Origin of the sequence: Paragemmobacter straminiformis (genome assembly GCF_014243445.1) — a bacterium.
Lineage (GTDB): Bacteria > Pseudomonadota > Alphaproteobacteria > Rhodobacterales > Rhodobacteraceae > Paragemmobacter > Paragemmobacter straminiformis.
On record NZ_JACLQD010000003.1, the window covers coordinates 222,780 to 447,463 of the forward strand.

A 224,684-nucleotide genomic window follows, 5' to 3' on the forward strand; every position below is an offset into this window, starting at 1 on the left:
GCCGCAAGCGACAGGACCGCCGATTCGAACGCCGCATAGTCAAGCGTGACGCCCTGCGGGATGATCAGGGCAGGCGCGTCGGGCGCGCGGCGGGCTGCGTCTTGCAGAAGTGTAAGGACGGTGGACAAGCGGTTTTCCTGTGCTGGATCAGCCGCGCTCGGCCGCGAGGGCGGCGGCGAGACGGGATTCGAGGGCGGTGATGTCGAGACCGGCAAACCCGCGCAGCGCCGCGCGTTCGATGCGTTCCCGCAACCCGATCGCGCTGCTGCGACGGTTGAGGGCGGGACGACGCGAATCCTGCAAGGGGCGGCCGACAAAGGCTTGCAGCCGCCGCAGTTCGGCATCGTCGGTCAGAAGGGTTTCGTAGTTGAGCAGGATGCGCCGCGCGGGGGCGGTCGAGTCATAGGCGGCGAGCATGCCGTGATTGTAGAGATACCATGCCCGCAGCGCCCGCGCGCCACGGCTGACCGAAAGGTGTTTGCGCGCGGTGTAGTGCCGCCGCACGCTTGCCGCGCTGCGATAGACGCAGATCACGCGCAGGTCGGGCAGGGCTTCGGCCCAGAAGGCGTGGGTCAGGCAAGAGCGGGGGTCCTTGAACCCCCAGTCACCGCCGGGGGCCGCGATTTCGGACGCAAGGGCCCGTGCCTCGGCGATGCGGTCGGCATGGTCGGGGCCTGCGGCATAGGGGGTGATGACGCGCAGGCTGTTCGCCTCGCCGCAGCCCAGCAGGCGCTTGTTCAGGCCGTTCGTCGAGAGCCGTTCGAAATGGTTGCCCTGATCGTAGCTGCGGGAATCGACGCCCTCGATCATGCCGATACCCGATGCGTCGAGCATCTGGCTAAGCAGGGTCGTGCCTGACTTGTGCATGCCGAGGATGGTGTAGACCGTGGTCATCGGGCGTTTTTCCTTTAGCCGGGAAGGCGAAGTCGTTAATTCCTGCGAATCGGCGCCGGTCGCGGTTTGCGAAGGGGCCGGAGCATTCAGAAAGAGGTTCGGTCGTGGCAGTCTTTTCGTGTCGTGGGCATTCGGTGCTGTTCGTCCATATTCCGAAATGCGCCGGGACAAGCGTTACGGCCATGCTCGAGGGGTTGGGCGAAAAGCGGTTCGATGATCGCATCCGCATCGGCCGGCACGCGCTGCGCCCGCGCCATTTGCCGCGCGAGGCGCTGGAGCGGATCTTCCTGCCGGGGATGTTCGATTACAGTTTCATGATGGTCCGCAACCCTGTCGAGCGTGTGCTGAGCGAATATCGCTACCAGTGCCGCAAGGCCTTTCCGCGTTGGCAGGCCATTCTGGGATTTGACCGTTGGCTTGCGCTGTCTTTGGCCCGCGCGGCGCAAGACCCGTGGTACCGCGAGAACCATTTCCGCCCGCAGACCGATTTCCGCGTGTTCGACTGCGATGTGTTCCGCATCGAGGAGGGGCTTGCCCCGCTGGTCGGCAAGCTGGCCGCAATCACGGGAATGGACATGCCCGCCGTGACCGAACACAGGAACCGGACCGAAGCGCAGGACATCAGGATGACGCGCAGATCGCTCGAGTCGATCCTGCGCACCTATCGCGCCGACTTCGAGGCGTTCGGATATCCTTCGGAGGTTCAAGACTATCACTCGCTGTTGCGCTAGGTCAGAGGTGCCAGTGTTCCGCCGCGAACGGCGCCTGTTTCAGGTGGCCGTGGTGGCGGTGCAAGACGTCCTTGGGCTTGGTCTGGCCTGAAAACGAGACGATCGCCTCGCCCTTTCCCGGAAGGCGGGCCTTGCCCAGAAAGGCGGTGGTCAGGCCCAGTTGCCCGGCGCGGCGGCCGAGGAAATAGCTGAAGGATCGGGCCGCGCAATCGACGCGGAAGATGATGATCTTGTTGTCGGGGAAATGGTCCATCTCGCGCCCTTTGAAATGGTGTTCAAGCCAGCGCTGTTCGCTGAAGGGGTTGTCGTTCTTGCCCGGCAGCCTGTTCGACCAGCCTTGGACATCGGCCACGAAGTCGTTCCAGATATGCGCCATCGAGCCGACCCGCAGCCGGTAGACCGCGCCATGCCCGCGCGAACGGGTGCGGCTTGCCCTGTGGCGGGCGATGACGAAATCGAGTTCGGGCCGGTCGGCAAGGAAATCGAGGCTGCCGACGATCACGATGTCGATGTCGAGGCTGACGACGTAATCTTTCGGGCCAAGCCCGAGGAAGCCTTCGGAGAAGGTATAGATCTTGGGGCCGTTTCCGATGCGCCCCAATTCCGAGAGGGGGGCGGTTTCAATATCGGCGGCAAGGCCGGTCGTGTCATCGGTCAGGCAAAAGAACCGATGCGGAATCGACAGGTTGCGGCGCACGCTGGCGCGCAGGATGTTCACTTCCTCAGACGAATACCGGTCGCCCCATTTGTAGCAGATGATATTGAGATGCTTGATGGGCGCATGTGACATGGGCGTTTGCGGCTTTCCTTGTTTCGCCGGTATCAACCGACCGATCTTTCGAGACATTCAATCAATCTTTAGGTCCGTCCGAGCGACGTTTTCCCGCGGATGGCGGCCTGTTGCGGCCTAAATCCCGACTCCGGAACATGGACTTCGGCGCGTCGTTCAGTTAACCATCACTAACAGAATGTTCAAACGGACTCTGGCGATCGCGCGTTTCGGAAAGCCGGTGCAACGGCGGTCCGGACGGCTTTCGTCATAGTTGTCCCTGCGTAAAGGCGTTGCCTGATTTGGCCGACAAAGCACCAGTCAATGTCGTTTGCATAAAATGGGGCCAGAAATACGGGCAACATTATGTGAACAACCTGTATCGCGGCGTGTCGCGTTTCATGGACCGTGATTTCCGGTTCATCTGCTTTACCGACAATGCGCGCGGTCTCGACAGCGGGATAGAAATCCAGCCGATTCCGGTCGAACCTTTCGAGCATGCCTATGACTACGGCCGCACGCGCGAGGGGCGCAAAGGCGCGTGGCGCAAGATCTCGCTGTTCAAACCGGGTCTTGCCGGAATGCAGGGCCAGATGATCGGGTTCGACATCGATGTGGTCGTGACCGGACCGCTTGGCCCGATCCTCGACTTTGCGCCCGGGCGCGTGGCCTTTCGGCGCGAGTGGCGTTACGCGCGCTTCGGACGTCAGGGGGGGCACGGATCGGTCTTTACCTTCGACCCGTCGCTGCACCCCTATCTTTACGAGGATTTCGCCCGCGATCCGATCCGGATGATCGATATGCACAAGGGCAGCGAGCAATATTACTCGTCGATCACGGCGCTGCGGCACGGGCAGCTCAGCTATCTGCCGAACGAGCTGGTTTGCAGCTACAAGCGCGACCTTCTGCCGGTTTTCCCGCTGAACCTGCTGCGCCAGCCGCAGCCGCCCAAAGGGTGCAGCGTGCTGTGCTTTCACGGCAAGCCGAGCATCGAAGAGGCGCTTGCCGGTGTCAGCCGGCCGCTGCGCTATCGGGCCAAGGGCTTTGAATGGTTGAAAGAATATTGGACGGCCTGAACCGCCGCCCCTTTGGTGCGGCCAGAGAAGAACGGAACATGCTGTGACGGATGCTGCAATCAACGTGCCCGCGACACGGACGCCCTATTACAAGGAACTCGCCCGGGCGATCCAGGCGCATGGCGGCCATTTCAATTCGCATCTGCATCTGGACCGCGCCGGAACCTATCACGAGACGTTGCGGATCCTGACCGGAAGCACGCTTCAGGACGCGACCACGCTGACCCTTGCGGGAAAGCATGCGCTGATTCCGCTGATTCACCAAAGCGCGCTTTACGACCCGCCGGTGTTGGCCGAGCGCGTCGCCTTTTATCTGGACGAGATGATCGCCGCCGGAACGCGGCGGGCCGACAGTGTGGTCGATACCACGGCGGATCGGGTGGAATTGTCGGCGCTGCACGTCTTTGCCGAATTGCAGGACCGGTATCGCGGGCGGCTCGACCTGCGCTTCGGGGCCTATACGCCGCTGGGCCTGCGCGATGACGAGCCGCGCCGCTGGGCGCTGCTGGAAGAAGGGGCGCGCTTTGCCGATTTTCTGGGGCTGTTGCCGGAACGCGATGACCGCGAGATGTATCCCGACCATATCGGGTTCCGCGAAAGCTGCCTGCGGGGCATTTCGCTGGCGCGGTCTTTGGGCAAGCACATCCACATCCATGTCGATCAGGCGAACCACGCCGCCGAGGGTGCGACCGAAATCCTTCTGGATGTGCTGGACGAAATCGGCGGGCCGGTGCCGCAGCCCGAGCCGGACGTCTGGCTTATTCACGTCATCTCGCCCTCGACCTATGACGAGGGGCGCTTCGAGACGCTGGTGCAGCGCATGGCCGGACATAATGTCGGTGTGATCACCTGCCCGTCGGGTGCGATCAGCATGCGGCAATATCGGGGCCTGACCTCGCCCACGTTCAACTCGATCGCGCGGGTTCTCGAGTTTCTGGCCGCCGGAATTCAGGTGCGGATCGGGTCGGACAACATCTGCGATGTCACCTCGCCGCTGGGCACGCCCGACATGATGGACGAGGTTTTCGTTCTGGCGAATGCGCTGCGCTTCTATGACATCGAAATCCTTGCGAAACTGGCCGCGGGCAAGGCGCTTGACGCTGCCGAGCGCGCGCGGATCGCGGCGCATCTTGAAAATGACCGCGAGATCGCGGGCAGGATCGAAGCCGGTGTGCGCGCCAAGCTTGACGCCCGGCCGCGCGGCTAGGCGTCATTCATAGGCGAAGGGCGCGGGGTCGATCTGCCCCGAGGGGATGCCGATCACCGGCGGCGCTGTGGCCGGTTTGGTTCCCGACAGGCAGGCGAGGATATCGCCAAGAAGGGCCGGGGTCGTCACCGGCCTGCCGCCATGATCCAGCGCCGCGCAGGTGCCGGGGTATTTGACAGCCGCCAGAACGCCGAAGGTGTCGGTCAGGGCAAAGGCCGAAGCCTCGGGCGTTTGCGGCGCTTCCGACAGGCCCACGCCCATGTCGCCAAAGACGAAAACGATGGCATCGGGGCTTTGCGCCTCGATCTCGGTCAGAAGCCGGTCCATCAGCCGCGCGGCGGTTTCGGTCGAGGCGGCATAGCGTTCGGCGAAATCGGCGGTGGCGGCCGGATCGGGCGCGTCGAGCTTTGGCCCCCGATAGTGGTAGGGCGGGCGGAAATGGCCCAGAAGGACGGTCGGTTCCGGGTTCGCAAGCGCCGTGCCGATGGCGGCAGCATAGGTTTCGGCAAGATCGGCCTCGGTCGGGCCGAAGCTTGCGTAAAGGCGGCTGTCGCGCAGGGTGCAGGCCCCGATGAACAGCGTGTTCCGCACCGCATCGGGCAGGAAGGTATCGGCGCAAACCGAGGCATCGCGGGCGATGGTCAGCCGGTCGATAAAGGGTCCGGCGAAGCGGCCGAACTTGCGGTCCTCGGTGACGGCGTCGATCCTGTAGCCATTGGCGGCAAAGGCATCGAACACGGCACTGGGTTGCGCGCCGGTGAAGGCATGGCCCGAATCGTCGCTTTCGTCATCGGGCAGGATGCGGGCGTTGCCGAGGGTGAGCAGCGCTTCGTAAGAGCGGCGGGTCGGAGATGCGCCGGAAAAGCTGTTGGGAATGCGGGTCAGCCCGTGCCGTTCCAGCACATCCTGCAAGCCCGTCGCGGTCAGGCCAAGGTGGTCTTGCGCGATCCGGTCGGGAATGGCCGACAGGAAGCCGAGCAGAAAGACATCGGGGCGTTTGGCAAAGCGCGGGGCATTGGCGGAAGGCGCGGGCAGGTCGCGCGCGGCTTGCCCCTGCCACGCGGCGCGGCGGTCAAGCGCCTCGGGCGTCAGATAGGCGACGGACCCGACAAGCGCCGTGGCGGCAAGCGCGGTTGCCAGCGGAACGATCAGGCTTTGGCTGCCGTCGGCCCTGCCCCTGCCGACCCATGCCCCCAGAAGGCACAGGGCGAAACCGCCAGCCGCAAGGGTCAGCCCGCTTGGCCCCGACGCGGGGGCCAGAAGGCAGGCGGTGTAGCCTTGCGCTCCGGCTGCCAGTGCTGCCGCCAGAAGCCAGCCGATCCGGCGCGGGGCAAAGGACAGAAGCGCGGTCGAGACCAGCAGCGCCAGAACCAGCGTCAGCAGGATGACCACGGCATCGGGCGTGGCGACGATGGGCCAAAGATAGCCAAGGCTCGCCGCGACTGCCGTGACCAGCGACGTTGCGGCAAAGACGACCGGACCGGAGACGGCGGCATCGGGGGCGGGTGTTCGGGTCAGGAGGTAAGCTCCGCTGCGACGGGTTTCGGGGACAGACCGCGTTTGTAGGACAAGAGATCGAAGTCGCTGGCGAAAAGGTCGGTCACCAGCGCCTCGGCGGCGGGGGTGTAGAATTCGGCCAGTTTGGCGCTTGCCCTTGTGCGTGTCTGGCTGTTCACCTGACCCATCCGCTGGGCAAGATCGCGCCCGACGGGAATTTCGCGGCGGGTCAGCAGATCGATGAAGCAATCGGGAAATTCTTCGAAGCGCAGCACGCTGTCATAGGCCGAGAGCGGCGCGAAGATCAGCTTGTGCTGCGCGTCCCAATGCGGGTCTTTCGTCAAGGCGCCGTCGGCCAGCCATTTGAGAAAGTCGGAAAACCCGCCCCGGTCGAGAGGGAAGGCGCGGAAATCGCTTTGGTAGCTGTCCTTGGCGAATTTGTTCAGAAAGGCCGACAGCACGCGCGAATAGGGGTCGCGGGTGATGACGAAGAAATGCATGTCGCGCGCGCGGCGCAGTTCGGGCCAGCTTGCGCTTTCCAGATGGCGCAGGCTGCGCTTGGCAGACTGGTCTTCCAGCCGCCGCCCTGTTCCCAGTTCGGTCAGGATCGAGACGGTGGTCGAGTTGGCATTCTTTTTCACGCGGTTGTAGCCAAGGCCGATCTGCGGAAAGAGGCTGACATGACGGGCCGCCGCAGGGTTGACCGTGGCCGGATCGAAACGGTCGCCCAGCAGAACCGGCAGCATGCGCCGCGTCGCCGCGCGTTTGGTCCGTTCCAGCGCGTCGGACAGGATACTCATGGTTTCACCATCATGACAAAAGGGGAAAGCTCGGGTTCGGTGGTGGAAAGCCGGTGCGTTCCGGCCAGCTTTTGCAGCAGGATCACATCGGCCTGAACGTGTTTCGGCAGCGCATCGGCGCGATTGGCCTTGTTGCGGGTGATCTCGCCGCCCATCAGGAATTCGTTGCGTCCGGCAAGGCCGATGCCCGACAGCACATAATGCGCATCGGGGCCGTTTTCCGCGATGGCGACCAGCAGCGCCAGAAGTCCGGTCGAGGGGCGGTATTTCGCCCGCGCGTCCTTGTGCCCTTGGCCCAAAAGCCAGCCGAGGCGCAGTTTCTGGATCTCGACCCAGTCGCGCGCCACGACGGGCAGCGGCTGGCGAAAGAAACTGGCGTCGGTCACCGGATAGCCGCAGCCGCCGATGCGGCGGGTCAGGGCGCGGCGTTCGGCGACGCTGTAAAGCGTGGTGCCCTTGGCAAAGCCGCCTTCGAGCAGGCCGCGCGCCCGGTTGACCAGATCGCGCCCGCCCGGATCGGCGAAAAGGACCAGTCGGTCAAAGCCGCAGTGGCGGACCGTTTCCAGCTTGCGGCGGTAAAGCGCGTCGTTCGGCCCGCCCTCGATCAGCCCTTTGGCCATGACAAGGGCGCTGGCGACGACTGTCTTTTCGGCAAAGCCTGCGGCCTCGGACTCGCGGTCCATGATCGCGGCGTTGGCGGCATAGATCGCATCGCCGGCGGGAAGCGCCGATCCGGGTTTCGCGCCGAAGATGACGACTGTTTTCAGGGCATCGGTCCTTGCGTGCTGGGCGGGGCGGGGCGCGGAACAGGCGGCACGGGCGACAAGGAACACGGGGCGCAAGGTGGCGCGGCGCGGTAACATCGGGCCGCGCCGGATGCGCCGCATTTGGGTAGCACCGCAGGCCGCCTTGATCCAGCCCGCGGGTGGTTGGTGGCGAAAAATCGGTGCGGCCTGTCGTGAAGCGAATCGGGCGGGGGCGGGAATGGCGGGCCGTCCGCGACCGTTGCGTTAGCAGGGCCTTGGGCGTACGGGCCGTTCGGGCGGGCCGGGGTGACGCTGCGGAAGGCGGGCGCATCGGCCTTTGGATCAAGGGTTTACGCCCCCGCGCGCGGCGCTTTGCCTGTGATGCGCCAATGCATCGCACTGTGGCGATGATGCACCATGACACCCGCGTTTTCGCCGCATCTGCAACCTTGGGGTTCACCTGATACGGAAACGCAGACTATTTTCCGCCCCATCGGAGTGTTTGTAACCCGTAAGGAGAGTTCCTATGAAAAAGATCCTGCTCGCGACGACCGTGTTCGTTGCAGCTTCCGCCGCCGCCCACGCTGAAGTGACCCTGTCGGGAACCGCGCGTATGGGCATCATCGCCCAGAACGTCGACACCGATCCGCTGTTCAACGGCGAGACGATTGAATCGCAAACCGGTCTGACCTCGCGCGCTCGCGTCGCCTTCAGTGCTTCGGGCACCAGCGACTCGGGCCTCGAGTTCGGCGCCGGCTTCCGCGCTGACAATGCCGCTGCCGCCAATTCGGGCACCGCTGGTTCGGTGTTTGTCTCGGGCGCCTTTGGCAAACTGGCTATGGGCGACGTCGACTCGGCCGCCAACACGCTGGTTGGCAACGTGTCGGGCGTGGGCCTGACCGGTCTGGGCGATTCGAACGAACTTGGCTATGTTGGCGGTCCGGCCGGTGCCTTGTACACCTACTCGTCGGGCGCTCTGAGCCTGGCTCTGTCGGTTAAGGGCCTTGGCGCTACGCCGGTCAACAACAAGGACACCGCTCTTGCGACCCTGACCGATGCAGACGCCAAAAATACCAAGGCTGACGCGCAGTCGATCGCCGTTGGTTACAAGACCGATGCCTACAGCGTTGCTCTGGGCTACGAAAAAGCCACCATCGACACCGACATCACGGCTGCTGGCACCACCGAAGACACCGTTGACCAGCTTTCGCTGGGCGTTTCGGGCACCTTCGCTGGCGCGACCGTCAAAGCTGTCGTTGCCGACAACGGCACCAACGTGCTGAAAGCGGTTTCGGTTGACTACACCGTGTCGGGCATCGTTGCGACCGCTTTCGCTGCTGACAAGGGCGACAACAACTCCTACGGCCTCGGCGGTTCGTACGACCTCGGCGGTGGCGCTTCCTTCGTTGCTGGTATCCAGCAAACCGAAGGTTCGGACACCCAGTACGACGCTGGTCTGTCGTTCTCGTTCTGATCCGTCAGAACCTGATGGGGAAAGGGCGGGCCTTGTGCCCGCCCTTTTTCTTTGCTTTCCGTGGCGTTGCGGGGCGCTAGATTGGCGCTGAACACGGGGGTTGGCATGGCTTTGCAGGACATTCAGGCGCGGATTGCGGCGGCAGAGGTTGCCTCGGGGCGGGCGGCGGGGTCGGTGCAGTTGATCGCCGTGTCCAAGGTGCAACCGCTTGAACGGGTCGTTGCCGTGCTGGAAAGCGGGCATCGGGTGTTCGGGGAAAACTATGTGCAGGAAGCGGCGGGCAAATGGCCCGACCTGCGCGCGCGCTTCGGCGCGGTTGCGGTGCATATGATCGGGCCGTTGCAGACCAACAAGGCCAAGCTGGCGGTGGACCTGTTCGACGCGATCCATACGGTGGACCGCCCCTCGCTTGCCGAAAAGCTGGCGCGTCTGGCGCAAGAGCGGGGGCGCTGTCCCAAGCTGTTCGTGCAGGTGAACACGGGCGAGGAACCGCAGAAAGCGGGTGTCCTTCCGGCCGATCTGGATGCGTTTCTGGCAAGCTGCCGTGGCATTGACCTGCCGCTAGAAGGGCTGATGTGCATCCCGCCCGAGGGCGAAGATTCGGCCCCGCATTTCGCCATGCTGTCGGATATGGCGGCGCAGAACGGGCTTGCGGGCCTGTCGATGGGGATGAGCGGCGATTTCGAGGCCGCGATTGCCGCAGGGGCCACGCATGTGCGCGTGGGCTCGGCCATCTTCGGCGCGCGGAACTACGCTAACTGATCCACGCGCGGGCAAAGGGCGGCAGGGCGATGGCGCCCGCATGCACCGCGACCGCGTTGTCAGACAACTCGTCATGCAGGTTCACGGCGCCGTTCTGGCGCAGCCAGCTTTCCGGCAGGTGGACCCAGTTTTCCGAGAAGTTGAACAGGCAGATCAGGTTTCCGGTCGGCGTTTCCCGCGCGAAAGCAAAGACTTGTGCCGCTTCGCAGGGCAGGATGCGCGTGGCGTTGCCGCCGTGCAGCGCGGGCGTGGCGCGGCGGCGGGACAGGATGTGCTGCGTGCCCTGAAACACGCGCGCGGCGGGCGTGTCGCCTTGGTGGCGCGTGCGGGCAAGCTGCCAGTCCATGCGCGGGCGGTGAATCCAGCGGCTGTCATGGGCGTGTTCGGGCACCGCAAGGTAGCTGTCGTCGTTCAGCAGGGCGAGTTCGTCACCCATGTAGATCAGCGGGATGCCACCAAAGGCCGCGATCAGCGCGTGACCCATCAGGATGCGCTGCACGGCGTGGTCGATGGCGGTGCCATCATTGCTGGTAAGCGCCCGTTGCAGCCCCGCGAGCGAGGCGAAACTGCCGGAAATGCGTTTGTCGCCCGTGGCTTCGTTATGCTGGAACAGTGCGCCTTGGGCAAAGGACCCGGGGAAGGAGCCTTCGTAAAAGTCGGACAGATAGGCGCGGTGCGCGGGGCCGGAAAGGTGCAGGGCGGCGGCATCCTCGTCTGTCACGGCCCAGCCGATATCGTCGTGGCAGCGGATATAGGTGGCATAGGTCGCGTTGGTCAGTTTCGTCGGGAAATGCGTGCCCAGAACATGGGTCATCAGGCGCGTGTCGCGGGTGGCCAGTGCCGACCAGAATTGCACCATAAGGCTGTTGTGATAGGCGAGGTTGCCTTCGCGTCCGTCATGCCTGCCGCGGCCAAGATAGGGGATCATCTCGGCCGGGGCGACGATGGCCTCGGCAAGGTGGATCGTGGCGGGGGCCGCGATGCGCGAGGCGGCGCGCAGGGCCTGAAGGATCATGTGAACCTCGGGTTCCGACTGGCAGCGGGTTCCCATGCGCTTCCACATGAAGGCCACCGCGTCGAGCCGCAGGATGCTGGCCCCGCGATTGGCAAGCGCCAGCATGATATCGGTGATTTCAAGAAAGACCCAAGGGTTGGCCCAGTTCAGGTCCCACTGGTGTTCGTTGAAGGTGGTCCAGACCCATTTGCCGAAATCGGGGTAATGGGTGAAGTTGCCGGGGGCATTGTCGGGGAACACCTCGACCAGCGTTTCTTCATAACGCTTTGGAAGATCGGGGGTGTCGAACATCAGGTAATAGTCCTGATATTTCGGATCGCCCTTTGCGGCCTTTTTCGCCCATGCGTGTTCCTTGGCCGTGTGGTTCAGCACAAGGTCGATGCAGAGCGAGATGCCGTTTTCGCGAAAGGTGCGGGCGGCGGCTTCAAAGTCGTCCATCGTGCCGTAGGCGGGGTTGATGGCGCGGTAATCCATCACCGAATAGCCGCCGTCACTGTCGCCGGGGCGGGGCTTCAGGCAGGGCATGAAGTGGACGTATGTGATGCCAAGTTCTTGAAGATAGGGCAGTTTTTCAACGGCTTCGGGGATCGTTCCGGCGAAGCGGTCGATGTAGAACACATAGCCCGCCATGTCGGGGCGCTGGAACCAGTCGGGTTCCAGATCGCGTTTCAGGTCAAGGAGTTTGAGGTCGGCAGGCCGCGCCTTCCACGATTTCGCAAGGGTCTTGAGCAACGCCTCGCGGAAGGCGGGGTAATCCTCGCGGGTGCCGTAAAGGGCGTCGAGCATGGGCCAAAGATCGGGGGCCGAACGGGCAAGGCGCAGCGCGAAAATGTCGTCATCCGTGGTGGACGGCGTTTTGGCCATGACTCGGACCCTCCCTTTTGCGCAAGGAGCATAAGGGTTCCAAAGCGTTTTGGAAAGGGTCAGCGGATGATGAGGCGGGTGGAATGGCGGATGCGGTTCGCGATCCACAGAAGATCGGGCAGGGCAAAGGCCACGCATCCCGCCGTGCCGTGGCGCGGGCGGCGCCATCCGTGCAGGAAGATGGCCGAGCCGAGACCGGGCACGGCTTGCGGCCAGTTCCAGTCGGTGAGCAGGATCAGGTCATACATCGGGTCGGCGCGTGTCAGGCGTTCGTGGCTGTAGCCATGCGGGGCGCGGACCATCAGGTTGTAGTCGGGGTCGCGCGGGTCGTCCGACCAAAGGTCGGCGGGGCCGAAGGGCAGCGCCCAGTCGGGCAGTTGCGATGGCGACAGACGGTCGGGGCGGTAAAGCATGCCGACGATGCGGTGGGTGCCGAGCGGGGTTTTGCCGTCTCCCTCGCGCTTGCGGTCGGTGGTGCCATGCTTGCCGATGGCGCAAGGAAAGCGCCGCCCCATGAAGCGCGCGCCCCAGCGGGTCACCACCAGATCGGCAGGCTTCACAGCAGGTGCCCCGATTTCGCGGCCTTGGTGGCAAGGTATCCGGCGTTCTGCGCGGTCTGGCCGACCTGAAGCGGCACGCGTTCGGTCACGGTCAGGCCACAGCTTTCCATCATCGCCAGTTTGCGGGGGTTGTTGGTCAGCAGGCGCACGGCGGAAAAGCCCATCTGCCGCAGGATACCCGCGCCGATGCGGAAATCGCGCTCGTCATCCTCAAAGCCGAGACGGTGGTTGGCCTCGACCGTGTCGAAGCCCTGGTCTTGCAGGGAATAGGCGCGCATCTTGTTGGCAAGGCCGATCCCGCGCCCCTCTTGGTTGAGGTAGAGCAGCACGCCCGCGCCTTCGCTGCCCATCTGCGCAAGGGCCGCCCGCAGTTGCGGGCCGCAGTCGCATTTCAGGCTGCCCAGAACGTCGCCCGTGAAGCAGGCCGAATGCAGGCGGGCAAGAACCGGGGCCGAACGGTCGGGTTTGCCGATCTCGATGGCGTAATGTTCGGCCCCGCCGTCCTCGGGGCGAAAGATGTGAAGCCGCCCCGCCTGCGCCGCCTGCATCGGAAGGCGGGCGTTGACCACGCCGTGCAGCGGCGACATGCGGGCCAGTTCGGGCGTGATCTCGTGCAGCGGCAGCAGGGTCAGCCCGTTGGCTTCGGCCAGCGCCAGCCCGTGGGGAATTTGCACAAGCAGCGCGGCAGGCAAAAGCTGCGCCGACTTGACCAGTTGCAATGCCGCGCGGTGCAGCGTGGCCGCGCCATCGCGCAGCGACCGGAGCGGCCCTTTCATCGGCACGCGCAGGTCATCGGCCGGGTCGGCAAGGGCGCGCAGCCAGCGGGTGTCGCCATCGGACGGGACGGCGATGCGGGCAATGTCGCCGTCATAGGCCGGGGTTTTCAGCGTTTCGGCGCGGCGGGCGGTCAGGGCCAACTCCAGCGGCCCAAGCGCGCGCAGGGCGGCCAGACGATCGGCCGACAGCTCCTCGACCGCGACGAAGGCCACGGCCTGCCCGTCACCCGTCAGCACCACCGGCACGCCCATGCGCAGGTCGCCACGGGCGCGGGCAAGGCGTTCGACGATGGTCGGATGTAGCGGCATTGCGGGTTCTCCTGCCGGCCTATCTAAGCCGCCCGCGCGGAAATTGAAACATAGCCCGCCCAAGCGACACGTCCGCGTGAGGGTTTTGTTGCATATCTTGCCCGAAAGCGGGGGCAGGCGCATCTGTGGGGCCAAGGACAGAACGGAGTTCACCTGATGGCCACTTTGCGGAAGATCCTTCTTGTCGATGATGACGACGACCTGCGCGAGGCGCTGAGCGAACAGCTGGTGATGACCGAGGATTTCGATGTCTTCGAGGCGCGCACCGGCGCCGAGGGGATGGAGAAGGCCAAGGCGGGGCTTTACGACCTGCTGATCCTCGACGTGGGCCTGCCCGATACCGACGGGCGCGAATTGTGCCGCCGGATGCGCAAGCAGGGCGTCAAATGCCCGGTGCTGATGCTGACAGGCCATGATTCGGATGCCGACACGATTCTGGGGCTGGACGCGGGGGCGAACGACTACGTCACCAAGCCGTTCAAGTTTCCGGTGTTGCTGGCGCGCATCAGGGCGCAGCTGCGCCAGCACGAACAATCCGAGGACGCGATCTTCCAGCTTGGTCCCTACACCTTCAAGCCGGCGCAGAAGATGCTGGTGGACGAAAAGGAAAAGAAAATCCGCCTGACCGAAAAGGAAACCAACATCCTGAAGTTCCTGTATCGGGCACAACAATCCGTAGTTGCGCGCGACGTGCTGTTGCACGAGGTCTGGGGATACAACGCAGGGGTTACCACGCATACGCTGGAAACCCACATCTACCGTCTGCGGCAAAAGATCGAACCTGATCCGTCGAACGCCCGTCTGCTTGTAACCGAGAGCGGCGGATACAGATTGGTCGCCTAGGGTCTTATTGTCGCCAGATTCGATACCTATATGGGTATCAGGACGTTGCAGACAGTTCCCCTTGCCGTGTCGGGGTCATGACACGGCACCCTCCCTGTTGGACTTGGCCGGGCCTAGCGCCCGGCCTTTTTTCTTTCGCGGGACCTGTTGCGAATACACGCCAAGGTAGACTTTCCGCTGGGTCGGCATCCGTTTTCCTTAAGGAATTTTATACGGTCCCGTGTTAAATAGGCTTACCTCCCTGTTGGACTCGGCCCGGGCCTTTGCGCCCGGGCTTTTTTTATTGTCCGGCCAAGGCGTGCGAGATCAGCTCGACCCGCTGTTGCAGCGTGTCGGGGTAAAGGTGGGCGTAGCGTTCGGTCATGCTGATGTGGTGGTGGCCCAGCAGCTTCTGCACCTCGTAGATCGTGGCGCCGTGGTTGATCAGGAAGCTGGCATAGGTGTGGCGCAGGTCGTGGATGCGCACCTCGCGCATGTTCAGACGGGTGCGGACACGATCCCAAGCAAGGTGGAAGCTTTGGTAGGGCTTTTTCAGGTGCGGGTTCATGAACAGGTAGTCATCCGCCGCGATACCGAAGCCGAGCGTGGCCGTGCGCAGGCGGATGTCGTCGAGCAGTCGCACGGCGGCATCGTTCAGGATGATGCGGCGGGCGCGGCCGTTCTTCGAGATCGGCACGGTCCAGACGCGGCGCACCAGATCGAATTCGCCCCACTTGGCAAGGCGGGCTTCCGAACTGCGCGCACCGGTCAGGATCAGCAGGTTGACGAACAGCCCGAGGTAGGGGTGGTTCTCGGTCTCGCAAGACCGGATCAGCCGCATCACTTCCTCGGATGACAGGAAGCGCTGCTTCGGGTCGCCCATCGGAATGCGGATCGAAATGCGCAATTCTTCCTTTGATTTGCGCAAGACGCCCCATGTGCGGGCCACGTTCAGCACCCGTTTAAGGTAATTGATATGCTTGTTGATGGTGCCGGGTTTGTAATTCTTGCCGATATGGATCGAAACCCAGTCGTCAAGAATCTGCGTGGTCAGCTGATTGATCTTGAAATGCCCGAGCGAGGCGCGGATGTGTTTGTTGAATACCAGCCTGTCCAATTCGGGACGGCGCTTCGTTATATTGGCATAGCCGATATAGCGATTGTCAAAAAACTCGGCCAGGGTCGGGTCGGCAAGGGGGGGTGGCTGGTCCTCGATGCGTGTGAGGTTTCTTTTGAAGACTTCCAGAATACCCATCGCTTCAGACCCATTCCCTGTGAACGCAACGTTCGCTGCCCTGATCGCACCGGTTTGTCACAGGCTTCAACCACCGACCTGTCGAAGGCCGCCGGATGGGATGGGCGAGTGAGTCGAATCGGTCACCGATTAAGGCGGGTTACGAATCTTATTATTCTGCAATTCGATTGTTTTATCAACATTAGACTGGGTTTATATATCTTTTGATTGCAATGGGCGCGAATCGTCAAAGCATTAAAACCCCGGATGCATCTGCATTCCGAAGGCACAGTCCGATATTTTAGTTAAAATATTCGCCCGCTTATTTAAGCCGCGAACGGGAAAGGAAACGCGGGCGGGAAAGACCCGCCCGCGTTGTCACATCAGAATGCGAAGGTCAGGCCTGCATCCATCTTGGTGTCGCTCCAGTCGCCATCGTCGTTGAGGGCGTCATGCGACAGGCGGCTCAGGCCGGCCTGGGCCTTGGCACCACCGCCGAGGTCGTAGGACGCGCCCACGCCATAGCGGGTCGATTCCATGCCCCAGTCGGTGCCGTAGTAGTCATAGGCGACTTTGGCATGTGCGCCGAAAGCCGTCACCGACAGGGCGTCCATCGTGTAGGTGGCCGAAACGGCAACCTGCGTGCCGGTGGTCTTGTAGCCATTCGGCTCGTCCGGCAGGCCGTTGTAGGCTTCGCCCGAACCCATCGCGACGCGGCCTTTCAGGACCAGCGCGCCGAAGGTGGCGTCCGCACCCAGCGTCACTTGCGACGTCAGGTCGTTGCGCTCGGCATAGGTGTCTTCCGGATCGGTCGCATAGGCGTCGGCGCGGTCCGAGAACGAGTAGACGGCCTTGTCGCCACGCTCGATGGCGGCGCTGAAGCGGTAGTTGCCCATCTTGTACGATGCGGCGACCGAAGCGGCCTGCTTGGCGTTGCCGGTGTAGTTGGTGTCGCCGTCGATCTGGCCCATCGAGGCGGCAATCGTCAGGTCGCCCATCGTATAGGTGTACAGGGCCGAGGTGTCAGCTTCGCCAAGGAAGATGATTTCGTTCAGGTCGCCGTTGCCGGTGAAGCCGACGCCGTCAACCTGCCCGACCGTGGTCAGAGCGGCCGAATCGTTGTCGCCCATCGAGATCGAGCCGAAAGCGCCCGAAAGCGAAACGGTGCCAGCGGTGCCGCTGTTCGCGTCGCCGGCGTTGTCAGCGCGGAACGAAGCGCCGAAGGACAGGCCGCCATCGGTTTCGCCCGAAGCTGCAAAGTTCACGCGAGCGCGGCTCGAGAACTGGGTCTTGTTGGCGTCGTTGGTCGTGTCATAGGCATTGGTTATGCCCATGCGTGCCGAACCCGAAATCGTCACTTCGGCAGCGGCGAAGCCAGCGGTGCCGACCAGAACAGTGGTCGCAAGAAGACTCTTGTTCTGCCCGGTTTCGGGCGTGGCTACTGTTGTCCTGCCGTCGGGAATCCGTGTTCAGGCCGCCATGTCGGCGCGTGCTTCGGGATATGCGCCCCGACCGGCTGACGGGCACTTGAGCGGGGGGGAAGTCGGCCTTAGGGTCTGGCGTCCCTGATGCCGGAGAATGAAGATGAGTTTTACCCTCGCGACCTGGAACATCAACTCGGTGCGGCTGCGCGAAGGGTTGGTGGCGCGGCTGATGGCCGACGAGGGGCCGGACGTGCTGTGCTTGCAGGAATGCAAAAGCCCGGTCGAGAAAATCCCCGTCGAGACCTTCCGCAGCCTTGGCTACACCCACATGGTCGCGCGCGGGCAAAAGGGGTATAACGGCGTCGCCATCCTGTCGAAACTGCCGCTGGAAGATGCGGGCGGGCGCGATTACGCCGCATTGGGTCATGCGCGGCATGTGGCGGCGCGGCTGCCCAACGGCGTGGTGATCCACAATTGCTATGTTCCGGCGGGGGGCGACATTCCCGACCGCGCGGAAAACGAGAAATTCGGCCAGAAGCTCGATTTCCTGACCGAGATGCGGGACGAATTCTTTGCCGAACGGCCCGCGCGGTCGATTCTGGTCGGGGACCTCAACATCGCCCCGCGCGAGGATGACGTCTGGTCGCACAAGGCGCTGCTCAAGATCGTGTCGCACACGCCGGTCGAGGTAGAGCATCTGGGCGCGGTGATGGATGCGGGCAAATGGGTGGACGTGACGCGGCAGGATATCCCGCAGGGGCTGCTTTACAGCTGGTGGTCCTATCGCGCGGCGGATTGGGACACGGCCGACAAGGGGCGGCGGCTGGACCACATCTGGGCCACGCCCGACATTTCCGGCGCGGCGCATGGCAGCCGGATCCTGCGGCCCTGCCGTGGCTGGGAAGGCCCGAGCGACCACGTGCCGGTTTTTGCCTCGTTCGACCTTTGAGAGGGCTTTCGCGGGCCGCGCAATCTGCTAACCGGTTGCCCGAAGATTTGGAGAGAGTGCGATGACGCATCTGTGGGTCAGGGCCGAGCAGCGCCCGAACGAGGAACGCGTGGGTCTGACGCCCGAAGGTGCTGCGGCGCTGGTCAGGGCGGGCATCCGCGTGACGGTCGAGCGGTCGTCGGTGCGGGCGATTCCGATCGATGGATATGTGGCGGCGGGCTGCGAGATCGTGGCCGAGAACCTGTGGCCCGAGGCACCAAGGGATGCGATCATCTTCGGGCTGAAGGAGTTGCCCGAGGATGGCACGCCGCTGGTCCACAAGCACATCATGTTCGGCCATGCCTACAAGGGGCAGCCTGCGGGGCGCGAGCTGCTCAAGCGGTTCAAGGCGGGCGGAGGGACGCTGTATGATCTGGAATATCTGGTCGATGAAAGCGGGCGTCGTGTCGCGGCCTTCGGCTATTGGGCAGGGTTCGCGGGGGCTGCGGTCGCGCTGAAATGCTGGGCGGCGCAGCAGCGCGGAACCATCGCGGGGCCGGTTGCGAAATACCCCGGAACGGGCGCGCTGATCGCCGATTTGCAGCGCGAACTGGGCGATGCGGCGCGGCCTGCGGCGATTGTCATCGGTGCCTTGGGGCGCGTGGGGACGGGGGCTTCGGACCTGTGTTCGCAGATGGGTGTTGCTGTCACGAAATGGGACATGGCCGAAACGGCAAGCGGCGGGCCCTTTCCGCAGGTGTTGCAGCACGAGATTTTCCTCAACTGCATCCTCGCCCGTCCGGGCTGCCCGGTTTTCGTTCCGGCAAGTGCCAAGACCGATGCGCGCAGGCTGACGGTGATCGGGGATATCGCCTGCGACCCGACCTCGGATTTCTCGCCCATCAAGGTCTATGACCGCGCGACCGATTGGGACGCGCCCGCGCTGCGCGTGGCAGAGAACCCGCCGCTCGACGTGACGGCCATCGACAACCTGCCGTCGCTTCTGCCGGTGGAAAGCAGCGAGGATTACGCGGCGCAACTGTTGCCGAGCCTGCTGACGCTGCGCGATCTGGGCGCGGGCGTCTGGGGGCGGGCAAAGGTGGAATACGACCGTCACATCGCCACGGTGTGACGGTTTCAGGCAAATTCCTTGGAAGGAATTTGCAAAAATCTTCATAGATTTTTGCGGGGCGACGCGCCCCGAGGGGAGACGAGGACATGACGATTCATTGGTGCGGCACGGGGCTGTCGAGTGTGCCGGGTCTGCGGCGGCTGATCGAGGGCGGGCACAAGGTTGTGGTCTGGAACCGCACCGTCGGGAAGGCGCGCGAAGCGGTGGGCGACCTGACGGATGACATCCGCGCCTACAGCCTCGACGCGCTGCGCGATGCCTTGCAGGCGGGGGATGTGGCAATCTCGATGCTGCCGGCCGACCAGCATGTCGGGATTGCGAAGGTCTGTCTTGAGAAGGGGGCGCATTTCGTCTCGTCCAGCTACATCGCGCCCGAGATGCGCGCGCTGGATGCCGAATTCCGCGCCAAGGGTCTGGCAAGCGTGAACGAGGTCGGGCTGGACCCCGGCATCGACCATCTGATGGCGCATGATCTGGTGGCGCGCTATCGGGCGTCAAAGGCGTTCCACCCCGACAACGTGCTGTCCTTCACCTCTTATTGCGGGGGGGTGCCCAAGGTGGCGAACCCGTTCCGCTACAAATTCTCGTGGTCGCCGCTGGGCGTGCTGAAGGCGCTGCGGTCGCCGTCGCGGTCGCTGAAGAACTTTGCCGAGTTCAAGGTGAACCGCCCCTGGGATGCGATCACCAGCTATGACGCGGCCTTGCCGACCCCCGAGAGCTTCGAGGTCTACCCGAACCGCGATTCCTATCCCTTCATGCAGGATTACCGCTTCGATCCGGCGTGGAAGGTGCGCGATTTCGTGCGCGGGACGATCCGTCTGAACGGCTGGGCCGAGGCATGGACGCCCGTGTTCCGCGAGATCGAGACGCTGGAAGGACCGGCGGGCGATGCGCGTCTGGCCGAGATGGCTGCCGAGTTCTGGGCCAACAATTCCTATGACGAGGGCGAGGCCGACCGCGTGGTCTTGTTCGTGTCGCTCAGGGCCGAGCGCGACGGGAAAACCGTCTGGCACGAGGAGTGGACGATGGACGCATGGGGCGATGCGCGCGGCACGGCGATGGCGCGTCTGGTGTCGGTGCCGGTGTCGCTGGCCGTGGAATCGGTCCTGTCGGGGGAATTGGGGGCCGGTGTCCACGCCGCCCCGCATGACCCTGCGCTGATCGGCAAATGGATGGGCCAGATCGCGGGGCTGGCGCAATATCTGGAGCGCGTCGACCATCTGGCGTGAAACGGGGGGCGCGCGCCGTCCCTTGGCGCGGGGCCAAGGCCCCCTCCCCCGAGGATTTGATGACAGAAAATCCATTGGACCGGCTTGTCGGGTGACAGGCCGGTCTTTCGTTGCGTAAGATCGGGAAGGGACTCGGGGGTGAACAATCCGGGCCGGGGCAGGTGGGGGCGCGCATGGCGGGCGGCTTGAGGCAAAGGCTTGGCAACCGGATCGCCCTTTGGCGGGCGGGGCGGGTGCGTGCCGCGACCGGCTTCACCTCGCAGCCCGAGCCGAGGTCTATCGGCACATTCGCGCGCGGGCGGCAGTTGATTGCCGGAAATTTCCTGTTCGCGGGGCATCTGGTCGAGGCGCGGGATACCTCGATCTGGGCGTTGCGCGCGCCGGATGCGGCCTTTGCCGCCGAGGTGCAGGGGTTCGGCTGGCTGGATGATCTGGCTGCCGTGGGGGATGCTGCGGCGCGAAAGCGGGCGCAGGCTTGGACATTCGAATGGATCGCGTCGCAGGGGCGCGGGCAGGGCGCGGGCTGGACGCCCGACCTGACGGGGCGGCGGCTGATCCGGTGGATCAACCACGCGGTGCTGTTGCTTCAGGGGCAGGACAGGGCGGCGCAGGCGGCCTATTTCAGGGCGCTGACGGTGCAGGTGGCCTATCTGTCGCGGCAATGGCGGCAGGCGGCGGCGGGCCTTGCGCGGTTCGAGGCGCTGACGGGGCTGATCGTGGCGGGGTTGGCGCTCGAGGGGGTGCAGGGGCAGGTGGCCCCCGCGCTGTCGGCGCTGGCCCGCGACTGCCTGCGCGAGGTGGACAGCGAAGGCGGCATCGCCACGCGCAACCCCGAGGAATTGCTCGAAGTGTTCACGCTGCTGAACTGGGCCGAGATGGCCCTGTCCGAGGCGGGGCGGGCGGTGCCTGCGGAATTGACGGGCGCGATCGAGCGGATCGCTCCGGTGCTGCGGGCGCTGCGCCATGCCGATGGCGGGCTGGCGCGGTTCCACGGCGGCGGGCGGGGCCTTGAGGGGCGGCTTGACATGGCGCTGGCCAATGCGGGGGTGCGGCGCGCGGTCGGGCATGAACCGGCGATGGGCTTCGCGCGGCTGGCGGCAGGGCGGACGACCGTGATCGTCGATGCCGCCCCGCCCGCGCCGGTGGGCCACGCCTCGACACTTGCCTTCGAGATGACCTCGGGTCGGCGGCCCGTGGTGGTGAATTGCGGATCGGGCAAGCCCTTTGGCGCGGAATGGGAACTGGCGGGGCGGGCCACGGCGTCGCATTCGGTGCTGTCGCTTGACGGGGTGTCGTCGTCGCGCATGGGGCGGGATGGCGGCGCGCTGGCCGAACGGGCGGGCGTTCCGGTCTGCCAGATGGTCAGTGACGGGGCGGGGCACCACCATTCGGGCGAGCATACCGGCTGGTCGGTGACGCATGGCCTGCGCCACGCAAGGGTGCTGAGCCTTGACGGGCAGGGGCGGCGGCTGACGGGGACGGATACGCTGGTTGCTGAAACCCCCGGCGAACAGAAACGCTTCCGGCAGATGATGGCGAACCGGCCCGAGGGTGTCGGCTTTGCCATCCGCTTCCACCTGCACCCCGATGTCGATGCGACCATCGACCTTGGCGGAACGGCGGTGTCCCTGGCGCTGAAGTCGGGCGAGATCTGGGTGTTCCGGCACGACGGGCGCACAAAATTGACGCTCGAGGCTTCGGTTCATCTGGAAAAAGGGCGTTTGCAGCCCCGACCTGCGCGTCAGATCGTCCTTTCGGGGGTGACGGACGGTTTCGAGATGCGGATCGGCTGGACCTTGGCCAAGGCACAGGATACTCCGCTGGCCATCCGCGATCTGGACCGCGAGGATTTGCCGGTTCCGGTCTGAGTTCCGTCGTTGCTGGAGGGCCTACCCCGATGACCAACCTTGTTCCCATTGGCCGTGCGTTGATTTCGGTTTCCGACAAGACGGGATTGCTTGATCTGGCAAGGGCGCTGGCGGCGCGTGGGGTCGAGCTGATCTCGACCGGCGGCACGTCGGGGATGCTGCGCACGGCGGGCCTGACGGTGCGCGATGTGTCCGAGGTGACGGGCTTTCCCGAGATGATGGACGGGCGGGTCAAGACGCTGCACCCGAATGTGCATGGCGCGCTTCTGGCGCTGCGGGATGATGACGAGCATCTGCTGGCGATGGCCGCGCACGGGATCGAGCCGATCGATCTGCTCATCGTGAACCTGTATCCCTTTGAGGAAACGGTGGCCAAGGGGGCGGACCACGCGACCTGCATCGAGAACATCGACATCGGCGGGCCTGCGATGATCCGCGCGGCGTCGAAGAACCACAAGTTCGTGACCGTGCTGACCGACCCTGCCGATTACCAGCCCTTGCTCGACCAGTTGGCCGCGCATGACGGGGCGACGACGATGGCTTTCCGCCAGAAGATGGCGCTGACGGCCTATTCCAAGACGGCGGCCTATGATGCGGCGGTGTCGAACTGGCTGGCGGGCGAGATCGGTGAAAAGACGCCGCGCTACAAATCCTTTGCCGGAAAGCTGGCGCAGGGGCTGCGCTATGGCGAGAACCCGCATCAGGCGGCGGCCTTCTATGTCGACGGATCGAAGCGCGACGGGGTTTCGACCGCGCGGCAATGGCAGGGCAAGGAATTGTCCTACAACAACATCAACGACACGGACGCGGCCTTTGAGCTGGTGGCCGAGTTTGCGGGCGATGCGCCGGCTTGCGCGATCATCAAGCATGCCAATCCCTGCGGCGTGGCCGTGGGCGCAACTTTGGCCGAGGCCTATGCCCGCGCCTATGACTGCGACCGCACCAGCGCCTTTGGCGGAATCGTGGCGCTGAACCAGCCGCTCGATGCCGAGACGGCCGAGAAGATCGTCGAGATCTTTACCGAGGTCGTCATCGCTCCGGGTGCCAGCGATGCCGCGCGGGCGATCTTTGCCGCCAAGAAGAACCTGCGCCTGCTGACCACGGCGGGCCTGCCCGATGCGCGGTCGCCCGGAACGGCGTTCAAACAGGTGGCGGGCGGCTTTCTGGTGCAGGACCGCGACGCCGGGGCGTTGAACCCGCGCGATCTGAAGGTGGTGACCAAACGCGCGCCGACCGATGCGGAAATGGCCGATCTGTTGTTTGCGTGGAAGGTGGCCAAGCACGTGAAGTCGAACGCCATCATCTATGTGAAGGGCGGGGCCACGGTGGGCGTGGGCGCGGGGCAGATGAGCCGGATCGACAGCACCCGCATCGCGGCGCGCAAATCGCAGGACATGGCCGAGGCGCTGGGGCTGTCGCAGCCGCTGACCATCGGGTCTGTCGTCGCGTCCGACGCGTTCTTTCCCTTTGCCGACGGGCTGGTTGCCGCGGCCGAGGCCGGGGCGACGGCGATCATCCAGCCCGGCGGGTCGATGCGCGACGAGGATGTGATCGCGGCGGCGGATGCGGCGGGGCTGGCGATGGTCTTTACCGGCATGCGCCATTTCCGGCACTGACAGGGAGGCGGGAATGCGGCTTGCGGCTTGGGTGACGGGGGCGGTTTTCGCGCTGGATCAGGTGACCAAGGTTCTGGTGGTTCAGGTCCTGGGCCTGATCGACCGCGGGGGAATCGATGTCCTGCCGCCCTTCCTCGTGTTCCGCATGGCGTGGAATCGGGGCATCAACTTCGGCCTTTTTGCCGGCGATGCCGAGGTGATGCGCTGGATTCTCATCGCCGTGGCGCTGGCCGTTTCTGTCTGGGTCTGGCTTTGGGTGCGGCGCGAGGGCGCGGGGCGCTGGCAACAGATATCGGCGGGGCTGCTGATCGGCGGGGCGCTGGGCAATGTCGTGGACCGCGTGATCTATGGCGCCGTGGCCGATTTTCTGAACATGTCCTGCTGCGGGATCGAGAATCCCTATGCCTTCAACGTGGCCGATGTGGCGATTTTTGCGGGTGCATTGGGTTTGGTGCTGTTTTCCGGACAGGATAAGACCGATAAGGCGAAGAAGCGGGCGGCATTGCGAAGCAAGCTGCGCAAGTGACGGGTCTTGCCAAGGGCGGAAAGACCCCGTGACGCGCGGGATGCGATGCGCTAAGACGGGGCGAACGGGTTTGACGGAGGCGGGAATGCAGGCAGCACGGGGGGTTCTCGTGATCGCGGTGGCGGTCATGCTGACGCTTGCGGGCTGCAGCAAGGGGGACAAGGTCCCCTCGCTGATGAACATCCGCTCGACGACGCAGGGGCCGGACGAATTTGCGGTGCTGCCGCCCAAGCCATTGTCCTTGCCCGAAGATCTGACCGCCTTGCCCGAGCCCACTCCGGGCGGGGCAAACCTGACCGATCCGACACCCGAAGCCGATGCGATCGCGGCTCTTGGCGGCAATCTGCGCGCGGCGGGCGGCATTCCGGCGGGCGACGGCGGTCTGGTGAACTATGCGGCGCGGTTCGGCGTGGCGGGCGACATCCGCGACACGCTGGCCACCGAGGACCTTGCCTGGCGGCAAAAGAACGATGGCCGCCTGCTTGAGCGGTTGCTCAAGGTCAACGTCTATTTCAAGGCCTACGAGGCCATGTGGCTTGACCAGCAGGCCGAGCTGTGGCGCTGGCGCCGCGCGGGCGTAAAGACGCCGTCGGCCCCGCCGCCGCAACCGGGCGAGGAATAGGCCTTTCACAACCGCGTAGGGGCGGCTTGATCCCGGCCGCATCGCAGCGCACCTTGGGCGCAAGGCAACCGCCACCGGCGGAGCGGGCAGGAGAATTGCGCGAATGGTCAGGGGTTTGGGCTTTGTGGTGGCGGCCTTGGTGCTGTTCACCCCGTTCAGGGCGGCATGGGCCGATGATGTCAGCACCTTCAAGCTGGCGAACGGGCTAGAGGTGGTGGTGATCGAGGATCATCGCGCGCCCGTCGTGGTGCATATGGTCTGGTACCGTGTCGGGTCCGCCGACGAACCTGCGGGCAAGTCGGGCATCGCGCATTTTCTGGAACATCTGATGTTCAAGGGCACCAAGACGCTGGGGCCGGGCGAATTCTCGGACACGGTCGAGGCGCAGGGCGGCGACGACAACGCCTTTACCAGCTGGGACTACACCGCGTTTTTCCAGCATGTTTCGGCCGACCGTCTGCCCCTGATGATGCAGATCGAAGCGGACCGCATGCAGAACCTGCAACTGACCGATGACGTGGTGAAGCCCGAGCGCGACGTGATCGTGGAAGAGCGCAACCAGCGCACCGATACCAGCCCCGGCGCCCTGCTGACCGAACAGATGCGCGCGGCGCAATACCTCAACAGCCCCTACCGCATCCCGATCATCGGCTGGAAGCACGAGATGTCGACGCTGACGCGCGACGATGCGCTGGCCTTCTACAAGGCGCATTACGCGCCGAACAACGCGATCCTTGTCGTTGCGGGCGATGTGACGCCCGATCAGGTGAAAACCCTTGCCGAGACCTATTACGGCCCGATCCCGCCCGCAGCGCATGTCGTGCCGCGCCAGCGCCCGCAAGATCCGCCGCAGCTTGCCGAGCGGCGTCTGGTCTATAAGGATCCGAGGGTTTCGGAACCCTATCTGACCCGCAGCTACCTTGCACCCGAGCGCGACGCGGGCGACCAGAAAACCGCAGCCGCCCTTGCGATTCTGGCGGAATTGCTGGGCGGGAACGGCCAGACCTCGGTTCTTGCGCAGGCGCTGCAATTCGGGGATGCGCCCAAGGCGACCTATGCGGCCGCGATCTATGACGGCAGCTCGCTGGACGACACGACCTTTACCCTTCTGGCGGTGCCGGTGCCGGAGGTGACGCTCGAGGCGCTGGAAGCCGAGATGGACAAGGTGATCGCCAAATTCATGGCCGAGGGGCCGGACCCCAAGGCCTTTGCGCGGATCAAGACGCAAATCAGGGCGGCTGATATCTACGCCCGCGACGACAGCCGTGGCCTTGCGCAGCGCTATGGCGAGGGTCTGGCCACGGGGCTGACGGTCGAGGATATCAAGGCCTGGCCCGCCGTGCTGGATTCGGTCACGACCGAGGATGTGATGGCGGCGGCGAAGCTGGTCTTCGACCGCAAGAATGCCGTCACCGGATACCTTATGCAGGATGAGGCCGCCCAATGAGCATGATGCGTTTCGCCGCCGGCTTGGCGCTGGCCGTCACCCTTGCCCTGCCCGCGCGCGCGGCTGTGGACATTCAAGAGGTCACCTCGCCCGGCGGGCTTACGGCCTGGCTGGTCGAGGACCACAACATTCCCTTCACCGCGCTTGAAGTGCGCTTTCGCGGCGGCAGTTCGGTCGAAGACCCGTTGAAGCGCGGGGCGGTGAACCTGATGACCGCGCTGATCGAGGAAGGCACGGGCGACATGGATTCGCTTGCCTTTGCCGAAGCGCGCGACGATCTGGCGGCCTCGTTCAGCTTCAGCTCCGATCAGGATTCGGTCGGGGTCTCGGCGCAGTTCCTGACCGAGAACCGCGACAAGGCGGTCGATCTGTTGCGGCAGGCGATCACCGCGCCGCGCTTCGACGCCGATGCGATCGAACGGGTGCGCGGGCAGGTGTTGTCGAACCTGCGGGCCAGCGAGAAAGACCCCGGCGACATGGCAGGCAAGGCCTTCAACGCGCAGGCTTTCGGCGACCACCCCTATGCGACCTCGGGCGACGGGACGGTGGAGAGTGTCACGGCGCTGACGCGGGATGATCTGGTGGCCGCGCATCAGGCCACGCTGGCGCGCGACCGCATCTATATTGCGGCGGCAGGCGATATTTCGGCCGAGGATCTGGGCAAGCTGGTCGATACGCTGTTCGGGGCCTTGCCCGCGACAGGTGCGCCGCTGCCCGCGCGCGCGCCCTTTGACCTGACGGGCGGGACGACGGTGATCGACTATCCCGGCCCGCAGTCGGTGGTGCTGTGGGGCGAGCAGGGGATCAAACGCGACGACCCCGATTTCTTTGCCGCAAGCATCCTGAACGAGATCATGGGCGGGTCGCGCTTTTCGGCGCGGCTGATGACCGAGGTGCGGGAAAAGCGCGGGCTGACCTATGGCATCGGCACATCGCTTGCCGCATATGACCAGGCGGAATTGCTGGCGGGGCAGTCGCAAATTCCCAACGCCAAGGTCAAGGACGCGGTCGATGTCATCAAGGCCGAATGGGCCAAGATGTCGGAACAGGGCATCACCGCCGAGGAACTGGCCGCCACCAAGACCTATCTGACAGGGGCCTATCCGCTGCGGTTCGACGGCAACGGGCCGCTGGCGACGATCATGGTCAACATGCAGCTTATCGGCCTGCCGAGCGATTACCCCAAGACGCGCAACGACAAGGTGAATGCCGTCACGCTTGAAGATGCCAACCGCGTGGCAAAGTCGCTGTTCCGGCCGGAAAACCTGCGCTTCGTGATCGTGGGCCAGCCCGAAGGTGTCACCTCGACCGATTGAACGGGCGAAGAATTTTCGTACGAAAATTCTTCGGGCCTGCGGTCGCGCCGAATCTGTGGCCCCGTGGCGTCGGGGATGCTAGATATGGGTGCATGAACGCGCCCGAACCCAAGATATCAGCGGCCCGCCCTGTCATCCGGCAGTTGGACGAGGCTGCGATCAACCGCATCGCGGCAGGCGAGGTGGTGGAGCGTCCGGCTTCGGCGGTCAAGGAACTGGTCGAGAACGCGCTGGATGCGGGGGCGACGCGGATTGCGGTCGATTACGCCGATGGCGGCAAGACGCTGATCCGCGTGACCGATGACGGATGCGGCATGTCGGCCGAGGATCTGCCGCTTGCCCTGTCGCGCCATGCCACGTCCAAGATCGACGGCTCCGACCTTTTGAACATCCATTCCTTCGGCTTTCGGGGCGAGGCGCTGCCCTCGCTCGGGTCGGTGGGGCGGTTGACGATCACCTCGCGCGTGGCGGGGGGCGATGCGGCAAGCGTGACGGTTGCGGGCGGGCGGATGGGGGCGGTGCGGCCTGCGGCGCTGACAAGGGGAACGGTCGTCGAATTGCGCGACCTTTTCTATGCGACCCCCGCACGGTTGAAATTCCTGCGCTCGGACCGCGCCGAGGCGACCGCGATTGCCGAGGTGGTGCGGCGCCTTGCGCTGGCCGAGCCTGCGGTGGCGTTCACCCTGCGCGATATGACGGGCGGGGGCGAAGGGCGGGTGATGTTCCGCGCCGATGCGGGGAACGGCGATTTCTTCGACGCCCTGCGCGACCGTGTCGGTGGCGTGTTGGGGGCGGATTTCATCGACAACGCGCTGCGGGTGGATGTCGAGCGCGAAGGGCTGCGGCTTTCGGGCTATGCCGCGCTGCCCACCTATTCGCGCGGCTCATCGGTGCAGCAGTTCGTTTTCGTCAACGGGCGGCCCGTGCTGGACCGGATGCTTCTGGGCGCGCTGCGGGTGGCCTATTTCGATTTCCTGAGCCGCGACCGCCATCCTGCGGCGGTGCTGAATGTCGAGTGCGACCCCGAACGGGTCGATGTGAACGTGCATCCGGCCAAGGCAGAGGTGCGGTTCCGCGAACCCGAGGCGGTGCGGTCCCTGCTGATTTCGGGCCTGCGCACGGCCTTGTCGGGGGCGGGGCATCGGGCAAGCTCGACCGTGGCCGATGCCACGCTTGCGGCCTTTTCCGCCCCGCAGGGCGCGGCGCGGGTCTATCAGATGGACCGCCCTTCGGGTGCGGCGCTGTCGCGCGGTTTCGCTTTTCAGGCACCGCTCCAGCCCGTGCAGGCGGGCTTTGCCGAAGCGCCTTCGGCCCGTGTGGAACCGGTGGCGGAAGCGGCCGACCTGACCGCCCGCCCCTTGGGTGCGGCACGGGCGCAGGTGCATGAAAACTACATCATCGCCCAGACCGAGCGGGGCATGGTGATCGTCGACCAGCACGCGGCGCATGAGCGGCTGGTTTATGAACGGCTCAAGCGGCAGATGGCGGAAACGGGTGTGACGGCGCAGGCCTTGCTGATCCCCGAGATCGTGGACCTGTCGCCCAATGATGCGGCGCGCCTGCTGGAACATGCCGACGAACTGCGGCGCTTCGGGCTGACGGTCGAACCCTTTGGCGGGTCGGCGGTGGCGGTGCGCGAGGTTCCGGCGATCCTTGGCACCGTTCCGGCGGCGGCGCTGTTGCGCGATGTGCTGGACGAATTGGCAGACCTTGGCACAAGCCAGCTGGTGCAGGCCAAGGTCGAGGCGGTTCTAAGCCGCATGGCCTGCCACGGGTCGATCCGGTCGGGGCGGCAGATGCGGGCCGACGAGATGAACGCGCTGCTGCGCGAGATGGAGGCCACGCCGCATTCGGGCCAGTGCAACCACGGGCGGCCGACCTATGTCGAACTTCAACTGGCCGATATCGAACGGCTGTTTGGCCGCAGATGATCACGATTGGCGGGATGTCTTACGCGTGGAGCGACCCTCTGGTGCTGGGCGTGCTGGCGGGGGTGGTTCTGCTGCTGCTTCTGGCGGCGATCCTGCGTGTGGTGCTGCGTTCGGCCCGCATGGCCGAACCCGTCCTGCGCGAGGTGACGTGGCTTGCCGACCGGGTGCAATCGCTGTCGGACGGGCAAGAGCGTCTGGCGGGCGGGTTGCACCATGTGTCGGAATCGCAGGCGGTCAGCCAGTCGGCGATGCTCAAGGTCATGGAGCAGCGTCTGGCCGAAGTGCAGCGCAACATGGTCGAGCAATTGCACGGCACCAGCACCCGCACGGCGCGGTCGCTGGGCGAATTGCACCAGCGGCTTGAAACCATCGACAAGGCACAGGCCAATATCGAGAAGCTGTCGGGCAATGTGCTGAGTTTGCAGGACATTCTGTCGAACAAGCAGACGCGCGGGGCCTTTGGGGAAATCCAGCTCAACGACATCGTGCTGAAGGCATTGCCTTCGGATGCGTTCACCATGCAGGCCACGCTGTCGAACGGGCGGCGGGCCGATTGTCTGGTGCATCTGCCCAAGCCCCCCGGCCCCATCGTGATCGACGCCAAGTTTCCGCTGGAAGCCTATGAGGCGCTGCGGCGGGCCGAGACGCCGCAGGCCAAGCTCGAGGCCGAGCGGATGTTCCGCGCGGCGGTGCGCGTGCATATCAAGGCGATTTCCGAGAAATACATCCTCGAAGGCGAGACGGCAGACGGGGCGCTGATGTTCCTGCCCTCGGAAGCGGTCTATGCCGAGTTGCACGCCAATTTCCCCGAAGTGGTGCGCGAAGGCTTTGCGGCCAAGGTCTGGATCGTGTCGCCCACCACCTGCATGGCCACGCTGAACACGATGCGCGCCGTGCTGAAAGACGCGCGGATGCGCGAGCAGGCGGGGGCGATCCGCAAGGAATTGGCGCTGCTTTATGGCGATGTCGAGCGCCTTGGCGCGCGGGTCGAGAACCTTGACCGGCATTTCGGGCAGGCGGCAAAAGACATCGAAGAGATCAAGATCTCGTCCGAAAAGGCGACCAAGCGCGCGCGGCGGCTGGACAACTTCGACTTCGAGGAACTGGGCAGCGACTCGGTTCCGCTGATCGCGCCGAGGGCCGCGGAATGAGGGTTCTGCGGGCCGGCGATTACAGGCAGATGCCTTGGGCCAACGGCAAGGGCGTGACGGTCGAACTGGCCAAGGCCGAAAAGGGTGGTGCCCTGCTGTGGCGGCTGTCGATGGCCACCGTGGCCGAGGATGGGCCGTTTTCGGTTTTTCCCGCGATCGAACGCAATCTGACCGTGCTTGACGGGCCGGGGTTCCGGCTTGTCGGCGCGGGTGTCGATCTGGACTGTCTGCCGCTGCGGCCCGTGGCCTTTGCGGGTGACGTTCCGGTGCGGGCCACAGGCACGGGCGGTCAGGTTTCGACCGATTTCAACGTGATGACCGCGCGGCATTTGCCCAAGCCGCAGGCCTGGCTGCCCCAGGGCGCGGTTGCGGCGGGTGGCCTGCTTGCCTTTTTCGCGCTCGGGGCCGCGCAGGTGGGCGGCGTGGCGCTGGCGCGGCACGATCTGGCCCTGACCGAGGGCGCGGCCGATGTTGCGGGGGCCGTGCTGGCGGTGCGCCTGTTCGTCTAGATCCGCAGGAAGGGCTGGGCGAGGCGCGGGATCAGCGCGTTGAAGCGCAGCGGCGCATCGGTGGCGGCAAGGCAGATGCAGGCGGGGCCCGCTTCGGCAACGGGGGTATGTTCCACGGCTTCGTCCGCGATTTCGATATCACCGGGGCCGAAACGGTCGGCATCGTCACGGAAGGCGCCTTGCAGCACCAGCGTCAGTTCCAGCCCGCGGTGGCCGTGGTCGGGCACGGCTTGCCCTGCCGGAATGTAAAGCAGGCGGGCCGAGGCATCGCGCCCTGTGCGCAGGATGGCCTGTTTGACGCCCGCGCCAAGGTTGCGCCATTTCACGGATTCGGGGCCGCCGCCGATGTAACCGGCCAAGGGCGCAGGGAAACAACCCGCGCGGCGCATCGGCGCGCGGTGGGTGGCCTGCGGCATCTGCTCGATCCGGTCGAGGCAGGCGGCAAGGCTGGCATCGGACATTTCCACGCTGTCGGCCTCTTGCAGCACCGCACCGCCGACGGCTTCAAAGGCGGCAAGGCGGGCGCGGCATTCGTCGCAGAGCGAAACGTGGGTTGCAGTGACCAGATTGAAGGCTTCGGGCAAATCGCCTGCGGCGTAGGCCATCAGAAGCTGGTCGGAAAGGTGGTGGCGAATGGTCATCTACGTCTTGCCTTCAACTCATCTGCTGGCGCAACCGGTCGAGCGCCAATCTTATGCGTGACTTGATCGTTCCAAGCGGAAGGCCCGTTTCGGTGGCGATTTCGCTGTGCGAAAGGTCACCGTAAAAGGCCCGTTCGATCAGGGCGCGCTGTTTGTCGGGTAGCTGGGCCAAGGCTTGGCCCAGCTTGTCGGTTTCCTGTTGCGCCTCGAACACCTCGGCCTGATCGGGTTCAGGTTCGGGGCCCCAAGGCAGGTCTTCGGGTTCGGGCCTGCGCGCCTTGCGCAGGGCGTCGATTCGTCTGTTGCGGGCAATGGTGAAGACCCAAGTCGCCACCGAAGCCCGCGTCGGGTCGAAGAGATGCGCCTTTTGCCAGAGCGTCGCCATGACGTCTTGCGCACATTCCTCGGCCAGACCCGCATCGGCGCCCGACTTCATCAGGAAAGCCTTTACCCTTGGGGCAAAGTGCCTGAACAGGGCGGCAAAAGCCGCCTTGTCCTGATGGTCGCGCACCCGAAGCACAAGGGCCGCCCAATCTGTCTCCACCTTATCCGCCTGCACGGCAGACCCATCCTTCCGGCAACTAACCGTTTGTTCCGTCGTAGCATATTGCCCGACAGACAAGGGCGCACCCGATTTTTCGGCCTGATGCAAGTCGAACATCATAAAGCTTTTACGCTGCATGCTGTCCTTTGGATCACACCGGGTGAAATGATACGCTGTAAACCAATGTCAAGTTTCCACTGTCCAAAAAAAATTACAGGTTGATCCAACCGGTTGCGGGCTGCGTAAAAGCCTTGTGACGCCCATTTTGGAGACCTGCCGTTCATGCCGTTTGAAACCCTTGGTTCCGTTCCCCGTCGTGTCGCTGTCATCGGGGGAGGGATTTCCGGCATGGCCGCCGCGCATCTGTTGGCCGATCAGGACGCCGTCGTCCTGTTCGAGGCCGAGGGGCGGCTTGGCGGGCATGCCCGCACCAAGATGGGCGGCAAGCGGGGTGACCAGCCGGTCGATACCGGGTTCATCGTGTTCAACAAGGTGAACTATCCCAACCTGCTTGGCATGTTCGACAAACTGGATGTGCCCTATGTCGAAAGCGACATGAGCTTTGGCGCCTCGGTCCGGGGTGGCCGCGTGGAATATGCGCTCTCGTCTCTCGACACGCTGTTCGCGCAGCGCAAGAACGCCGTCAGCCCGCGTTTTCTGGGGATGATCCGCGATATCCTGCGCTTCAACAAGAATGCGTTGCAGGTGGCCACGCCGGGCATGACCATCGGCGGCCTGCTGGGCGCGCTGGGCACGGGCGCATGGTTCCGCGATTACTACATCACGCCGTTTTCGGGGGCGATCTGGTCGACGCCGACGCGGGGCATTCTGGATTTTCCGGCCGAGGCGCTGGTGCGGTTCTTCCAGAACCACCACCTGCTCGACTTTGAAGGGCAGCACCAGTGGTACACCGTGAAGGGCGGCTCGGTCGAATATGTGCGGCGGCTGCAAGCCTCGCTTGCCTCGCGCGGGGTCGACCTGCGGCTGGGCGCGCCGGTGGCGGCGGTCAAGCGCGAGGCGGGTGTCGTGATGGTGCGCCCGCATGGCGGCGAGTGGGAAGTGTTCGACGACGTGATCTTCGCCACCCATTCCGATGTGACGCTGCGGATTCTGGCGGATGCCACCCATGACGAGGCAAAGGCGCTGGGCGCGGTGCGCTATCAGGCGAACGAGGCGATCCTGCACCGCGACCCGAATGTGATGCCGAAGAACCGCAAGTGCTGGTCTTCGTGGGTCTATGTCGAACCGGCCGAGGGCGCTTCGGGCAAGATCGACCTGACCTACTGGATGAACTCGCTTCAGCCGATTCCCAAGGATGACCCGATCTTTGTGACGCTGAACTCGAACGGCGGAATCCGGGACGAGCTGATCGACGATGTGGTCAGCTTTGACCACCCCGTCTACGACCTTGCCGCGCTGAACGCGCAGGGGGTGATCCGCGCCATGAACGGGCAGCGGAACACGTGGTTCGCCGGGGCGTGGATGCGGAACGGCTTTCACGAGGACGGGTTCGCCTCGGCCGTCGACGTGGTCGAGGCCATGCGCTCGGGGGCGCGGGAACGGCAGATGGCGGCATGACGGTCGATCTGATCCGCGGCGAGACGTTTCACGGGCGCAAGGGGGCTGTGGCGAACAGCTTCCGCTACAGCGTCGATTACGTGCTGCTCGACGCAGAGCGGGCCAAGGGTCCGGGCCTGTTCTCGCGCAACCGCGCGAACCTGTTCGCGGTGCATGACACCGATCACGGCGGCGCACCGGGCAAGGGGCGCGGCGTCGCATGGGTGCGCGAGGTGCTGGCCGCGCATGACATGGCCGCCGACCGCGTGCTGCTGATGGCGCAACCGCGGGTGATGGGGCATGTGTTCAACCCCGTGTCCTTCTGGCTGTGCTATCGGGATGCGGCGCTTGTGGCGGTGATTGCCGAGGTGACGAACACCTACGGCGACCGGCATTCCTATCTGTGCCACCGCGACGACAAGGGGCCGATCAGCCGCGAGGATACGCTGGCCGCGACCAAGATCTTTTACGTCTCGCCCTTCCAGCCCGTCGAAGGCAGCTATCGCTTCCGCTTCGATATCGGTGACGGGCGGGTCGGTGTCTGGATCGATTACACCACGGCGGGGGGTGGGTTGTTCACCAACCTGATCGGCCCGCGCGTGCCGCTGACGAATGGCGCGATTTTGCGGTCGGCGCTGCGCCGTCCCTTCGGGTCGCGGCGGGTGCTGGCGCTGATCCACTGGCAGGCGCTGAAGCTGGCGGTCAAGGGCGTGTCCTTCCGCCGCCGTCCCGCACCGCCGGAAACCGAGGTCAGCCAGTGACCGCAGCGGCAGCGCCCGCGACCCTGTGGCCGTGGAGCCTGTTCGCCGCGCTGATCGCGATGGCGGGGCTGCCGATCTATATCCACGCGCCGAAATTCTACGTGGATGCCTATGGCGTCAGTCTGGCAAGCCTTGGCGGCGTGCTTGCGCTTTTGCGGCTGTTCGACGTGGTGCAAGACCCCGTCCTTGGCTGGCTCGCCGAGGCGGGTCGGGCAAGGCGCGGGCTTTGGGTCGCGCTGGCCGCTGGGGTGATGGCGCTGGCGATGGTCGGGCTGTTCGCCGTTCGGCCGCCCGTTGCGCCGATGCTGTGGTTTGCGGTGACGCTGGCGCTTCTGTTCACCGCCTTCTCGTTCCTGACCATCGTGTTCTATGCCGAAGGCGTGGGCCGCGCCCTGCGTCTTGGCCCGCGCGGCCATGTGCGGCTGGCGGGCTGGCGCGAGGCGGGATCGCTGGTCGGCGTGTGCATCGCGGCGGTGGCGCCCGTGGCGCTGGGCGCGGTGATGGCGCGGCCTTTCGCGGGCTTTGCCGTCGGCTTTGCCCTGCTGGCGCTGGTCGCCGTGCTGGCGATGCGGCGCGAATGGAGCGATGGCGGGGCGGCCCCCGAAAACCCCTTTGCGCTGTTCCGGCCCGTGTTGGGCGATGCGCTGGCGCGGCGGCTGTTGCTGTTGGCGCTGGTCAATGCGGCGCCGGTCGCGGTGACCTCGACGCTGTTCCTGTTCTTTGTGGAAAGCCGTCTGGGCGCGGGCGGGGCGGCGGGCGGGTTTCTTTTGCTGTTCTTCCTTGCGGCGGCGCTGTCGACCCCGGTCTGGACGCGGGCGGCGCAGGTCTATGGCGAAAAGCGTGTGCTGCTTGCGGGGATGGGGCTGGCCATCGCGGCCTTTCTTTGGGCGGCGATGCTGGGCACGGGCGATCTGCTGGCCTTCGGGGTGATCTGCGTGGCCTCGGGCGCGGCGCTCGGGGCGGATATGGTGCTGCTTCCGGCGATTTTCGCGCGCCGTCTGGGAGAGTTGGGGGCGGGCGAAAGCGCGGCCTTCAGCCTTTGGGCCTTTGTGTCCAAGCTGTCGCTCGCCTTGGCGGCGGCGGTGCTTTTGCCCGCGCTTCAGGCGGCGGGCTTCGTTTCAGGGGCGGCGAATGACGAGGGCGCATTGCGGGCGCTGTCGGTCGCCTATGCGCTGGTGCCTTGCGCGTTGAAATGTCTGGCGATCGCCGTTCTGGCGCTGACGCAAGTATCGGAGGTTTGACGATGTCGATCTGGGCCGTTCTGTTCCTTGCCGTCGTGGCGCTGCTGGTCCTGCCGCGCTTCATCGGGTTTCGCGCGCAAAAGCCCGCCGATCTGGCCGGACAGGGCCCCCGCTTCGATCTGCGGGCGCATCTGTCCGGACCGATCCTGTGCGAAGGGGTGATCTATGGCCCGCTTGGCCGAGTGTCGTCGCGCTTCGTGGCCGAGATGCAGGGGGAATGGGATGGCAACCGTGGCGTGCTGCGCGAGCGGTTCCGCTATGATTCAGGCCGCGTGCAAGACCGCGAATGGCGGCTGACCGTCGGCAATGACGGGACGATCAGGGCCGAGGCCGATGATGTGGTGGGCGCCGGAACGGGCCGTGCCGAGGGTCCGGCGGTGCAGCTTTTGTATCGCATCAAGCTGGATGCCGAGGCCGGGGGCCATGTCCTCGACGTGGTGGACTGGATGTATCTGATGGAGAACGGAACGGTCATGAACCGCAGCCAGTTCCGCAAGTTCGGGATCAAGGTGGCCGAGCTTGTGGCGACCATGCGGCCGATGCCGCAAGCCTTGGTGAAGGCATGAGGGACTGGGCAGGCAAACGCTATTGGCTGGTCGGCGCAAGCGAGGGGCTTGGCCTTGCCCTTGCCGACAAGATGAGCCGCGCCGGCGTGGAGCTGGTGCTTTCGGCGCGGTCGCCCGACCGGCTTGGGGCGGCGGTTGCCACCCTTTCCGGCAAGGCGCGGGCGGTGGCGGTGGATGTGGGCGATGCCGCATCGGTCGCGGCGGCGGCGGCCGAGGTCGGGCCGGTGGACGGGGTGGTCTTTCTGGCCGGCGTCTATACGCCCATGACGGCAAAGGAATGGGATACGGCGGCGGTCGAGACGATGATCGACGTCAACCTGACAGGTGCCGCGCGGGTCGTGGGGGCGGTGCTGCCCGCGATGCTGGCGCGCGGGGCGGGGCATATCGTGCTGACGGGGTCGCTGTCGGGGTTTCGCGGCCTGCCGCGCGCCATCGGCTATGGCGCGTCGAAGGCGGGGCTGGTGTCGCTTGCCGAAAGCCTGCGCTGCGATCTGGCTGAGAGCGGGGTCGAGGTGCAGCTTGCCAACCCCGGATTCATCCGGACGCGCCTGACGGACAAGAACGCGTTCAACATGCCGCAGATCATGGAACCTGCGGCGGCGGCGCAGATGATGTTCGAGCATATGGGAAGCACGCGGTTCAGCCGGTCGTTCCCGGTGCCCTTCGCCTGGGTGTTCCGCCTGTCGAACCTGATGCCCGACTGGCTTTACTTCCGCATCTTCTCACGTCTCTAGCACGCCTGCCCGCCAGACGGAGCGCAGCCCCCAGTCGGGCGCAAGGTGGACCATATCGGCCCGCGACCCCGCGCGCAGGCTGCCAAGATCGGGCCGGTCGAGCAGCGCAGCAGGGATTGTCGTCGCCATCGCAAGGGCGCGGGCAACGGGGATGCCCACGTCTTGCACCAGCACTTGCACCGCGCGGGGCAGCGTCAGGTCTGCCCCGGCGAGCGTGCCGTCATCCAGCGTCAGCCGCCCGTCACGGCGCAGGATGCGCCGCCCGCCAAGGGTGAATTCCGTCAGGTCGGTTCCGGCCAGCGCCATGCAGTCCGAGACAAGGAACACGCGCGCGGGCTTTGCCGCAAGCGCCACGCGCAGGGTCAGCGGGTCGATATGGATGCCATCCGCGATCAGCCCGGCGTAAAGGTCGCTGCCCAGCACCGCGCCGACAAGGCCCGGCTCGCGGTTGCCAAGCTGGCTCATGGCGTTGAACAGGTGCGTGGCGCAACTGGCCCCCATGCCAAGCGCTGTCGCAGCGGTGCAATCGGTATGGCCAAGGCTGACGATCACGCCCGCATTCCGCAACGCGGCAACCTGTGCGGGGGTGGCGGATTCGGGGGCCAGCGTGACCATCAGCGCGGGCAGGTGCCTGGCCGCGTGCAGGAACAGGTCAAGATCCGCCGGCTGCATCGGACGGATCAGCGCCGCGTCATGCGCGCCCTTGCGGCGGGGGTCGAGGTGCGGCCCCTCGAGGTGCAGGCCAAGGAAACCCGCCGTTCCCGCCCGTGCCGCCGCGATCCCGGCCTCGACGACCTGCGCGGTGGCTTGGGGCGTGTCGGTGATCAGCGTGGGCAGGCAGCCTGTGGCCCCGAGCCGCGTCTGCGTGGCGCAGATGCGGGCGATGGCTTCGGCGGTCGTGGTGCCATCCACGGCCACCCCGCCCGCGCCGTTCACCTGCAGATCGAGGAAACCGGGGCCGAGGATGCCCGCGCCAAGGCTGACAACCTTGCCCGTGGCCGCGCCGATGCCGGTGACGATGCCGTTTTCCACGTTCAGCGCCGCACCCTCCTTGTGCAGCGTGGTGCCGTCGAAAATGGCGGGGCCGATGTAGCTGAGGGTCATATCGTCTCGGTCACTTTTCTCAGATGGGGGGGCGTGTCGGGGTCAAAGCCACGGCGGCGGGCCAGCGATTCGACGAAGGCGTAGAAGGTGACGGCAAGCACAAGCGGGGCGGTCAGGCCATGCACGCCCGCCACGGTGGGCAATGTGGTGGCCCCCTTGGCCGCGAGTCCGGTCAGGAAGACATCGGCCCCCTGCGCGGCAAGGCGTTCGGCGGTCTGGGCGACCCCGGCTTGCGCGGCATCGTCGACCGCAAGCGCCAGCACGGGGAAATGCGCCTGCACGATGGCCGAGGGACCGTGAAGCACTTCGGCCGCCGAATAGGCCTCGGCATGCAGGCCGCAGGTTTCCTTGAGCTTGAGAGCGGATTCGGCGGCGATGGCAAAGGCGGGGCCACGGCCCAGCACATAGGCCGAACTGGCACGCGACAGCCGCGCGGCAAGGGGCGACCAGTCCAGCGTCAGCGCCTGCGCAAAGGCTTCGGGAAGGGCGTTCACGGCGGCGCGCAGCGGGGCATCGTCTTGCCACTCCGCGACAAGGGCAAGCCCCGCTAGGACCGAGGTGACGAAGGTTTTCGTCGCGGCAACCGATTGCTCGACCCCCGCCAGCAGCGGCAGGCAATGCGCCGAGGCGGTGGCCATCGGGCTGTCGGCAAAGTTGGTGATGGCGATCGACAGCGCCCCGCCCGTGCCTGCGGCGCGCATCATTTCCACGATGTCGGGGCTGCGGCCCGATTGCGAGATGCCGATGCAGGCGGCATTGGTCAGCCGCAGCGGGCGGCCATAGACCGATGCGACCGAAGGGCCGACCGAAGCGACGGGAATGCCCGCCACCAGTTCGGCGGCGTATTTCAGATAGGTCGCCGCATGGTCCGACGATCCGCGCGCCACGGTGATGATCAGCGCGGGGTCGACCTTGCGCATGGCGGCGGCGGCCGCCTGAAGCGCAGGGCGCGACTGCGTCAGGAAGCGGGCGGCGGCTTCGGGAATTTCCGCGACCTCGCGTGCCATGTGGCTTTGGGTCATGGGGTCGTCCTTTCGGGATCGAGTTTCAGTTCCACCGCAAAATCATAGGCATCGCCGCGATAGAGCGAGCGGGTGAATTCCACCACGCGGCCATCGGGCAGATAGCCGATGCGTTCGATCTTCAGCCCCGCTGCACCCGTCGGCACGCCCAGAAGTTCGGCATCGCGCGGGGACAGGTTGGCCGCCGAGATGCGCTGCACGGCGCGGACGGGGCGGCATCCGTTGGCTTGAAGCACGGCATAAAGCGAGCCGGCAACCGCTTCGGGATCGGGCAGATAGGCCGCCGAAAGCGAGGCGCGTTCGATGGCAAGCGGCACGCCGTCAGACCGCCGCACCCGTTCGAGCCGCGCCACGCGGTCGCCCGCACCAAGGCCGAGCGCCATCACCTCTTCGGGGGCGGGGGAATGGATGGCGCGTGAAATCCACGTCGACTCGACCGATTTGCCGCGCCGCGCCATGTCTTCGGTGAACGAGGTGAGAAGGCTCAGCGCCTGTTCCAGCCGTTCCACCTTGGGCGCGACAAAGGTGCCGGACCCGCGCCGTTGCACCAGTTGCCCCGTGGCCACCAGCCCTTCGACGGCCTTCCTGACCGTCACGCGCGACAGGCCGGTAAGCGCTGCCATGTCGCGTTCGGGGGGCAGGCTGTCGCCGGGTTTCAGGCGCGCGCTGGCAATGGCCTCGGCGATGCGGCGTTGCAGTTGCAGGTACAGCGGGCCCGCGCCGGTTTCGTCGAAGCCCTGGGGGGAAAAGATCTGCTCCATCACGCCGCCTCTCGCGCAAGGAGCAGCGCGCCGTCAAGGGCGGTGCCAAGTGCGGCGCGCTGGGGCCATTGCGGCAGGCGGGCGGCAAAGGCGGGGCCGAGGCCGCCGAGGAAGGTGACGGCAAGCGGTTCGGGCGGTTGCAGGCGGGCGATGGATGCGGCGATGTCGGCGGTGGCCTGCGCCATGATCGCCTGCGCCGCAGGGTCGGCCGAACCGACAAGCCGCGGCGCGAGGGTGGCGAAATCGGCAGGGCGGGCGGCAAGGGAAAAGGCCACGATGGCATCGGCGCCGCCGTGTTCGGCCAGAACCGCGCGCAACAGCGGCGTCATCGGGGTGAAACCGTCAAGCGCCCGCAGGCAGCGCGACAGCAGGGCGCGGCCCAGCCATGCGCCGCTGCCTTCGTCGCCGAGGGCAAGCCCGTAGCCGCCGATCTGGCACAGCCTGCCATTCTGCTGGCTGGCGAAAACCGATCCGGTGCCAAGCGCCGCCACCACGCCATCCTGCGCGCCGAGCGCGCCTTTGACGGCGGTGACGGCATCGGTCACCACGGTCAGGCGCGCGAAGGGCAGGGCGTCTTGCAACCGGTGCGCCGCACCTGCCGCATTCGCCCCCGCCAGCCCGAGGGCTGCCGAGCGGATGCTGCCGCCCCCCGCGGCGGCCAGAGCGGCCTTGCTGGCGGTCAGGATGTTCGTCGTGGCGGTCGCAGGGTCCGAGGCGATGTTGGCCGGACCCGCCTCGCCACGCCCGAGGATACGGCCCGACGCATCGGCCACGGCCGCGCGGCAGCCCGTGCCACCCCCGTCGATGCCCAGAAAAAGCGTCATGGCGAATCCTCCGCATCTGAGAATACCAAAACAATACCAAATGGAAAGGTGCTTGACGAAACGGGCCGTAAACCGATGCAAACGGCGCATGGGATAATGACGCTTTACAATTGGTATTATTTTGGCATTGTCAACGGGAACGGAGGAATCACATGGCCGACAACGGTTTCGCACGGGCGACCGAAGCCAGACATCCGCATTCGGCGGGGCTGCATGACCAGCCCGCGCCCGTGGTGCTGGAGCGGCTGCTTTCGGCGCAGCAGGCGGCTTTGGCCGCTGTGCGCGGGGCCTTGGGGCCGATTGCCGAAGCCGCCGGGGCGGGTGCCGCCGCGCTGAGTCGGGGCGGCAAGATGGGCTATGCGGGGGCGGGATCGTCCGGCCTGATGGCGCTGGCCGATTGTCTGGAACTTGCCGGAACCTTCGGCATCATGCCGCCGCAGACGCCGATGCTGTTTGCGGGCGGCGCCGGGGCCTTGCTGCATATGACGGGCGGGGTCGAGGATGACCCCGCTTTGGCGGCGGCCGATTTCGCGGCGGCAGGGTTTTCGCGCGGCGATGTGGTGCTGTGCCTGTCGGCGTCAGGGACAACGCCCTATACGCTGGCCATCGCCGGTCTGGCGCGCAAGGCGGGGGTGACGGTCGCGGGCTTTGCCAATGTCGCGGGGTCGCCGCTGCTGGCGGCGTCTGACATCGCCGTCTGCATCGAGACCGGCCCCGAGGTGGTGAACGGCTCGACCCGCATGGGGGCCGCGACGGCGCAGAAGGTCGCTCTCAACATGCTGTCCGTTCTGGTCGGGTTGCGGCTTGGCCATGTGCATGACGGCTATATGGTCAATGTTGTCGCGGACAATGCCAAGCTGGTGGATCGCGCGGCGCGGATCGTCTCGGCCCTGTCGGGGCAGGGGATGGAGGCCGCAAGGGCGGCGCTTGGCGTGACGGGGGGCGCGGTGAAACCCGCCGTGCTGGTCGCGGCAGGAACGACAGCGGAGGCCGCAGAGGCCGCGCTGGGGCGCAGTGGCGGGCATATCGGCCCGGCACTGGCCGAAGTGAAGCAATAAACGGCAAAGACAACAACCAACCGGGAGAAGACCATGAAAACGACGTTCCGTTTCGCCCTTCTGGCCAGCACGCTGCTGGCAGGCGCGGCGCAGGCCGAGGATGTGACGCTGACCATCGAAAGCTGGCGCAACGACGACCTGACGATCTGGCAGGACAAGCTCATTCCGGCCTTCGAGGCCGCGAACCCCGGCATCAAGCTGGTCTTTGCGCCGACCGCGCCTGCGGAATACAACGCGGCGCTGAACAGCAAGTTGCAGGCCGGATCGGCGGGCGACCTGATCACCTGCCGCCCGTTCGACGCCTCGCTCGAGCTGTATAACCAGGGCAATCTGGCCGATCTGTCGGGGCTGGCGGCGATGGCGAATTTCTCGCCCGTGGCCAAGTCGGCGTGGCAGACGGATGACGGGGCTGCGACCTTCTGCATGCCGATGGCCTCGGTGATCCACGGGTTCATCTACAACAAGGACGCCTTCGACCAGCTTGGTCTGGCCGTGCCGACGACGGTGGACGAATTCTTCGCCGTGCTGGACAAGATCAAGGCAGACGGCACCTATATCCCGATGGCGATGGGCACCAACGACCAGTGGGAAGCCGCCACGATGGGTTACAACAACATCGGGCCGAACTACTGGAAGGGCGAAGAGGGGCGTCTGGCGCTGATCAAGGGCACCCAGAAGCTGACCGATCCGCAATGGGTCGCCCCCTACGAGCAGCTTGCCAAGTGGAAGGACTATCTGGGCGACGGGTTCGAGGCGCAGACCTATCCGGACAGCCAGAACTTGTTCACGCTGGGCCGCGCCGCGATCTATCCGGCCGGTTCGTGGGAAATCGCCGGGTTCAACGCGCAGGCGCAGTTCAAGATGGGCGCATTCGCGCCGCCGGTCGTGAATGCGGGCGACACCTGCTACATCTCTGACCACACCGACATCGCCATGGGCATGAACGCCAAGAGCGCGCATCCCGAAGAGGCCAAGAAGTTCCTCGAATGGGTCGGGTCGTCCGAGTTTGCGGACCTTTACGCCAACAGCCTGCCGGGGTTCTTCTCGCTCAACTCGACCCCGGTGACCATGACCGACCCGCTGGCGCAGGAATTCGTGTCCTGGCGCGGCAAGTGCCAGTCGACGATCCGCTCGACCTACCAGATCCTGTCGCGCGGCACGCCGAACCTCGAGAACGAGACGTGGAACGCCTCGGCCAATGTGATCAAGGGCACCGAGACCCCGGCCGATGCGGGCAAGCGCCTGCAGGCAGGGCTGGACAGCTGGTACAAGCCGGCAAACTGAGGCTTTTGCGGAAAGGCCGGGGGGGCTGTCTGCCCCCCCGGACCCCCCCGAGAGTATTTTCCCAAGGATGAAGGGGTAAGGCATGGCGAGGGGCAAGCCCGTGCGCTGGCATGTCGGGGTATTTCTGGCCCCTGCGCTGCTGGTCTATACCGCGATCATGATCATCCCGCTGTTCGGGACGCTGAACCTGTCGCTGTTCAACAAGGCGGGGGATCTGCGTGTCTTTGTCGGGTTGCAGAATTTCGTGACGCTTTTCGGGGATCCGCGCTGGTCGGGGGCGTTCTGGAACGCGCTGGGCAACAACTTCTGGTTCTTCGTCATCCATATGCTGGTGCAGAATCCGATCGGGATCTTGCTGGCGGCATTGCTGTCCTCGCCCCGTCTGCGGATGGCGGCCTTTTACCGGACGGCGATTTTCGTGCCGACGATCCTGTCCTTTGTGATCGTGGGCTTCGTGTGGAAGCTGATCCTGTCCCCCATCTGGGGGATTGCGCCCGGGATGCTTGACTGGGTCGGCTTGAAGGGGCTGTTCGCGCCCTGGCTGGGCAAGGCGGAATATGCGCTGACGGCGCTGGCGCTGGTGTCGGTCTGGCAGTTCGTGGGGATACCCATGATGCTGATATATGCCGCACTTCTGTCGATCCCCGACGATGTGATCGAGGCCGCCGAGATGGATGGCGTGACGGGGTGGAGCCAGTTCTGGAAGATCAAGCTGCCGCTGATCCTGCCGAGTATCGGGATCATTTCGATCCTGACCTTTGTCGGGAATTTCAACGCCTTTGACCTGATCTACGTGGCGCAGGGGGCGCTGGCGGGGCCGGATTTCGCAACCGACATCCTTGGCACGTTCCTTTACCGGACCTTCTTCGGCTTCCAGTTGCAGCTTGGCGATCCCTACATGGGTTCGGCCATTGCCACGGCGATGTTCGGGATCATCCTGATCGGGGTTTGCGTCTATCTGTTCGGTATCCAGACGCGGCTGCGCCGCTATCAGTTCTGAGGGGGCGGGATGGCACAGGCACGGGGCAACATCGGGCGGAGCATCGCGGCGCATGCGGTGCTGATCGCCTATACGCTGATCGCGCTGTTTCCGGTCTTTGTGATCGTGGTGAACAGTTTCAAAAGCCGCAGGGCCATTTTTGCCAATCCGCTGGCGCTGCCCTGGCCCGAGCATTTCGATCTGGTGGGCTATACGACGGTGCTGAAGCAGGGGGATTTCTTCCAGTATTTCCTCAACTCGATGACGGTGACGGTGGCGAGCCTGTTCTTCGTGCTGCTGTTCGGGGCGATGGCGGCCTTTGCGCTGTCGGAATACCGGTTTCGCGGCAACACGCTGATGGGGCTGTACCTTGCGCTGGGGATCATGATTCCGATCCGGCTGGGCACGGTTGCGATCTTGCAGCTTATGGTGGCGGCGGGGTTGGTGAACACGCTGACGGCGCTGATCCTTGTCTATACCGCGCAGGGGTTGCCGCTGGCGGTGTTCATCCTGTCCGAGTTCATGCGGAATGTTTCGGATGACCTGAAGAACGCCGGGCGCATCGACGGTCTGTCGGAATACCGCATCTTCTTCGTGCTGGTGCTGCCCCTGGTGCGGCCCGCGATGGCGACGGTGGCGGTGTTCACCATGATCCCGATCTGGAACGACCTGTGGTTCCCGCTGATCCTTGCGCCAAGCGAGGAGACCAAGACCATCACGCTGGGGTCGCAGGTGTTCATCGGGCAGTTCGTGACCAACTGGAACGCGGTGCTGGCGGCGCTGTCGCTGGCGATCGTTCCCGTGCTGGTGCTGTATCTGGTGTTTTCGCGGCAGTTGATCCGCGGGATTACGGCGGGGGCGGTGAAATGACCATTCGTGTGCTGGTGGCGGGTCTGGGGAATATGGGGCGGAGCCATGCGCTGGCCTATCACAACGATCCGGCGTTCCAGATCGTGGGGCTGGTGAACCGTTCGGCCGTGGATTTGCCAACGGAGCTGCGCGCCTATCCGTTGAGCGCGGATTACGCCGGGGCGCTGGCGCGGTTGAAGCCGGACCTCGTCTGTATCGCCACCTATTCCGACAGCCATGCCGACTATGCCGTCGCCGCGATGGAGGCGGGGGCGCATGTCTTTGTCGAGAAGCCGCTGGCGACGACGGTGGCCGATGCGCGGCGGGTGCAGGATTGTGCCATCCGCACGGGCAGGAAGGTCGTCGTCGGCTATATCTTGCGGCACCATCCGTCATGGATGCGGCTGATCGAGGAGGCGCGGGCGCTTGGCGGGCCCTATGTGTTCCGCCTGAACCTGAACCAGCAGTCGAGCGGGCCGACATGGGAGGTCCACAAGGCGCTGATGCAGACGACCCCGCCCATCGTCGATTGCGGGGTGCATTATGTCGATGTGATGTGCCAGATCACCGATGCCAAACCCGTCGAGGTGCGCGGCATGGGGCTGCGCCTGTCGCACGAGATCGCGCCCGACATGTACAATTACGGGCATTTTCAGGTGCTGTTCGAGGACGGCAGCCTTGGCTGGTACGAGGCGGGCTGGGGCCCGATGATGTCGGATACCGCGTTCTTCGTGAAGGATGTGGTGTCTCCCAACGGGGCGGTTTCGATCCGCATGCCGGAAAGCGCGCGGTCGGACGACATCGACACGCATACCAAGACGTCGATGTTGCGGGTGCATCGCGTGGGCAAGGGTGACGAGAACATCAGCATGGCCGACGAACCGGGCCATCAGGCGTTGTGCGACCGCGAGCAGGCCTATGTGGCGCGGGCTATTCTGGAGGACATCGATTTGACGCGGCATATGCAGGATGCGGTGCAGTCGCTGGCGATATGCCTGGCGGCGGATGAAAGCGTGCGCTCGGGTCAGGCGGTGAAGCTGTGAGCGGGTCGCTTGAACTGCGCGGGGTCGCCAAGGCCTTTGGCAAGACCGAGGTCATCAAGGGCGTGGACCTGTCGGTGGACGAGGGCGAGTTCTGCGTTTTCGTCGGCCCTTCGGGCTGCGGGAAATCGACGCTGCTGCGGATGATCGCGGGGCTTGAGGATGTCACCACGGGCGATGTGATGCTTGACGGTGTGCGCATCAACGATGTGGCGCCTGCCAAGCGGGAAATCGCGATGGTGTTCCAGACCTATGCGCTTTACCCGCATCTGACCGTGCGCGACAACATGGGGCTGGCGCTGAAACAGGCGGGGGAAAGCCGCGCCAGGATCGACCAGTCGATTGCCGTGGCCTCGAACATGCTGGCGCTGGGCGACTATCTCGAGCGGCGTCCCGCGGAACTGTCGGGCGGGCAGCGCCAGCGGGTGGCGATCGGGCGGGCGATCGTGCGGACGCCCAAGCTGTTCCTGTTCGACGAGCCGCTGTCCAACCTCGACGCCGCCCTGCGGGTCGCCACGCGGATCGAGATCGCGCGGCTGCATCGGGAACTGGGCGCGACGATGGTTTATGTCACCCACGACCAGATCGAGGCGATGACGCTGGCCGACAAGATCGTGGTCTTGCGCGGGGGACGTATCGAACAGGTCGGCGCGCCGATGGAGCTGTACAACAACCCCGCCAACACCTTTGTCGCGGGGTTCATCGGCAGCCCGCAGATGAACTTCCTAAGGGCCGGCGCGCTTGGCGCGCGGGGCGAGACGATGGGGATCAGGCCCGAGCATCTGGCGATTTCCGCCACGGCGGGCGAGATCGGGGGCCGCATCAGCCATGTCGAGAAGCTGGGCGGCGAGACGCTGGTCTATGTGCGGACCGAGGTTCACGGCTTGCTGACCGTGCGGCTGTTCGGAGAGCATGACTTTACCGTCGATGCCGTGGCGTTCCTGACGCCGGATCAGGCGCGTGCTTTCCATTTCGACACGGCGGGCCAACGCTTGCGCTAGGGGCAATCCGTGCGAAAGCTGCAACATATGGCATCCGGAAACGCATAATTTACCACTCTTGCGCGAATAAGCTGGAATTGACGCCGGAAGCGGGTTAATTGTGGCAGCAATAGGCCAAAGATATGGCCGAATAATAAGTGTCCGGGCTGCGTGAATGGTCCGGGTTTGAGGCGGAGTTAGGTAATGAGTGCAGCGATTGATTTCGCTGTCCGCAGTTCTGCGGGCGGTAAGACCAACGGCAGCGTTGGTGGCGACGATCAGGCCAATTTCATCCAGGTTGGCGCTGGCGACAGCATTTCCCTGAACGTCTCGCAAGAAAGCGTTCTTGGCTACCAAAGGGTCGAAAGCGACCTTGTGGTGGAACTGGCCGATGGCAGCACCGTGGTGCTCTTGGGCTATTTCAACCCGCCCGAGGGGGTTGAGAACCACCTCTACCTCAGCAGTGACGGCCAGATCACCGAGGTTCTGCTGACCGAGGGCACCGACGGCTACATGGTCGCGGGCTACGGGCCGGTGCAGCATTACGACAAATGGAGCCCGCTTGACGATCTGCGCTTTGACAGCGGCGATCCGGTGGTCGCCTCGGCCGGGGCGACGAACGAACCGGCAGGGATGGGGATCTTTACCCCCGCCCTGATGGGCATGGGCGGAGGCGGTCTTGGCGGTGCGGCGCTTGCCGGCGGTGCGGCCATTGCCGGCGGCGCAGCCCTTGCGGGTGGCGGCGGATCGGGCGGCAGCGGATCGGGCAGCGGCGGATCGGGTGGCGGCAGCGGCGGCGGGTCGGGCGGGGGTGGCGGTTCGGCCAATCCGCTCGATGTCGGCACGGTTTCGGGCGACGATCTGGTGAACAAGACCGAACAGCAGCAACCCGTCATCGTCGGCGGCACGGCGGCGGCGAATGCCGTAGTCACGATCACGATCCCCGGCGTGGTGCAGAACCAGACGGTTACCGCCGATGCGCAGGGGAACTGGTCCTATTCCATCGCGGGCGGCACGCTGGCCGACGGCAACTATACCGTGACCGCCAGCACCACCGGATCATCCGGCAAGGTGGTGACGGCGACGGGCAGCTTCGTCGTCGATACCGTCACGCAAGTCACCTTTGACAGCACGGCGGGCCATGCGGTTCTGGGCGACGGCTACGTGAACCTTGCCGAGTCGCGGCAGGCCTTTACCGTCACCGGCAAGGCCGAGGCGGGCAGCACCAAGGTCGAGCTGGAATGGAACGGGGCCAAATACGCGGCATCGGTCGATGCGGCGGGGAACTGGACCGCCAACCTTCCGGCAGGCGCTGCGGGTTCGGTCAGCGGGCCGACAGTGATTACCGTCACCTCGACCGACAAGGCGGGCAATACGGATCAAGATACGCTGAACCTGACCGTCGATCTTGAATCGCGGGTGGCGGTGACCTCGCAGCCCGGCGGCGCGGACAGCGTGCTTTCGGGGGCCGAACGGTCGGCGGGCCTTGCCCTGACCGGCACGGCGGACGCATGGGCCAAGGTCTATGTCAGCTACATGGGCGGCCAGCCGCGCATTGCCACGGCGGATGCGAATGGCATCTGGTCCTTGAACTATACCGCCAATGACCTTGCCAGCGGCGAGATCGCGAGCGGGGCGAACGGCGGCCGCTTCTCGGTCTATTCGGTCGATGTGGCAGGGAACCAGAGTCTCACCGTGACGCGGGATTTCGCGGTCGATACGCTGGTGCGCAATTTCAGCTTCGCCAACCCCGATCTGGTGGGAACGGTGAACAGTGGCGCGCTCGACGCGCAAAAGCTGAACGCGGCCGAGCGGGCCGAAGGGCTGGTGGTGAACGGCACGGTCGAGGCAGGCTCGACGGTGACGATTCAGGTCGGCGCCAATTCGACCACGGTTCCCGCCGCGGGCGGCAACTGGTCGTTCAAGATTCCGGCGAACTGGCTGCCCGAGGGGGCGAATACGCAAGCCATCGTCAGGGTGCGGGCGCAGGACCAGTATGGCAACCAGACGGACTGGCAGGAAAAGACGGTGCTGATCGACACCACGGTCACGAATTTCGCGAAAAGCGACGTGACCTTTGGCTTCGGCGCCGACAATGTGCTGAACGGTGCAGAAGCGGCGGCGGGCGTGCCTGTCAGCGGCAAGGCCGAGGCGGGCTCGACCGTGACGGTGACGATCGAAGGGCACAGCCATACGGTCATGGCCGATGCGAACGGGAACTGGTCGACCACCTTCACCCGCGCGGAACTGCCGAGCGGCGAGCGGACGGGTATTCCCGCACTGGTCGAGGCGGTGGACCCGAACGGCAACGTGGCGCAGCATCCCTTTACCTTCTCGGTCGATACGGTTGCGCCGAACTCGCCCGTATGGGTGCAGGATTCGGGCGGCGGCGGGGCGTTGAGCGGGATCTTCACCGCCTATTCGACCGACACTTTCAGCTATCATTCGGTGGCGGCACAGGGGCCTGCGACCGATATCGCCGTGACGAACGTCTTTCACACGCCTGTCGTCAACTCGGCCGGGCAGGCGGTGGACAGCGAGCTTGCGCTGTTCAGGGACCCGGTGCCGGACGGCAGCTATCTGGTGATCCGCGATGTGGATGCCTCGGGCAACGAATCCAGCACGCTTTACCTGCGGACCACGGTGGCGACGACGGTAGACCTGTCGCGCGAAGGGTTGGCGGGGTTCGATATCACCACCATCGACCTAAGCTCGACCAAAGGCAGCCTGACGATCAACGAAGCGCAGTTGAACGCGATCACGGGGCCGGATCACAAGCTGGTGGTGCGCGGCGGGGCCGATGACGACGTGACCCTTAGGGGCGCGACCGATACGAACACCATCCATACCGCCGCCGACGGGCAGCACTATGCCGTCTACACGCTGGGCGGGACCACGATCTACGTCGATGAGGATATCGTCCACCGGGGGGTGGTCTGAGCAGGATCGCCATGACCCCCGTTTTGCGCCTTTGGTCAGTCGGAGGGGCAGCGCCGCGGTTGCCCGCCGCTCTGGCCTTGGCGGTGCTGCTCTCGGGATGTCTGGGCGGGTTGCAGTCGCCCGGATTGCAGGGTTTCGGCAAGGCGCGCGCTCCGGCAGATCAAGTGGAGCACAAGGCCTTTGCCGCCGAGGGCAGCACCGCGTCGGACTTTCCGGTGATCGCCGATCTGCGGGCGCGACGGTCGGTCGTGCCGCAGGGGGGCAGCTATGCCGCCGTGGCAAGTGCCGTGGTCGCAGCGTCGAGCGGGGCTTCGGCGGCGGAATTGCAGATGGCGCGGCTGAACGCCGAAGCGGTTGACAAGAACTGGCTTCCCACCATCGGGCCTGTGGTCACGCTTGACAGTCTGGGCGTGATGGCGGCGCAGATCGTGGCCGAGATGGCGCTGCTCGACAACGGGCGGCGCAAGGCCGAACGCGCCGTGGCGGCGGCCGATGTCGACGTGGCGGCGGTGGTGCTTGCCGCCGATCTGAACGACCGCGTCCGTCAGGGGCTGACGCTTTACATCAAGGCCGAACAGGCGCGCGCGCAGGCCATGGTGGCGCAGCGCGGGGTCGAACGGCTTTCGGCCTTTCAGGATATGGTCAGCGAACGGGTTGCGGGCGGGCTTTCGGACCGTTCGGAAGAGCAGATCGCCGCGCAGAAGCGGGCCGAGATGCAGGCAACCTATGCCAATGACATGCAGATGGCGGCGCGGTCGCTGGACGAGCTGGCGATGCTGGCGGGGCGTCCCTTGGCGGGCCTGCGCGGAGTGGAACCCCTTGGTGCTGCCGATGCCGTGCCGCTGTCGGTGCTGAAAGCGCAGGGCGAGGGCGCGCGGGCCGTGGCCCTGTCGCGGGCCGAACGGGCGGGGGCCTTGCCCGGTCTGGCCGCGACGGCCTCTGTCGATGGGGCGGGGGCGGTGCGGTCGGGGCTGCGGCTGGGCGGCGCGAATTTCGGCTTTGGCACCGGGGCGCGGCTGCGCGCCTTGCAGGCGACACCCGAACTGGTCGCGCGTCAGCTCGACGAGGCGCGGCAAGCTGCCGCCCGCCGGATCGCCGCCATGCAGGGCGAAGCGGCCGAACTGCGCACCCGGCAGGCCCAAGGGGCCGAGGTGCTGCGGCAGACGATGGGGAACCTTGATCTTTTTGTCGAGCAGTACCGCGCGGGGCGGCGGTCGCTGGTGGAACTTGTCGGGCAATACGATGCGGCGTTGCGTCTCGAGCGCGACCAGACCGCGCTGGGATACGAAATCGCCCTGCGCGAGGTTGCCGTGGCGGCGGAACAGGGCGTGCTGGTGGACGGGGCGCCGATGTGACAACGCAGGTCATCTCGTTCGACATGCATCCGGTGCGGGTGGCGGGGGCGACGGTGCAGCCGCCCAAGCCCGCGCCCAAGGTCGAAGCGGGGCCGTTGCAGATGCGCGCGCGGCTTGCGGCCACGGCTGCGGCGCTTGTCGGGGCCGAGGTGGCCGGGGCCGATCTGGCCGAGGCGCTGGTCAAGGCCGGCGCGGGCGAGCGGCCCGCGCTTGCGGCGCTTGGTCAGGCCCTGCGCGAGGTGGCGGGGCTGACCGCCACGCTGGCCACCCGCCCCGACCTGCGGGCCGAGGATCTGCCCGCGCTGGTGGAAATGGCGGGCGGCCATGTGGTGCTGGCGCTGTCCCTCTCGGGCATCAGCGCCACCATCTTCGACGCCGAAGCGCCCGACCGTCGGGCCGAGATTCCCTTGGCCGATTTCCTGCCCGCCTATGCCGGAAAGCTGCTGACCGTCCGCGCAGGCTTTGCCCAGATCGAAGCCCGCCATGCCGAAACCGCGGCCGAGGCGCATTGGTTCTGGAGCGAGTTCCGCCGCCACAAGCGCGCCATGGCCGAGGTTTCGGCCGCCTCGCTGGTGTCGAACCTGCTGGCGGCGGGGATCGCGCTTTATTCGCTGCAAATCTACGACCGCGTGATCCCGCATCAAAGCGAGCCGACGCTTTGGGTGCTGTCGCTGGGGGCCTTTCTGGCGATTGCGATGGATTCGGCCCTGCGCATCGCCCGCTCGGCCCTGATGGATGCGACGGGCAAGCGCATCGAACTCGACGTGCAGGGGCGGCTGATGCAGCGGCTGCTGGGCATGAAGGCCGCACCCGGAGAGCGCAAACCTTCAGCCCTGTTCGCCGCGATGCGCGATTTCGGATCGGTGCGCGAATTCTTTACCGCAAGCACCATCGGCACGGTGGCCGACCTGCCCTTTCTGGTGATCTTTCTGGCGCTTGTGGCGATGATCGGCGGCAATATCGTCTGGGTTCTCGTCGCGGGCGGGGTGCTGATGGTGGTGCCCGGCCTTTTGCTGCAAAAGCGCATGGTGGCCCTGACACATGCGACACAGGGGGCCAGCACACGGTCGGCCCGGCTGCTTTACGAAGCGGTGTTCGAGCATGAAACCCTGACCACCCAGCGCGGCGAGGAAAAGGTCGCGCGGCTTTGGGCCGAGCTTGTGGCCCTGTCGGCGGCAAAGTCGTCGGACCAGCGGTTGCTGACCACATGGCTGACCACATGGGCGCAGGGGGTGCAGCAGGCGACCTACATCCTTGCCATCATGGTCGGCACTTACGAGGTCTTTGCCGGAACCTACACGGTCGGCACGATCATCGCCGTGTCGATGCTGACCAGCCGGACGCTGGCCCCGCTTGCGCAACTGTCCGGCACGCTGGCGCGGTGGTCCAACGTCAAGGCCGCCTTGCAGGGGCTGGAGTCGGTCGCCAAGGCCAAGCAGGCCGAGGAACCGGGGCGGCATTACCTGCGGCGCGAGCGGTTGAAGGGCGGCTACGAGCTGCGCGCGGTCGAGTTCCGCTATGACGCCAAGGCAAGCGCCACGGTGGACGTTCCGGCGCTGGCAATCCCGCCGGGGCAGCATGTGGCGGTGCTGGGGGCGAACGGGTCGGGCAAATCGACCCTGCTGAAGCTGCTGGCAGGGCTTTATGAACCGACGGGCGGGCGGGTGATGCTGGACGGGCTGGACCTTGGCCAGATCCACCCGCGCGATCTGCGGCGGCAGGTCGGCTATCTTGGTCAGGAAGTGCGCCTCTTTTCCGGCACGCTGCGGTCGAACCTGACGATGAACGCCCTTGAACGGGATGACGACCGCCTTCTTGACGCCCTCGATTTCGCGGGGCTGGGGCCCTTTGTGCGCAGTCATCCGCGCGGGCTTGACCTTGAGATCAGGGAAATGGGCGAAGGGGTCTCGGTCGGGCAGCGCCAAAGCCTTGGCTGGGCGCGGCTGTGGTTGCAGGACCCTACGGTCGCGATCCTTGACGAACCCACCGCAGCGCTGGACCAGACGCTCGAGGCGACACTGGTGTCGCGCCTTGGCGGGTGGCTCGCGGGGCGGACGGCGGTGATCGCCACGCATCGCATCCCCATTCTGCAACTGACCCAGCGCACGGTGATCTTGCAGGGCGGCAAGCTGGCGGTCGATGGCCCGCGCGATGCCGTGCTGGCGCATCTGGCAAAGGCGGCGCAATGACGACATTCGACATGCCGCTTGCGGGTTCGGCACGGCGGGCGGGGCTGACCGTCTGGCTGATCGCGGCGACGCTGGGGCTGTTCCTGCTGTGGGCGGGCTTTGCATGGGTGGACGAAATCGTCCGCGCCCCGGGGCAGGTGGTGCCGTCAAGCCGCCCGCAGATCATCCAGAACCTCGAAGGCGGGATTCTGGCCGAACTGACCGTGGCCGAGGGCGATGTGGTGCAGGCGGGCCAGACGCTGGCGCGGTTGCAGGGCACGCAATATCAGGCCACGGTCGATGACCTGACCGACCAGATCGCCGCGCTCGACATCCGCCGCCTGCGGCTTGAAGCGGAAAAGGCGGGCAAGGCCGATTTCGACGTGCCTGCCGAAGAGGCGGCGCGGGTGCCCGATATCGTGGCGTCGGAACGCGCGCTTCTGGCGGCGCGGCAGACGGATTTCGACACCAAGCGCAGCGGCGCCGAGGCCGTGCTGAAACAGGCCGCGCGCGAACTGGAAATGACGCAGAAGATGTTCGACCGCGACGTGGCCGCCGAGGTCGAGGTGACGCGGGCGAAGAAGGAAAAGAACGACGCCGAAGCACGGCTGAACGAGGTGGTCACGACGACCGACCTCGACCGCGCTTCGGAATATGCCAAGGTGCAGGCCGATCTTGCCTCGTTCCGGCAAAAGCTGAAACTGTCGCAGGACCAGTTGGCGCGGACGGTGCTGGTGGCCCCGATGCGCGGGGTGGTGAACCGCCTTGCAATCACCACCATCGGCGGGGTGGTCCGGCCGGGCGAGGAGATCCTCGAGATCATCCCTCTCGACGAGGAGCTGTTCATCGAGGCCAAGGTAAAACCCTCGGACATCGCCAGCGTCCGTCTGGGGCAAGAGGCGACGGTCAAGCTGTCGGCCTATGACTACACGATCTACGGCACGCTGAAGGGCGCCGTGACCTTCATCTCGGCCGATACGTTCAAGGACGACCGCTCGCGCGACCCGAACGGCGACCCGCATTACAAGGTGACGTTGCGGGTGGATATGTCGAAGCTCACCGAACGGCAGCACAGCCTTGAAATCCGCCCCGGCATGCAGGCCGAGGTCGAGTTGCTGACGGGCGGCAAGACGGTGCTGACCTATCTGACCAAGCCCCTGTGGCGGGGGTCCGAGGCGTTGACCGAGCGTTGAAAGAATCGATTTCTGACGCAGAAATCGCGACGGAATTTGGCGCAAATTCCGGGCGACCAACCGCAGGGTCCGATTTCTGCGCCAGAAATCGACGCGGAAATTGCGTCAATTTCCGCCTAGCGCCGGATGCTTGTCGTCGCGTAATTGCACGACAGATCGCGCGAGGACAGCGACCACGACCATGCGACAGGGTTGAAGACCATGCCCTTGCGGTCGACAGGGTCAAGCCCCGCGCGGCGCAGCAGGTCGTAAAGCTCGTCCGGGGTGATGAACTTGGCCCAGTCATGCGTGCCCTTGGGCAGCCAGCGCATGACCCATTCTGCCCCGATGATCGCCATCATGAAGCTTTTCGGATTGCGGTTGAGGGTCGAGCAGACCATCAGCCCGCCCTGTTTCAAAAGGTCGCGGCAGGCGGTCAGATAGGCCAGCGGGTCCGAGACATGTTCCACCACCTCCATGTTCAGCACCACGTCGAAGCGTTCGCCCGCTGCGGCAAGGTCCTCGGCGGTGGTGTGGCGGTAGTCGATGTCCAGCCCCGACTGTTCGGCATGAAGCCGCGCCACAGGGATGTTGCGCGGGGCGGCATCGGCCCCCACGACCGTTGCGCCAAGCCGCGCCATCGGTTCCGAAAGCAGCCCGCCGCCGCAGCCGATATCAAGGATTCGCAGGCCCGCAAAAGGCAGCGGCCCGGTCAGGTCGCGGTCGAATTCGGCGGCGATCTGGCTGGTGATATAGCCAAGGCGGCAGGGGTTGAGCATATGCAGCGGCTTGAACTTGCCGTTGGGGTCCCACCACTCGGCAGCCATCGCTTCGAACTTGGCGACCTCGGCGGGGTCGATGGTGGATTGGGTTTGCATGATGCGCCTTTCGTTTGCCTTGGTGGTCCGGCCTTGGCGCGTTATATAGGGCGATGATGGATCACAGATCAGGCCAAAAGCGCGCAGTCGAATTTTTATACCCGCCGATCGACCCGTTCGATCAGCGCGTGATCGACATGGGCGATGGACACCGCATCTATGTGGAGCAATGCGGCAACCCGCAAGGGGTGCCCGTGGTCGTTCTGCATGGTGGCCCCGGCGGCGGGTGCAGCCCCGCGATGCGGCGCTATTTCGACCCCGCGGTCTATCGTGTGGTCCTGTTCGACCAGCGCGGCTGTGGACGCTCGCGCCCGCATGCGAGCGTGTCGGAAAACACGACATGGCATCTGGTGCGCGACATCGAGGTGATCCGCCAGACGCTGGAAATCGACCGCTGGATCCTGTTCGGCGGAAGCTGGGGGGCCACGCTGGCGCTGATCTATGCCATCACCCACCCGACACGGACGGCCCATCTGGTGCTGCGCGGCGTATTCCTGATGACGCGCAAGGAACTCGACTGGTTCTACGGCGGCGGGGCGGGGGTGTTCTTTCCCGAGCTTTGGGCGCGCTTCGTCAACGCCATTCCGTCGGACGAACGCGGCGACCTGATCGCCGCCTATCACCGCCGCCTGTTTTCCGGCAACCTGATGGAGGAAACCCGCTTCGGCCGCATCTGGGCCAACTGGGAGAACGCGCTGGCCTCGGTCCACAATGACGGGATGACGGGCGAAAGCCCCGGCGAATACGCGCGGGCCTTCTCGCGGCTCGAGAACCATTACTTCCACAACGGCGGCTTTCTCGAGGAGGACGGCTGGATCCTGCGCGAGAAGAAGCGCATCTCCCACCTGCCCGCCGTGATCGTGCAGGGCCGCTACGACATGATCTGCCCACCCGCCGCCGCGTGGAAACTGGCCCAGGGCTGGGACAGCTGCGCCCTGCGCATCGTGCCGATGGCAGGCCACGCCCTGTCCGAACCCGGCATCAGCGAGGCTCTGGTGCGGGTGATGGACGGGATCAGGGATGGTGCGGCTTGACCGCTTGCGCGGGCGGCTGAGTCCGGTTGGCAACAGGCCGAAGGGTAAAGCCGGCGATGGATTCACAGCCATTGCCGCGCGGTCTATACCTGCACAGCGTTCGCGCATGGGTTGACTTGGCAGATGAAATCGTCTCTCTCACCTGCCTGTAGAATCGGTGGTGGCATGAAAATCTTCGATCTGATCGCGCTGTCTCTGCAAGGTCTTACCGCGGATGCCGTGGCCGCGCAGAACCGCCGCGCCCGTGACCGCGTGTTGGTCGCAGAACATTCGCACGGGAACCTGCGGCTTCAGTTCGGTGAGTTTTTTGTGAAGGCAGATGTTGATGCCAAGTACCGGCGCTACCGCAAAGAAGGCTTCTGGCAAGAAGCCTGACGCCTTTGCGACGCTGCGGCAGGAATATGATCTTGCCGACAGGACGGCCAAAAAGGTTCAGCGTTTCGTATCTTTGGCGGGTGTGCCCGCAATCAATGAACTGCGCTATGTGGCGCATCATCTGATCAATGCCGTGGCACCTGTCGACAGCAATGTGGATACGGCTAAGGAATTGCAGCGCGCGATCAACCATTGCAAGCGCGCGACCTACGAGGCGAGCGAGGCGGGCATCCTTTTCGCGTTCGACCGGATCGATCTGTTCAAACAGGATTACCGCAAGGTCATGATTTCGTCCGTTGTTCCGGACTGGAGCGACATTCTGGCGCTTTGCGCCGACGTTACCCAGCGGATCGCCGAAGCGCGCGAGGCGGGCGAGGACAAGACGCCGGACCATTCCGATTTCGAACGCTTGTTCGAGCGTCTGGTTGCCATTTGCAACCGGCTCGACACGGCGCGTGACGAGATGAACAAATTGGTCCAGCGTGAAAGCAAGGCAGCGCGCCGTTTCTTGCTGACCATCGTCATTGCCCTTTTGGGTGTGGTGGTGACCATCGGCGCAACCGTGGTGACGCTGGCGCTCCAATAGCCCTTGCAGACTCGCCCCCTCGGGCGTATATGCCCCTCAACAGCGGTGTGAGGGTCCAAACCTGACGCCAACGATCCACGCGAGCGGGCCGCTGTGCCCGCTTTTTTGTTTTCCGCCCCGCCTTATCCGAAAGCCGAGATGTCAGACCTTATCGCAAAAACCGCCATCGACCGTCGCCTTGCCGACATCGTCGGCCCCGTGATCGAGGGGCTGGGGTTCGAACTGGTGCGTATTCGCCTGATGGGTGGCAAGACACGCATCCTGCAGATCATGGCCGACCGTCCCGAAGGCGGGATCATCGTCGATGAATGCGGCGCGATCTCGACCGCGGTTTCCGCCGTCCTCGACGTGGAAGACCCGATCGAAGAGAATTACATCCTCGAAGTCTCGTCCCCCGGCATCGACCGGCCCCTGACGCGGCTGAAAGACTTTGACATGTGGGTCGACTACGAGGCCCGCATCGAAACCACCGAACTGATCGACGGCCGCCGCCGCTTCAAAGGCACCCTGCAAGGGACCGAGGGCGACGAGGTGCTGATCGAGATCGAGGAAGGCGGCGCGCCGCTGACCATCGGGCTGAAATTCGACTGGCTGTCGGATGCCAAGCTGATCCTGACCGACGAGCTGATCGCGGAAATGCTGCGCCAGCGCAAGGCGGCCGGGATCGTCGACGAAAGCGAGTTCGACGAGATCGAAGAAACCGAAGGCGACGAGGACGACGAAGACGCGTCCGACACGCCCGAGACCAGACACTAATCCGGGAGGCCCATGATGGCGATTACTTCTGCGAACCAGCTTGAACTTCTCCAGACCGCCGAAGCGGTCGCCCGCGAGAAGATGATCGACCCGGAGCTTGTGATCCAGGCGATGGAAGAAAGCCTCGCCCGTGCGGCCAAGTCGCGCTACGGGTCCGAGCTGGATATCCGCGTCAAGATCGACCGCAAGACGGGCCGCGCGACCTTTGCCCGCGTCCGCACCGTTGTCGAGGACGAGGCGCTCGAGAATCACCACGCGCAGCTGACCGTCAAGCAGGCCAAATCCTATCTGGCCGATCCGGCTGTCGGTGACGAGGTGATCGACGAGGTTCCGCCCGTCGATCTGGGCCGCATCGCCGCGCAATCGGCCAAGCAGGTGATCTTGCAAAAGGTCCGCGAAGCCGAACGTGACCGCCAGTTCGAGGAATTCCAGGACCGCAAGGGCAGCATCATCAACGGTGTCGTCAAGCGCGAGGAATACGGCAACATCATCGTCGATATCGGCCGTGGCGAAGGCATCCTGCGCCGCAACGAGAAGATCGGCCGCGAAAGCTATCGCCCGAACGACCGTATCCGCTGCTACATCAAGGACGTGCGCCGCGAACCGCGCGGGCCGCAGGTTTTCCTGTCGCGCACCGACCCGCAGTTCATGGCCGAGCTGTTCAAGATGGAAGTGCCGGAAATCTATGATGGCATCATCGAGATCAAGGCCGTCGCCCGCGACCCCGGTTCGCGCGCCAAGATCGCGGTCATTTCCTATGACAACTCGATCGACCCGGTCGGTGCCTGCGTCGGTATGCGCGGCAGCCGCGTTCAGGCCGTCGTGAACGAGCTTCAGGGCGAAAAGATCGACATCATTCCGTGGAACCAGGATCAGGCGACCTTCCTTGTGAACGCGCTGCAACCTGCCGAAGTCTCCAAGGTCGTGATCGACGAGGAAGCCGGCAAGATCGAAGTCGTCGTCCCTGACGAGCAGCTGTCGCTGGCCATTGGCCGCCGTGGCCAGAACGTGCGTCTTGCCAGCCAGCTTACGGGTCTGGATATCGACATCCTTACGGAAGCCGAGGAAAGCCAGCGCCGTCAGGCCGAATTCGCCGAGCGCACCAAGCTGTTCATGGACACGCTCGACATCGACGAGATGATGGCGCAGCTGCTGGTCGCCGAAGGGTTCACCAACCTCGAGGAAGTGGCTTACGTCGAAGTGGACGAGCTTTTGTCCATCGACGGCTTCGACGAAGGCACCGCGGGCGAGCTTCAGGCCCGTGCGCGCGACTACATCGAAGAGCAGGCCCGCAAGGCGCTTGAAAACGCCCGCGCGCTGGGCGTCGAGGACAGCCTGATCGAATTCGACGGCCTGACACCCCAGATGGTGGAAGCGCTGGCGAAAGACGGCATCAAGACGCTGGAAGATTTCGCGACCTGCGCCGACTGGGAACTGGCCGGTGGCTGGACGACCGAAGGCGGGCAGCGCAAGAAGGACGAAGGTCTGCTCGAGAAATTCGAGATGAGCCTCGAGGAAGCCCAAACCCTGATCATGACCGCGCGCGTCATGCTGGGCTGGGTCGATCCGTCCGAACTCGCCACGGCCTCGGACGAGGACGCGGAAGACGAGGAGGCCGAGGCCTGAGGCCTCGGGAGGGCGCCGCGGTGACTCGGGGTGGTCGGGACGACGACAAGGACGAAGCGGAGCGCAAGTGCATCGTTTCGGGTCTTGTGCAGCCCAAGGCGGGGTTGATCCGCTTTGCGGTCAGCCCCGACGCCGAGGTGGTGCCCGATGTTCTCGGGCGTCTGCCCGGGCGCGGTTTCTATGTGACGGCCGATCGCAAGGCGATTGAAAAGGCCGCGTCAAAGGGGCTTTTCGCCCGCGCGGCGCGGCAGCCGGTAAAGGTACCCGACGGGCTTGCCGATCTGATCGAGGCCCAGCTGGTGCGGCGCTGCGTCGACCTTGTGTCGATGTCGCGCAAGGCGGGTTTGGCTGTGACCGGCTATGAAAAGGTCAAGGACTGGCTGGTCAAGGAAAAGGCGCGAATCCTGATTCAGGCCAGTGACGGGTCGGAACGCGGGAACGCGAAGTTGCGCCCCCCTGCGGGTGCGGATTCGTTGATTCGTTGCCTGAGTGCAGGGGAATTGGGTTTGGCATTCGGGCGCGAACGTGCGATACACGCCGCGCTTGCGGCTGGTGGACTCACGACGCGTGTTGTAGAGGAAGCGGCAAGGCTTGCGGGCATCCGCGGGCTGATCGGCGGCGAGACCGCCGGAGAGGATACGAAGACGGCATGAGCGATACTGACGGCAAGAAACCCCTCGGCCTGGGTGGTGGTGCTCCGCGTTCGGGGCAGGTGAAGCAAAGCTTCAGCCACGGCAGGACGAAAAGCGTCGTGGTCGAGACCAAGCGCAAACGCGTTGTGGTTCCCGCGAAGCCAGGCGCGGCCGGTGCTGCGGCGCCGGGGGCGAACCCGCATCTCGGTGACCCTTCGAAGCGTCCGGCGGGCATTTCGGATGCCGAAATGGAACGCCGTCTGGCGGCCCTGAAGGCTGCCAAGGCACGCGAGGCCGAAGATGCGGCCAAGCGGGCCGAGGACGAGAAGCTGCGTGGCGAGGACCGCCAGCGCCGCCGCGAGGAAATCGAGGCGAAAGAGCGTGAAGAGCGCGAGCGTCTGGAAGCCCTTCGCCTGAAGGCCGAAGAGGAAGAAGCCGCCCGCCGGGCCGAGGCCGAGGCGCGCGTCGCCGCTGCCGCCGCCCGCAAGGCCGACGTTCTTGGCACCAGCCGCCGGCAGCCTGCGGCTCCGGCGCCGGTCGAGAAGCCGGTCGACAAGAACAATGCCGGTGCCGGACAGCCCGCGCCGGGTGGTGCCGATGCCGCCGTGCCGCGCACCAAGAACCTCGGCCCGTCGCTGGCGCCGCGCAAATCGGAACGCGAGCGTGACGAACGCGCGACCGACCGTGACCGCGCCAAGACCAAGGGTGACGAAGGCCGCCGCGCCGGCAAGCTGACCCTTTCTGACGCCACGGCGGACGAGGGTGGTCGCCAGCGGTCGCTTGCCGCGATGAAGCGCAAGCAGGAAAAGGCGCGTCAAAAGGCGCTGGGTCTGGGCCAGAAATCCGAAAAGCAGGTGCGCGACGTGCAGCTGCCCGAAACCATCGTGGTTTCGGAACTGGCGAACCGCATGGCCGAACGGGCTGCGGATGTGGTCAAATCGCTCATGAAGATGGGCATGATGGTCACGATGAACCAGGCCATCGACGCCGATACGGCCGAACTGGTGATCGAGGAATTCGGCCACAAGGCCGTGCGCGTGTCGGATGCCGACGTGGAACAGGCGATCGAGGCGGTCAGCGACCGCGACGAGGATCTGATCACCCGCCCGCCGATCGTGACGATCATGGGTCACGTCGACCACGGCAAGACCTCGCTTCTCGATGCGATCCGCAAGGCGAACGTGGTGTCCGGCGAAGCCGGCGGCATCACCCAGCACATCGGCGCCTATCAGGTCACGACCGAGAACGGTTCGGTGATTTCCTTCCTCGACACGCCGGGCCACGCTGCCTTTACCAGCATGCGGTCGCGCGGGGCGCAGGTGACGGATATCGTCGTGCTTGTGGTTGCCGCCGATGATGCGGTCATGCCGCAGACGGTGGAAGCCATCGCCCATGCCAAGGCCGCCAAGGTGCCGCTGATCGTGGCCATCAACAAGATGGACAAGCCCGGCGCCGATGCGACCAAGGTCCGCACCGACCTGTTGCAGCACGAGATCGTGGTGGAAGCCATGTCGGGCGATGTGCAGGACGTCGAGGTTTCGGCCAAGACGGGCAAGGGCCTTGATAACCTTCTGGAAGCCATCGCGCTTCAGGCGGAAATCCTCGAACTTCGCGCCAACCCCAAGCGGGCGGCGCAGGGTGCGGTGATCGAAGCCAAGCTTGACGTGGGCCGTGGCCCCGTGGCGACGGTGCTGGTGCAGAACGGCACGCTGCGCAAGGGCGACATCTTCGTCGTCGGCGAGCAGTGGGGCAAGGTGCGCGCGCTGATCAACGACAAGGGCGAAACCGTCGCCGAAGCCGGGCCTTCGGTTCCGGTCGAGGTGCTGGGCCTGAACGGCACGCCGCAAGCGGGCGACGTTCTGAACGTGGTGGAAACCGAAGCGCAGGCGCGTGAAATCGCCGATTACCGCGAAAAGGTCACCAAGGACAAACGCGCCGCCGCCGGTGCCGCGACCACGCTGGAACAGCTTATGGCGAAAGCCAAGGCCGACAAGTCGGTCGCCGAGCTGCCGATTCTGGTCAAGGCCGACGTGCAGGGTTCTGCCGAAGCCATCGTGCAGGCCCTCGAAAAGGTCGGCAACGACGAGGTGCGCGTGCGCATCCTGCATTCGGGTGTCGGTGCCATCACCGATACCGATGTGGGTCTGGCCGAAGCCAGCGGCGCGCCGATCATCGGCTTCAACGTGCGGGCCAATGCCTCGGCCCGCAACAGCGCCCACCAGAAGGGCGTCGAGATCCGCTATTACTCGATCATCTACGACCTTGTGGATGACATCAAGAAAGCGGCCTCGGGCCTGCTGAAGGCCGAAGTGCGGGAAACCTTCATCGGCTACGCGCAGATCAAGGAAGTGTTCAAGGTCACGGGCGTCGGCATGGTTGCCGGTTGCATCGTCACCGAAGGCGTGGCCCGCCGCTCGGCAGGCGTGCGCTTGCTGCGTGACAACGTGGTCATCCACGAAGGCACGCTCAAGACGCTCAAGCGTTACAAGGACGAAGTCAAAGAGGTCCAGTCCGGTCAGGAATGCGGTATGGCCTTCGAGCGTTACGAAGATATCCGTCAGGGCGACGTGATCGAAATCTTCGAACGCGAGGAAGTGCAGCGCACGCTGGCCTGATGGTTTTGACAGACAAGGAAAAAGGCCGCGCTGGAAAGCGCGGCCTTTTTCGTTGCGGCATGACCGACGGCTGCGACCGGAAGCGCGCGGTTACGCGGTGCGGTGCGGTGTGACCGGATGGCCGACAAAGGTCTTTTCGTCGACGCGGACCACAAGCTTGCCGTCAGCCAGTTGCTTGACGACGATGCCCTGAACCGAGACGCAAGACCCGAGTGTGATGGTACGAAGCATGCCTTATCCCCCCAGATCGGCTTATTGTGTCAAAAGCTAGAACAGCGCGCCCGGCTTTCCAACAGTTTTTTCGCCCGAAAGGAGAGTTATAGCCAATCCCGCAGAATGGGGATCAGCGGCAGGTCTGCGGGGGGCATGGGATAGTCGCGCAGCGCGTTGGGCCGCACCCATGCAAGGTTCTGCCCCTCGGCCCCGTGGGGGGTGCCCTGCCAGCGGCGGCAGGCAAACAGCGGCATCAGCAGGTGGAACGACTCGTAGGTATGCGAGGCAAAGGTAAGCGGCGCAAGGCAAGAGGCCTGCGTGTCGATGCCAAGCTCTTCCTTCAACTCGCGGATCAGCGCGGCTTCGGGGGTTTCGCCCGGCTCGACCTTGCCGCCCGGAAATTCCCACAGGCCCGCAAGCGACTTGCCCTCGGGGCGCTGGGCGAGCAGCACGCGGCCATCGGCGTCGATCAGGGCAACGGCTGAGACGAGGACGGTTTTCATGCGTTGGGTTTCTTTGCCAGCGCCGGGGGACTTCGCGTCCCCCGGACCCCCTGCGGGATATTTGAGCGAATGTGAAATCAGGAGCGGTAATCCGCATTGATCTCGATGTAGCGGTTGGTCAGGTCGCAGGTCCAGACCGAGCGTTTGGCACGGCCGAGGCCAAGGTCGACGGCGATGACCAATTCGTCCTGCAACATGTAGTTCGCGCCGTCCTCTTCGCGGTATTTCGGGCTGCGCCACCCCTTTTCGGCAACGAGGATGTCTCCGAAGCGGATGGTCAGGCGGTCGCGGTCGGCATTGGCCCCCGATTTGCCGATGGCGGCGACGATCCGGCCCCAGTTCGGGTCCTGTCCCGCGACGGCGGTTTTCACCAGCGGCGAGTTGGCGATGGAAAAGGCCACCTTGGCCGCGTCGGCATCGGATTCGGCGCCCGTCACGCGGACTTCGACGAATTTCGTCGCCCCCTCGCCATCGCGGATCACCTGATGGGCAAGGTTGCGCATCACGCCCTGCAAGGCGGTCTCGAAGGCCTTGGCGACCACGCCCTTGGGTTCGGCTGCGGGCGATTGTCCGGTCGCCGCCAGAAGCAGCGTGTCCGAGGTCGAGGTGTCGCTGTCGACGGTGATCGAATTGAAGGTCGCGTCCAGATTGCGCGACAGCATCTTTTGCAGCGTCGCCTGCGGAATTTTGGCATCGGTGAAGATATAGACCAGCATCGTCGCCATATCGGGCGCGATCATCCCCGAACCCTTGGCGATGCCTGCGATGTGGATCGGCCCGCCGTCCCCCTGAATGGTCGCGGCAGCGCCCTTGGGGAAGGTGTCGGTCGTCATCATCGCCGTTGCGGCCATGTCGATGGCATCCTCGCGCAGTTCCGCGATCAGGTCGGGGATCTTTGCGGTGATGCGGTCATAGGGCAGCGGCTCTCCGATCACGCCGGTCGACGAGGAAAAGACGCGGGTGGCGGGAATCCCCAGCGCCTCGGCCACGCCGCCGGTCACTGCGGCGACGGCCTCGTCCCCGATCTTACCGGTGAAGGCGTTGGAATTGCCCGAGTTCACGATGATGGCGGCGGCACTGTCGGTTCCGCCACGGGTGGCCAGCTTGGCCTGACAGTCGCGCACGCAGCCCGAACGGGTCGACGACCGGGTGAAGACGCCCGCGACCGCTGTTCCGGGGGCAAGGCGGACCAGCATCACATCCTTGCGGTTCTGGTAGCGCACGCCCGCCTCGACGGCGGCGAATTCCACGCCCGCGATCCGCGGCAGTTCGGGGAATCCGTCTTTGGGGGCCAAGGGCGAAACGGGTTTCGCGCCCTTGGCCGGTTTGCCAACAGAGGGGCTTTGGTCAAGCCTGGACCTGAGTTCCTTGACCTTCTTTTTCAGCGCTTTTGCTTCGGCTTTCCAATCGGTCTTGGCCATGGCCTGCGCCCCTGTGTGAATCGATTTACTTGTCGAAGAGTGTTGCGTCACGCAGCAGCGCGGGGTCAAGCCCTTCGCCGGGCTTCTCGACCTTGGCTTCGGCGGTCAGCTTGGCGATGTGGTCGCCGATGACCTTTTGCTGCAAGGCTTCGGTCAGTTCCTGACGCACGGCTTCCAGATCGGGTTTCGCGGCGACGCGGGTTTCGTTCAGCTTGATGATGTGCCAGCCGAAGTCGGATTTGACGGGGCCGGAAACCTCGCCCGGTTTCAGCGCGACGACGGCGTCTTCAAAGGGTTTGACCATCATGCCGGGGCCGAACCAGCCAAGATCGCCGCCGTTCACGGCCGAACCGGTGTCGGACGAGTTGGCCTTGGCGAGTTCGGCGAAATCGGCGCCGCCGTCGATCTTGGCTTTCAGTTCCTTGGCCTTGTCTTCCGAATCCACAAGGATGTGGGCCGCCGAATATTCGGTGGTGTCCGGAGCCTTGGCGTATTTCTCGTCATAGGCGGCCTTGATCGCCTCTTCGGTGACGCCGGCGGTGACGACGGATTGCAGCGCCTTGCCGGCCATGTAGCCGCGCGCATCGGTCTTGAGCCACAGCTCGTCGCGCTTGGTCTTGCCTTCGGTGACCGATTGTTCCAGCGCAAGCTGCTGCACGGCCTGTTCGATCAGGCCCTTGAACAGGGCGTCATCGGGGATCTGCTGGTATTGCGCGGGAAGTTTTTCGCGCATCACGATCAGCTCGCCCAGCGTGATCGCCTCGCCGTTGACGGTGGCGACCACCGTGTCGACCGTAGGCGCATCCTGCGCGAGGGCCGGAAGCGCCGTTGCGCATGCGAGCGCAAGGCCCATCCAAAAACCGGTATGTTTCGCCATCTCACCTTCTCCTGATCGTGCCGCGGGCTTGCGCGACGTTGACTAAGCCCGGCCTCTCCCTTATTTCGCGGGGGTCGCGTGCGGCGGGGCCTGCCGGGTCCACTTGGCTCTTCTATGGAAGGCGCTGGGGCCGGGCAAGGCCAGAGCGCCACACGATCTTGTCAGGTAACGACCAGGCGGAGAAAACATGCTGGGTCTCGGAACGCTCGCGCGGAAGGTGTTCGGTACGCCGAACGACCGCAAGGTCAAGTCGGTTCGTCCGATCGTGGCCAGGATCAATGCGCTGGAGCCGGAGTTCGCCGCCCTAAGCGACGATGGCATCAAGGCCAAGACAGAAGCCTTCAAGGCACGGGTTGCGGCGGGCGAAAGCCTTGACGACCTGCTGCCCGAGGCCTTTGCCAATTGCCGCGAGGCGGCGAAGCGGGCGCTGGGGCTGCGGGCTTTCGACGTGCAGCTTAAGGCAGGCATCTTCCTGCATCAGGGCAACATCGCCGAAATGAAGACGGGCGAGGGCAAGACGCTCATGGCGACCTTCCCCGTCTATCTGAACGCGCTTGCGGGCAAGGGCGTGCATGTCGTCACGGTGAACGACTATCTGGCCAAGCGTGACGCCGACTGGATGGGCAAGGTCTATGCCGCCTTGGGCATGACGACCGGCGTCGTCTATCCCTATCAGGGCGAGGCCGAAAAGCGCGCCGCCTACCGCTGCGACATCACCTATGCGACCAACAACGAGTTGGGCTTCGACTATCTGCGCGACAACATGAAATCGACGATCGAAGAGATGGCCCAGCGCGGGCATTTCTACGCCATCGTGGACGAGGTCGACTCGATCCTGATCGACGAGGCGCGGACCCCGCTCATCATCTCGGGGCCGTCGCAGGACCGCAGCGAGCTGTATCAGAAGGTCGACGACCTGATCCCGCAGCTCGGGCCCGAGCATTACACGCTGGACGAAAAGACCCGCAACGTCACCTATACCGAGGATGGCAACGAGCTGATCGAAAAGCTGCTGTCCGATGCGGGCCTGCTGCCCGAAGGCCAGTCGCTTTACGATCCCGAAAGCACGACGCTGATCCACCACATGACGCAGGCGCTCAAGGCGCACAAGCTGTTCCACCGCGACCAGCATTACATCGTGCGCGATGGCGAGGTGATGCTGATCGACGAATTCACCGGCCGCATGATGCGGGGCCGTCGGCTTTCCGAAGGGCTGCATCAGGCCATCGAAGCCAAGGAACGCGTGCAGATCCAGCCCGAAAACGTGACGCTGGCGCAGGTGACCTTCCAGAACTATTTCCGGCTTTACGACAAGCTGGCCGGCATGACCGGCACGGCCCAGACCGAAGCCGAGGAATTTGCCGAAATCTACAAGCTGGGCGTGGTCGAAGTGCCGACCAACCGTCCCGTCGCGCGGGTGGACGAAGACGACAAGGTCTATCGCACCGCACGCGAGAAATACGAAGGCGTGGTCGCCACCATCAAGGACGCCCATGCCAAGGGCCAGCCGCTTCTGGTCGGCACCACCTCGATCGAGAAATCCGAACATCTGTCGGTCATGCTGACGGCGGCGGGCATTCCGCACAACGTGCTGAACGCGCGCCACCACGAGCAGGAAGCCAAGATCGTGTCCGAGGCGGGCAAGCTGGGGGCCGTGACCATCGCCACCAACATGGCCGGACGCGGCACCGACATCCAGCTTGGCGGCAACGTCGAGCTGAAGGTTCTCGAAGCCATCGCCGCCGACCCGCATCTGCACCCCGACGAGGTGCGCAGCAAGATCGAAGCCGAACATGCCGACGAAAAGGCTGCGGTGATCGCGGCAGGCGGGCTTTACGTGCTGGCGACCGAACGGCACGAAAGCCGCCGGATCGACAACCAGCTGCGCGGCCGTTCGGGCCGTCAGGGCGACCCGGGCCGGTCGTCGTTCTTCCTGTCGCTGGAAGACGACCTGATGCGGATCTTCGGGTCCGAACGGCTTGACGCCGTGCTGTCCAAACTGGGCATGAAAGAGGGCGAGGCCATCGTCCACCCTTGGGTGAACAAGTCGCTCGAACGCGCGCAGGCCAAGGTGGAAGGCCGCAACTTCGATATCCGCAAACAGCTTCTGAAGTTCGACGACGTGATGAACGACCAGCGCAAGGCGATCTTTGCCCAGCGCCTCGACATCATGGAGGCCGACGACATCGACGAAATCGCCTCGGACATGCGCTTGCAGGTGATCGAGGATCTGGTCGATTTCTACATGCCGCCCAAGACCTATGCCGACCAGTGGGATCCCGAAGGGCTGCGCAAAGCCTGCATCGACAAGCTGAACCTTGACCTGCCCGTCGTCGAATGGGCCGCCGAGGAAGGCGTGGACCAGGACGCCCTGCGCGAGCGGATCGTCGAGCGGTCGGATGCGATGATGGCCGAAAAGCTGCAAGGCTTCGGCGCCGAGACGATGCGCAACATCGAAAAGCAGGTGCTGTTGCAGACCATCGACGCCAAATGGCGCGAGCATCTGTTGCGGCTTGAACATCTGCGGTCGGTCGTGGGCTTCCGTGGCTATGCCCAGCGCGACCCGCTGTCGGAATACAAGACCGAAGCCTTTGCGCTGTTCGAATCCCTGCTGAACGGTTTGCGGCAGGATGTGACGCAAAAGCTGTCGCTGGTGCGCCCGATGACACAGGCCGAGCAGGAAGCGATGATGCAGCAGATCGTCGCCCAGCAACGCGCCGCAGCGGCCCCCGCGGCCGAGCTTTCGGCCCCCGAGGCGGCGCCCGCTTCGGCCACCGCCGACGCATCCGACGTGGCGCTGGCCCCTGCAACCCGCCTTGCCGGCTTTGACGAGGCGGACCCCGCCACATGGGGCAATCCGTCGCGCAACGACCCCTGCCCCTGCGGGTCGGGCGAACGCTTCAAGCATTGCCACGGCCAGACCACCGTCTAGGCCCGCCGCAACCGCAAAGGAAAAACCCCCGCAGGTTCTGCGGGGGTTTTTTCATGCCCGCACGCCACGGTTGCGACGCAGCCGTGCCACGCCCTTGGCGCTTTCGGCGGGCAAGCTGCCGGCTGGACGAGTTCTGGTCAGGAGAGGTTCGATGAACCGCAAGCGCAGTGTGGCGATGGCTTTGGCGATGGTGGCGCTGGCCGCGGTCGGGGTGAACAGCTTCGGCGGCCGGTCCGACCCCGTGGTGCAGATCGTCGCGCAGCCCGCCTTGCGCATGGCAGCGGCGACACCGCTTGCGCCAAGCCCCGCCGTTCCGCAGCCCCGGGCCCAAGCGGCCGCCGAACCCGCCCCCGAAGCCGCAGCCGAACCCGCTGCCGATCCGGTCCTTGCCGAAGCCTATGACCCCTGCGCCATCAGCCTCGAGGCCTTTGCCGAAGAGGGCGCGATGATCGGCATCACGCTGCTTGCCCCCTGCCGCGCCGATGCGCGGGTGGTGCTGCAACATGGCGGCCTCGCGGTCGCGCAAAAGACGCTTGCGACCGGCTCGCTGTTCACGGCCCTTCCCGCGATGGAGGCCAAGGGCGAGATCGAAGCGCGTTTCGATGACGGCACCGTTCTGAAAGCCGCCGCCCCCGTGCCCGAACTTGCGGGCCTGCGCCGCATCGCTGTGCAATGGCAAAAGGCCGACCGCTTCGCGCTGAACGGTTTTGAACGCGGGGCCGATTACGGCGAGGCGGGCCACAAGACGGCGTTGAACGGCGGCGTTCTGGCCTTGGGCGACCCTTCGGCCACGCCCGCGATGCTGGCCGAGGTCTATACCTTTCCCGACCCCGAAGATGCCCGCGTCACCATCGAGGCCGAAGTGACGCCCGATGTCTGCGGCCGCGAGTTGATGGGCGAAACCATCCTGTCGCAGGCCGGTGCCGCGCAGGTGCAGGACCTGACGCTTGCCATGCCCGAATGCGATGCGCTGGGCGGTTTTGTGGTCTTGAACAATCCGCTGGCTGACATGACACTCGCCGCCGCCGACTAGCGCGAGGGGACATGGGATTTCGGGGGTTCGGTGTGGCGGTGCTTGTCACCTGCTGCGCCTTGGCAGGAATGGTCCGTGCGCAGGACGTCACGCTGACCGCGCGTGACGGCGGCCTTGCGCTGGACGGCGTCTTGCTGGGATGGGACGGCGAGTTCTACCGCATCGACACCTCGTACGGCCCGCTGACGGTGGATGGTCAGGGCGTCATCTGCGACGGCCCCGGCTGCCCCGACCTGACCGCGCCCAAGGCGCAGGTGCGTCTGGTGGGCGAGGCCGGGCCGGGGCAGGCGCTGACGGGTCCGCTGGTCGCCGCCTTTGCCGCCGCGCGCGGGCTTGATGCGGTGACCGACGGCGTCGTGACATGGCTGGTCGAACGCGCGGGCGGGCAGGTGCTGGCCGAATTCTCCTTCGAGCCGATGGCGCATGATGCGGCCTTGGCAGCCCTTGCCGCAGGGCGGGCGGAACTGGTGGTTTCGGTCGGCACCGCCCCCGATTTCGGCGCGCGCGTGCTGGCGATGGATGCGCTGGTGCCGGTGGCGGCCCCCGACAATCCGCTGGCCAAGATCGCTTCGGTCGATCTGGCGCGGGTGCTGTCGGGCGAGGTGTCGAACTGGGCCGAGGTGGGCGGGCCGGACATGCCGCTGGTGCTGCATGGTCTGGCACCGGGCAGCGGCGTGGCCGATGCGCTGGCGGCCCGCCTTGGCCGCGATGTCGCCGCGACCAAGGTGCATGGCGACCTTGCCGCCTTGGCCGATGCCGTGGCGCGCGACCCCTGGGCCATCGCCGTGACGACGCGGGGCGCTGCGGGCAAGGCCAAACCCCTTTTGCTCACCGACAAATGCGGTTTTCCGCTGCTGCCCTCGTCCCTTGCCGTCAAGGCCGAGGATTACCCGCTGGCATTGCCCCTGCACCTGCTGACCCCGCGCCGGCGCCTGCCGCTGATGGCGCGCGAGTTTCTCGAATTTCTTGCCCTGCCCGATGCGCAGGCGGCGATTTCGGCTGCCGGCTATGTCGACCGTGGCCCCGAACGTCAGGCTTTGACAGGCGACGGGCTGCGCCTGATGAACGCGATCGCCGGCGCGGGCGAGGAAACCTCGCTCGACGATCTCAAGCGGTTGGTCGGCGCGATGGACGGGGCCGAGCGCGTGTCGCTGACCTTCCGCTTCGAGGACGGCTCGAGCACGCTGGAAGCCGCCTCGCAAGAAAACCTGACCGATCTGGCGCGGATGCTGGATGCGGGCCTGTTCCGCAACGAAAGCCTTGTTCTGGCGGGGTTTTCCGACGGTTCCGGCGCTGCGGCGGCCAATCTTGCCCTGTCGCAGTCGCGGGCAAAGGCCGTGCGCGATGCGCTGGCGGCGGTGGTCGCCCCCGATACCGCGCTTCCCGAGGTGATGGCCTTTGGCGAGGCGATGCCGATGGCCTGCGACGAAACCACGGCGGGCCGGCGGCTGAACCGCAGGGTCGAGCTTTGGGTCCGTCCCGCGATGGCTAAAGGTGACCCAGCGCCCGAAAACTGACCTCGGCGCTTTTGCCGATGATCAGATGGTCACGCAGGGTAAGGCCAAGGGCGGCACAGGCCTGCACGATCTGGTCGGTCATGGCGATGTCCGATTGCGACGGCGTCGGGTCGCCCGAGGGGTGGTTATGCACAAGGATCAGCGCCGAGGCGTTCAGCTCCAACGCGCGCTTCACCACCTCGCGCGGGTAGACGGGCACGTGGTCGACGGTGCCCTTGGCCTGCTCCTCGTCGGCGATCAGCACGTTCTTGCGGTCAAGGAACAGGATGCGGAACTGTTCGGTTTCCCGATGCGCCATGACCGTGTGGCAATAGTCCAGCAGCGCCGCCCATGACGACAGGACGGGCCGCTGCATCACCCGCGACCGCGTCATGCGCTGGGCCGCCGCCTCGATCAGCTTGAGTTCGAGGATCACCGCATCACCCACGCCATGCACCCGCTGCAACTGCACCACAGGGGCCGCCACGATGCGGGCAAGGTCGCCAAAGGTTTGCAGCAACAGATGCGCCAGCGGCTTCACATCCTGCCGCGGAATGGCGCGGAACAGGATCAGTTCAAGCAATTCATACTCCGCCACGGCCTGCGCGCCCCCCTCCATGAACCGCGCGCGCAGGCGTTTGCGGTGGTCGGCGATATAGCTGGGCAGGCGGCCGTCGGCATGGGCGGGCAAGGGGGTTCCGGCCGCCTCGTCGGCGTCGGTGAACAGCGGCAGGGAATCGTTGAAACCGTGGGTCATGCCCCCAGCCTGCCCCGCGATGGTTGAGGAAAGGTTAACGCCCTTTCTCCGCCATGCCGCGCCCCGCGCTTCCGGTCCCGCGCCTCAGTTCCGGCGCATCCGTCCGAAGCTGGCCGACAGCACGAACAGCCCCGCCGCCACGGCGATGATCGACGGCCCCGCAGGCGTGTCTTGCCACAGCGAAAGCTGCAACCCGCCCAGCGCCGCGCCCGCGCCGATCAGCGTGGCAAGGATCGCCATGCTTTCGGGGTTGCGCGCCAGCCCCCGCGCGGCGGCGGCGGGAATGATCAGCATCGCCGCGATCAGCAGCGCCCCCACCACCTTGAGAGCGACGGCCACCACCAGCGCCAGCGCCAGCGTCAGCACCAGCCGCTCGCGGTCGGGGTTCAACCCCGAGGCATGGGCAAGGTCTGCGTTCAGCGTGGCTGTCAGCAGCGCCTGCCAGCGCCAGAGCAGCAGCGCCAGCACCAGCCCCGCCCCCGCCCAGATGAAGCCGACATCGCCCTTCGAGACGGCCAGAATGTCGCCGAACAGATAGGCCTGCAAATCCGTGCGCGCGCCCGGCACGAAGCTGACGGCGACAAGCCCGATGGCCAGCGCCGAATGGGCCAGCACCCCCAGCGTCGTATCCATCGCCCAGCCCCGCGCGGCAAGGGTCGAGACCGTGACCGCCATCGCCAGCGCCACGGCCAAGGTGCCCGCCCCCACGGGCAGATCGGTCGCAAGGGCCAGCGCCACGCCCAGAATGGCGGCATGGGCCGTGGCATCGCCAAAATAGGCCATCCGCCGCCAGACGACGAAAGACCCCAGCGCCCCCGTCGCAAGCGACAGGCCCAAGGCCGCAAGGCTGGCGCGGATCAGGAAATCGTCAAGCATGGTCATGCTCCGCCTGCTGCACATGGGGGTGCCCGTGGTCATGGCCGTGCCCGTGGCCGTGCCCGTGGTCATGGTCGTGGCTGTGGTCGTGGACATGCTGGTAAAGCGCCAGCGCCCCCTGGGTGCCAAGCCCGAACAGCGCGCGGTATTCCGGCGCGGTCGACACGACGCGCGGCGTTCCCTCGCAGCAGATATGGCCGTTCAGGCAGATCACCCGGTCAGACGCCGCCATCACCACGTGCAGATCATGGCTCACCATCAGCACGGCAACGCCGGTTTCGCGCCGCACCTCCTCGATCAGGCGGTAAAAGGCGGCCTCGCCGGGTTGGTCCAGCCCCTGCGTCGGTTCGTCGAGGATCAGAAGATCGGGCCGCGACAGCAAGGCGCGGGCCAGCAGCACGCGCTGGAACTGCCCGCCCGACAGATCGCCCATCTGCCGCGCGGCGACCTCGGGGACACCCACGCGGGCAAGGGCCGCGGCGGCATCGGCATCGGCCACGCGATGCGGCAAGGACAGGAAGCGCCGCGCCGTCATCGGCAGGCTGCGGTCGACGGAAAGCCGCTGCGGCACGTAACCCACGCGCAGGCCCGCTTGCCGGATCACCTCGCCCTCGGCAGGGCGCAGGATGCCCAGAAGCGCCCGCAGAAGCGTCGATTTCCCCGACCCGTTGGGGCCGAGGATGGTGACGATCTCGCCCGCTTCGACCCGCAGGGTCACGCGCGACAACACCTCGTGCCCGTCCAGACGGATTGACAGCCCCTTGGCTTCGATCAGGCTCATGCCTGCCCTCCCTGACAGCGCGGGCACAGGCCCACGGCTTCCACCGTGCTGCGGTCGATGGCAAAGCCAAGGCCCGCCGCCGCGCCATCCAAAGCCGCGCGCACGGGGGCGGCATCGGCCTCGGCCACGGCGTTGCACCTGTGGCAGATCAGAAAGACCGGGGCATGCGCCTCGCCGGGGTGCATGCAGGCGGCAAAGGCGTTCAGCCGCTGGATGCGATGCGCCAAGCCCTGTTCCACCAGAAAATCCAGCGCCCGATAGGCCACGGGCGGCTGGTTGCCGAACCCGTCCGAGGCGAGGCGTTCCAGCACCTCGTAAGCGCCCAGCGCGCGATGCTCTTCGAGAAGGATTTCCAGCACCCGCCGCCGCACGGGGGTTAGCCGCGCGCCTTGGGCATTCGCCAGCACCTCGGCGCGGCCCATCACATCGGCGGCGCAATGGCTGTGGTCATGGCGGGCAAAGGCCACTTCGGGCGCGGCGCATCCGGGGCAGGCTTCGGAATGGTCATGCATGGCGCGGCCCTCTTGACATGTTATGATATAACATACACAACCCTCCGCGACACCGCAACATGGCTGAACCCGTGCGTTATATCATATCATTCCTGCTGACCAGCCTTGCCGCCACGGCCCCCATCACGGCCCCCGCCACCGCCAGCGCCGAAGTGCCGCGCGTGGTCACCGATATTCCCCCTGTCCACGCGCTTGTGGCGCAGGTGATGGGCGATCTGGGCAGCCCCGCGCTGCTGCTGGCCAAGGGCGCGTCGGAACATGACTTCCAGCTTCGCCCCTCGCAGGCGCAGGCGCTGGCCGAGGCGCAGCTGGTGGTCTGGATCGGCCCCGAACTGACCCCTTGGCTCGACCGCGCCTTGCGGGGTTTGACGACCGGCACCAGCCTTGCGCTGCTCGATGCGCCCGAAACCGAAACCCGCGCCTTCAGCGCGGACGGCGCCCATATGGAGGCGGATCACGACGGCCACGACGACCACGGCCACGACGGCCATGACCATTCCGGCACCGATCCCCACGCATGGCTTGACCCCGACAATGCCCGCCACTGGCTGCCGCTTGTCGCGGCCGAACTGTCGCGGCTCGACCCCGCCAACGCCGCGACCTATGCGGCCAATGCCAAGGCCGCCGATGCCCGCATCGCGGCGCTCGACACGCGCCTTGCCGCGCAGCTTGCGCCCTATTCCGACCGCCCGATCGTCGCCTATCACGATGCCTACGGATATTTCTCGGCGCATTACGGGCTGAAGATCCTCGGCTCGATCGCGCTGGGCGATGCAACCGCGCCGGGGGCGGCGAAGCTGTCGGCCCTGACCGATGCGCTGGCAGCGGGTCAGGCGGCCTGCCTGTTCCCCGAGGCGCAGCACGACCCCGCCTTGGCCGAACAACTGGCCAGCGGCGCGGGCCTGCGCCTTGGCCCCGCGCTCGATCCCGTCGGATCGACCCTCGAACCCGGTCCCGCTGCCTATGCCGCGCTGCTGACCGCGCTTGCCGATGGCATGACCACCTGCCTTGGCGCGGGCAGCGGCCCGTAAAAAGCGGGTTCCGGAAACAAACTTTTTCCTATGCGAAAACGGATGAACCACTTATCATGGTTGCATTCGGTGTCCTGACCCGCAGGGCATCAGGTTTATTTGTAAGGGGTATCGCCGGTTTCCGGCCCTGATCCTGCCCTTGCCCCCAAGGGGCCAGCGGCATGGTCATGACGCATACCCCGTTTTACGGAGTATGTTCCATGACCACCCCCACCGACCTTGCAGATACGCTGATTGGCACCCCGAACGCCGACACCATCGACGGACTTGGCGGCAGCGACGGCATCGACGCAGGCGCGGGGAACGACTCGCTTCGGGGTGGCGACGGCAACGACACCATCTTTGCCGGCGGCGGGGCCGATACGGTGCAGGGCGGGCGCGGCAATGAGACGATCTATGGTGAATCCAACGGTCCGGCCATTGAAAACCCGGCCGATGGCGACAGCATCTCGGCCGATGATGGCATCGATCTGGTCTATGGCGGGGCAGGCAACGATACGATTCTGGGCGGGGCCGGCCTTGACGAGCTTTACGGCGGAAGCGGCAACGACAGCATCCTTGGCGAAACCGGCAATGACGACCTGAACGGCGACGCGGGCAACGACCTGATCAATGGCGGCGACGGGCACGACTCGGTCCACGCGGGGGCCGATGACGACAAGGTTTACGGCGGCACGGGCAACGACACCGTCTACGGCGACGAGGGGGCCGATCTGCTTGAAGGCGGCCTCGGCGACGATCTGCTATCGGGCGACGATGGCAACGACACCCTGCGCGGCAACGAGAATGCCGACGCCCTGCTTGGCGCTGCGGGCGACGATCTGCTCGACGGCGGCACCGGCAACGATTTCCTCTCGGGTGATCTCGACAACGACACGCTGAACGGCGGCGCGGGCGATGACACCCTGTCGGGGGGCAGCAACAACGACAGCCTGACCGGCGGCGACGGTGCCGACATTCATATGGGCGAGGCGGGCGACGACACGCTGAACGGCGGCCTTGGCCATGACCTTCTGTTCGGCGGGAGCGACAACGACTCGGCCAAGGGCGAAGCGGGCAACGACCTGCTCGACGGCGAAACGGGCAATGACCTGCTCGATGGCGGCGACGGCGACGATACGGCGCTTGGCGGCCTTGGCGCCGACACGCTGCTGGGCGGGGCGGGCAACGACCGGGTCGATGGCGGCGCGGCCAATGACAGCCTGGCAGGCGATGCAGGCAACGACATCATGCTGGGCGACGATGGCAATGACACGCTCGACGGCGGCGCGGGCGATGACGGGCTTTCGGGCGGAATTGGACATGACAGCCTCGCCAGCGGCGACGGCAACGATTACCTCGCGGGCGACGCGGGCGATGACAGCCTGTCCGGCGGCAACGGGGACGACACCTTCTACGGCCTGACCGAAAACGACGTGATCTTTGCCGGAGCGGGCAACGACATCGCCTTTGGCGGCGAGGGCAAGGACACCATCGACGGCGGCGCGGGCGACGACCAGCTCTTCGGCGGCAGCAATCCGACCGACATCGACACGGCCGATGGCACCGACTCGCTTTCAGGGGGGGCGGGCAATGACCTTGTCCTCGGATCGGGTGGCAATGACATCATCACGGGCGACGACACCTCGGCCGCCACGGGCAACGATACGCTTTATGGCGGCGACGGCGACGACGGCGTTTCCGGCAACGGCGGGGCCGACCTGATCTTTGGCGGCAACGGTAACGACACGCTTCTGGGCGGGGCGGGCAACGACACGATCACGTCAGGCCCCTTTATGGGCACCGACTCGCTTGGCGGGGGCGACGGGGCCGACAGCCTGATCGGAGACGGGGGCGACGCTTTCGACGGGGGCGCAGGCAACGATACGATCGCGTCGGGGGGCGGCAGCTCTGTTCTGGGCGGCGCGGGGGCCGACCTTTTGCTTGGCGGCAACTTTGACACGATGGACGGGGGCGATGGCAACGACACGCTCGTCGGCGACGCCTTCATGCTTTTGACAGGCGGGGCGGGGGCCGACCAGTTCGTCGTCCGTCCCGTGCCGACCACGATCACCGATTACAACAAGGCGCAGGGCGACAAGATCCGCGTCTATGTCACGCCGGGGTTCGAGTTCTCGGCGGGCATGATCAACCAGACCGGCACCTCGGCCATATTCAACGGTTTCCTGAACATCACGAACCTTCCGGCCGGCTATGTGCTGACCGAGGCCGATTTCGAATTCGCCATTCCGGACAGCAAGGATTTCGACGATCTGGCCCTGCCCAACGACAACAATACCTTTGCGGCCGGTTGGGGCAGCGACAGCCTTTATGGCGGGCGCGGCAACGACAGCCTCTCGGGCGAGGGCGACAATGACAACATCTTCGGCGGCGACGGCAACGACAGGCTGTTTGGCGGCGACGGTGGCGACAGCATCGAGGGCAACGCAGGCAACGACTCGGTCAGCGGCGGCGCGGGCAACGACACCATCTTCGGCGGCGAAAACGACGACACGCTCGACGGTGGCGATGCCGATGACGTGATCATCGGCGAATTGGGCAATGACCTGCTGCGCGGCGGTGCCGGACATGACAGCCTCTATGCCGCCTCTGGCAATGATACCGTGACCGGCGGCGCCGGAAACGACAATCTCACCGGCGATCACGGCAATGACGACCTGAACGGCGAGGAGGGCGACGACACCCTGACCGGCGGCTTCGGAGCCGACAGCCTGACCGGCGGTGCGGGCGACGACCTCATGAACAGCGATTTCGGCAACGACAGTCTGGCCGCCGGCGACGGCGACGATGAAATCAACGGCGGCTTCGGCGCGGACACGGTGCTTGGCGGTGCCGGCCGCGACACCATCACGGCGGGCGACGGTTCGGATTCGATCCTTGGCGAAGCGGGCGATGATTACATCGACGCGGATATCGGAAACGACACCGTTCTGGGCGGTGACGGAAACGACGTCATCAACGCGGGCGACTGGGCGAACGGCAGCTATCCGCAAATCGGCGATTTCATCGGACCCGACAACGACAGCGTCTCGGGCGGCAACGGCAACGACGAAATCTACGCGGCCTCGGGCGACGATACGGTGCTTGGCGATGCGGGCAACGACAGCATCCGGGGGGGATCGGGCCGCGACAGCATCGGCGGCGGCGCGGGGGATGACGATCTTGACGGCGAGGATGGGAACGACAACGTCAAAGGCGACCTTGGCAACGATAGGCTGAACGGCGATTTCGGGGCCGATACGCTCGATGGCGGCGCGGGCGATGACGAGGTCTATGGCGGGGCCGGCCGTGACCTGATCATCGGCGCGGGTGGCAATGACTCGCTCAAGGGCGACTGGTATGCCGACAACAACCACAACGCCAGCGAAGGCGGGGCCGACACCATCAACGCGGGTGACGGCAACGATACGATCCAGTCCGTCTACGGTGCCGACCGCGTCTATGGCGACGGGGGCGACGACTCGGCGCAGGGCGGCGACGGCGACGACCAGATCTTCGGCGGTTCGGGGGCCGACACATTGCGCGGCGACTTCGGCTCGGACACGCTTTTCGGCGATGCCGGAAACGACAGCCTGCGCGGCGAGGAAGGCGACGACGACCTTTACGGCGGCGACGGCGACGACGCGATGGATGACTGGGACGGCACCAACAGCTTCTACGGCGGCGGTGGCAATGACACCATCTTCGGCGCTTGGGGCAGCAACGGCGAATCCATCTCGGGCGGCGACGGCGGCGACATGATCTTCACCCGAAAGGGCGAGATCGACGCAGGCGGCGGCAATGACCATGTTGTGCTGTACGAGACGGGCTATGCCGACGGCGGCGCGGGCAACGACCTTATCTACGCGCTGGACGGCGGCTATGACGCCACGCTGATCGGCGGCGCGGGCGACGACCAGATCACGTCCTATGACGGAAGCGCCCTGCTGAACGGCGGCGACGGCAACGACACGCTGACAGGCAGCTTCAACAACACGACCTACTTTGTCGGCGGGGCGGGCAACGACGTCATCTACGTCAACGCCGCTGACACCCAGTCTGTCACGCTTGGCCTTGGTGCCGATACCGTGGCGGTCAATTCCTACGCCGTGAGCGATGTCGATATCGCCGACTTCAACCTGACGCAGGGTGACAAGCTGGTCTGGACCTATGACCAGCGCAGCTTGGCCGACATCGGCAACACCTTCAGCTTCGACGAAATGTACAACGGCACATGGATCGACGGCCGTGTGTTCCTGTCCGGCGTGCTTCGCGCCGACTGGTCGAAGCTGATGGCCAGCATGATCCTTGCCAATTCATTCTCGAACCAGTTCGGCCAGACCGATCCCGAAGGCAACAATCTGGTGACGGCGGCGAATGCCGTTTCGAACGGTTGGGGCGACACCGTCCTTTACGGTTTTGGCGGCAACGACACGCTGCGCGGCGGCATGGGATATGACGACCTCTACGGTGGCGAGGGCAACGACTCGCAAGAGGGCGGCGGCAACGACGACGTCGTCCGCGGCGGGGACGGCAATGACACGCTTCTCGGCGGCAACGGTGACGATGCGCTGAACGGCGGCGAAGGAAACGACGTCCTGACCGGGGGCCAAGGCTCGGATGCCATCTATGTCGATCTGCGCGACGCCGGACGCGATACGGTCACCGACTTCAACACCACGCAGGATTTTCTGAACCTGACCCTCGGGGCGGGCCAGAACATCGACGACCTTGCCCGCATCGAAGGCGGCGCACTCGTGATCGGCGACAGCTTCTCGTCGGTGACCTTTACGGGGATCACGTCGCTCAGGGCGCTCGAATTCGCCGATATCAAGATCGAGGGCAGCATCGCCTCGGATACGATCACCGGCAGCGACCACCGCGAGACGATCTATGGCAACGGCGGGCAGGATTCCATCTCGGGCGGGATGGGTTCGGATGTGATCTACGGCAACACGGGTGACGACACGATTACCGGCGGCGGCAACTGGGACACGGTCTATGGTGGCTCGGACAGCGATTACTTCATCATCATCGACGACAGCCGCTTTGACGGCGACCTGACGCTGATCCTCGACTACGACCCCGGTCAGGACCGGGTGCTGATCGAAACGACATGGTCGATAAGCGATTCCGACATCAGCTACGGGCAGGAAAAGGGGGTGGACGTCACCTACTTCCACCTTGGTTACCGCACCGTGGCGATCAACGGCACCTTCTACGCCAGCGCATTGCCTGCGGGTCTTGTCCTGACCGACGTTGTCATCTCGGGCGAGGATGTCGACGTGCTGCGCAGCGGCGCAACGGCCCTGTTCGGCAGCAATGAGGACAGCAAGATCATCGCCGAGGATGGATCCGACACGGTTTACGGCGGTGGCGGCGACGATGTGATCGCCGTCAACGGCGACGGCAATACCGTCTATGGCGGCACGGGTGACGATACGATCAGCGCCTCGGGCACGGGCAGCACGCTTTACGGCGGCGACGGCATCGACCTTTTCGCATGGTACAAGACCTACGGGCTGCAGGACTATGACGGTGTCGTCTCGATCGTCACCGAAGCCTATACCGCGGGCGTCAACCTGACCTTTGCCAACGGGGCCGTGACAACACCCTATGGCACCATCACGCTCGACGGGTTCGAAGGCCTTTCGGGCAACGAGGGTGACGACACGCTCACCGGTGACGGCACAAGCAATATCCTTGTCGGAATGGAGGGTGACGACAGCCTGTCCGGCGGCGGCGGCAACGACTCGATCGACGGCGGCGACGGCGATGACGTCATGTCCGGCGGTTCCGGCTCTGACCGGTTCGAGTTCTACGGAACGACCGGCAGCAAGACGATCACCGATTTCGTCGCTGGCGAAGACAGCATCTACGTCGAAAACTGGGATATGACGACCGTGTCGAACAACGCCGGAACGACCACGTTCGATATCAACGGCCTGTCGATCACGATAAACGGCACCTATGGCAGCAACGATATCGAAACCATTTTCGAAGCGCCCTTCCTGTAACGCTGCATTCCCGCCACTGTCCCCCTGCGGGGCGGTGGCGGCGACTCTGCCTTGTCGTCCAAAGACTTGACCGCACGGCCCTGTCGCGTCACCAATTGCGGCGGGATTGTGGGGAATGGTGGAATGAAAAGCCGACAGATCGGAATAGCGCCCTTCGGGGCGACGGCAGACGGGCGTGCGGTCAGCCGTATCACGCTGGGTCATGGTGACCTGACCGTTTCAGTTCTGACCTGGGGCGCCGTTCTGCAAGGTGTCTGGCTTGCCGGCGTGCCGCGCAACCTGACGCTCGGCTCTGACCGCCTTGCCGATTACGAAGGCGACATGCGCTACCACGGTTCGCTGATCGGCCCTGTCGTCAACCGGCTGACCCATGCCAAGGCCGATATCGCAGGCCAGCCCCACAGCTTCGAGGCGAATTTCAACAACCGCCATTGCCTGCACAGCGGCACGCAGGGCACGCATCTCAAGGTCTGGACCCTGGCCGAGGTGTCCGAGCGCAGTTGCACCCTGCGGCTCGATCTGCCCGATGGCGAAGGCGGCTTTCCCGGAAACCGCCGCGTCACCGCGCAATATACCGTGGACGACCGCGCCACCCTGCGGCTTGAGGTGACGGTCACGACCGACCGCACGACGCTCGTCAATTTTGCCAATCACAGCTACTGGAACCTTGACGGCACCGAAAACTATGCGGGCCACAGTTTGCAGGTCAAATCCGGCCGCTACCTGCCCACCACGCCCGATTTCACCCCCACGGGCGAAATCCGCGCCACGGCTGGAACCGGGATGGACTTCAACGAAACCCGCCGCATCGCCCCCGGCTCGCCCGAATTCGACACCTGCTATTGCCTGTCGGAAACCCGCCAACCCCTGCGCGAGGTGCTGACCCTGTCGGGACAATCCGGCGTGTCGATGCGGGTGGCCACGACGGAACCCGCGGTTCAGGTCTATGACGCCCGCGATGCCCGCCGCCCCGGTGGCGGCGCTTTCGAAGGCCTTGCCATCGAGGCGCAGAACTGGCCCGACGCCCCCAACCAGCCCGGTTTCCCCTCGATCGAACTCGAACGGGGCGAGGTCTATCGCCAAACCACGGAATGGCGCTTTTCCCTTGCCGATTTCGGCCGCATGGACGGAACCCGAACCTATGCCCGCCCGCAATAGGCGGTTTTGTTAAGGGTTCGTTAACCACGCCGCCTTAGGCTTGCCCCTTGGCCCAAGGGAAAATCACGGTAAGCTTTGAGCGGTTGGCATTTCATCTTGCACCCGACCCGCGGGGCGCTTTGCGCCCGCTTTCCGCATTCAGGGGGAAAGCGGCGTGGCGGCCACATCCGGCAATGACCTTCTGACACTCCCCTCCGGCAGCGCTGCTGGCGCGCTCGACGGGCTGGCAGGTGACGATACCTTGCTTGGCGCCCTTGGCGGCGATGCGCTGACCGGCGGGACGGGCAACGACTCGCTGCGCGGCGATGCGGGCGACGATACGCTTTACGGTGGTGCAGGGAATGACCGTCTCGACGCGGGCGCGGGTGCCGACAGTCTTTCCGGCGGCCTTGGCGCCGATGCGCTTGCCGCCTCGGGCTTTGGCGCGACTCTGGACGGGGGCGATGGCAACGACACGCTGACAGCCCTTGGCGGGGGCGCGCTGCTGGTCGGCGGGGCGGGCAGCGATGTTTTCGTGCTTGGCCGCAGCGGCCCCGCCACCTCGGCCGTGGTGGCGGGCTTCTCGGCAAGCGACCGCCTGCGCCTCTATCTGCCAGATCGGGCCGCGCTTGCCGTCACCGTGCTGGCAGACCGAACAGAGCTGCACATCGGCGACATCACGGTCACGCTTGCGGGATACACCGCCCCTCTGGCCGCGGCGCAGATCGAATACGCCTTGCCCGACAGCTACGCGGGCGGCGCAGGCAACGACATCTTCTCGGGCGGCTGGGGCGACGACACCGCCACGGGCGGCGCGGGCAACGACAGGCTGAACGGCGAGGGCGACGATGACAGCCTGTCAGGCGGCGCGGGCGACGATGCGCTTTCCGGCGGCAGCGGCAACGACGCGCTGGCCGGCGACGACGGCAACGACCAACTCACCGGCGGCGAGGGTGACGACACGCTTGCAGGGGGCCTCGGCGGCGATGCGCTGCGGGGCGAGGGTGGCAGTGACAGCCTGTCAGGCGACTGGGGCAACGATACGCTCGACGGGGGCGCGGGCGACGACAGCCTCGGCTCTGGCGTTGGCGCCGACATCTTGCGCGGCGGGGCAGGGCAAGACGCCCTGTTCGGCGGCGCGGGCAACGACAGCCTTGCCGGAGACGAGGGGCAAGACACGCTTGACGCAGGCACGGGGCAAGACACGGTCGCAGGCGGTGCGGGCGACGACACGCTCGACGGCGGCAGCGGCAACGATGTCTTGCGGGGCGAAGATGGCAACGACAGGCTCGTCTGCGGTCCCTATGCCTACCTGCCCCCCCTGTCGGGCTATGCGATCCTCGAACGTGACGATGATCTTGCCTATGGCGGCGCGGGGGATGACACGGTCGACGGCGGCACCGGACATGACCGCCTGAACGGCGACGCGGGCAACGACCAGCTTTCGGGCGATGAGGGCGACGACCTCGTCGCGGGCGGGCTTGGCAACGACCTGCTCTTGGGCGGCAACGGCCGCGACACGCTGCGCGGCGACGAGGGCAACGACCGCCTTTTCGGCGGCGACGGGGCCGACAGTCTCGAAGGTGCCGGCGGCTCCGATCTGCTTCAGGGCGGCTTCGGGCGGGATACGGCCTTTGGCGGCGCGGGGGACGACACGCTTCTGGGCGAGGATGGCACCAGCACCTTGGGCGCCGAAGACATGCTGGCAGGCGATGGCGGCAACGACCTTGTTCACGGCGAGGCAGGGGGCGACACGCTTTTCGGCGGATCGGGGCATGACAGTCTTTACGGCGCGGACGGGTCCGACAGCCTTGCAGGCGATGCGGGCAACGACCTGCTCGACGCGGGCAACGGGCAGGATACGCTGCTGGGCGGCAGCGGTGACGACCGGTTTTCCGGCGGCATGGGGGCAGATTCGCTTTCCGGCGACGATGGCGACGACTGGCTTTCCGACGGATATGACGACAACCGCCTTTCCGGCGGCGCGGGGCGCGACACGATCCTCGGCGCATCCTTTGCCGAAAGCCTGTTCAGTTCGGCGGCCGACACCATCTACGGCGGCGCGGGCGATGACCACGCCAACGGCGGCGAAGGCGACGACCTGATCTACGGCGATGCGGGACACGACGTTCTTGTCGGCGCGGCAGGCAACGACCTGCTTGACGGCGGGGCGGGCAACGATGCGCTTTACGGCGGTCTTGGCAATGACACGCTGACCGGCGGCGACGGCGATGACCGCCTGTCCGTGGCCTTCGGCAGTTGCGAAATCTACGGCGGCCTTGGCAACGATACCCTTGCCGCAAGCGAGGGCAGCGCGGCCCTGATCGGCGGCGCGGGGGCCGATCTGTTCCTGCTGGGGGCCGATACGGGGCAAAGCCGCACCCTCTGGGTCGAGGGCGGCACGGGCGCAGACACCTTCGTCATCGGAACCAAAGGCGCAGGCGATATCGTCCTTGCCGATTTCAACGCCGCACAGGGCGACCGGCTCGTGCTTTCCGCCGATGATCTTGCGGGCCTGTCGCCCCTTTCGCTTTTGCAGAACGCCGATCCCGCTTTTCCCGATGCCGTGTTCCTGATCGGCGACATGCGGCTTGTCCTTGCGGGCATTTCGGCCCCTGCGGCGCTGGCGCTGCTTGCTGCTGCCGGCGCAAAGGGGCTGTCCACCGCATGGGTGACAACACCCCTCGCCGGAACGGCGGCGTCCGAAACGCTTTCGACCCTTGTCGACAGCCTGCGCGGCTTTGGCTGGGGCAATGACGCGCTCGACGGTGCGGGCGGCAACGATACGCTGCGCGCGGGCCATGGCGACGATCTGCTCTCGGGCGGCACGGGCAACGACCTGCTCGACGCGGGGGCGGGCAACGACACGCTCGACGGCGGCGCGGGCAATGACAGCCTTCTGGGCGGTGGCGACGACGATCTGGTCGCGCTGGGCGCGGGCAACGATACGGCAAGCGGCGGCGCGGGCCGCGATCTTTTCGCCGTCGACCTGACGGCGGGCGGTTTCCACCGGATCACCGATTTTGCCGCCAGTGCCGACAGGATCGAACTGACCCTGCGCGCGGGGCTGAACTGGGACAGCCTGCTTGCCACCGCAGCGGTCAGGGCAGGCAACCTCGTGCTGGGGGACGGGCTTTCGTCGCTGACGCTTGTCGGCCTGACCACGCCAGTCGGCCTGACCACGCTTGCGCTGGGTCTGCGGATCGTGGCCACGGGGGGTGTCACCGCCACGGGTGGCGCGGGCAATGAAACGCTGGTCGGTCTGTCAGGGCAAAGCACGCTGATGGGCGGCGGCGGCGACGATGTGCTTCACGCCAGCGCCGAGGGCGGCAGCCTTTCAGGGGGCATGGGCGACGACACGCTTTTCGGCGGGGCAGGGGCCGACAGCTTCGTCTTTGCCGCCAATGGAAGCGAGGGCAACGATGCCGTGCATGGCTTCACCAGCGGGGTCGACCACATCATCCTGACCCAAGGCACAGACTTTGCCATCCTCGACGACGGTGGCAATGCCTACATCACGCTGGGCAGCACATCGGTCTATTTCTTCGACTCCGTGCCGCTGGTGTCGGACGTGATCTTCCTGCCCTAGCCTTCCACCCCGCCGCGCTGCGCGTTGCGGAACCATTCGACGATGCGCGCCCGCTCGGCCGGTTCGATATAGCTCAGGTTCGCGGGGGGCATGGCATGGGTAATGCCCGCCTGCATATAGATGCGCCGCGCCTCGTGCGCGATCTGGGCGGGCGTTTCCAGCACCACATTCTTCGGCGGCCATGCCAGTCCGTCCCACCCCGGTTCGGCGGCATGGCACATCGAACAGCGCCCCTGCACGATACCCACCACATCGTCGAACCCTTCGGCGCTGGCATAGACCAGCGCCGCGCCGTTCATCGCCGTGTCGTCCACATGCCGCATCGGCGCCGTCGACAGCCACGCGATGACAAGGAACAGAATGACCGTCAGCCCCCAGGTCCAATGCGGATTGCCCTTGCCCGCATGGCGCGAGTTGAACCAGTGCCGGATCGTCACCCCCATCAGGAACACCAGCGACGCGATCAGCCAGTTCCACTCGGTCGCAAAGACCAGCGGGTAATGGTTCGACAGCATCAGGAACAGCACCGGAAGCGTCAGATAGTTGTTATGCGTGCTGCGCTGCTTGGCGATGCGGCCATATTTCGGATCGGGCGTGCGACCCGCCTTGAGGTCCGCCACCACGATCTTCTGGTTCGGAATGATGACCATGAACACATTGGCCGACATGATCGTCGCCGTGAACGCCCCCAGATGGATCAGCGCGGCACGGCCCGAAAAGACATGCGTATACCCCCATGCCATCGCCACCAGCACCCCGAACAGCGCCACCATCACCGCCGTCTGGTTCGCGTTCACAAAGACACGGCAGATCGTGGTATAGGCCAGCCAGCCGAACACCAGCGAGGCGACCGAAATCGCAATCGCCTGCCACGCGGTCAATTCCATCACCGCAGGATCGATCAGGTAAAGCTCAGAGCCGAGGTAGTAGACCAGCACCAGCATGGCAAAACCCGAAAGCCATGTGGCGTAGCTTTCCCATTTGAACCAGATCAGGTGGTCGGGCAGGCGTTCGGGGGCCACAAGGTATTTCTGGATGTGGTAGAACCCGCCGCCGTGAACCTGCCATTCCTCGCCATAGGCGCCTGCCGGCAAATCGGGCGATTTCCGCAGCCCGAGGTCCAGCGCGATGAAATAGAAGCTGGACCCGATCCACGCGATGGCCGTGATCACATGCGTCCAGCGCGCCGCAAGCTCGACCCATTCCCACAGCACAGCCCAGTCATACATCGGCGCGACCCTTCATCCGTTTGCGAAAAGCTATACCCACCCCTATTCCTCTGTTAATCCTGCAAATAGCCCAACACTTTCAAAACGGGCCAGATAATAGGGGCGCGCGGGATTGTCCTACGTCAACAACATCAGAATGTTCGTCCGTGTCTACGAATTGGGCAGCATGAGTGCGGCCGCCCGCGACCAGCGCTGCTCTCCCGCCGTGGCATCGGCCCGCATATCCGAACTTGAAAAGCACCTTGGCGTGCGGCTGTTCAACCGCACCACCCGCTCGCTGCAACCCACCGAAAACGGCCGCATCTTCTATGACGGCGCGCGCAAGGTGCTGGAAAGCATAGACGAGGCCGAAGCCGCCGTGATGGATGTCACGCAAAACCCGCGCGGCACCATCTTTGTCGCGGCCCCCCTTGGCATCGGCCGCCGCTTCATCGCGCCCCATGTGCCGCGCTTCAAGGACCTTTACCCGCAAATCGACGTCCGCCTGCGCCTTTCAGACCGCAGCATCGACGTCACCGCCGAAGGGCTGGACGTCGCCTTCCACCTTGGCCTGCTCGAGGATTCCACCCTCAAGGTCCGGCTCGTGGCCGATTGCCCCCGCGTCCTCTGCGCCGCCCCCGACTACATCGCCCGCCGTGGCAACCCGGTCGATGGCGCGGCGCTGGTGGCCGACCGTCACGATTGTCTCAACCTGCGCTTCCCCGGCGCGAAAGAGTTCCAGTGGAACCTCCTTACCCCCGACGGCCCGCGCCGGTTCGAGATCACCGGCCCCTTCGAATCCGACGATGGCGATGTGCTGACAGGCTGGGCGCTCGACGGGCGCGGCATCGTGATGAAGCCGATCTTCGAGATTGCCGACCACCTGCGCACCGGCCGTCTGGTTCCCGTCTGCACGGCCACGCCGCCGATGGCCACCCAGCTTTCGGTCCTGTCGCAGCACCGCCGCCTCAAGGACCCCAAGGTCCGGCTTTTCACCGATTTCATGGCCGCCCATTGCCGCGATGAACTGCGCCGCGCGATGGCGGGGCTCAAGGACTAAGATATCACTGATGGCAACCGTTACTGGTCTGGCAAACCGGAGCTTGTCATGGCCAGTATCATCATCCGCAGCCTCGAAGACGACGTGAAGCTGCGTCTCAAACAGCGCGCCGCCGCCAATCTGCGCTCGATGGAGGAAGAGGCCCGCGACATCCTGCGCGAAGCCGTGGGCGCGACCGATCCCCGCGCCGATCTTGGCCAGCAGATCCACGCGCGGTTCAAGGCGCTGGGCGGCATCTCGCTGGCCCTGCCCAAGCGGGGCAACTGATGATCTTGCTCGATACACCGGTCCTTGCGGCCCTGCTTCGGGCCGACCCTTCGCCCGCGCTTCTCGATTGGTTCGCGGGCCAGCCCGCCGCCAGCCTCTACGTCTCGACCGTGACCGAGGCCGAACTCCTCACCGCCGCCACACGCCAGCCGCAGGCCAAGCGCCTTATCGCCGCCATCGACGAGATGATGGATACCGATTTTTCGGGCCGCATCCTGCCCTTTGACAGCGCCGCCGCCCGCGACCTTGCAGCGATCAACGCCCGAAACAGCCTGCCCGCCGCCACGGCGATGCTGGCCGCCATCGCCCGCGCGAACGGCGCCACTCTGGCAACCGATACGCCTGACGCCTATGCCGTCACGGGAATCGAAACGGTAAACCCCTACGACCCGCGATAGGTCGAATAGGCAAAGGGCGAAATCAAAAGCGGCACATGGTAATGCGCCTCGGGGTCCGGCACGCCGAAGCGGATCGGAATCTCGTCAAGAAACAGCACCTCGCCCGTCGCCTGTCCGGTGGCGCGCAGATAGTCGCCCGCGCAGAACACCAGCTCGTAGCTGCCCGCCTGAAGCGGCGTCAGCATCGGGGCATCGGTGCGCCCGTCGGCATTGGTCACGGTTTCGGCAATCTTGCGATGGCTGTTGCCGCTGACACGGTAAAGCATGATCTTCACCCCCGCAGCAGGCTTGCCCCGCGCGGTATCCAGCACATGAGTCGTCAACCGTCCGGCCATTCGCGCCTCCATTTGCCCAAAGCTTAACCCATCACAGGGGCGAAAGGCGACCGGACCGAAGCCGAAAAGGTCTTATCGGGATTTTTTGATAAACCCCGCCCGATTTGCGCCCTAAGGTGCCGTTAATCTGGCTTCAAAGGATAATCCCCGTGAACCGTTACCCCCGCGATTTCCGTGGCCACGGCCCCGATGCGCCCGACGCAAAATGGCCCGATGGCGCGAAAATCGCCGTCTCCCTTGTGCTGAACTACGAAGAAGGGGGCGAAAACAACATCCTGCACGGCGATGGCCAGTCCGAAGCCTTCCTGTCCGACATCGCGGGCGCCGCCCCGTGGCCAAACCAGCGCCACTGGAACATGGAATCGATCTACGATTACGGCGCGCGCGCGGGCTTCTGGCGGCTGCACCGCCTGTTCACCGAACGTGGCATCCCCGTCACCATCTACGGCGTCACCTCGGCCCTTGCCCGCAACCCCGAACAGGTCGCCGCGATGAAAGCCGCAGGCTGGGAAATCGCGTCCCACGGCCTCAAATGGGTCGACCACCGCGACATGCCAGCCGAGGAAGAGGCCCGCCAGATCGCCGAATCCTTCCGCCTGCATGCCGAGGTCACAGGCGAACCCCCGCGCGGCTGGTATACGGGCCGCTGTTCGATGAACACGGTGCGCCTCACGGCCGAAACCGCCCGCCTCGACTGGATTTCCGACACCTATGACGACGACCTGCCCTATTGGATTGAGGTGGGCAGCCGCGACCAGCTCGTGATTCCCTACACGCTGGAAGCCAACGACATGCGCTTTGCCACGGCGCCGGGCTACATCACGGGCGAGCAGTTCTTCACCTATCTCAAGGACAGCTTCGACACCCTCTATGCCGAAGGGCAGGCGGGCCGCGCCAAGATGTTCTCTATCGGCCTGCACAACCGCCTCATCGGCCGACCGGGCAAGGTGGCGGGCTTGCAAAAATTCCTCGACTACGCCCAAGGCCATGCGGGCGTCTGGTTCCCGCGCCGCATCGACATCGCGCAGCACTGGGCCAAGACCCACCCGCACCGCCGCATCGAACGCCCCAGCCAGATGACGAAACAGCGTTTCGTCGAACGCTTCGGCGGCATCGTCGAACACTCGCCCTGGGTCGCCGAGCGCGCCTTCGCCCTCGAACTCGGCCCCGCGCATGACAGCGCCACGGGCCTTGCCAATGCGCTGGCCCGCATCCTGCGCACGGCCACCCGCGACGAACGCCTCGGCGTGCTGCGCGCCCACCCCGACCTTGCGGGCAAACTCGCCGCCGCGCGCCGCCTCACGCCCGAATCCACCGCCGAACAGGCCAGCGCCGCGCTCGACGCCCTGACCGATGACGAACGCGCCACCTTCCAGCGCCTCAACACGGCTTACGTGGAAAAGCACGGCTTCCCCTTCATCATCGCCGTCCGCGACAACACCAAGGCCGGCATCCTTTCCGCCTTCCACACCCGCCTGACCAACGACACCGAAACCGAATTCGCCACCGCCTGCGCGCAGGTCGAACGCATCGCCGAACTTCGCCTCAAGGACATTCTGCCGTGACAAGCTATTACACCCCCCCCGGTGGCCTGCCGCCGCAAACGCAACTGATGACGGGCCGCGCCGTCTTTACCGACGCCTATGCCTTCATTCCGCGCGGCGTGTTCTCCGACATCGTCACCAGTTCCCTGCCGGGCTGGACCAGGACCAAGCTCTGGCTCATCGCGCGCCCCATGTCGGGTTTCTCGGAAACCTTCAGCCAATACGTGGTCGAGGTCGCCCCCGGCGGCGGCTCTGACGCGCCCGACCCGGACGAGGGCGTGCAGCACGTCCTTTTCGTCACGGGCGGCCTTGTCACCCTCACCATCGACGGGCAGGGTCACGAGCTTGACGAAGGCGGCTACGCCTATATCCCCGCCGGCGCGAAATGGACCCTGCTGGCCGAAGGCGCTACCCCCGCCCGCTTCCACTGGGTGCGCAAACTCTACGAACCCGCCCCCGGCATCGAACGCCCCGCGGCCTTCGTGACCAACGAAAAGACCCTGCAACCCGTCGCCATGCCCGATACGAACGGCGTCTGGGCCACCACCCGCTTCGTCGACCCTGCCGACCTGCGCTACGACATGCACGTGAACATCGTCACCTTCCAACCCGGCGGCACCATCCCGTTCGAGGAAACCCACGTCATGGAACACGGCCTCTACGTGCTGCAAGGCAAGGCCGTCTACAAACTCAACCAGGACTGGGTCGAGGTCGAGGCAGGCGATTTCATGTGGCTGCGCGCCTATTGCCCGCAGGCCTGCTACGCCGCAGGCCCCGGCCCCTTCCGCTACCTTCTCTACAAGGACGTGAACCGCCACGCCAAACTGCGCGGTCCCGGCGCCTTCGGCGCCTTCCGCTGACCGGAAACCCGCCCCCGCCCCCTTCATCCTTGCTGAAATACTCTCAGGGGGGTGCGGGGGGCAGAATGCCCCCCGCTTGCAACAGGCGACACGCAGATGAACAGGCTCCCCCTCGAACCCCTCACCGCCGAAGCCTTCGCCCCGTTCGGCGATGTCCTCGAATCCACGGGTGACTTCCGCCTCATCAACGCGGGCCTTTGCCAGCGCCACCACGACCGCGCCGCGCTCGACTTCGGCCCCGGCGGGCGCGCGGGCATTTCCGTCTTCAAGGCGCAAACCCGCGCGCTGCCCTATGACTTCGACCTGATCGAACGCCATCCCGAAGGCTCGCAAGCCTTCCTGCCCCTGTCGGAACATCCCTTTCTCGTCATCGTGGCACCCTCTCCCGCCGCCACGCCCCGCGCGTTCCTGACCAATGGCGCGCAGGGTATCAACCTGCATCGCGGCACGTGGCATGGCGTGCTGACCCCGCTGGATGGACCCGGCCTTTTCGCCGTGGTCGACCGCATCGGCCCCACCCCCAACCTCGAGGAATTCCGCTTCCCCGCGCCCTTCACCGTCCAGCCCTGACAGGCACCTGACACGCCCCTCACGGGCCATGACGCCGCAGCGCAGAATGGCGCTTGCCCAGGTCATCACAAAAGCGTAAAATGTCCGGCATGCCGCCGCTGCCACGGCCGGAGACGGAGTGTCCGAAGACCCGCGCACGGGTCTCATCCTTTCGACGAGACGCGCCCAATCCCGGGCCCTCGGTCACGTATCCTGAAAATATCCATGAACATCGTGAATGACCCCAAACTTGCGGCGTCAGGTGAACGGCAGTTGCCGCTCTTTGACGAAGACGAACTCGATATTGCGGCCTATCTTCGCGACGAAGGCGAAGAGCATCACGCCGACGCCCCCAAGGGCTTTGCCGCGCTGACCATCGGCGCTGTCGGGGTCGTCTATGGCGATATCGGCACCTCGCCGATCTACGCCCTGCGCGAAGCGCTGCGTCCCGTCGCCGCCGACGGCTTGCGGCAGGTCGAGGTTCTGGGCCTGCTGTCGCTGCTCGTCTGGACGCTGATCCTTGTCGTCACCGTCAAATACGTCTTTTTCCTGCTGCGTCAGGACAACCGCGGCGAAGGCGGTGTCCTTGCCCTCTACACGCTTGCCCGCCTAGCCATCGGCCGCCGCTCGATCCCGACGCTGGTGCTTGCCATCGCGGGGGCGGCGCTCTTTGCCGGAGATGCCAGCATCACCCCCGCCATTTCCGTGCTTTCCGCGGTCGAGGGTGCGGGTCTGGTCTTTCCGCATCTGGACCATTGGGTGGTTCCGGTGACGATGGGCATCCTGTTCGCCCTGTTCATGATCCAGCGTCAGGGCACCGCCCGCATCGCCTTTGCCTTCGGGCCGATCATGGTGGTCTGGTTCGGCACGCTTGGCATCATGGGCCTGTGGCACATCGTGCAAAACCCGATCGTGCTGGCCTGTATCAACCCGTGGTATGGCGTCGAATTCCTGCTCGAACATCGCACCATCGCCTTCATCGTGCTGGGCGCGCTCTCGCTTGCCGTCACGGGGGCCGAGGCGCTTTACGCCGACCTTGGCCATTTCGGGCGCAAGCCGATCATGGCGGCATGGCTCATTCTGGTGTTTCCGGCGCTGACGCTGAACTATCTGGGGCAGGGCGCGCTGGTGCTGGCCGATCCCTCCGCGCTGGAAGACCCTTTCTTCCGTCTGGTTCCGGCGGCCGTGCTGCCCTTCCTTGTCGCGCTGACCACGGCGGCGACGGTGATCGCGGCGCAGGCGGTCATCACGGGGGCCTTCTCGCTGACCCGCGCCGCCGTGCAGCTTGGCCTTCTGCCGCGCATCACGATCCGCCACACCTCGCATGACCAAAGCGGGCAGATCTATATCGGCGCAATCAACTGGATGCAGCTTTTCCTTGTGCTGTGGCTGGTCGTGGGCTTCGGCTCCTCGGGGGCGCTGGCCTCGGCCTATGGCATCGCTGTGACGGGGACGATGGTGGTTTCGACCGCGCTTTCGGTGATCTACATGACCCGTTCCGGCAGCCTGTCGCTCTGGGTTGCGCTGCTGATCGCCGCCCCCATCGCGGCGTTCGAATATGCCTTCCTCGCCTCGAACATGACCAAGATCACCGATGGCGGCTATGTGCCGCTCATCCTTGCCGGGCTTGTCGGGCTGTGCATGTGGTCATGGTGGCGCGGCACGCAGAACATGGTGGTCAAATCCCACAAGCAGCTGGTCGGCCTTGCCGGTTTCGTCAAGGCGATGAGCCATTCTTCCGTCCATGTCGTGCCGGGAACCGCCTTTTTCCTGACGCCTGACCCGACCGTCGTGCCCTCGGCGCTGCTGCACAACCTCAAGCACAACCGCGTGCTTCACGAACAGAACGTCATGCTCACGGTCGAAACCCTGCGCGTTCCGGTCGCAACACCGGAAGAACGCGCCAGCTACGAGCCTCTCGATGGCCGTTTCTCGCGCCTGACGCTGCGCTTCGGCTTCATGGAAACGCCCAACGTCTCGCGTGCGATGGGCAATGCCCGCAAGGTCGGGCTCAAGTTCGACGTCATGTCGTCAAGCTTCTTCCTTGGCCGGCGTCGTCCTGTCGTCAGCGGGTCTTTCGGTCTCAACCGGTTGCTCGACCGCATCTATGCCGCGCTGACCCGCTTCTCGGCCGATCCGTCGGACTTCTACCACCTTCCGCGCGACCGCGTGGTCGAGCTTGGCGAGCGGGTGGCGGTCTAACCCGCCATCCGTGCCGCGACATCGAGCATGCGGTTGGAAAAGCCCCATTCGTTGTCATACCAGCCAAAGACCCGCAGCATCCCGCCGCGTGTCACCCGCGTTTCGGGGCAGGCCATGACAATGCTTTCGGGCCGCGCCCGCAGGTCGGTCGACACCAATGGCCGGTCCGTCGCCCCGATCACCCCGCCCGCCGCGCGAAAGACCGCGTTGACCGCATCGGCGCTTGCCGCCCGCGCGGTCATCACCGCAAGGTCCACGCAAGACACGCTTGCCACCGGCACGCGCACCGCCGACCCTTCGATCCGCCCCGCAAGATCGGGCAGCACCGTGTCGAGCAGACGGCTGGCCGAAGTCGTCGTCGGCACCATCGACAGGGCCGCCGCCCGGCTGCGCGGGTAATCGGCGGCGGGCGCATCCACCGTAGGCTGGCTGCCCGTGTAGCAATGGATCGTCGTCATCGACCCCGTCACCACGCCCCAATGCGCGTCGATCAGCTTGGCCAGCGGCGCCAGCGCATTGGTCGTGCAACTCGCGTTCGAGACGATCCTCTGGTCGCGCAGAACCCCCTCGTTCGCGCCCAGCACCACCGTCACATCCGCCCCGCGCGACGGGCCTGACACCAGCACCCGCTTGGCCCCCGCCGTCAGCCCCCGGGCCGCAACCTCGCGCGCATCGGCACGGCCGGTGCATTCCATCACCACATCCACCCCCGCAAGGCCCAGGCCCGAGATATCCGGCGTCCGGTGCAGCGGAATGGCCCGCCCGTTCACCACCAACGACCCGTCCCCAAGCGTGACCGTCCCGCGCCAAGGCCCGAAAACGCTGTCATATTCAAACAGATAGGCGCACATCTCGGGTGCCGCGATATCATTGATACCGACGATCTCAAGCCCCGGCCATTTCGCAGGTTGCTCGGCCCAGGCCCGCAGCACCGACCGCCCGATCCGCCCGAATCCGTTCAGAAAAACCCGCATGTTCCGCCCCGCCCGTCGATTGGCCATAGACAGACCACGCGCAGCCCGCCGCTTCAATGCCCCGCAACATCATTTGATCAAAAGCGAAGTCTGACGCAGACTTCGCGCCGGTTTCTGGCGCAGAAACCGGACCCGACCGCCGTCGCCCCGATTTTTGCGCCAAAAATCGTCGCGGAATTTGCGTCAAATTCCGCTAGACCTCGACCACCGCGCCCAAACCGCGCTCTGCCGCCCGCTTCACCGCCATTCCCGCCACGGCAAGATCCTGCAACCCGACCCCCGTGCCGTCGAACAGCGTGATTTCGGCATCCGAAGCCCGCCCCCGATGCGCGCCTGTCACCACCTCGCCCAGCGGCGTGATCGCCGTCGCATCCAGCAGCCCCGCCCCCACGGCATGTTGCGCCTCGCCAATCGTCACCGATTGCGCCACCTCGTCGGTGAACACGGTCGCGGCGGCCACCAGCGCAGGCTCCACCTCTTGCTTGCCCTTGGTATCGGTCCCCATGCAGGCCAGATGCGCCCCCGCCTTCACATGCCGCGCCATCAGGCTGGCAGCGGGCGACGAGGTGATGGTGATGATCGCATCCGCCTCGACCATCCGCTCCAACGGAACCGCCTCGAAGGGCAGGCCCAGCTCTGCCGCCACAGCCCCCAGCTTGGGCAACATCTCGGGGTGCAGGTTCCAGGCGATCACCCGTTCCCAAGCCCGCACCTTGGCCGCGGCCCGCAGCTGGAACCCCGCCTGATGCCCCGCGCCGACGATGCCCAGCACCCGCGCATCCTTGCGCGCGAGCAGGTCGATCGACAGTGCCGAAGCCGCCGCCGTCCGAAGCGCGGTCAAGAGGTTGCCGCCCACCATCGCCGTGGGCCGCCCGCTTTCGGGGTCGAACAGGTAAACCACCGACTGGTGGTTGGTGATGCCACGGCCTGCATTGCCGGGGAAATACCCCCCCGCCTTGACGCCCAGCATCCCCCCCGCCGTGTCGAGACCGGATTTGAACCCGTATTGCCGCCCTTCTCCCAGCGCCTCGCGCACCACGGGAAAGTTGCGCGCCTCGTTCCGCGCCATCGCGGCAAAGCAGCCGCGCACGGCCTCTAGCGCGTCGGCCTCGCTGACAAGTCCGGCGACAAGCGCCTCGGGCACGACCAGCATGGTAAAAACTCCCTCAATTCCGCCGCGCAGAAGTGTGCATCAGCCGTGCATATGTGAATCGCCTTCAGAACGCCTTGCCGCGTGCCGAAACGGGCCAAAGAACCTCGACCTTTCCGTCCCTTACGCCAACATACCAGTCATGCACGTTGCAGGTCGGATCGCAGTGCCCCGGCACCAGCCGCAGCTTGTCATTCACCTTCAGAACGCCCTCTGGGTCGTCGATAACCCCATGTTCGTCCGAACATTTTATGTATTTCACATCCGTCCGCCCAAAGATCACCGGCAGGCCGCTGTCCACCGACTGCGCCTTCAGCCCGGCATCGCAGATCGCCCGATCCGGCTTGGCGTGGCTCATCACGCTCGTCAGGATGAACAGCGCATTCTCCCATTCTCCCTGATCGATCCGCTTGCCGTCCTTGTCCAGAATCCGCCCGTAATCGGCATCCATGAAGGCGTAAGAGCCGCACTGCAATTCATTGTAAACGCCGGAATTCCCCTCGAAGTAGTAAGACCCCGTTCCCCCGCCGCCGACGATGTCGCAGTCCAGTCCCACGGCCTTCAACCCCGCCACGGCATCGCGCACCTGTGCCACGGCAAGGTCGATCTTGGCCTTGCGGTCCTCGTATTTGTCCATGTGCTGCATCGCGCCCTGATAGGCCTGGATGCCTGCGAATTTCAGCCCCTTGGCCGCCGCGATGGCCTGCCCCAGCGCCACGACCGCCCCGGTCGTCGTCACCCCGCAGCGCCCCGCGCCGCAGTCGATTTCCACAAGGCATTCGATGGTCGTGCCATGCTTCACCGCCGCCGCCGACAGGTCGGCCACATTGGCCAGATCATCCACGCAAACGATGGTCCGCGCCCCCAGCTTGGGAATCCGCGCCAGACGGTCGATCTTGGCCAAGTCCCTGACCTGATTGGAAACCAGCACATCCTTGATCCCGCCACGGGCAAAGACCTCGGCCTCGCTCACCTTCTGGCAGCACACGCCGCACGACCCGCCAAGCCGTTCCTGCAACAGCGCCACATCGACCGACTTGTGCATCTTGCCATGCACGCGGTGGCGCACGCCCATCTCGCGGGCGAAGCGGCCCATCTTGGCGATATTCCGCTCCAGCGCATCAAGGTCGAGAACCAGACAAGGCGTCTGGATATCGGCCTCGGCCATGCCGGGCAGCGCGGGGATGTCGTAGCCGACTTCCATGCCCTCGAAATTCGGTTTGATGTTCATGGCCTTATCCCTTCATCCACGGCAGTTTGTCCAAATCGACATTGCCACCCGTCAAGATCACACCCACCCGCTTGCCCTTGAAGGCCTGCGGGTTCTTCAAGATCACGGCCAGCGGCACCGAACAGCTCGCCTCGATCACGATCTTCATCCGTTTCCACGTCAGCTTCATCGCCTCGACGATCTCGTCCTCGGTCGCGGTGAACACATCCGTCACATGGTTCTTCACGAAATGCCATGTCAGGTCCTTGAGCGGCACCTTAAGCCCGTCTGCCACCGTATCGGGCGCGTCGTCGGCGATGATATGCCCCGCCTTGAAACTGCGCGCCGCATCATCGGCGTTCAGCGGTTCGGCTGCGTAAATCTTCACCTGCGGCGCTATCGTCGATAGCGTCAGGCATGTGCCCGAAATCATCCCGCCCCCGCCGATGGGGGCCACGATGGCATCCAGCCCCTCGACCTGTTCCATCAACTCGCGCGAGCAGGTGCCTTGCCCCGCGATCACGCGCGGGTCGTTGTAGGGATGCACGAAATCCGCCCCCGTCCGCGCCTGCACCTCGGCAAAGACCGCCTCGCGGCTGCTGGTCGAGGGTTCGCATTCCACGATCACCCCGCCATAGCCGCGCACGGCATCCTTCTTGGCCTGTGGCGCCGTGCGCGGCATGACGACCGTGCAGGGAATCCCCCGCCGCCCCGCCGCGTAAGACAGCGACAGCGCATGGTTGCCGCTGGAATGGGTGGCGACACCCCGCGCCAACTGGTCATCGCGCAGGCCAAAGACCGCATTCGACGCCCCCCGCACCTTGAACGCGCCCGCCTTCTGGAAGTTCTCGCATTTGAAGAACAGCTCCGCCCCCGTCAGCGCGTTAAGGTAAGACGACGTCAACACAGGCGTCTTATGAATGTAGGGCCTGATACGCTCATGCGCTTCAAGAACATCGTCGAAAGTGGGAATACGCATTTCGCCCCGAATCCTTTGCAAATTGCGATGGTTTCTTAACGCCCCGTTAACGAAGCCGCCTATTCCGCCGCCAGTGCCAGCGCCCCTGCGGTGCCGCGAAAATGCTGCTGCGCCGCCGCGACACCCGACCCTAGGGCAACCTTCCACCCCAGATCGGCCATGCACATCTCGGCGGTCGCCAGCCCTGCAAGCACCATCACATCCGTCAGCATCCCCAGATGCCCGATGCGGAACACCTTGCCCGCAACCTCGCCCAAACCCACGCCAAAGGCCACGCCGTATTTGTCCGCCGCCAGCTTCACAAGGTCGGTTCCATTGCAGCCATCCGGCACTTTCACCGCCGTAACCGTTTCAGAATAAAGGGATTCATGCGCCGCATAGGGCCGCATTCCCCAAGCGGTGACCGCTGCCCGAACCCCGCCCGCAAGCCGCGCATGGCGGGCGTAAACATTCTCCAGCCCTTCATCCTCAAGCATCTCGACCGATTTTGCCAATCCGGCAATCAGCCCCACGGCGGGCGTATAGGGGTAGCCGCCGCCCGCATAGCTTTTCAGCATGTCCCTGAAATCAAAGAAGGTTCGCGGCAGGGTCGCCCCCTCCATCGCCGCCAGCGCCTTGTCCGACACGCCAAGGATCGCCAGACCCGCAGGCAGCATGAACCCCTTCTGGCTGCCCGCCACGGCGATATCCACGCCCCATGCCGCCATCTCGAACGGCATCGACCCGATCGAGGACACGCCGTCCACGAACAGCATCGCCCCATGCCCCGCCGCATCCATCGCCCGCCGGATCCCCGCGATATCCGACCGCACGCCTGTTGCCGTTTCGTTATGCGTGGCCAGAACCGCCCTGATCTTCCCCGCCGTATCGGCACGCAGCGCCGCCTCGATCCGGTCCAGCGGCGCACCCTCGCCCCACGGCGTTTCGATGATCTGCACGTTCAGCCCATGCCGCTGGCACAGGTCGATCCAGCGGTGCGAGAACATGCCGAAACGCGCGGCAAGAACCGTATCCCCCGCCGAAAGCGTGTTGCTCACCGCAGCCTCCCAGCCCCCCGTTCCGGTCGACGGCAGGATGATCACCTCGCCCCCCTCCATCTTCAGCACGCGCCGCACCCCTTCGACCGCAGGGCGGAACATGCGGGCGAAGGCGGGCGAGCGGTGGTCCAGCGTGGGCATGTCGCAGGCCTTGCGGATCGCTTCGGGAATGTTCGTCGGACCGGGGATAAAGACGGGATTCTGGAAGGACATGGCGCACCTTTCGGGTTCGGTTGTGCCAAGGCTACGCGCTGCAACCCCGCAGCACAATTTTTTCGAAAAAGATTTTCACTTGTTGAAAAGCGCGGTAATCCTGTTGAAAATCAACGCCTCGCGCTTTTTCAGCCAAGGGATGCCATGACCGACCAACCCCGCCTGCGCGGCAGACCCAAGGCGTTCAACGACAAGACCGAACAGAACACGGTCCAGGCGCTTGACCGCGCGCTGGGGCTTTTGACCACGCTTGCGGGCAGCACGGGGCTGACGCTTTCGGAACTGTCGCAGACCAGCGGTCAGGCGGTCGCCACGGTCTACCGCGCGCTGACCACGCTGCAATCCCACGGCATGGTGGAATGCGAAGAACCGGGGCAGGTCTGGCACATCGGCCCCGGTGCCTTTCGTGTCGGTTCGGCCTTTTTGCGCCGGACCAAGGTTGTCGAACGGGCGCGCGGCCCGATGGACCAACTCATGCGCGACAGCGGCGAAACCGCCAATCTCGGGGTCGAGGTGGGGGACGAGGTGCTGTTCCTGAGCCAAGTCGAAACCCATCAGGCCATCCGCGCCTTTTTCCCGCCGGGAACCAAGGCGCCCATGCATGTGTCGGGCATCGGCAAGGCGTTGCTCGCATGGTATCCCGAGGAAAAGCTTGACGGCATCCTTGCGCGGCAGGGGATGGAGCGGTTCACCAGCCTGACCCACACGCAACCCGCACCGCTCAAGCGCGATCTCGCCCGCACCCGCGACCGTGGCTATGCCATCGACGATCAGGAACGCGCCGAAGGGATGCGCTGCGTCGCCGCCCCCATCTTCAACGCCCACGGAGAACCCGTCGCGGGCCTGTCGGTTTCAGGCCCTGCCTTCCGCATGGCGCTGTCGGATGCCACCCGCATCGGCGAACTTGTCCGCGCCGCCGCCGACAAGGTGACCGAAGCCACAGGCGGGGTGCGCCCTTAAAGCCCTGCCTCGGCCGCGATTTCCTTTGACGATTTCCGCGCCCGTTCGGTGGCGGATTTCAACTGCCCGCAGGCAGCCATGATATCCTCGCCCCGCGGGGTGCGGATCGGGCTGGCGTAACCCGCCTTGTAGACGATGTCGGCAAATGCCTCGATCCGCTCCCAGTCCGACCGTTCGTAGGGCGCGCCGGGCCATTCGTTGAACGGGATCAGGTTGATCTTGGCCGGTATCCCCGAGATCAGCTTCACCAAGCGCCGCGCGTCGGCATCGGTATCGTTCACGCCCTTGAGCATCACATATTCAAAGGTGATCCGCTCGCTGTTCGACAGACGCGGATAGTCGCGCAAGGTGTTGAGCAGGGTTTCGATGTTCCAACGCTTGTTGATCGGCACAAGCTTGTCGCGCACCTCGTCGGTCGTGGCGTGGAACGACACGGCAAGCAGGCAGCCGATTTCCTCGGCCGCGCGGGCGATTTCGGGCACGACACCGCTGGTCGACAGCGTGATCCGGCGGCGCGACAGGGTCAGGCCCTCGTTGTCCATCACCACCTGCATGGCGTCGCGGACGTTGTCGAAATTGTAAAGCGGCTCGCCCATGCCCATCAGCACGACGTTCGAGACCAGCCGCGTTTCGTCCTTTGGCGCACCCGGAACCGGCCATTCCCCCAGATCGTCGCGGGCCAGCATGACCTGCCCGACAATCTCGCCCGCCGTCAGGTTGCGCACCAGTTTCTGCGTGCCGGTGTGGCAGAAGGAACAGGTCAGCGTGCAGCCGACCTGCGAAGAAATGCACAGCGTCCCGCGGTTTTCCTCGGGGATATAGACCGTCTCGACCTCATGCCCGCCCGCGATCCGCACCAGATATTTCCGCGTGCCGTCGGCCGAGACCTGACGGCTTACCACTTCAGGAATCTCGATGGTGAAATGCTCGGCCAGAAAGGCGCGGTAGTCTTTCGCAAGGTTGGTCATCACCGCGAAATCGCGCACGCCCCAGTGATAGACCCATTGCCAGATCTGCCCCAGCCGCATCTTGGCCTGCTTCTCGGGCGTTCCGGCGGCAATCAGTGCGGCGCGCAACTGTTCGCGCGTCAGGCCGACGATGTTGACCTTGCCCCCTTCGGGCAGCTTGCGCGGAAGGGTCAGCACGTCCTGCGTGATGGGCGCGGTGGCGGTCATGGGTCTCATCCTGAAAGGCCAGAAAGGGGTGATATAGGGGATTCGCTCCAAAAACGAAAGGCTCCCCAAGGGGGAGCCTGAAATCGCCGGAACGAATGCGCCGAGCCGTTACTTGCAGCGGGTCGCAGCCTCGGTCACTGCGGCGGTGAAACCGCGCAGCGAGAAGGTGTCCTTGGTCTGCGTGCCCTTGCCCGAGCGCGCAGTCAGAACCGCCTGAGAGCCGTTCTTCATGGCGTCGAGGATCGTTCCATCGGTGCCCGGCACGGCCCAGGCCCATTCGCCATCGGCCTTGAGTTCAAAGGTCTTGCCATCGACATCGACACCGACAGACGAGCCATCTGCAAAGGGATAGCCGCCCGTGAACGAGATTTCGGGGTCGTTGCCGGGGCGATAGGTCACGAACAGCAGGATATCGCCGCGCCGGACCGACACAGGCTGCCCGTCGCGGGTGTTGACCGATTCCTTCGGAACGGTCACGCCCCAGCATTCCTTGGGGCTTTCTTCGGTGAACACGTTCCAGTCCGAGGTGACGGCAACGCGGTTCCCCGATTCTTGCGCCACGGCGCCTGCAAGGGGAAGTGTTGCCGCAATCACCGCTGCGCCGAAAACGCGGCCAAGATGGAACGTCATGTCGAAAGCCTCCGCACTCTATGCCTCGATCCGGCCACCGCCGTCTTCGTGCCGGTTCAACCGACACATGACGCCCTTTTCAGTGGCAAGGAACCTGTCAACCCGATACTCCCTTGTAAACGGGAAAGTCGATTTCATAAAAGCCCTTTGGGCAAGAAATCGCGCAGGCGTGAGGGGGATTTGCGATGAGCAAGGTGAATGACGGCGCGGTGCCGATGGTCGAAGCATGGCGCGGGGGCATTCTGGAAAGCACCCACACCGGCCATGCGGTCATTTGTGACGAAACGGGGCAGATCGTGGAAAGCTGGGGCAATCCGCAAGCGGTGATCTTCCCGCGGTCGTCCTGCAAGATGATCCAGGCGCTTCCCCTGCTGGAAAGCGGCGCCGCAGATGCCGCCGGTCTGACGCCGCGCCAGCTTGCGCTGTCCTGTGCCAGCCACGAGGGGGCGGCGATCCACACCGAAGCGGTGGACCAGTGGCTTGCGGGGCTTGGCATGTCCGAGGCCGATCTGCGCTGCGGTTCGCATGATCCGCTTGACCGCGCGGCGCGCGAAGGGCTGACGCTGGCGCATGACAAGCCCTGCCAGTTGCACAACAACTGCTCGGGCAAGCACGCCGGGTTCCTGACGCTGAACCGGCATTTGCGGGCAGGGTCGGAATATGTCGAGGTCGATCACCCCGTGCAAAGGGCGGCCAAGGCGGCGTTCGAGGAAACCACGGGCGAAACCAGCCCCGGTTACGGCATCGATGGCTGCTCTGCGCCGAACTTCGCCACATCCGTCCACGGTCTGGCGCGGTCGATGGCGGCCTTTGCCGCCGCGCGCGACACGGGCGATGCGCGGCAAAAGGCGATGCACCGTCTGGCAAGCGCAATGGCGATGCACCCCGAGATGGTCGCAGGCGAAGGGCGCGCCTGCACCGAGCTGATGCGGGCGATGGGCGGCAAGGTGGCGATCAAGACGGGGGCCGAGGCGGTCTTTGTGGCGATCATTCCCGAACGCAAGATGGGCATCGCCCTCAAGATCACCGATGGCGGCACGCGCGGGTCCGAGGCGGCAATCGCGGGCCTTCTGGTCAGGCTGGGCGTGCTTAACGCGAACCACCCTGCAACGCTGAAGCGGTTGAACGTGGTGCAGAAGAACTGGCGCGGGTTCGAGACCGGCACGGTCACCCTTGCCCCCGGTTTCGCGCAATAGCCAAGGCAAAGCCCCCGCTGCGGCAAGCAACGGGGGCTTCTTTGTCCGACCGCCCGGACCGGGCTTGATTTGGGGGCAGTTTCCGGCCCGAGCGGTCGTCTGAAGCCCTTTTGCCCTGCAAAGGGGGCCGAAATCGGGAAAGTTCGGGGTTTGTGTCGGGCCTTATCGCGGCATTTCGCGAACCCGCCGGTGCAGCGCGCGCTTGATTTGCCAAGGCAAGGGGGTAAGCTGGCCATATGACGGTCCAGACACCGACACCTTTCCCCATCCCGGCCCTGCCCGAGCAGGTTCATTTCGACCGGCAGGAGCTTTCCGCGATCCTGACGCTTTACGGTCGCATGGTGGCGCTTGGCGAATGGCGTGATTACGGGATTTCGGCCCTGCGCGAGGCGGCCGTTTTCTCGATCTTCCGGCGCACGGCCGAGAACCCGCTTTACCGGATCGAAAAGCGCCCCAAGCTGAAGTCACGGCAGGGGATGTATGCGGTCGTGGGCATGGACGGGCAGATCCTGCGGCGCGGGCATGACCTGCCGGCCGTATTGCGCGTGCTGGAAAAAAAGATGATCCGCCCGATCGACTAGGCCGGCACTGTCAGGCCCGCCCTTCCGGTCAAAGCCGCTATGGCCGCCGCCGGGCCAGCACGGGCCGCCCCTCTTGCGCGATCACGCGGGCGATGCAGTCTGCGATACCCTCATAGGCGACCGACATGCTGTGCCCGTTGGCGTGGATCAGCCGGTCAGGACCGACGGCCATCGCCACATGGCCCTTCCAGAACAGAAGATCGCCGCGCTGCACGGGCGCGTCATCGGCCAGCGCGGTTCCGACGGATTGCTGCAAATCGCTGTCGCCGGGGCAGGCCTTGCCGCAGGCCGTCAGCGCCGCCTGGACGAGTCCGGAACAATCCAGCCCGAAGCGGCTGTTCCCGCCCCAGAGGTAAGGCGTGCCGATGAAAAGCTCGGCCACGGCGGCGGCATCGTCGAGGGGCTGGTCCAGCGGTCGCAGGTGCTTGGCCGGAATGAAGCCCTGCGGCGTGCGCGCGAATTTGCCGCCATCCTCGACCACCGTGACAAGGCTGCCAAGGGACAGGCTGGCCAGATCGCGCGCCTGCACCTTGGGCGCGTCGTAAAGATGGGTTGCCGGGGCGGTCACGCGGTGGGTCGGGGATGCAAGGGGGCCAAGCGCGGTCTCGGGCAGGTAGCCGCAATAGCCGTCTTTGGCGGCCTGCACAAAGGCCCAGCCCTTGTGGCGGTCGATCACCGTCACCGCCTCGCCCCACAGAACCTGCCGGTCGCGCGTGCCCTCGGGCTGGTTCAGCAGGTCGGTCACCGGGGCGATCAGGCTTGCCGCCTCGCCCGTGGTGAAGCGACCGGCTTCGACCTTGCCTTGCAGCAGCGTCAGCGCGGCGCGGGCGTTCGCGGGGGTCAGGCGGCGGTCCATCACAGCCCCAGCATCGCCGGAAGGGCCAGCAGAAGGGCGCGCGCGCCCTGACCCACGCCGCCTTTGGGCCGCGCGGGCGCGTCCGAGGGGGTGTGACCGTAGATGTCGAAATGCATGTAGCGGGGATTGTCGACGAAGCGGCGCAGGAACAGAGCGGCGGTGACCGACCCTGCAAAGCCGAAACCGGGCGCGTTGTCGAGATCGGCGATCCCCGGTTCGATGACGCTTTCATAGGCGTCGTGAAAGGGCATGCGCCAGACCGGATCGAAGCCCGCTTGCGCGCCACCTTCCAGCGCCGTGACCATGCGGGCGTCATCGCTGTAATAGGGCGCAAGGTCCGGCCCCACGGCGACCCGTGCCGCCCCCGTCAGCGTCGCCATCGAGATGACCAGATCGCTCGCCTCCTCGGTCGCGTAGGCAAGCGCATCGGCCAGCACAAGGCGTCCTTCGGCGTCGGTATCGTTCACCTCGACCGTCAGCCCCTTGCGCGAGGTGAGGATGTCCTTGGGTTTCAGCGCATTGCCGGAAATGACGTTCTCGACGGCAGGGATCAGCACGCGCAGGCGGAGCGGCAGGTTCAGCCGCATCACCATCAGCGCAAGGCCCATCACCGTGGCAGCCCCGCCCATGTCCTTTTTCATCAGCGACATGCCCGAGGACGGCTTGATGTTCAGCCCGCCCGTATCGAAGCAGACCCCTTTGCCGACCAGCGTGACCAACGGCCCCTTTTCGCCCCAGCGCATATCAAGCAGCCGCGGCGCGCGGGGCGAGGCCCGGCCCACGGCATGGATCATCGGGAAGTTTCTGGCCAACAGATCCTCGCCGCGGATCACCGTCACATCGGCGACGAAGCGGTCGGCCAGATCGCAAAGCGTGGCTTCCAGCTCGGCGGGGCCAAGGTCGGCTGCGGGGGTGTTGATCAGGTCGCGGGTCAGAAACTCGCCCTCGGCCATCGCGGTCAGCAGCGCCGCATCGCAGCCTTCGGGGCATTTCAGAAGGGCCGGTTGCGGCACCTTGGCGCCGGGGCGGTAGTAATCGAAACGGTACTGCGCCAATAGCCAGCCCAAGGCGATTTCGGTCTTTTCGGCGACACCGAGGCTGCCTTCCAGATGCCACGCGCCTGCGGGCAGGCTGGCCGCGACCTTGGCAATGCCAAAGCGCGTGCGGCGGCGTGTCCTGGCCGTGCCGAAGCCCACCACGGCCTCGCCCACGGTTCCGTCTTCGGCCGGGATCAGCCGCAGGTCGCCAAGCGCCCCTTCGAAGCCTGTCGCGGCAAGCCAGTTGCGCATCGCCTCGGGCAGGCTTTCGCGAAAGCTGTCGAGGGCGTCTGCCCCCACGACATGCAGGGGGCGTGACGGGGCGTTAGGCTCGGCAAAGGCAGGGGTCATGGCACAGGTCCGGCACAGGGGGTTATGGTCCCCAAGCCTACCTGACACACCGACCCCCGCAAGGCCCTTAAGCGCCTGCCGTGACCTGACAGGACAACTCGTCCAGCGAACCGCCGGCAACGCGCATCAGCCGCGCGCAGACGGCGGCAAAGGCGGTCGGGTCGCCATCGCAGCGGCGCAGATCGCCCGCGACGCCGGCCAGACTGATCAGCCCAAGGCCAAGCGCCTGTTTTTGCAAGCGCCGCGACTGCCATTGCAGATCGCGCATGTCATGCCTGCGGACTTGCGTGGCAAGGGTCGAGATGGAAAGCGCAAGTTCATCGACCGCCCGCGCGAGCACGCGTTCGGCGCTGACCGGACCAAGCCGGTCGTAAAGGTCGCGGATCGCCCGTGTATCCTCGCGCACCAGTTCGCGCGGGCACAGGGCAACGACAGCCGTTGTCATGGCACACCCCAAGATATCCCTACCCCCGTCCGACAGCATGTTTCGTGCCACTGAAGAAAAGGTTGCGCTGCTCCGCAATAAAGGCTCGAATTTTCCTGACCATCGGCCTAGGAAGGCCCACGGAACGAAGAAGCAAGGAGACGTTATGCTTCAGGCCCGCCCCCTTCCCGCCTATCTGATCCAGCGATTTCAAGGCTGGAAGGCCACGACCTATCAGGACAACAAGGCGTGGTACCGCCGCCTTGCGGAAAGCGGGCAGCATCCGCGGGCGATGGTGATTTCCTGCTGCGACAGCCGCGTGCATGTCACCTCGATCTTCGGCGCCGATGAAGGAGAGTTCTTCATCCACCGCAATGTGGCCAACCTTGTCCCGCCCTATAACCCCGATGGCGAATATCACGGCACCTCGGCGGCCGTGGAATATGCTGTCACCTCGCTGGGTGTGGCGCATATCGTGGTGCTGGGGCATTCCAACTGCGGCGGCGTGCGGGGCTGTCATGACATGTGTTCCGGCCATGCGCCGCAGCTCGAGGAAAAGTCGAGTTTCGTCGGCCGCTGGATGGACATTCTGCGCCCCGGATTCCACCGTGTCGCGCATTTGCCCGAAGACGAGCGGCCGCGCGCGCTGGAAAAAGAGGCTGTGCTGGTCAGTCTGGAAAATCTGATGACTTTCCCCTTTGTCAGCGCCGCCGTCGAAGAGGAACGGCTGACGCTGCATGGTCTGTGGACCGATACCGGGGCGGGGGGACTCGAGCAGTACGATCCGGCTCGAAACGGGTTCGTCTTGGTCGGCTGAACCGACAGCCCTGCCCGTTCGGGCGGGGCGCAAACCTCAGGCGGCGAGGGCTTGCGGGCGACGACCGGCGTGGCGCGCGGTGATTTCGGCGGCGCTGCGGTTGTGAACTTCGAATTCGTTGCGGAACAGGTCCTGCAGCTCGCTGCGGGTCAGGCTTTCGGCTTCGCAGCAGGCGTTGGCAGCGGTGCGGCGCGCGAAGATCGTGGTGGCGAAGTTCTTGAACATTTGCATTTCCCCCGAAATCAGTTCGTTGACCATTGATGCATCGAAAGGTGGCAGCATCTCAATCAGACCTAGGTTTTTTTGGGCGTTCATAGCGGTAAGCCCCATGCGGAGGTATGGGTCCGGCAACGACCTTGTGTCGTGCGGCCAAGCCCGATGTCTGCCGGATTTTGGCCGAACAATGGCCTTCCTGCGTCGGACCGTGGCCCAAGATGGGCTTTCCTTGGCCCGATTCCCTTACCGGGGCGGGGGCCGGGAATCAAAAAACCCCGCCGTTTCGGGCGGGGTTTTCCGGGGCCGCAGGGGGTTGGTCAGCCCTTTTTCAGGCAGCGGTTGCCCAGCACTTCGGCGATCTGCACCGCGTTCAGCGCAGCGCCCTTGCGCAGGTTGTCCGACACGCACCACAGCGACAGGCCGTTTTCGACCGTCGAGTCCTGACGGACGCGGCTGATATAGGTGGCATAGTCACCCACGCATTCGACCGGCGTGATGTAGCCACCCGGCTCGCGCTTGTCGACGAGCAGCACGCCCGGAGCCTCGCGCAGGATGTCTTGCGCTTCCTGCCAGTCGAGGAAATCCTCGAACTCGATGTTGATGGCTTCCGAATGGCCGACAAAGACCGGAACGCGCACGCAGGTCGCGGTGACCTTGATGTTCTTGTCGAGGATCTTCTTCGTCTCGGCGACCATCTTCCATTCTTCCTTGGTCGAACCGTCGTCGAGGAACACGTCGATCTGCGGAATCACGTTGAAGGCGATCTGCTTGGTGAATTTCTTGGGCGCGACTTCCTGACCGGGGACATACATGCCCTTGGTCTGGTCCCACAGCTCGTCGATGCCTTCCTTGCCCGCGCCGGAAACCGACTGGTAGGTGGCCACGACCACGCGCTTGATGCGGGCGCGGTCATGCAGCGGTTTCAGGGCAACCACCATCTGCGCGGTCGAGCAGTTGGGGTTCGCGATGATCATCTTGTTCTTGTACATCTCGATCGCGTCGGCGTTGACCTCGGGCACGATCAGCGGGATCGCGGGGTCGTAACGGTAGAGCGACGAGTTGTCGATCACGACGCAGCCAGCCGCGGCGGCCTTGGGCGCGTAGATCTTGGTGGCTTCCGAACCCACGGCAAAGAGCGCGATGTCCCAGCCGGTGAAATCGAAGGTGTCGAGGTCTTTGGTCTTGAGAGTCTTTTCCCCGAAGCTGACTTCGGTGCCGAGCGATTTGCGCGACGCAAGCGCCACGATCTCGTCCACCGGAAACTCGCGCTCGGCGAGGATGTTCAGCATTTCGCGGCCCACGTTGCCCGTGGCACCCGCGACGACGACCTTATAGCCCATCGGGGTTCTCCTAAAAACGTCCCCCATGCGGGGACGGGGCCTGTTAGCCGATGTGTTTCGTCGGGAAAAGCGGATTCCGACGCCGGGGCGAAATGCGTCAGTCGGTGCGGTCGCGCGACAGGGTGTAGAAGGCCAGCCCAAGGACCAGCGCAATGGCGAAAAAGCCGAAGATCGCCTGATAGGGAGCCGCCGCCGTTGCCCTGTCCGTTGCGGCGTGCAGCCGTCCGGTGACAACCTGCGCCAAGCCGACGGCGGCGATGCCGAAAAGGTTGAGCAGCGTCACCCCCCGCCCGATCAGATGCGGCGGAAAGAACGCCCGCCCGTGCGCGATGACCATGCCGAAGGACGAACCGAAGAAACCGACGGCGGCGAACAGCGCCAAGGCCGTGGTGGCGCCTGCATGCGGAAGCCACCACAGCGCCAAAAGACAAAGCGCCACGATCATGTTGCCGCCGAAGATCAGCCATTTGCGGGTGCCGAGCAGCCGCTCGAGCGGACCATAGGCAAAATTGCCCGCCACCATCGCCAGCCCCATCACCAGCGTCGCCTGCCCGATGCGGCCTGAATCGGCGTTGAAGACATCGGCGAAATAGGGGCCGACCCACAGCCCGCGCAGACCCGCCGCAGGGGCATAGCAGACCACCATCATCACCAGCACGGGCCAGAGCGCGGGCATTTTCAGCAGATCGAAAAGCGAGCCCTTGGCATCGTGGACCACCCGTTCCGGGTCGCGCACCAGAAGGGCGATGCCTGCCGCGACGGCCAGTGTCAGCGCCGCCATCGCCCAAAGCGTCCCGCGCCAGCCGAAGGCCGCGACCGCCGCTGACAGGGGCAGCGAAGCCGCGACGTTGCCGAGCGAGCCGAAGCCGATCATCGCACCCGCCAGCGTGCCGAAGACGGCGGCGGAATAGGTGCGCGCAAAGATGTAATAGGCGGCCATCAGAACCGGCGCGCAACCCGCCCCGATCAGCACCATCGCCAGCCCGAGTGCCACCGGCCCCTGCGCCATCGCAAAGATCGTCGCCCCGCCGCCACCTCCAAGCGCCAGCAGAACCGCGGTCGTCCGGCGCGGGCCGATGCTGTCGAGCGCCCGACCGACGGGGAGCTGCATCAGGGCAAAGGCAAGAAACCACAGCCCCGAAGCGGTGGCGAGGTCTTCGGCACTCGCCCCGAGTTCGGTTTTCAGGACAGGCGACAGCACCGCCAGAAACGCGCGGTAGAACTGCGACAGGACATAGGCGCAGACAAGACTTGCGATGCCGATCTTCATGGTCCGCTGTCGGGTGCGTCAGGCCGGAAGCGCGCTGATCGGCCGCTCGCGGATTGGCAGATGCACAAGCGCCGAGAAGGCGCCGACGCCCACGCCGATCCACCAGACCACGGAATAGCCTCCGGTCAGGTCATACATCATGCCCCCCAGCCAGACGCCAAGGAAACCGCCGATCTGGTGCGACAGGAACACGACTCCGTAAAGGGTGCCCATGTAGCGCAGCCCGTAGATATGCGCGACCAAGCCGCTGGTCAGCGGCACCGTGGCCAGCCAAAGCGCCCCCATGACGGCGGAAAAGACAAGAACCGAGGTCGGCGTGATCGGCAGCGAAATGAACAGCGCCGCCGCGATCGTCCGGCCCGTGTAGACGCCGGCCAGAAGGTATTTCTTGGTGTAGCGCTTGCCCAGCCAGCCCGCCGTGATGGTGCCGACGATGTTGAACAGCCCGATCACCGCAATCGACACCGCGCCAAGGGCCGAGGTGGTGGTGATCCCCATGCCGGCAATCATGCCATGCGGGTCGATGGGGCCGCAGAGTTCGGTCACGAAGGCGGGGAAGTGGGCGGTGATGAAGGCGAGCTGGTAGCCGCAGGAGAAGAAGCCGAGGAAGATGAAGGTATAGGTCGGGTCCTTGAACGCCCGCACCAGAACCGTGCCAAGCGATTCCTCGAGTTCGGCCCGCGTGGCGGGCTTGCCCGGCGTCAGGAAGGGCAGGGCCGCCATCGCGGCAAGGATCACCACGGCAAAGATCAGGAACACGGTTTGCCACGGGTGGCTTTGCAGCAGGAACTCTGCCGTGGGCGCGCCGAAAACCTGCCCCGCAGACCCCGCCGCCGTGGCGATGCCAAGCGCCATCGACCGGTTCTCGGCGCTTGCCGCCCGCCCCACGATGGCAAGGATGACACCGAAGCCGGTGCCCGCGATGCCGAAACCGACAAGGATCGCCAGCAACTGGTGCTCGCCCGGCGTCACCGCAAAGGACGAGGCGATCAGACCCGCGGCGTAAAGCACGGCGCCCAATATGATGGCGCGGCGGTCGCCGAAGCGTTCGGCCATCGCCCCGAACAGCGGCTGCCCGATGCCCCAGGCTAGGTTCTGGATGGCGATGGCGAGCGAGAAATCGGCCCGCGCCCAGCCGAATTCGGCGGCAATGGGGATCTGGAACACCCCGAAACTTGCCCTGACGGCAAAGGACAGCATCAGGATGATGCAACCGGCGATCAGGACAGGGGTGACAAGCGGGGCTTTGGCAGTTGCGGGCATGGTGCGGCCTTTCTTCAAGGGCTTGGTTCTGTACCCGTGCTCGGGTCCGGTCAAACGCTAAATTGTTGCCATATCAATCACAGGGCGCGATGGCGTGCGCGTCTTGGCATCGTGGGACTTGCCCCGTTTGTGGAACCGAAGTTAACGCAAACAGGCAAGGCAGCGACAGGGGCGGAGATGGCGCAGGATTGGTGGCGGGGCGCGGTGACCTATCAGGTTTACCCGAGGTCGTTCCAGGACTCGGACGGCGATGGCATCGGCGACCTGAAGGGCATCACGAGCCGTCTGCCCTATATCGCCGGTCTGGGGGTGGATTGCGTCTGGCTCAGCCCGATCTTCACCTCGCCCATGCTCGACATGGGGTATGACGTGTCGGACTACTGCAACGTCGATCCGGTGTTCGGCAGCCTTGGCGATTTCGACGCGCTGCTGGCCACGGCGCACGGGCTGGGGCTAAAGGTGATCGTCGATCAGGTGCAGTCGCATTCGTCCGACCAGCACCCGTTCTTTCAGGATAGCCGCAAGGATCGCACCAACCCCAAGGCCGACTGGTATGTCTGGGCCGATGCGCGGCCCGATGGCACGCCGCCGAACAACTGGTTGTCGGTCTTTGGCGGCACGGCGTGGCAATGGGATGCGCGGCGCAAGCAATACTATCTGCACAACTTCCTGACGCAGCAGCCCGACCTGAATTTCCACAACCCCGCCGTTCAGGACTGGGCGTTGGCAAATATGCGCTTCTGGCTGGACCGTGGTCTGGACGGGTTCCGCTTCGATACGGTCAACTATTTCTTCCACGACCGTGCATTGCGCGACAACCCGCCCGATCACCGCATAAAGGCCGAGGTCGATGGCAACCCCTACGGGATGCAGTATCACCTCTATGACAAGAACCAGCCGGAAAACCTGATCTGGATGGAGCGCATCCGCGCGCTTCTCGACGAATACGGCGCGGCCAGCGTGGGCGAGATGGGCGAAAGCCACCATGCCATCCGCATGATGGGCGAATACACCGCGCCGGGGCGGCTGCATCAGTGCTATTCCTTTGAATTGATGGGCTACGACTACACGCCGCAGATCTTTCGCGGCAAACTGTCCGAGTTCTTCGAAGGCGCGCCCGAGGGTTGGCCGATGTGGGCCTTTTCCAACCATGATGTGGTGCGCCATGTCAGCCGTTGGGCCAAGCATGCGCGCGACCTCGGGGCCTTGGCGAAACAGGCCGGATCGCTGCTGCTGTCTTTCGAGGGGTCTGTCTGCCTGTGGCAGGGCGAAGAGTTGGGCCAGACCGATACCGAACTTGCCTTCGAGGAATTGACCGATCCGCAGGGAATCAATTTCTGGCCCGAACCCGTGGGGCGCGACAACACCCGCACGCCGATGGTCTGGGACGGGTCGGAATTCGGCGGGTTCAGCACGGTGCGCCCGTGGCTTCCGGTCAAGCCGCCGCAATTGGCGCGCAACGTGGCATCGCAAGAGGGGGTGCCCGGATCGGTGCTGGAGCATTACCGCGCCATGCTGGCATTTCGCCGCGAAACGGCGGCGCTGCGGATGGGGCGGACGCGGTTTCTGGACTTGCCCGACCCCGTGCTGGGCTTTGTGCGCGGCAACGGATTCGGGTGCTTCTTCAACCTGTCGCCGGATGCGGTGACGGTTCAGGTCGCGGGCCTTGGCGCGCTGACCGGACCCTGCCTTGCGGCCGAGGTCGCGGGTGACAGCCTGCGGCTTGGCCCGAACGGCGTCGCCTTTGCCCAAGTGGGATAAGGCCCGAATTTTCTGCGAAAATTCCGCTGCCGGTTCTGACGGTGCGGGGAGAAGCCTAGAGCTTCTCCCAATGCACCCCTGCGGCCGGAATCATGAAATCGGCACGATCCACCGGCACCGCGTTGTAGTTGAACCAGAAGCGGTGGGTTGAACTGTCGCGACGCCGCAACCCTTCGGGCAAGGGATCGACGGTCAGGCCCTGCGCGGTGCAAAGATCGGTCAGGATACGGTCGAGCGCCGCGTCGTCGGGCCAGCCGGCCAGATAGCGCAGGCCACCCGAACCGACGATGGCGGGCCATCCGTCGGTGCAGCTTTCCAGCACGCTTCCCGTCGTATCCAGCTTTTCGCGCCAGTGCAGGAAATTTCCCCCACGGTCGAGCGGCACCGGAACATCCGGCGGCAGGCTTTCGACCCGCGCCACGGTCGCATCGAGCCCCGGCAGGTTCGGCGGCAGCGGGACGGGGGTGGCGAATTCCACGGTTTTGGAATTGCTGCGCGGGCCGATCAGCGCCGCGCCCTTGTAGCGCGCCAGTGCGGCGAGCAGGGGTTCGGACAGGGTGGCGATGCCGGGGGCCAGAACCACCTTGTACGCGTCGAGTTGCGCCGCATCGGGGGGCAGGATGTCGATGTTCAACCCCAACCGCCGCAATCCGCGATAGAAGGCGAAGGCGAGGCGGAAGTAGTCGAAATCGCGCCCCTGCGGCTGGGTTTGCCAAGCCCATGCCGAAGCATAGTCGAACACCAGTGCCACATCGGCGCGGGCGGTGTCGACCTCGGGCATGGCAAGCAGTTCCTCGACCACCTGCGCCGCTTCGGCATAGGCCTGGGCGGGAACGCTGTCGGGCCGCAACAGGCCAGCATGCATCTGCTCTTGTGCAAAGGGGGCCTGACGCCAGCGGAAATAGCAGACGGCCTCGGCCCCGTGGGCAAAGGCTTCCCATGCCCAAAGCCGCGCCATGCCGGGCAGCGGGTCGGCATTCCACGGCGCCCAGTTCACGGGGCCGGGTTGCTGCTCCATGATCCACCAGCGGCCCCGACCCACGGCGCGGTAAAGATCGTGGTGGAAGGCCTGAAAGTCGGGGTCGCCCTGCCGGACGAAGCGGCGCTTGTGTTCGGGCGTGACCTCGAGCCGGTCGGACAGGAAGCCCAAGGGGTAGGCATCCCACGACGCGATATCAAGGTCTGCACCCGTGGCGAAATGGTCGAATTCGGTGATGCGGCCCATGTAATTGTGGGCGATGGGCGCGGCCGAGTGCTTGCGGATGATCTCGGTCTGGAGGCGGTTGAAACTTGCGACCTCGTCCGAGGCGAAGCGGCGGAAGGCCATCGTATGGGCGGGGTTCGCCTCGGTCACGGTCAGGTTGGGCAGGCCGATTTCGTCGAAAGTTGCGTATTCCATCGACCAGAACACATTGCCCCAAGCGCGGTTCAGCGCCTCGGTCGACTGGTAGCGCTGGGCGAGCCAATCGCGAAAGGCGTGCAGGGCGGCATCGGAATAGGACAGCACGGTGTCGTGGCAGCCGTATTCGTTATCGGTCTGCCATGCGGCGACATACGGGTTGCGCCCGTAGCGTTCGGCCAGCGCCGTGACGATCCGGGCGCAGTCCTTGCGATAGCCGCGATGCGAGAAACAGTAATGCCGCCGCGAGCCGAAGCCGCGCGGGCGGCCCTGTGCATCGACCGCCAGCATGTCGGGGTGACGGTCGAGCATCCAGCGCGGCGGGGTGGCGGTGGGGGTGCCGAGAACGACCTGCAAGCCCGCCTTGCCAAGGGTTTCGATGGCGCGGTCAAGCCAGTTCCATTCGAACTTGCCCGGCACGGGTTCGATCCGGCTCCATGCGAATTCACCGATGCGGACCCATGTCAGCCCAAGGTCGGCCATGCGGGCGGCATCTTCGGCCCATTGTGCCTCGGGCCAATGTTCGGGGTAGTAGCAGACGCCAAGGGTGCGTTTCATAGGATGACCTGCGGTTCGGGAAGGCCAAGGGCCACGTTGGGTGCCATGAAGGTCTGGCCGGACAGCGGCGCGCGGGCAAGGGCGGCGGCATCCATCCATTGCTGTGCCGTGGTGACAAAAAGCGTGCGCCCGTCAGGCCCGCCGAAGGCCGGGCACGAGGTGTGGGGCGCGTCGAAGCCGACGGCTTGCAGGAATTGCCCCTGCGGCGAGTAGCAGGCCACCCGCGAAGCCCCCCATTGCGCGTTCCAGATGTTGCCTGCCGCATCGACCGTCGCGCCATCAGGGAAAAGCCCTTCGGACGCCAGATCGACCAGAAGTTCGGGCGCTTCGGCGGGCCAGCCCTGCGGGTCGAGGGCCACGCGGTTGATGCGCTGTGTCATCGTATCGGTGAAATAGGCGGTGCGGCCATCGGGAGAGAAGCAGATCGCGTTCGGAATGGTCAGCCCGTCGAAGAGTTTGCGCAATTCGCCCCGGTAGTAGCGATAGATCGCGCCCATGCCGGTATCGTCGCCGCCGCGTTTTCCCATCGTGCCGATCCAGAACCCGCCCTGACGGTCGGCGCGGCCATCGTTCGAACGGGTCGCGGGGTTGTCCGCTTCCAGTTCGGCCACGGTCTCGATCTCTTCCGACCCGATCTCGAACAGGAACAGGTCGCGTTCGCCGGCGATCAGAAGATGGTCGCGCGTGACCCATCCGGCTGCCGAGACCATTTCGACGAAGCTGAAGGTCTGCGGGCCGTCGCGGTCGGTGGTGTGGAGTTTCTTGCCAAGGATGTCGAACCAGAAAAGCTGCCGCCGTTCGGGGTGCCAGAACGCGCCCTCGCCCAATTCACAGGGGCGTTTGTCGTAGATCATGCCTTGGCTCCGATGGCCGCATCATAGGCGGCGACGATGGTTTCGGCCCTGTCGCCAACTTCGTTTGGCGACAGCCCCGGGGTGTAAAGGGCGGTGCCGATGCCGAAACCGTCGGCCCCTGCCTTGATCCACTGCCCGAAGTTCGTCGCCCCTGCACCGCCCACCGCATAGACCTGCGTGCCCTTGGGCAGGACGGCGCGGATGGCTTTCACCCCGTCCGGCCCGATCAGCGAGGCGGGGAAGATCTTCAGCCCGTCCGCACCCGCCTTGAGCGCGGCGAAGCATTCCGTGGGGGTCATCACACCGGGCCACGAGGCGAGACCCATGCCCTTGGTCGCGGCGATCACCTGCGGGTCCATGTTGGGGGAAACGATCAGCGTTCCGCCCGCTTCGGCCACGGCGCGGGCATCTTCGACCGTCAAGACCGTGCCTGCGCCGATCTGGGCCACGCCTGAAAACGCCCGCGCCATCGCCTCGATGGAAAGCAGCGGGTCGGGGCTGTTCAGCGGCACCTCGATGCGGGTGATGCCTGCCGCGATCAGCCGTTCGGCGACGTGCAGCGCATCGGGTGGGGTGATGCCGCGCAGGATGGCGATGATGTTGCGATGGGTCATGCGTTTACCTTGGCGCGGGCGGCAGAGAGGCCCGCCAATGTGGCATCGGTTGCAGGGATCAGGCGGGGCGAGGCGCCTTGGGCGGCAAGGGCGCGGGCGTAGGATTGCGCCAGCGTCTCGGAGCCGACGATGGCGACGTTCTGGCCCAGCCAAAAGGGTTTTGCGGCGGCAAGTTCGATGCCGATAAGCAGGCCCGACAGCCGCGCGCGGGCGGCGGCGGGGGCTAGACCCGCGATCAGGCCTTCGGCGCGGAGGGCGAAGAGCTTCGCGCCGATGCGGTCCGGCCGCGAGAGGGTGTCGGAAAGGGCTTCGTCAAAGGCGGCGTCGTCCCAGCCGCCACCGGCCATGCCGTGGCGCAGGACCGATTGCGTGGAGAGCAGGGCGAACAACTCTCCGGTCATGAAGGTCTGGAAGCTGACCACCTCGCCCGCCGAGATATGCGCCCATTTCGAGTGCGTTCCGGGCAGGCAGATGACCCCGTCGAAACCGGGGTTCAGGGCAAGGACGCCTGCGATTTGCGTTTCCTCGCCGCGCATGACATCGGCGGGTTTGACCTGCTTGACGCCGGGGATCAGCCGCACGTTCAGGCGCGGGTCCTGCGTCGGGACGGTGACGAGGCCCGAGGGGTCGAGCGGTGTGCAGGGTGTGGCGCGGTAGGGGGCCTCGAACCAGCCCTGACGGCTGCCGACCATGCCGCAGGCGATGACTTCGGTTTTCCCGCCATCCGACAGCCAAGGCGATATCAGCCGCAGCAGCGCGGGTTCGAACCCGTCGCGGTCAAGGCTGCCCATGCCGTCGTCGGACTTGGCGTGAGCCTGAATTGACGACCCGCCCATCGCCCATGCCCGCAGGTTCGAGGTTCCCCAATCGACTGCGATCCAGTCTGTTCTCATGGCCGTATTCCTGCCTTCGCTCCCGGTCCGCCTAGGGGCCGGGTCTTCCAAAATCCGTGCAAAGCCCCGTTCCCCGGTTCTTGCGTTCCGCCGTCATACCCGTTCCCCTTCGACGACCCAGATGGTGCCGGGCCATGCCACCGGAAGCAGGATGCCGCGGGTCATGATTGCATGGCCCGTCAGCGTCAAGTCCTGCGATTTCAAGGCGTTCGGCCCCCTGCTTTGCCGTGCCGCATCTTCGGGGTTCACAAGGTGCAGGCGGTAGCGGGCGGATGGGTCAAGCCCGGTCAGGCGAAGGGGGCGGGGGAGGATCTGGCGGCTGGTGCTTTCCTGCCCGGCGAAGGCCACGAAACGGCTGGCGTCGGCCGATACCTGCGCTTCGGCGATCACGGACGGGTCGTCGCTGTCGAGGCGGTGGATCGTGGCGCGCGAGAGCCAGTCGCGGTTCGCCTTCCACCATGCCGTGACGCGGGTCAGGGTTTGCGACTCGGCGTCGGTCAATTCGCGCAGGTCCATTTCAAAGCCGAGATGGCGCTGGGCGGCGACCCATGCGCGCAGCGACATGGGCAGCACGCGGCCCGAGGTGTGGCAGTGGCGCGGGCCGACGTGGCTGCCTGTGACCACCATCGGCAGGAACAGCGCGGCGTCGTGCTGGATGCGCAGACGTTCAAGCGCGTCATTGCTGTCGGACAGCCAAACCCTTTGTGTATATTGCAAAATTCCCGCATCGACCCGCCCGCCGCCCGAGGCGCAGCTTTCGATTTCCACCGCGGGATGCGCGTGGCGCAGGGCGCCCAGCAGTTCGTAGACGCCATGTGTCTGGGCCGAGTCGACCACGGGCAGCAGGCGGTTGTGGTCCCATTTGATGTAGTCGATCGGGTATTCGGTCAGCAGGGCCGAGATGGCGTGAAACAGGTGTTCACGCACTTGCGGCAGCGCGAGATTCAGAACCATCTGGTGGCGTCCCGTGACCTGATCGGCGGGGCCGAGCATCCAGTCGGGATGGGCGCGCATCAGGTCGCTGTCGGGGTTCACCATTTCGGGCTCGAACCACAGCCCGAACGACATGCACAGGCCATGCACATGTTTTATGAGCGGCATTAACCCGTTCGGCCATTTCCGTTCATAAACCGTCCAGTCGCCAAGGCTGGTGGTGTCGTCGTCGCGACGACCGAACCAGCCATCGTCGAGCACGAAGCGTTCGGCCCCGATGGCGGCGGCGCGGTCTGCGATGGCGGTCAGGTCTGCGAGGTCGTGCTTGAAGTAGACCGCCTCCCAGCAGTTGTAATGGACGGGGCGGGGGCGGGCCGGATCGGGCCATGTGACGACGCGGTCGCGGATGTCGGACTGGAACACGGCGCCGATGCCGTTCAGCCCGCCGGTCGAGACGGCGGCGATCAGCTCGGCCGACTGGAAGCGGGTTGCGGCGGCGGTTTCGGCGCCGACGGCCGCGCCGAATTGCACCATGCGGCGACCGTCCGGCAGTTCCTCGGCCAGCATGCGGTGACCGCCGGACCATGCATAATGCAGGGCGTGGGCGGTGCCTTGGGTGTTCGTGCAACCCTTGCCCGCGAAGATGACATAGGGCGGGTGTTCGTGGCCCGAGCGGCCTGTGCGCGCCTCGCGCAGGCGGATGCCCTGTGCCCAAGGGCTGCGGTTCAACTGGAATTCGCCGACCCATTTGCCGCTGATATCGATGATATCGCCATCTTGCGGTGCGGGCAGCACCGGCGCGGCGAGCCATTGGACGCGGATCGGGGCAGAGGATTCGAGCGTGGTTTGCAGGGTGATGACGCCCGTATCATGGGCGGTCAGCCGGTGGGTGAGGGCGAGATCGCCGCTGCGCGAGGTGAGGGCAAGGGTCTTGCCGGTTTGCGTTGCCGTGTCGAAGGTGAAGCAGGGGTGAAGCGGCGTGCCATCGGCGGCTTGCAGGATCATCCCCGGTTGGCCCGGAAAGGCGCGGCCGGATTCGGGGGTGAGCGTGACGGGGACGAGGGAATCGAGCATCCCCCCCGTCAGATCGTTCTGCGTGGAAAGGGCGAGTTGCGCGAGGTCTTCGCTGTCGGGCAGCCGTGGCCCCCAATAGGTGACATGCGGCAGGCCCGCGGCGGCGGTAAGTGCGATGGTCTGGCCCGCTGTATCGACGCGCCAGTTCATTTCACCGCACCCAGTGTAAGCCCCGCGATGAAATGCTTCTGCATCAGGAAGAACATCAGCACGGGCGGCAGGGCGGCGAGGATGGAACCCGCCGACACCAGATGCCATTGCGCGATCCATTGCCCGTTGAGCGAGGACAGGCCCGCCGTGATCGGCTGGCTGTCGACGCCTTGGGTCAGGACGGTGGCCCAGAAGAAATCGTTCCAGATGAAGGTAAAGACCAGCACCGACAGCGCCGCGATGGCGGGGCGCATCAGGGGCAGGACGATGAACCAGAAGATGCGCCATTCGACGACACCTTCGACGCGGGCAGCCTCGATCAGCTCGTAGGGCAGGGCCTTGATGAAATTGCGCATGAAGAGGGTGCAGAAACCGGTCTGGAAGGCGATGTGGAAGAGCGCAAGGCCATACCACGTGTCATACATGCCCAGTTGCAGCGTCATGTCGCGGACGGGAACCATCAGGATCTGGAAGGGAACGAAGTTGCCCGCGACGAACATGAAGAACACAAGGATGTTGCCGCGGAAGCCGTAGACCGCCAGCGCAAAGCCCGTCATCAGCGACAGGCTGACCGCGCCGATCACGGTCGGAATCGTCACCCAGAGCGAGTTCACCATGTATTGGCCGATGGGCGTTTCGGTGAAGATGTAGACGTAGTTCTCCCATGCGATGCCCGAGGGCATGCCGAAATAGTTGCCCTGAGCAAGGTCGGACGCGGGGCGAAGCGAGGTCAGCGCCACGCCGAGAAGCGGGAAGAGCCAGAGCAGAAGGGCAACCGGAAGGGCGATGCTGTAAAGCCACCGGACGGCAGGGGCGGATTGCTGGATGGGACGGGGGAACATGGATCAACGCTCCGTTTCGTCGCGCCACATCTTCCAGATGAAGCCCGTGATGAAGACCATCATGATGGCGAACAGCACCACGGCGATGGCCGCGCCGTAGCCCATGCGGAAGCCGTATTCGCCCAGAGCCATCTCGAACATGTAGTAGGAGAGCACGCGCGAAGATCCGAAGGGGCCGCCGTTTGTCATGATCGAGACGAGGTCGAAGCTGCGCAGCGCGCCGATCACGGTGACGATCACGGCGATGAAGGTGGCCGGGCGCAGTTGCGGCAGCACGACATACCACAGCATTTTCAGCCCCTTGGCGCCGTCAAGGCGCGCGGCCTCGATCTGGTCGGGGGCGACGTTGTTCAGGCCGGTGAGGTAAAGGATCATCACATAGGCGATCTGCGGCCAAAGTCCCGCCGCGATGATGCCGTAGGTGACAAGGTCGGGATCGGCAAGGATGGCCGTTCCCTGCCCGGTGATGGATTGGGTGAGCAGGTAGAACAGCCCGAAATTCGGCGCATAGAACCATGCGAAGATCAGGCCGACGACGACCTGGCTGATGACGAAGGGGAAGAAGAAGAGCGATTTGTAAAGGCGGATGCCCGTGACCGTCTGGTTCAGGAAGATGGCGATGAACAGGCCCAGAGGAAGCGCGGCCATATACAGCACAAGCCATTTCAGGTTGTTCCAGAGCGAGGTTTCAAAGGCGGGGTCCGACACCAGTTCGGCGTAGTTGCCCATGCCGACGAAGGTTCCGGTGAACTGGCCGTCTTTGTTGTAGAGGCCGTTCCAGTCGTAGAAGGACAGGGTGATGCTTTGGACGATGGGCCACAGCACATAGATGGTGAACATGAAAAGTCCGGGCGCGAGGAACAGCCACGGCGCGATGGCCCGCTGGTTGAATTTCCTTGGCCTGCGGTATGTCGGGGACGCGGTGGTCATGTCTGATCCCATCTTGGTTGGCCCTGAACGGAAAACGGGCGCCCCCGTGACAGGGGCGCCCGCGTCGTCGGATCACTGCGGATAGAGGCGCAGACGGGTCTGCTCGAGCCGCTCGAGGATCGCTTCGAGTTGGTCGGGCTGGACGAGGAACTGCTGGAAGCCTTCCATGCCGGCCTTGGCATATTCGGCATCCGCGTCGCGGTCCCAGAACTGGGCGATGCCGCCCGTCGCGGTGGACAGCGCCTGGAAGCCTGCCGTCAGGAACGGATCGGCCGCATCCACGCTTGCGTTCTTGTTGGTGGGAAGCTGGCCCACTGCGCCGTTCCACTTGGTCTGGGCATCGGCGCTTGCGATGAAGGCCAGAAGCTTCTTCGCATCGTCGGGGTTCTTGGCGCCCGAGGTCAGGTGAACCGTGTCGGTCGGGGCTTCTTCGGAGCGGGCGATGCCTGCGGTGATTTCCGGGAAGACCATGAAGCCGAGGTTGTCATTGGTCATCCCGCCTTCCTTGAAGACGCCGACGGCGAAGTTGCCCATCACGTAGTTGGCGGCCTTGCCCTGCACGAGAAGGGCTGCGGCATCCTGCCAGTCGATGGCGGCGTGGTTCGCCGTGACATAGGGCTGGAGCTTGCCGAAGTTCTCGAACACGGCGCGCGCTTCGGGCGAGGTCCACGAGATCTTGCCGGCGGCGAGATCGCTGTGGAACTGGTAGCCGTTGGTGCGCATCGACACGTAGTCGAAGATGCCCGCAACCGGCCAGAGCGCCGAAGAGCCGGTGGTCACGCAGTCGATGCCGGCGGCTTTGAACTTTTCGCAGTTCTGGAGGAACTGGTCCCAGCTTACGCCACCTTCGCCCGGAAGGTCGACGCCCGCGGCTTTGTAGGCGTCGCGGTTATAGTAGATGCCCCACTGGTAGTAGGTGTAGGGGACGGCGTATTGCTTGCCGTCGATGGTCGACGACAGCACCGACGAGGCCAGCGCATCGGTCAGACCGTTGTCGGCCCAGACGTCCGAGATGTCGGCGAAGAGGCCCGCTTCCACAAAGGGACGCATCCGGTTCGCCGCATACCAGTTGGCCAGATCCGGCGGGTCGGCGGTCAGGAAGTTGCGGATCGCGTTCTTGTAGGCTTCGTGGTCGAAGTTGTTCAGCTGGACGTCGATCTCGGGGTTCGCGGCCTCGAAGTCGGCGATGAGCGCTTCGGCGGCGGCGAGCGGGATCGGATCGTAGTCGGCATTCCATGTCACCACGCGCTTGTCTTGCGCGAGTGCCGACGTTGCCATGAGCAACGCCGCAGACAGGGCGATTGTGCCCTTTGCGAAACGGACCATTGGTTTCCTCCCTTTTGGTTCCATTATGTGAAACTTAGTTTTGAATATTGAAAACTATGCGGCTTGTCCGTTAGTATGTCAACAGGCAGCGGAAGGGCAGGATGATGGGTGCGGAGCAGGGAGACGGCACGGTCGGCAAGGCGCTCGACGTGCTCGACATGGTTGCGGGGGCGGGGCATCCGGTGCGGTTCACGGACCTGCTGGAGCGGTCTGCCTATCCCAAGGCCACGCTTTACCGTCTGCTGCAAACGCTGACCCATCAGGGCATGCTGGCCTATGATCCCGACAGGCAGCTTTACAGCCTTGGGGTGCGGCTGGTGCGGCTGGCCCATGCGGCATGGGCGACATCGTCGCTTGCCCCGATCGCGCGGCCCTATCTTGATGAATTGTCAGCGGAAACCGGCGAGACGATCCACCTTGCGCAGATGGACAACGGGCAGGTGCTTTACGTCGACAAGCGCAACGCGCTGAAGCCCGTCGAGATGTTCGCGCAGGCCGGAAAGGTGGGGCCTGCCTATTGCACGGGGGTGGGCAAGGCGATGCTGGCTTTCCTGCCGGAGGAAGAGATCGAGCGGGTGATCCAGCGGCAGAGTTTCCATCGCTTCACGGAAGGAACTTTGGACACGCCTGAGAAGCTGCGGGCCGAGCTTAGGGCGATTCGTGAGCGGGGCTACGCCTTTGACCGCGAGGAACACGAGCCGGGAATCATCTGCTGCGCGGCACCGATTCTGACGCGGTCGGGTCGGGTGATCGGGGCGCTTTCGGTGACATCGACCACGGCGCGGACCACGCTGGATGCGCTGGGCGCGGGATCGGGACGGATCAGGGAGACGGCGGCGAGCATCGCGGCCGAGGCGGAAAGCTGGCGCTTTCCGGAACAGGGATAATAGGGAGGAAACGGGACATGACGGGAGTTACCCTTCAGAACGTGGTCAAGCGCTATGGCGACGCGCAGGTGATCCACGGGGTCGATCTGACGGTCGAGGATGGCGAGTTCTGCGTGTTCGTCGGACCTTCGGGTTGCGGAAAAAGCACGCTGTTGCGGATGGTCGCGGGGCTGGAGGAAACCTCGTCGGGCGCGATTCGCATCGGCGCGCGGGATGTGACCCACGCCGACCCGTCAGAGCGGGGGGTGGCGATGGTGTTCCAGACCTATGCGCTTTACCCGCATATGACCGTGGCCGAGAATATGGGCTTCGGGCTGAAGATGACGGGCCATCCCAAGGCGGAAATCGAGAAGAAGGTGGCCGAGGCCGCGCGGATCCTGAAGCTCGAGGATTATCTGGCGCGCAAGCCCAAAGCGCTGTCGGGCGGGCAGCGGCAGCGGGTGGCCATCGGGCGGGCCATCGTGCGGGGGCCGGATGTGTTTCTGTTCGACGAGCCTCTGTCCAACCTCGACGCCGAATTGCGGGTGGAGATGCGGGTGGAAATCGCCCGTCTGCACCGCGAGATCGGGGCGACGATGATCTATGTGACGCATGACCAGGTCGAGGCGATGACGCTGGCCGACAAGATCGTGGTGCTGCGCAAAGGCAAGGTGGAGCAGGTCGGCAAGCCGTTGGAATTGTACCATAATCCGGACAACAAATTCGTGGCGGGCTTCATCGGTTCGCCTGCGATGAACTTCGTTTCCGGCGTGGTCGAGGGGGGCAGCGTCACGGCGGCGGGCTTGGGTGGCGCGGTGGCGGCGGCGGTCAAGCTGCCCGCTTCCGGCAAGGTGGCCGTGGGCTTGCGGCCGCAGCATCTGCGGGTGATCGACGGGGCGACCCATCGGGTGGATATGACCGAGGCGCTGGGCGGGGTGAGTTTCATCCATGTCACCGGACCCACCGGGGAAAAGCTGGTGGTCGAGGCGAAGGGCGATGTCATTCCGCAGGCGGGAACCTCGGTCGGGATCGGGTTCGATGCGGCGGATGCGCTGTTCTTCGACGATGCCTCGGGGCTGCGGCTGCGCTAGCGCAGGCGGATGGTGGCGCGGGCGGAGCGGCCCGCGCTGTCGATCACCGAGAGGGTGAGAAAACCCTTTGAAGTCAGGGGCAAAACCGTCTCGCGGCCGCGTTCGGCGGTGGCGACGGGCCTGCCGTCTGCCAGCCATGTGAAGGGGGCGGAGCCGCCCTCGACCCGCACCATGAGGCCGGAGGCGAGGGGTTCGACCTCGGCCCCGTCGGGGGGGAAGGCGAGGCGCGGCGAATCGGCGGGGGCCGCAAAGGCGGCATCGCGCGGGCGAAACCGTTGCAAGGGTTGGGGAAGTTGCGCATTGGCAAGCAGCAGCGTCGCGGGCGGGGCGGGCGGCTGCGGGGTGAGCGAGGGCTTGAGGCGGGCGAAGGCCTGAAACAGGACGGGCGCGGCAAGGTCGGCCCCGAAGGCGCCCGGAACGGGGGTGCCATCGGGGCGGCCAAGCCAGACGCCGATGACGTGGCGGCCATCATAGCCGATGGCCCAGGCATCGCGGTGGCCGTAGCTGGTGCCTGTCTTGTAGGCGAGGCGGTTCGCGGGCGCGCCGGGGGGTGGGGCCAATCCGGTAAGGATATCAGTCACTTGCCACGCGGCTATGGGAGAGATGACCTGTTTACCCTTGGTTAACGGGTCGTCGCTGCGCCAGCGCAAGGGGCGGGCCTGACCGCCGTTCGCCAGCCCCGCGTAAAGCGTGACCATGTCTTCCAGCGTGACGCCGATTCCGCCGAGGCCGATGGCAAGGCCCGCTTTTCCGGCGGGCAGGCGGTAGTGGACGGCGCTTTCATCGAGGGCTGCGAGAAGCCGTTCGGGGCCGAGGGCATCGAGCAGCTTTACCACGGGGATGTTAAGCGAGAGTTGCAGCGCCTCGCGCAGCCTGATCGTGCCGTGGAACTGGCGGTCGAAATTTTGCGGGGCATAGGTGCCGAAGCGGGTGGGCGTGTCGTCGATCAGGGTTTCGGGATGGGCGAGGCCCGCATCGAAGGCGAGGGCGTAAACCATCGGTTTCAGGGTGGAACCCGGAGAGCGCAGCGCGGTCGTCATATCGACGAAGCCTTGCCGGTTGTCGGCCCGGAACGCGGCAGAGCCGACCGAGGCGAGGATTTCGCCGGTCTGGTAATCGGCCACCACGATGGCGGTCTGCACGCGGTCGCCCATGCTGCGGAGCGTGTCGGCGGCAAGGATTTCGGTCGCTTTCTGCAAAGAGGCGTCGATGCACAGGTGATGCACGGTTTTTCCGGCATCGGCCGCAAGGGCGCGGTCGGCCATGTGGGGGGCGAGCGCGGGAAAGGGCAGGCGCGCGGCGGGAATGGATTCGCGCGTGGCGGCAGATGCCTCGGCCCGCGACAGGACGCCTGCGGCCACCGCGCGGGCAAGGATGCGGTCGCGGGCGGCGCGGGCGGCATTAGGGAAGCGGTCGGGGCGGCGGCGTTCGGGGCTTTGCGGCAGGGCGATGAGAAGCGCGGATTGCGCGGGGGTCAGGCGGGCGGGTTCCTTGCCGAACCATGTGATCGCAGCGGCGCGCAGCCCTTCGACATTGCCGCCGTAGGGGGCGAGCTGGAGATAGAGCGCGAGGATCTGCGATTTGGTCAGGCGGCGTTCGAGGGCGAGGGCAAGGCGGATCTGGCGCAGCTTGCCCGCGACCTTGCCGGTTGTCCCCTCTTCCAGCAGGCGGGCGACCTGCATGGTGAGGGTGGAGCCGCCCGAGACGACCCTGCCGTTCCATGCAGCCTGAAGGGCGGCACGCAGAAGGGCGCGGGGATCGACGCCGTGGTGGGTGTAGAAGCGGCGGTCCTCGAAGGCGAGAAGCATGGCGATGAAGGTCGGGTCGGTTTCCTGCGGGCCAAGGGCAAGGCGCCAGCGGCCGTCGGCCACGGTATAGGCGCGGAGAAGCTGGTCGTGACGGTCAAGCACCTGAACCGAGGTTTCGGGCGAGAGCGGTGGCAGGGCGGTGGCGTCGATCCACCTGTCCGCGCCATCGCGGTCGAGGGCTGCGAGAAACAGCCCCGCCGCGAGGGCAAGGACGTGGCGGGCTTTCATTCCGTCACGGTCATGCGGCCCGTGTCGGTATGGGCGCGGAAGTCGGGTTGATACATGTCCTCGACCGAGGCGGCGGGGTGGACATAGCTGCCGGGTGTGACGGCGCGGACGATGTAGCCCAAGCGGAAGGGCTGGTTGTCGCTGCGGTCGATGGCCGAGAGGAAACGGTCTTGCCGGAATTCGCTATGCGCGGTTTCGGTGAGCAGGTCGAGGCCGAGGGTTTCGGTGACGGCCCCGCCGGTCAGGAGGTTGGGGTTGTCGATCTCGAACCCCGCGGGGAGGGGGTCTGCGACCATCAGGCGGGCTTGGCCATTGGCGAAGGGCGTGACCTCGATCACGGCGACAAGGCGCGTGCCGGCCTTGACCGTGGTGCCGGTGAAAGGTTGCCCGTCGAGCGTGTAGTAGCTGCGGGTGATGGCATAGCCGTTGCCGCCAGCGGGTTCGGGGGAAAGCGGGGTTCCGGTGGCCGAGACGGTGAGCGTGGTGTCGGCGCCATCGTTCCGCACCGTGAGGGGGGCCGAGGTGTCGAGCAGGCGGACAAGCGGGCCGGAAGTCGCCTCGCCGTTCAGGGACAGGGCGGGGGTGTCGCCGGAAAGGGCGCTTGCGGCGAGGAGGGACCATGTCGCCTCTTGCGTCGAGAGCGGGCCTTCGTGGGCGGCGATGCGGTCGGCGACGCTTTCGCGGTTGATGGCGGTGCTGCCGGATTCGGTGGCGAGCGCAAGCAGGGCTGCGGCGTCGCGGTAGGGCGAGCCGTAGTCGATGCGCCAGACCTGTTCGGCCGTGTCGGGCGCAAGGGCGGATTCGGCGCGGGCGAACAGGGCGTCGGCGCGGGGCTGGTCGCCATAGGCCGCAAGCGCAGCGCCAAGTTGGGCAAGGGCTGCGGGCGTGGCGAAGGCATCGGCCTTGGTGTCGGCGTAATAGCGCAGGTCGCCGATGTTGGCCGCCCCTTCGCGGGCGAGGACGTAGAGGGCGTAGGCCAGCGCCTCGCCGCCGGTGTCGAAATCGGCGGCGTAGTTGACCCGGTTGCGCAGGTTGTCGAGCGCGAGGCGGAAGGCCTGATCGGGCACGTCATAGCCGCGCGCCTTGGCCCGCGACAGGAAGTCGGTGACGAAGGCGTCGAGCCAGAAGTCGCCGCTGCCGGGTTGCCAGAGGCCGAAGCCGCCTTCGGCCCCCTGATTGGTCAGGATCTGGCGGATGGTGGCGGCGAGGCGGGGGGCCAGATCGTCGCCATGCGGCAGGCCGAGGGCCTGTGCCACGGGGTCGAGGTAGAGCAGCGGCAGCGCGCGCGAGGTGAGTTGTTCGGTGCAGCCATAGGGGTAGCGGTCGAGTGCGGCGAGGGTGGCCGGCGCGTTGAGGCGAGCGATGGGGCCTGCGGCAAGCGTGGCGCGGGCGTTGGAGAGACCGTCGAGGACGGTGGCGTCGAAGGTGAAGGATTGACCCTGTTTGAGGTCAAAGCGCGAGAGGCGGGTGATTTCCGGCGTCTGCACCTCGACCGGAAGGGTGAGGGTTCTGGTCAGCGGTTTTCCGTCGGGGGTGGTGAGGGTGACGGCGATGCTGTGCAGGCCCGTTTCTGTGGCGGTGACGGGGATGGAGAGGGTTTGCTTGCCGCCCTTCGTCAGCGTGACCGAGGCGGGGACGGGGCCGAGGGTCAGGCCGTCGGCGGTGACGGAAAGCGGCATCTCGCCCGCGGGGCCGGTGGCGTGGACGATTTCCAGCAGCAGGCGGCTTTGGTCATCGGGGGCGAGGAAGCGGGGCAGCGAGGCGGTCACGACCACGGGGTCGCGGACAAGGGTGTCGGCGCTGGCCTGACCGATGGCAGAGGCGCTCCACGCCACGGCCATGAGCTTGACGCTGCCGTTGAAGGCGGGGAGGTCGAAACTGGCCCTGGCCATGCCGTCGGGGCCGACGGGGATGGGGCCGGAGAAGAAGGCGAGCAGGTCTTCGGTGGGCGGGGGCGATTGCAGGCGGGCTTGCGCGCCCGCGTCGCCGCCCGAGCGGACGGTGCCCGCAGCGCCGTTCAGCCCGTCGATCAGGCGGCCATAGAGGTCGCGGATGCCGACGCCGAGTTTGCGCTGGCCGAAGTAATAGCCCTGCGGATCGGGCGGGGTGTAGCCCGTGAGGTTGAGAATGCCCTGATCCACGGCGGCAAGGGTGACATAGGCGGTTTCGCCTGCGGCGATGCCGTCAACCCTGACCGAAACATCGAGCGGCGCGCGGGGGGCCGCTTCGGGTGGTGCGAGGATGGTCGCGGTCAGGGCGCGGGTGCCGGGGGCGATGGCGGCATGGGCAAGGCCCAGCGCGCGGGCGGGGTTGCGGCCTGCGGCGACATCCATCGGGCGCAGGACCGAGGCGGTGACGTAGACGCCCGCGCCCCAATCGTCGGTGACGGGGAGTTTTATGGTGTTCTCGCCCTCGGTCACGGTGACGGCCTGCATGGCGATGACGCGGTTCGACAGCACGGTGACGAGGGCCGTTCCGGCAAAGCGGGGGACAAGGCGCAGGGTGGCGGTGTCACCCGCGCTGTAGGCCGCCTTGTCGAGCGAGAGGTCCAGCGTGTCGGGGGTGCTGGAGACATCGGCGGGGGCATACCATCCGGCCGAGAAGGTGACCGACGAGGCGGCAGGGGTGCCGTCGGCCCGTTCGACGGCGAGTTCGTATTCGCCCCATTGCACGGCTGCGGCGATTTCGGTGGGGCCGTTCAGCGCTGCCTCGCCTTCGGCTATGCGGCTGCGTGTGGTCACGGGTTCCCAGTTCCACGCGCCGTAGGATTGATACCATTGGTATTCGGTCTCGACCCGCGTCAGCACCCATTTGACGGAGAGCGGCGTGGCCTTGCCATCGGTGCCGACACCGACGAGCGAGAAGCGGGCCTTTGCGTTTTCGGCGACGACGCCGTCGAAAAGGGGTTTGATGCCGATGAGGGGGGCGGCGGGTGCCACGGGCCTGACGATGCTGCGTTCGACCGGGCGGCCCGAGCCTTCGGCCAGACGGAGGGTCACACGGGCCTCGAGCGGGCGGTCGGGGGTGGCGACGGCGGGCAGGGGCAGGCTGAGGGTCGCTTTGCCCGACGCATCGGTGCGGGCGGGATCGACGGGCTGGACGAGGGCCGAGAAGGGTTCGTCCTCGCGCCCGAAGCGGTAGCCTTGCCAGCCGTCAAGCTCCGCAGCGGCGCGGATCATGGTTTCGCCCTCTATGGCCAGATCGGCCCCGGCCGCGCCGAAAAGGTAGCGGGCTTCGACAGTCAGGTCGGGTTGCGCGCCGAGTGACAGCCTTTCGGGAAGGCCAAGGGTGAAGTCGATGCGTTCGGGCAGGAAATCCTCGACAAGGAAGGTCTTGGAGGCGAGGGGGGGCGCGTCGAGGTCAGCCAGCATATCGACACGCCAGACGCCGCGCGGGGCGCTTTCGGCGACGGGCAGCGACAGGACGTAGCCGCCTGCGGTGTCGGTTGCCAAGGCGCGGGAATATTCGACGCCATCGGGGCGCAGCAGGACGGCGGTGAGCGGCAGGCCGGTGATGGCGCGGGCATCGCCGTCGCGGGCAAGGGCGGTGAGGTTGACGGTTTCGCCCGCCCTGTAGGCGCCACGGTCGGTGGCGAGGAACAGGTCCACGGGGGGCGACGCCTCGCGCCCCTCGACGCCACGGTCGGACAGGTCGAATTCGGGATCGGTGAGGGAGAGGAAGGCGAGGTCGCTGTCGCCGTTGCGGGCGACGACCATGCCGGGTGCGGCGGACCCTGTGCCACGGGTAAGCCCCGCATCGAAAACGGCGTGGCCCGAGGCGTCTGTCGCCGCTTCGCCCAGCACCTCGTTCGCGGTGGAGAGAAGCTGGAGCGTGACGCCCTGAAGCGGTTTGGCGCTGCCGAGCGAGAGGACGAACACATGCAGGCCATCGGTGCCGGAGAGCGTGGTCAGGCCAAGGTCGGAGACGGTGAAGAATTGCCAGCCCGCGGGAGATTTGTAGGGGTCGGCATCGGGCACGGCGGCCCTGAGGGCGAAAACGCCGGAGGGTTGGGCTGCCAGCGCTTCGGCCATCGGCAGGCGGGTGGTCATGTCGCGGTTCAGCTCGTTCCCGACGGTGGCGGTGCCGTGCCAGACTTCGGTGCCGGTCTGGGCGGTGAAGTCGTATTCCTGCCAGTCGGCCAAGGGGGCGGAAAGGTAGCCGTTCTGCACCGCGCGGATCAGGTTGCGGTCGGTCACGCGGTAGAGCGTGAGGTCGAGCGCGGTGGTGTTGACCGTTTCGACGGGAAGCGCGGGGTCGCCCGATTTCGGCAGGACATAGGCCCGGCCGGGGAAGCGGACGGCAGGGCTGCGGTCGCGGATGTAGGAGGCGATCTCGACCGATTTCGGCAGGGTCTGTCCATCGGCGGCGGGCAACCCCTCGCGCAGGGTGAGGGTGACGCGCTGGCCGTGGGTGACGCCGCCGAGGCATAGGTCGCGGCCCGAGACGGTGACGGTTTGCGTGGGGTCGGCGGCGCGCACGAAGGGGGTGTAGTCGATGCCCGCGAGGTCTTCGGAGAAGGTGGCGCAAAGGCGGGGGCGGGCGCTTTCGGATTCGACACGGTTTTCGGTGACGCGGAAGCCGTATTTGCCCGCGAAGTCAGAAAGAAGGGCGGCGGTGGCGTCATCGGGGGCGACCGACTGGGCAAGGCGCAGGGCCTTGACCGCTTCGGACCCGCGGTCGAGCCCTTCGAGGGCGTAGGCCATTTCGGTCAGGGCAGCGCCCCGGTCAGCAGGGGTGGCGGCGCGCAGATAGGCGTTGGTCGCGGCGGCAAAGGCGCGGTCGCGGTAGCTGCGGGGGTCGTTCTGGTCGATGGCGGCGGTGGCGTTCGACAGGCGGGCGAATTCGGCCCAATCGGCGGCGCTGTCGGAGAGGTTGGCGGCATCGGCCATATGGGCGAAGGCAGAGTAGGTGTCGCCCTCGGCTTCGGCCTGCGCGGCGGCGGCGCGGCGGTCTTCGTAGGCCACGCCGTCGTTCTGGAACCGGGTGCCGAGGGTGCGGGCCTGTTCGGTCGCGGCGGCGATGTCCCAGTCGTAGAGGAACGGCAGGTCGGCGCGGCGGGTCAGGGCCAACGCCTCGGCGTCGGCGGCGCGGGTCAGCAGGTGGCCGGAGAGCGCGGTCTCGAAGGCGGTGTCGGCATCGGGAGCGGCCTTGACGAAGCAGGCGCCCTTGGCGGTGTTGAAGGTGAAATCGGTGCAGGCGGCATTGGCGGTGCAGGCGTTCTGGCACGCCTCGAGCGTGGTGTCGAACAGGGTTGCGATGTCATCGCCGGGGCGGTCGACGCCATTGGTCAGGGCGAAGCGTTTCGCGGGGATCAGGTCATCGGCAAGGGCGGCGAGCGGAAGGCCTGCGAGGGCGAGCACGAGGGGCAGACGGGACAGACGGGACAGAACGCGCATGAGCTACCAACCTTGTCGAGGGGACGGGCCGAGTGTCGCACGCCGCCCGACATGCGGACAAGGATTCGCGCGAAAGGATGGCCGCGTTAACCGCAGATTCACCCACCCTCGGCCAGTCTGTGCCCGAAGCGGCAGAAGGCGGCGGGTTTGGGCGATCTGGTGGACAGACTGGCACGGGAGCGGCGGGCAAGGCTTGCCGCCGAGCGGCTGCTTGAGTGGAAGGGGCGCGAGCTGTTCGCCGCCAACGAGAAGCTGGCGTTGCAGGCCCGGGCGCTTTCGGACCAGGTGGTCGAGGAGCGGCAATCGGCCGATGCCGCGCGTTCGGAAGCGGCGCGGCTGAAGGGGCAGAACGCGCGCTACATGGGCGATCTGGACCGCGCCCATACGGCGGCGGTGATGGCCGAGCGGCGGATGCGGGATGCCCTTGATGCCATGCGGGACGGCTTTGCGCTGTTCGATGCCGGCGGGCGGCTTGAGCTTGCCAATCCGGCGTGGTGCGCGGCTTTTGGCACGGATCTGCCTGTGGGAACGCCCTACGAGGCGCTGCTGGCGGCGCTGGTGCCGCTTTTGGCCGTGCCGGATGCGGCGGACTGGCCAAGGCGGATGCTGGCGCGGATCGAGGCCGACCCGATCCCGCCCGAGGTGCTGTCCTTTCGCAGCGGGCGGCATTTGCGGCTTGAGGACCGGCTGACGCGCGACGGCGACCGCGTGTCGCTGATGATCGACATCACCGACGAGATGCGCCTGCGGGCCGGGGTCGAGGCTTTGCCCGACGGTTTCGCGATTTTCGACAGGGAGGACAGGCTTTTGCTGTGCAACGAGCGTTATCGCGCGCTTTACCCCGCCGCCGCCGAGGCGATCACCACGGGGGCGAGCTATGCCGACATTCTGGACCATGCGTTGCGGGCGGGCCAGTTCGCCGATGTCGACGAGCCGGGGGCATGGATGCAGGCGCGGCTGGCTGCGCGCAACGAGGAGGTGGTGCTGTCGGGCGGGCAGCGCATCCGCGTGGCGCACCATCCCACGCCGGATGGCGGGCGGGTGGGGCTGCATGCCGATGTGACCGCCGAACACGAGGCGCGGGCGGCGCTGGATGCCGCGCGCGTGGCGGCAGAGGCGGCAAGCCGGACGAAATCGGCCTTTCTTGCCAATATGAGCCACGAGATACGCACGCCGATGAACGGGGTCGTCGGCATGGCCGAATTGCTGTGCGACACGGGGTTGAGCGAGGAGCAGAGGCTGTTTGCCGAGACGATCCGGTCATCGGGCGAGGCGCTGCTGGTCATCATCAACGACATTCTCGACTATTCGAAGATCGAGGCCGGGCGGCTGGTGCTGCACCCGGAGACCTTTGATCTGGAGCGGCTGATCCACGAGGTGGTGATGCTGCTGCAACCGAAAGCGCGGGCGCAGGGGATCGACCTTGTGGTCGATTTCGACGTTTTCCTGCCGACGCGTTTCGTGGGCGATCCGGGGCGGCTGCGGCAGATACTGACGAACCTTGTCGGCAATGCGGTGAAGTTCACCGCCGAGGGCCATGTGCTGGTGCGCGTGGTGGGGTTCGAGGCCGAAACGGGCGGGATGCAGTTGCATGTCACGGTCGAGGATACCGGAATAGGGATTCCGCCGGACCAGCTGGAACATATCTTCGGCGAGTTCTCGCAGGTCGAGGATGCGAGCAACCGGCGGTTCGAGGGGACGGGTCTGGGGCTGGCGATCACGCGGCGGCTGGTCGAGCATATGGCGGGGGCGATCTGGGTGGAAAGCCGCCCCGGCGAGGGTTCGTGCTTCGGGTTCCGGCTGGTGATGCCCGTGGCGGAAGAGGCGGTGGTGCCGCAGCTTCCGGCGAGCCTGCGGCGGGTTCTCGTGGTCGACGACAGTTTCATCAACCGCACCATTCTGGAACGGCAGCTTTCGCCCTGCGGGATTGCGACCGTGCTGGCGCGGTCGGGGGCCGAAGGGTTGGCGGCACTGGCCGAGGGAGAGTTCGATCTGGTGATCACCGATCACGAGATGCCGGATATGGACGGGGTCGGCCTTGCCCGCGCCCTGCGTGCGGCGGGGTGGTCGGGGCCGGTCATCCTCGCCTCGTCGGGGATGGCGGGGCTGGAGGGCGGGGAGCGCGCGCTGTTCGCGAGCGTGCTGCAAAAGCCGGTGCATCGGGCCGAGCTTTACCGGCATCTGGCGGGATACGGGCTTGACCTGCCGGAGGCGGCGGCCGAGGCGGAACCGCAAGAGGGGCGGAGGATGCGGGTGCTGGTGGCCGAGGACAACCGGACGAACCAGTTGGTCTTTGCAAAGATGGTCAAGGATTGCCCCGTCGATCTGCATTTCGCGCAGGACGGGCGCGAAGCGGTGGCGCTGTGGCAAAGCCTGAAGCCGGACCTGATCTTCATGGATATCTCGATGCCCGAGATGGACGGGCGCGAGGCGACGCGGGCCATTCGTGCGGCCGAGGGCGAGGGCGCGCGCGTGCCCATTCTGGCGCTGACGGCCCATGCGATGGAGGGGGATGGCGAGTCGATCCTTGCGGCGGGGCTGGACCGCCACCTGACCAAGCCCCTGCGCAAGCCGGTGATCCTTGGCGCCTTGGCCGAGTTCTGCCCGAAGGGGGCGCTGCCCGTGGTGGCCGAGGCGCAGGCAGACGCGGCCTGACACCACGCGCGGCCCGCGCCGGAGGCGGGTATATGTGGGGGCGCTGCGCCGGTGGCGGTGCGGTCGCGCGCCGGGCGGCGGGCTTGTGGCCGGCCCCGGAGAGGGCTGTCTGCCCTCTCCGGACCTCACCCGAGGATATTTGTGCGATTGTGAAGGAGCGAGTGGGCGGGTGGGCTGTGGGGGGCTACGTTGCTGTCTTTGGTGCGGGGCTGCGGTGGGGGTGGTGCTGTCGCGTGGTGCGATGTGGCGGGCTTGTGGCCGGCGCTGGAGAGGGCTGTCTGACCTATGCGTACCTTAACCGAGGGTATTTGTGCGATTGTGAAGGAGGGAGCTGGCGAGCGGGCTGTGGGGGGCCGCTTTGCTGTCTTTGGTGCGGGGCTGCGGTGGGGTGGGGCCGTCGCGTGGCGCGATGCGGTGGGCTTGTGGCTGGCGCTGGAGAGGGCTGTCTGACCTATGCGGACCTTAACCGAGGGTATTTGTGCGATTGTGAAGGAGCGAGTGGGCGGGTGGGCTTTGGGGGCGCGCGCTTTGCTGTCTTTGGTGCGGGGCTGCGGTGGGTGTGGTGTGGTGGAAAGGGGTGCGGATGGGGGCGTGGCGGTGGTGGGGGCGGGGTGCGGGGCTGTGGGAGGGCGAAGCGGGCCTTATGGCGGCGGGCCTTATGGTGGCGGGGTGGATGGGTCGGGGGGGGTGATAGGGCGGATGCGGCGGCTTGTTTTGTGGCGCGGGGCGGGTTTTGGCGGTTCTGCCTTGCCTTTTGCCCTGCATGGCGATATCGCGCCCGACTTCTGTCTGGCCCGTCTGCCTGCCGTTGAGAAATGGGAGGCGCGATGCTACCTTGGGCCAGACCCCCTGCGCCGGGGAAGGATCGGCGCGCAACCCTGGAGGACGATGTCCTGTCTCATTCTGACCCAACGACCGGTTTGCCGGTCGGGCCGCGGGCCGAGCGCATGAGCGCCGCCGTGGCAAGCGCCGAAGCCTACACCGCCGAACAGCTTTTGGCGCGCGTGCTGTCCTCGCTCGACGACGACAAGGCCGAGGAGGTCGTGCAGATCGATCTGCGCGGACGTTCGGACGTGGCCGATTACATGGTGATCTGCTCGGGCCGGTCGACGCGGCAGGTCGCGGCGATTTCGGAAAAGCTGGCGGACCGGCTGAAGCAGGAATTCCACCTGTCGGCCAAGATGGAAGGCAAGGAGACCGGCGATTGGGTGCTGATCGACGCGGGCGATGTGATCGTCCATGTCTTCCGCCCCGAAGTGCGGGATTTCTACCAGCTTGAAAAGATGTGGCTTCCGGGCGACGCCCATCGCAATCCGGCAGCAAGCGCGTAAATGCGCGTGCATCTGCTGGCCGTGGGGCGGCTGCGGTCGGGCCCCGAGCGGGTGCTGGTGGATGACTATGTGACGCGGTTCGACCGGACGGGGCGGCCGCTTGGCCTTGGCCCGCTGGTCGAGCATGAGGTCGAGGACAGGAAGGGCGGCGGGATGGAGGCCGAGGGCGAGCTTTTGGCCCGCGCCCTGCCCGCGGGAGCCGCTCTGGTCACGATGGACGAACGTGGCCGCGTGATGAGCTCTCCCGAATTCGCCGCGATGCTGGCCAGGTGGCGCGATGGCGGGCGGCAGGATGTCGCCTTTGTCATCGGCGGGGCGGACGGGATCGCGCCGGGCCTGCGCGCAAAGGCGGAGGCTTCGGTCAGCTTCGGGGCGATGGTCTGGCCGCATATGCTGGTGCGGGTCATGCTGGCCGAGCAGCTTTACCGCGCGGCGACGATTCTGGCCGGAAGCCCCTATCATCGGGCGTGACGGCAAATCCCTTCGGGAAGGGATTTGGCAAAAGTTTTCGAAAACTTTTGGCCGGGGTGCCACCGGCGTTGCCCGTGCGCGCTGCGGGCGGTATTGAGCGGGCGAAGCTTTCGCAGAAGGTGCCGATCCGATGACCCATCCCAAGCCTGTCGTTCTGTGCATCCTCGATGGCTGGGGGCTTTCGGAGACGAAGGCGGGGAATGCTCCGGCACAGGCAAATGTGCCGAATTTCAACCGGCTGATGGCGCAGTGCTCGCATGCGACGCTGGTGACGCACGGGCCGGATGTGGGCCTTCCCACGGGGCAGATGGGCAATTCGGAAGTGGGCCATACCAACATCGGCGCGGGGCGCGTGGTGGCGATGGACCTTGGCGCGATCGATCTGGCGGTTGAGGACGGGTCCTTTGCCAGAAACGAGGCCCTGCTGGCTTTCGTTGCGAAGCTCAAGGCCACGGGTGGCGCGGCGCATCTGATGGGCGTGATCTCGAACGGCGGGGTTCACGGGCATATCGTGCATGTGCTGGCGGCCTGCCGTGCCATCGTGGCGCATGGGGTGCCCGTTCGGGTGCATGCGGTGACCGACGGGCGGGATGTGGCGCCTTCGTCCGCTGCGGGGTTCATGGCCGAGTTGCAGGCCGGATTGCCCGAGGGTGCGCGGATCGCCACGGTGATCGGGCGGTATTGGGCGATGGACCGCGACAACCGCTGGGACCGCGTGGGCCGCGCCTTTGCCGCGATGGTGCGCGGCGAGGGCGAACATGCGGCCGATGCGGGGGCGGCGGTGGCGCAATCCTATGCCAAGGGCGAGACGGACGAGTTCATCGCGCCGACGGTGCTTGACGGCTATGCGGGCGCGCGGGATGGCGATGGCCTGTTCTGCCTGAACTTCCGTGCCGACCGCGCGCGGGAAATCCTTGCCGCCTTGGCGGACCCGTCTTTCAAGGAGTTCGAGACGGGCAAGCGGCCCGTCTGGGCGGCGGCTCTGGGGATGGTCGAGTATTCCGACACCCACAACGGCTATATGACCACGGCCTATCCGAAGCGGGCGATACCCAACACGCTGGGCGAGTGGGTGGCGATGGCGGGCAAGACGCAGTTCCGGCTGGCCGAGACCGAGAAATACCCGCATGTGACGTTCTTTCTGAACGGTGGCCGCGAGGTGCCGTTCGAGGGCGAGGCGCGGGCGATGCCGAAATCGCCCAAGGTGGCGACCTATGACCTGCAACCCGAGATGAGCGCGGGCGAGGTGGCCGACGAACTGGTCGGGGCCATCGAACATGGCTACGACCTGATCGTGGTGAATTTCGCCAACCCCGATATGGTGGGGCATACCGGTGATCTGGGGGCCGCGATCAAGGCTTGCGAGGCGGTGGACCGTGGGCTGGGCCGCGCGATGGCGGCTTTGGAGGCGCGGGGCGGGGCGATGGTGGTCTGTGCCGACCACGGCAATTGCGAGATGATGATCGACCCCGCGACGGGCGGGCCGCATACGGCGCATACGACGAACCCCGTGCCGGTGATCCTGTTCGGCGGGCCTGCGGGCGCGCGTTTGCGGGCGGGGCGTCTGGCCGACCTTGCGCCGACGGTGCTGGGGTTGATGGGGCTGCCCCTGCCGCCCGAGATGACCGGGCGCAGCCTGATCGCATGATCCGCAGGCTGGCCCTTTTCCTGATGCTGATGGCACAGCCTGCGTTCGCGCAGAGCGTGGCCGAGCAGGCGGGCGAGGCGGCGGCGGATTTGCAGCGGGCGGTTGCGGCGTTGCAAAAGGCCGAAGGGGCGAAGGACCGCGTCAAGGCGCTGACCCAGACGATCCGCGCCTATGAGGACGGGTTGGGGGTTCTGCGCGAGGCGCTGCGGCAGGCGTCGCTGCGCGAGACGGCGCTGAACTTGCAATTCGACGCGCAGCGCGACCGCATCTCGCAGCTGGTGGGCGTGCTGTCGCAGCTTGAATCAGAGCCGGGGCCGCTGTTGCTGCTGCACCCTTCGGGGCCGCTGGGAACGGTGCGGTCGGGGATGATGCTGGCCGATGTGACCCCCGCGATGCAGGCCGAGGCGATGCGGTTGAAGGGCGAGCTTGAGGAGTTGCGCGACCTGCGCGATTTGCAGCTTGCGGCGGGCGAGACGCTGGCGAACGGGTTGACGCAGGCGCAGGCGGCGCGGTCGGCGCTGTCGCAGGCGATTTCGGACCGGACGGAATTGCCCAAAGGCTTTGCCGAGGACCCTGCCGCGTTGCGCGGGTTGCTGGAAAGCGCGGATACGCTGGATGCCTTTGCCTCGGGCCTTGCGCCGGCCGAGGATGACGAGAACTATTTCATCACCGCGAAGGGGCGCTTGCCGCTGCCTGCCCTTGGAACGGTGCTGTTGCGGCCGAACGAGGCGGATGCGAATGGCGTCGCGCGTCCCGGACTGACGCTGGCGACGCGGCCGCGGGCGCTTGTCACGGCGCCCTGGCCTTCGACGATCCGCTATCGGGGGCCGTTGCTCGACTACGGAAATGTGATCATCCTCGAACCCGGCGGGGGCTATCTGTTGGTGATTGCGGGGATGGAGACGGTGTATGGAGAAGTGGGCGAGGTGGTCGACGCCGGAGCGCCGCTTGGTCTGATGGGCGGGGCGGATCCCGAATTGGCCGATCTGCTTTCGGTTTCGCAAGAAGGTGGTGGCGCAGCCGAGACGGAAACGCTTTATATGGAAGTGCGGCAGGGGGCCGAACCGGTGGACCCGTCAGAGTGGTTTGCCGAAGCAAGGGATTGAAGGCGTATGAAGAAGTTCGTGATGGCCGCTCTTGGCGGCACCGTGGCAGGGGCGCTTTTGACCACGCAGGTCGCGGGGCCCCTGATCGCGCAGGAAGCCAGCAAGTCGACCACGGTCTATGAACAGCTTGATCTGTTCGGGGACATCTTTGAACGCATCCGCGCCCAATATGTCGAGGAAGTGGACAGCGAGAAGCTGATTCAGGCCGCGATCAACGGGATGCTGACCTCGCTTGACCCGCATTCGAGCTATATGGCGCCGGACGATTTCGCCGATATGCAGGTGCAGACGCGCGGCGAGTTCGGGGGCCTTGGCATCGAGGTCACGCAGGAAGAGGGTTACATCAAGGTCGTCTCGCCGATGGATGGCACGCCTGCCGACAAGGCGGGGCTGAAGGCGGGCGATTTCATCACGGCGGTCAATGGCGACAGCACGATGGGGCTGAACCTTGACGAGGCGGTGGACATGATGCGCGGGCCTGTCGGGTCCGAGATCATCCTGACCATCGTGCGCGAGGGCACGCAGGACCCGTTCGACGTGTCGCTGATCCGCGATACGATCAAGGTCACGGCGGTCAAGGGCCGTGTGGTCGGCAAGACGGTGGTGTTGCGGATTTCGACCTTCAACGACCAGACGACCCCCGGGCTTCAGGCCGAGTTGAAGAAGGGCGTGGAAGAGCTGGGCGGCATGGACAATGTCGAAGGCTTCGTGATCGACCTGCGCAACAACCCCGGCGGATTGCTGACCGAGGCGATCAACGTGTCGGATTCGTTCCTTGAAAAGGGCGAGATCGTCTCGACCCGGGGGCGCAACCCCAAGGACGGCGAGCGGTTCAACGCAACGCCGGGTGATCTGGCCGGGGGCAAGCCTGTGGTCGTGCTGATCAACGGCGGGTCGGCCTCGGCGTCCGAGATCGTGACGGGGGCCTTGCAGGACCATCACCGCGCGATTGTCGTGGGGACCAAGAGCTTTGGCAAAGGATCGGTCCAGACGGTCGTGCCGCTGCGCGGGCAGGGCGCGATGCGCCTGACCACGGCGCGGTATTACACGCCTTCGGGCCGGTCGATCCAGGCGCTGGGGGTGATGCCCGATATCGTGGTGAACCAGCCCAAGCCCGCCGATCCGGCCGCCGCGCCGACCGAGGAGCAGAACGCGCAGGGAGGCCGGACGGAAGCGGACCTGAAGGGCATTCTGTCCAACGACTCGATGACGGATGACGAGAAGAAGCAGCTCGAGGAAGAGCGCGCCAAGGTCGAGGAAGCCGCAAAGCTGCGGGACGAGGACTACCAGCTTGCCTATGCGGTGGACATCATCCACGGGCTTTCGACGGTCAACCTGTCGCAGCAGCCCTGATGACGGCGACGGACCTGCCCTATCGCCCCTGCGTGGGCATTGTGCTGATCAACGCGGCCGGCGAGATTTTCGCCGGCCAGCGGCTCGATTCCACCGCCGATGCGTGGCAGATGCCGCAGGGCGGGATCGATGCGGGCGAGAAGCCGCGCGAAGCGGCCTTGCGCGAGTTGTGGGAAGAGACGGGGGTGACCGCCGATCTGGTCGAATTTGTCGCCAAGACCGAAGATTGGGTCACCTATGACCTGCCGCCCGAGCTGCTGGGCAAGGTCTGGGGCGGCAAATACCGCGGGCAGCGGCAGAAATGGTTTCTGTTCCGGTTCAAGGGCCGCGACGACCAGGTGCGGATCGACAGCGAACACCCCGAGTTCAGCCGTTGGCGCTGGATCGGTGCCGACGAGATGGTCGCCGCGATCGTGCCGTTCAAGCGCGATGTCTATGCGCAGGTGGTGGCGGCCTTTCGGCCCCACCTTGCCTAGTTACTGCGCGGCCATCGTCGCATCGGCCAAGAGTTCGCGCACCATCGGGATGACCTTTTCGCCGTAGAGGCGCACGCCCTCGATCAGGGTGGCGTGCGGCATGGGGCCGGTGGCGTATTTCATGTCGAAACGGGTGACGCCAAGGGCGGTCATCGTGGATGCGATCTTGCGCGCCACGGTTTCGGGCGAGCCTACGTAAAGCGAGCCGTCGGTGATTTCGCCCATGAAACGGTCGGGGGTGACGGGCGGCCAGCCACGTTCGGAGCCGATACGGTCGAACATCGCCTTGTAATGCGGCCAAAGCTGTTCGGCGGCCAGTTCGTCGGTGGCGGCGATATGGCCGGGAGAGTGGACGCCGATGGGCTTTGCCTTGCGGCCAAGCTGGGCGCAGGCGCGGTGATACAGTTCGACATAGGGTTTGAAGCGGCGCGGGTCGCCGCCGATGATGGCGAGCATCATCTGAAGGTCTTGCCGCACGACGCGCACCACGGATTCGGGGCTGCCGCCGACGCCGACCCAGACCTGCATTCCGGCGCCCAGAGTGGGGAAAACCTGCTGCGCGTTCAGTGCTGCGCGGGTCTGGCCCGACCATGTGACGCTTTGGTCGCGGATGAGGCGGGCGAAGAGATCGAGTTTCTCTTCGAACAGAAGTTCGTAATCGTCGAGTTCATAGCCGAAGAGGGGGAAGCTTTCGGTGAAGGAGCCGCGCCCGAGGATCACCTCGGCCCGGCCGTTCGAGATGGCGTTGAGGGTGGAAAACCGCTGGAAAACGCGGACCGGATCATCGGAGGAAAGCACGGTGACGGCCGAGCCGAGGCGGATGCGGCTGGTGCGCGCGGCGATGGCGGCAAGCACGATCTCGGGGGCGGAAACGGCGAAATCGGTGCGGTGATGTTCGCCCACGCCAAGGAAATGCACGCCGACCTGATCGGCCAGAACGCCCTGTTCGACGACATCGCGCAGCACGGCATCATGGGGTTTGAGCTTGCCGTCGGGACCGAGAGAGGTGTCGCCGAAGGTATCTAGACCAAGTTCGATCTGCATTTTGAGGCTCCGTAATTATCTTTACGATAACGTCTTTTGCGGGAAAAGGACAGGGCTCAGGCGACGTCGCGCATCTGGAGCTGGCTGCCTGCGCCCGATTTCACCTCGAACCGGCTGATCTTGCGGACGAGGTCGGAGAGCTTGGCGCTGCCATAGGTGCGGGTGTCGAAATCGGGGTTGGCCTGCGTGATGTATTGGCCGACCTGACCCAGCGAATACCATTCGCCGTCGGGGTCGATGGCGCGCATGGCCGAAATGATGAGCGGGATCGCCTTGGCCGGGGGTTCCTTGCCGCCCGGTTTGGGGTCGTCGCTGTCCTTGCGGGCGGTGGCGGCGGCGCTGCGGGGGACCGGATCGGCGGCGGGGGTGTCGGCCTCGTCTGAGGAGCCGAGGTTCTCGACGTAGATGAAGCGTTTGCAGGCCATGCGGAAGGCTTCGGGGGTTTTCTTTTCCCCGATGCCGAAAACGTCGAGCCCCTGTTCGCGGATGCGCGCGGCGAGGCGGGTGAAATCGCTGTCGGAGGAGACGAGGACGAAACCGTCGAAAAGGCCCGAGTGGAGGAAATCCATCGCGGCGATGACAAGGCCGATGTCAGAGGCGTTCTTGCCCTTGGTGTTCGAGAATTGCTGGTCTGCGACAAGGCCGAGGGCCGCGACCTTTTTCGCCCAGCCGCCGAGGCGCTGCGCGGACCAGTCGCCGTAGATGCGGCGGACCGAGGCTTCGCCCAGACTGGCGATTTCCTCGAAGATCGCTTCGGCATAGCCCGAGGGGACGTTGTCGGCGTCGATCAGGACGGCAAGGCGGGGCGCGCGGGCTTGGGGCATCGGGTTTCCTTACCGTTGTTTGTGCATGTTTGACCCAAAGCCAGGGCGGGGGAAAGCCCGGTTTGGCCGGTGTGATCGGCCGGTGTGATCGGGCGGGGTGATCGGGCGGCTGGCGATGCGCCCGGGGCCGCGGTTGCCGTGAGTATTTGGGCAAGGATGAAAAGGGCAGGTCGGGCCTGCCCTTTGCCGTTGTGCCGTTTGCGCGGGGCGCGGGCCCCTGCGGTCAGTAGACCACGACCGAGCGGATCGATTCGCCCTTGTGCATCAGATCGAAGCCTTCGTTGATGCGTTCGAGGGGCAGGATGTGGGTGATCATCGGGTCGATCTCGATCTTGCCGTCCATATACCAGTCGACGATCTTGGGAACGTCGGTCCGGCCGCGTGCGCCGCCGAAGGCGGTGCCTTTCCAGATGCGGCCCGTGACCAGCTGGAAGGGGCGGGTTTCGATGGTGGCCCCTGCGGGGGCGACGCCGATGATGATCGACTGGCCCCAGCCGCGGTGGGTGCATTCGAGCGCGTCGCGCATCACCTTGACGTTGCCGGTGCAGTCGAAGGAGTAGTCGGCCCCGCCGATCTTGTCGAAGGGGGTCTTGGTCATGTCGACGATGGTCTGCACGACCGACTGGCCTTCGGGCAGTTTTTTCGGGTTGACGAAATGGGTCATGCCGAAGCGTTCGCCCCATTGCTTTTTGTCGTCGTTGATGTCGACGCCGATGATCATGTCGGCCCCGGCCATCTTGAGGCCCTGAATGACGTTGAGGCCGATGCCGCCCAGACCGAAGACGACTGCCTTCGCGCCGATTTCCACCTTGGCCGTGTTCAGCACCGCGCCGATGCCGGTGGTGACGCCGCAGCCGATGTAGCAGATCTTGTCGAAGGGGGCGTCATCGCGGACCTTGGCCAGTGCGATTTCCGGCACGACCGTGTGGTTGGCGAAGGTGGAGCAGCCCATGTAGTGGTGGATCGGCGTGCCGTCGAGCATCGAGAAGCGCGAGGTGCCGTCGGGCATGAGGCCCTGACCTTGCGTCGCGCGGATGGCGGTGCAGAGGTTGGTTTTCTGGCTTAGGCAGGACGGGCATTCGCGGCATTCGGGGGTGTAGAGCGGGATCACGTGATCGCCCGGTTTCAGGGTTTTCACGCCCGGACCGCAGGCGATGACGACGCCCGCGCCCTCGTGCCCCAGAATGGCGGGGAACAGCCCTTCGGGATCGGCGCCCGACAGGGTGAATTCGTCGGTGTGGCAGATGCCGGTGGCCTTGATTTCGACCAGAACTTCGCCTTCCTTGGGATCGGCGAGGTTCACTTCCATGACCTGAAGCGGTTTGCCCGGGGCAAGGGCGACGGCGGCGCGTGTACGCATGGGTTCCTCCCTGAATCTTTCGGATGGTAGGTTGCCGAAACAGCGCAGGATTGCAACGCGGGAAACGGCATAAACAGGTCACGGAACGAAGCGGGCCTTCGGGCGTTTCGGGCAGACAACGGGAGGATGAGCGATGAAGATGGTTTTCTTGGCGGGCGCGATGATGGCGACGCTTGCGGCCTGCGAGCCGATGGGGGTGCCGGTGGTGGACCAGCCGAACCCGAACCAGTGCGGGGCCTATGATCTGCAATATCTGGTGGGATCGCCCGATACGGTGTTGCAGACCATGCGGTTCAATAAACCCGTGCGGATCATAAAGCCGGGGATGGCGGTGACGATGGATTACAACCCCGACCGGATCAATTTCGATCTGGACCGCTACAATATGATCAGCCGCGTCACCTGCGGATGAGGTGCGCCCCCGCGTGATGCGGGGGCGTCGGTCTTACATGCGGTAGGTGGTGTGGCAATCCTTGCAGGCACCACCGACGGCACCCATGCCGGCCTGAACCGCTTCGAGCGAGGTCGCGTCGAGCGCGGTCGCGGCGGCTTCGAGAGCGCCGGCCTTTTTGGTGAAATCATCCCAGTTCGCCCAGATTTCCGGCTTGGCTTCGTCGGCCGGATCGGCGCCGCCCTGCGTTTCGAAGGTGGCGGGGATCTTGGCTGCGGCTTCGACGAGGGCGGCTTTGGCCGCTTCGGCGGCGGCGGCGTCGAAGGCGGTTTTGCCGCCGGCCATGTCGCCGAGGGCCTTGGTGTTCTTGCCGATGGTTTCCATCAGCTCTTCGCGGGCGATCGCGTTCGGGTCGGTGCGTTCGGCGGCGTAAAGCATGGTGGCGGCCAGCGCGAAGCCGGTGACGAGGGCTGCTTTGGTGAGTTTCATTCTTGCCTGTTCTCCCTGATGACAAACTCCCCCAAGGGGCGGGGGCACGGGTTCGACTATAGGCAGGGGTTGCCCACACGGAAGTGACGTTGTCACGCCATTCGGGCCGGTCACGCGATTGTCAGGAGGGCGGCGGGGGAGTGGATGGGGGAGTGGACGCGGGAGTGGACGGGGCGGAAGGATTGGCATAAATTCGGAACATAACGGGAACATTATGGCCGAACGTCGACTCCTTTCGATCTGGTTCCCCCGCATGGGGGTAGAGCAGGCGCTGCGGCGGCGGCCCGTGGCCTTGCCCGAGCCTTTCGCCGTGGTGGCCGACCGGAACGGGGCGCAGGTGCTGCATTCGCTGAACCCCGAGGCCGAGGCGGCGGGCCTGTCGCAGGGCCAGTCGTTGCGCGATGCGCGGGCGATCTGCCCCGCCCTTGTCACGGTGGCGGCCGACGAGCGGGCCGAGGCGATGTTCCTGACGGCGCTGCGGCGCTGGGCGGGGAAATTCTCGCCCTGGATCGCGGAAGAGCCGCCTGCGGGGCTGGCCCTTGACGTGACGGGATGCGCGCATCTGTTCGGCGGGGAAGAGGGGCTCGTTGCGCAGGTGGAGGCGGATTGCGAGGCGATGGGCCTGACCGTGCGGGCGGGGTTGGCCGATACGGTGGGGGCGGCATGGGCCTTGGCGCGCTATGCGGGGCGTGTTGCGGGGCCGGTGCGCAACGGCGATGCGATTGCGCAAGAGGCACATGCAACGCGGTCGAAGGCCGCCAAGCGGCGCGGCTGGGAGCGGGGCGGGGCCGCGCCCGCGCCGGATGGCGACGAGGCGCCGCGCGGGGTGATCGCGCCCAAGGGCAAGATGCGGCAGGCGCTGGCGGGGTTGCCGCTGGCGGCGCTGCGGCTGGATGCGGCGGCGGTGGAGGGTTTGGCGCGGCTGGGGTTGCGGCGGGTCGAGGATATCGCGGTGCTGCCGCGTGCCGCCCTTGCGCGGCGCTTCGGGGCGGGGGTGTTGCGGCGGCTGGATCAGGCGCTGGGGTTGGAGGCCGAGCCGGTCACGCCCTCGGCCTCGCCGCTGCATTTCGCGGTGCGGCTGAATTTTCCCGATCCGATCGGGCTTCTGGCGGATGTCGAGGCGGGTGTCGACCGGCTGTTGCCCGCGCTGTGTGTCAAGCTGACCGCGCGGTCACGCGGCGCGCGGCGGGTGCGGTTGCAGGCCTTTCGCACCGATGGCGAGGTGCGGGCGGTCGAGGTGGGGTTGGCGCGGGCCTCGGACAGGGTGGAAAGCATCCGTCCGCTGCTGGCGCTGAAGCTCGACCAGATCGAGGCGGGGTTCGGGATCGACATGCTGCGGCTTGAGGCGGTGCTGACCGAACCGCTTTCCGCCACGCAATACCGCGCGCGGATGGGCGAGGATGCCGCCCCCGTGCCGCAGGATACGGGGATGGATGCGCTGGTCGGAAAGCTGGGTGCAAGGCTGGGGGCCGAGGCGGTGACGCGGTTGCATCCGGCGGAAAGCCATGCGCCGGAGCGCGGCTATCTGGTGATGGCGGCGGCGTGGTCGCGGGCCTATGGCGCGGCTTGGCCGGAGCGGGGCGTTCCGCGCCCGCTGGTGCTGCTGGGGCCGGAACCGATTGGCGCGCCCGACGACCCTGCGCCGCCGTTGCGGTTCCGCTGGCGCAGGCGCGATCTGGCGGTGCGCGTGGCGGTGGGGCCAGAGCGGATCGCGCCGGAATGGTGGCTGGACCGGCCCGAGTGGCGGTCGGGCCCGCGCGATTACTGGCGGGTGGAGACCGAAGAGGGGCAGCGGCTGTGGCTGTTCTACGCCCACGGCGGCGAGGTTTCGGGCGGCTGGTTCTGCCACGGACTCTTTCCCTGACCGGCCTGTTCCCGGAGGAACAGCCGCGAATCGGCATTGGTGAGAATGGTTAACCCGCGGCCCTATCCCGGGTCGTATCAGGGAGGAGGCTGACATGTTCAGCAGTGCCGTTATTTCGATGATCATTCGCATTTTTGAAAGACCTGATTCCCCCGAAGGCGCGCGCGCGCGTCGCTAGGGAAACGCTTCGGTCCGGTTCGTTCTCGACCGGTCCGAAAGGGCTGATCGGCCGACCGCCCGTCCGTTGGCTTGTCCCCTCAGCAGCGGGTTCAACGGGTTCAAGGTCGGTCAGCCCATCGTATTCTGCGGCGTGGCGAAGGGTTTGCGCTTCGGCTAGGCTGGGCGCGGAAGCGTCGGTCGCAGGGGGTCGGGTTGGACTATATCGATGTGGCGGGGCTGGCCGATCTGCTGGCCGCCAAGGCGGGGCAGGGCCGTGTCGTCGCGGCCATCGCGGGGCCGCCGGGGTCGGGCAAATCGACCGTGGCCGAGCGGATCGCCGATGCGCTGAACGCGCGGGCGGCGGGCATGGCGGCGGTGCTGCCGATGGACGGCTATCATTACGACGATTTGCATCTGGTGCCTGCGGGACTGCGGCCAAGGAAGGGCGCGCCCGACACATTCGACGTGGGCGGGCTTTACCATACGCTCGGGCGGATCAGGGCGCGGGACGAGGATTTCGTCGCCGTGCCGGTGTTCGACCGCGATATCGAGATCGCGCGGGCCGGGGCGCGGATGATCGCGGCGGATATTCCGGTGATCGTGGTCGAGGGGAATTACCTGCTGCTGGGGCAAGACCCGTGGTCGCGGTTGCGGCCGATGTTCGATGTGGCCGTGCTGGTCGAGGTGCCCGAGGCCGTGCTGCGCGAACGGCTGCGGGCGCGCTGGCTGCATTACAAGCTGACGCCCGAGGAGATCGACTGGAAGCTGGACGGCAATGACCTGCCGAACGGGCGGATGGTCATGGCGCAAAGCACGGGCGAGGATTTCCGGCTGAAGAACTAGAAAAACGGGCGGCAAAAGAACGGGCGGCCATTGGGGCCGCCCGACAGGTCAGGGTCGGAAAACGGTTCAGGCGGCGGCGCGGCGCGTTGCCAGAACGGCGGCGATGGTGTCGCCCATCGACGACGGGTTCGGCGCGATGGTGATGCCTGCGGCCGAGAGGATTTCGACCTTTTCCTGCGCGCTTTCGCCGAAGGCCGAGATGATCGCGCCGGCATGGCCCATCTTGCGGCCCTTGGGGGCGGACAGGCCGGCGATATAGGCCACGACGGGTTTCTTCATGTGGTCGCGGGCGTAGAGTGCGGCTTCGGCTTCCTGCGGGCCGCCGATTTCGCCGATCATCATCACGGCATCGGTTTCGGGATCGGCCTCGAAGAGTTCGAGGATGTCGCGGAAGGAGGAGCCGTTGATCGGGTCGCCGCCGATGCCGACCGAGGTGGAAACGCCGATGCCGAGGGCTTTCATCTGGCTTGCGGCCTCATATCCCAAGGTGCCGGAGCGGCCCACGATGCCCACGCGGCCGGGCATGTAGATATGGGGCGGCATGATGCCCATGAAGCCCTTGCCGGGCGAGATGATGCCCGCGCAGTTCGGGCCGATCAGGCGCATCTTGCGGTCGGACGGGTAGCGTTTGAGGAAGCGTTTGACCTTCATCATGTCTTGCGAGGGGATGCCGTCGGTGACGCAGACGGCGGTCTTGATGCCGGCGTCGGCGGCTTCCATGATGGCGTCGGCGGCAAAGGGCGGGGGCACGAAGACGAGCGAGGCTTCGGCGCCCGTGGCTTCGACGGCCTCGCGGACGGTGTTGAACAGCGGCCGGCCCAGCAGGGTTTCGCCGCCGCGTCCGGGGGTGACGCCGCCCACGACATTGGTGCCGTGCTTGATCATGTCGCCCGCGTGGAACTGGCCGATGCGGCCGGACATACCCTGAACGATCACAGGCGTCTTTTCGGTGATGAGGATTGCCATGACGGTCCCTTTCAGGCTGCGGTTTTCATACGGGTCGCGACGGCCTTTTCGGCGGCCTCGGCCAGAGTGTCGGCGGTGATGAGCGGCAGGCCGGACGAGGCGAGGATGCGCTTGCCTTCCTCGACATTCGTGCCTGCGAGGCGGACGACGACGGGGATGGTCATGCCCACTTCGCGGTAGGCTTGCACGACGCCTTCGGCCACCCAGTCGCAGCGGTTGATGCCTGCGAAGATGTTCACGAGGATCACGCTGACGTTTTTGTCGGCCAGCACCGTGCGGAAAGCCCGCACCACCCGCTCGGGGCTGGCCCCTCCGCCAATATCGAGGAAGTTGGCGGGTTCTCCTCCGGCGAGCTTGATCATGTCCATCGTGGCCATCGCCAAGCCGGCGCCGTTGATGATGCAGCCGATGTCGCCATCGAGGCCGACATAGGCAAGCCCGTAGTCGCCCGCCGCGGATTCGCGGGGGTCTTCCTGGCTGCGGTCGCGCAGTTCGGCGATTTGCGGGCGGCGGAAAAGCGCGTTGGTGTCGAAGGACATTTTCGCGTCAAGCGCCACGAGGTCGCCGTTGCCGGTGATGACCAGCGGGTTGATTTCGACCATCACCGCGTCAAGGTCGCGGTAGGCGCGGTAGCAGGCTTTCAGGATGGTGACCATCTGCGCGATCTGCCCGCCCTTGAGGCCGAGGTGGAAGGCCAGTTCGCGGGCCTGAAACTCTGACAGGCCCACGGCGGGGTCGATCGTCATGCGTTGCAGGCTGTCGGGATCGGTTTCGGCGAGGTCTTCGATCTCCATCCCGCCATGCGCCGAGGCGACGATCATGATACGTTCGGATTTGCGATCGAGCACGAAGCCCAGATACATCTCTTGCGCGATGTCGGATGCCCCTTCGACCCAGAGGCGGTAGACGCCCTTGCCGTTGGCATCGGTCTGCTTGGTGACAAGCTGTTTGCCGAAAAGCGTGGCGGCGAAGGATTGCACCTCGGCCTCGGAGCGGCAGAGTTTGACGCCGCCTGCCGCCCCACGGCCGCCCGAATGGATCTGTGCCTTGACGACCCAGGCCGAACCGCCCAGTTCGCGGGCGCGGTAGCCCGCCTGTTCGGGGCTGTAGGCCAGCCCGCCGCGCGGGACGGGAACGCCGAAGCGGGCGAGGATTTCCTTGGCCTGATATTCGTGAATGTCCATTCGGAAACTCCGTTCTGTCAGCGGTTGGAGATGGCGTCGGCAATGACCAGCACGTTGCGGGCCATCTTTTCCGAGGCGGCGTCGATCATCTTGCCGTCGAGGCTGGCGGCACCCTTGCCCTGGGCCTCGGCGATTTTCAGCTCTTCGATGATGCGCTTGGCCTTGGTCACTTCGGCATCGGTGGGGCTGAAAACCTCGTTCGCCATTTCGACCTGCGAGGGGTGGATGGCCCATTTGCCCTCGCAGCCCAAGGCGGCGGCGCGGCGGGCGCCGTCCTTGTAGCCTTCGGGGTCGGAGAAATCACCGAAGGGGCCGTCGATGGCGCGCAGGCCATAGGCGCGGCAGGCGATGACCATGCGGGAAATGGCGGCGTGCCACTGGTCGCCGGGGTAATGCGGGTTCAGGCCGCCGATGTTGGTGGTGCGGGCGCGCATCGAGGCGGCGTAATCGGCCACGCCGAAGTGCATCGCCTCGAGCCGGCCGCCGAACTGGGCGATGGATTCCACGTTGGCCATGCCGAGCGCGGTTTCGATGAGGGCTTCGAGGCCGACGCGGGTGGTGTAGCCCTTGGCCTGCTCGATCTGGTTGACCATCGCCTCGACCATGTAAAGGTCGTCGCGCACGCCGACCTTGGGGACGAGCAGGGTATGCACCTTGCTGCCCGCCTGCTCCATCACGTCGACCACGTCGCGGTACATGTAATGCGTATCAAGGCCGTTGATGCGGACCGACACGGTCTTGCCCTTGGCGGCCCAGTCGATGTCGTTCAGGGCCTGGATGCAGTTCTTGCGGGCCTGTTCCTTTTCCGGCGGGGCGACGGCATCCTCGAGGTCGAGAAAGACGTAATCGGCGGGGCCTGCGGCGGCCTTGTCGATCATCGCGGGGTTGGACGACGGGACAGCGAGTTCCGAGCGCTGCAGGCGTTGACGCCGCAGCGGGTACAAAGTGTGGGACATGGTTTTCCTGTGTGTTCGGCTTATTCGGCAGCGATGCGGGCGGCGGCGTTACGCTGCACGGCGCGGGCGACGGGTTCGGCATAGACCTCTTGCGCGGCGGCGACGCCCGATCCGAAGCGGATCTGCGCACCGGCGGCGGCAAGCGACATTTCCGCGATGGAGATGGCGGTGAGGCACATGCCTTCGTTCAGATCGCCAAGGTGGCCGATGCGGAACACCTTGCCATTGAGCTGGCCGAGACCCGATCCGAGCGAGCAGTTGTAGCGGTCATAGGCGACCTTGATCACGTCGCGGGCATCGACGCCGGCGGGGACGCGGATGGCGGAAACCGTGTCGGAGTAGAGCGAGGGGTGTTCGGCGCAGAGTTCAAGCCCCCAGCCCGCGACAGCGGCGCGGACGCCCGTGGCGAGGCGGCGGTGGCGGGCGTGTGTGACGTCCTGACCTTCGTCGAGCATCCGGTCGAGCGACTTGCGCAGGCCGTGCAGAAGCTGGGTCGGGGGGGTGTAGGGGAAGTAGCCCGTGTCGTTCATCTTGGCCATGTCGGCAAAGTCGAAGAAGCAGCGCTTCATCGTGTTCTTTTCGGCCGCTGCCATCGCCTTGGGCGAGACGCCGACCATGCCGAGGCCTGCGGGAAGCATGAAGCCCTTTTGCGTGCCGGTCACGGCAAGGTCGACGCCCCATTCGTCCATGCGGAAGTCGATGCAGGCGATCGACGACACGCCGTCGACGAAAAGGAGCGCGTCATGGAAGGCTTCGTCCAGCGCGCGGCGGACGAGGGCGACATCGGAGGTGACGCCGGTCGCGGTTTCGTTGTGGGTGACGAAGACGGCCTTGATCTTGCCGTGGCGGTCATTGCCCAGGATGCGGGCGAATTCGTTGACCGGAACGCCCGCGCCCCAGGCGACATCGACCACTTCGACGTCGAGGCCGAGTTTCTTGGCCATTTCGATCCAGAGGTGGCTGAACTGGCCGTGACGGGCCATCAGCACCTTGTCGCCGGGGTTCAGCGTGTTGGTGATGGCCGCTTCCCAGCAGCCGGTGCCCGAGCCGGGGAACATCATCACGCGGCCGGTTTCGGTTTTGAAAATCGTTTTCAGATCGCGGAACAGGCCCATTGTCAGGTCGCCGAAATCGGGGGCGCGGTGGTCCTGCATCGGCACGATCATGGCTTGGCGAACGGCTTCCGGCACATTGGTCGGGCCGGGGATGTAAAGATGCTGGGTTCCGGTTTTCATGGCGTGTCCTCCGCGCTGGTTGAAAGCCTTCTGGCACCGATGAGAATTTGTGCAAAATGAAAGCGGGTTTCGCTGTGAGTGCGAATGTTTACAGATGTGTGATTGTGTAATATTGTAAACATGACGAAACTGGCAATGTGTGCGGTGGTATGCAGAAAACCTTTATCGGCCCGCATCTGCGCCGCTTGCGGCAAGAGCGCGGCGAGACGCAAAGCCAGATGGCGCGGGCGCTGGGGATCAGCGCGTCCTATGTGAATTTGCTCGAGAATAACGAGCGGTCCGTGTCGGTCGCGGTGATGCTGCGGATGTTCGAGGTCTATGGCGTCGACTGGCGCGACCTTGCCGATGACGACGGGACAAGCGTGCTGGCCGATCTTCGGGCGGCGATGCAGGACCCGCTTTTCGCGGACCAGCGCGCCGATCTGACGCAATTGCGCGCCTCGCTTGTGCATGCGCCTGTGCTGGTGTCGTCGTTCCTGCGGCTGCACCGGGCCTATCTGGCGGCGACGGACCAGCTTTTGTCGCTGTCCGAGGGCGAGGCCCCGTCGCTTGCCGCATCGCCCGAGGCGGCGGTGCATAACGAATTCCGCCGCCACAGGAACCATTTCCGCGAGCTGGAAGACGCGGCCGAGGGGTTCTGGGCGGGCGAGGTGGTCGAGCCGGACGAGATTTACGTGACGCTGAAGCGGCGGTTGCGCGAACGGGTCGGCGTGGTGGTGCGGCTGGTGCGGGTCGAGGATTTGCCCGGCACGCTGCGGCAGTATGACGAGGGGCGGCACGAGATTTTGCTGTCGGAAGCGCTGGACCACACCAACCGGACGTTTCAGCTTGTGCATATGGCGGGGCTGCTGGAGCAGCGGGCGCTGCTGGATGTTCTGGTCGCGCGGTCAGGAATTACCGATCCGCGCGGGATGGCGCGGTTGCGGGTGGAGCTGGCGAACTATTTCGCCGCCGCCGTGCTGATGCCCTATGGCGCGTTTCTGGCCGAGGCGCGGGCGACGAAATACGACCTCGACCATATCGCCACGCGCTTTGGTGTCAGCTTCGAGCAGGCCTGCCACAGGGCGACGACCCTGCAGCGCGAGGGGGCGCAGGGGGTGCCGTTCTTCTTCATGCGCATCGACAAGGGCGGGAACGTGACGAAGCGGTTCAACGCGACGGGGTTCCATCTGGCCGAACATGGCGGGGCCTGCCCGCGGCTGGATGTCCACACCAGTTTCCGCACGCCAGGGCGGATTGTGCCGCAGTTCGTGGAAATGCCGGACCGGTCGCAGTTCTTTGTCTTTTCGCGCACCGTGGACCGCCCGACATGGGCACGGCACCGGCAGGACAACCGCCTTGCGGTGGCGATGGGCTGCGCGGTCGAGCATGCGGCCGAGATCGGCTATGCCGAGCAATTCGCGGTGTCAGGGGCGGCGATGACCGAGGTGGGAATCAACTGCCGGATCTGCCCGCGGTCAGGCTGTGACCAGCGGGCGCATCAGGCGGTGGTGCTGTCGCAACCCGTCGACGAGAAGCGGCGGGGTGCGACGCGGTTCGAGGCGTGATCTATTCGGCGGCGACGCTGGCATCGTAGCCCGAGATGGCCTTGACCTCGAGGAACTCTTCCAGCCCCCAGATGCCGCCTTCGCGCGCGCGGCCCGAGGATTTCACCCCGCCGAAGGGCGAGCCTGCGCCACGCGGTTTGCCGTTCATTTCCACCATGCCCGACCGCAATTGGCGCGACAGGCGGTTGGCCCGCGCGGCATCGCCGGTCTGGACATAGTTGGTCAGGCCGTATTGCGTGTCATTGGCGATGCGGACGGCTTCTTCCTCGGTTTCGAAGGGGATGATCGACAGGACGGGGCCGAAGATTTCCTCGCGTTCGATGGTCATGCCGGGTTTGACGTCGGCAAAGACGGTCGGGCGGACGAAATAGCCCTTGTTCATCCCCTCGGGCAGGCCAAGGCCGCCCGCGACGAGGCGCGCGCCTTCGGCGATGCCTTTCTGGATGTAGCCCTGGATCTGGTCCCACTGGCGCTTGTTGACGACGGGGCCGATGTGCTTGCCCGCTTGCAGGGCGGGGCCGACGGCGATGGAATTGGCGATCTCGGCCGCTTTGGCGACGGTGTCGTCATAGACCGAGCGTTCGACCAGCAGGCGCGAGGGGGCGTTGCAGGACTGGCCCGAGTTTTCCATCATCCGGCGGACCGAACGCAGCACGGCGCGGTCGTCGGCATCGGCGAACAAGAGGTTCGCGCCCTTGCCACCCAGTTCGAGCGTGACGCGCTTGAGGCTTTCGGCGGCGGCCTTGCTGATCGCCTTGCCCGCGCGGGTCGAGCCGGTGAAGGAGATCATCTCGACATCGGGATGCGCCGAGAGCGCCGAGCCGACGCCGGGGCCATCGCCGTTCACAAGGTTGAACACGCCCGGCGGGATGCCCGCGTCATGGCAGAATTCGGCAAAGAGCATCGCGTTCAGCGGGCTTTCCTCGGAGGGTTTCAGAACGCAGGTGCAGCCCGCGAGCATGGCGGGAATGGCCTTGAGCGCGATCTGGTTCATCGGCCAGTTCCACGGTGTGATCAGGCCGACGACGCCGATCGGTTCCATCGCGATCATCGCACCGGGGGCGTGGTCGCCCAGCGGTTTGATCCAGTGGATCTGGTCGAAGGCGCGCAGGAAGTTGGTAAGGTGCCACGGCAGGCAGGGCGCCTGGTCCGAACGCGCGAAGTCGATGGGCGCGCCCATTTCCAGTGCGATGGCATGGGCCATTTCCTCGGCCCGCTTTTCGTATTGGGTCAGGATGCCCGCGACCAGTTCCTTGCGCCGTGCGGGGGGCGTTGCGGCCCAAGCGGGAAAGGCGGCTTTCGCGGCGGCGACGGCGGCTTCGGTATCGGCGGCGCTGCCCAGCGAGATGATGGCGCAGGTATCCTCGGTCGAGGGGTCGATGACGGGGTGGTCGTTCGGCGTGACCGGGGCGACCCAGCGGCCGTTGATGTAGAAATCGCGCTTGATGAGCATGGGGGCCTCCTGCGGCTATTTGATCATATTCTGGCAGGCGGCAGGCATTGGCGCAACCATGCGGCGACGCGAAAAGGTCGGGAACGGGCGCCGGGCAGGGGAGAACGGCGGTTTCCGGCGCAGGGCGCAGGGGAAGGCGATGTTCCGGCGCGCGGGGAAAAGGGGAACGAAAGCGCCGTGCAGGGCCGGTCTGCCGGATGGGCGTTCTCTTTTGGGGCCGCCGGGCGCTAGGGGGGTGAAACTTCGTTCCGATTGGACTATCAGATGGGCAAGCCAACCACAGGAGAGAACCATGTCTGTCCGCATCAATGATATCGCCCCCGATTTCACCGCCGAGTCGACCGCAGGGACCATCAGGTTCCACGAGTGGCTAGACGGCGGCTATGCGATCATCTTTTCGCATCCGCGCGATTTCACGCCGGTTTGCACCACCGAATTCGGAGCGGTGGCGCAGCTTTCGGCGGAATGGAAGAAGCGCAAGACCAAGGTGATCGGGGTCTCGGTCGACTCGGTCGGGGACCATGACAAGTGGAAGCGCGACATCGAGGCCTTTGGCGGCGCGCCTGCCGATTTCCCGATCATCGACGACTCGTCGCTGACGGTGGCTAAAGCCTATGACATGCTGCCCGCCGATTACTACCTGCCGTCCGAAGGGCGCACGCCGGCCCATTCGGCCACGGTGCGGACCGTCTATATCATCGGGCCGGACAAGAAGGTGCGGTTGACGATGACCTATCCGATGTCGGTCGGCCGGAACTTTGCCGAGATCCTGCGGGCGCTGGATGCGGTGCAGGCCACCGACGGCGTGCCGCTGGCGACGCCCGCAAACTGGGTGCCCGGCCAAGATGTGATCGTGGCGCTGGCGCTGAACAACGAACAGGCGAAAGAGCGCTTCGGCGAGCTGGACATCAAGCTGCCCTACCTGCGCTTTGCCAAGGCGCCGAAGTAAGCGGCGGGCGGGCGGAAGGATGTGAGGGGGCGGTCCTGCGGGGCCGCCCTTTTTCCTTGCCGGCTGTCCGAGGGGGCTTGGTGACGGGGGCGGGGGCGACTATGGTCGTGCCCGTATCGGTTGTGTTGACGAGTGCTGGAGTCCGGTTGTGTTCGATGCGCGTGGCGCGGCGGGGTCCGATCCGTCGCCTGAAGGTTTCGGCAGGCTGATCGCGTGGTTCGGCGCGGTCTGGGTCTGCACAGCGGCGGCGCTTTGGTGCGCGGTGCGGTTTCATGTCCTTGGCGGTGGGTCGGTCGATCCCGTGGCGCTGCTGCGTGCAGCAGGTTTTGGTTTGGCGCTGGTGCTGGTGCTGGTGTTGCCTGCACGGGCGGCGGTGGCGGGGCTGGCGCTTCTGGCAGGCGCGCTGGTGCTGGACCGTCATGTGCCTGGCGTGGCGGATGTGGTTGTGGCGCTGGCCTGTCTGGGGCTTGGCCTGCGGCTGCTGCGGGGCGCTGCGCTGCGGGGTTGGCTGGTCGTGGCGGCGGTCGCGGTGCTGGCTGCGCTGCGGCACATGTCGGTGATCCTGTCGCTCGGCTATGCCGTGCCGGTATCGCAAGAGCTTGCTCTGGTCGGGCTACAGCACAAGGACACGCTGTTCCACGCGGCAATTGCGGCGCTGTTTTCCGAAACGGGTCATGCCTCGATCGGGCTGAACGGGCTGGTTGCCCTGCACTACCATATCCTGAGTCATGTTTTCGCGGGCAGCTTTGCCGGATGGATCGGGCAGCCGGTATTGCAGGCCTATGGGATGTTCGTTCCGGTCTTGGGCGGGGCGGCGATGTTCGCGGCGTTTCTGGCAGCCTTGCGGGGCGTGACGGGCAGGAACGCGCGTCAGGGGCCAGTGCCGGCGCTGGTTCTGGCGGTGGTGGCGGCCGCGTCGTCGGACCGGCTGATGCCAAGTTTCTGGGTGTCTGAAAGCTATCTTGTCAGTCTGATGCTGATGTGTCTGGCCGTTGCGCTCGTGGCAGAGAGCATCGGGCGGGGCGCAGTCGGGGCGGGGGCGGTGCTTTTGCTAGCCCTGCTGGCAGGGATGACCGCCTTGGCCAAAATCTCGACGGGCGCGGTTCTGGTGTGCGGGCTGATCCCGATGCTGGTCGTGGCCGGAGGTGGGCGCTGGAGGGCCCTTGTGTCTGCAAGCGCTGTCGCCGCGCCCTTTGTTGCCGTTTATGTCTCGACCTTTTCCGAGACCGAAGCGGGGGGCGGCATGATTGCGCCCTTTGCCTATTATGGAAACGGCGGGGAGGGGCTCGGTTTGGTCTTGCTGGTGCTGGCGGGGTTCGCAAGCGTCAGGACTTGGCAGAACCATCGGGGAAATACGGTGCTGGTCGGGCTGTGTCTGATGGCCTGGGCGGGGTTCGCGGCGGGGCTGTTGCTGGATCTGGCGGCGGGGGCGACGGGCTATTTCGTCGGGCCGGGTCTGTGGGCGGCGTTTCTGGCGGTGCTGGCGCTGGTGCTTCGGCGCGAGGAGCCTTTGCCGAAGTGGATGCTTCGGGTCGCGGTGACGCTATTCGGGCTGATGGTCTTGGGCGGGATCGGGGGGCGGAGCGCCGACCGGTTGGCCGGGTATGCCGACGCGTTGCAGGGGACGGCGGCCGAAGAACGGATGACCAGGGGGATCGCCGCGCGGATTGTGGTCGCGGTGCGGGATGATCCGTCCATCGTGGCGGTGCATGTGGACCCCAAGGCGGCATCGTTCTGGTCGGGCGGAGGGAAGACGTGCTGGGCAACGTCCCTGACCATTCAGGCGCTGACAGGGCGGCCTGTGCTGGGGGCGATCGTTCCGGCGCAGTACGGCTGCGTTTCGCCCGCGCCCTATTACGGCTGGGGGGACTATGACCCCGCCAAGGACAGTGCTTTGGCGCTGTCGCCCGATGGAATTTGCGCCGCCGCCGAGCCCTGGGGCTTTGCCAAAGTGCTCGAGATTGCGGCCGACGAAAGCCTTTCGGTCGTGACCTGTGACGCGGGCCGTGCCGGCCCCGTTTTGCGTGTGAGTGATGGAGTGACGCCGTGATCCCCTTTAACCGCCCTTCGTTCCTGAGCGACGAGCTCGACTATATCCGTGACGCCATTGCACGGGGCCAATTGTCGGGCGACGGCTATTACACCAAGCGGTGCAATGCCTTGATCACGGAGCGCACGGGTTCGCCTGCGGCGCTGCTGACCCATTCCTGCACGGCAGCGCTCGAGATGGCGGCGATCCTTGCGGGGATCGGGCCGGGGGACGAGGTGATCATGCCGTCTTTTACGTTTGTCTCGACCGCGAATGCCGTGGCGCTGCGCGGGGGGACCTGCGTCTTTGTCGATATCGCGGCAGATACGCTCAACCTCTGTCCCGATGCGGTGGCGGCGGCGGTGACGCCGCGCACCAAGGCGATCTTTGCAGTGCATTACGCAGGCTACCCCGCCGACATGGACCGTCTTGCGGCCATCGCGCGGGAGCACGGGCTGTTGCTGGTCGAGGATGCGGCGCAGGCGCTTGGGTCTACCTACAAGGGACGGCAGGCCGGAAACCTTGGCGATCTGGCGGCGTTTTCGTTCCACGAGACGAAGAACATCGTCAGCGGCGAGGGTGGGGCGCTGACGATCAATCGCGCCGATCTGGTGGAACGGGCCGAGATCATCCGCGAAAAGGGCACCGACCGGTCGCGCTTTCTGCGCGGGCAGGTGGATAAATACACATGGGTCGACGTGGGGTCGTCCTACCTTCCGGGTGAGTTGATTGCGGCCTTTCTTCTGGCGCAGCTTGAAAATGCGGACCGTGTCTTTGACACCCGCCGTGCCATCGTGGCGCGTTATCAGTCGGCCTTTGCCCCGCTGGAGGGGCGCGTCGGTCTGCCGGTTCAGCCTGCCGATACGGTGGGCAACGGGCATATGTTCTACTTGCTGATGCGCGATCTTGAGGATCGGACCGCCTTTATCGCCCATATGAAAGCGCAAGGCGTGGTGACGCCCTTCCATTACGTGCCGCTGCACAGCGCCCCGGCGGGCCGCCTGCACGGGCGCGCCGTGGGGCCAATGGCCGTGACCGACGACATCTCCGCGCGGCTGGTCCGGCTGCCCATCTATCTGGAACTGGGCAACGGGGTCGATCAGGTGATCGAGGCGGCGATGGGCTATCTGGGCCGGTCGGAGCGGCGGGTCAGGACGGCCTTCATATAGGGGCTGGCCACGGGCGGAAGGCGCCGGAGCAGCGCCACGATCCCGATCCGGTTGAGCAGACGCGCGACGCCCGCGATGCGGGCCTGGCGCTGGGCGAATTCGGGATCGGTGTCGAGGCGGAGCAGCATATCGGGGAGGATGTTTGCGTCGAAGCGGATGTCGTGGCCGTTCTGGCGGCAATGACGGCGCAGCGCGGGCAGGCTGATAAAGTTGAGCGATTGCCAGAGGCCAGGTGACTGCGCCTCGATCCGCGCGATGCTGCGGGAAAAGAGGCGGCGGGTCAGCGCAGGTGTACCGATGATCGGGATCCTGAAATGCGGTTCGTAGGGGATCGCATAATTGGGGCAGAGGATGACCTTACGCCCGCCTGTCACGAGAAGGGCCATGCCGTTGTCGACCGCCTGACGCCAGTCGGCCACGTGTTCGAAGACGTTGACGGAAAAGACCAGGTCGAAGCCTCGTGCGTCGGAAAAGGTTTCGATGCCATCGTGGTAGATCGCCACGTTGGTCTGCGCCGCCTTGATCCGTGCGAGGGTATCGGCAAATGCGGCAAAGCCGGGTCCGATGGGTTCGAGACCTGTGAAGCCGAGGTCCGGTCGCATCGCCGCCATTCGCGCGAGAAGGAAGCCGGTCCCGCAACCCACCTCGAGAACGCGGGCACCCGCGGGGAGCGCCGCGATCAGCGGGCCGATCTGGTCAAGGCCGAATTGCGCCTCGGCAAGGATGCGGGCGCGTTCGGCGGGGTCGGTGAAAAGATCGGCGGGATCGGTCATAGTCGGGTTTCTTTCGGAAAGACGGCCCTGTCGAGCAGTGCGAAAAGCGGCCCGATCACGATGACCGCCGAAACGGCCGCAGCGCCGAGCGGTCCGAGCCCTGCCCTTTCGACCAGAAGCGCCACGATGCCCATATGGGCAAGATAGACCCCGCCATAGACCACCAGATAGCGCGACACCGATTGCACCACCGGCGCCTTGCTTCTCCACGACCAGAGCCGGTTCTGGAGGTATCCCCACGCCATGCCGAGCAGATAGGTCACCGTCACCGCAAGCCGGTAATCGACCCGCCACCGCAAGAGCAGCGCGAGGACGAGGAACAACGTCCCGTTGACGAGAAGCCCGGTCAGGACGAAGCGAAGGGGGGTGGGGACTTCAGACATGGGGGGGCGTGTCAATCTTGCCACCGATGCGCGAACCGATGCGCAGGTTCTGGAAGAAATACGCATCGAAACCGGCCTTGCGCATCGCCTCTTCTGTGCGGTCAATGTCGTAATCGATGCGGTGGAGGTGGAAGGTCCCTGACTCCCATATGGCGAAGGCGGCGCGCGGGTCGCCATCGCGCGGTTGGCCTACCGAGCCCGGATTGCAGTATAGGGCATCTTTGCCGCGCCAGACGAACTGCACATGGGTATGACCGGATGCGAAGGCTTCCCCTGGCATTCCGGCGAAATAGGCGTCCGACGGCGCGAAGGTTTCATCGATCGGGTCGATCCAGCCTGCATGGACGGCAGAAAGCCCCTTGAGGTCGTGGCGATGCGGGAGGCTTCTCAGCCATGCAAAGGTGTCTGGCCGCGCTGTCCGCCGCTGGTAGTCGAGGCATCGGTTGGCGCTGTCGGATCGGGGGCAGGGCGTGTTTGTTGCAAGGTAATTGTCGTGATTGCCCATCAAGCAGGGAATGCGCCGTGCGCGAAGCAGGTCGGCACAGGCGTCAAGCTCGGGGTAATAGCCGCCCACATCCCCAAGACAGAGAACGTCGCCAATGCCGAGCCTGTCCAACTGGCCAAAGACCGCTTCCAAGGCGGCAAGGTTGCCGTGGATGTCAGAAATCAGTGCCAGTGTCATAGGTAATTACATCCTCGATGTAGCGGATGGCCGACCCCGACCTGAGCGTGGGTTGGTCGATGGATTTGCCGTGCAGGAAGTAGTCAACTGCCATCGCAGCCTCGTTGTAGCCAAAGGCATGCCGGATCGAGGTTGCCGACGAAATGCGTGGATTGATTTCCAGCAGAAAAAGCTGGCCGTTTGCGATGCGGAACTGGAAATTGCTTGGGCCGTTCAGGTTCAACTTCGCGGCAAGGTCCGAGATTGCGCGGGTGAAGGGTTCGGCAGAAACGCGGCTTGCCCGTGCGGTAGAACCATCCGCAGCGAGGCGTCGGCGCAGCGCAATCGAGGCGCTAACGTTGCCTTTGATGCAAAAGGCCGAGACGGTGAATTCTTCGTCATCGTTGCCGACAATGCGCTGGGCGATGACGTCGGAACCGAGCCTTGATTGCTGGCGGTGGAAATCCACTTCGGACGAAATCTTCACGATGCCCTTCGAGGCATAGCCACGCCGAGGTTTCAGCAGGAACGGCAGACCAAGCCGCGCGACCAAATCCGCAAATGACCCGTCATGCAGCGTCGGAATGCGAAGCGGGGAAGCAATGTCCGACAGGAAGGTGTCGAACGTCGCCTTGTCGGCGCAGAGCCTGATAGCCAGTGGATCGTTCAGGCAGACACGAACGGATGGTAGGGGGCCGGACAAGGCCGCTTCAGCGAACCATGCTACGTCTTGTTCGATGCAAGGGATGATGAGGTCGACATTGTGCTGTTCTACCGTATCCAGCAGCCAAGCTCTATAGGACGGGTCCGAGGTAAGGGGTGCTTGGACGAAGTCGTCTGCGAAATGTTTACCGACGGCATGGTCGAAAATATCTGCCGCTATCCTTCGCACATTGGGCACATCGCGAAGGGCACGAAGAACTCCGTAGCCTATGATGGCCCCAGTCCCAGTGACGAGAACGGTTTTCATGCGGCCTCGGCCTCGACCATCAAAGCGGCTGAAAGTTCGGGATGTTGCACGCCAATCTTGCAAAGCGCGTCGATGATGGGCTTCGATAGGGACAGGGATTTCAACTGGCTTGTGGTAAAGGGCTTTAGAAACAACCCCTCGCTGGATGTGACGCGGTATCCGGCAGTTTCGATCATGGAGGTGAGGGTCTGGAGCGTGAAGTTTCTGACATGTCCCAAGGCGCGGTCTCCGTCGCCCAGTTGCATGAGATCGGGTAGCAGGCCCGCGGCCTGACCCAACTGCCGATGCAAGGACTCGGCGTTTGGAACGGTCATGACCACCTTGCCGTTCGGCTTCAGAAACTGCCGGAAACGCCGCAGAATAAGGGCGGGGTCGTCCACATGTTCGAGCACGAAGCCCATCACGATCAGGTCGAAGCGTCGATCGGTCTCGAAATTTTCGAAATAGCCTTCGTGCAGGGTTATCGGGGCGTTTGGGTAGGATTTTCGGAACTTGGCGATCACGGCGGAAGACCCGTCGATGACGTGATATTCCTCGAAGTGTTGCGCGAAATGGTTGCAGGTCAGACCGTGGCCGATTCCGAGTTCGAGCACGTGCGCGTGGGATGGAAATCGCGCCATGATCCGGCGTGGATACCAGTTCAGGATGATGGCATTATCGAAGGCATAGGCGAAATCGTCACCATAGGCATCAAGGAAGGAATCAAGCCCCTCGGTCATGGTCTGCTCCTTCGGGTGTGCGAACAATGTAGCGGGGGCGATCTTTCACTTCCTGAAACAGAGTGGCGACATATTGGCCGACGAGGCCGATCCCCATGATGATAAGACCGCCAAGGAACCAGAGCGAAAACATCAGCGAGGTGAAACCGCTCTGGATGGAGGACGGATTGGCGATCTTGTGAATAATGAGCCAAAGGCCGAATGTGATCGACCCGAGCCAGACAACCAGCCCGATCAGGAAGAAGGCGGTCAGCGGTGCTGCGGTGAACGAGGTGATGGAGTCCACCGCCTGCGAAAGCTTGCGGAGAAATCCGTAAGTCGTCCGAACTCCCCGAGGGCGGGGACTTTTGACAAGCGGCAATGCATGTTGCTGGAACCCGACCCATGAAAAGACGCCGCCCAGATAGAGAACTTTGTCCCGCGTCTGGCAAAGGCTGTCCACGAACTGCCGAGTCATCAGGCGGCACGTCATCTGGTCGCGCGTGATGCGCGTTTTCGAACTGATGTTGAGCATCCACCAGAAAGTCGAGGCGAGCAGGTTCGACAGCGGGCTTGCGATGCGTTCACGCTGGACGCCAAAGACCACGTCGTGCCCGCCGTCCCTTGCTGCCTGCCAGAAGTCAGCAATCCACTCGGGTTGTTCCTCGAGATCGATGTCGGTCAGGTAGACGAACTGACCGAGAGAGGAATCCAGCCCTGCCATGATGGCTTGGTGATGTCCGAAGTTACGGCTAAGATCGACGACACGGACCTTGCTGTCCTGCATGCGGCGCTTTAGTGCGAGTTCCAGGCTGTCATCCGGCGACCCGTCGTTGACCAGCACGATTTCGAAATCTTGCGTGATCGCCGTGGCGGCGCGGGAGATGCGGTCGCAGAATTCGTCCACATAAGGGGCCGAGCGGTACATCGTTGCGACTATGGACAGCAGCGGTTTCGTCATCCAAAGACCTCGTCCGGTTTGAGGCTGGCGAGGGTGTCCAGGATGGAGACTCCGGCTTGGTACCCCCCGTCCATCTGGCGATAGGGGGGGTAGGCGGGGTAGGTCATCCAGTCGACCTCGATCCCTGCGGCGGTGAAGGCGGCGGTGTCGAGGTAGTCGCGTGCGGCGGGGCCGCTGAGGTAGCGGGTGGCCCCGAGTTCGCGGCAGATCGAGAGCAGGCGGCCGCTGCGGTCGCCGCTTGCCGGAATGTCGCGCGCGTCGTGGAGGCGGGTGCGCAGACCGAGGAGGGACATGACGCCCTCGATGAAGAGGCGGTTGATTGCAGAGATGCGTGTCAGCGTGGCGGCTTGGGCGAAGCGGTCGGCGAGGAACGGTCCAAAGCTTCCATAGCGCGGCGCGCGGCCCAACGCGCTTTGCAACGCGTTGGCGTGGCGGCGGGTCCAGCGCGGGTCACTGGCGGCGGTTTCTTCGATGGTCTGGCCGAACTGGCCGCTGGTCGAGACTGGCACCGTCAACCATTGCGGGCCGGAGGGGCCGACGATGCGGTTGCGGTTGCGCCAGTCGTTCTTGGTGAACTGCACCGTGTCGTACAGCACGAAATGGTCGGCGCGACGGATGAGGTCGAAGTAGCCGCGCCAGGGGATGTAGTTGGATTGCAGGATGACGACGGTGGTCATGCAACCCTCGCGCTGATGAGGCAGTGGCTGTACGGTACACGCATCAGTCCGGTTTCGATACGGGTCGAGAGTGCCACGAAGGACGGGGAGAGAAGAGCGCGGTAGCCGTCTTCGCGGCGGATGTTGCGGCCACTGTCGAGCGCCTTGAGCAAGCGGGCGACGGGGTGCTGACGGGGGTGCAGCACGGGTTCGACCCCGACATAGATGCCGCCTTGACCGAGCGCGCGTGCGGCGGTGGCAAGGGCGCCTGTCGCGACATCGTCGTCGAGGTGGTGCAGGATGCCGATGCCGAGCACGACATCGAAACGCGGGAAGTCGGGGTCGTCGAGCAGCAGGGCCAGATCGCCGCAAAGGAAGCGGCGCGTGTCCGTGCCATATGCGCGGGTGGCGCTGTCGATATGGCGCGGGTTCCAGTCGATGCCGAGGTAGCGCGCGGCCGTTCCGAGATGTGGCACCCAAGTGCCGGGGCCGCAACCGAGCTCCAGCACGGATTTCCCTTCGGTATCGGCGAAAAGCCGTTCGGCCAGACGCGCACGGCCTTCGCCCCCCCCGCCGAGGAGGTTCTGTATCGCGCCGTAGACGGCGGGAATCGTTACGACGCGGTGAAGCCCGCTGGTACGTTCGGCCATCGGCCACACTCGTCACTGTTGCACATGCGGCGGAAGCCGCCGTGGCTTTGCATTAACGCATGGTGTTCGCCTCTGGCTAGACAAAAGTTCATGGTCCTATTGACCACGCGTCACTAAGATGTGCTTTTGGTAATGTGCCGGTGCCTGTGTTTTTGACGAGTGTGTGACGTGACAAGTGAAACGACCGTGGTGACGGTCTCTTACAACAGTGCCGCCGTGCTGGGCGGGTTGCTGCGGTCTGTCGGGGATGCCGATTGCGTCGTGGTGGACAATGGCGGCGCGCAGCCATTGGATGCGATCGTCGCGGAAAGCGGCGCGCGGCTGGTGCGGCTGGAGCGGAACGAAGGTTTCGGGCGCGGCTGCAATGCCGGGGCGGCGCTGGCGCAAGGCAAAAACCTGTTCTTCGTCAATCCAGATGCCCAGTTGGCACCCGGATGCATTTCGGCGCTGGAGCGGGCGGCAGACAGTCTGCCGGGTTTCGTCGCAGCCAATCCGCTGATTGTCGATGCGCAGGGGCGGGCGCATTTCCGGACCGGTTCGATCCTTTTGTCAGGGTCGGGCGGGCGGGGCGAGGCGCCAGCCGAACCTGTCGGGCTTCCGGTCCTGTCGGGCTGCGCGCTGTTCGTGCGGCGCGCCGCGTTCGAGGCGGTGGGCGGGTTCGATCCGGCGATCTTTCTTTACCACGAGGATCACGATCTTGCCCTGCGGTTGGCGGCGCTTGGCAAGCTGTGGCACGTGCCCGAGGCGGTGGTGCGGCATGTGGCCGGCACGGCGGCACCGCGCACGGCGGATGTGGCCTGGCTGAAGGGTTATCACATGGCGCGGTCGCGGCATTACGTGCTGCGCAAGCATGGCAGGCCGCTTCCGTTGCTGCGCACGGTGCTGCCTGCGCTTTCGGGCCTGATCTTGCCGCATAACCTGTGGTCGGCGCGGCGGCGGTCGCGTGTGCTGGGGCAGGTCAGCGGGGCGTTTTCATCGGTCGGCGATCACGGGGAGTATTCCGCGCCATGAGCATGATCCGCGATTTTCTGCGCTGGCGGCGTGTGCGCAAGCATGTCGCGCAGCACGGCTGGCGTTTCGATTTCCACGGGGTCGAGGTGCGGCTGCCCGTCATGGACCAACCCGGTTTCGCCAATGCGCTGCTGCGCGGCAAATACGAGGCGGAGGAGGCGGCGCTGATCCTGTCGCATCTGCCGCCCGATTGCCCCGTGATCGAACTGGGCGGGTCGCTTGGCATCGTCTCGGCGCTGATCGGGTCTCGGCTGCGCGCGGGGCTGGCGCATGTGATCGTCGAGGCGAACGAGGCGCTGCTTCCGGTCTGTTCCGTGAATGCGGGTGTGGGCAAGCGCGCGGGGGTCGAGTTGCGGCATGCCGCGGTCTTTTACGGCGGGCCTGTCGCGCGGTTCGCGGCGGGCGGGAACATCCATGCCAACCGACTGGCCGAAGGTGATGCTGCGGGCGTGATCGAGGTGCCCGCGGTGACGCTTGCGGAGGTGTGGCAAGGGATAGGTCGGCCCGAGGGCTTTACCCTTGTCTGTGATATCGAGGGCGGGGAAGTGCCGCTGGTGCTGGGTGAGGGCGATGTCCTTGCCCACGCCGGCACCGTCATCATGGAACTGCATCCTGCGGTCTATCCCGACGGTGAGGCGACTGTCGATGCGATCTGCGCCCGGATGGGGGCCGCGGGTCTGCGGCAGGCGGCGCGGTTGCGGGACGTTGTGTTGTGGGTGCGGGACTGATCCGGCTGCACGGGCCGCTTGCGGCTATCTGGTTTAATGCGTATCGGCTGTGACTGTAACGGTGATACCCAGTTCGATGGTTGTGTGATGAATTTTGATGGTGCGACGATCCTTATGACGGGCGGGACCGGTTCTTTCGGTCATGCCTTTACCGAGATGACGCTGAAGCGGTGCAATCCTGCCAAGTTGATCATCTTTTCCCGTGACGAGATGAAGCAATGGGAAATGGCCAAGCTTTACGGCCATGACAAGCGCGTGCGCTTCTTTATCGGCGACGTGCGCGACAAGGAGCGGCTGGCGCGGGCGCTGCACGGGGTGGATTATGTCGTCCATGCCGCAGCGACCAAGATCGTGCCGACGGCGGAATACAACCCCTTTGAATGCATCAAGACCAATGTCATCGGGGCGATGAACGTGATCGACACCTGCATCGATGCAGGGGTCAAGAGGGTCGTGGCGCTGTCCACCGACAAGGCGTCGAGCCCGATCAACCTCTATGGCGCGTCGAAGCTGGCATCGGACAAGCTGTTTGTCGCGGGCAACGCCTATTCGGGCGAGCATGGGACGCGCTTTGCCGTGGTGCGTTACGGCAATGTCATGGGCTCGCGCGGGTCGGTCATACCCTTCTTCATGTCGATCCGCGACAAGGGGGTTCTGCCCATCACCGACCCGCGGATGACGCGGTTCATGATCAGCCTCGAAGAGGGGGTCGAACTGGTCTGGCACGCCTTTGCCGATACCGAGGGTGGCGAGATCTACGTCAAGAAGATCCCTTCGATGCGCGTGGTGGATGTGGCATCGGTCGTGGCCCCCGATGCGCGGCAAGAGGTGGTCGGCATCCGCCCCGGAGAGAAGCTGCATGAACAGATGGTGGGGGTGGAGGATGCGCCCTTCACCTTTGAATATGACGCGCATTACAAGATTTTGCCCGCGATCAACGGCTGGGCGGATTCGCCTGCACGGATCAAGGACGGGCGGCCGGTGCCTGCCGATTTCAGCTATACCTCGGACAACAACCCGCATTGGATGAGCGGGCCGGAGTTGGCGGCGTGGATCGACCGGAACCAAGCCAAGATCGATCGCATCTGATGATTCCCTATGGTCGCCAATCCATCTCGGACGAGGATGTCGCGGCGGTCGTCGCGGTGCTGCGGTCGGATTTCCTGACGCAGGGCCCGGCGGTGCCGCGGTTCGAGGCCGAAGTGGCGCGGATCGTCGGTGCGCGCCATGCGGTGGCGGCGAACAGCGCGACCTCGGCGCTGCACGTTGCCTGTCTGGCGCTCGGCTTGGGGAAGGGTGACTTTCTCTGGACAGTGCCGAACACCTTTGTCGCTTCGGCCAATTGCGGGGTTTATTGCGGGGCTTCGGTCGATTTCGTGGATATCGACCCTGTGACGCTGAACATGTCGGTGCCCGCGCTTGAGGCGAAGCTGGCCGATGCCGAGCGCAGGGGGCGTTTGCCGAAGGTGCTGGTGCCGGTGCATTTCGCGGGCGAGCCTTGCGACATGGCGGCAATCGGCGCTTTGGCGCGGCGCTACGGGGTGCGGGTGATCGAGGATGCCTCGCATGCCATCGGGGCGCGGCAGGCCGGGCGGATGGTGGGCGACTGCGCCCATAGCGACGTGACGGTATTCAGCTTCCATCCCGTGAAGATCGTGACCACCGCCGAGGGCGGGATGGCCGTGACGCAGGATGAAAGGCTGGCCGAGCGCATGGCGCTGTTCCGCAGCCACGGCATTACCCGCGATCCTGCGCTGATGCAGGGAGCGGTCGAGGGGCCGTGGTTTTATCAGCAGTTGGAACTGGGCTACAATTACCGCATGACCGACCTTCAGGCGGCACTGGGGCTAAGCCAACTATCGCGGCTTGAGGCGTTCGCCGCGCGGCGGCAGGGGTTGGCGGCGCGGTATGACCGCTTGCTGGCGGGGTTGCCGGTGGCGCTGCCCTATCGCGATGCAGCGAACCTGTCGGCGCTGCATCTTTACCCCGTGCAGGTCGCGCGGCGGGCTTCGGTCTTCGATGCGTTGCGGGCGGCGGGGATCGGCGTGAACGTGCATTATTTCCCCGTCCATCTTCAGCCTTTTTACCGTGCGATGGGATTTGCCGCAGGGCAGTTTCCGGCGGCAGAGGCCTATTACGACAGGGCAATCACGCTTCCCCTGCATCCGGCGCTGACCGAAGCCGAGCAGGATCATGTCGTGTCCAGTCTGAGGGCCGCACTATGAGCGTGGCTGTCATTCCGGCGCGGGGGGGCAGCAAGCGTATTCCGCGCAAGAACATCCGCTCGTTCTGCGGTCTGCCGATGATCGGCTGGTCGATCCGCGCCGCGATCGGGGCGGGGTGTTTCGAGCGGATCGTGGTATCGACAGACGATCCCGAGATTGCCGAGGTCGCGCGGGGGTTGGGGGCCGAGGTGCCGTTCCTGCGGCCTGCGGCGCTGTCGGATGATTTCGCCACGACAATCGACGTCATGCAACATGCGGTCGGCGCTTTGGGGGCCGATGGGTGCGTGTGCTGTCTTTACGCCACCGCGCCCTTCGTGCGGGCCGATGATCTGGCGCGCGGGGCGGCGGCGCTGGTCGCGGGGGATTGGGACTATGCCTTTCCGGTGACGAGCTTTGGCTTTCCCATCCAGCGTGCCCTGCGGCGCGAGGCGGACGGGCGCATTGCCATGTTCGACCCCGCACAAGAGCGGGTGCGGTCGCAAGACCTGACCGAGGCGTTCCACGATGTGGGGCAGTTCTATTGGGGGCGGGCCGATGCGTGGCGCGGGGGGCGGTCGGTCTATGGGCCGCGCAGCACCACGATCTTGCTGCCGCGCCACCGCGTTCAGGATATCGACACGCCCGAGGATTGGGCGCGGGCCGAAGTGATGTTCCGTGTGCTGGCGGAAGAGGGCAGGCAAGTCGATGGCGGCTAGTGTTGCGTTCCGCGTCGATGCGGCGGTGCATATCGGCAGCGGCCATGTGATGCGGTGCCTGACGCTGGCCGATGCCTTGGCGGCGCGCGGGCATGAGTGCAACTTTCTGTGCCGCGACCATGCGGGGCATATGGCCGATGCGATCCTTGCGCGGGGGCATGGGGTGCATCTTTTGCCGACGCGTGATGAGGCGCGGCGCGACGGGTGGCTGGGGGTCGATCCGGCCGAGGACGCGGCGCAGAGCCTTGGCGTTCTGGAACGGCTGGGGGCCGGATGGCTGGTTGTGGATCACTATGCTTTGGATGCCGCGTGGGAGCGGGCGGTTGCGGGCGCTTCGATGCGGGTGATGGCGATCGACGATCTGGCCGACCGCGCCCATGTGGTGGATATGCTGGTCGATCCGATGCCCGGGCATGATGCTGCGACGCATGCGGGCAAGGCTACGGCGGGGTGCAACCTGCTGCTTGGGCCGGACTATGCCTTGCTGTCCCCTGCCTTTGCGGGTGAGCGGGAGCAGAGCCTGGCACGGCGGGCGAAACCGCAGCTTGGCCGCGTGATGGTTGCGATGGGTGGCTATGACCCCGCCGATGTGACAGGGCGGGTGCTTTCGGTGCTGACCGGGGCTTTGCCGCAGGTGGAGGTCGATGTGGTGCTGGGTGCGCAGGCCGTGCATCTGGACCGGATGCGCGCGCGGGCCGGTGGGCCGGTGCGGCTGCATGTCGCCACGCCGCATATGGCCAGGCTGTTGCGGGAGTGCGATCTGGTGATCGGCGCGGGCGGCACTTCGGCTTGGGAGCGGTGCTGTCTGGGGGTGCCGAGCCTGATGGTGCAATTGGCCGACAACCAGACCGAGGTGATCGGGTCGCTGGTGCGCCAAGGGGCGGCGCTGGCGCTGGGCGGCGTGGATGACGCGATGGAGGCGCGGCTTCTTGCGGCGCTGGTCGCTTGCGCGGATGGTGCGGTTCTGGCGACCATGTCGGCAGCGGCGGCACGGGTTACGGACGGGCGCGGGGTGGAGCGGGTCTGCGATGCGATGGCCGCGATGGCGCTGACGGTCCGTCGCGCGGGGATGGGCGATTGCGATGCTGTGTGGCACTGGCGCGAAGACGGGGATGCGGCGCGCTTTTACCGCTCGGGCAAAGCGACCCCGCTTGCGGCGCATCGAGACTGGTTTGCCAACGCGCTTGCCGATCCGGCGCGGCTTCATCTTGTGGTGATGCAAGGCGATGCGCCGCTGGGCTATGTGCGGCTGGATAGTTCGGAACAGGGCGTTGCTGCGGTCAGCCTGTGCCTTGCGCCCGCAGCGCGGGGGCGCGGCATGGCGGCGGCGGTGCTTTGGGCGGCTGAGCAAGAGGGGATGCGGGCGGGGATTGCCCGCTTTCTGGCCGAGGTCCATTGCGACAATGCGCCATCGCTGCGGCTGTTCCGGCGGGCCGGATACCGGTTTGCAGGACGGGACGGCGATTTTGACAGGTTCGAGGTCCGGCGCAGCCGGATGGAGGGGTGAGTATGAGTATCAGCATCGCAGGCCGCGCCATCGGGCCGGAGCATCCGCCCTATCTGATCGCCGAGCTTTCGGCGAACCATAACGGCAGTTTCGAGCGGGCGCTCGACCTTGTCGATGCGGCGGCGGCGACGGGGGTGGATGCGGTCAAGATCCAGACCTATCGGCCCGATACGATCACGCTCGACAGCGACGACGATGCCTTTGTCATCAAGGGCGGGCTGTGGGACGGGCGGCGGCTGTTCGACCTATATGCCGAGGCGTTCACCCCCTGGGACTGGCACGCCGCTTTGTTCGAGCGCGCGCGGGCGCGGGGGGTGACGATGTTCTCGTCGCCCTTCGACACGACGGCCGTCGACCTGCTCGAGGATCTGAACGCGCCCGCCTACAAGATCGCGTCCTTCGAGGCGGTCGACCTTCCGCTGATCCGCTATGCGGCGGCGACGGGGAAGCCGATGATCATTTCGACCGGCATGGCGGATGCGGATGAGATCGCCGAGGCCATCGATGCGGCGCGGGGCGGCGGGTGCCGTGAGCTTGCCATCCTGCATTGCGTGAGCGGCTATCCCGCGCCTGCCGACCAATACAACCTGCGCACCATTCCCGATATGGCGGCGCGGTTCGGCACGGTGACGGGGCTGTCGGACCATACGCTGGACAATGCGACCGCCGTGGCGAGCGTGGCTTTGGGGGCTTCGATCATCGAGAAGCACTTTACGCTGGACCGTTCGGGCGGCGGGCCGGATGACAGTTTCTCGCTCGAGCCTGCCGATTTCGCCGCCCTCTGCCGCGATGCGCGCACGGCGTGGGAGGCGCTGGGGCGGGTGGATTATGGCCGCAAGTCGAGCGAGCAGGGCAACGTCATCTTCCGCCGCTCGCTTTACTTCGTGCGGCCGCTGAAGGCGGGGCAGGTGATCACCGCCGATGATATCCGCAGCGTGCGCCCCGGATTCGGCCTGCCGCCGAAAGAGTGGGACCGCGTGATCGGCCGCCACGTGACGCGGGATGTGGGCTATGCCACGCCGGTCACGGTGGAGGTGTTGGGGTAGGGGTGTCGCGGATCACGGACAGCAGGGATTCGACCGCGCGGCGACCTTCGGCCTCACGGTCAAAGCCTTCTATGAGAACTCCGTAGTCTGGATCAATCACGCCGGGGTAGAGCTTTGATGTGAGCTTTGTGAAGGCAGTTTCCAGTGCGGGGCGGTCAGGCTGCACTGCCATCGCCTTAGCCACAGTTTCGGCCCCTTGCCAGCGGAACACGCCCGGAAGGGTGGCATACCATGCCACGCCGAAATGGATCGCGCCCTTGCCCATGAGCGCCGCCTCGTAGCCTGCCGTGCCCGAGATGGTGGCGACAAAGAGCGAGTTGCGGATAAGTTCGAAGGAGGGAACATGTTCGCCCACGTAGCGCAGGTTCGGAATGGCGCGGAGGCGGCGGTAGAAGCTTGGCTCGCGCATGAATTTGGTCTGGATCGGGTTTTCCTTGGCGTAGATCAGCGTTCCCGCCGGAAGGGCCGCGGCCAGTTCCTCGATGGCGAGAAGCTGGTCGGCATAGGCGAAACCCCAGGTGTCGGTTGTCATTTCCGGCTGCAGATGGAGCGGGAAATAGACGTAGGGCTCAGATAAATCCACGTCTGAAATATCAGACGTACTAATTGACCCTATTTTCAAACGGTCGCGTGCTTGAACAAGTCGACTTAAGTTTCGGTCTACGGAATTTGGGTTTATGAATATTTGCAGGGAAATAGTTTTCAATACAATCTTGACCAGTTCACGCAAGAACGTGGCGGAGGTGCTCACCAAGCGAAGCAACTTGCCCCTCCGTTTCATGTAGAACGGCTGGGTTGGCTCGTTGGGCGTGGGAATAGGTTGATCCGCTCCTTGGACATCTTTAAAATCTCCAAAGTTCTCAATGCTTCGTGCAATCCATATTTGACCTCTGAATTGTGATTGAGTTGCCAAAACCGTATCAATGCCAAGACACTTTGCTAGCTCGTATAATATTATATATGGGCCTTGATGGGGAAAGTTTGAAAATACTATCGTTGTTATGCCTTGCCGCTTTATAATATCAAAAAAGAAATTTGCCGAAATATGGAAAAGGTTATCCATATTGAGCCAACTTCTAAAAGAAAGATTTCTGGAAAATGTTACTCTGGCAAAATGGCGTCGATATAGATTGAACGCCTTTTGAAAAATCTCGCTTCTAAGTTCAGCGGGGAAATCTTTTCTAAGATATGCCTCTTCATAGTGCCTTACCACACGGTAATGCAGGAACATTTCTATCGGGAGATCTGGAAGTCTTCGTCCACGGTCCGTGTTGACAAATGCAACTCGGACATCGGCACCAAGGTCCAAAAAGGATTCTATTTCAGGAGATCGGAATCCAACCAGAAGCAAACGCTTTTCAGCAGCCATCACACACCCGTAACACTCGCAACCCGGCACGCGCCGTCTTTGGCATTAAGCGTGTTTACCCTCGCGTTGCAACCGTTTGCTCAAAGAAAAAGCCCCGGCGTTTCCGCCGGGGCTTTCGTGGGTCGGGGGCGGAAGCTTACGCTTCGGCTTCCTCTTTCTTTTCGGCGATTTCCTGACCGGTTTCCTGGTCGACCATCTTCATGCCGAGCCGGACCTTGCCGCGGTCGTCGAAGCCGAGGAGCTTGACCTTGACCTCTTGGCCTTCCTTCAGGATCTCGTTCGGGTGGTTCAGGCGCTTGTTCGCGATTTGCGACACATGGACCAGACCGTCACGCTTGCCGAAGAAGTTCACGAAGGCGCCGAAGTCGACCAGTTTCACGACCTTGCCGGTGTAGATCTGGCCCTCTTCGGGTTCTGCCACGATCGACCAGATCATGTCGTAGGCTTTCTTGATCGCTTCCGCCGAGGACGAGGCGATCTTGATCATGCCGTCGTCGTTGATGTCGACCTTGGCGCCCGACAGTTCGACGATTTCGCGGATGACCTTGCCGCCCGAACCGATCACTTCGCGGATCTTGTCGGTGGGGATCGTCATGGTCTCGATCTTGGGCGCATATTCCGAGAAGCCTTGCGGCGCGGAAATCGCCTTGGCCATCTCGCCGAGGATGTGCAGACGCCCGTCCTTGGCCTGTGCCAGAGCTTGCTCCATGATCTCGGGCGTGATGCCCGCGACCTTGATGTCCATTTGCAGCGAGGTGATGCCGGCGGTGGTGCCCGCAACCTTGAAGTCCATGTCGCCCAGGTGATCCTCGTCGCCGAGGATGTCGGTCAGCACGGCCCAGCGGCCATCGTCTTCGAGGATCAGACCCATCGCGACGCCGGCGACCGGAGCTTTCAGCGGAACGCCCGCATCCATCATCGAGAGCGAGCCGCCGCAGACGGAGGCCATCGAGGAGGAGCCGTTCGATTCCGTGATCTCGGACACGACGCGGATGGTGTAGGGGAAGTCGGTCGGCGCGGGCAGAACGGCTTGCAGCGCGCGCCATGCCAGTTTGCCGTGACCGATCTCGCGACGGCCGGGCGAACCCACGCGACCCACTTCGCCGACCGAATAGGGCGGGAAGTTGTAGTGCAGCAGGAAGTTCGAGCGGCTGTTGCCGTGCAGGGCGTCGATGATCTGCTCATCCTCGCCCGTTCCGAGCGTGGTCACGACCAGCGCCTGCGTTTCGCCGCGGGTAAAGAGCGACGAGCCGTGGGTGCGCGGCAGGACGCCCGTTTCCGACACGATCGGGCGGACGGTCTTGTTGTCGCGGCCGTCGATGCGGGCGCCACCGTTGATGATGTCGCCGCGCAGGATCGAGGATTCCAGCTTTTTGATCGCCGAGCCGAGGTTGATGTCGGCAAGGTCTTCGTCCGAGAGGGCCGATTTGATGGCCGAGACGGCGGCGGAAATCGCGTTGGTGCGTTCCTGCTTGTCCTTCAGTGCGAAGGCGGCGCGCATCTGGGTTTCGCCGGCGGCTTTGACCTTGGCGTAGAGGGCCGAGTAATCGGGCGCTTCGAAGTTGAAGGGCTCTTTGGCGGCGTCTTCGGCGAGGTCGATGATCAGGTCGATGACCGGCTGCATCGCGGCATGGCCGAATTTCACCGCGCCGAGCATTTCGGCTTCGGTCAGTTCATAGGCTTCGGATTCCACCATCATCACGGCGTCTTTGGTGCCGGCGATGACGAGGTCGAGGCGCTGGTCGGGGTTGTTGCGCAGGCCCTGCAGGTCATCGACCGAGGGGTTCAGCACGTATTCGCCGTTCGAGAAGCCGACGCGGGCCGCGCCGATCGGGCCCATGAAGGGCACGCCCGAGATCGTCAGAGCCGCCGAGGCGGCAATCATGGCGAGGACGTCGGGTTCGTTGTGCAGGTCGTGCGACAGAACGGTGCACATGACGAGGACTTCGTTCTTGAAGCCTTCGACGAAGAGCGGGCGGCAGGGACGGTCGATCAGACGCGAGGTCAGCGTCTCTTTTTCCGACGGGCGCGCCTCGCGCTTGAAGAAGCCGCCCGGGATCTTGCCGGCGGCGTAGTATTTTTCCTGGTAATGCACGGTCAGGGGGAAGAAGTCCTGACCCGGCTTGGCGGCCTTGGCGAAGGTGACGTTGGCCATGACGGAGGTCTCGCCCAGAGTGGCGATGACGGTGCCGTCGGCCTGACGCGCGACCTTGCCGGTTTCCAGAGTGAGCGTTTCACCGCCCCACTGGATTGATTTCTTGACTACGTTGAACATCAGCGGATCCTATCTGGAGGATCACGGCCCCTGCCGGTCCCCCGTTTTCATGGCGGCCCCATTGCCGCCGCCCCCTATCCTTTGCATGTGGCCGGGGGCATGGCCTCACGTCGCAGATGGGGGGGCCTTACAGCAAAAGGCGTAGTTTGGAAAGCGTGGAGTCGGGCAGCCGTGGCGCAAGCGGAATTTGACGCAAATTCCGCGCCGGTTTCTGACGCAGAAACCGGATGGCCGACCGATGCGCGGGGGAAAACGGAATTTGCGTCAAATTCCGGCGCGAAATCTGCGTCAGATTTCGCCTGTTGGAATGGAAAACGCCCGCGCTTTCGCACGGGCGTTCTGTCCGGCAAGGCGGAACGGATCAGCGGCGCAGGCCGAGGCGTGCGATCAGCGATGCGTAACGGCCTTCGTCCTTGGCCTTGAGGTAGTCCAGCAGCTTGCGGCGCTGGGCAACCATCATGAGAAGGCCACGACGCGAGTGGTTGTCCTTCTTGTGGCCCTTGAAGTGCTCGGTCAGGGTGGCGATGCGCGACGACAGGATGGCGACCTGGACTTCCGGCGAGCCGGTGTCGTTTTCCTTGGTCGCGTATTCCTTGATGAGGCGGGCTTTTTCTTCGACGGTGATCGACATCGGAGTCTCCTGTGAAGAGGGTGAAGGCACGAGCCGGGATGTCGTCCAGCAGGGCCGTTGAACCCCACGGCAGGCCGGGGGATGCGGGCGTATAGGGGGAAATGCCGCGAAAGGGAAGGGGGAATTGCGCGCGGGGAGCGCGTGGGTGGGTGCGTGGGGGGGCTGTTAACCATCGGCGCGGGAAGCTGTCGATTTCCGGCGCGGTGTAGGATATTTTTAACGCCTGCGCGGCAGGCTCCGACAGGCGCAGGGGTGCGTAATGGTTCGGGGGTAAGGGTATGCTGGGGCTTTTGGGCCTTTTGGGGCTGGTGGCGGCGGGCATGGCGGTGGATGCCATGTTCGACAGTGGCACGGATGACAGCGCCGATGGCGCGGCTGCGGACGAGGCCGATGCGGCCTTGCCCGGGGCGCAGCCCGAATCGGATCCGACCCTGACCGAGGTGTCGCTGATCGGGAACACGCCCTTCGTGGACGAGGGGATGCCGCAGTCGGACGACGGTGCCGATGCGCCCGATGCGCCCGTGGTTCTTGCCGGAACGGATGCCGCCGACGTGCTGAACGGTGCGGGCGGGGATGATGCGGCGCGCGGCGGGGGTGGCGATGATGCCATCGGCGGCGGCGCGGGCGATGACAGCCTTGCCGGAGATGCGGGCAACGATGTTCTGGACGGCAGCGACGGGGATGACCACCTGCGCGGCGGCGAAGGAGAGGACCGTTTGCGCGGCGGGGCGGGCGATGACCTGCTTTGGGGCGAGGCGGGCAATGACGCGGTCGCCGGATGGGACGGTGACGATACCCTTGCGGGCGGGGCGGGCGACGATTCCCTGACCGGCGGCGGGGGCGAGGATTCCGCTATGGGCGGCGATGGCGATGACCGGCTGACCGGCGAGGCGGGCAATGACAGCCTGTCGGGCGGGGCCGGAAACGACGAGATCGACGGCGGCGCGGGCAATGACCTGCTGGTCGCCGGTGCGGGGGCCGACTTTCTGAATGGCGGGGCGGGGGATGATGTGCTGGTCGGCGGCGCTTCCGGCTGGTTGACGGGGGGCGCCGGTGCGGACCGGTTCGAGCTTGGCGCGGGTGAGGCGCGGGTGATGGATTATGACGGGGCCGAGGACCGGCTGGTCGTGGTCTATGACGCCGCGGCGCACCCGTCGCCCGCGGTTTCCGTGGCCGACGACGGGGTGGATGCGGTGATCAGCCTTGACGGGGTTGTGCTGGCGCGTGTCGTGGGCGCGGCGGGGCTGGGGGCCGAGGAGGTCTTGCTGCGGTCAGCCTGACCACGGTTCGGGCTGCTGGTCGTAGCCGATGTAAAGCGGGTGCTTGGGGTGGCCGCCCTGCGTCAGGCCAAGGGTGAAGAGCGGGCGCCCCGTGCTGCGGAGCAGGGCTTCGACCTGTGCCCCACGGTCAAGATGCGCGCCGTGTGTGCCCCATGCGCAGATGATGCGGTCGGCCCATCCTGTCGCGCTTTGCGTGATCGCCGCATCGTTTTCGGGGCCGATCGGGTCGGCTTGGGCGCGCATGACGCGGGGATCGGTGGCGCGGTAGGCGAAGATGTTGGTGACGCGGAAGCTGCCGAAGCCAAGCGCGCGGGCGCGGCGTTCGCAGCGTTCGACGGTGGGGTCGTTCTGGGCTTCGGTCGCGGTCGAGGGGTTGAGCATGACGAAAAGCGCCCTTTGCCCGCCCGCGTTCCAGACCCTTGTGAGCAGGTAGCGGTAGGCTTCGCAATCGGAATAGACCGCCGTGCTGTCGGCATCGCCTTTGCGGTGGTGGCGGGTGATCATGGGCGGTGCCTTTGGCCAATGTCGCACAGGGGGGCCGTCTGCCCCCCGTCGCGGCAAGCTGCGACTCTCTCCGAGGATATTTGAAGGCGGAAAAGGAAGAAAAGGGTCAGTTGAACACGCGCGAGGGGTGAAGCTCGCCGGATTTGTAGATGCCCACGGCCACGGCGCGGCCCTGATAGCTGGCCCATGCCTGGTCGCCCCATTCGATGCCTGAGGCGAGGACCATGCCGGGGTTGCCGTTCTTCAGCCGCGCCGCGCCTTCGGGCGTGGCGACAAGCTCGGGCAGGTCGGCAAGGCCGAGTTCGAGGGGCTTTAGAAGCGCGTCGATGTCCTCGCTGCGGGCGAGGCGGTCGATGTCATCGAGGCTGACGCCCCCGGCTGCGGTGAAGGGGCCGGACCATTCGCGCCGGAGCCACAGAACATGGCCGAGGCAGCCCAGCGCCTGACCGAGGTCGCGGGCGATGGAGCGCACATAGCCGCCCTTGCCGCAGACCATTTCAAGCTCGACATGGTCGGCATCGGGGCGGGCGATCAGCACAAGGCTGTCGACCCAGAGCGGGCGGGCGGCGAGGTCCATCGCCTCGCCCTCGCGGGCGAGGTCATAGGCGCGCTCGCCGTCGACCTTGACGGCCGAGAATTGGGGCGGAACCTGCATGATGTCGCCGCGAAAGGCCGCAAGGGCGGCGGCGATGGCATCGGTCGCGGGGCGATTGTCGGAGGTGGCGATCACCGTGCCTTCGGCATCGTCGGTGGTGGTTGCCGCGCCGAGGCGGACCATGAAGCGGTAACATTTCAGCGCGTCGGTGATGTAGGGGACGGTCTTTGTCGCCTCGCCCAGTGCCACGGCAAGAACACCGGTCGCGGCCGGGTCGAGCGTGCCGGCATGGCCTGCCTTTTGCGCCTGAAAGGCCCATTTCACCTTGTTCACCACGGCGGTCGAGGTAATTCCGGCGGGTTTGTCGACGACAAGCCAGCCCGAAACCGCCCTGCCTTTTTTCGTGCGGGCCATGCCCCACCCCTTTTCCTGACGTCTGCGCCTGCTAGCCAAGGCGACAGGTCGCGTCAACCTGCGCGACCTGTCGCCTTTGTGCTTCCAAATCCTTCGGAATGCCTGTTATCCCTTTGCCCATGAAATGGACATTGCCGAACATCCTGACCGTCATCCGTCTTTTCGCAGCGCCGGCTGTGGCGGTGATGTTCCTTTATTTCCATCGCCCGCTGGCCGACTGGTTCGCGCTGACGCTGTTCATCACGGCGGCGGTCACCGATTGGTTCGACGGCTACATCGCCCGCGCATGGGCACAGGAAAGCAAGTTCGGCGCGATGCTTGACCCGATTGCCGACAAGGCGATGGTGGTGATCGCGCTGGTGATCATTACCGGATATTCGGGAATGAACCCGTGGCTGATCCTGCCCGTCACCGCGATCCTGTTCCGTGAGGTTTTCGTGTCGGGCTTGCGCGAGTTTCTGGGGGCCAAGGCGGGGCTGCTTAAGGTGACTTCGCTTGCGAAGTGGAAGACCACGGCGCAGATGGTGGCGATTTCGATCCTGTTCCTTGGAACCGGGCTGGAACATCTGGAAGGCATCGCGCGGCAGGGGCTGACGCCCGACCAATACGCCGACCTTGTGTCGCAGGGTCTGGCCGATCCGATCCGGTCCTGCGGGACGCGGGGGTGTTCGTCCTATGCGACCATGGTGGGGCTGGGCTTGATCTGGGTGGCGGCGATCCTCACCTTGGTGACGGGATGGGATTATTTCCGCAAATCCCTGCCTTACCTGCGCGAGGACAAATGATCGACGTCATGTATTTCGCCTGGGTGCGCGAGCGGATCGGCTTGCCGCGCGAAAGGCTCGAGACGGGGGCCGCGACGGTGGCCGAGCTGGTCGCTGAATTGCGCGCCCGCGAGCCGCGTTACGAGGCGGCGTTTGCCGACCTCGCCTCGCTTCGGGTGGCGCTGGATCAGGAGTTGTCGTCGTTCGACGCGCCGCTGGCAGGGGTGCGCGAGGTGGCGTTCTTTCCGCCGATGACAGGGGGCTGAGATGCGCGTCCGCGTGCAAGCCGCGCCCTTCGATCTGGGGGCCGAATCGGTCGCCTTTGCCGAAGGGGCGAAGGGGGCGGGGGCCATCGTCACCTTTATGGGGCTGGTGCGCGACAATGGCGGCGCGCTGTCGGCGATGGAGATCGAGCATTATCCGGGCATGACCGAAAAGGCGATTGCCGCGATTGCTGCCGAGGCAGTAGCGCGCTGGGCGTTGAGCGATGCCTTGGTGATCCACCGTTTCGGGCGGTTGGCGGGGGGCGAGGCGATCATGATGGTCGCCACGGCCGCGCCGCATCGGGCCGATGCCTTTGCGGCGGCGGAATTCCTGATGGACTATCTGAAATCCCGCGCGCCGTTCTGGAAGAAGGAAATCGGGGCCGATGGCGCGACATGGGTCGCCGCCAAGGACGAGGACGAGGCCGCGCTGAACCGCTGGTAGGCGGGCGCGGCCCCGGCCGGATCAGAAATCGAACAATTCGCCGAGGAAGCTTTCGCGCTTCTTGCGCTTGTAGCCGTGGCGATAGTCGTCATCGTCGCGGTAGCGCGGGTCGGGGGCGTAGCCCTGCGGCGGTTGCGGCGGTTGCGGTGCGCGCGCCTGCGGAGCGGGGGCGGCAGCGGCGGCAGCAGGAGCGGAGGCGGCGCGGTCGATGATCTTGTCAAGCTCGCCCCTGTCGAGCCAGACGCCGCGGCATTTGGGGCAATAATCGATCTCGACGCCGTTCCGGTCGGCCATCACCAGCGTTTCGTTGTCGACGGGGCACTGCATTCGCATCTCCTTTTACCGTGGTTTTACCCTGTGCAGATGGGGGCTGATGCGGCCCATGCAAGACGCGGCGCGGCGGTTTTCGGCGTCAGGGTCGGGCGGCGGCGCATTGGTGCCGATTTTTGTTGCGAGGAAACCGAAGCGGGGCTTGACGGGTTGCCATACTAAAGTGCTTTTGGGCATGTCCTGCACCTGCCTTTGCACATCCATCTTACGGGTCCTGCCATCGTGTTCCATTCCCTGACCAAAGCTGCCGCCCTGCTTGCCCTGCTGACCGCAGCGGCCTGCGCCCCCAAACCTGCGGTGGAAGAGGCGCCCGCGTCGGTTCCGCCCGAGTATCAGGCCGTGCAGGATGGCGAGTTCCTGATCCCCGCGGTCGAACCGCTGCACCTGTTCGGGACGAATTCGCGGACCGAGGTCGAGTTTGCGGGGGATGAAAAGCCCGGAACCGTGGTGGTCGATGTGAACGCGCGGCGGCTTTACTATGTTCTCGAAGGCAATCGCGCCATCCGCTATGCCATTGCCGTCGGGCGCGAGGGGCTGTCGTTCAAGGGCACCGGCTATGTCGGGCGCAAGGCGGAATGGCCGAGCTGGCAGCCGACCGCGAACATGATCAAGACGCGGCCCGACATGTATGCGGAATATGCCGCCGGTCTGCCCGGGGGGCTTGAAAACCCGCTGGGGGCGCGGGCGATGTATCTGTATCGCAACGGACGCGACACGATGTTCCGCATTCACGGCACGATCGACAATGCCTCGATCGGGCGGGCGACGAGCGCGGGCTGCATCCGGCTGTTCAATCAGGACGCCATCGACCTGTTCAACCGTGTCGAGACGGGCGACAAGGTCAAGGTGCGGACGCTGGAGGAAAGCCTTGCCGCCGAAGGGCCGTTCATGGACGACGCCTACGGGCGGGCCGTGCCGGACACCGAGGAAAACCGCGCGCAGGTCGAAATCGACAAGCAGAAGATCATCGAGGAAGAGGCCGCAAAGGTCGAGGCCGAGCGTCTGGCTGCCGAAGCCGCCGAGAAGCAGGCCGCCAAGGATGAAAAGCGCCGCCTTCGCATTTGCCGCAACCGTGGCATTGCCGAAGCGGACTGCCCGACGCTGGACGTCTTGACCGGCAAGGCCGAAGAGGTCGCCGTCGCGGGCTAGGCTGCGCCGCCCGCGCGCGCCACCGGGAATGAAGGCCGCGCGGGGTTCGCGCGGCTTTTTCATGTCAGGATGACGTAATCCTTCAACGTGGTCTCGACGACTTCCCATGTGCCGGAAAAACCGGGCCGGATCACGTAGCTGTCGCCCGTGCGCAGGTGGGTTTCGGTGCCTGCGCTGTCGGTCAGGATGGAATGGCCCTGAAGGATGTGGACATATTCCCATTCGGAATAGGACACCCGCCACTTGCCGGGGGTGGATTGCCAGAGGCCGCAGTACAGGCCGTTGCGGTCTTCGATGTTCCACGTGCTGTGGACGGGGTCGCCCGCAACCAGTTTGTCGGGGTCGGGGCGTGCGGTTTCGGCGTCGATCCCGTCACGGGTGATGCGTGCGATAAGGGGCATGGCTGACCTTGTGCATGGGGCGCTGCCAGAAGGGCGCGGTGCGGTGCGCGGGTCAAGCCCTTGGCCTGCGAAAATGTCGCTGCAATGCAGCGTAACAAACTTGCCGTTGGCGTCGCGCTGTGCCCTTATAACAGGCAAAGTTGCAAGATCGGGAGTCCCCGGGACATGAGCGCATCTGCCCCCCTTCGTTCGGTGCTGCCGCCCGAGATCATGGCCCGCAAGGGTGGTGCGCCCTTGGTGGTGCTGACCGCTTACACGACGCCTGTGGCGCGGCTGGTCGACCCGCATTGCGACATTGCCCTTGTGGGCGATTCGGTGGGGATGGTGTTGCATGGCATGCCCTCGACCATCGGGGTGACGCTGGAGATGATGATCCTGCACGGGCGGGCGGTGATGCGCGGGCTGTCCAAGGCGATGGCGGTCATCGACATGCCCTTTGGCAGCTACGAGGAAAGCCCCGAGCAGGCCTTTCGCAATGCCGCGCGGCTGATGGCCGAGACGGGTGCGCCCTCGGTCAAGCTGGAGGGCGGGGTGCATATGGCCGAGACCATCGCCTTTCTGACGGCGCGCGGGGTTCCGGTGATGGCCCATGTGGGGCTGACGCCGCAGTCGATCAACACCTTGGGCGGATACAAGGTTGTCGGGCGCGAGGGCGAGGCCGCGCGGGTGATGGCCGACGCCCGGGCCTGTGAGGCGGCGGGGGCGTTTTCCATCGTGCTCGAGAAGGTGCCGGTCGGGCTGGCGGGCGAGATCACGCGGGCGCTGAAGATTCCCACCATCGGGATCGGCGCGGGGGCGGATTGCGACGGGCAGGTGCTGGTGGTCGACGATATGCTGGGACTGTTCACGGATTTCCGGCCGAAGTTCGTGAAGCGTTACGCCGAATTGGGCATGCTGGCGGACGAGGCGATTGCCTCTTATGCCGCCGAGGTGCGGGCGCGGACATTTCCGGCGCCGGAGCATGGCTTTGCCGACAAGGTGAAATCTTGATCCCCATCCTGCGGACCGTCGCCGCCATGCGGGCGCAGGTGGCGGCATGGAAGGCCGAGGGGCATGCCGTGGGCGTGGTGCCGACGATGGGCGCCCTGCACGAGGGGCATCTGTCGCTTGCGCGTGCGGCCAAGCGCGATTGCGGGCGGGTGGTCACCACGATTTTCGTGAACCCCAAGCAGTTCAACAACCCCGAGGACCTGCTGAAATACCCCAGAACCGAGGACAGCGACGCGCGTTTGCTTTCGGGTGTCGGGGTCGATGCGATCTTTGCTCCGGCGGTGGACGAGGTCTATCCCGAAGGTTTCGTCACCACGGTTTCGGTGGGCGGGGTTTCGGGGCCTTTGGAGGGGGAATTGCGGCCCGGGCATTTTGACGGTGTGGCGACGGTGGTGGCCAAGCTGTTCGGGATGACGCAGGCGGACCGCGCCTATTTCGGGCAGAAGGACTGGCAGCAGTTGCAGGTGGTCAGGCGGCTGGTGCGGGATCTGAACCTTGCGGTCGCGATTGTCGGCTGCGAGACGGTGCGCGAGGCGGACGGGCTTGCCATGTCGTCGCGCAACGCGCGGCTGGACGCCAAGGCGCGGGCCAAGGCCGGGGCGCTATATGCGGCGATGATGCGCGCGGCTGCAGAGTTCCGCGCCGGAGTGCCCGAGGCCGAAGCGATTGCCCTTGCCACGGCGGCGGTGCTGGCGGGCGGTTTCGACAGCGTGGAGTATATCGCGCTGCGCGATGCGGAAACGCTGGGCCCGATGGTCGATGCCGGGCGTCCGCTGCGGATGCTGGCTGCGGCATGGCTGGACGGGGTGCGGCTTATCGACAACATCGCGGTGTGATCCGCGCGGATGGGAGGGGTGGCCCAATGGCCGGGCTTTCCATCCCTTTGACAGGCTGCGAGAAGTATTTACCTTGATTAATACTTCAACTGGGCGTTGTGCCCCGAGCGGAGCCCCCGATGAAAAAACTGACCGTGACTGCCCTTGCCGCCTGTGCCGCGCTGAGCGCGAATGCCGCTTTTGCCTTTCCCTGTGCGGTCCAGATTCCGACCGAGCAGACGGAAACGACCGGCTTTCTTGGCCTGACGCTGCCTCTCGTGGCCAATCCGGCGCCGCGCATCAGCCTTGGCGTGCGGCGGGCGACCGTCGCCACGAGCGGCGACATGACGGGGGGCACCGTGGAGTTCAGCTTTGATCCGTGGAACCACGGGGGCATCCAGCTGCGCGCGACGGCGCTGCGGGGGGATATCAACAGCGCCGGAATCCTTGGCGGCGGCTGGGATTTCGCATCGGGCCGCCCCTTTGCCACCTTTGGCGCGCGCGTGCCGAACCTGTCGGTGACGTCGGATATCGGCGCAGGGCTGACGCCGGGTTTCGCGCTGGGTCTGGACAGCCTTGGCAAGCAGACCGCGCCTGACCCGATCTGGGTTGCCCCCCTGTTCGTGCCGACGGGCTTTAGCGAAACCGCCTGCTAGGCTAGCCGCCAAGCAGATCGTCAAGCACCAGCGCCATGACCTTGGCGCTGTCGACCATGTCCTGCACGCCAACCCATTCGTCGGGTTGGTGGGCAAGGTGCAAAAGCCCCGGACCATAGGCGATGCAGTTCTTGAGCCTGCCGATGCGGTCGATGTGTTTCTGGTCGTAGGTGCCGGGGCTGACGACGTAATCGGCGACCTTGCCCAGAACGCGTTCGATGGCGGCGGCGGTTGAACGGACCACGGGCGCGTCGCGGTCGGTCATGGTGGGTGCGACCTCGAACAGGTCGCGGATTTCGTAGGAAAAGGTGCTGCGGCGGGATTTGACCCGTTCCAGCACGGCGCGCAGTTCGGCTTTCACCTCGTCCACGGCCTCTTCTATCAGGAAGCGGCGGTCGAGGATGATGCGGCAGCGGTCGGCCACGCAGGGCGCGGGAAGGCCGGAGTAGCCCGCAGGCGGTTCGGACTCGCCGCCGTGGATCGAGTTGATGTTGAGCGTGGATTGCCGCGCGCCTTCGGGCACCACGGGCATTGCTGTCTGGCGGGTGGCGAGAAGGGGGTAGAGCGTCTCTTCGATTTCCGCCAGCACCGCGCCCATGTGGCGGATGGCTGAATCGCCAAGGAAGGGCATGGAGCCGTGGGCGATGCGGCCGTGGGTTTCCACCTCGGCCCACCAGACGCCGCGATGGCCGAGGCAGATGCGGTCCTTGTGCAGGGGTTCGGGGATGATGACGTGCTGCACGCGGTCGGGCGCGAAATGGCCGCGTTCGGCCAGATAGGCGACGCCGCCGTAGCCGCCGGATTCCTCATCCGCGGTGGCGCTGATTTCGATGCTGCCGCGCCAGTCGGGGGTGGTGGCGATGAACGCCTCGGCGGCGATGATGGATGCCGCAAGACCGCCCTTCATGTCGCAGGTGCCGCGGCCGTAGATGCGGTCGCCGTCAAGCTCGGCGCCGAAGGGGTCGCGGGTCCAGCCGTGGCCGACCTCGACCACATCGTGATGGCTGTTGAAATGCACGCAATCGCCCGCGCGACCCGAGTCTTGCCGTGCGATCAGGTTCCAGCGGGGGAAGGCGTCGCTATCACCGATAGCGCCCGTGGCGCGGATCAGGGTGACGGTCCAGCCCGCCGGTTGCAGGCGGGCGGCCAGCATGTCGCAAACCTCGCGGTAGCAGCGTCCGGGCGGGTTGAGCGTGGGGATGCGGACAAGCGCCTGACACAGCGCGATCAGGTCGGCGCGGCGGCGGTCGATGGTTTGCAGCAGGGGGTGGGTCGGATCGGTCATGGCGCGATGGTGGCCCGAGTGCCGCGCGCAGGCAAAGGATTTATGGGTGACGCGGGGCAGGGAGTCTGGGTAAAACGGGGTAAGGGGCAGCCGGAGGGGGACGCGATGGAAGCATTCGGTCTGACGAATACGATCATTCCGGTGGCTATATTGCTGTTTCAGGCGATTTTCCTGCCGGTGCTGACGGTGCCGACACGGGTGATGACCCAGGGCGCGCTGGCGCGGGGCATGATGCTGGCGACCATTCTGATCATCCTGATCGCCGCCGTTCTGTTTGCCGAGCTTTACCGCCGCGAAGGCAATGACGTGATCGGCGCCTTTCTGGACGATCCCTTTGGCAGGGCCGAGTTCTTTCTGGGGCGGGCGGTGATTTCTGCCACGTTCTGGGGGCCGGTGCTGTGCTTTGTCTGGCTGGGGCGCGCGATGGATGTCGAGCGCCGCAAGGGCGAAGCCAAGGCCCGCGAGGGGCGCGCGCTATGATCCTTGCCATGCTGCGGCTGGTGGTTGTCGGCCTGATCGTGCTGACGGCGCTTTACTGGCTGCTGCTGATCTACGCGCGGTCGGTGCGGCGCGAGCGGCTGGAAAAGGAATATGATGCCGAAAGCGTCGACGGGGATGTGAAGGGTCATCGCGATGACTATATCGCGCAAGGGATGGCCGCCTATGAACACAGTTTGAAACGCAAGCTGCTTTGGCTGGTTTACATTCTGCCGGTCAGCATCGTGCTGGTTCTGGTCTGGTTCAATTTCGGCTGAAAGGGTGCGGTCATGCGTTACGTGAAATGGAGCCTTCTGGGGCTGATCGGACTGTTTTTGCTGACCTTCCTGCATTACACCCTGCCGCAGCATGACATCGTGCGCATCGTCGGCACCGAAAACCGGCGGATGGAGATCGGCGAGAACAGCTGGTTCTTTGCCGCGCCCGATGTGGGCACCGCGAGTTCGACGAGCCGTGACATCTTTTTCATCAACTCCGTCTATCCCGACGGCAAGACGATGGAATTCCGCAACGAGGATACGGGCTGGGGCTGGCCGCCCTATTTCAAGATGAACAGTTTCTCGCTGGCGACCGAGGCGAAGGAACTGGTGTCGACCAAGGACAAGCCGATCTGGGTTTCGGTCACGCATTACGGCTGGCGCAACCAGTTGTTCACGATCTTTCCCAATGCGGTCGGGCTGAAGCAGGTGGACGGGCCGGATGTGACGATCATTCCTTGGGTGAATATCGTGATCCTTGGCTTTGCGCTGGTGCTGGCGGTGTTGGTCCGGCGGATGTGGCGGCAATTCCGCGAGCGGATGATCGAGCCTGCGGTGATCGACGTGCAGCAAAGCATCGACGATCTGGAAGAGCGCGGCGGGCGGGCAGGCGAGAGGGCGCGCGGGTTCTTCGGGCGTCTGTTCGGGCGGAAATAGGGCGCAGTCCGCAGCCCCAGTGCGGCCCTTGCGGGGGGGGGGCACAGGGGCGGCCGGCGTTGCGCCTGTGGCCAGAGGTGCTGTGAGTATTTGGGCAAGGCTGAAAAGGGCAGGAGTTTTCCTGCCCTTTGTGTTCGGTGCCTGACTGCGCCGCCTTAGCCGCGCAGGGTGCCGCCTGTGGCTTTTGTGACCTTGTCGATGATCTTGGCCGAGACGGCTTCGATATCGGCATCGGTCAGGGTTTTGTCGACGGGTTGCAGGCGCACGGTGAGGGCGATGGATTTCTTGCCCGCGCCCATCTGCGCCTCGGCCTTGTCGCCGGTGAACTGGTCGAACAGGCGGACGCTTTCGATCAGGGTCTTGTCGGCGCCGGTTGCGGCGTTGATGGCGGTCAGCGCCTCGACCCGCGTGTCGACGACAAAGGCGAAATCGCGTTCGACCGCTTGCAGGTCGCTGATGGCGAGCGCGGGGCGGGTAGGCGTTTTCACCTTGGGCAGGGGCACGTTGGCGGGCAGGATGGTGAAGGCCACGGCCGGGCCTTTGACGCCCATCGCGGCGAGGATGCGGGGATGCACCTCGCCGAAGGTGGCCATCGCGTTGGGGCCAAGGGCGATGCAGCCCGAGCGGCCGGGGTGCCACCATGCGGCGACCTTGCGGGTGACCTGCACGCGGGAGGGCGCGCCGAGTGCGGCAAGGATGGCTTCGGCGTCAGCCTTGGCATCGAAGACATCGACGGGGCGGCGGCTGCCATAGGGGTCGCGCGGGGCGGTCTGGCCGACCAGCAGGCCCGTGGCTTGCAGGTGTTGTTCGCCCGGTTCGCCGCCGTGGAAGGCGGGGCCGATCTCGCACAGGGCAAGGTCTGCAAAGCCGCGTGCCTGATTGCGGGCGGCGGCGCGCAGAAGGCCGGGCAGCAGGTCGGGGCGGAGGTGGGTCATTTCCGACGAGATCGGGTTGTCGACCCGCACCGCATCTGCACCGCCGCCGAAGAGGGTGGCGGCCTCGGCGTCGATGAAGCTGTAGGTAACGCATTCGTTGTAGCCCAAGGCCGCAAGGGTGCGGCGGGCGCTGCGTTCGCGGATTTGCGCGGGCGTCAGGATCGGGCGCGGCACGCCTGCGGTGGCGCGGGTCAGGGGCTTGCCCTGAAGTTTGGTGAGCGAGGCGATGCGGGCGACCTCTTCCACCAGATCGGCCTCGCCCAGCACATCGGGGCGCCACGAGGGCGCGGTTGCCATGTCGCCGTCCAGCGTGAAGCCCAAGGCTTCGAGCGTGCGGCGCTGTTCGGCTTCGGGGATGTCCATGCCGACGAGGGAGATGACGCGGGCGGGGTTCAGCCGGTAGGCGCGGGCGGTATCGGGCACCGCGCCGTCAAGGGCGAGGTCCGAGGCCTCGCCGCCGCAGAGGTCGAGGATCATCTGCGTTGCAAGGTCGAGGCCCGGCAGGGTGAAGGCCGGGTCCACGCCGCGTTCGAAGCGGTAGCGGGCGTCGGAGTTGATCTTGAGCGCGCGGCCCGTGGCGGCCACGGTGATCGGGTCCCAATAGGCGGATTCGAGGAAGACATCGGTTGTCGCCTCGGTGCAGCCGGACACCTCGCCCCCCATGATGCCCGCCAGCGATTCCGGCTGGGCAGCGTCGGAGATGAGCATCATGCCCGCTTGCAGGCTGTAGGTCTTGCCGTCGAGCGCCAGAAGCTGTTCGCCGCCCTGTGCGGGATGGATGCGCAAGCCGCCGTGGACGCGTGCGGCATCGAACACATGGAGCGGGCGGTTCAGGGCGAAGGTGAAGAAGTTGGTGATATCGACCAGCGCCGAGATCGGGCGCAGGCCGATGGCGGTCAGCCGGTCGGCGAGCCACGCGGGCGAGGGGCCGTTCTTGACGCCACGGATCAGGCGGCCTGCAAAGAGGGGGCAGCCCTTGGCTTTCAGCGCGGGGTCGATGGTCACGGTGATCGGGCAGGGGAAGCCGCCCTTGATCGCCGGAATGTCGAGCGGTTTCAGCTTGCCCAAGCCGCGCGCCGCAAGGTCGCGGGCGATGCCGCGCACGCCAAGCGCGTCGGGGCGGTTGGGGGTGATCTTGATATGGATCATCGGGTCGACGACCGAGGGGCGGTTGATTGCCAGCCAGTCGGTGAATTTCTGGCCCACCTCGCCCGAGGCAAGCTCGATGATGCCGTTGTGTTCGTCCGAGAGTTCCAGCTCGCGTTCGGAACACATCATGCCGTGCGATTCCACGCCGCGGATCTTGCCCACGCCAAGGGTGACGTCGATGCCCGGCACATAGTCGCCCGGTTTGGCAAGGACCACGGTGATGCCCGCCCGCGCGTTGGGCGCGCCGCAGACGATCTGCTTTTCACCCTCGTCCGTCAGGACGCGGCAGACGCGCAGCTTGTCGGCGTCGGGGTGCTGTTCGGCGTGCAACACCTTGGCCAATGTGAAATGGCCAAGGCGGGCGGCGCGGTTCGACACCTCTTCCACCTCGAGACCGAGGTCGGTCAGGGCGTAGAGGATATCATCGAGCGAGGCTTCGGTTTCGAGATGGTCTTTAAGCCAGGAGAGGGTGAATTTCATTGCGGCTTCCTCAGCGGCTCAGGCCAGCGGGCAGGGTGGGAAGGTCGAGGGCTGCAAAGCCGTAGTGGCGCAGCCAGCGCAGGTCGGATTCGAAAAAGGCGCGCAGGTCGGGGATGCCGTATTTCAGCATCGCCAGACGGTCGATCCCCATGCCGAAGGCGAAGCCCTGCCATTCGTCGGGGTTCACGCCTGCCGCTTTCAGCACCTTGGGGTGGACCATGCCGGAGCCGAGGATTTCCATCCAGCGGTCGCCTGTTCCGATCTTGAGTTGCCCCCCCTCCCACGAGCAGCGGATATCCACTTCGGCCGAGGGTTCGGTGAAGGGGAAGTGGCTGGCGCGGAAGCGGAGTTCGACGGAAGGCACCTCGAAGAAGGCGCGGCAGAATTCTTCCAGCACCCATTTCAGGTTGGCCATCGAAATGTCGCGGTCGATGCAAAGACCTTCGACCTGATGGAACATCGGGGTGTGGGTCTGGTCCATGTCCATCCGGTAGACGCGGCCGGGGGCGATGACGCGGATGGGCGCGCCCTGTTCGGTCATGGCGCGGATCTGCACGGGGCTGGTGTGGGTGCGCAGAACATGCGGCGGGCGGTCGTCGCCCGCGGCGCGGTTCATGAAGAAGGTGTCATGTTCCTGCCGCGCGGGGTGTTCGGGCGGGATGTTCAGCGCGTCGAAGTTATACCAGTCGGATTCGACCTGCGGCCCCTCGGCCACGGCAAAGCCCATGTCGGCGAAGATGGCGGTAAGTTCCTCCATCACCTGTGACACGGGGTGGATCGTGCCCGTGCGGCGCGGGCGGGCGGGAAGCGTGACGTCGAGCCATTCGGATTTCAGGCGGGCGTCGAGTGCGGCATCGGCAAGGCCGGATTTGCGGGCGCGCAGGGCGGCGTCGATTTCGTCGCGCAGGGCGTTCAGCAGGGCGCCGGCGGCCTTGCGGGCGTCAGGCTCCATCTTGCCCAAGCCGGACATGAGGGCGGAAATCTCGCCCTTTTTGCCAAGCGCCGCGACGCGCACGTCTTCAAGCGCGGTTTCGTCCGCTGCCGTGGCGATGGCCGCAAGATACTTGGCCTTGAGCGTGTCGAGCCCGTCCATGAATGCCTCCGTTGGGTGCGGCACGGTGCTAGCCTTGGAAGGGGCGCGATGCAAGGGGAAGGGCGTCAGCGGGACTGCATCACCTTGGCAAGGCGGGCCGCGATGGCGGCGCTGCCCTTGGCCGAGGGGTGGATCAGGTCGAACTGGAACATCGAGGCGTCGCCGCGTGGCACGATGTCGGACATGGGGGCGAAGAAGATGCCCTTCGGGTCGGTCGCGGCAAGGCGGGTGAGGCGGCGGTCAAGCTCGTCCCCGTAGGGGCGGCAGGCGCGGACGGGGGTGTAGAGGCCGGGGTTGCGCAGGTAGCCGGAATAGACGACGCGCGCGCCGTCGCGGCGCAGCTGGCGGACCAGATCGGGAATTGCGCCCGTGGTGCCATCGGCCGAGATCAGGCGGTCGACCATGCGGTTGCAGGCCGCGCAGCCGCAGCCGAACAACAGGTCGTTGCCGCCGCCGTTGAGGACCACCCAGTCCCAGTCGCCCTTGCGATATTGCGCGGTCAGGCGCAGGCCCGCCGCGCCGCTGACCGGCAGGTAGTAGAAGTAGCGCGCGCCGATGACCGAGCGGTCGATCACCTCGGCCCCGAGGCGGCGCTCGATCTCGTTCCCGACGGAGTGGCCGAGGCCGCGGTTGGCGGCCATCATGGAGTCGCCCATCAGCAGGATGCGGGCGTCCTTGTTCTGGTCGGTGACCATTTCGCCGCAGGAAAGCAGCGAGAGCAGGGCAAGCAGGGCAAGGGCGGCGCGCAGCATGGGCAGGCCCTTTCGGGGCGGGTGGGCGAGGTCAGGGCGTGGCCTGTTGTTCGAGCGGTGCCACATGGCGAAGGTAGGCGCTTTGCAATTGCAAGCGCCAGTCTTTTTGCGACAGGACAACCGGCGCGGAACATGTGGCGCAGGGGCCGGATTTGGCGCGGTCATGGATAAGGCCGCGCCGCCATGCGGCGGCTTTCGCGCCGAAGAAGATGTCGAAGATGCTGTCGGCGCGGTCGAGGTTGCCGACGACATGCTTGGCATGTTCGGGGCGGTCGCTGCGGATGTGGCAACAGGGCACGACATTGCCGGTATAGCCCATGTGGAAGTGCTGGAAAACGAAGTTGCACGGATCGGTGCGCGGGTTTTCGGGCGAGAGGTCGGGCAGCAGGCCGCCACGGTCATTGCCGTGCCTTGCGAAGTTGATGGCGCGGGTTTCCATTTCCAGCCTTGGCGTGTCGAAGCGGGCAATGATGCTGTCGTTGGGGCGGATATGCTTGAAGCGGGCCTGAAGGCCGGTGCGGTGCGAGATTTCCGCGATGCGGTTCAGCACGTAGAGGTCGGAGTAGCTGTCGCCCTGTTTCAGGTGGATCGACACGTGCATGTAGTCGAGCCCTGCCGCCGCCAGATCGTCGATATAGGCGGGGGTCAGGTAATCGCCGTTCGTGTAGATCATGATCCGCGCTTTCGGCATGGCGGCGCGGGCCTCGGCGATGCGGTCGAGGATCGCGCGGTCGTAGAGCGGTTCGTTATAGCTGTTCAGCACGAAATAGCGGGCGTAGCCGATCGCGGCCAGATCGCGCAGCAGCTTTTCCCAGATGGCCGGTTTCATGCGGACATTGGGGCCGAGACGGTCGCCCACCACATTGGGGCAATAGTCGCAGCGGCGGTTGCAGTAGGAATGGGTTTCCACCTCGATCCGGTTGACGGTCTGGAGGAAAAGCGCGCGCTGACGGGCGGGGTCGGTCAGCGGGGAATACATCTCTCGTCCGATATACATGGAAAACACTCGTCAACTACGATGCCCGCGGCGCGGGCCTACGGGGCGGTTACCTGACCGAGCATAGCGGCAAAAGCATGGCTGCCAAAGCAAAAGGCCCCGCCTTGCGGCAGGGCCTTCCGGAAAAGCGGCGATCAGAAGATCAGGCCAGAGCGGCCTTGGCCTGGGCGGCGATGGCGTTGAACGCCTCGGGCTCGTGCACGGCCAGATCGGCCAGAACCTTGCGGTCCACTTCGATGCCGGCTTTGGCCAGACCGTTGATGAAGCGCGAGTAGGTCATTTCGAGGTCGAACAGACGGACGGCGGCGTTGATACGCTGGATCCACAGGGCGCGGAAGTTGCGCTTGCGGACCTTGCGGTCGCGGGTCGCGTACTGCTGGGCCTTGTCGACGGCCTGCGTGGCCGTGCGGAAGTTCGTGCTGCGGGCGGCATAGTAGCCCTTGGCCTTCTTGATCACCTTGCGGTGACGGGCGTGCGTTACGACGCCGGATTTAACGCGGGACATAGTGCTGGCTCCTTACCGGTCGTAGGGCATGTATTTTTTGACGATCTTCGCATCGGACGGGTTCAGGATCATGGTCCCGGACGCGTCGCGGATGAATTTCGTCGTACGCTTGATCATGCCGTGGCGTTTGCCGGCGACGCCGGCTTTCACACGACCGGAAGCCGTGAAGCTGAAACGCTTCTTGGCCGCCGACTTGGTCTTCATCTTGGGCATTTCCATCTCCGTGGTTGCAGGCGCGACTCGGCATGCCACGTTGGCCGGCCGCGCGGGTATAGCAAGGCGTGCCGTATAGGCGGGGTCGGGAAGCGGTGCAAGGGAAAAACGGCTAGAAGACGTAGCGGCCCAGCACGGTGAAGAACACGTCGGGAAGCTGGCCGAAGCGGTAGCCCTGCGGGTGAACGATCAGCGCCAGAGCGACGAGCATCAGGCCCACGGCACAGATGGCGCCGCCCCATACCGGAAGGCGGGCGTCTATCCATGCGGCGACGATGGAGAGCAGCGAAAGCAAGACCAGACCAATGCCGACGATCAGCGCGAGGTCCGGATCGACGGTCATGCCGCCCACCCGCCAGTGGCGCTGCCGGACCTGCCCTGCGGGGCGGTGCGGCGCTGCGCGTGTTGCGGATGGGCGGGCATGGGGTTCATTCCGGCGCTTTGTAGACCAGACGCTCGTCGCAGGGGGCGACGCGCAGGATGTTGGTGGTGCCCTGCACGTTGAAGGGAACGCCGGCGGTCAGCACGATCTGGTCGGTTTCGGTGGCGAAACCATAGGTACGCGCCGCGCGGACGGCCGAGATGACGGCCCCCTTGAAGCGGTCCTGTTCCTCGGTCACGACGCAATGCGCGCCCCAGGTCAGGCACATGCGGCGGGCGGTTTCGACCAGCGGGGTCAGCGCGATGATCGGAACGCGGGGGCGTTCGCGGGCCACGAGGCTGACGGTGGTGCCCGATTGCGAGAAGCAGCAGATCGCCTTGATGTCGGTAGCTTCCGAGATTTCGCGCGCTGCGGCGACAATGGCATCGGCCACGGTCGCGCGGTTCACGGTGCGGCTGGCCTCGATCACCTGGCGGTAGGTGCTGTCGCTTTCGACGCTGATCGCCACGTTGTTCATCGTGGTGACGGCTTCGATCGGATAGCGGCCGGCGGCCGATTCGGCCGAGAGCATGATCGCATCGGCGCCTTCGTAGATGGCGGTGGCGACGTCCGACACCTCGGCCCGCGTGGGCATGGGCGATTCGATCATCGACTCGAGCATCTGGGTTGCGACGATCACCGGCTTGGCGGCGGCGCGTGCGCCACGGACCAGACGCTTCTGGATCGGCGGGACCGAGTAGACCGGCAGTTCGACGCCAAGGTCGCCGCGTGCCACCATGATGCCGTCCGAAACGGCAAGGATGGCGTCATAGGCTTTGACGGCGGCGGGCTTTTCGATCTTGGACAGGACGGCGGCGCGGCCCTTGGCGAGTTCGCGCGCCTCGATCACATCCTCGGGGCGCTGCACGAAGGAGAGGGCCAGCCAGTCGACGCCGAGTTCGCAGGCGAATTCGAGGTCTTTGCGGTCCTTGTCGGACAGGGCGGCGAGGGGAAGCACCACATCGGGGACGTTCACGCCCTTGCGGTTGGAAATCGTGCCGCCGACGGTCACGGTGCAATTGGCGAAATCCTTGCCGCAGGTGTCGACCCGCAGGCGGATCTTGCCGTCGTTCACCAGCAGCGACGAGCCGGGTTCGAGGGCGGCGAAAATCTCGGGGTGGGGGAGCTGGACGCGGTTGATGTCGCCGGGGGCTGCATCGAGGTCCATGCGGAAGGCGGCGCCTTCGACCAGTTCCTCGCCCGCCGGATTGGCAAAGGCGCCAACGCGGAGTTTCGGACCCTGAAGGTCGGCCAGAATGGCGATGGGGCGGCCGGTATCGGCTTCGACCTGCCGGATGATGGTGTGGCGGGCGCGGATGTCGTCATGCGTGCCATGCGACATGTTCAGGCGGAACACATCGGCCCCCGCCTCGAACAAGGCGCGGATCATCTTGTAGTCGTTCGAGGCCGGGCCCAGTGTGGCCACGATCTTTACGTTCCGAAGGCGTCTCATATGCCTCGATCCTTAATTGTTTTCGTCAGTCGTGGGTGGTGGGCCGCGCGTCTTATGGCCCAAACCGCCCCCTTGGGCAACTGGCGCTTGGGCCTTCTTCAGAATAAATGATGAATTCGGAGTTACTGTCGGAGCCGGTTTGCCTTGAGTGCCTATAACATCATCGGCGGGGAAAGGGGCGGGCGCTGGCTGGTGACCTGCGATCACGCCTCGAACCATGTGCCCGACTGGGTGGGCGGCGGGTCGCTTGGCATAAGCCCCGAGGATATGGCGCGCCATATCGCATGGGATGTGGGGGCGGCGGGCTTGGCGATAGCCCTTGCGGCGGCGCTGGACGGGCCGTGCCTCCTGTCGAATTTCTCGCGACTCGTGATCGATCCGAACCGGGGCGAGGATGATCCGACCCTTGTGATGAAGCTGTATGACGGCACGATCATTCCGGCGAACCGCCACGCCGGAGAGGCCGAGGTGACCGAGCGGCTGGAGCGGTTGCACCGCCCCTATCACGATGCGCTGGCCGGATTGGCGGGGCGGCGGCCCGATACGGTGATTGTGGCGGTCCATTCCTTTACGCCCTGTCTGAAGGGCCGCAGCCCCCGCCCGTGGCATGTGGGGGTGCTGCATTCGCATCTGGACGAGCGGCTGAGCCGCGCGCTGATCGACCGTTTGCGCGCCGAGCCTGACCTGTGCGTGGGCGACAACGAACCCTATTCCGGCCACTTGCCCGGCGATGCCATCGACCGCCACGCCTTGCGTCAGGGCCGGTTGAACACGTTGATCGAGCTGCGCAACGACCTGATCGCGGATGCGGCGGCGCAACAGGCATGGGCGGCGCGTCTGGCCGCGTTGCTGGCGCAAAGTCTGGCCGACCTGCGGCTTTAGTGCCCCGTGACAAGCCCCGCGCGACAGGCCATCCTTGGGGCCAGTCCGAAGGAGCCTGCCATGACCGAGATCGACGATGCCACGATGCAAGCGCTTGAGGCTGCCGCGTTCCGGCGGTTGCGCGACCATCTGCAACAGCGGACGGATGTGCAGAACATCGACCTGATGAACATGGCCGGTTTCTGCCGCAACTGCCTGTCGCGCTGGATGCACGAGGCGGCGGCAGAGCGCGGCGTGGCGCTGGACAAGGACGCGGCCAAGACGCTGGTCTACGGCATGCCCTATGACGCGTGGAAAGCGCGGAATCAGGCCGAGGCGACCGAGGGGCAGAAGGCCGCCTTTGCCGAGGCGATCAAGGCGCATGACCTGCCCGAACGGGGCTGACGTTTCCGTTCCGGGGCCAATGGCGGAAAAACGCTGCGACTGTTTCGGGTTCCGGCGGGCCGATTTCACGGATTGGGGCGAAAACTTGACTCGCCGCCGCGCGTCGTTTCACGATGGGGCCTGTGTTTGTAACGAGTGGGCGGTCGCGTCATGGAACTGTTGCTGGTTTTGCTTGGACTTCCGCTGGCTTTTGCCGCCAATTCGATGCTCGACGGATCGAGCCATGACGACAGCCCGCACAGCGACAGCGCCAAGGACGATTCGTCTGCCGACGATGCGTCTTCCGATGCCGTCGTGGCCGACAGCCCAGACACCGCGACAACGCTGGCCGCGGTGACGAAACCTGCCGCCGGGCGGGACGATTCCCTTCTTGGCACCGACGCGAACGAACGGCTTTTCGGCTATCGCGGCGATGACACGCTGGACGGCGGGCTTGGCAGCGACACCCTGCTTGGCGCGTCGGGCAATGACAGCATTCTGGGCAATGGCGGCGCGGACCGGATTTTCGGCGGGCTGGGCAATGACGAGATCGATGGCGGCACATCGGCCGACCAGATCGCGGGCGGGGGCGGCAACGACATTCTGCGCGGCGGGTTGGGCAATGACACGGTGACCGGCGGCGCGGGCAAGGACAGCGTCTATGGCGGCGACGGTGACGATCTGGTCACGGTGTTCGCCGATTCGGGCCGCGATACCATCGTGCTTGGCACCGGAAACGACGAATTGCGCGGCGGCACGGCGCTGCTGGAGCAGGATGTGCGCGGCGGTGACGGTGACGATACGATCACCTCGGGCGCGGGCAACGACACCTTGCTGGGCGATGTCGGCAACGACCTGATCCGTGGCGGGGCGGGCAATGACTCGGTCGAGGGTGGTTCGGGCAACGACGACCTGCGCGGCGGGCTTGGCGAGGATGCGCTTTACGGCGGGGTCGGAAACGACACGCTGGACGGGCTGCTTGGCGGGCGCGATTCGCTGTTCGGCGGGGCCGACAACGACCAGATCAGCGCGGGCTTTACCGATGTGGTCACGGGGGGTGTGGGCGATGACACGCTGCTTGCGGGCTATGACGTGGCCGACCTGCCGGCCAACATGTCCGGCGCGGTGACGATGACCGATTTCACCCCCGCCGACGACAAGGTCGTTCTGGCGCTGGACGGCACGAAAAGCGGCGATTCCTTTACCCTGACCGTGCGTCAGGTCGATGGCGGGCTTGAGGGGCTGCTGTCGGGTGACCCCGCATCGCTCGGGTCGCCCGTGTTCCTGTTGCAGGGGGTGAAGCTGGCGGACGTGACCCTTACCGATTTCGAGGTCAGGGGTGCGACGGGGGTGACGGTCGACGTGAAGCTTGGCACGGCCTGACCGCCACCCTGCCGGTCAGAGCGCGGCCTTGCGCATTTCGTCGAGGTAAATCTCGCGCAGGCGCGTGGCGACGGGGCCGGGTTTGCCGGTGCCGATCGCTGCCCCGTCGATTTCGACGACAGGCATGACGAAGATTGACGCTGCGGTCGAGAAGGCTTCGTCGGCGGCCTGTGCCTCGGCAATCGTGAAGGGGCGTTCCTCGACCTCGAACTGGGCTTCGGCGGCGAAGCGCAGGACCGAGGCGCGGGTGATGCCATGCAGGATGTCGCTGGTCAGTTGCCGCGTGATGATCTTGTTGCCCTTGACGATATAGGCGTTGTTCGAGGTGCCTTCGGTCACGGCCCCGTCTTCGACGAACCATGAATCGTCGACGCCGGCTTTCTTGGCCATCATCTTGCCCATCGACGGATAGAGCAGCTGGACGGTCTTGATGTCACGGCGGCCCCAGCGGATGTCGGGGATCGAGATGACCTTGAAGCCGGTTTTCGCGGCGGGCGCGTCGGCAAGGTTGGGGATGTTCTGGGTAAAGGCGATCAGCGTGGGTTTCACGCTGGCATCGGGAAAGACGAAGCTGCGGTCGCCCGGATTGCCGCGGGTGACTTGCAGGTAGATCATGCCTTCGTCGATGGCGTTCTTTTCGATCAGCGCGCGGTGCATGGCGAGCAGGTCGTCATCGCTGCACGGTGCCGCGATGCCCAACTCGCCAAGCGAGCGGTGCAGGCGCTTCAGGTGGCCGTCGAAGTCGATCAGCTTGCCGCCGAGGACCGAGGTCACCTCGTAGACGCCATCGGCCATCAGGAAGCCGCGGTCGAAGATCGAGACCTTGGCTTCCGCTTCGGGAAGGTAATCTCCGTTTACATAGACAGTGCGGCTCATGGCTCTTACCCCCAAAGATCGCGCGGTGGCGCGTGGATGCCTGCGGCATCGTAAAACATCGGATGCGGGCGGTCTTCGGCCAGAAGCAGCGGCGCGTCAAGGTCCACATGCGCGGCCCCGCCCGTCAGCAGCATGGCCGGGGCCATCGCAAGCGACGAGCCGACCATGCAACCCACCATGATGCCGAAGCCCTGCGCGCGGGCGGCCTGATGCAGGGCCAATGCCTCGGTCAGGCCGCCGGCCTTGTCGAGCTTGATGTTGACCATGTCGTATTTGCCGCGCAGGGCGGCAAGCGAGGCGCTGTCGTGGCAGCTTTCGTCGGCGCAGACGGGCAGGGGGCGGGCGATTTCGGCCAGCATGTCATCGGACCCTGCGGGAAGGGGCTGTTCGACCAGCGCCACGCCGAGGCGGACAAGATGGGGGGCGAGGTCGGCGTAGATTTCGGCAGTCCAGCCTTCGTTCGCGTCGATGAGGATGGTCGCATCCGGCGCGCCTTGGCGCACGGCTTCGAGGCGGGGCATGTCGTCGGGGGTGCCGAGCTTGATCTTGAGGACCGGGCGGTGCGCATGTGTGCGGGCGGCCGCGCGCATGGCGTCGGGCGTGTCGAGCGACAGGGTGTAGGCCGTCGGCACGGGGCGCGGGGCGGGGTGGCCGAGCAGCTCCCACACGCGCCGGCCTGCGGTTTTGGCGGCGTGGTCCCAAAGCGCGCAATCGACGGCATTGCGGGCCGCGCCTGCGGGCAGGGCGGTCTGGAGCGCGTCGCGTGTGATGTCGGGCGGCAGGGTGGCAATCTGCGCGGCCACGCTGTCCACGGTTTCCCCGTAGCGGGCATAGGGGACGCATTCGCCCCGTCCGGTCACACCGTCGCGGGTGACTGTGGCGGTGATCACACGCGCCTCGGTCTTTGAGCCGCGCGAGATGGTGAAGACCTGCGCAAGGCGGAAACTGTCGATGCTGGTGGAAATCACGGGCGGTCCCTTTGCTTCGCATCACGGTCTGACGGGGCGCGATATCTGTCAAGCGCAGCGGGAATGCTGCGACTGCGAAAAGCGGCTTGCGCGGCTATGCGCAAGATTATAGCCGTTGGGCTGGCCCACCTTGAAATTTACTTGCGAGACGAAACATGAGCTTCCGCCTGCAACCCCCCGCCCCCGCCCGCCCGAACCGTTGCCAGTTGTTCGGCCCCGGTTCGCGCCCCGCGCTGTTCGAGAAGATGGCGGCGAGTGCTGCGGATGTGATCAACATCGACCTCGAGGATTCGGTGGCGCCCAGTGACAAGGAAAGCGCGCGGGCCAATGTGATCGCGGCGATTTCGGGCGTGGACTGGGGGCGCAAGACGCTTTCGGTGCGGATCAACGGGCTGGATACGCCGTGGTGGTACCGCGATGTGGTCGATCTTCTGGAACAGGCGGGCGACCGGCTTGACATGATCATGATCCCCAAGGTGGGCTGCGCCGAGGATCTTTACGCCGTCGATGCGCTGGTGACGGCGGTGGAACGCGCCAAGGGGCGCAAGAAACCCATCGCATTCGAGGTCATCATCGAATCGGCCGCCGGTATTTCGCATGTCGAGGCGATTGCCGCCGCCACGCCGCGCCTTCAGGCGATGAGCCTTGGCGCGGCGGATTTCGCGGCGAGCATGGGGATGCAGACCACGGGCATCGGCGGGACGCAGGAGAACTATTACATGCTGCGCGAGGGCGCCCGGCATTGGTCCGACCCCTGGCACTGGGCACAGGCGGCCATCGTCGCGGCCTGCCGGACGCATGGCATCTTGCCGGTGGACGGGCCTTTCGGCGATTTCTCGGACGACGAGGGGTTCCGCGCGCAGGCGCGCCGGTCGGCCACGCTGGGCATGGTCGGGAAATGGGCGATCCACCCCAAGCAGGTCGCTCTTGCGAACGAGGTCTTCACCCCTTCGGACGCCGCCGTTGCCGAAGCGCGCGAAATCCTTGCCGCGATGGAGGCCGCCAAGGCGCGGGGCGAGGGGGCGACCGTCTACAAGGGCCGTCTGGTCGATATCGCCAGCATCAAACAGGCCGAGGTTATCGTGAAACAGTCGGAATTGATCGCCGGATGACGCTTTTGTGCATGAATCGTTGACAGGCTGCCTTGGCTGCGGGCAGTGTTCGGCCAGCACGGGCTGAAAAACAGGCTTTGTGCAAAGAACACCCGCGCTGCGACCAAGGGGAGAGGAGGCCCCTCGCAGCAAGTCGGGAGGACGCACGCCCCGTGGGACACCGCGGGGCGTTGCTGTTTGCGGCGGCGGCAGCCGCCGGTCGGTTGCAATTGGGGTCGGGTATCGGCATATAACCCCGACGTCCTTTGTGGAGTGTGCCATGAACTATCTGGAATTCGAAAAGCCGCTGGCCGAGATCGAGGGCAAGGCGGAAGAACTGCGGGCTATGGCGCGGTCGGGTTCCAATATGGACGTGAGCAAAGAGGCCGAGGCGCTGGACCGCAAGGCCGAGGCGCTGCTCAAGGATCTGTACAAGGATCTGACGCCGTGGCGGAAATGTCAGGTGGCGCGCCACCCGGACCGACCGCATTGCAAGGATTACATCGACGCGCTGTTCACCGAATTCACCGCGCTTGCGGGGGACCGGAACTTTGCCGACGATCACGCCGTCATGGGCGGGCTTGCACGGTTCAACGACCAACCGGTCGTGGTGATCGGGCATGAAAAGGGCAATGACACCAAAAGCCGGATCGAGCGCAATTTCGGCATGGCGCGGCCCGAGGGCTATCGCAAGGCGATCCGCCTGATGGAGATGGCCGACCGTTTCCGCCTGCCGGTGATCACGCTGGTCGACACGCCCGGCGCCTATCCGGGCAAGGGCGCGGAAGAGCGGGGGCAGGCCGAAGCGATTGCGCGGTCGACGCAGAAGTGCCTTGAAATCGGGGTGCCGCTGATTTCCGTGGTGATCGGCGAGGGCGGGTCGGGCGGGGCTGTCGCCTTTGCCACGGCGAACCGTGTGGCGATGCTGGAGCATTCGGTCTATTCGGTGATCAGCCCCGAAGGCTGCGCGTCGATCTTGTGGAAAGATGCCGAGAAGATGCGCGAAGCGGCGGAAGCGTTGCGCCTGACGGCGCAGGACCTGCAAAAGCTGGGCGTGATCGACCGGATCATCAAGGAACCGCTGGGCGGCGCACAACGCGGGCCAAAGGAAACCATCGAGGCCGTGGGCAAGGGCATCGAGACCATGCTCAAGGAGCTGTCCGGCAAGCGCCCCGATGCGCTGATCAAGGACCGTCGGCAGAAGTTCATCGACATGGGGTCGAAGGGGCTGGCGGCCTGACCTCAGCCGAGGTCGTCGTATTCCGCCACGAGGTCGAGCAGCGCCGGCGTATTGCACACCAGCGCGTCGCCATCGCGGCGCAGGGCGCCGGTTGCCATGATGTCTTGCAGGGCGCGGTTCACCTTGGGCCGCGTTGCGCCCACGATCGAGGCAAGCTCGCTTTGGCTGAAGCCGAGTTTCAGCGTGGCCTGATCGGGCAGGTTTTCGCCATGCACCTGACGCAGCGTGTAAAGCACGAAACGCACGAGGCGGGCGGGCATTTCGTAAAGGGCTATGGATTCCATCTGGGCGTTGGTGTCGCGCAGAAGGCCGCAGAGGTAGCGGGCGAAGGCCAGCGGAATGGCGGGGTTCTCGCCGGCGATCCGGTGGAAGCGGTCACTGTGCAGCACGAGTGCGGTGACCTGTCCGACCGCCGTCGCATCGGCCGAACGGGGGCGACCGTCGAGAAGGGCCATTTCGCCCAGAATCTCCCCCGGCCCCAGATGGCGCAGCACCAGTTCCTTGCCTTGCGGCGTGCCGAGCGACAGGCGCACGCGGCCATCGACCAGCGCAAGAAGGTGGGTTTCCGTGTCACCCCGTTGAAAGATGGTGCCGCCCGAAGGCCATGTCCGGCGGGTGACCGCTGCCGCGAGTTGGCTGACGCTTGCAGGGTCGAGGCCGGAAAAGACGGCAAAACCAAGCAGTTCGCTTGCAATATCGCCCTTTGTCACCGCCATTCGGACGCCCCCCTGCACAGGCGCGCAGCTTAGGGGGAAACGCGGCTCGCGGCAAGTTTTCGGCGATCAGGCGGCGGCCTCGGCCTCGGCGAGACGCAGGAATACGGGGGTTTCGGGGGTCGAGCGGTCGGGATCGTAGGCGTAACCGCCCGTGGTGAAACCAAGGATGTCGGCCGGGTCGGTCAGGCGGTTCTCTGCAATGAAGCGGGCCATTGCCCCGCGGGCTTTCTTGGCGAAGAACGAGACGATCCTGGCTTCGCCCGCCTTCACCTCGAGGAAGGTCGGGGTGATGACGGCGGGTTTCAGCGCCTTGCGGTTGACGGCGTGGAAATATTCCTGCGAGGCGCAGTTGATAAGCGTGGCCGTTCCGGCGGCTTCGGCGGCGTCGTTCAGGGCGCGCGAAATCTTGTTGCCCCAGAAGGCGTAGAGGTCCGCCCCTTTGGGATTGGCGAGTTTCGAGCCCATTTCAAGGCGATAGGGCTGGATCAGGTCGAGCGGGCGCAAAAGGCCGTAAAGACCCGAGAGGATGCGGAGATGGCCCTGCGCCCAGCGCAGCGCGTCGGGGTCGAGGGTTTTGGCCTCGAGTCCCGCATAGGTGTCGCCGTCGAAGCAGAAGGCGGCGGGCTTCAGCGTGGCGGGGTCGGGTTTGGATTTGAAGCTGGCGAAACGGTCATGGTTCAGCTTGGCCAAGGGTTCGGAAATATCCATCAGCGCGCGCAGGTCGGCCACCGAAAGCTCGCGCGCGATGCGGGCGAGTTTCGCGGCCTCGGGCCGGAAATCGGGGGTGGTCGGCTCTAGCCCCGCGGGCAGGGCGCGGGGTGTTTCGTCAAGGCGTTTGGCGGGAGAGATGACGGTGAGCATATCGGTCCTTTGGGTCGCTGTCTGCGATCTAGGGCGCGTCAGGCATCGCGCAAGACGCCGAGGAAGGCTTGCCCGAAGCGTTCGGTCTTTTGTGCGCCCATGCCGGAGATCCGGTCGAGTTCCGGCAGGGTGGAGGGGCGGGTTTCCGCGATCTGGCGCAGGGTGGAATGGGTGACGGACAGGTATTTTCCGGTCCCGTCCTCGCCCCGCGAGAGGCGGAGTTGCTCTTCGGCCAGCCGGTCGTAGACCTGCCCCGCGTCGCGGCCTGCAAGGCGCATGCGCTGGGGGTGAAGCACTTCGACCGCGCCGTTGATGACGGCAAGGAAGGCCGCGCCGTAGCTTTCCAGCTTTTTCGCGCCGACCCCCGTGATCTGCGCGAACTGGTCAAGGTTGGCGGGGCGCTTTTCGGCCATTTCGGCAAGGGTGCGGTCGGGGAAGATGACATAGGCGGGGACGTTGGCCTGTTCGGCCAAGGCGCGGCGCTTGGCCTTGAGCGCCGAGAGCAGGGGCGCGTCCTCGTCCGAGACAAGGGTTTTGACGGCGACGCGCGGCTGGGCCGAGGTGATCGTGTCGCGGCGGAGGGTGATGTTCTCCTCGCCGCGCAGGATGGGGCGGGCGGCATCGGTCATCCGCAACGCGCCGTGGCGGTCGGGGTCGGGGCGGACAAGATCGCGGCCCATCATCTGGCGGAACACGGCGCCCCATGCGGGTTTCGTCAGGTCGCGGCCCACGGCATAGGTGGGAAGCTGGTCGTGGCCGCGTTCCTTGACCTTGGGCGTGGGGGTGCCGGTCAGGATGTCGATCAGATGCCCCGCGCCGAACCATTCGCCGGTGCGCAGGATGGCCGACAGCGCCTTGCGCACGGCATCGGTGGCGTCGAACAGGTCGGCGGGGCGGTCGCAGAGATCGCAGTTGCCGCAGGGTTCGGCGGCTTCGCCGAAGTAGCCGAGCAGGACCTGACGGCGGCAGGCGGTGGCTTCGGCAAGGCCGAGGAGGGCGTTCAGGCGGGCGTGATCGGCGGCCTTGCGGTCGGGCGGGGCGATGCCTTCGTCGATCTGGCTGCGGCGCAGGCGGATGTCGTCGGGGCCGTAAAGCGTGAGCGTTTCGGCGGGCGCGCCATCGCGGCCCGCGCGGCCGATTTCCTGATAGTAGCCTTCGATGGATTTCGGCAGGTCGGCATGGGCGACCCAGCGGATATCGGGTTTGTCGATGCCCATCCCGAAGGCGATGGTGGCGACGACGATCAGCCCGTCTTCGCGCTGGAAGCGGATTTCGACGCTGCGGCGGTCTTCCGGGTCCATGCCGCCGTGGTAGTGGCAGGCGGAATGGCCCGCCTCGCGCAGGGCTGTTGCCAGTGTTTCGGTCTTGGCGCGGGTGGCGCAGTAGACGATGCCCGATTGCCCTTTGCGCGCGGCGGCAAAGCGCAGGATCTGCGTGCGGGGCGTGTCCTTGACGGCAAAGGCAAGGTGGATGTTGGGCCGGTCGAAGCCGCGCAGGAAGGTTTCGGGGGGCTGGCCGTCGAACAGGCGGGTGACGATTTCGGCGCGCGTCTCTTCATCCGCGGTGGCGGTGAAGGCGGCGAGGGGGACGCCCAATGCGCGCCGCAGCTCGCCAATGCGCAGGTAATCGGGGCGGAAGTCGTGGCCCCATTGGCTGACGCAATGCGCCTCGTCCACGGCGATGAGGGTGGTGTTGATGCGGCGCAGCAGCGGCAGGGCGCCCGCCGAGGCAAGGCGCTCGGGGGCCATGTAGAGAAGCTTCAGGCGGCCGTCGTCGAGGGCCTGAAAGACGCTTTCGGTTTCCTCGTCGGTGTTGCCGGATGTCAGCGCGCCCGCCTCGACCCCCGCTTCGCGCAAGGACCGGACCTGATCGCGCATCAGCGCGATGAGCGGGGAAATGACGACGGTGACCCCGTCGCGGCACAGGGCGGGAAGCTGGAAGCACAGCGACTTGCCCCCGCCCGTGGGCATGATGGCCAGCGTGTTCTTGCCCTGAAGCACGGCGTCGACGATTTCGGCCTGACCGGGGCGGAAGCCCGGAAAGCCGAAGATCGACGACAGAAGGGCGCTTGGGTCTTGCATGGGCCGGAATCGCTGTGGCGCGGGTCAGGCTGGCCCGCGCCTGGTTAAGGGAGCGTCAAGGATCAGTAGAAGCTGGCGATGTTGTTGATGATGACGATGCGCGCGGCATAGATGGCGAGCAGCGCCAAAAGCGGCGCGAGGTCGAGCCCGCCCATGTTGGGCAGGATGCGGCGCAGGCGCGAATAGACCGGATCGAGCAGGTTGCACAGCCCGTACCAGATTTGCGCCACGATGGGTTGGCGCAGGTTCAGGACCTGAAAGTTGATCAGCCAGCTCATGATGATATGGGCAAGGATGATCCATTGCGCGATGTTCAGGATCAGAAGCAGGATTTGCAGTATCGAGGTCATTTTGCGGCCTGTCCACACAAGGGGTTGTGGCGAGAGGTAATCGCTGGGGCGTCAAAGGGCAACGGTTATCGCATGCTCTCTTGACGCGGGGGGGCGGGTTCGGCCACGCAGCGGGCAAGGAGGACTGCCGATGTATCCCTTCATCCGCATGGCGAAAGAGCTGCTGCTTGCGCGCCGTTTGCCCGATTTGCCGCTGTCGGGCGTGCATGTCAGCCGCCATATCTGCTGGCCGTGGGATCTGGACCCGTGGGTCGAGCTGAACAACGGGCGGACGCTGACGCTATATGACCTCGGGCGTGTGCCCTTGGGGCGGCGGGTCGGGTTTCATCGGGCGCTGGCGGCGCAGGGGTGGGGCATGGCGGTGGCGGGCAACACCACGCGTTACCGGCGGCGGGTGCGCGCCTTTGACCGCATCACCATGCACAGCCGCTGCATCGGCTGGGATGCGCGCTTTTTCTACATCGAACAGTCGATGTGGCTGGGCGGGGAATGTGCAAGCCATATGGTCGTGCGCTCGGCCGTGACATCGACGGCGGGGATCGTGCCTCCGGCCCGCATGCTTGCGGCGATGGGGCAGGCGGCCGACAGCCCCCCGCTGCCCGATTGGGTAGAGCGGTGGATTGCCGCCGAGGCGGCAAGACCCTGGCCTCCGGCACGGTAGGGCGCTTGCGCGGGGGCGGCTTTCGGGGTTGAATCGCGTTCAACCAAAAGGGGCAGAACATGGCGAGTGCCGACAGGAAGCGCATCTGGGGCTGGTGGTTTTTCGACTGGGCAAGCCAGCCTTACAACACGCTGCTTCTGACATTCATCTTCGGCCCCTATTTCGCCGAGATCGCGCGCGGATATTACATGGCCGAGGGGCTGGATGCCGATGCGGCGGCGGCGGCGGCGCAAAGCTACTGGGGCACGGCGCTGGCCATCGCCTCGGTGCTGATTGCGATACTGGCGCCGTTCCTTGGCGCGATTGCCGATGGCACGGGGCGGCGGCTTGTCTGGGTCTGGGTCTTTTCGGCCTTTTATGTCGTGGGCAGTTACGCGCTTTGGTACGTGGCGCCGGGGGGCGAGAACCTGCTGTTCGCGGCGGCCTTCTTCGGCCTTGGCTTCATCGGGATGGAGTTCGCCACGATCTTCACGAACGCCCTGATGCCAAGTCTGGGCGACCACGAGGATCTGGGCGCGGTCAGCGGGTCGGGGTTCGCCTTTGGCTATCTGGGCGGGCTGATCGCGCTGCTGCTGATGCTGGCGCTGTTCTCCGAGAACTCGGCCACGGGCAAGACGCTGATCGGGATCGATCCGCTGTTCGGGCTGGACCCTGAATCGCGCGAGGGAACGCGGGCGGTCGGGCCTTTCACGGCGATCTGGTATGTGGTGTTCATGATCCCGTTCTTTCTGTGGGTGAAAGAGCCCAAGGTCGAGCGGCGGCCGCTGAACCTCGGGCTTGCCTTTGCATCGCTTAAGGACCTCGTCTCGGGGTTGCGCTACCGGCGCAGCCTGTCGGCCTATCTGCTGTCGTCGCTGTTCTACCGTGACGCGCTGAACGCGCTTTACGGTTTCGGCGGGGTCTATGCCTCGGGTGTGCTGGGGTGGGAGATCACCCAGATCGGGGCTTTCGGCGTGATGGGGGCGGTGACGGCGACGCTGGCAAGCTGGATCGGCGGCAAGGCGGACAGGCGCTTCGGGCCGAAGCCGGTGATCGCCTTTTGCATCCTGGTGCTGATGCTGGTGTGTACGATCATCGTCGGCATGACGCGCGAGCAGATCTGGGGCGTGCCGCTCGATCCGGCATCGGGGGCGTCGGACGACATCTTCTTCCTGTGCGGGGCGCTGATCGGTGCGGCGGGCGGGGCGTTGCAGGCCGCAAGCCGGACGCTGATGGTGCGGCACACCACGCCCGAACAGGCGACCGAGGCTTTCGGGCTGTTCGCGCTGTCGGGCAAGGTGGCAAGTTTCATGTCGCCGGCGCTGATCGCGCTGGTCACGGCGATCAGCGGGTCGCAGCGGATCGGGATTTCGCCGCTGATCGGGATGTTCGCCATCGGGCTGGGGTTGCTGATGCTGGTGCGTGCGCGGGGTGAGATGGAATGAGGCGGATCGGAGTTCTTTGCGCGGTGCTGGCGCTGCTTGCCGCGCCTGCCCTTGCCGAAACCAAAGCCAACAAGCTGTTCGGTGCCGCCGAGGCCCCGTCGCTGCAAGACCCGATGCCGATCGGTTCATATGCCAAGGGATGCGGGGCGGGCATGGTCGAATTGCCCGAGAGCGGGCCAAGTTGGCAGGCGATGCGCCTGTCACGCAACCGGCATTACGGGCAACCCGACCTTGTGGATTTCATCGAGGAGCTGAGCCGCTTCGCGCAAGACCGGCTTGGCTGGGCGGGGTTGTATATCGGTGACATGAGCCAGCCGCGCGGCGGGCCGATGACCAGCGGTCATGCCAGCCACCAGATCGGGCTGGACGCCGATATCTGGATGCTGCCGCCCCGGCGGCTTGATCTGACGCGGGCCGAGCGGGAAGAGATTTCCTCGGTTCCGGTGCGGTCGGCCGATCAAAAGTCGGTGACGAAATACTGGACCCCCGCCCATGCCGCGCTGCTTCAGGCGGCGGCATCCGACCCGCGGGTGGACCGGATTTTCGTGGCCGCAGCGGTCAAGATCGAGATGTGCAAGACCGCGAAGCGGGCCGATACCAAGTGGTTGCAGAAGATCAGGCCGATCTACGGGCATGACACGCATTTCCATGTGCGGCTGAAATGCCCCAAGGGCGCGCGGCTGTGCGAGACGCAGACGCCAAGCGTGTCCGAGCTTTCCAAGGGCGGCAACGGCTGCGATGACACCTTGATGTATTGGGTTTCCGATGCCTATCTGCATCCGAAACCTCAGAAAGGACCGGTTCCGGTCGTGCGTGGTCCACGGGACTACACGATGGCCGACCTGCCGCGCCAATGCAGAAAAGTGCTATCTTCGCCCTGATCGGGGGCTTTGCCTTGATCGGGGGGCTGCAAGGCAGCGCAAGCCCTCCGTTTCCGGCGGGGCATCTGCAAAGCTTTCGCTGGCAGATGGAGGACGAGAATTTCGGCGGGATTTCGGGGATCGAGCTTTGGCCGGACGGGCAGCGGTTTCTGGCGATTTCCGACAAGGGCATGTTCCTGCAAGGCCGGATCGAACGCGCGGCGGACGGGTCGGTCACGGGGGTAAGTGCGGGGCCGATGCAGCCCCTGCTGGCGCGTGGCGACGGGGTGCTTGCCGAAGGGCGCAGGGATTCCGAAGGGTTGGCGGTGGGGCCGGACGGGCGGGTTTTCGTGTCTTTCGAGGGCGCGGCGCGGGTGCTGGAATACGACCGGATCGACGGGTCGGCGGTGAACCTGCCGTCGCATCCCGATTTCGCGGCGATGCAAAGCAATTCGTCGCTGGAAAGTCTGGCGGTCGATGCGGAGGGCACGCTTTACACCCTGCCAGAACGGTCGGGCGCGCTGGAGCGGCCCTTTCCGGTCTATCGCTACCGCAACGGCAGATGGGACCAGCCCTTCGATCTGCCGCGACGGGGCAGCTTTCTGGCGGTGGATGCCGACATCGGCCCTGACGGGCGGCTTTATCTGCTGGAGCGGGATTTTCAGGGCCTTGCCGGTTTCGCCAGCCGCGTGCGCAGTTTCGCGCTGGGCGATGCGGGGCTGGGCGACGAGCGTGTCGAGATGGAAAGTGCCACGGGGCAGCATGACAACCTTGAAGGGTTGGCCGTCTGGCGCGATGCGGCGGGGGCAATCCGGCTGACGATGGTGTCGGACGACAATTTCAGCTTTTTCCAGACGACCGAGATCGTGGAATACCGACTGCCACGTTGACAGGCGCGCCCTGCGGGCGTAGTCCCCCGCCGTTCCCCCGATGGGCGGGGGCAAGTCTCCGCGACCTTGTAAAAAACGGAAAAAACGAAATGACCCGCATCCAGACTTATGGCGTCGTCGCCATGGCCATCGTCGTCGTGGCCTCGAACATCCTTGTGCAGCACCCCATCGGGCAATGGCTGACATGGGGGGCCTTTACCTATCCGCTGTCCTTCCTCGTCTCGGATATCGTCAACCGGCTGTCGGGCGCCAAGGCGGCGCGGCAGGTGGTTTACGCGGGTTTCGTGGTGGGGCTTTTGTGTTCGGTCGTCGGCACGCAGATCATGGGCGAGTTCGGGCCATTGGTGACGCTGCGCGTGGCGGTCGGTTCGGCGGCGGCGTTCCTGATCGGGCAGCTGCTCGACATCGGCGTTTTCAACCGGCTGCGCCAGTCGGTCGCGTGGTGGAAAGCGCCCTTCGTCTCGACGCTGTTCGGATCGACCATCGACACGGCGATCTTTTTCACCATCGCCTTTTCCGCCGCGCTGGTCTGGATCGAACCGGGCAATGACGTGTCTTGGGCGACCGGGCAGATGCCGCTTCTGGGCTTTGGTCCGATGGTGTCTTTCTGGGTTTCTCTGGCGGTCGCGGATTGGCTGGTGAAGGTTGCCGTCGATGTCATCGCATTGGTGCCGTTCCGCCTGGCCGTTTACCGCTTTGCCGCACGGGTAGCGTAATTTCTTTTGACAAACACAAAATCTGTGTCACCTTTTCGATATCGGCAACCCATTGAAAGGAGGTGATCCAGTGTCTAGAGCTACATTGGAGATAGGTGTCAGGACAGTCGGGGGGCGTGTTTTCTAAGGGCAGCCCCTTGGACAAACAGACAACCGATTGGGCTTGAAACCTAACTGGCCCATCTCCTTGGATCTCGGAAAGGGTCGCCTGTGTCGGGCGACCCTTTCTCCATTTTCGGGCCTTGGTCCGGGCATCTGCGGGCCGGATATTTTGCAAAACACGGGATGGCGCGCTAGGTGTCGGGGATGCTGCGGATCAATGATACCCTTGTGCTGGCCGACTGGGAATTGAGCGAGAGTTTCTCGCGCTCGTCGGGGCCGGGTGGGCAGAATGTCAACAAGGTCGAGACGGCGGTGGAATTGCGCTTCGAGGCGGAACGCTCGCCGCATCTGCCGGCGTCGGTGAAGGCGCGGCTGAAGCGGATCGCGGGGCGGCGCTGGACGAACGAAGGGGCGATCGTGATCCGGGCCGAGGAGACGCGAAGCCAGATCCGCAACCGGGAACTGGCGCGGGAGCGCCTGGTCGAGATGATCCGCGAGGCGCTGGTGGCCCCCAAGCGGCGGGTGGCGACAAAGCCGACATGGGGCAGCCAGAAACGGCGGCTGGCGGCAAAGGCCGTGCGCGGCGAGGTCAAGGCCATGCGCGGGCGGGTCGAGGGCGAGGACTGAGGGCGGAGGCGATTTTTGACGCAAAAATCGCGGCAGAGTTTGACGCAAACTCTGGGTCAGGCCCTGATTTTTGGCGCAGCAACCGCGGCGTAGTTTGGCGCAAACTTTGGGGCCGCGACCGATTTCTGCGTCAGAAATCGACGCGAAAAATGCGTCATTTTTCGCGCCCTCGTGGTCAGACCGTCACCGCCAGCGCGGCCTGTTCGCCCACGCCGAAGACGCGTTTGTAGCGGGCGATCTCGTCCGCCGGACCCATCGCCTTGTTGGGATTGTCCGACAGTTTCACCGTGGGGCGGCCATTGGCCGAAACGGCCTTGCAGACAAGGCTGAAGGGGGCAAGGCGATCTTCGGCAAGACCCGTGAAATCGTTGGTCAGCAGCGTGCCCCAGCCGAACGAGACCTTTACGCGGCCGGCGAAACGGGCGTGGAGTTCGGCGATCTTGTCGACATCCAGCCCGTCGGAAAAGATCACCAGTTTCTTCGTCGGATCCTCGCCACGCGATTTCCACCAGCGGATGGCGGTTTCGGCGCCCGTGGCCGGATCGCCCGAGTCGATGCGGATGCCCGTCCATTTCGACAGCCAGTCGGGCGCGTTGCGCAGGAAGCCTTCGGTGCCATAGGTGTCGGGCAGGATCACGCGCAGGTTGCCGTCATGTTCCTCGTGCCAGTCGGCAAGCACCTGATAGGGGGCCTGGGCCAGTTCGGCATCGGTATTGGTCAGCGCGGAATAGACCATCGGCAATTCGTGGGCATTGGTGCCGATGGCTTCGATGTCGCGTTTCATGGCGATGCGGCAGTTGGAGGTGCCGGTGAATTTGTCGCCCAGACCTTCCTGCATCGCCTGAACGCACCAGTCCTGCCACAGAAAGGAATGGCGGCGGCGGGTTCCGAAATCGGCAATCCGCAGCCCGTCGATGTGGCGCAGACGCTCGATCTTTTCCCAAAGCCGCGACATGGCGCGGGCGTAGAGGATTTGCAGCTCGAATTTGCCCATGCCTTTCAGCACGGCGCGCGAGCGCAGTTCCATCAGCACGGCAAGGGCGGGAATCTCCCAGAGCATCACCTCGGGCCATTTGCCCTCAAACGTCAGTTCGTATTGGCCATCATGCTTTTCGAGGTGATAGGGCGGCAGGCGAAGGGCTTCGAACCATTCCATGAAATCGGGACGGAACATCTGGCGCTTGCCGTAAAAGGTGTTGCCGCGCAGCCATGTGGATTCACCGCGCGACAGCGACAGGGACCGCACGTGATCGAGTTGCTCGCGCAGTTCCCCTTCGTCGATCAGGTCGGCGAGGCGGATGGATTTGCTGCGGTTGATCAGGCTGAAGGTGACATTCGTGTCCGGCTTGTTGCGGAAGATCGATTGGCACATCAGCAGTTTGTAAAAGTCGGTGTCGATCAGCGACCGGACGATCGGGTCGATCTTCCAGTTGTGGTTGTGGACCCGTGTGGCGATATCGACCATGTCAGTTTCCAAGGGTGACGCCGGCGGCGTGCAGTTTCGCGGTGGCCTCGGCCAGCGAGCCGTTCAGGTCGATTGCCCGGCAGGCACCGGAAAGCACGGTTGCCGCAAAGCCGAGTTTGGCCGCATCGAGCGCGGAATAGGCAACGCAGTAATCGGTGGCAAGGCCGACGAAGGTGACCGACGTGACCCCCCGCGCGCGCAGATAGCCGTCAAGCCCGGTCGGCGTGCTGTGGTCGTTCTCGAAGAAGGCGGAATAGCTGTCGATGGCGGGGCGGAAGCCTTTGCGGATCACCAGTTGCGCGGGGTCGGTGCGCAAGGCGGGGTGAAAGGCTGCGCCGCTGCTTCCGATCACGCAATGGGTGGGCCAAAGGACCTGCGGGCCATAGGGCATTTCGGTCATCGAGAAGGGGGCGGCACCCGCATGGTTGGCGGCGAAACTGGCGTGGTTGGCGGGGTGCCAGTCTTGCGTCAGGACCACGGTGGCGAAATCGTCCATCAGGCTGTTGATGCGGGGGATGATCGCGTCACCCTCGGCCACGGCCAAGGCCCCGCCGGGGCAGAAATCGTTCTGCACGTCGATCACGATGAGAGCGTCGGTCGCGGGGCGCATGGCGTGCCTGTCCTTGGTGCGGTTGGTCTTGGGTAGGAAACACCTGCGCCCGCGTCAATGCTTCGCGGGGTGCGAGGCTTGATCTTGGGGGCCAACGGGTGCATTTCCGCCCCTATGATCACCGTTGCCGCGCTTTATCACTTTGCCCGTTTTCCCGACCCCGCCGCCTTGCGCGGGCCGCTTTTGGCGCTGTGTCTGGCGCAGGGGGTGAAAGGGTCGCTGTTGCTGGCTGCGGAAGGGATCAACGGCACCATTGCCGGAAGCCGTGCGGGCATCGATGCCGTGCTGGCCCATGTGCGCGCGCTGCCGGGCTGCGCGGGGCTTGAGTGGAAAGAGGCCACGGCGGCAGAGATGCCCTTTGGCCGTATGAAAGTGCGGCTGAAACGCGAGATCGTGACGATGGGCCAGCCGGATGTGGACCCCCGCGCTGCCGTGGGCCATTACGTCCAGCCCGCCGAGTGGAACGCGCTGATCACCGCACCGGATGTCGCCGTGATCGACACGCGCAACGATTACGAGGTTGCCATCGGCACGTTCGAGGGCGCGGTGGACCCCAAGACCCGCAGCTTCGGCGAGTTTCCCGCCTGGTGGGAGGCCAACCGCGAGCGGTTCCACAACAAGCGCATCGCCATGTTCTGCACGGGCGGAATCCGTTGCGAGAAATCGACCAACTATCTGCTGCAACAGGGCGTGACCGAGGTGTTCCACCTGAAGGGCGGGATTCTGAAATATCTGGAAGAGGTGCCGCAGGAGCAGTCGCTTTGGCAGGGGGAATGTTTCGTGTTCGACGGGCGGGTATCGGTCGGGCATGGTTTGGTGGCGGGGCAGAATTCGTCCTGCGGTGCCTGCCGCCGGCCCGTGACGCCCGAGGGGCGCGCGCATCCGGCCTATGAGGAGGGCGTGTGTTGCGCCGCCTGCGCCGGGGAATATTCCGAAGCCGACCGCGCGCGTTTTCGCGAAAGGCAAAGGCAGATGGAACTGGCGGCAAAGCGGGGCGAGCGCCATCTGGGGGCCTGAGGCCGCTGTCAGGTTGACAGCGCGGAGCGGGCGGGGGACACCCTGTCGCAGTTTCAGGAGAGAGCCTTGGCCCAGTTGATCCGCACCCATGCCGCGCTGCTGTTTTCCGGTATCGTCACCTTTATGCTGATGGGGGCGGGGCAGGCGCTTTACGGGCCTGCCGTGCCCGCATTTGCGCGCGATTTCGGGCTGACGCTGGCCGATGCCGGATGGCTGGTTTCGGCGCTGTGGTGCGGGTCTGCGACGGGGGTGGCCATCATGTTCTGGCGCGGGCCACTGGTGACGCCGCGCCATGCGCTGGCGGTGCTGGCGCTGGGGGCGGGTGGCATTGCGGCGGGTTTCGGCTGGTGGGGGACGGTGGTGTCCTCGGTCGTGTTCGGCACGGGTTACGGGCTTTCGACCGTGGTGTTCAATCCGCGGGTCTTGCGGGCCTTCGGGGCCAAGGGTCCGTCGATGGTGGGTTTGCTGAATGCCACCTTTGCCGCCGGAGCGATTGCCATGCCGCTGATCTTTGTGGCGATGGGGTCCGATCCGCAAAAGGGCTTCGGGCTGATCGCGGCGGTCTGTGCGGTGACGTGGCTGTTCGCCGGGTCGTCGGGGCGGGTGGAAGAGGTGGCCGGGGCGACCGAACCCTATCGTTTCCGCCCGCTGATCCTGTGCTTTGCCATCATGGGCATCGCGACCGAGGCCTGTCTGATCGGGCTTGGCCCCACGGCGCTGATCACGGCGGGGGCCGAGGAAAAGCTGGCGGCCGAGGCGCTTTCGGGGTTTTTCGTGGCCTTTCTGGTCGCGCGGTCGTCGCTGGTGTTTCTGGCGCACCGCTTCGATGCCTTTGCGCTATACGTCGCGGCCATGACGGTGGCAGGCGTGGCCGCGCTGCTGGCGGTCGGGCTGCCGCCGGTGCCGCTGTTCGTGGTGATCGGCGGGGCGGCGGGGCTGTTCTTTCCGAATTGCTACGTGGCCGCCTGTCGCCAGATGGGCACCGACCCGCGCGTGACGCCGACGATCATCGCGGCGGGCCTTGTCGGCGGGATATCCGCGCCGGTGATCCTGGGGCAGGTTTTGGGCGGGATGGGCGAACGCGGTTTCTTCCAGATCGTCGCCTGCGCCTGCCTGCTGACCGCGCTTGCGGGGTTCGCGGTCCGGCGGCGGATGGCAGCGCCCGGGCGCTAGCGTCGCAGCATCGTGAAGGCTGCCGATGCGCCCCAGCCCGCCAGCCCCGCCAGAGCCAGCGACAAGAGGCCGTAAAGCAGCGGCATCTGGTGGGCGAGGTTGTTCAGGAACCGCTCGAGCCCCTCTTTGCGCACGCCTACGACACGTTCCTGACTGTCGATCACCTTGCCGTCGCGGGTCAGCATGATGCGGACCTTGTATTCGCCCTCGGTCAGGTTGGCGGGCAAAAGCACATCGGCGCGGAACAGCGTGTCCTCGACGAATTCGACGGTGCCCTGTTGCAGGCGGAAACGGTCCTCGTCGAAGCGGATCCGCATCAGGGCGTCAACAAAGCCCGCAGGATCGGCCGCTTCGGATGTCAGGCCGATGGCGCGGATGGCGCGGGCCGGCGAGACGCGATAGCGCAGGTCTTCGGTATCGGACAGGATCCGGTCGAGGGGGCCGGTCGTCGCCACGGCGTAGAAACTGGGGGCGGCGTCGATGTGGACGGCCTCGGTGTTGATCCAGATGCCGGCGCGGCGCTCTTTCTTGCGGATGGTCAGGGTGGTGGCGGGGCCTTCGACGGTGACGATTACCTCCATCGGCCCTTGCGGTGCGGGGGCGTCGCGTTTCACCGCGCCGTAGATCAGGATCTCGGTCCCGTCGAAATCGGCGGTGATGCTGACGCGGTTCTGGGACAGGCCCGCGACGATGGCTTCGGGCGCGGCGAGGGCCGGTGCCGAGAGGCACAGCAGAAGGGCCAGCGCCAGACGGATCATGGCAGCATCCCCGGCATGACGCTGTAAAGCTCGGTCGGGCGCAAGAGAAGGTCGAGCGCGATCTTGAACGAGACGGTCAGGACGAGCAGCGCCAGCAGGATGCGGAGTTGTTCGGCCTTGAGCCGGACGCCGACGCGCGCGCCGATCTGCGCGCCGATCACGCCGCCGATGATGAGAAGGAAGGCCAGAAGGATATCGACCGTCTGGCTGGTGACGGCGTGGGCCAGCGTGGTGAAGGCGGTCACGAAGATGATCTGGAAAAGCGAGGTGCCGACGACGACCTTGGTCGGCATGCCGAGCAGGTAGATCATGGCCGGAACCATGATGAAGCCGCCGCCCACGCCCATGATCGCGGCCAGAAAACCGACGATGGCACCGACGGCCAGCGGGGGCAGCACGCTGATATAAAGGCCCGAGGCGCGGAACTTGATCTTCAGCGGCAGGCCGTGAACCCATGTATGCACATGCGAGCGGCGCACCGGCGCACCGGATTTGCTGCGGAACCACGCGCGAAGGCTTTCTTGCAGCATCATCGCGCCGATCAGGCCCAGAAACAGCACGTAGGACAGCTGGACGAAAAGGTCGATCTGTCCGAGCGAGGTCATCAGGCGGAACACCCAGACCCCGATTGCCGAGCCGATGAAACCGCCGACCGTCAGGATCGCGCCCATGCGCACATCGACAGCCTTGCGGCGGAATTGCGCCAGCACACCCGAGACCGAGGACGCCACGACCTGATTGGCCCCCGTCGCCACAGCGACCGCAGGGGGGACGCCGATGAAGAACAGCAGGGGGGTGATCAGGAAGCCGCCGCCGACGCCGAACATGCCCGACAGAAAGCCCACGATTCCGCCAAGCCCGAGGATCAGGAAGGCGTTGACCGAGACCTCGGCAATGGGAAGGTAAAGCTGCATGGGCTGCCGGGGGGAAGAGCGTGTGTTAGCCAAGGGTTGCGCCCCTGTGGCCGCGAAGTCAAACGCTTGCCGCCCTCATCGGAGGTTGGAGAGATAATGCCTTAACACCCGTTCCAGTTTTGCCGCACCAAGCGGGGCCATCGCCTTGGTGTGTTCGTGGCTGATCTTCTCGTCCGACAGGCCCGCCGCCATGTTGGTGATGGTGGAAATGGCCGCGACCGACAGGCCGAGGAAACGGGCAAGGATGACTTCGGGCACGGTGGACATGCCGACGGCATCGCCGCCAAGCGTGCGGATGGCGCGGATTTCGGCGGGGGTTTCAAAGGAGGGGCCGGAATACCACGCATAGACGCCCTGCGGCAGCGCCACGCCCACGGCCGAGGCCGAGGCGGCAAGGGCTGTGCGGATGGCGGGGTCATGCGCGTCGCCCATCGGCACGAAGCGGGCATCGGTCGGCTCGCCGATCAGCGGGTTCAGGCCGGAGAAGTTGATGTGGTCCGACAGCATCATCAGATCGCCGGGGCGGATGTCGGGGCGCAGGCTGCCTGCGGCGTTGGTGACGATAAGGCTATAGGCCCCGAGGGCGCGCAGCACCTCGAGCGGAAGGCGCATCGCGGCGGGATTGCCCTTTTCGTAGTAGTGTTCGCGCGCCCCGAAGACGGCCACGCGCACGCCTTCGAGCGTGCCGATCACAAGGTTGGGGTTGTGGCCCGAGACGCTGGCATGGGGAAAGCCCGGCAGGTCGGCGTAAGGGATCGCCACGCCGTCGACCGCGCCCGCCAGATGGCCGAGGCCGGAGCCGAGGATCAGGCCAAGCCGCACGGGGGCGTCGCCCGCACGCGCGCGGATGAGTTGGGCGAGGTCGTCAGCGTTCTTTGACATAGGGCTCGCCTCCGGCGCGGGGGGGGATGGCTTTGCCGACGAAGCCCGCAAGGACAAGGACCGTCAGGATGTAGGGCAGCGCGTCGAGGAAGGGGACGGGGATCTTTACCTGCACGACGGCGGTGACGACATCGGGGCGCAGGGCAAGGGCCTGGAAGAAACCGAAGAGCATGCAGGCCCCCAGCGCCTGCCAGGGCCGCCACTTGGCGAAGATGAGCGCGGCAAGGGCGATATAGCCGCGCCCTGCCGTCATCTCGCGCCCGAAGCCCGCTTGCAGGGCGGTGGCCATATAGGCCCCCGCAAGGCCGCAGAGAAGGCCGGTGATGCCCACGGCAGCAAAGCGCAACCCCTTGACCGAGACGCCCGCCGTATCGACGGCGGCCGGGTTCTCGCCCACGGCGCGCAGGCGCAGGCCGAAGCGGGTGCGATAAAGGACCCACCATGTCAGCGGCACGCACAGGATGGCGACATAGACCAGCAGCGCGTGGCCCGAGATCACATCGGCATAGAGCGGGCCGAGGACCGGGACGGGGCGCAGGGTTTCCGCGAAGGGCAGGGTGATTTCGTTGAAGCGGGCGGCCCCGTCGAGCGGCGGGGTGCGCCCGCCCTGTCCGAACAGGCGCTGCGCGACGAGAACGGTGATGCCGCTGGCAAGGAAGTTCAGCGCCACGCCCGAGATGAGCTGGTTGCCGCGGAAGGTGATCGAGGCCACGCCGTGCAGGCCCGCGAACACCAGCGACCCCGCGAGACCCGCCAGAAGGCCAAGCCAGACCGATCCCGTCAGAAAGGCCACCGCGCCCGAACACATCGCGGCCATGAGCATCTTGCCCTCGAGCCCGATGTCGAAGATGCCCGCGCGTTCCGAGAACAGCCCCGCAAGGCAGGCAAAGAGGAGCGGCGTGCCGAGGCGCAGCGTCGAGTCGAGGATTTGCAGGAGGGTTCCGTAATCCATCATGCCACCTGCCGCTTGCGACCGAAGGAGAAGAGCCAGACGAGCAGCATCCGCACCATCACGTCGAGCGCCCCGGTGAACAGGATCACAAGGCCCTGCACGACGATGCGCAGTTCGATGGGGATGGCGGTCCAGAGGCCGAGTTCCGCCCCGCCCTGATAGAGGAACCCGAAAAGGACCGCCGCCAGCACCACGCCGACGGGGTGGTTGCGCCCCATGAGCGCGACCGCGATGCCGATGAAGCCCGCGCCTTCGGACGAGTTTTGCAGCAGGCGTTCGGCCTCGCCCATCACGTTGTTGACGGACATGAGGCCGGCGAGTGCCCCGGAAATGGTCATCGAGATCATGATCATCTTGGCGGGGTTGATCCCGGCGTAGCGGGCGGCGGGTTCGGATTTCCCGAAAGCGCGCAGCTGGTAGCCAAGGCGGGTGCGCCACAGGATCAGCCAGACGGCCCATGCGGCAGCAAGGGCGATGAACAGGGTGACGTTGGCGGGCACTTCCTTTTGGAAAAACAGATCGAAGCCCGGAATCTGGTTCAGCGTGGGCAGCGAGACGGTTTTCGGGAAACGTGCGGTCGCGGGGTCCATCTGGCCCGCAGGGCGCAGCACGTCGACGAGCAGATAGACGATGAGCGCCGCTGCGATGTAGTTGAACATGATCGTCGTGATGACGATATGGCTGCCGCGTCTGGCGGCCAGATAGGCCGGCACCGCCGCCCAGACCGCGCCGAAGGCCGCAGCCGAAAGCGAGGCCGCGAGCAGCGCCACCGACCAGTGCGGCCACGGGATCAGCAGACAGGCGAGGGCCACGCCAAGCCCGCCAAGCTGCGCCTGCCCTTCGCCGCCGATGTTGAACATGCCCGCGTGGAAGGCGATGGTCACGGCAAGGCCGGTGAAGATGAAGCTGGTGGTGTAGTAGAGCGTATAGCCCCAGCCATAGGCCGACATGAGCGAGCCTTCGACCATGACCTTCAGCGCCTCGGACGGGCTTTGCCCGATGGCCTTGATGACGATGGCCGAGATGGCGGCGGCGAAGATCAGGCTGACCAGCGGCACAAGCACCACATCGGCCCATTTGGGCAAACGGTCCATCAGGGGGTCCCCTCGCTCACGCCCGCCATGAGCAGGCCGAGTTCGCGTTCATTGGTGGTTTCGGGGTCGCGGAAGCCCATGAGCTTCCCGTCGAACATCACGGCGATCCGGTCGGAGAGCGACATGATCTCGTCAAGCTCGACCGAGACGAGGAGGATGGCTTTGCCCGCGTCGCGCAGGGCCACGATCTGTTTGTGGATGAATTCGATGGCCCCGATATCCACGCCGCGCGTGGGCTGGCCGATCAGGAGCAGGTCGGGGTTGCGTTCGATTTCCCGCGCGACCACGATCTTTTGCTGGTTGCCGCCCGAGAAGGATTTGGCGGGAAGCGTGGGGATGGGCGGGCGGACGTCGAAGCGTTCCATCTTGGCCGCCGTGTCGGCGCGCAGGGCGTCGTTGTCCATCAGCAGCGCGTTTTTCTGGTATTCGGGCGCGTTGTGATAGCCGAAGGCCACGTTTTCCCACGCCTCGAAGTCCATGATGAGGCCAAGGTGCTGGCGGTCTTCGGGGACATGGGCGATGCCCGCCTCGCGCCGGGTCTGGCCGTTGGCGGTGGCACCCGTCAGGGGCAGGTCGGTGCCGTTCATCACGATGCGCCCCGTGGCTGCGGCAATGCCGCCCAAGGCTTCGAGCAGTTCGGACTGGCCGTTGCCCGCCACCCCCGCGATGCCGAGGATCTCGCCGGCGCGGATGTCGAAGCTGATGCCTTTCAGCCGCTCGACGCCATGTTCGTCGCGCACGTGCAGGTCCTGCACCGAAAGCACGGTCTTGCCGGGGTTCGGCGCGCCCTTGTCGACTTCGAGCAGCACCTTGCGGCCGACCATCAGCTCGGCGAGTTCTTCGGGGCTGGTCTCGGCGGTTTTCACCGTGCCGACCATCGTGCCGCGCCGCATCACGCTGACATGGTCGGTGATCTCCATGATCTCGCGTAGTTTGTGGGTGATCAGGATGATGGTTTTGCCCTGGTCCCGCAGGCCCGACAGGATGCGGAACAGGTGGTCGGCCTCGGCCGGGGTCAGAACGCCGGTGGGTTCGTCAAGGATCAGGATATCGGCCTGACGGTACAGCGCTTTGAGGATTTCGACGCGCTGCTGGTGGCCGACCGACAGGTCCTCGATCAGGGCGTCGGGGTCGACGTCGAGTTCGTATTCGCGGCTCAGGTCCGACAGGACGCGGCGGGCCTTGGCCAGCGAACGGGCGAGCATCGCGCCCTCTTCTGCGCCGAGGATGACGTTTTCGAGGACGGTGAAATTCTGCACCAGCTTGAAATGCTGGAACACCATGCCGATGCCCGCGCGGATGGCGCTTTGGCTGTCGGGAATGGCGGTGGGGGTGCCGTTGATCAGGATTTCACCCGAATCCGCACGGTAGAAGCCGTAAAGGATCGACATCAGCGTCGATTTGCCCGCGCCGTTCTCGCCGATGATGCCGTGGATCGTGCCACGCGGGACGGCGATGGAGATATCCTTGTTGGCCTGCACCGGACCGAAGGCTTTGGAAATGCCCTTCAGTTCGATGGCAAAGGGGGCGGCAGTTGCCTGCCGCCCCGAAGTGTTCGCGCCTGATGGCATCAGAAGGTCGCCGCCGGGCAGGTGTTGTCGGACATGTAGTCGTGAACCACCAGTTCGCCCGACTTGATCTTTTCGGCGGCGGCATCGACCGCTGCCTTCATTTCCGGCGTCACGAGGGATGCGTTGTTCTCGTCCATCGCGTAATCCACGCCGCCCGCCTTGAGGTCGAGCACGTTGATGCCGGGGGTGAGTTTGTCGCCTTCGGTAAAGGCGTTGTAGACCGCGACATCGACGCGCTTCATCATCGAGGTCAGGATCTTGCCGGGGTGCATGCCGTTCTGGTTGCTGTCGACGCCGATGCCGAGGATGCCTTCATCGGCAGCCGCCTGCAACACGCCGACGCCGGTGCCGCCCGCTGCCGCATAGATCACGTCAGCGCCCTGGGCTTTCTGGCCCTTGGCAAGTTCGGCGCCCTTGACCGGATCGTTCCATGCGGCCGGGGTGGTGCCGGTCATGTTCAGCACGATCTTGGCATCGGGGTTGGCGGCGATGACGCCCTGCGCATAGCCGCAGCCGAAGCGGCGGATGAGCGGGATGTCCATGCCGCCGATGAAGCCGACGGTGCCGGTTTTCGAGGCAAGGCCGGCCATCATGCCGACGAGGTAGCTGCCCTGATCTTCCGTAAAGACGACCGATTTCACGTTGGGCTGTTCCACGACCATGTCGATGATCGCGAATTTGGTGTCGGGGAAGTCGGGGGCCACGGTGTTGAGCGCGTCACCGAAGGCAAAGCCGGTCATGACGATGGGGTTGGCACCCGATTCAGCCAGACGGCGCAGGGCCTGCTCGCGCTGGGCTTCGGACTGCATTTCCAGCTCT

The 224,684-nt window shown here is 65.5% G+C and carries 205 protein-coding genes and 1 pseudogene (2 of these 206 cut by a window edge); 106 read left to right on the top strand and 100 right to left on the bottom strand.

Going from position 1 to position 224,684, the window contains the following annotated elements; translation table 11 throughout:
- Positions 1-128, bottom strand: the beginning of a protein-coding gene (locus H7F16_RS11610; protein WP_185797765.1) for a non-ribosomal peptide synthetase. Its footprint begins 2,572 nt before the window's first position; the window shows 128 of its 2,700 coding nt (coding positions 1-128); its start codon is at positions 126-128; its stop codon lies beyond the left edge, outside the window.
- Positions 129-147: 19 nt separating this feature from the next.
- Complete coding sequence (locus tag H7F16_RS11615) at positions 148-894, bottom strand: sulfotransferase family protein (protein WP_185797766.1); 747 nt, start codon at positions 892-894, stop codon at positions 148-150.
- 104 nt (positions 895-998) lie between these two features.
- On the opposite strand from H7F16_RS11615, the gene H7F16_RS11620 reads away from it, so the two are divergent.
- On the top strand, positions 999-1,625 hold the full coding sequence (locus H7F16_RS11620; protein ID WP_185797767.1) for a sulfotransferase family 2 domain-containing protein: 627 nt from the start codon (positions 999-1,001) through the stop codon (positions 1,623-1,625).
- Between the two features lies 1 nt (position 1,626).
- Here the strand turns inward: H7F16_RS11620 and H7F16_RS11625 are convergent, their stop codons facing one another.
- Positions 1,627-2,415: a hypothetical protein gene (locus H7F16_RS11625; protein ID WP_185797768.1), complete on the bottom strand. Its 789-nt coding sequence runs from the start codon at positions 2,413-2,415 to the stop codon at positions 1,627-1,629.
- Positions 2,416-2,762: 347 nt separating this feature from the next.
- Here H7F16_RS11625 and H7F16_RS11630 point away from each other — a divergent pair, with 347 nt between their 5' ends.
- Positions 2,763-3,470 carry a PH domain-containing protein gene (locus tag H7F16_RS11630; protein WP_185797769.1) on the top strand — a complete coding sequence of 236 codons (708 nt, stop codon included), beginning with the start codon at positions 2,763-2,765 and terminating at the stop codon, positions 3,468-3,470.
- 43 nt (positions 3,471-3,513) lie between these two features.
- Positions 3,514-4,677 carry an amidohydrolase family protein gene (locus H7F16_RS11635; protein WP_185797770.1) on the top strand — a complete coding sequence of 388 codons (1,164 nt, stop codon included), beginning with the start codon at positions 3,514-3,516 and terminating at the stop codon, positions 4,675-4,677.
- A gap of 3 nt (positions 4,678-4,680) precedes the next feature.
- Here the strand turns inward: H7F16_RS11635 and H7F16_RS11640 are convergent, their stop codons facing one another.
- The 3 genes from H7F16_RS11640 to H7F16_RS11650 all read right to left on the bottom strand — a co-directional run bounded on the left by H7F16_RS11640 (position 4,681) and on the right by H7F16_RS11650 (position 7,837).
- Positions 4,681-6,069 (bottom strand): hypothetical protein, encoded by a 1,389-nt coding sequence (locus H7F16_RS11640; RefSeq protein ID WP_185797771.1) that lies wholly within the window; start codon positions 6,067-6,069, stop codon positions 4,681-4,683.
- Between the two features lie 122 nt (positions 6,070-6,191).
- Entirely contained in the window at positions 6,192-6,974 is a 783-nt protein-coding gene (locus H7F16_RS11645; protein WP_185797772.1) for a sulfotransferase family 2 domain-containing protein, read from the bottom strand.
- A complete protein-coding gene (locus tag H7F16_RS11650; RefSeq protein ID WP_185797773.1) occupies positions 6,971-7,837 on the bottom strand; it encodes a hypothetical protein in 867 nt (288 codons plus the stop codon). The genes H7F16_RS11645 and H7F16_RS11650 overlap by 4 nt, the downstream gene beginning before the upstream one ends.
- A 409-nt stretch (positions 7,838-8,246) precedes the next feature.
- Here H7F16_RS11650 and H7F16_RS11655 point away from each other — a divergent pair, with 409 nt between their 5' ends.
- Both H7F16_RS11655 and H7F16_RS11660 read left to right on the top strand, forming a co-directional pair.
- Positions 8,247-9,194, top strand: a complete 948-nt coding sequence (locus H7F16_RS11655) for a porin (RefSeq protein WP_185797774.1) — start codon at positions 8,247-8,249, stop codon at positions 9,192-9,194.
- Positions 9,195-9,299: 105 nt separating this feature from the next.
- The gene (locus H7F16_RS11660) at positions 9,300-9,956 is read left to right on the top strand and encodes a YggS family pyridoxal phosphate-dependent enzyme (protein WP_185797775.1); all 657 of its coding nucleotides are present in this window, start codon (positions 9,300-9,302) and stop codon (positions 9,954-9,956) included.
- Here the strand turns inward: H7F16_RS11660 and H7F16_RS11665 are convergent.
- The 3 genes from H7F16_RS11665 to ribA are packed head-to-tail and all read right to left on the bottom strand — an operon-like array spanning position 9,949 to position 13,480.
- On the bottom strand, positions 9,949-11,835 hold the full coding sequence (locus H7F16_RS11665; protein ID WP_185797776.1) for an amylosucrase: 1,887 nt from the start codon (positions 11,833-11,835) through the stop codon (positions 9,949-9,951). The two genes, H7F16_RS11660 and H7F16_RS11665, sit on opposite strands and share 8 nt — an antisense overlap.
- Positions 11,836-11,894: 59 nt before the next feature.
- The gene (locus H7F16_RS11670) at positions 11,895-12,395 is read right to left on the bottom strand and encodes a L,D-transpeptidase family protein (RefSeq protein WP_338402001.1); all 501 of its coding nucleotides are present in this window, start codon (positions 12,393-12,395) and stop codon (positions 11,895-11,897) included.
- Positions 12,392-13,480: a GTP cyclohydrolase II gene (gene ribA / locus H7F16_RS11675; RefSeq protein WP_185797777.1), complete on the bottom strand. Its 1,089-nt coding sequence runs from the start codon at positions 13,478-13,480 to the stop codon at positions 12,392-12,394. The genes H7F16_RS11670 and ribA overlap by 4 nt, the downstream gene beginning before the upstream one ends.
- A 156-nt stretch (positions 13,481-13,636) precedes the next feature.
- Here ribA and H7F16_RS11680 point away from each other — a divergent pair, with 156 nt between their 5' ends.
- Entirely contained in the window at positions 13,637-14,323 is a 687-nt protein-coding gene (locus H7F16_RS11680; protein ID WP_185797778.1) for a response regulator transcription factor, read from the top strand.
- A 280-nt stretch (positions 14,324-14,603) separates the two neighbouring features.
- Here the strand turns inward: H7F16_RS11680 and H7F16_RS11685 are convergent, their stop codons facing one another.
- Complete coding sequence (locus H7F16_RS11685; protein WP_185797779.1) at positions 14,604-15,557, bottom strand: tyrosine-type recombinase/integrase; 954 nt, start codon at positions 15,555-15,557, stop codon at positions 14,604-14,606.
- A 362-nt stretch (positions 15,558-15,919) separates the two neighbouring features.
- Positions 15,920-16,999, bottom strand: coding sequence for a porin (locus tag H7F16_RS11690; protein WP_185798130.1), 1,080 nt, complete (start codon positions 16,997-16,999; stop codon positions 15,920-15,922).
- 121 nt (positions 17,000-17,120) lie between these two features.
- Between H7F16_RS11690 and H7F16_RS11695 the strand changes: the two genes are divergently transcribed.
- The 12 genes from H7F16_RS11695 (at position 17,121) to H7F16_RS11750 (ending at position 31,235) form a co-directional block, all read left to right on the top strand.
- Positions 17,121-17,909, top strand: a complete 789-nt coding sequence (locus H7F16_RS11695) for an exodeoxyribonuclease III (RefSeq protein ID WP_185797780.1) — start codon at positions 17,121-17,123, stop codon at positions 17,907-17,909.
- Positions 17,910-17,970: 61 nt separating this feature from the next.
- Complete coding sequence (locus H7F16_RS11700) at positions 17,971-19,020, top strand: saccharopine dehydrogenase (protein WP_185797781.1); 1,050 nt, start codon at positions 17,971-17,973, stop codon at positions 19,018-19,020.
- Positions 19,021-19,106: 86 nt separating this feature from the next.
- On the top strand, positions 19,107-20,249 hold the full coding sequence (locus H7F16_RS11705; RefSeq protein WP_185797782.1) for a saccharopine dehydrogenase C-terminal domain-containing protein: 1,143 nt from the start codon (positions 19,107-19,109) through the stop codon (positions 20,247-20,249).
- Positions 20,250-20,422: 173 nt separating this feature from the next.
- On the top strand, positions 20,423-22,117 hold the full coding sequence (locus H7F16_RS11710) for a heparinase II/III family protein (RefSeq protein ID WP_185797783.1): 1,695 nt from the start codon (positions 20,423-20,425) through the stop codon (positions 22,115-22,117).
- A gap of 29 nt (positions 22,118-22,146) precedes the next feature.
- Positions 22,147-23,733, top strand: a complete 1,587-nt coding sequence (purH, locus tag H7F16_RS11715) for a bifunctional phosphoribosylaminoimidazolecarboxamide formyltransferase/IMP cyclohydrolase (RefSeq protein ID WP_185797784.1) — start codon at positions 22,147-22,149, stop codon at positions 23,731-23,733.
- Between the two features lie 13 nt (positions 23,734-23,746).
- Complete coding sequence (gene lspA / locus H7F16_RS11720) at positions 23,747-24,259, top strand: signal peptidase II (protein ID WP_185797785.1); 513 nt, start codon at positions 23,747-23,749, stop codon at positions 24,257-24,259.
- Between the two features lie 85 nt (positions 24,260-24,344).
- On the top strand, positions 24,345-24,881 hold the full coding sequence (locus H7F16_RS11725) for a DUF3035 domain-containing protein (protein ID WP_185797786.1): 537 nt from the start codon (positions 24,345-24,347) through the stop codon (positions 24,879-24,881).
- 103 nt (positions 24,882-24,984) lie between these two features.
- Complete coding sequence (locus tag H7F16_RS11730; RefSeq protein WP_185797787.1) at positions 24,985-26,328, top strand: M16 family metallopeptidase; 1,344 nt, start codon at positions 24,985-24,987, stop codon at positions 26,326-26,328.
- A 2-nt stretch (positions 26,329-26,330) separates the two neighbouring features.
- A complete protein-coding gene (locus H7F16_RS11735; RefSeq protein WP_422121122.1) occupies positions 26,331-27,644 on the top strand; it encodes a M16 family metallopeptidase in 1,314 nt (437 codons plus the stop codon).
- 92 nt (positions 27,645-27,736) lie between these two features.
- The gene (gene mutL, locus H7F16_RS11740) at positions 27,737-29,575 is read left to right on the top strand and encodes a DNA mismatch repair endonuclease MutL (RefSeq protein ID WP_185797789.1); all 1,839 of its coding nucleotides are present in this window, start codon (positions 27,737-27,739) and stop codon (positions 29,573-29,575) included.
- The gene (locus H7F16_RS11745) at positions 29,572-30,726 is read left to right on the top strand and encodes a DNA recombination protein RmuC (RefSeq protein WP_185797790.1); all 1,155 of its coding nucleotides are present in this window, start codon (positions 29,572-29,574) and stop codon (positions 30,724-30,726) included. The genes mutL and H7F16_RS11745 overlap by 4 nt, the downstream gene beginning before the upstream one ends.
- Complete coding sequence (locus tag H7F16_RS11750) at positions 30,723-31,235, top strand: HutD/Ves family protein (protein ID WP_185797791.1); 513 nt, start codon at positions 30,723-30,725, stop codon at positions 31,233-31,235. The genes H7F16_RS11745 and H7F16_RS11750 overlap by 4 nt, the downstream gene beginning before the upstream one ends.
- Here the strand turns inward: H7F16_RS11750 and H7F16_RS11755 are convergent.
- Both H7F16_RS11755 and H7F16_RS11760 read right to left on the bottom strand, forming a co-directional pair.
- Positions 31,232-31,876, bottom strand: coding sequence for a ChrR family anti-sigma-E factor (locus H7F16_RS11755; protein ID WP_185797792.1), 645 nt, complete (start codon positions 31,874-31,876; stop codon positions 31,232-31,234). The genes H7F16_RS11750 and H7F16_RS11755 overlap by 4 nt on opposite strands.
- A 13-nt stretch (positions 31,877-31,889) precedes the next feature.
- Positions 31,890-32,435, bottom strand: a complete 546-nt coding sequence (locus tag H7F16_RS11760; protein ID WP_338402002.1) for a sigma-70 family RNA polymerase sigma factor — start codon at positions 32,433-32,435, stop codon at positions 31,890-31,892.
- A 267-nt stretch (positions 32,436-32,702) separates the two neighbouring features.
- On the opposite strand from H7F16_RS11760, the gene H7F16_RS11765 reads away from it, so the two are divergent.
- The 5 genes from H7F16_RS11765 to H7F16_RS11785 are packed head-to-tail and all read left to right on the top strand — an operon-like array spanning position 32,703 to position 37,279.
- Entirely contained in the window at positions 32,703-33,998 is a 1,296-nt protein-coding gene (locus H7F16_RS11765) for an NAD(P)/FAD-dependent oxidoreductase (protein ID WP_185797793.1), read from the top strand.
- Positions 33,995-34,738, top strand: a complete 744-nt coding sequence (locus tag H7F16_RS11770; RefSeq protein WP_185797794.1) for a DUF1365 domain-containing protein — start codon at positions 33,995-33,997, stop codon at positions 34,736-34,738. The genes H7F16_RS11765 and H7F16_RS11770 overlap by 4 nt, the downstream gene beginning before the upstream one ends.
- Positions 34,735-35,979 carry an MFS transporter gene (locus H7F16_RS11775; RefSeq protein ID WP_185797795.1) on the top strand — a complete coding sequence of 415 codons (1,245 nt, stop codon included), beginning with the start codon at positions 34,735-34,737 and terminating at the stop codon, positions 35,977-35,979. The genes H7F16_RS11770 and H7F16_RS11775 overlap by 4 nt, the downstream gene beginning before the upstream one ends.
- A gap of 2 nt (positions 35,980-35,981) precedes the next feature.
- Positions 35,982-36,545 carry a DUF3833 domain-containing protein gene (locus H7F16_RS11780; protein WP_185797796.1) on the top strand — a complete coding sequence of 188 codons (564 nt, stop codon included), beginning with the start codon at positions 35,982-35,984 and terminating at the stop codon, positions 36,543-36,545.
- Positions 36,542-37,279, top strand: coding sequence for an SDR family NAD(P)-dependent oxidoreductase (locus H7F16_RS11785; RefSeq protein ID WP_185797797.1), 738 nt, complete (start codon positions 36,542-36,544; stop codon positions 37,277-37,279). Before H7F16_RS11780 ends, H7F16_RS11785 begins: the two co-directional genes overlap by 4 nt.
- Here H7F16_RS11785 and nagA read toward each other — a convergent pair.
- From nagA to H7F16_RS11805, 4 genes are read right to left on the bottom strand one after another with little or no spacing between them, the layout of a single operon-like run.
- Entirely contained in the window at positions 37,268-38,383 is a 1,116-nt protein-coding gene (gene nagA, locus H7F16_RS11790) for an N-acetylglucosamine-6-phosphate deacetylase (protein ID WP_185797798.1), read from the bottom strand. The genes H7F16_RS11785 and nagA overlap by 12 nt on opposite strands.
- The gene (locus tag H7F16_RS11795; protein ID WP_185797799.1) at positions 38,380-39,405 is read right to left on the bottom strand and encodes an SIS domain-containing protein; all 1,026 of its coding nucleotides are present in this window, start codon (positions 39,403-39,405) and stop codon (positions 38,380-38,382) included. Before H7F16_RS11795 ends, nagA begins: the two co-directional genes overlap by 4 nt.
- The gene (locus H7F16_RS11800) at positions 39,402-40,166 is read right to left on the bottom strand and encodes a GntR family transcriptional regulator (protein WP_185797800.1); all 765 of its coding nucleotides are present in this window, start codon (positions 40,164-40,166) and stop codon (positions 39,402-39,404) included. The genes H7F16_RS11795 and H7F16_RS11800 overlap by 4 nt, the downstream gene beginning before the upstream one ends.
- Positions 40,166-40,990, bottom strand: coding sequence for a glucosamine kinase nucleotide-binding domain-containing protein (locus tag H7F16_RS11805; protein ID WP_185797801.1), 825 nt, complete (start codon positions 40,988-40,990; stop codon positions 40,166-40,168). Before H7F16_RS11805 ends, H7F16_RS11800 begins: the two co-directional genes overlap by 1 nt.
- A 152-nt stretch (positions 40,991-41,142) precedes the next feature.
- Here H7F16_RS11805 and H7F16_RS11810 point away from each other — a divergent pair, with 152 nt between their 5' ends.
- From H7F16_RS11810 to H7F16_RS11855, 10 genes are all read left to right on the top strand, one after another.
- A complete protein-coding gene (locus tag H7F16_RS11810; RefSeq protein ID WP_185797802.1) occupies positions 41,143-42,048 on the top strand; it encodes an N-acetylmuramic acid 6-phosphate etherase in 906 nt (301 codons plus the stop codon).
- Positions 42,049-42,081: 33 nt separating this feature from the next.
- Entirely contained in the window at positions 42,082-43,332 is a 1,251-nt protein-coding gene (locus tag H7F16_RS11815) for an ABC transporter substrate-binding protein (protein ID WP_185797803.1), read from the top strand.
- A gap of 82 nt (positions 43,333-43,414) precedes the next feature.
- The gene (locus H7F16_RS11820) at positions 43,415-44,332 is read left to right on the top strand and encodes a carbohydrate ABC transporter permease (protein ID WP_185797804.1); all 918 of its coding nucleotides are present in this window, start codon (positions 43,415-43,417) and stop codon (positions 44,330-44,332) included.
- A 9-nt stretch (positions 44,333-44,341) separates the two neighbouring features.
- Positions 44,342-45,181, top strand: a complete 840-nt coding sequence (locus tag H7F16_RS11825; protein ID WP_185797805.1) for a carbohydrate ABC transporter permease — start codon at positions 44,342-44,344, stop codon at positions 45,179-45,181.
- Complete coding sequence (locus tag H7F16_RS11830; RefSeq protein WP_185797806.1) at positions 45,178-46,203, top strand: Gfo/Idh/MocA family protein; 1,026 nt, start codon at positions 45,178-45,180, stop codon at positions 46,201-46,203. The genes H7F16_RS11825 and H7F16_RS11830 overlap by 4 nt, the downstream gene beginning before the upstream one ends.
- Entirely contained in the window at positions 46,200-47,201 is a 1,002-nt protein-coding gene (locus H7F16_RS11835; protein ID WP_185797807.1) for an ATP-binding cassette domain-containing protein, read from the top strand. Before H7F16_RS11830 ends, H7F16_RS11835 begins: the two co-directional genes overlap by 4 nt.
- Positions 47,202-47,384: 183 nt before the next feature.
- Positions 47,385-50,120 (top strand): Ig-like domain-containing protein, encoded by a 2,736-nt coding sequence (locus tag H7F16_RS11840; RefSeq protein WP_185797808.1) that lies wholly within the window; start codon positions 47,385-47,387, stop codon positions 50,118-50,120.
- An 11-nt stretch (positions 50,121-50,131) separates the two neighbouring features.
- The gene (locus H7F16_RS11845) at positions 50,132-51,475 is read left to right on the top strand and encodes a TolC family protein (RefSeq protein WP_206682601.1); all 1,344 of its coding nucleotides are present in this window, start codon (positions 50,132-50,134) and stop codon (positions 51,473-51,475) included.
- A complete protein-coding gene (locus tag H7F16_RS11850; protein ID WP_338402003.1) occupies positions 51,472-53,664 on the top strand; it encodes an ATP-binding cassette domain-containing protein in 2,193 nt (730 codons plus the stop codon). The genes H7F16_RS11845 and H7F16_RS11850 overlap by 4 nt, the downstream gene beginning before the upstream one ends.
- Positions 53,661-54,836, top strand: coding sequence for a beta-barrel domain-containing protein (locus H7F16_RS11855; protein ID WP_185797810.1), 1,176 nt, complete (start codon positions 53,661-53,663; stop codon positions 54,834-54,836). The genes H7F16_RS11850 and H7F16_RS11855 overlap by 4 nt, the downstream gene beginning before the upstream one ends.
- Positions 54,837-54,952: 116 nt before the next feature.
- On the opposite strand, the gene ubiG is transcribed toward H7F16_RS11855, so the two are convergent.
- Entirely contained in the window at positions 54,953-55,693 is a 741-nt protein-coding gene (gene ubiG / locus H7F16_RS11860) for a bifunctional 2-polyprenyl-6-hydroxyphenol methylase/3-demethylubiquinol 3-O-methyltransferase UbiG (RefSeq protein WP_185797811.1), read from the bottom strand.
- A 56-nt stretch (positions 55,694-55,749) separates the two neighbouring features.
- Here ubiG and pip point away from each other — a divergent pair, with 56 nt between their 5' ends.
- The 7 genes from pip (at position 55,750) to infB (ending at position 63,317) form a co-directional block, all read left to right on the top strand.
- The gene (gene pip / locus H7F16_RS11865; protein ID WP_185797812.1) at positions 55,750-56,727 is read left to right on the top strand and encodes a prolyl aminopeptidase; all 978 of its coding nucleotides are present in this window, start codon (positions 55,750-55,752) and stop codon (positions 56,725-56,727) included.
- 165 nt (positions 56,728-56,892) lie between these two features.
- The gene (locus H7F16_RS11870; RefSeq protein WP_185797813.1) at positions 56,893-57,102 is read left to right on the top strand and encodes a hypothetical protein; all 210 of its coding nucleotides are present in this window, start codon (positions 56,893-56,895) and stop codon (positions 57,100-57,102) included.
- 82 nt (positions 57,103-57,184) lie between these two features.
- Positions 57,185-57,688: a hypothetical protein gene (locus tag H7F16_RS11875; protein ID WP_185797814.1), complete on the top strand. Its 504-nt coding sequence runs from the start codon at positions 57,185-57,187 to the stop codon at positions 57,686-57,688.
- Positions 57,689-57,826: 138 nt separating this feature from the next.
- On the top strand, positions 57,827-58,444 hold the full coding sequence (rimP, locus tag H7F16_RS11880) for a ribosome maturation factor RimP (protein ID WP_185797815.1): 618 nt from the start codon (positions 57,827-57,829) through the stop codon (positions 58,442-58,444).
- A 15-nt stretch (positions 58,445-58,459) separates the two neighbouring features.
- Entirely contained in the window at positions 58,460-60,070 is a 1,611-nt protein-coding gene (gene nusA, locus H7F16_RS11885; RefSeq protein ID WP_185797816.1) for a transcription termination factor NusA, read from the top strand.
- Positions 60,071-60,090: 20 nt separating this feature from the next.
- Entirely contained in the window at positions 60,091-60,723 is a 633-nt protein-coding gene (locus H7F16_RS11890; protein WP_185797817.1) for an RNA-binding protein, read from the top strand.
- Complete coding sequence (gene infB, locus H7F16_RS11895) at positions 60,720-63,317, top strand: translation initiation factor IF-2 (RefSeq protein ID WP_185797818.1); 2,598 nt, start codon at positions 60,720-60,722, stop codon at positions 63,315-63,317. Before H7F16_RS11890 ends, infB begins: the two co-directional genes overlap by 4 nt.
- Before the next feature lie 90 nt (positions 63,318-63,407).
- Here infB and H7F16_RS11900 read toward each other — a convergent pair whose 3' ends face one another.
- The 4 genes from H7F16_RS11900 to H7F16_RS11915 form a co-directional block, all read right to left on the bottom strand.
- Positions 63,408-63,548, bottom strand: coding sequence for a hypothetical protein (locus tag H7F16_RS11900; protein WP_185797819.1), 141 nt, complete (start codon positions 63,546-63,548; stop codon positions 63,408-63,410).
- An 86-nt stretch (positions 63,549-63,634) separates the two neighbouring features.
- Positions 63,635-64,033, bottom strand: a complete 399-nt coding sequence (gene mutT / locus H7F16_RS11905) for an 8-oxo-dGTP diphosphatase MutT (RefSeq protein WP_185797820.1) — start codon at positions 64,031-64,033, stop codon at positions 63,635-63,637.
- A 77-nt stretch (positions 64,034-64,110) separates the two neighbouring features.
- Positions 64,111-65,454 carry a bifunctional glutamate N-acetyltransferase/amino-acid acetyltransferase ArgJ gene (gene argJ, locus H7F16_RS11910; protein ID WP_185797821.1) on the bottom strand — a complete coding sequence of 448 codons (1,344 nt, stop codon included), beginning with the start codon at positions 65,452-65,454 and terminating at the stop codon, positions 64,111-64,113.
- Positions 65,455-65,479: 25 nt separating this feature from the next.
- Complete coding sequence (locus H7F16_RS11915; protein ID WP_185797822.1) at positions 65,480-66,331, bottom strand: peptidylprolyl isomerase; 852 nt, start codon at positions 66,329-66,331, stop codon at positions 65,480-65,482.
- 187 nt (positions 66,332-66,518) lie between these two features.
- Here H7F16_RS11915 and secA point away from each other — a divergent pair, with 187 nt between their 5' ends.
- The 3 genes from secA (at position 66,519) to H7F16_RS11930 (ending at position 71,813) form a co-directional block, all read left to right on the top strand.
- Complete coding sequence (secA, locus tag H7F16_RS11920) at positions 66,519-69,263, top strand: preprotein translocase subunit SecA (protein ID WP_185797823.1); 2,745 nt, start codon at positions 66,519-66,521, stop codon at positions 69,261-69,263.
- 151 nt (positions 69,264-69,414) lie between these two features.
- The gene (locus H7F16_RS11925) at positions 69,415-70,296 is read left to right on the top strand and encodes a hypothetical protein (RefSeq protein ID WP_185797824.1); all 882 of its coding nucleotides are present in this window, start codon (positions 69,415-69,417) and stop codon (positions 70,294-70,296) included.
- Between the two features lie 11 nt (positions 70,297-70,307).
- On the top strand, positions 70,308-71,813 hold the full coding sequence (locus H7F16_RS11930) for a phosphate ABC transporter substrate-binding/OmpA family protein (RefSeq protein ID WP_185797825.1): 1,506 nt from the start codon (positions 70,308-70,310) through the stop codon (positions 71,811-71,813).
- Here the strand turns inward: H7F16_RS11930 and radC are convergent.
- From radC to H7F16_RS11950, 4 genes are all read right to left on the bottom strand, one after another.
- Positions 71,785-72,549, bottom strand: coding sequence for a RadC family protein (radC, locus tag H7F16_RS11935; protein ID WP_185797826.1), 765 nt, complete (start codon positions 72,547-72,549; stop codon positions 71,785-71,787). The genes H7F16_RS11930 and radC overlap by 29 nt on opposite strands.
- 84 nt (positions 72,550-72,633) lie before the next feature.
- Positions 72,634-73,425 carry a metal ABC transporter permease gene (locus H7F16_RS11940; protein WP_185798133.1) on the bottom strand — a complete coding sequence of 264 codons (792 nt, stop codon included), beginning with the start codon at positions 73,423-73,425 and terminating at the stop codon, positions 72,634-72,636.
- A complete protein-coding gene (locus H7F16_RS11945) occupies positions 73,418-74,206 on the bottom strand; it encodes a metal ABC transporter ATP-binding protein (protein WP_185797827.1) in 789 nt (262 codons plus the stop codon). Before H7F16_RS11945 ends, H7F16_RS11940 begins: the two co-directional genes overlap by 8 nt.
- Positions 74,203-74,718 (bottom strand): Fur family transcriptional regulator, encoded by a 516-nt coding sequence (locus H7F16_RS11950; RefSeq protein ID WP_185797828.1) that lies wholly within the window; start codon positions 74,716-74,718, stop codon positions 74,203-74,205. The genes H7F16_RS11945 and H7F16_RS11950 overlap by 4 nt, the downstream gene beginning before the upstream one ends.
- Before the next feature lie 59 nt (positions 74,719-74,777).
- Here H7F16_RS11950 and H7F16_RS11955 point away from each other — a divergent pair, with 59 nt between their 5' ends.
- From H7F16_RS11955 to H7F16_RS11970, 4 genes are all read left to right on the top strand, one after another.
- A complete protein-coding gene (locus H7F16_RS11955) occupies positions 74,778-75,749 on the top strand; it encodes a zinc ABC transporter substrate-binding protein (protein ID WP_194308473.1) in 972 nt (323 codons plus the stop codon).
- A 200-nt stretch (positions 75,750-75,949) separates the two neighbouring features.
- Entirely contained in the window at positions 75,950-81,745 is a 5,796-nt protein-coding gene (locus tag H7F16_RS11960; protein WP_185797829.1) for a beta strand repeat-containing protein, read from the top strand.
- Positions 81,746-81,868: 123 nt separating this feature from the next.
- Complete coding sequence (locus H7F16_RS11965) at positions 81,869-82,903, top strand: aldose epimerase family protein (protein ID WP_185797830.1); 1,035 nt, start codon at positions 81,869-81,871, stop codon at positions 82,901-82,903.
- A 154-nt stretch (positions 82,904-83,057) separates the two neighbouring features.
- Complete coding sequence (locus tag H7F16_RS11970; RefSeq protein ID WP_185797831.1) at positions 83,058-86,471, top strand: calcium-binding protein; 3,414 nt, start codon at positions 83,058-83,060, stop codon at positions 86,469-86,471.
- On the opposite strand, the gene H7F16_RS11975 is transcribed toward H7F16_RS11970, so the two are convergent.
- The gene (locus tag H7F16_RS11975) at positions 86,468-87,700 is read right to left on the bottom strand and encodes a urate hydroxylase PuuD (RefSeq protein ID WP_185797832.1); all 1,233 of its coding nucleotides are present in this window, start codon (positions 87,698-87,700) and stop codon (positions 86,468-86,470) included. The genes H7F16_RS11970 and H7F16_RS11975 overlap by 4 nt on opposite strands.
- A gap of 112 nt (positions 87,701-87,812) precedes the next feature.
- On the opposite strand from H7F16_RS11975, the gene H7F16_RS11980 reads away from it, so the two are divergent.
- Genes H7F16_RS11980 through H7F16_RS11990 form a run of 3 tightly spaced genes read left to right on the top strand, consistent with a single transcriptional unit; the run spans position 87,813 to position 89,404 of the window.
- The gene (locus H7F16_RS11980; RefSeq protein ID WP_185797833.1) at positions 87,813-88,739 is read left to right on the top strand and encodes a LysR family transcriptional regulator; all 927 of its coding nucleotides are present in this window, start codon (positions 87,813-87,815) and stop codon (positions 88,737-88,739) included.
- Between the two features lie 48 nt (positions 88,740-88,787).
- On the top strand, positions 88,788-89,006 hold the full coding sequence (locus H7F16_RS11985) for a FitA-like ribbon-helix-helix domain-containing protein (RefSeq protein WP_185797834.1): 219 nt from the start codon (positions 88,788-88,790) through the stop codon (positions 89,004-89,006).
- The gene (locus tag H7F16_RS11990) at positions 89,006-89,404 is read left to right on the top strand and encodes a PIN domain-containing protein (protein ID WP_185797835.1); all 399 of its coding nucleotides are present in this window, start codon (positions 89,006-89,008) and stop codon (positions 89,402-89,404) included. The genes H7F16_RS11985 and H7F16_RS11990 overlap by 1 nt, the downstream gene beginning before the upstream one ends.
- On the opposite strand, the gene uraH is transcribed toward H7F16_RS11990, so the two are convergent.
- On the bottom strand, positions 89,389-89,739 hold the full coding sequence (gene uraH / locus H7F16_RS11995) for a hydroxyisourate hydrolase (protein ID WP_185797836.1): 351 nt from the start codon (positions 89,737-89,739) through the stop codon (positions 89,389-89,391). The genes H7F16_RS11990 and uraH overlap by 16 nt on opposite strands.
- Before the next feature lie 149 nt (positions 89,740-89,888).
- Between uraH and puuE the strand changes: the two genes are divergently transcribed.
- The 4 genes from puuE (at position 89,889) to H7F16_RS12015 (ending at position 94,894) form a co-directional block, all read left to right on the top strand.
- Positions 89,889-91,304 carry an allantoinase PuuE gene (gene puuE / locus H7F16_RS12000; protein WP_185797837.1) on the top strand — a complete coding sequence of 472 codons (1,416 nt, stop codon included), beginning with the start codon at positions 89,889-89,891 and terminating at the stop codon, positions 91,302-91,304.
- A complete protein-coding gene (locus H7F16_RS12005) occupies positions 91,301-92,143 on the top strand; it encodes a bifunctional allantoicase/(S)-ureidoglycine aminohydrolase (protein WP_185797838.1) in 843 nt (280 codons plus the stop codon). Before puuE ends, H7F16_RS12005 begins: the two co-directional genes overlap by 4 nt.
- Before the next feature lie 96 nt (positions 92,144-92,239).
- On the top strand, positions 92,240-92,713 hold the full coding sequence (locus H7F16_RS12010) for an ureidoglycolate lyase (RefSeq protein ID WP_185797839.1): 474 nt from the start codon (positions 92,240-92,242) through the stop codon (positions 92,711-92,713).
- A 204-nt stretch (positions 92,714-92,917) separates the two neighbouring features.
- Positions 92,918-94,894: a potassium transporter Kup gene (locus H7F16_RS12015; protein WP_185797840.1), complete on the top strand. Its 1,977-nt coding sequence runs from the start codon at positions 92,918-92,920 to the stop codon at positions 94,892-94,894.
- On the opposite strand, the gene H7F16_RS12020 is transcribed toward H7F16_RS12015, so the two are convergent.
- The 5 genes from H7F16_RS12020 to bhcA all read right to left on the bottom strand — a co-directional run bounded on the left by H7F16_RS12020 (position 94,891) and on the right by bhcA (position 100,457).
- Entirely contained in the window at positions 94,891-95,868 is a 978-nt protein-coding gene (locus H7F16_RS12020; protein WP_241741424.1) for a type I glyceraldehyde-3-phosphate dehydrogenase, read from the bottom strand. The two genes, H7F16_RS12015 and H7F16_RS12020, sit on opposite strands and share 4 nt — an antisense overlap.
- A 193-nt stretch (positions 95,869-96,061) precedes the next feature.
- Complete coding sequence (gene bhcD, locus H7F16_RS12025; protein ID WP_185797842.1) at positions 96,062-97,021, bottom strand: iminosuccinate reductase BhcD; 960 nt, start codon at positions 97,019-97,021, stop codon at positions 96,062-96,064.
- Between the two features lie 64 nt (positions 97,022-97,085).
- Positions 97,086-98,249 carry a 3-hydroxy-D-aspartate aldolase BhcC gene (gene bhcC / locus H7F16_RS12030; RefSeq protein WP_185797843.1) on the bottom strand — a complete coding sequence of 388 codons (1,164 nt, stop codon included), beginning with the start codon at positions 98,247-98,249 and terminating at the stop codon, positions 97,086-97,088.
- Positions 98,250-98,253: 4 nt separating this feature from the next.
- Positions 98,254-99,207 carry a beta-hydroxyaspartate dehydratase BhcB gene (gene bhcB, locus H7F16_RS12035; protein ID WP_185797844.1) on the bottom strand — a complete coding sequence of 318 codons (954 nt, stop codon included), beginning with the start codon at positions 99,205-99,207 and terminating at the stop codon, positions 98,254-98,256.
- Positions 99,208-99,266: 59 nt separating this feature from the next.
- Positions 99,267-100,457 carry an L-aspartate--glyoxylate aminotransferase BhcA gene (gene bhcA / locus H7F16_RS12040; protein WP_185797845.1) on the bottom strand — a complete coding sequence of 397 codons (1,191 nt, stop codon included), beginning with the start codon at positions 100,455-100,457 and terminating at the stop codon, positions 99,267-99,269.
- A gap of 144 nt (positions 100,458-100,601) precedes the next feature.
- Here bhcA and bhcR point away from each other — a divergent pair, with 144 nt between their 5' ends.
- Positions 100,602-101,417 (top strand): HTH-type transcriptional regulator BhcR, encoded by an 816-nt coding sequence (gene bhcR, locus H7F16_RS12045; protein ID WP_185797846.1) that lies wholly within the window; start codon positions 100,602-100,604, stop codon positions 101,415-101,417.
- On the opposite strand, the gene rlmN is transcribed toward bhcR, so the two are convergent.
- Together rlmN and H7F16_RS12055 are read right to left on the bottom strand one after the other, a co-directional pair.
- Entirely contained in the window at positions 101,414-102,592 is a 1,179-nt protein-coding gene (rlmN, locus tag H7F16_RS12050) for a dual-specificity RNA methyltransferase RlmN (protein WP_185797847.1), read from the bottom strand. The two genes, bhcR and rlmN, sit on opposite strands and share 4 nt — an antisense overlap.
- Positions 102,593-102,700: 108 nt before the next feature.
- Positions 102,701-103,222 (bottom strand): invasion associated locus B family protein, encoded by a 522-nt coding sequence (locus H7F16_RS12055; protein WP_185797848.1) that lies wholly within the window; start codon positions 103,220-103,222, stop codon positions 102,701-102,703.
- Between the two features lie 185 nt (positions 103,223-103,407).
- On the opposite strand from H7F16_RS12055, the gene H7F16_RS12060 reads away from it, so the two are divergent.
- Together H7F16_RS12060 and H7F16_RS12065 are read left to right on the top strand one after the other, a co-directional pair.
- The gene (locus tag H7F16_RS12060) at positions 103,408-104,418 is read left to right on the top strand and encodes an asparaginase (RefSeq protein WP_185797849.1); all 1,011 of its coding nucleotides are present in this window, start codon (positions 103,408-103,410) and stop codon (positions 104,416-104,418) included.
- Between the two features lie 236 nt (positions 104,419-104,654).
- On the top strand, positions 104,655-104,999 hold the full coding sequence (locus H7F16_RS12065; protein WP_185797850.1) for a DUF2794 domain-containing protein: 345 nt from the start codon (positions 104,655-104,657) through the stop codon (positions 104,997-104,999).
- A gap of 37 nt (positions 105,000-105,036) precedes the next feature.
- On the opposite strand, the gene H7F16_RS12070 is transcribed toward H7F16_RS12065, so the two are convergent.
- The 3 genes from H7F16_RS12070 to H7F16_RS12080 form a co-directional block, all read right to left on the bottom strand.
- Positions 105,037-105,855: a C40 family peptidase gene (locus H7F16_RS12070; protein ID WP_185797851.1), complete on the bottom strand. Its 819-nt coding sequence runs from the start codon at positions 105,853-105,855 to the stop codon at positions 105,037-105,039.
- Positions 105,855-107,243 (bottom strand): leucyl aminopeptidase family protein, encoded by a 1,389-nt coding sequence (locus tag H7F16_RS12075; RefSeq protein WP_185797852.1) that lies wholly within the window; start codon positions 107,241-107,243, stop codon positions 105,855-105,857. Before H7F16_RS12075 ends, H7F16_RS12070 begins: the two co-directional genes overlap by 1 nt.
- A gap of 67 nt (positions 107,244-107,310) precedes the next feature.
- Positions 107,311-107,688 carry a hypothetical protein gene (locus H7F16_RS12080; RefSeq protein ID WP_185797853.1) on the bottom strand — a complete coding sequence of 126 codons (378 nt, stop codon included), beginning with the start codon at positions 107,686-107,688 and terminating at the stop codon, positions 107,311-107,313.
- A gap of 145 nt (positions 107,689-107,833) precedes the next feature.
- On the opposite strand from H7F16_RS12080, the gene H7F16_RS12085 reads away from it, so the two are divergent.
- A complete protein-coding gene (locus tag H7F16_RS12085; protein ID WP_185797854.1) occupies positions 107,834-108,484 on the top strand; it encodes a carbonic anhydrase in 651 nt (216 codons plus the stop codon).
- Between the two features lie 36 nt (positions 108,485-108,520).
- Here H7F16_RS12085 and H7F16_RS12090 read toward each other — a convergent pair whose 3' ends face one another.
- The 4 genes from H7F16_RS12090 to H7F16_RS12105 form a co-directional block, all read right to left on the bottom strand.
- On the bottom strand, positions 108,521-108,799 hold the full coding sequence (locus tag H7F16_RS12090) for a hypothetical protein (protein ID WP_185797855.1): 279 nt from the start codon (positions 108,797-108,799) through the stop codon (positions 108,521-108,523).
- Between the two features lie 218 nt (positions 108,800-109,017).
- Positions 109,018-110,040: an aspartate-semialdehyde dehydrogenase gene (locus H7F16_RS12095; RefSeq protein WP_185797856.1), complete on the bottom strand. Its 1,023-nt coding sequence runs from the start codon at positions 110,038-110,040 to the stop codon at positions 109,018-109,020.
- Positions 110,041-110,137: 97 nt separating this feature from the next.
- Positions 110,138-111,310: an MFS transporter gene (locus tag H7F16_RS12100; RefSeq protein ID WP_185797857.1), complete on the bottom strand. Its 1,173-nt coding sequence runs from the start codon at positions 111,308-111,310 to the stop codon at positions 110,138-110,140.
- A gap of 18 nt (positions 111,311-111,328) precedes the next feature.
- Positions 111,329-112,573, bottom strand: coding sequence for an MFS transporter (locus H7F16_RS12105; RefSeq protein ID WP_185797858.1), 1,245 nt, complete (start codon positions 112,571-112,573; stop codon positions 111,329-111,331).
- Between the two features lie 177 nt (positions 112,574-112,750).
- Between H7F16_RS12105 and H7F16_RS12110 the strand changes: the two genes are divergently transcribed.
- Positions 112,751-114,334: an alpha-amylase family glycosyl hydrolase gene (locus tag H7F16_RS12110; protein ID WP_185797859.1), complete on the top strand. Its 1,584-nt coding sequence runs from the start codon at positions 112,751-112,753 to the stop codon at positions 114,332-114,334.
- Between the two features lie 55 nt (positions 114,335-114,389).
- Here H7F16_RS12110 and H7F16_RS12115 read toward each other — a convergent pair whose 3' ends face one another.
- From H7F16_RS12115 to H7F16_RS12150, 8 genes are all read right to left on the bottom strand, one after another.
- Complete coding sequence (locus H7F16_RS12115; protein ID WP_185797860.1) at positions 114,390-116,291, bottom strand: beta-galactosidase; 1,902 nt, start codon at positions 116,289-116,291, stop codon at positions 114,390-114,392.
- On the bottom strand, positions 116,288-117,145 hold the full coding sequence (locus tag H7F16_RS12120; RefSeq protein ID WP_185797861.1) for an SMP-30/gluconolactonase/LRE family protein: 858 nt from the start codon (positions 117,143-117,145) through the stop codon (positions 116,288-116,290). The genes H7F16_RS12115 and H7F16_RS12120 overlap by 4 nt, the downstream gene beginning before the upstream one ends.
- Complete coding sequence (locus H7F16_RS12125) at positions 117,142-117,759, bottom strand: 2-dehydro-3-deoxy-6-phosphogalactonate aldolase (protein WP_185797862.1); 618 nt, start codon at positions 117,757-117,759, stop codon at positions 117,142-117,144. The genes H7F16_RS12120 and H7F16_RS12125 overlap by 4 nt, the downstream gene beginning before the upstream one ends.
- Complete coding sequence (locus H7F16_RS12130; RefSeq protein ID WP_185797863.1) at positions 117,756-118,652, bottom strand: 2-dehydro-3-deoxygalactonokinase; 897 nt, start codon at positions 118,650-118,652, stop codon at positions 117,756-117,758. The genes H7F16_RS12125 and H7F16_RS12130 overlap by 4 nt, the downstream gene beginning before the upstream one ends.
- A gap of 93 nt (positions 118,653-118,745) precedes the next feature.
- The gene (locus H7F16_RS12135) at positions 118,746-120,809 is read right to left on the bottom strand and encodes an alpha-galactosidase (RefSeq protein WP_185797864.1); all 2,064 of its coding nucleotides are present in this window, start codon (positions 120,807-120,809) and stop codon (positions 118,746-118,748) included.
- On the bottom strand, positions 120,806-121,651 hold the full coding sequence (locus tag H7F16_RS12140) for a carbohydrate ABC transporter permease (protein WP_185797865.1): 846 nt from the start codon (positions 121,649-121,651) through the stop codon (positions 120,806-120,808). The genes H7F16_RS12135 and H7F16_RS12140 overlap by 4 nt, the downstream gene beginning before the upstream one ends.
- Positions 121,652-121,654: 3 nt before the next feature.
- Positions 121,655-122,581, bottom strand: a complete 927-nt coding sequence (locus H7F16_RS12145; RefSeq protein WP_241741425.1) for a carbohydrate ABC transporter permease — start codon at positions 122,579-122,581, stop codon at positions 121,655-121,657.
- Positions 122,582-122,653: 72 nt separating this feature from the next.
- Positions 122,654-123,907: an ABC transporter substrate-binding protein gene (locus H7F16_RS12150; RefSeq protein ID WP_185797866.1), complete on the bottom strand. Its 1,254-nt coding sequence runs from the start codon at positions 123,905-123,907 to the stop codon at positions 122,654-122,656.
- A gap of 101 nt (positions 123,908-124,008) precedes the next feature.
- On the opposite strand from H7F16_RS12150, the gene H7F16_RS12155 reads away from it, so the two are divergent.
- Both H7F16_RS12155 and H7F16_RS12160 read left to right on the top strand, forming a co-directional pair.
- The gene (locus H7F16_RS12155; protein WP_241741426.1) at positions 124,009-124,794 is read left to right on the top strand and encodes an IclR family transcriptional regulator; all 786 of its coding nucleotides are present in this window, start codon (positions 124,009-124,011) and stop codon (positions 124,792-124,794) included.
- Positions 124,795-124,811: 17 nt separating this feature from the next.
- The gene (locus H7F16_RS12160) at positions 124,812-125,864 is read left to right on the top strand and encodes an ABC transporter ATP-binding protein (protein WP_185797867.1); all 1,053 of its coding nucleotides are present in this window, start codon (positions 124,812-124,814) and stop codon (positions 125,862-125,864) included.
- Here the strand turns inward: H7F16_RS12160 and pbpC are convergent.
- Positions 125,861-127,900 (bottom strand): penicillin-binding protein 1C, encoded by a 2,040-nt coding sequence (gene pbpC / locus H7F16_RS12165; protein ID WP_185797868.1) that lies wholly within the window; start codon positions 127,898-127,900, stop codon positions 125,861-125,863. The genes H7F16_RS12160 and pbpC overlap by 4 nt on opposite strands.
- On the bottom strand, positions 127,897-133,296 hold the full coding sequence (locus H7F16_RS12170) for an alpha-2-macroglobulin family protein (protein WP_185797869.1): 5,400 nt from the start codon (positions 133,294-133,296) through the stop codon (positions 127,897-127,899). Before H7F16_RS12170 ends, pbpC begins: the two co-directional genes overlap by 4 nt.
- Positions 133,297-133,443: 147 nt before the next feature.
- Here H7F16_RS12170 and H7F16_RS12175 point away from each other — a divergent pair, with 147 nt between their 5' ends.
- The 7 genes from H7F16_RS12175 (at position 133,444) to H7F16_RS12205 (ending at position 142,336) form a co-directional block, all read left to right on the top strand.
- Positions 133,444-135,951, top strand: coding sequence for a hybrid sensor histidine kinase/response regulator (locus H7F16_RS12175; RefSeq protein ID WP_185797870.1), 2,508 nt, complete (start codon positions 133,444-133,446; stop codon positions 135,949-135,951).
- Between the two features lie 947 nt (positions 135,952-136,898).
- Entirely contained in the window at positions 136,899-137,282 is a 384-nt protein-coding gene (rsfS, locus tag H7F16_RS12180; protein WP_241741427.1) for a ribosome silencing factor, read from the top strand.
- On the top strand, positions 137,283-137,753 hold the full coding sequence (gene rlmH, locus H7F16_RS12185; RefSeq protein ID WP_185797872.1) for a 23S rRNA (pseudouridine(1915)-N(3))-methyltransferase RlmH: 471 nt from the start codon (positions 137,283-137,285) through the stop codon (positions 137,751-137,753).
- A 130-nt stretch (positions 137,754-137,883) separates the two neighbouring features.
- Positions 137,884-139,401: a 2,3-bisphosphoglycerate-independent phosphoglycerate mutase gene (gene gpmI / locus H7F16_RS12190; RefSeq protein WP_185797873.1), complete on the top strand. Its 1,518-nt coding sequence runs from the start codon at positions 137,884-137,886 to the stop codon at positions 139,399-139,401.
- Positions 139,398-140,507 (top strand): murein hydrolase activator EnvC family protein, encoded by a 1,110-nt coding sequence (locus tag H7F16_RS12195; protein WP_185797874.1) that lies wholly within the window; start codon positions 139,398-139,400, stop codon positions 140,505-140,507. The genes gpmI and H7F16_RS12195 overlap by 4 nt, the downstream gene beginning before the upstream one ends.
- 6 nt (positions 140,508-140,513) lie before the next feature.
- Positions 140,514-141,860, top strand: a complete 1,347-nt coding sequence (locus H7F16_RS12200; protein ID WP_185797875.1) for a S41 family peptidase — start codon at positions 140,514-140,516, stop codon at positions 141,858-141,860.
- Positions 141,860-142,336 carry an RNA pyrophosphohydrolase gene (locus tag H7F16_RS12205; protein WP_185797876.1) on the top strand — a complete coding sequence of 159 codons (477 nt, stop codon included), beginning with the start codon at positions 141,860-141,862 and terminating at the stop codon, positions 142,334-142,336. Before H7F16_RS12200 ends, H7F16_RS12205 begins: the two co-directional genes overlap by 1 nt.
- Here the strand turns inward: H7F16_RS12205 and H7F16_RS12210 are convergent, their stop codons facing one another.
- The 3 genes from H7F16_RS12210 to H7F16_RS12220 all read right to left on the bottom strand — a co-directional run bounded on the left by H7F16_RS12210 (position 142,337) and on the right by H7F16_RS12220 (position 145,564).
- Positions 142,337-143,380, bottom strand: a complete 1,044-nt coding sequence (locus H7F16_RS12210) for an LLM class flavin-dependent oxidoreductase (RefSeq protein WP_185797877.1) — start codon at positions 143,378-143,380, stop codon at positions 142,337-142,339. It abuts the gene before it with no gap.
- A 56-nt stretch (positions 143,381-143,436) separates the two neighbouring features.
- Complete coding sequence (locus tag H7F16_RS12215; protein ID WP_185797878.1) at positions 143,437-144,204, bottom strand: NYN domain-containing protein; 768 nt, start codon at positions 144,202-144,204, stop codon at positions 143,437-143,439.
- 223 nt (positions 144,205-144,427) lie between these two features.
- Positions 144,428-145,564 carry an S-(hydroxymethyl)glutathione dehydrogenase/class III alcohol dehydrogenase gene (locus H7F16_RS12220; RefSeq protein WP_185797879.1) on the bottom strand — a complete coding sequence of 379 codons (1,137 nt, stop codon included), beginning with the start codon at positions 145,562-145,564 and terminating at the stop codon, positions 144,428-144,430.
- A 133-nt stretch (positions 145,565-145,697) separates the two neighbouring features.
- Between H7F16_RS12220 and H7F16_RS12225 the strand changes: the two genes are divergently transcribed.
- Positions 145,698-145,976 carry an I78 family peptidase inhibitor gene (locus H7F16_RS12225; protein WP_185797880.1) on the top strand — a complete coding sequence of 93 codons (279 nt, stop codon included), beginning with the start codon at positions 145,698-145,700 and terminating at the stop codon, positions 145,974-145,976.
- A gap of 33 nt (positions 145,977-146,009) precedes the next feature.
- Here the strand turns inward: H7F16_RS12225 and H7F16_RS12230 are convergent, their stop codons facing one another.
- Positions 146,010-146,444, bottom strand: a complete 435-nt coding sequence (locus H7F16_RS12230) for a c-type cytochrome (protein WP_185797881.1) — start codon at positions 146,442-146,444, stop codon at positions 146,010-146,012.
- A gap of 214 nt (positions 146,445-146,658) precedes the next feature.
- Between H7F16_RS12230 and H7F16_RS12235 the strand changes: the two genes are divergently transcribed.
- Both H7F16_RS12235 and H7F16_RS12240 read left to right on the top strand, forming a co-directional pair.
- Positions 146,659-148,308, top strand: coding sequence for a Y-family DNA polymerase (locus H7F16_RS12235; protein WP_185797882.1), 1,650 nt, complete (start codon positions 146,659-146,661; stop codon positions 148,306-148,308).
- Between the two features lie 372 nt (positions 148,309-148,680).
- Entirely contained in the window at positions 148,681-149,310 is a 630-nt protein-coding gene (locus tag H7F16_RS12240; protein ID WP_185797883.1) for a nucleoside/nucleotide kinase family protein, read from the top strand.
- A 66-nt stretch (positions 149,311-149,376) separates the two neighbouring features.
- Here H7F16_RS12240 and sucD read toward each other — a convergent pair whose 3' ends face one another.
- The 4 genes from sucD to H7F16_RS12260 are packed head-to-tail and all read right to left on the bottom strand — an operon-like array spanning position 149,377 to position 153,651.
- Positions 149,377-150,276, bottom strand: a complete 900-nt coding sequence (gene sucD, locus H7F16_RS12245) for a succinate--CoA ligase subunit alpha (protein ID WP_185797884.1) — start codon at positions 150,274-150,276, stop codon at positions 149,377-149,379.
- A gap of 11 nt (positions 150,277-150,287) precedes the next feature.
- On the bottom strand, positions 150,288-151,460 hold the full coding sequence (locus H7F16_RS12250) for a malate--CoA ligase subunit beta (protein WP_185797885.1): 1,173 nt from the start codon (positions 151,458-151,460) through the stop codon (positions 150,288-150,290).
- Between the two features lie 17 nt (positions 151,461-151,477).
- Positions 151,478-152,416 carry an HpcH/HpaI aldolase/citrate lyase family protein gene (locus tag H7F16_RS12255; RefSeq protein ID WP_185797886.1) on the bottom strand — a complete coding sequence of 313 codons (939 nt, stop codon included), beginning with the start codon at positions 152,414-152,416 and terminating at the stop codon, positions 151,478-151,480.
- 20 nt (positions 152,417-152,436) lie between these two features.
- On the bottom strand, positions 152,437-153,651 hold the full coding sequence (locus H7F16_RS12260; RefSeq protein WP_185797887.1) for a pyridoxal-phosphate-dependent aminotransferase family protein: 1,215 nt from the start codon (positions 153,649-153,651) through the stop codon (positions 152,437-152,439).
- Positions 153,652-153,800: 149 nt separating this feature from the next.
- Between H7F16_RS12260 and H7F16_RS12265 the strand changes: the two genes are divergently transcribed.
- Complete coding sequence (locus H7F16_RS12265) at positions 153,801-155,198, top strand: helix-turn-helix domain-containing protein (RefSeq protein ID WP_185797888.1); 1,398 nt, start codon at positions 153,801-153,803, stop codon at positions 155,196-155,198.
- A gap of 1 nt (position 155,199) precedes the next feature.
- Here the strand turns inward: H7F16_RS12265 and H7F16_RS12270 are convergent, their stop codons facing one another.
- Positions 155,200-156,651, bottom strand: coding sequence for an aldehyde dehydrogenase family protein (locus tag H7F16_RS12270; protein WP_185797889.1), 1,452 nt, complete (start codon positions 156,649-156,651; stop codon positions 155,200-155,202).
- Between the two features lie 292 nt (positions 156,652-156,943).
- Here H7F16_RS12270 and H7F16_RS12275 point away from each other — a divergent pair, with 292 nt between their 5' ends.
- From H7F16_RS12275 to rffA, 3 genes are all read left to right on the top strand, one after another.
- Positions 156,944-157,600, top strand: coding sequence for a peroxiredoxin (locus tag H7F16_RS12275; RefSeq protein ID WP_185797890.1), 657 nt, complete (start codon positions 156,944-156,946; stop codon positions 157,598-157,600).
- 148 nt (positions 157,601-157,748) lie between these two features.
- Entirely contained in the window at positions 157,749-159,650 is a 1,902-nt protein-coding gene (locus H7F16_RS12280; protein WP_185797891.1) for a hypothetical protein, read from the top strand.
- Complete coding sequence (rffA, locus tag H7F16_RS12285) at positions 159,647-160,798, top strand: dTDP-4-amino-4,6-dideoxygalactose transaminase (RefSeq protein ID WP_185797892.1); 1,152 nt, start codon at positions 159,647-159,649, stop codon at positions 160,796-160,798. The genes H7F16_RS12280 and rffA overlap by 4 nt, the downstream gene beginning before the upstream one ends.
- Here the strand turns inward: rffA and H7F16_RS12290 are convergent.
- From H7F16_RS12290 to H7F16_RS12325, 8 genes are read right to left on the bottom strand one after another with little or no spacing between them, the layout of a single operon-like run.
- Positions 160,753-161,571 carry a class I SAM-dependent methyltransferase gene (locus H7F16_RS12290; protein WP_185797893.1) on the bottom strand — a complete coding sequence of 273 codons (819 nt, stop codon included), beginning with the start codon at positions 161,569-161,571 and terminating at the stop codon, positions 160,753-160,755. The genes rffA and H7F16_RS12290 overlap by 46 nt on opposite strands.
- On the bottom strand, positions 161,568-161,954 hold the full coding sequence (locus H7F16_RS12295; protein ID WP_185797894.1) for a GtrA family protein: 387 nt from the start codon (positions 161,952-161,954) through the stop codon (positions 161,568-161,570). The genes H7F16_RS12290 and H7F16_RS12295 overlap by 4 nt, the downstream gene beginning before the upstream one ends.
- Entirely contained in the window at positions 161,947-162,636 is a 690-nt protein-coding gene (locus H7F16_RS12300; RefSeq protein ID WP_185797895.1) for a metallophosphoesterase family protein, read from the bottom strand. The genes H7F16_RS12295 and H7F16_RS12300 overlap by 8 nt, the downstream gene beginning before the upstream one ends.
- Positions 162,614-163,585, bottom strand: coding sequence for an ATP-grasp domain-containing protein (locus H7F16_RS12305; protein WP_185797896.1), 972 nt, complete (start codon positions 163,583-163,585; stop codon positions 162,614-162,616). Before H7F16_RS12305 ends, H7F16_RS12300 begins: the two co-directional genes overlap by 23 nt.
- Complete coding sequence (locus H7F16_RS12310) at positions 163,582-164,304, bottom strand: class I SAM-dependent methyltransferase (protein ID WP_185797897.1); 723 nt, start codon at positions 164,302-164,304, stop codon at positions 163,582-163,584. The genes H7F16_RS12305 and H7F16_RS12310 overlap by 4 nt, the downstream gene beginning before the upstream one ends.
- Entirely contained in the window at positions 164,288-165,244 is a 957-nt protein-coding gene (locus H7F16_RS12315; protein WP_185797898.1) for a glycosyltransferase family 2 protein, read from the bottom strand. The genes H7F16_RS12310 and H7F16_RS12315 overlap by 17 nt, the downstream gene beginning before the upstream one ends.
- On the bottom strand, positions 165,241-165,921 hold the full coding sequence (locus H7F16_RS12320) for a WbqC family protein (RefSeq protein WP_185797899.1): 681 nt from the start codon (positions 165,919-165,921) through the stop codon (positions 165,241-165,243). Before H7F16_RS12320 ends, H7F16_RS12315 begins: the two co-directional genes overlap by 4 nt.
- A complete protein-coding gene (locus H7F16_RS12325) occupies positions 165,918-166,550 on the bottom strand; it encodes a class I SAM-dependent methyltransferase (RefSeq protein ID WP_185797900.1) in 633 nt (210 codons plus the stop codon). The genes H7F16_RS12320 and H7F16_RS12325 overlap by 4 nt, the downstream gene beginning before the upstream one ends.
- Before the next feature lie 168 nt (positions 166,551-166,718).
- On the opposite strand from H7F16_RS12325, the gene H7F16_RS12330 reads away from it, so the two are divergent.
- The 7 genes from H7F16_RS12330 (at position 166,719) to pseI (ending at position 173,762) form a co-directional block, all read left to right on the top strand.
- Positions 166,719-167,561: a glycosyltransferase family 2 protein gene (locus H7F16_RS12330; RefSeq protein WP_338402004.1), complete on the top strand. Its 843-nt coding sequence runs from the start codon at positions 166,719-166,721 to the stop codon at positions 167,559-167,561.
- Entirely contained in the window at positions 167,558-168,289 is a 732-nt protein-coding gene (locus H7F16_RS12335) for an FkbM family methyltransferase (RefSeq protein WP_185797901.1), read from the top strand. Before H7F16_RS12330 ends, H7F16_RS12335 begins: the two co-directional genes overlap by 4 nt.
- Before the next feature lie 87 nt (positions 168,290-168,376).
- Complete coding sequence (gene pseB, locus H7F16_RS12340; RefSeq protein WP_185797902.1) at positions 168,377-169,378, top strand: UDP-N-acetylglucosamine 4,6-dehydratase (inverting); 1,002 nt, start codon at positions 168,377-168,379, stop codon at positions 169,376-169,378.
- Positions 169,378-170,514, top strand: a complete 1,137-nt coding sequence (pseC, locus tag H7F16_RS12345; RefSeq protein WP_185797903.1) for a UDP-4-amino-4,6-dideoxy-N-acetyl-beta-L-altrosamine transaminase — start codon at positions 169,378-169,380, stop codon at positions 170,512-170,514. Before pseB ends, pseC begins: the two co-directional genes overlap by 1 nt.
- Entirely contained in the window at positions 170,511-171,209 is a 699-nt protein-coding gene (gene pseF, locus H7F16_RS12350) for a pseudaminic acid cytidylyltransferase (protein ID WP_185797904.1), read from the top strand. The genes pseC and pseF overlap by 4 nt, the downstream gene beginning before the upstream one ends.
- Entirely contained in the window at positions 171,199-172,716 is a 1,518-nt protein-coding gene (gene pseG, locus H7F16_RS12355; RefSeq protein WP_185797905.1) for a UDP-2,4-diacetamido-2,4,6-trideoxy-beta-L-altropyranose hydrolase, read from the top strand. The genes pseF and pseG overlap by 11 nt, the downstream gene beginning before the upstream one ends.
- 2 nt (positions 172,717-172,718) lie before the next feature.
- Complete coding sequence (gene pseI, locus H7F16_RS12360) at positions 172,719-173,762, top strand: pseudaminic acid synthase (RefSeq protein WP_185797906.1); 1,044 nt, start codon at positions 172,719-172,721, stop codon at positions 173,760-173,762.
- Here the strand turns inward: pseI and H7F16_RS12365 are convergent.
- The 3 genes from H7F16_RS12365 to rpsO form a co-directional block, all read right to left on the bottom strand.
- Positions 173,740-175,131, bottom strand: a complete 1,392-nt coding sequence (locus H7F16_RS12365; protein ID WP_185797907.1) for a capsular polysaccharide export protein, LipB/KpsS family — start codon at positions 175,129-175,131, stop codon at positions 173,740-173,742. The genes pseI and H7F16_RS12365 overlap by 23 nt on opposite strands.
- 136 nt (positions 175,132-175,267) lie before the next feature.
- Positions 175,268-177,406, bottom strand: a complete 2,139-nt coding sequence (gene pnp / locus H7F16_RS12370; RefSeq protein ID WP_185797908.1) for a polyribonucleotide nucleotidyltransferase — start codon at positions 177,404-177,406, stop codon at positions 175,268-175,270.
- Positions 177,407-177,767: 361 nt separating this feature from the next.
- A complete protein-coding gene (gene rpsO / locus H7F16_RS12375; protein ID WP_185797909.1) occupies positions 177,768-178,037 on the bottom strand; it encodes a 30S ribosomal protein S15 in 270 nt (89 codons plus the stop codon).
- Positions 178,038-178,315: 278 nt separating this feature from the next.
- Between rpsO and H7F16_RS12380 the strand changes: the two genes are divergently transcribed.
- Positions 178,316-179,317: a calcium-binding protein gene (locus H7F16_RS12380; protein WP_185797910.1), complete on the top strand. Its 1,002-nt coding sequence runs from the start codon at positions 178,316-178,318 to the stop codon at positions 179,315-179,317.
- Here the strand turns inward: H7F16_RS12380 and H7F16_RS12385 are convergent.
- Both H7F16_RS12385 and truB read right to left on the bottom strand, forming a co-directional pair.
- A complete protein-coding gene (locus tag H7F16_RS12385) occupies positions 179,309-179,821 on the bottom strand; it encodes a DUF1643 domain-containing protein (protein WP_185797911.1) in 513 nt (170 codons plus the stop codon). The two genes, H7F16_RS12380 and H7F16_RS12385, sit on opposite strands and share 9 nt — an antisense overlap.
- Positions 179,822-179,927: 106 nt before the next feature.
- A complete protein-coding gene (gene truB, locus H7F16_RS12390) occupies positions 179,928-180,830 on the bottom strand; it encodes a tRNA pseudouridine(55) synthase TruB (protein ID WP_185797912.1) in 903 nt (300 codons plus the stop codon).
- A gap of 119 nt (positions 180,831-180,949) precedes the next feature.
- Here truB and pgsA point away from each other — a divergent pair, with 119 nt between their 5' ends.
- From pgsA to H7F16_RS12405, 3 genes are read left to right on the top strand one after another with little or no spacing between them, the layout of a single operon-like run.
- Positions 180,950-181,615 carry a CDP-diacylglycerol--glycerol-3-phosphate 3-phosphatidyltransferase gene (gene pgsA, locus H7F16_RS12395; protein WP_185797913.1) on the top strand — a complete coding sequence of 222 codons (666 nt, stop codon included), beginning with the start codon at positions 180,950-180,952 and terminating at the stop codon, positions 181,613-181,615.
- Positions 181,612-181,860 (top strand): molybdopterin converting factor subunit 1, encoded by a 249-nt coding sequence (gene moaD / locus H7F16_RS12400; RefSeq protein ID WP_185797914.1) that lies wholly within the window; start codon positions 181,612-181,614, stop codon positions 181,858-181,860. The genes pgsA and moaD overlap by 4 nt, the downstream gene beginning before the upstream one ends.
- Before the next feature lies 1 nt (position 181,861).
- The gene (locus H7F16_RS12405) at positions 181,862-182,302 is read left to right on the top strand and encodes a molybdenum cofactor biosynthesis protein MoaE (RefSeq protein WP_185797915.1); all 441 of its coding nucleotides are present in this window, start codon (positions 181,862-181,864) and stop codon (positions 182,300-182,302) included.
- A 21-nt stretch (positions 182,303-182,323) separates the two neighbouring features.
- Here H7F16_RS12405 and H7F16_RS12410 read toward each other — a convergent pair whose 3' ends face one another.
- On the bottom strand, positions 182,324-182,629 hold the full coding sequence (locus H7F16_RS12410; protein ID WP_185797916.1) for a TFIIB-type zinc ribbon-containing protein: 306 nt from the start codon (positions 182,627-182,629) through the stop codon (positions 182,324-182,326).
- 222 nt (positions 182,630-182,851) lie between these two features.
- On the opposite strand from H7F16_RS12410, the pseudogene H7F16_RS12415 reads away from it, so the two are divergent.
- Positions 182,852-183,568 (top strand): annotated as a pseudogene (locus H7F16_RS12415) (L,D-transpeptidase); the annotation flags it as partial.
- 272 nt (positions 183,569-183,840) lie between these two features.
- Here H7F16_RS12415 and H7F16_RS12420 read toward each other — a convergent pair.
- Positions 183,841-184,182, bottom strand: coding sequence for a cupin domain-containing protein (locus H7F16_RS12420; RefSeq protein WP_185797917.1), 342 nt, complete (start codon positions 184,180-184,182; stop codon positions 183,841-183,843).
- Between the two features lie 165 nt (positions 184,183-184,347).
- On the opposite strand from H7F16_RS12420, the gene panB reads away from it, so the two are divergent.
- From panB to H7F16_RS12435, 3 genes are all read left to right on the top strand, one after another.
- A complete protein-coding gene (panB, locus tag H7F16_RS12425) occupies positions 184,348-185,172 on the top strand; it encodes a 3-methyl-2-oxobutanoate hydroxymethyltransferase (RefSeq protein WP_185797918.1) in 825 nt (274 codons plus the stop codon).
- Complete coding sequence (gene panC, locus H7F16_RS12430; RefSeq protein ID WP_185797919.1) at positions 185,169-186,008, top strand: pantoate--beta-alanine ligase; 840 nt, start codon at positions 185,169-185,171, stop codon at positions 186,006-186,008. Before panB ends, panC begins: the two co-directional genes overlap by 4 nt.
- A 119-nt stretch (positions 186,009-186,127) precedes the next feature.
- On the top strand, positions 186,128-186,643 hold the full coding sequence (locus H7F16_RS12435) for a hypothetical protein (protein WP_185797920.1): 516 nt from the start codon (positions 186,128-186,130) through the stop codon (positions 186,641-186,643).
- A 1-nt stretch (position 186,644) separates the two neighbouring features.
- Here the strand turns inward: H7F16_RS12435 and H7F16_RS12440 are convergent, their stop codons facing one another.
- Complete coding sequence (locus H7F16_RS12440; protein WP_185797921.1) at positions 186,645-187,928, bottom strand: acetylornithine deacetylase/succinyl-diaminopimelate desuccinylase family protein; 1,284 nt, start codon at positions 187,926-187,928, stop codon at positions 186,645-186,647.
- A gap of 105 nt (positions 187,929-188,033) precedes the next feature.
- Between H7F16_RS12440 and H7F16_RS12445 the strand changes: the two genes are divergently transcribed.
- From H7F16_RS12445 to H7F16_RS12455, 3 genes are read left to right on the top strand one after another with little or no spacing between them, the layout of a single operon-like run.
- Positions 188,034-188,408 carry a hypothetical protein gene (locus H7F16_RS12445; protein WP_185797922.1) on the top strand — a complete coding sequence of 125 codons (375 nt, stop codon included), beginning with the start codon at positions 188,034-188,036 and terminating at the stop codon, positions 188,406-188,408.
- Entirely contained in the window at positions 188,405-188,683 is a 279-nt protein-coding gene (locus H7F16_RS12450; RefSeq protein ID WP_185797923.1) for a hypothetical protein, read from the top strand. The genes H7F16_RS12445 and H7F16_RS12450 overlap by 4 nt, the downstream gene beginning before the upstream one ends.
- Positions 188,684-188,695: 12 nt before the next feature.
- The gene (locus H7F16_RS12455; protein WP_185797924.1) at positions 188,696-189,340 is read left to right on the top strand and encodes a DUF1523 family protein; all 645 of its coding nucleotides are present in this window, start codon (positions 188,696-188,698) and stop codon (positions 189,338-189,340) included.
- A gap of 155 nt (positions 189,341-189,495) precedes the next feature.
- Here H7F16_RS12455 and pheT read toward each other — a convergent pair whose 3' ends face one another.
- The 8 genes from pheT to pyk all read right to left on the bottom strand — a co-directional run bounded on the left by pheT (position 189,496) and on the right by pyk (position 197,338).
- Positions 189,496-191,904 carry a phenylalanine--tRNA ligase subunit beta gene (gene pheT / locus H7F16_RS12460; RefSeq protein ID WP_185797925.1) on the bottom strand — a complete coding sequence of 803 codons (2,409 nt, stop codon included), beginning with the start codon at positions 191,902-191,904 and terminating at the stop codon, positions 189,496-189,498.
- A 10-nt stretch (positions 191,905-191,914) separates the two neighbouring features.
- Positions 191,915-192,997: a phenylalanine--tRNA ligase subunit alpha gene (gene pheS, locus H7F16_RS12465; RefSeq protein ID WP_185797926.1), complete on the bottom strand. Its 1,083-nt coding sequence runs from the start codon at positions 192,995-192,997 to the stop codon at positions 191,915-191,917.
- Positions 192,998-193,062: 65 nt separating this feature from the next.
- The gene (locus H7F16_RS12470) at positions 193,063-193,749 is read right to left on the bottom strand and encodes an SGNH/GDSL hydrolase family protein (RefSeq protein ID WP_185797927.1); all 687 of its coding nucleotides are present in this window, start codon (positions 193,747-193,749) and stop codon (positions 193,063-193,065) included.
- Between the two features lie 31 nt (positions 193,750-193,780).
- Positions 193,781-194,746, bottom strand: a complete 966-nt coding sequence (locus tag H7F16_RS12475) for a radical SAM/SPASM domain-containing protein (RefSeq protein WP_185797928.1) — start codon at positions 194,744-194,746, stop codon at positions 193,781-193,783.
- A 142-nt stretch (positions 194,747-194,888) separates the two neighbouring features.
- Entirely contained in the window at positions 194,889-195,251 is a 363-nt protein-coding gene (gene rplT, locus H7F16_RS12480; RefSeq protein WP_185797929.1) for a 50S ribosomal protein L20, read from the bottom strand.
- A 12-nt stretch (positions 195,252-195,263) separates the two neighbouring features.
- Complete coding sequence (rpmI, locus tag H7F16_RS12485) at positions 195,264-195,464, bottom strand: 50S ribosomal protein L35 (protein WP_108437267.1); 201 nt, start codon at positions 195,462-195,464, stop codon at positions 195,264-195,266.
- Between the two features lie 112 nt (positions 195,465-195,576).
- The gene (locus tag H7F16_RS12490) at positions 195,577-195,807 is read right to left on the bottom strand and encodes a hypothetical protein (RefSeq protein ID WP_185797930.1); all 231 of its coding nucleotides are present in this window, start codon (positions 195,805-195,807) and stop codon (positions 195,577-195,579) included.
- Between the two features lie 85 nt (positions 195,808-195,892).
- The gene (pyk, locus tag H7F16_RS12495; protein WP_185797931.1) at positions 195,893-197,338 is read right to left on the bottom strand and encodes a pyruvate kinase; all 1,446 of its coding nucleotides are present in this window, start codon (positions 197,336-197,338) and stop codon (positions 195,893-195,895) included.
- A gap of 144 nt (positions 197,339-197,482) precedes the next feature.
- On the opposite strand from pyk, the gene H7F16_RS12500 reads away from it, so the two are divergent.
- From H7F16_RS12500 to H7F16_RS12510, 3 genes are all read left to right on the top strand, one after another.
- Complete coding sequence (locus tag H7F16_RS12500; RefSeq protein WP_185797932.1) at positions 197,483-198,220, top strand: N-formylglutamate amidohydrolase; 738 nt, start codon at positions 197,483-197,485, stop codon at positions 198,218-198,220.
- A 60-nt stretch (positions 198,221-198,280) separates the two neighbouring features.
- On the top strand, positions 198,281-198,604 hold the full coding sequence (locus H7F16_RS12505) for a DUF1244 domain-containing protein (protein ID WP_185797933.1): 324 nt from the start codon (positions 198,281-198,283) through the stop codon (positions 198,602-198,604).
- A gap of 150 nt (positions 198,605-198,754) precedes the next feature.
- Complete coding sequence (locus tag H7F16_RS12510; protein WP_185797934.1) at positions 198,755-199,966, top strand: calcium-binding protein; 1,212 nt, start codon at positions 198,755-198,757, stop codon at positions 199,964-199,966.
- 15 nt (positions 199,967-199,981) lie between these two features.
- Here H7F16_RS12510 and H7F16_RS12515 read toward each other — a convergent pair whose 3' ends face one another.
- Both H7F16_RS12515 and dgcA read right to left on the bottom strand, forming a co-directional pair.
- Entirely contained in the window at positions 199,982-200,842 is an 861-nt protein-coding gene (locus tag H7F16_RS12515) for a D-amino-acid transaminase (RefSeq protein ID WP_185797935.1), read from the bottom strand.
- A gap of 5 nt (positions 200,843-200,847) precedes the next feature.
- Positions 200,848-201,810: an N-acetyl-D-Glu racemase DgcA gene (gene dgcA, locus H7F16_RS12520; protein ID WP_185797936.1), complete on the bottom strand. Its 963-nt coding sequence runs from the start codon at positions 201,808-201,810 to the stop codon at positions 200,848-200,850.
- Between the two features lie 155 nt (positions 201,811-201,965).
- Between dgcA and H7F16_RS12525 the strand changes: the two genes are divergently transcribed.
- Together H7F16_RS12525 and H7F16_RS12530 are read left to right on the top strand one after the other, a co-directional pair.
- Positions 201,966-202,922 (top strand): L-malyl-CoA/beta-methylmalyl-CoA lyase, encoded by a 957-nt coding sequence (locus H7F16_RS12525; RefSeq protein ID WP_185797937.1) that lies wholly within the window; start codon positions 201,966-201,968, stop codon positions 202,920-202,922.
- A 259-nt stretch (positions 202,923-203,181) separates the two neighbouring features.
- On the top strand, positions 203,182-204,141 hold the full coding sequence (locus H7F16_RS12530; protein WP_185797938.1) for an acetyl-CoA carboxylase carboxyltransferase subunit alpha: 960 nt from the start codon (positions 203,182-203,184) through the stop codon (positions 204,139-204,141).
- 2 nt (positions 204,142-204,143) lie between these two features.
- Here H7F16_RS12530 and H7F16_RS12535 read toward each other — a convergent pair whose 3' ends face one another.
- The 4 genes from H7F16_RS12535 to H7F16_RS12550 form a co-directional block, all read right to left on the bottom strand.
- Entirely contained in the window at positions 204,144-204,857 is a 714-nt protein-coding gene (locus H7F16_RS12535; RefSeq protein ID WP_185797939.1) for a Crp/Fnr family transcriptional regulator, read from the bottom strand.
- A gap of 66 nt (positions 204,858-204,923) precedes the next feature.
- Positions 204,924-205,718, bottom strand: a complete 795-nt coding sequence (yaaA, locus tag H7F16_RS12540; protein ID WP_185797940.1) for a peroxide stress protein YaaA — start codon at positions 205,716-205,718, stop codon at positions 204,924-204,926.
- 38 nt (positions 205,719-205,756) lie between these two features.
- Positions 205,757-207,799 carry a DNA helicase RecQ gene (gene recQ, locus H7F16_RS12545; protein WP_185797941.1) on the bottom strand — a complete coding sequence of 681 codons (2,043 nt, stop codon included), beginning with the start codon at positions 207,797-207,799 and terminating at the stop codon, positions 205,757-205,759.
- Between the two features lie 62 nt (positions 207,800-207,861).
- A complete protein-coding gene (locus H7F16_RS12550; RefSeq protein ID WP_185797942.1) occupies positions 207,862-208,149 on the bottom strand; it encodes a YggT family protein in 288 nt (95 codons plus the stop codon).
- Positions 208,150-208,279: 130 nt separating this feature from the next.
- On the opposite strand from H7F16_RS12550, the gene H7F16_RS12555 reads away from it, so the two are divergent.
- The 6 genes from H7F16_RS12555 to arfB all read left to right on the top strand — a co-directional run bounded on the left by H7F16_RS12555 (position 208,280) and on the right by arfB (position 213,429).
- A complete protein-coding gene (locus tag H7F16_RS12555; RefSeq protein WP_185797943.1) occupies positions 208,280-208,810 on the top strand; it encodes an acyl-CoA thioesterase in 531 nt (176 codons plus the stop codon).
- Positions 208,811-208,869: 59 nt separating this feature from the next.
- Positions 208,870-210,234, top strand: a complete 1,365-nt coding sequence (locus H7F16_RS12560; RefSeq protein ID WP_185797944.1) for an MFS transporter — start codon at positions 208,870-208,872, stop codon at positions 210,232-210,234.
- Entirely contained in the window at positions 210,231-211,115 is an 885-nt protein-coding gene (gene mepA, locus H7F16_RS12565; protein ID WP_185797945.1) for a penicillin-insensitive murein endopeptidase, read from the top strand. The genes H7F16_RS12560 and mepA overlap by 4 nt, the downstream gene beginning before the upstream one ends.
- Positions 211,088-211,984 carry an esterase-like activity of phytase family protein gene (locus H7F16_RS12570; protein ID WP_185797946.1) on the top strand — a complete coding sequence of 299 codons (897 nt, stop codon included), beginning with the start codon at positions 211,088-211,090 and terminating at the stop codon, positions 211,982-211,984. The genes mepA and H7F16_RS12570 overlap by 28 nt, the downstream gene beginning before the upstream one ends.
- 89 nt (positions 211,985-212,073) lie before the next feature.
- Positions 212,074-212,700, top strand: a complete 627-nt coding sequence (locus H7F16_RS12575) for a queuosine precursor transporter (protein ID WP_185797947.1) — start codon at positions 212,074-212,076, stop codon at positions 212,698-212,700.
- A 306-nt stretch (positions 212,701-213,006) separates the two neighbouring features.
- Complete coding sequence (gene arfB, locus H7F16_RS12580) at positions 213,007-213,429, top strand: alternative ribosome rescue aminoacyl-tRNA hydrolase ArfB (protein WP_185797948.1); 423 nt, start codon at positions 213,007-213,009, stop codon at positions 213,427-213,429.
- Positions 213,430-213,604: 175 nt separating this feature from the next.
- Here the strand turns inward: arfB and pncB are convergent, their stop codons facing one another.
- Both pncB and pncA read right to left on the bottom strand, forming a co-directional pair.
- Positions 213,605-214,894 carry a nicotinate phosphoribosyltransferase gene (pncB, locus tag H7F16_RS12585; protein ID WP_185797949.1) on the bottom strand — a complete coding sequence of 430 codons (1,290 nt, stop codon included), beginning with the start codon at positions 214,892-214,894 and terminating at the stop codon, positions 213,605-213,607.
- A gap of 1 nt (position 214,895) precedes the next feature.
- The gene (gene pncA / locus H7F16_RS12590; RefSeq protein ID WP_185797950.1) at positions 214,896-215,504 is read right to left on the bottom strand and encodes a bifunctional nicotinamidase/pyrazinamidase; all 609 of its coding nucleotides are present in this window, start codon (positions 215,502-215,504) and stop codon (positions 214,896-214,898) included.
- A 114-nt stretch (positions 215,505-215,618) separates the two neighbouring features.
- Here pncA and trhO point away from each other — a divergent pair, with 114 nt between their 5' ends.
- Entirely contained in the window at positions 215,619-216,521 is a 903-nt protein-coding gene (gene trhO, locus H7F16_RS12595) for an oxygen-dependent tRNA uridine(34) hydroxylase TrhO (RefSeq protein WP_185797951.1), read from the top strand.
- 66 nt (positions 216,522-216,587) lie between these two features.
- The gene (locus H7F16_RS12600; RefSeq protein WP_185797952.1) at positions 216,588-217,694 is read left to right on the top strand and encodes an MFS transporter; all 1,107 of its coding nucleotides are present in this window, start codon (positions 216,588-216,590) and stop codon (positions 217,692-217,694) included.
- Here H7F16_RS12600 and H7F16_RS12605 read toward each other — a convergent pair.
- The 7 genes from H7F16_RS12605 to H7F16_RS12635 form a co-directional block, all read right to left on the bottom strand.
- A complete protein-coding gene (locus H7F16_RS12605) occupies positions 217,691-218,452 on the bottom strand; it encodes a TIGR02186 family protein (RefSeq protein ID WP_185797953.1) in 762 nt (253 codons plus the stop codon). The two genes, H7F16_RS12600 and H7F16_RS12605, sit on opposite strands and share 4 nt — an antisense overlap.
- A complete protein-coding gene (locus tag H7F16_RS12610; protein WP_185797954.1) occupies positions 218,449-219,366 on the bottom strand; it encodes a sulfite exporter TauE/SafE family protein in 918 nt (305 codons plus the stop codon). Before H7F16_RS12610 ends, H7F16_RS12605 begins: the two co-directional genes overlap by 4 nt.
- A 75-nt stretch (positions 219,367-219,441) precedes the next feature.
- On the bottom strand, positions 219,442-220,248 hold the full coding sequence (locus H7F16_RS12615) for a purine-nucleoside phosphorylase (protein ID WP_185797955.1): 807 nt from the start codon (positions 220,246-220,248) through the stop codon (positions 219,442-219,444).
- Positions 220,232-221,200, bottom strand: coding sequence for an ABC transporter permease (locus tag H7F16_RS12620; RefSeq protein ID WP_185797956.1), 969 nt, complete (start codon positions 221,198-221,200; stop codon positions 220,232-220,234). The genes H7F16_RS12615 and H7F16_RS12620 overlap by 17 nt, the downstream gene beginning before the upstream one ends.
- Positions 221,200-222,294, bottom strand: coding sequence for an ABC transporter permease (locus H7F16_RS12625; protein ID WP_185797957.1), 1,095 nt, complete (start codon positions 222,292-222,294; stop codon positions 221,200-221,202). The genes H7F16_RS12620 and H7F16_RS12625 overlap by 1 nt, the downstream gene beginning before the upstream one ends.
- On the bottom strand, positions 222,294-223,865 hold the full coding sequence (locus H7F16_RS12630; RefSeq protein WP_185797958.1) for an ABC transporter ATP-binding protein: 1,572 nt from the start codon (positions 223,863-223,865) through the stop codon (positions 222,294-222,296). The genes H7F16_RS12625 and H7F16_RS12630 overlap by 1 nt, the downstream gene beginning before the upstream one ends.
- A protein-coding gene (locus tag H7F16_RS12635; protein ID WP_185797959.1) for a BMP family lipoprotein crosses the window boundary here: on the bottom strand, positions 223,865-224,684 show its 3' portion. It continues 176 nt past the right edge of the window; 820 of the gene's 996 nt are visible here — the last part of the coding sequence; the start codon falls outside the window, past its right edge; the stop codon is at positions 223,865-223,867. The genes H7F16_RS12630 and H7F16_RS12635 overlap by 1 nt, the downstream gene beginning before the upstream one ends.

What these genes read in the sequence shown, in the direction of transcription:
- rplT (WP_185797929.1), bottom strand. Translation starts at nt 195,251, where the DNA reads ATGTCCCGCGTTAAATCCGGCGTCGTAACGCACGCCCGTCACCGCAAG.
- radC (WP_185797826.1), bottom strand. Translation starts at nt 72,549, where the DNA reads ATGACCCACGGTTTCAACGATTCCCTGCCGCTGTTCACCGACGCCGAC.
- H7F16_RS11985 (WP_185797834.1), top strand. Translation starts at nt 88,788, where the DNA reads ATGGCCAGTATCATCATCCGCAGCCTCGAAGACGACGTGAAGCTGCGT.
- H7F16_RS12200 (WP_185797875.1), top strand. Translation starts at nt 140,514, where the DNA reads ATGAAGAAGTTCGTGATGGCCGCTCTTGGCGGCACCGTGGCAGGGGCG.
- H7F16_RS12210 (WP_185797877.1), bottom strand. Translation starts at nt 143,380, where the DNA reads ATGCAGATCGAACTTGGTCTAGATACCTTCGGCGACACCTCTCTCGGT.
- rlmN (WP_185797847.1), bottom strand. Translation starts at nt 102,592, where the DNA reads ATGACCGCCACCGCGCCCATCACGCAGGACGTGCTGACCCTTCCGCGC.
- H7F16_RS12160 (WP_185797867.1), top strand. Translation starts at nt 124,812, where the DNA reads ATGACGGGAGTTACCCTTCAGAACGTGGTCAAGCGCTATGGCGACGCG.
- arfB (WP_185797948.1), top strand. Translation starts at nt 213,007, where the DNA reads ATGCTGCGGATCAATGATACCCTTGTGCTGGCCGACTGGGAATTGAGC.
- H7F16_RS12470 (WP_185797927.1), bottom strand. Translation starts at nt 193,749, where the DNA reads ATGCTGCGCGCCGCCCTTGCCCTGCTTGCCCTGCTCTCGCTGCTTTCC.
- H7F16_RS12445 (WP_185797922.1), top strand. Translation starts at nt 188,034, where the DNA reads ATGGAAGCATTCGGTCTGACGAATACGATCATTCCGGTGGCTATATTG.
- H7F16_RS11770 (WP_185797794.1), top strand. Translation starts at nt 33,995, where the DNA reads ATGACGGTCGATCTGATCCGCGGCGAGACGTTTCACGGGCGCAAGGGG.
- H7F16_RS12550 (WP_185797942.1), bottom strand. Translation starts at nt 208,149, where the DNA reads ATGACCTCGATACTGCAAATCCTGCTTCTGATCCTGAACATCGCGCAA.
- H7F16_RS12570 (WP_185797946.1), top strand. Translation starts at nt 211,088, where the DNA reads ATGCAGAAAAGTGCTATCTTCGCCCTGATCGGGGGCTTTGCCTTGATC.
- pheS (WP_185797926.1), bottom strand. Translation starts at nt 192,997, where the DNA reads ATGGACGGGCTCGACACGCTCAAGGCCAAGTATCTTGCGGCCATCGCC.
- H7F16_RS11710 (WP_185797783.1), top strand. Translation starts at nt 20,423, where the DNA reads ATGGCGGGCGGCTTGAGGCAAAGGCTTGGCAACCGGATCGCCCTTTGG.
- H7F16_RS12225 (WP_185797880.1), top strand. Translation starts at nt 145,698, where the DNA reads ATGAAGATGGTTTTCTTGGCGGGCGCGATGATGGCGACGCTTGCGGCC.
- H7F16_RS12260 (WP_185797887.1), bottom strand. Translation starts at nt 153,651, where the DNA reads ATGAAAACCGGAACCCAGCATCTTTACATCCCCGGCCCGACCAATGTG.
- H7F16_RS12435 (WP_185797920.1), top strand. Translation starts at nt 186,128, where the DNA reads ATGAAAAAACTGACCGTGACTGCCCTTGCCGCCTGTGCCGCGCTGAGC.
- H7F16_RS12555 (WP_185797943.1), top strand. Translation starts at nt 208,280, where the DNA reads ATGTATCCCTTCATCCGCATGGCGAAAGAGCTGCTGCTTGCGCGCCGT.
- rpsO (WP_185797909.1), bottom strand. Translation starts at nt 178,037, where the DNA reads ATGTCGATCACCGTCGAAGAAAAAGCCCGCCTCATCAAGGAATACGCG.
- nusA (WP_185797816.1), top strand. Translation starts at nt 58,460, where the DNA reads ATGGCGATTACTTCTGCGAACCAGCTTGAACTTCTCCAGACCGCCGAA.
- sucD (WP_185797884.1), bottom strand. Translation starts at nt 150,276, where the DNA reads ATGGCAATCCTCATCACCGAAAAGACGCCTGTGATCGTTCAGGGTATG.
- H7F16_RS11955 (WP_194308473.1), top strand. Translation starts at nt 74,778, where the DNA reads ATGGCTGAACCCGTGCGTTATATCATATCATTCCTGCTGACCAGCCTT.
- H7F16_RS11925 (WP_185797824.1), top strand. Translation starts at nt 69,415, where the DNA reads ATGAACCGCAAGCGCAGTGTGGCGATGGCTTTGGCGATGGTGGCGCTG.
- H7F16_RS12155 (WP_241741426.1), top strand. Translation starts at nt 124,009, where the DNA reads ATGATGGGTGCGGAGCAGGGAGACGGCACGGTCGGCAAGGCGCTCGAC.
- pseG (WP_185797905.1), top strand. Translation starts at nt 171,199, where the DNA reads ATGGCGGCTAGTGTTGCGTTCCGCGTCGATGCGGCGGTGCATATCGGC.
- H7F16_RS12620 (WP_185797956.1), bottom strand. Translation starts at nt 221,200, where the DNA reads ATGGATTACGGAACCCTCCTGCAAATCCTCGACTCGACGCTGCGCCTC.
- bhcC (WP_185797843.1), bottom strand. Translation starts at nt 98,249, where the DNA reads ATGAACATCAAACCGAATTTCGAGGGCATGGAAGTCGGCTACGACATC.
- lspA (WP_185797785.1), top strand. Translation starts at nt 23,747, where the DNA reads ATGCGGCTTGCGGCTTGGGTGACGGGGGCGGTTTTCGCGCTGGATCAG.
- ubiG (WP_185797811.1), bottom strand. Translation starts at nt 55,693, where the DNA reads ATGCAAACCCAATCCACCATCGACCCCGCCGAGGTCGCCAAGTTCGAA.
- H7F16_RS12085 (WP_185797854.1), top strand. Translation starts at nt 107,834, where the DNA reads ATGCTTCAGGCCCGCCCCCTTCCCGCCTATCTGATCCAGCGATTTCAA.
- H7F16_RS12070 (WP_185797851.1), bottom strand. Translation starts at nt 105,855, where the DNA reads ATGGACCGCCGCCTGACCCCCGCGAACGCCCGCGCCGCGCTGACGCTG.
- H7F16_RS12310 (WP_185797897.1), bottom strand. Translation starts at nt 164,304, where the DNA reads ATGACCGAGGGGCTTGATTCCTTCCTTGATGCCTATGGTGACGATTTC.
- mepA (WP_185797945.1), top strand. Translation starts at nt 210,231, where the DNA reads ATGAGGCGGATCGGAGTTCTTTGCGCGGTGCTGGCGCTGCTTGCCGCG.
- H7F16_RS11960 (WP_185797829.1), top strand. Translation starts at nt 75,950, where the DNA reads ATGACCACCCCCACCGACCTTGCAGATACGCTGATTGGCACCCCGAAC.
- H7F16_RS12530 (WP_185797938.1), top strand. Translation starts at nt 203,182, where the DNA reads ATGAACTATCTGGAATTCGAAAAGCCGCTGGCCGAGATCGAGGGCAAG.
- pip (WP_185797812.1), top strand. Translation starts at nt 55,750, where the DNA reads ATGGATCACAGATCAGGCCAAAAGCGCGCAGTCGAATTTTTATACCCG.
- H7F16_RS12250 (WP_185797885.1), bottom strand. Translation starts at nt 151,460, where the DNA reads ATGGACATTCACGAATATCAGGCCAAGGAAATCCTCGCCCGCTTCGGC.
- H7F16_RS12605 (WP_185797953.1), bottom strand. Translation starts at nt 218,452, where the DNA reads ATGATCCGTCTGGCGCTGGCCCTTCTGCTGTGCCTCTCGGCACCGGCC.
- pbpC (WP_185797868.1), bottom strand. Translation starts at nt 127,900, where the DNA reads ATGAAAGCCCGCCACGTCCTTGCCCTCGCGGCGGGGCTGTTTCTCGCA.
- H7F16_RS11940 (WP_185798133.1), bottom strand. Translation starts at nt 73,425, where the DNA reads ATGCTTGACGATTTCCTGATCCGCGCCAGCCTTGCGGCCTTGGGCCTG.
- rimP (WP_185797815.1), top strand. Translation starts at nt 57,827, where the DNA reads ATGTCAGACCTTATCGCAAAAACCGCCATCGACCGTCGCCTTGCCGAC.
- truB (WP_185797912.1), bottom strand. Translation starts at nt 180,830, where the DNA reads ATGGCCCGCACGAAAAAAGGCAGGGCGGTTTCGGGCTGGCTTGTCGTC.
- H7F16_RS11815 (WP_185797803.1), top strand. Translation starts at nt 42,082, where the DNA reads ATGAAAACGACGTTCCGTTTCGCCCTTCTGGCCAGCACGCTGCTGGCA.
- H7F16_RS12295 (WP_185797894.1), bottom strand. Translation starts at nt 161,954, where the DNA reads ATGTCTGAAGTCCCCACCCCCCTTCGCTTCGTCCTGACCGGGCTTCTC.
- H7F16_RS11800 (WP_185797800.1), bottom strand. Translation starts at nt 40,166, where the DNA reads ATGGAGCAGATCTTTTCCCCCCAGGGCTTCGACGAAACCGGCGCGGGC.
- H7F16_RS11745 (WP_185797790.1), top strand. Translation starts at nt 29,572, where the DNA reads ATGATCACGATTGGCGGGATGTCTTACGCGTGGAGCGACCCTCTGGTG.
- H7F16_RS12255 (WP_185797886.1), bottom strand. Translation starts at nt 152,416, where the DNA reads ATGTCCCACACTTTGTACCCGCTGCGGCGTCAACGCCTGCAGCGCTCG.
- H7F16_RS12305 (WP_185797896.1), bottom strand. Translation starts at nt 163,585, where the DNA reads ATGAAAACCGTTCTCGTCACTGGGACTGGGGCCATCATAGGCTACGGA.
- H7F16_RS11735 (WP_422121122.1), top strand. Translation starts at nt 26,331, where the DNA reads ATGATGCGTTTCGCCGCCGGCTTGGCGCTGGCCGTCACCCTTGCCCTG.
- H7F16_RS12090 (WP_185797855.1), bottom strand. Translation starts at nt 108,799, where the DNA reads ATGAACGCCCAAAAAAACCTAGGTCTGATTGAGATGCTGCCACCTTTC.
- bhcB (WP_185797844.1), bottom strand. Translation starts at nt 99,207, where the DNA reads ATGCGTATTCCCACTTTCGACGATGTTCTTGAAGCGCATGAGCGTATC.
- rpmI (WP_108437267.1), bottom strand. Translation starts at nt 195,464, where the DNA reads ATGCCCAAGATGAAGACCAAGTCGGCGGCCAAGAAGCGTTTCAGCTTC.
- gpmI (WP_185797873.1), top strand. Translation starts at nt 137,884, where the DNA reads ATGACCCATCCCAAGCCTGTCGTTCTGTGCATCCTCGATGGCTGGGGG.
- H7F16_RS12450 (WP_185797923.1), top strand. Translation starts at nt 188,405, where the DNA reads ATGATCCTTGCCATGCTGCGGCTGGTGGTTGTCGGCCTGATCGTGCTG.
- recQ (WP_185797941.1), bottom strand. Translation starts at nt 207,799, where the DNA reads ATGCAAGACCCAAGCGCCCTTCTGTCGTCGATCTTCGGCTTTCCGGGC.
- pseI (WP_185797906.1), top strand. Translation starts at nt 172,719, where the DNA reads ATGAGTATCAGCATCGCAGGCCGCGCCATCGGGCCGGAGCATCCGCCC.
- H7F16_RS12440 (WP_185797921.1), bottom strand. Translation starts at nt 187,928, where the DNA reads ATGACCGATCCGACCCACCCCCTGCTGCAAACCATCGACCGCCGCCGC.
- H7F16_RS12535 (WP_185797939.1), bottom strand. Translation starts at nt 204,857, where the DNA reads ATGGCGGTGACAAAGGGCGATATTGCAAGCGAACTGCTTGGTTTTGCC.
- pyk (WP_185797931.1), bottom strand. Translation starts at nt 197,338, where the DNA reads ATGAGACGCCTTCGGAACGTAAAGATCGTGGCCACACTGGGCCCGGCC.
- pseC (WP_185797903.1), top strand. Translation starts at nt 169,378, where the DNA reads ATGATTCCCTATGGTCGCCAATCCATCTCGGACGAGGATGTCGCGGCG.
- H7F16_RS12365 (WP_185797907.1), bottom strand. Translation starts at nt 175,131, where the DNA reads ATGGCTGCTGAAAAGCGTTTGCTTCTGGTTGGATTCCGATCTCCTGAA.
- H7F16_RS12125 (WP_185797862.1), bottom strand. Translation starts at nt 117,759, where the DNA reads ATGACCCATCGCAACATCATCGCCATCCTGCGCGGCATCACCCCACCC.
- H7F16_RS11755 (WP_185797792.1), bottom strand. Translation starts at nt 31,876, where the DNA reads ATGACCATTCGCCACCACCTTTCCGACCAGCTTCTGATGGCCTACGCC.
- H7F16_RS12100 (WP_185797857.1), bottom strand. Translation starts at nt 111,310, where the DNA reads ATGAAGATCGGCATCGCAAGTCTTGTCTGCGCCTATGTCCTGTCGCAG.
- H7F16_RS12220 (WP_185797879.1), bottom strand. Translation starts at nt 145,564, where the DNA reads ATGCGTACACGCGCCGCCGTCGCCCTTGCCCCGGGCAAACCGCTTCAG.
- H7F16_RS12120 (WP_185797861.1), bottom strand. Translation starts at nt 117,145, where the DNA reads ATGATCTACGACAAACGCCCCTGTGAATTGGGCGAGGGCGCGTTCTGG.
- H7F16_RS12105 (WP_185797858.1), bottom strand. Translation starts at nt 112,573, where the DNA reads ATGCCCGCAACTGCCAAAGCCCCGCTTGTCACCCCTGTCCTGATCGCC.
- H7F16_RS11615 (WP_185797766.1), bottom strand. Translation starts at nt 894, where the DNA reads ATGACCACGGTCTACACCATCCTCGGCATGCACAAGTCAGGCACGACC.
- moaD (WP_185797914.1), top strand. Translation starts at nt 181,612, where the DNA reads ATGATCGACGTCATGTATTTCGCCTGGGTGCGCGAGCGGATCGGCTTG.
- H7F16_RS11730 (WP_185797787.1), top strand. Translation starts at nt 24,985, where the DNA reads ATGGTCAGGGGTTTGGGCTTTGTGGTGGCGGCCTTGGTGCTGTTCACC.
- H7F16_RS12300 (WP_185797895.1), bottom strand. Translation starts at nt 162,636, where the DNA reads ATGACACTGGCACTGATTTCTGACATCCACGGCAACCTTGCCGCCTTG.
- H7F16_RS12515 (WP_185797935.1), bottom strand. Translation starts at nt 200,842, where the DNA reads ATGAGCCGCACTGTCTATGTAAACGGAGATTACCTTCCCGAAGCGGAA.
- secA (WP_185797823.1), top strand. Translation starts at nt 66,519, where the DNA reads ATGCTGGGTCTCGGAACGCTCGCGCGGAAGGTGTTCGGTACGCCGAAC.
- H7F16_RS11785 (WP_185797797.1), top strand. Translation starts at nt 36,542, where the DNA reads ATGAGGGACTGGGCAGGCAAACGCTATTGGCTGGTCGGCGCAAGCGAG.
- H7F16_RS12380 (WP_185797910.1), top strand. Translation starts at nt 178,316, where the DNA reads ATGCTGGGGCTTTTGGGCCTTTTGGGGCTGGTGGCGGCGGGCATGGCG.
- H7F16_RS12610 (WP_185797954.1), bottom strand. Translation starts at nt 219,366, where the DNA reads ATGCAGCTTTACCTTCCCATTGCCGAGGTCTCGGTCAACGCCTTCCTG.
- H7F16_RS11645 (WP_185797772.1), bottom strand. Translation starts at nt 6,974, where the DNA reads ATGAGTATCCTGTCCGACGCGCTGGAACGGACCAAACGCGCGGCGACG.
- H7F16_RS12335 (WP_185797901.1), top strand. Translation starts at nt 167,558, where the DNA reads ATGAGCATGATCCGCGATTTTCTGCGCTGGCGGCGTGTGCGCAAGCAT.
- H7F16_RS12020 (WP_241741424.1), bottom strand. Translation starts at nt 95,868, where the DNA reads ATGCGGGTTTTTCTGAACGGATTCGGGCGGATCGGGCGGTCGGTGCTG.
- H7F16_RS11965 (WP_185797830.1), top strand. Translation starts at nt 81,869, where the DNA reads ATGAAAAGCCGACAGATCGGAATAGCGCCCTTCGGGGCGACGGCAGAC.
- bhcD (WP_185797842.1), bottom strand. Translation starts at nt 97,021, where the DNA reads ATGCTGGTCGTGCCCGAGGCGCTTGTCGCCGGACTTGTCAGCGAGGCC.
- pheT (WP_185797925.1), bottom strand. Translation starts at nt 191,904, where the DNA reads ATGAAATTCACCCTCTCCTGGCTTAAAGACCATCTCGAAACCGAAGCC.
- H7F16_RS12405 (WP_185797915.1), top strand. Translation starts at nt 181,862, where the DNA reads ATGCGCGTCCGCGTGCAAGCCGCGCCCTTCGATCTGGGGGCCGAATCG.
- pseF (WP_185797904.1), top strand. Translation starts at nt 170,511, where the DNA reads ATGAGCGTGGCTGTCATTCCGGCGCGGGGGGGCAGCAAGCGTATTCCG.
- bhcA (WP_185797845.1), bottom strand. Translation starts at nt 100,457, where the DNA reads ATGTCCTTCCAGAATCCCGTCTTTATCCCCGGTCCGACGAACATTCCC.
- H7F16_RS11840 (WP_185797808.1), top strand. Translation starts at nt 47,385, where the DNA reads ATGAGTGCAGCGATTGATTTCGCTGTCCGCAGTTCTGCGGGCGGTAAG.
- H7F16_RS12625 (WP_185797957.1), bottom strand. Translation starts at nt 222,294, where the DNA reads ATGGACCGTTTGCCCAAATGGGCCGATGTGGTGCTTGTGCCGCTGGTC.
- uraH (WP_185797836.1), bottom strand. Translation starts at nt 89,739, where the DNA reads ATGGCCGGACGGTTGACGACTCATGTGCTGGATACCGCGCGGGGCAAG.
- pseB (WP_185797902.1), top strand. Translation starts at nt 168,377, where the DNA reads ATGAATTTTGATGGTGCGACGATCCTTATGACGGGCGGGACCGGTTCT.
- H7F16_RS12115 (WP_185797860.1), bottom strand. Translation starts at nt 116,291, where the DNA reads ATGAAACGCACCCTTGGCGTCTGCTACTACCCCGAACATTGGCCCGAG.
- H7F16_RS12215 (WP_185797878.1), bottom strand. Translation starts at nt 144,204, where the DNA reads ATGCCCCAAGCCCGCGCGCCCCGCCTTGCCGTCCTGATCGACGCCGAC.
- H7F16_RS12110 (WP_185797859.1), top strand. Translation starts at nt 112,751, where the DNA reads ATGGCGCAGGATTGGTGGCGGGGCGCGGTGACCTATCAGGTTTACCCG.
- bhcR (WP_185797846.1), top strand. Translation starts at nt 100,602, where the DNA reads ATGACCGACCAACCCCGCCTGCGCGGCAGACCCAAGGCGTTCAACGAC.
- H7F16_RS12630 (WP_185797958.1), bottom strand. Translation starts at nt 223,865, where the DNA reads ATGCCATCAGGCGCGAACACTTCGGGGCGGCAGGCAACTGCCGCCCCC.
- H7F16_RS12080 (WP_185797853.1), bottom strand. Translation starts at nt 107,688, where the DNA reads ATGACAACGGCTGTCGTTGCCCTGTGCCCGCGCGAACTGGTGCGCGAG.
- H7F16_RS11725 (WP_185797786.1), top strand. Translation starts at nt 24,345, where the DNA reads ATGCAGGCAGCACGGGGGGTTCTCGTGATCGCGGTGGCGGTCATGCTG.
- mutT (WP_185797820.1), bottom strand. Translation starts at nt 64,033, where the DNA reads ATGAAAACCGTCCTCGTCTCAGCCGTTGCCCTGATCGACGCCGATGGC.
- H7F16_RS12230 (WP_185797881.1), bottom strand. Translation starts at nt 146,444, where the DNA reads ATGAAACTCACCAAAGCAGCCCTCGTCACCGGCTTCGCGCTGGCCGCC.
- argJ (WP_185797821.1), bottom strand. Translation starts at nt 65,454, where the DNA reads ATGGCCAAGACCGATTGGAAAGCCGAAGCAAAAGCGCTGAAAAAGAAG.
- H7F16_RS12525 (WP_185797937.1), top strand. Translation starts at nt 201,966, where the DNA reads ATGAGCTTCCGCCTGCAACCCCCCGCCCCCGCCCGCCCGAACCGTTGC.
- H7F16_RS11855 (WP_185797810.1), top strand. Translation starts at nt 53,661, where the DNA reads ATGACGACATTCGACATGCCGCTTGCGGGTTCGGCACGGCGGGCGGGG.
- rsfS (WP_241741427.1), top strand. Translation starts at nt 136,899, where the DNA reads ATGAGCGCCGCCGTGGCAAGCGCCGAAGCCTACACCGCCGAACAGCTT.
- H7F16_RS12205 (WP_185797876.1), top strand. Translation starts at nt 141,860, where the DNA reads ATGACGGCGACGGACCTGCCCTATCGCCCCTGCGTGGGCATTGTGCTG.
- H7F16_RS11750 (WP_185797791.1), top strand. Translation starts at nt 30,723, where the DNA reads ATGAGGGTTCTGCGGGCCGGCGATTACAGGCAGATGCCTTGGGCCAAC.
- H7F16_RS12130 (WP_185797863.1), bottom strand. Translation starts at nt 118,652, where the DNA reads ATGAGAACAGACTGGATCGCAGTCGATTGGGGAACCTCGAACCTGCGG.
- H7F16_RS12490 (WP_185797930.1), bottom strand. Translation starts at nt 195,807, where the DNA reads ATGACCGTCGATCCGGACCTCGCGCTGATCGTCGGCATTGGTCTGGTC.
- ribA (WP_185797777.1), bottom strand. Translation starts at nt 13,480, where the DNA reads ATGCCGCTACATCCGACCATCGTCGAACGCCTTGCCCGCGCCCGTGGC.
- H7F16_RS11695 (WP_185797780.1), top strand. Translation starts at nt 17,121, where the DNA reads ATGAGTTTTACCCTCGCGACCTGGAACATCAACTCGGTGCGGCTGCGC.
- H7F16_RS11930 (WP_185797825.1), top strand. Translation starts at nt 70,308, where the DNA reads ATGGGATTTCGGGGGTTCGGTGTGGCGGTGCTTGTCACCTGCTGCGCC.
- H7F16_RS12275 (WP_185797890.1), top strand. Translation starts at nt 156,944, where the DNA reads ATGTCTGTCCGCATCAATGATATCGCCCCCGATTTCACCGCCGAGTCG.
- H7F16_RS11650 (WP_185797773.1), bottom strand. Translation starts at nt 7,837, where the DNA reads ATGTTACCGCGCCGCGCCACCTTGCGCCCCGTGTTCCTTGTCGCCCGT.
- H7F16_RS12140 (WP_185797865.1), bottom strand. Translation starts at nt 121,651, where the DNA reads ATGTTCCCCCGTCCCATCCAGCAATCCGCCCCTGCCGTCCGGTGGCTT.
- H7F16_RS11945 (WP_185797827.1), bottom strand. Translation starts at nt 74,206, where the DNA reads ATGAGCCTGATCGAAGCCAAGGGGCTGTCAATCCGTCTGGACGGGCAC.
- H7F16_RS11625 (WP_185797768.1), bottom strand. Translation starts at nt 2,415, where the DNA reads ATGTCACATGCGCCCATCAAGCATCTCAATATCATCTGCTACAAATGG.
- H7F16_RS12075 (WP_185797852.1), bottom strand. Translation starts at nt 107,243, where the DNA reads ATGACCCCTGCCTTTGCCGAGCCTAACGCCCCGTCACGCCCCCTGCAT.
- H7F16_RS12055 (WP_185797848.1), bottom strand. Translation starts at nt 103,222, where the DNA reads ATGACGTTCCATCTTGGCCGCGTTTTCGGCGCAGCGGTGATTGCGGCA.
- H7F16_RS12060 (WP_185797849.1), top strand. Translation starts at nt 103,408, where the DNA reads ATGAGCAAGGTGAATGACGGCGCGGTGCCGATGGTCGAAGCATGGCGC.
- H7F16_RS11660 (WP_185797775.1), top strand. Translation starts at nt 9,300, where the DNA reads ATGGCTTTGCAGGACATTCAGGCGCGGATTGCGGCGGCAGAGGTTGCC.
- H7F16_RS12385 (WP_185797911.1), bottom strand. Translation starts at nt 179,821, where the DNA reads ATGATCACCCGCCACCACCGCAAAGGCGATGCCGACAGCACGGCGGTC.
- H7F16_RS12145 (WP_241741425.1), bottom strand. Translation starts at nt 122,581, where the DNA reads ATGACCACCGCGTCCCCGACATACCGCAGGCCAAGGAAATTCAACCAG.
- H7F16_RS12065 (WP_185797850.1), top strand. Translation starts at nt 104,655, where the DNA reads ATGACGGTCCAGACACCGACACCTTTCCCCATCCCGGCCCTGCCCGAG.
- H7F16_RS11810 (WP_185797802.1), top strand. Translation starts at nt 41,143, where the DNA reads ATGGCCGACAACGGTTTCGCACGGGCGACCGAAGCCAGACATCCGCAT.
- mutL (WP_185797789.1), top strand. Translation starts at nt 27,737, where the DNA reads ATGAACGCGCCCGAACCCAAGATATCAGCGGCCCGCCCTGTCATCCGG.
- H7F16_RS11805 (WP_185797801.1), bottom strand. Translation starts at nt 40,990, where the DNA reads ATGACGCTTTTTCTGGGCATCGACGGGGGTGGCACGGGCTGCCGCGCG.
- H7F16_RS12235 (WP_185797882.1), top strand. Translation starts at nt 146,659, where the DNA reads ATGGCCGAACGTCGACTCCTTTCGATCTGGTTCCCCCGCATGGGGGTA.
- H7F16_RS11685 (WP_185797779.1), bottom strand. Translation starts at nt 15,557, where the DNA reads ATGGGTATTCTGGAAGTCTTCAAAAGAAACCTCACACGCATCGAGGAC.
- panB (WP_185797918.1), top strand. Translation starts at nt 184,348, where the DNA reads ATGAGCGCATCTGCCCCCCTTCGTTCGGTGCTGCCGCCCGAGATCATG.
- H7F16_RS12615 (WP_185797955.1), bottom strand. Translation starts at nt 220,248, where the DNA reads ATGTCAAAGAACGCTGACGACCTCGCCCAACTCATCCGCGCGCGTGCG.
- H7F16_RS12135 (WP_185797864.1), bottom strand. Translation starts at nt 120,809, where the DNA reads ATGAACTGGCGCGTCGATACAGCGGGCCAGACCATCGCACTTACCGCC.
- H7F16_RS11665 (WP_185797776.1), bottom strand. Translation starts at nt 11,835, where the DNA reads ATGGCCAAAACGCCGTCCACCACGGATGACGACATTTTCGCGCTGCGC.
- H7F16_RS12455 (WP_185797924.1), top strand. Translation starts at nt 188,696, where the DNA reads ATGCGTTACGTGAAATGGAGCCTTCTGGGGCTGATCGGACTGTTTTTG.
- H7F16_RS11655 (WP_185797774.1), top strand. Translation starts at nt 8,247, where the DNA reads ATGAAAAAGATCCTGCTCGCGACGACCGTGTTCGTTGCAGCTTCCGCC.
- H7F16_RS11900 (WP_185797819.1), bottom strand. Translation starts at nt 63,548, where the DNA reads ATGCTTCGTACCATCACACTCGGGTCTTGCGTCTCGGTTCAGGGCATC.
- pncA (WP_185797950.1), bottom strand. Translation starts at nt 215,504, where the DNA reads ATGCGCCCCGCGACCGACGCTCTCATCGTGATCGACGTGCAGAACGAT.
- H7F16_RS11765 (WP_185797793.1), top strand. Translation starts at nt 32,703, where the DNA reads ATGCCGTTTGAAACCCTTGGTTCCGTTCCCCGTCGTGTCGCTGTCATC.
- H7F16_RS12265 (WP_185797888.1), top strand. Translation starts at nt 153,801, where the DNA reads ATGCAGAAAACCTTTATCGGCCCGCATCTGCGCCGCTTGCGGCAAGAG.
- H7F16_RS11680 (WP_185797778.1), top strand. Translation starts at nt 13,637, where the DNA reads ATGGCCACTTTGCGGAAGATCCTTCTTGTCGATGATGACGACGACCTG.
- H7F16_RS12290 (WP_185797893.1), bottom strand. Translation starts at nt 161,571, where the DNA reads ATGACCGATCCCGCCGATCTTTTCACCGACCCCGCCGAACGCGCCCGC.
- trhO (WP_185797951.1), top strand. Translation starts at nt 215,619, where the DNA reads ATGATCACCGTTGCCGCGCTTTATCACTTTGCCCGTTTTCCCGACCCC.
- H7F16_RS11975 (WP_185797832.1), bottom strand. Translation starts at nt 87,700, where the DNA reads ATGTATGACTGGGCTGTGCTGTGGGAATGGGTCGAGCTTGCGGCGCGC.
- H7F16_RS12320 (WP_185797899.1), bottom strand. Translation starts at nt 165,921, where the DNA reads ATGACCACCGTCGTCATCCTGCAATCCAACTACATCCCCTGGCGCGGC.
- purH (WP_185797784.1), top strand. Translation starts at nt 22,147, where the DNA reads ATGACCAACCTTGTTCCCATTGGCCGTGCGTTGATTTCGGTTTCCGAC.
- nagA (WP_185797798.1), bottom strand. Translation starts at nt 38,383, where the DNA reads ATGACCCTCAGCTACATCGGCCCCGCCATTTTCGACGGCACCACGCTG.
- H7F16_RS12010 (WP_185797839.1), top strand. Translation starts at nt 92,240, where the DNA reads ATGAACAGGCTCCCCCTCGAACCCCTCACCGCCGAAGCCTTCGCCCCG.
- H7F16_RS11830 (WP_185797806.1), top strand. Translation starts at nt 45,178, where the DNA reads ATGACCATTCGTGTGCTGGTGGCGGGTCTGGGGAATATGGGGCGGAGC.
- H7F16_RS12410 (WP_185797916.1), bottom strand. Translation starts at nt 182,629, where the DNA reads ATGCAGTGCCCCGTCGACAACGAAACGCTGGTGATGGCCGACCGGAAC.
- H7F16_RS12015 (WP_185797840.1), top strand. Translation starts at nt 92,918, where the DNA reads ATGAACATCGTGAATGACCCCAAACTTGCGGCGTCAGGTGAACGGCAG.
- pgsA (WP_185797913.1), top strand. Translation starts at nt 180,950, where the DNA reads ATGAAATGGACATTGCCGAACATCCTGACCGTCATCCGTCTTTTCGCA.
- H7F16_RS11990 (WP_185797835.1), top strand. Translation starts at nt 89,006, where the DNA reads ATGATCTTGCTCGATACACCGGTCCTTGCGGCCCTGCTTCGGGCCGAC.
- H7F16_RS12560 (WP_185797944.1), top strand. Translation starts at nt 208,870, where the DNA reads ATGGCGAGTGCCGACAGGAAGCGCATCTGGGGCTGGTGGTTTTTCGAC.
- H7F16_RS12195 (WP_185797874.1), top strand. Translation starts at nt 139,398, where the DNA reads ATGATCCGCAGGCTGGCCCTTTTCCTGATGCTGATGGCACAGCCTGCG.
- H7F16_RS12510 (WP_185797934.1), top strand. Translation starts at nt 198,755, where the DNA reads ATGGAACTGTTGCTGGTTTTGCTTGGACTTCCGCTGGCTTTTGCCGCC.
- H7F16_RS12170 (WP_185797869.1), bottom strand. Translation starts at nt 133,296, where the DNA reads ATGCGCGTTCTGTCCCGTCTGTCCCGTCTGCCCCTCGTGCTCGCCCTC.
- H7F16_RS12575 (WP_185797947.1), top strand. Translation starts at nt 212,074, where the DNA reads ATGACCCGCATCCAGACTTATGGCGTCGTCGCCATGGCCATCGTCGTC.
- H7F16_RS12475 (WP_185797928.1), bottom strand. Translation starts at nt 194,746, where the DNA reads ATGTATATCGGACGAGAGATGTATTCCCCGCTGACCGACCCCGCCCGT.
- H7F16_RS12315 (WP_185797898.1), bottom strand. Translation starts at nt 165,244, where the DNA reads ATGACGAAACCGCTGCTGTCCATAGTCGCAACGATGTACCGCTCGGCC.
- H7F16_RS12325 (WP_185797900.1), bottom strand. Translation starts at nt 166,550, where the DNA reads ATGGCCGAACGTACCAGCGGGCTTCACCGCGTCGTAACGATTCCCGCC.
- H7F16_RS11795 (WP_185797799.1), bottom strand. Translation starts at nt 39,405, where the DNA reads ATGACCCAAAGCCACATGGCACGCGAGGTCGCGGAAATTCCCGAAGCC.
- pncB (WP_185797949.1), bottom strand. Translation starts at nt 214,894, where the DNA reads ATGGTCGATATCGCCACACGGGTCCACAACCACAACTGGAAGATCGAC.
- H7F16_RS12270 (WP_185797889.1), bottom strand. Translation starts at nt 156,651, where the DNA reads ATGCTCATCAAGCGCGATTTCTACATCAACGGCCGCTGGGTCGCCCCG.
- H7F16_RS11915 (WP_185797822.1), bottom strand. Translation starts at nt 66,331, where the DNA reads ATGGCGAAACATACCGGTTTTTGGATGGGCCTTGCGCTCGCATGCGCA.
- H7F16_RS11820 (WP_185797804.1), top strand. Translation starts at nt 43,415, where the DNA reads ATGGCGAGGGGCAAGCCCGTGCGCTGGCATGTCGGGGTATTTCTGGCC.
- H7F16_RS12420 (WP_185797917.1), bottom strand. Translation starts at nt 184,182, where the DNA reads ATGCCCCTTATCGCACGCATCACCCGTGACGGGATCGACGCCGAAACC.
- H7F16_RS11780 (WP_185797796.1), top strand. Translation starts at nt 35,982, where the DNA reads ATGTCGATCTGGGCCGTTCTGTTCCTTGCCGTCGTGGCGCTGCTGGTC.
- H7F16_RS11870 (WP_185797813.1), top strand. Translation starts at nt 56,893, where the DNA reads ATGAAAATCTTCGATCTGATCGCGCTGTCTCTGCAAGGTCTTACCGCG.
- H7F16_RS11825 (WP_185797805.1), top strand. Translation starts at nt 44,342, where the DNA reads ATGGCACAGGCACGGGGCAACATCGGGCGGAGCATCGCGGCGCATGCG.
- H7F16_RS11950 (WP_185797828.1), bottom strand. Translation starts at nt 74,718, where the DNA reads ATGCATGACCATTCCGAAGCCTGCCCCGGATGCGCCGCGCCCGAAGTG.
- H7F16_RS12150 (WP_185797866.1), bottom strand. Translation starts at nt 123,907, where the DNA reads ATGGTCCGTTTCGCAAAGGGCACAATCGCCCTGTCTGCGGCGTTGCTC.
- H7F16_RS11705 (WP_185797782.1), top strand. Translation starts at nt 19,107, where the DNA reads ATGACGATTCATTGGTGCGGCACGGGGCTGTCGAGTGTGCCGGGTCTG.
- H7F16_RS12505 (WP_185797933.1), top strand. Translation starts at nt 198,281, where the DNA reads ATGACCGAGATCGACGATGCCACGATGCAAGCGCTTGAGGCTGCCGCG.
- pnp (WP_185797908.1), bottom strand. Translation starts at nt 177,406, where the DNA reads ATGTTCAACGTAGTCAAGAAATCAATCCAGTGGGGCGGTGAAACGCTC.
- yaaA (WP_185797940.1), bottom strand. Translation starts at nt 205,718, where the DNA reads ATGCTCACCGTCATCTCTCCCGCCAAACGCCTTGACGAAACACCCCGC.
- H7F16_RS11700 (WP_185797781.1), top strand. Translation starts at nt 17,971, where the DNA reads ATGACGCATCTGTGGGTCAGGGCCGAGCAGCGCCCGAACGAGGAACGC.
- infB (WP_185797818.1), top strand. Translation starts at nt 60,720, where the DNA reads ATGAGCGATACTGACGGCAAGAAACCCCTCGGCCTGGGTGGTGGTGCT.
- rlmH (WP_185797872.1), top strand. Translation starts at nt 137,283, where the DNA reads ATGCGCGTGCATCTGCTGGCCGTGGGGCGGCTGCGGTCGGGCCCCGAG.
- H7F16_RS12095 (WP_185797856.1), bottom strand. Translation starts at nt 110,040, where the DNA reads ATGGGCTATAAGGTCGTCGTCGCGGGTGCCACGGGCAACGTGGGCCGC.
- H7F16_RS11845 (WP_206682601.1), top strand. Translation starts at nt 50,132, where the DNA reads ATGACCCCCGTTTTGCGCCTTTGGTCAGTCGGAGGGGCAGCGCCGCGG.